Here is a 226,008-nt window from a genome sequence, read left to right as displayed (position 1 = left end):
CATCGCTTCCGCAGAAAGGCCGACGCCGTCATCGGCTATCGTCAGCGAGACTGAGTCATCGGTGAATTCCAGGGCGACATCGACTTTCCGCGCGCCGAGCGCGTGCTTGAGCACATTCGTCAGGGCTTCCTGAGCCGCCCGATACAACGCGTTCTCGATGTCGATTGGCAGCAGGTCCGGTTCGCCTCCCTTCTTCTTGAAGGAGAAACCGAGTCTGCCATCGGCCGCGACCGATGCCACCATGGATTCGATGGCGCGGCTGAAGCCGAGTTCTTCGATGATGCGAGGCCGCCCGTTGACGACGGAATGGTGGATCTTGCGCCCGATCCCGGCGACATGCTCGACAATTTCTTCGAGACGCTTCTTTGCGGGCCCTTTCGCGCTATTCTGCAGGATCCGTAGTTCTGCAAGGACGAGGGCCATCTCCTGCCCGGCATGATCATGCAGATCCCGGGCGATGCGCTCACGCTCGTCACAGCGGATGTGGCTGATCTCGTCCTCCAGTTCGTGCGTTCGCGCCTCCACGACGCGCAGCGCTTCAGCGACGAAGCAGTATTGCTCGACCAGTCGCAGGCGGTCACCGCGCAATTCGTCGAACTGCTGCACGGCAACGCGTTGCTGCCGCTCCGCCGTTAAGCGCCTTATCCGCTCCGCGGCAGCGGAAAACCGTGTGTCGAGTACCGGGAACAGGCGCAGAAGGAGCGTGGCCGGGCGACTTCGGCGTCGGGGGACCAATGCATTGCCGAAGCAGCGATAGTCGATGGCACCATCCGGGCCGTCAAAACTGACCCGCTCGATCAATGGCTGGCGCGAGCCTGAGCAGGCGAGAAGATAGGTCTGCAAGGTCTCGACCCCGCTCGCGCACATGTCGAGCAGCGACGAGATCGAACTCGCGGGATTGAGAAGCTGGCTAGCGGCACGATTGAACGCGTGGACACTTCCATCGCTCGAAGCGATGACCGACGGCTCGAGATAGATCTCGAGGTCTAGTTCATGCCGAAGCTGTAGATGCATCATCTCGGAAGTATTCTCTCGTATCTGGGCCCAATTCCGTTCGCTTCAGATGAAGCACGACGCGGCAGCCAGGGGCGCCTCTGGCGATCGTTTGCTCGAGATCCACCGCAGCGTATCCGACCGTGTTGGCGGCCATCCGGCCGAAGATGTTCGAGGTCAGCATGCAGAGGGAAGGGTGGTTCGCAGCGGCCTTGCCGAGAGGACAGGCTGAATTCCCGAATACGACGCGGTCCTCGTCTTGCTCGATCAGAGAAAAGCTCCCGCCTGCGCGGTTTTTCAGATCGATCAGAATCTCGATCAGCTGGTCGCGGTTGAGGTTTCGGGTGCCCAGCGCCGCCTTGTATTGTTTCTCGATATCGGCTCCCAGCCGCGCGGCGATGCTGCTGACATAGACGCAGGCATCCTCGACACCCGCTATGGTTTCCAACAGCTCCGCCATGTTGGCGATCAGGGCGCTGGAAAGACCATTGTGGTCGAATTCGATGTCAAGCGAGCCGATACTCGGCGACGTCACGTTGGTGGCGGATGGAGTCACGATGACTGGCCTCCAGAGCGGGGCGCTGTTCCAATAAGAGCGTCCGTTGGCGTTCGTGGAAGATTGCTCCCGTGCCCAGGGGAGGAAGGGTTCCTTTCTCGGCAGTGATGTTCCATGTGATCTACTTCAAGTCTCCGGTTGTGTTGAACTATGAGTATCTAAATTTGAATTCAATATATGGATTTCAAAGTTTTTATATCCTTGATCCGCAATGTTTGTGATAAAATCGCTATCTAAAACGTAAGGCATATGAGCATTCCATAATTTTAAAGAATTTAGATGTCGATTTAATATTTAGAATAGAGCACTTGTTAGAAGGTCTGGATGGCGTGTGTGCCTACCACGAAGGCGCCGGATATTCTTCCTCGAAGGGAGAAAGATATAAAAACTGCGCAGCTAGCCATGGGTGCGGTAGGCGGGGTAATTTAACGTGTTCTCAAAACACCAAATGCGCATCTTCTCAGTGATAATAGCAGCTTATTGGGATGGTGTCTGCCGGAATTTAGCTAAACTTGTACTGAATGGATTTTTTACAGCAGATATTCTAATATAGGTTGTATGAGAACGTGCGGGTCGCTATCGGGCCGAGTCGAGTGAGAACCAAAAGGGAACGCAAAAATCGGATAATTTGTAACAAAATTAAATATACTGCGCTCGATTGATGATATAATAAGGTTTATATAGATCTTTACTATGTTGTTTCAAAATAAAAATACGAGATAAGTAGGCTAAATTTCACAAGTATTCTTGCTAGAGAATGATTTATAGCCCCTGGGGATCGCTTGGGTTTTGTAGCGCCTGGGAGCGAGCCGACCGGGTATCTTCGTTGGTAAGAATGTTGTGATCTTCACGATCATGTGAGGCCTTCTCGGCGCTTGAGCAGCAGAAGCGCCGAGGCCATGGTGGTTGCCTTGGCGGCGTTGCGAACCGCCGTTCACATTCGGCCCCCTTTCTTGCTTATCTACTGTCGATCAAAGGGCAACCGGGCCTGGTCGAATCTCTCGTCGATGCAATGGTAAAGCGACCAGTTTCCGGAGCCGCAGCCAGGCAAATGGCAGGAAGCTCCGCTGGGCGTGGTCCATGGGCGTGCGCAATACCAGGCCGGGGTCGATGAGCATTGTGCCGCCGGTCAGACCGGCGAGGATGCGGTTGAAGATTAAATGCTCGCAGATGCTGGGGCCGGCTTGAAGGTAGCTTCCGAGGCGGTAGATATCGGCACGGTAGAGACACAGGCCATTGAAGCTCGATGCGCATATGATCTCGCGATCGTCCGTGAGCGCTCGCTGGTGCGGATAAATCCGTGACTGGAAGAAGCGGTAGTATTCGAAGATGTCGATCCGGCTCTTCGCGAGATCGTCAAGAAGCGTCTCGAAGGATCGATGCTCGTCCTCGAAGGCCAGCAGGTCGTAGTAGTGCGGGCGTGAGGTTGCTGACACACCGAAAACGCCTTGTCGATCGAGTTTTGACGCCGCTGCGAGGAGAGCGGGAACCGAGGGCGGTCTGGCAATGACGTTGTCGATATCGAGAACGCAGACGAAGCGGGCTTCGATGCCGGACGCTTCGAGTTCACTCTTGAGCCGCTCGCGGCCCAGCGCCATCCGCCGGAGCCGCTCGGGCTCGCTTGCCATGAAAGGGGTTGGAACAAGGGTAATCTCCCTTTGCGTCTCCGCACGCTCAAGCAACAGCCGCGTCTCGTCGTGCGAACCGTTTTCGCCGACGAAGGCAGCCACGCTCATGCCACTGCGTCGAAGCGTGTCGAGCAGTGTCAGGAAGCGCGGGATCGTGGTGGCGCAGTCCTTGGCCAGAGCCAGGAAGGCGAAATCCCGATGCTTGGCTTCCGCTTGCTTCACGTCTCCGAGCTCCTGATGGCGATCAGCGATTTGGGCAGGAACAGGACATTCTCGGTCAGGATCTCGGCATCCGGAAAAAGGTCGGCAAGCTGGGCCCGGTCGAGCATCGAGGTGCCTTCGACGATCTGCATGGCGTGGTCGAGCGAGGTCGCCTTCGCATAGAAGCCGCGGGACTTGCTCGATATCAGTCGACGCTGCAGCGGCTGCGGCAGCCAGTGCATGATTGGCGCGTTGCTGTGCGGGTCGAGCGGAAACCAGAAGTTCGGCGTCTGCACGTAATAGTTCGGGGCCAGCCGTCTGATCTCGGCCGCGACGCGCTTCATATCGGCCCAGCGGCCGACATGCTCGATCAGCGAGTTGGAGTGGACGAAATCGAAGCTGAGATCGTCGAACTCTCCGACGTCGCGCGCATCGCCCTGGATGACATGGAAGCGCGGGTCGGATGATTGCTGCTTGGCTTCGATGTTCAGGAGAGAGATTTCGACACCCGACGCCGGGAGCTCGAATTGCCAGTAGTCGGCGTCTCCGCCCATGTCGAGAATCCGGCAGGAACCCCGCTTCTTCACCACCGCATCGATGATCGGGCGGACATAGGTCTTGAACCGTTCCTCGCGGAACTGCGAGCGGCGGAACGATCGCGGGATCATGTTCATGAGCTCTTCGCCTTACGACGCCGCACCGGTTCTGGAGGGCACGATCCTAGCGATGATCATTCCGCCGGCGGCCCGGTCCGACGACTGAGGCCGTTGGGCTTGCGGACTAAGCCGTTCTGGGCAGATGGTAGGCTTGGAGCCCGTTCCGATCAGATTGGGTCAATCTGATCGGATCCGGCTCTAGTCTGGACGGGAAAGCCGGCCGCCGGCCTCCTGGCCAAGGCTGCGGAACGTTTCGTAAGAGATCGGCTCATGCCCCCAGATGAGGAAAGGGGCATTCATCGGCCGGCGCAGCACATAGGTGTTGCGGTCGAACCGGTTGCCGCCCGTTTCAATGATCCCGAAATTCGGATTTGAAGGCGTGACGTCGCTGGCCCCACCGGACAGGCCGGCGTCGCCCTCATAGATGATCTCGTTGTCGTGCACCGCGTTGCGGGCCGTCCGGTAGAACAGCTGTTTCGCGCCGTTTTGCCGGTTGGATTGACCCAACCGCTCGCGGCCCTGATCGACGATGACGATCCCGCTGCTGCCTGCGGCGACGGTGACAGTGTTACCGTAGATGCTGACGCCTTCCGACGCCGCGACCTGGATGCCGGCGCCCCACACCCAGGCGCTGCCTTGCTGCCCACCGCGCCCGGTGCCGTTCAGGCGAACGATGTTGTTGCGGATGATGGCGTCGAAACTGATCTCGTAGAAGATTCCGGCGTCCGAATTGCGTTCGACGAGGTTGCTCTCGAACAGGACGTTGCGGCAGTCGACATCGCACCACAGGCCCGAGCCGTAATTGTCGTGCACATGGTTGCCGCGCATGGTCAGGCGCTCGACCTTGCCGGCCTTGACGCCGCCGGCCTCCCAGGCGGCGTCGAAGCCGTAGGTGTTGTTCTCGTAGATTTCGTTGCCCTCGATCAGGACGTCGGCGCCATTGGGCGAAATCCCGAGCTGGCCGTTGTGGTGGACCTTGTTGTTGCGAACGATGCTCCGCTCGCCGGTCGCGATTCCCGATCCGCTGTTGAAGCGGACCTCGTTGCCTTCGATCAGCCAGTCCGTGGCGCGTGGATTCTCGTCGCCGAAGATTGCGCCCTGCTGGGCCGGCGTCGCATATTTCTCGACGATCAGGCCTTTGACGGTGACGCCACGCGCGCCCTTGTTGTTGAAAGCGTAGGGCTGCCGCGTCCTCTCCACTATGCGGCCTCGCGGATCGTCCGCGAGATAGCTCAGCCCTGTCGCTGCGTCGGAGAAGATGCTTCCGGGCCGTAGGTCAGCGCGGTCAGCGACCGGCTCCAGCGGCTGCCCGTCGAGAAAGAAGCGTCGCGGGTCGTTGCAGCGAGGCCGCGAGGTCAGGCAGGTGCCGAACGGTTTGATCGCAAGCCTCGGTGTGGCCGTTACCCAAAAGGCTCCCTCCCGTCGGATATCCGTGACCAGGTCGGCCCCGTTCAGCACCGCGCCGGATTGACCGATGAAGATCTGCCTGTCCCTGGGCGCGATCAGCTGCGCTCGGTGGACGCCGGCCGCGATGCAGAAGGTCGCTCCTGGCGGCGCCTTGTCGACGAGGGCCTGAATGGAGGCGCCAACCGGAACCTGTATCGAGCCGGCAGGGCAGGGCGCGCTTTCGGCTGCTTCGGATGGAGGAATCCCTAGCCATGCCGCCGCGCCGAGGAGAGCTGCGCCCGCGATGCGAGTGCCGTTGCGCCCCACGGGTCGGGGGCGCGCGGGCTCCTCGACGACATGCCAGGCGCGATAGACCATCAGCGAACCGAAGCCGATCCCGAACAGGATCCAGAAGGGGATGCCGAGCATCGGCCCCTCGAGCGCGACGTCGAAGGATGCGTCGATGACGATCGAGGCGAGATAGCAGACCAGGAAGACGAAGTAGCGCGCCCAGTCGAGGTCGCCGCGCCGCCAGGCGAGATGGGCGGCTCGCAAGAGCGCGATGGTCCAGCTGCCGATGGTCAGGAGCCAGAGCGCCAATCCTGGCACACCGCCTCTGCCGAGATAGGTCATGTGCACGCTGTGGGGGCTGCGCAGGGTCGGGCCGCCACGTTCGAGGCCGACCACGAACCCGTCCGCCTCCGCCAGATTGATGCCGAAACCTTTGCCGGTCCAGAAATAGGGGCCGTGGACGGTGTAGTCGCGGATGGCTTGCCACCAGCCCAGCCGCCACTGCTTGGTGCCGTCGAGATTGTTGGCGTCACTCGATCCCGCGACGCTGGCGAGGTTCTCGACAACGGCGGCGGCGCTGATCGGCCGCTCGCCTCGGGGCAGGTCGATCTCCAGATCGGCGGCGTAGGCCACTAGCAGGAAGAGCGTGAGGCCGCCGGCGATGGTGGCGAGGCGAGCTGACTGACCGGTCAGGACCATGGCCAGGAGCAACGGGAGCAGCAGGGCCAGCATGCCGCCACGACTCTGGCTGGCGATGAGCAGGGCCGCGCCGATCGCGAAGATCAGCCAGGTGCGGCCGACCTTGCAAAGGCCGACCAGAACGAGCACGAGCGCACCGCAAAGGTGCGCTGCGAGTTCCCCCGAGCGCACTGAGATGATCTCGACATTCTGGCCGGGCAACTTCGGGATCGAGGCGCCGAAGAACCGCGCGATGAGGTAGAGCACGATGGCGACCGGGATGAGCACACGCGCGTGCACCCTGAAATAGCCGACGACCTGGGCGATGCGGATCGGGCGTTCCACCAGAAGCGCCGCGACGATGAAGGCGAAACCGCCGTAAAGTGCGACCGCCCCGTCCCGCAGCGCGTCGACCCCGTAGGCGCCGATCCCTTGCAGCGTCCGCAGCAGTACCCAGGCCATGAGCAATGCCGCGCTGACGGCCGGCACAGTTGTGAGCAGCGACGTCGCGCAGCCCGAGGCGAGGAAGGCGAGGAGCCCGAGCGTGAACAGCATCTCGCCTACGAAAAGTGGCGGCACGCCGAGATAGGCGAAGCTTTTCCCTAAAACGACATATCCGGCGAAGCCGAAAGCCAGGATCGGCAGGTAGCGATCGGTCGCCCGGCGGTCGGCCGCGGCACCAGTCGGTGTTCGTGACATCACTTTCACCATCCGCCCTCGCTCTATGCGGCATCGGCCGTCGCGACAGGAGGGTACCGCTCAGCCATCTCGAAGCAGGCTGGGCATTCGAGGTAGCCAAGCCGGCAAGGAGGGCGCTTCACCACCTTTTGGGCAGTCCCTATGCCCAGAGCGGCAGGCGCGAGGACGACGCTAGACTTCGAACCGTGAAGATGCGGCCAGGCGATCGCCAGCGGAGGCTCGATGACATGCAGCGCGTGGCCCGGATCGGCGGGTCGTTCGGCCTCCCGGGGCAGGACAGGCCCGGCGGCAAGGCATGGACGGGCATGAGAGCGCGTCTTCGAGCGATGCTCGATCCGGCGCTATCCTTCGGCGACCAGGCGCTCTCCAGTGCCTGCAATTTCCTGACGACGATCCTGCTCGCCCGGGCGTTGGGTCTCGAAGCCTTCGGCGTCTACACGATGGTTTGGCTTGCGATCTATTTCGCAATGAGCTTCCAGCTCGGCCTCATCGTCAGCCCGATGATGAGCATCGGTACGCAAGAGCGAGAGAGCGACGCCGAGGCCTACTACACCGTGGTCTTCCTCCACCAGGCCGGCTACGTCGTTGTCGCCACCACAGCGATCTTCGCCGTTCTGATGTTTGCGGCCGGCCCTGTCGCCTCTCTCGCCGACGTCGCGCTGCCGGGGGCGATGGCTGCAGCTTGCTATCTGACACAGGATTTCTTGCGACGTTACCTGTTCGTGCGCCGACGGCCCGCGGCTGTTCTCCTGATCGACGCGATCAATCAGGTCCTCAAGCTCGGGGCGCTCGCGGCGCTCTGGCAGGCCGGGACGATCAGCGTAGCAAATGCTCTGTGGGCCGTCGCCGGCGCTGCGATGGTCTCGACGGTCTGCGGCTTGAGCATGTCGGGGCCTCTCCTGTGGAGGCCGCAAATCCTGATCAGCGTCACCAGGCGGCAATGGCGGTCGGCGCGGTGGCTGGTTCTGTCCGGCTCCGTGCAATGGGTGCTCAGTTATAGCGGCCTCCTGGTCACGGCCGGGCTCTTCGGGCCCAAGGTTCTCGGCGCGCTAAGGGCGGCGCAGAGCCTGCTCGCCGTTCTCAATGTGGTGCGGGAGGCGCTGGAGAACATCGTCCCACCAATGGCCGGGAAGGCTCTCGCCGAGGACGGCATGCCCGGTCTCCAGAGAACCCTCGGTCGCGCCATGCTGTTCGCCGTTCTGACCGGTTCGGCGGTGGTCCTTGGCCTCGGGCTGTTCGGCCCCTGGCTGCTGCACCAGCTCTATGGCGGCGAGATCCTCGAATTCGACTGGGTGATCATCTGGTATTCCTTCGCCTTCCCCATGGCGCTGATGAGCGTGGTGCTCGGCTGCGCCTTCCGGGCGTTGGAGCGCACGCGGGCGGTTTTCCTCGCAGCGCTCATCGGAGGCTGTCTCAACCTGCTGGTGGTCTATCCAGCGGCGGTCGTCTTCGGCGTGGCGGGGTTGATTGCGGTCACCCTCCTGTCGGAGCTCGCCGTCCTGGCCGTCCTGACGCTACTGGCGTTCCGGATCCCGGGCCTTCTGGCAAGCCGCTCGCTGAAGCAAGGCCAAGCCGGCGGCGTGATCGCGGCGCCCACGCCATGATGCCGCTACCGCCCTCTGAGATACATCTCTGGTGTTGCCGCGTCGATCTCGGCGCGGCGCAAGCGGCGCAGCGGCGCGCGATCCTCTCCGACGATGAGCGCGACCGTGCCGACCGCTTCCATGATGCGAAAGCGCGGATCGCCTTCATCGTGGCGCGGAACTGGCTGCGGCGCGTCCTGGCTCTCTACACCCCTGTCCCTCCGCCGCAGCTTCGTTTCGGCGAGACCGCGTTCGGCAAGCCGTTTCTCGCGAACGATGAGAGCGGATCGCGTCTCGCCTTCAATCTCAGCCATTCCGGAGAACTCGCGATCGTCGCGGTGGCGGACGGGATTTCGGTCGGCATCGACATCGAGCGCATCCGGCCGGTCTCGGCCGACCTGTTGGCCGGCTGCCTTGCGCCGCGGGAATTCGCGACGCTCTCGGCTCTGGCGCCGACGCTGCGCCAGGAATCCTTTATTCGCTGCTGGACGCGCAAGGAGGCCTGCCTGAAAGCGATCGGCATCGGCCTCAATGGCTCGCCGGCAAGTTTCGAGGTCTCGTTCGATCCATTTGGGGCGCGGCTTCTGACGGTCGGGTCCGACCCAACCGAGGCCGAACTCTGGCAGCTCGCCGATCTGGAGCCGGCGCCAGGCTATTGCGGCACGCTGGCCGCGCGGCATCGTGGCTGGTCCCCCGTTTGGATGGCCCGGCCGTAATTCTCGGGGGGCGACGAAGGCTTGCCGTCAGGGTCGATCCCGACCTGTAGCCTCGGCGATCCGCTCGGCCATGGTTCGTGAACCGGATTCGGAGAACGCTCCCTCATGGCCTTCGCCGTCGACGGCAAAGCAGGGCGTGTCGGGAGCAAGATGGCCCGCCCAGCCCAGGGTGGCATCCGGCGGCCAGCCGGGCGGGATCGCACCGCTCCGGAAGACCAGTACGCGCCCGTCATAACTCGGTAGCGCATAGCGTTGGATCAGGGCCTCGAGCTCATCGGTCGTCCGCCAGAAATCGGCTTCGTCAGCCGCCTCTTCGGCCGGGCGCCAGAAGATCAGGCGTTTTGCCTGCCGGACGGCGGCGGTCGATTGTAGCCAGAACGACATCCGCGTCACAAAGCTCCGCGGCCCGGCCTGCCAGAACCGCTTGGCGAAGCGGCCGGCGCGCCTCAGCCTGAAACGCAGGCGCGCGCTGTAGGGCTGTCGCAGGAAGTAGCCGGGCGCCCAGCAGTCGATCAGCACCACCAGATCGACCTGCCTTCCGCTTGCTACCAGCTGCCTTGCAACCTCCAGGGCGATCACGCCTGACCGGCAGAAGCCCGCAAGCCGATACCGGCCATCCGGCTTGGTCGCGATGATCGCGTCGCAGTACGCCGCGGCCAGCTGCTCGATCGAGGTCGGCGCTGCACCGTTCACCAGCGGATCGAGCAGTTGCAGTGCGGCGAAGGGCTGATCGGGGCCGAGCTCATGCGATAGCGGCCGATAGAGACGCAGGTTATGGGCTGTGTGATTGAGCGCGAACACGGTCGGCTGCGTACCGGTCTGCTGCAGCCAGGTACGACGCAGCGCCGTCGCATCGATCACAGGTGGCGCCACCGGAGTAGCCGGCAGCCAGAGCGGGGACGCGATCGGCAACGAGGTCGGCACCGGCCGCGGCAGATGCGCGGTCGGGTTGGCGACGAGCGCCTCCGCCAGGTTCTCGAACTGCGCTGCCAGCTCGCTCGCGGTCGCCTCGTCATAGAGGTCGCGATGGTACTCGCAGGTCAGGCGCCAGCCTTCCTCGCGCTCGACCAGGATGAAGTTGAGATCATAGAGCGCGCCCGGCAGGGGCGAGGGAATTCCCGACAGCTGGAAGCTGTCATTGGCGAGTTCGCCAATGAAGGCGCGCTGGACGATGAAGTTGACCGAGATCGGCGGCCGGCTGGCGTCGCCGCTGCCGGGGAGCAGCGCGACGAGTTTGCCGAACGGCCATTGATGATGATCGACCGCCTCCTCGAACGTGTCACGGGCGGCCCGGCAAAGATCGAGGAAGTTCTGCTCCTCAGAGATCCTGGTGCGCAGCACGAGCGTGTTGACGAAGGGACCGACGATCGCCTCCAGCTCGACATCGTCGCGGTTCGCCATCTGCGTGCTCAGCACGATGTCCGACGCACCGGTGCGTTGCCGAATCAATGTCAGGAGAACGGCGTAAGCCGCTGAAAAGAAGGTCGTACCTTCCTTACGAGCGAGATCGGCCAGTCCCGAAGTCAGGCCGCGCGGAAGCAGCCGCGAGAGCGAGGCGCCATTCACGCTTCGCGTTGTCGGCCGTTGGCGATCGCCCGGCACCTCGACGAAAGGCAGATCAGCGAGCTGGCGTTGCCAATAGGCTTCCTCCCGCGCGAGCCCGCCGTCCGCCATGCCGTCATGGCTTCCCTCGGCGAAGTCGGAATATTGGAGAGGGAGTTCGGAGAGGACCGGTTCGCGGCCACGGCCGAGCGCCTGATAGGCCGCCACGAAATCCTTGGCGATAATGCCCATCGACCAGCCGTCGCTGACGATGTGGTGGGCGACGACCAGGATCACGGCCTCGGCGCGACTCTTGCGCAGCAATGTCGCCCGCAGCAGCGGAGCTTCGCCAAGATCGAAGCGCGTGCATGCCTCACCTTGGGCGATGCGATCGGCCTCCCTGGTCCGATCCGCCTCGGGCAGGCCGGACAGGTCGATCTCCGGCAGCTTGAAGGCAATGTGTTCGGCGATGGCCTGAACGAGGCGGCCGTCCTCCAGCCGGATCGCCGTCCGCAGGGATTCGTGGCGGTGAAGGATCGCCTGAAACGCATCCTGAGCGAGCGACGCATCGAGGTGACCCCGTATCCGCCATTTGACGGCGATGTTGAGCGCCGGCGCACCCGGGTCCTTGGCGTCGATCTCCCAGTAGCGCTCCTGCGCCGACGAGCACCGCGCCGTCGCGACGATACGGTCCGGCTCGTGGGGATGGGGTTCCGGTTCGCGCGTGAACTGATTTGCCATGGCCTCGTTCACCCTCTCTCGCGCTGTGAGGCGGGGCTCTGCTCGCCCGGTTGCACTTCATCGCGCGGGCGCCGCCATGGCCGCTTCCAGAACGTCGCGGCAGGGGCGGTGGCTTCAGGGACGGCCCCCTCGGGAAGCGCTGCTGCGACGGCGGCGATCGTCCGGTTCCGGAAGAAATCCCGGGCGGCGAGCTTGAGGCCTTCGCGGCGGGCGCGACTGGTGATCTGGAAGATGCTGAGAGAGTCGGCGCCGAGATCGAACAGGTCGTCATCGACGCCGATACCCTCGCGCCGCAGCACCTCGGTCCAGATGCGGATCAGCGTCTCCTCGACGGGCGTTCGCGGCATCACTTTGTCAGCCTTCGCCGGTGCGCTCTGGGCATCAGGCGCCGGAAGCGCGGCGCGATCGAGCTTGCCGCTCGGGTTCAGCGGCAGGGCGGGCAGACCGACCCAGGCGGTCGGGATCATGTAGTCCGGTAATTCCTGCGCCAGCGTGGCTCGCAATTCGGCCGGCGGCGGGCTTTCCCCACCGGTGACGTAGTAGCAGACCAGCCGCGGCTCGCCGGGCACGTCCTCGCGCAGGATTACGGCCGAGACGATTCCGGTCTTGCGGGCGAGGACAGCCTCGATCTCGCCAGGTTCGATGCGGAAGCCGCGCAGCTTCACCTGATGGTCGAGGCGCCCGAGATGCAGGATTCGCCCGTCCGGAAGGTATTTGGCGCGGTCGCCGGTGCGGTAGGCCTTGGCGCTCGTCCCGGGGTCGACCGGATTGGTGATGAAGCTCTTAGCCGTGAGTTTCGGGTTGTTGGCATAGCCGCGCGCCAGGCCGGTGCCGGCGATCAGGAGCTCACCAGGAATGCCGACGCCGACGGGCTCGTTGTTGTCGTCGACGACGTAGAACTGCGTGTTGGCGATTGGCAGGCCGATCGTGATGACCTCGTCATCCGGCTGGATGCGGGCGACCGAGGACCAGATCGTGGTCTCGGTCGGGCCGTACATGTTCCAGAGCTCGCCGCCGCCTTCGAGCAGTTTGCTGGCGAGGTCGAGCGGGAGTGCTTCGCCGCCACAAAGCATGCGCAGGCCCGGCCGCGAGCGGAAGCCGGCTTCGAGCAGCAGGCGCCAGGTCATCGGCGTCGCCTGCAATACGCTTGCGCCGCTCTGCTCCAGCCGCGCCAGAAGCTCGGTGCCGTCCTTAGTCTCGTCCGCGGTCGCGATCGCGATCCGTCCGCCCTGGATCAACGGCAGCAGCAATTCCAGCGCTGCGATGTCGAAGGTCACCGTCGTGATCGCGAGCATCGTGTCCGAGCTGATGAAGCCTGGTTCTTTCGCCATTGAAAACAGCAGGTTGGACAGCCCGCCATGGGTGACCTCGACGCCCTTCGGCGCGCCGGTCGAGCCCGAGGTGTAGATCACATAGGCCAGGTGATCGGGCGTGGTCGCCGCCGTCCTGATCCCGGCGAGGTTGGCCGTGGTCTGGTCGACATCGATCAGCATGACGCGCTCGTCCGGCTCGACGACGGCCGGGTCGAGCAAGCCCGCGGTCAGGAGAGCGACGGCCTCCGAATCCCGCAGGATCCGCTGAATCCGCGCTTTCGGCATCACAGGGTCGAGCGGCACATAGGGGAAGCCCGCCTTGAGGGCGCCCAGCATGCCCGCCACGAGCGCCGGCGAGCGTTCGATCAGCAGGCCGATGCGGCTTTCGGGTGCGTCGACACGGGCCGTCAGCTCGGCTGCGATCCGGTCGGCCCAGGCATTCAGGGCGGCATAGGAGAGCTGCTGGTCGCCACACGATACGGCAATCGCCTCCGGCTGCTGCTGAACCTGCCGTTCGAAGGCCTGAATCGTTCCGTCATCGAGCTGGAACGCAACCTGGGTGTCGTTGATCTCGGAGACGAGCCGTTGGCGCTCGTCGCCCTCGATCAGCGGCATCGCAGCGATGACCATGTCGGGGTTCGCGACGAAGGCAGCGAGCAGCGTGCGGTAATGCCCGAGCCAGCGGTCGATGGTCGCGGCGTCGAAGAGATCGGCGCCATAGCAGCAATCGATCCGCAGCCCCTCATCGGATTCGCCGATGTTGAAATAGAGATCGAAGGTGGAGAAGGCCTTGGGGTTCGGCTCGGCGCCGGCCTTGGTCCCCGGGCCGAAGTCGAGATTGCCTGCCAGCCGTTCGAGATTGAACTGGACCTCGACGAGCGGCAGCCGCCCGGACACAGGCGGGACGCGCAGCCGCTTCAGCAGCGCACCGAGCGTGAAGCTCTGATGGTCGTAGGCATCGAGGATGATGCGCCCGACCTTGTCGAGATGGGTCGAGAACGGCTCGGCCGGGTCGATCCCGCCGCGGATCGGCAGGAAGTTGACGCAGTGGCCAACCGGGGAGGGACCTTCGAGCAGAGATTGGCCGGCAGCGGGAACGCCGATGACGGGATCGCGCTGGCCGGAGAGCCGTAGCAGCAGCACCTGGAAGCCGGTGAAGAGCGTTGCGAAGAGCGTCCGCCGGCGTTTGGCGCCCGCCGCCTTCACCTTGCGATAGAGCTCGGCGTCGATGAAGCTCGTGCGCGTGCCGCCACGGAAGCTGCGCTGAGCTTGCCGCGGCCGGTCGGCCGGCAATTCGAGCGGAGCCGGAAGCTCCGCGAACATCCCGGTCCAGTAGGTCGCGGCTTCTTCTGTGCGCACGTCATGCCGGGTTGCCGTCGCGTATTCCGCGAAGGACATTGGCGCCGTCAGGGAACCCACGCCGGAGCGGTAGGCGGTCGCGATCTCGTCGAGCAGGACGTTGGTCGACCAGCCGTCGCAGACGATGTGATGCGCCGAGAGGATCAGCACGTGCTTCCGCTCGCCGAGACGGATGATCTCGGCTTCCGCGACCGGCCCCTGCACAAGGTCGTAAGGGCGGCTCGCATAGGTCTCGATCCGGGCGTGGAACGCGGCCTGCGGATCGGGCTCGCCGCACAGGTCGCTGATCGCGATCGGGAAGGCCCCCGACGGAGAAATCCGCATCGTCTCGCCGTCAGGCGAGAACCGCGCGTTGAGGATCGCGTGCCTGGCCGCGACCTGCCTGACGGCCTCGGCGAGACGGAGCGGATCAATATCGCCGTCGAGCGTCAGGCTGACGGATTCGTTGAAGGCTGCGCTGGCCTCCGGGCCGGTCTGGTCCGACAGCCAGATTTCGCTCTGGGCTTCAGTGAGCGGAAGCTCGATCTCCGGCGGCCCGATGGGGGTATCCGGCAGACGGGTTTCGGCTGCTGCTCCGGGCAGCATCCCGTCCCGGCGCATGAGGTCGAGGCTGTCCTCGAAGGCGGCGATGATCGCCGCGATCTCGGCATCGCCGTGCTGGGTCGTCAGGAAGCAGGGATAGTGTTCCTGGATGAAGATGCCGCGGGCGCGCAAATGGTAGTGCAGCAGGCTGCCGAGCCTGTGATCGCGGCCCGGCTCGAAGTAGAACACACTGCCATAGCTCTCGATCGGCACATCCCAGCCGACCTTCGCGAAGACGCTCCGCAGTTCCTCGACAAGGTGCTGCATGCGCTGCGTCAGCGCCTCATTCAGCGCCGCGCCCTTCTCCTTGACGTGCTTCAGCACGGCGACCGTCGCAGCGAGTGCAAGCGGGTGCCTGACGAAGGTTCCGGCGAAGAAGGTCACGCCGACCTCGGGCGCGCTGTCGTCGCCGAAGCGCCAGGCGCCGCCGTCGAGCGCATCCATGAAGCGGGGTTCGCCCGCCAAGAGGCCGACCGGTAGTCCGCCGCCGACGACCTTGCCGTAGGTGGCAAGGTCAGGCCGGATGCCGAGCAGGGCTTGCACGCCGGCGGGGTGGACCCTGAAGCCGGTCACGACCTCGTCGAAGACCAGCGCCGTGCCGCTCTGTTCGGTGATTGTGCGCAGCTCCTTTAGGAAGGCGGCGGGCAGGTAGCCCGGCCGGCGGCTCTGGACCGGCTCGACCAGGACGGCGGCGAGCTCGTGCGCATGCTGGCGCAGCCAGGCGAGGCTCTCATCCGTGCCGTAGTCCAGCACGGTCATGCGTCCGACCGCCTCCGCCGGAATACCCGGTGCGGCGGGCACGGAACGGCGCTGTTCGCCAGCACCGACGCCGCGGACCAGGACCTCGTCGAACTGGCCGTGATAGGCGCCGGAAAAAGCAACGACGCGGTCGCGGCCGGTGACGGTCCGTGCGACACGCATCGCCGCCATCACGGCTTCGGAGCCGGTATTGCAGAAGGCGACGCGGGCGTGGCCGGTCAATTCGCAGAACAGCGTTGAGGCCTCGTGCGCGAGCGGCGATTGCGGGCCGATGGCGAAGCCGTCATTCAGCTGAGCCTGAACGGCCGCGACGACGAAGTCGGGCGCATGGCCGAAAGCGGTCTGGCCGTAGCCGTTGACGAGATCGATATAGGTGTTGCCGTCGACATCCCAGATCCGGGCGCCCTTCGCCCGGGCGGAGACGATCGGGTAGACCATTTCCTTCCAGTCTGCGGCGAAGCCGGAGACGGTGCGGGGGTCGGCCAGAACCGGACGGTGCTGGTCCGCCAGCCGCTTCGACGCCGCAGTCTTGCCGACATAGAGCTTCGTCAGCCGGTCGATATGGCTGCGCTGGGCCTCGGTGAGGGGTTCGCTGCCCGTGCGGATCAGCGGCTTGAAGCGTGCGGCCGGACTGGCGGTGGCGCTGCTCGCCACAGGAGAGGGAGCGGACACTGGCGGAGGTTGGACGGCCAGCGGGGACGGCACGGGAGCCGAGGATTGCAAGACAGGCGCTGCTGCCTCGATGGCTGGCGCTGCGGCCTGGCCGCCCAAGGCCTGGAGCTGACGCTCCATCAACCGTGACATCACGTCGAGCTGCTCGCGCATGAGCGCGTTCAGGCCTGAGCCAGCCGGTCGCTCCGCGGGGATCGCAGGAACAGCCGCGACGGGAACGGCGGCGGTGGTTTGGGGAGGCGGAGCCGGCACCGCGACTTGAATGGGGGCAGCCGGTTTCGCGGCTTCCTGCGGGCGAAGCTCGGCGATGTAGCGCGTCACCTCGTCGACGCTTGGCAGATCGTCGAGGAGCTGCCGGAAGCGGATCTGGATGCCGAAGGTCGTCTGCAGGCTCTGTGCCGCCTGCGTCAGCAAGAGCGAGTCGAAGCCGAGCTCGAGGAAGCTCGCGCCTGTCTCATCCGCACCGAAGGGGCGCCCCGACAGGTTCTCGAAGATCGCGGCGACCCGGCCGCCGAGCTCCGAACGGCCCAGGGGGATGTCGGTGTCAGCGTGGCGGTCCATATCCGGTTCCTGCTCGGGTTGAGTGGGAAGAGGTTGATCGGGCGCCGCCGGCAGAGCCGGTGCGACAGCAGGCGCTTCGACCCAGTGCCGGCTGCGTTCGAAGGGATAGGTCGGGAGCGAGACGCGCCCTGGCTTGCCGCCGGCCTGGTAGGCCGTCCAATCGGGCGTGATCCCGGTGGCCCAGAGGCGTCCAAGCGCTGCAGCGAGCATGCCTTCGGCGTCGCCTTGCGCATCGGGCAGGCAGGAGATGGCGGCCCGGCCGGCGCCTGCCCCTTGCAACGCGAAACTCGCAAGCGCAGCACCGGGCCCCACCTCGAGCAGAACGGGGGAGAGGCTGCGCGCCAGGGTGGCGATGCCGCCGGCAAAGCGGACGGGTTCGCGCGCATGCCGCGCCCAATAGGAGGGATCGGTCGTCTGTTCGGCGGTGACCCAATCGCCGGTCACGCCAGAGATGTAGGGCAGCTCCGGCGCTTGCAGGCGGATTGCCGCGACGGCCTCGGTGAAGGGCGCGATCAGCGGCTCGATCATGCCGGAATGGAAGGCATGCGAGGTCTGCAAGCGGCGATGCGTCACCCCGCGTTGAGAAAGCTCGGCCTCCAGCGCTTCGATCGCTTCGAACGGACCGGCGAGCACACTCATGCCGGGCGCATTGATGGCCGCCACGCAGACGCCGTTTCGGGCGAGCGCTGCAACCTCCGTATCGGGCAGGCGCACGGCGAGCATCGCACCGCCGGGCAGCTCCTGCATCATCCGGCCGCGCTTGGCGACGAGCGACAGCGCGTCCTCCAGCGAGAAGACGCCGGCGAGGCAGGCGGCAGCGAATTCACCGACGCTGTGGCCGATCATGGCGGAGGGCTGCAGGCCCCAGCTGATCAGAAGTTGCGCCAGTGCGTATTCGACCGTGAAGATCGCGGGCTGGGCGAGCAGCGTTGCCGACAGCCGCTCCGGATCGCCGCCATTGCTCGGATAGAGCACGCTGCGCAGGTCGAGCCCGAGCTCGGGTTTCAGCAGCTCGCAGCACAGATCGACCGTCCGGCGGAAGACCGGCTCGCCCGCATAGAGTTCCCGCGCCATCTGGGGGTATTGCGAGCCCTGTCCCGGGAACATGAAGACGAGATCGCCGGCGCCGGTCACAGCGGTGGCGCGTTCGGCATTCTGCTTGCGCAAGGCAGCGGCGGCTTCGACATGGCTACCGGCAACGACTGCGAGCCGGTGAGGGAAGGGCCGCCGCCCCATCTGCAAGGTGAAGGCGATGTCGGCAAGGCTCTGTTCGGGCTGGGTTTCGAGATGCCCCGCGAGCCGGCCCCGCACCTCGCCGAGCGCCGCCGCGCTGCGGGCCGAGAGCGTCAGGAGCTGGCTGCGGCGTGTCGTTGTCTCAGCTTCACGCGCAGGCGCCTGCTCCAGCACGAGGTGGACATTGGTTCCGCCGAACCCGAAGGCGCTGACGCCGGCGCGGCGGGGCCCGTCCTGACCGGCCCATTCCTGCGTATGGTCGGCGATGAAGAACGGGCTGTCGGGCAGCTCGAGCGCGGGGTTCGGCTGGGTGACGTGCAGGCTCGCCGGCAGTGTTCCGCTCTTCACCGCGAGCGAGGCCTTGATCAGTCCGGTGACGCCGGCTGCGGCATCGAGATGGCCGATATTGGATTTGACCGAGCCGAGCCCGCAGAAACCACGGTCCTCCGTCGTTAGGCGGAAGGCGGCGGTGAGACCCGCGACCTCGATCGGATCGCCCATCGGCGTGCCGGTGCCGTGGCATTCGACATAGCCGATCGAGCGCGCGTCGACATCGGCGGCGGCGTGGGCCATGGCGACCGCCGCGGCCTGGCCGTCGACGCTCGGGGCGGTGAAGCCGACCTTGCCGGCGCCGTCATTGTTGACGCCGACGCCGCGGATGACGGCGTAGATCTGGTCGCGATCCGCAACAGCATCCTCCAGTCGTTTCAAGACGACGAGGCCAGCGCCGCTGCCGAAGATCGTGCCGTTGGCGCTACTGTCGAAGGGGCGGCAATGGCCGTCCGTCGAGACGATGCCGCCCTCCTGGGCGAGATAGCCGCGTCGCTGCGGGAAGGTGATCGAGACGCCGCCCGCCAAGGCCATGTCGCAGCCATGGCAGAGCAGGTTCTGCACGGCCTGGGCAACCGCCAGCAGCGAGGTCGAGCAGGCGGACTGGACGGCGACGCAGGGACCGGTCAGGCCGAGCTTGTAGCCGATGCGCGTCGCAGTGAAGTCAGCGGCGGAACCGACCAGCATCGGCAGGTTGCCGACCTGGAAACCCGATGTGTAGTCGGCTAATGTCGAGCGGTCGTGAAGCAGGTTCTGCAGCAGGTAGGTGCTGGAGGTGGCGCCGGCGAAGACGCCGATGCACTGACCTGGGGCGGCAGGATCGTAGCCAGCGTCCTCGATCGCTTCCCAGGCGCATTCCAGCAACAGGCGCTGCTGCGGATCGGTGAGTGCCGCCTCGCGCGGCAGCATACCGAAGAACGGTGCGTCGAACAGATCGACACCGTCGAGAATGGGGCGCGCCGGAACAAAATTCGGAAGTGCACGCGTCGCCGCGTCGAAGCAGTCTTCGAGCTCGGCGGGATCGAACCTGGTGATGGATTCGACGCCATTCAGCAGGTTCTGCCAGAACGCACCGATCGTCTCTGCGCCGGGAAAGCGGCCGGCCATGCCGATGATGGCGATGGCCCGCTCGGGAAGCGGGTCAGTCATGGGAGCCGCCGATCGACACACTTGCAGGGAACGGGGTGGTCAGGCCGCGCGAGCGCAACCCGCGCTCGCGCGCCGCAGCGAGGCTGCCGAGCACACTGGGCTTCTGCGGCGTCAAATACCCGGCCAGCGCGCGCACATTCGGATAACGGTACAGGTCGACCAGGGCGAACCAGGGCAGGTCCCGAACAAGGCGTCGATGGAGTTCGGCGATCAGCAGCGAATTGCCGCCGATGTCGAAGAAATTGTCGTCAATGCCGACGAGATCGACCTGGAAAACATCTGCAACTGCTTCTGAGAACCGCTGTTCCATCGGGTTGCGGGGCGCAGCGTAGGGGGCGGCGGTCTCCGGTCGCGCGCGGCCCGGCGCCGGCAGCGCGGCGCGATCGAGCTTGCCGTTCACGGTCAGGGGTATGTCGGGCACGAAGACGAAGGCTGCCGGCACCATATGATCAGGCAGGATCTCGCCGAGATGGGCCTTGAGCACGGCCGGCGAGGGACGCTCCGTGCCACCGGCAACGAGATAGCCGACGAGACGTTCGTGCCCGTCATCGGAACGGAGCAGCACGGCCGCCTGCCTGATCGCGGGATGGGACATCAGCGCGGTCTCGATCTCGCCGAGCTCGACGCGAAAGCCCCGAATCTTTACCTGCTGATCGGCCCGCCCGAGATGTTCGTAATCGTCGTCATCGACCTGGCGCGCGAGGTCGCCGGAGCGGTAGAGCCGGGCGCCAGGCTTCTGCGGGTGCGGCACGAAGCGCGCGGCGGTCAGCTCTGGTCTGTTGAGATAACCGCGGGCGAGCCCGGCTCCGGCGACGAAGATCTCGCCGATCTCGCCGCGCGGCACCGGACGCAGGGTCTCGCCGTCGAGCAGCAGCAGTTCGAGGTCCGGGATCGGCCGGCCAATCAGGCTCGACCCTTGTTCGGCATCGGCAAGAGACAGGGGACGATAGGTGACATGCACCGTCGTTTCCGTGATCCCATACATGTTGACGAGATGCGCATGCTCGCCGCGGCGCTGGTACCAGCCGGCAAGGCGACGTGGGTCCAGCGCCTCGCCGCCGAAGATGACCAGCCGGAGAGCGAGCCGGTCGCGCCCGCTGCGGTCGTGATCGGCGCGGTCGAGGGCGGCGAAGGCTGACGGCGTCTGGTTGAGCACCGTGACGCCTTCATCGGCGAGCAGGCGCAAAAAGGCGGCGGGGTCTCGCGTTGTGCTCTCCGGCACGATCACCAGACGCCCGCCGTAAAGCAGTGCTCCCCAGATCTCCCAGACAGAGAAATCGAACGATACCGAATGGAACAGAGTCCAGACATCGCTGGGCCGGAAGCTGAACCAGGCCTGCGTCGCACTGAAGAGCCGTGTGACCGCGGCATCCTCGATGGCGACGCCCTTCGGCTTGCCGGTCGAGCCCGAGGTGTAGATCACATAGGCGAGGTCATCGGCCGCCGCCGGACGCCTCAGGGCCGGCTTGGGCACTGCATCGGCCTCTCCCGGAGAATGCGGATCGAGCCGCTGTCGACCGGCTGGCAGCCAGTCGAAATGTTCCGATGCGACGATGATCGAGGCGTCGGCATCCTCGACCATGAAAGCGAGGCGCTCACCCGGATAGGCCGGATCCAGCGGCAGATAGGCAGCTCCGCTCTTCAGGATGGCGAGCAGCGCTACGACCATGTCTAGCGAACGCGGCAGGCAGAGCCCGACGATCGCGCCCGGGCCGGCCCCCATGGCGGTCAGCCGGTCGGCCAACTTTTCCGCGCGCTCATCGAGCTCGGCATAGGAGAGATGGGCCGAGCCCAGTGAGAGCGCGACGGCCCGCGGTCGAGCGATGACCTGGGCGGCGAAGAGATCGATCAGGGTCGCTGATACTGAAGGAGCGACGGCGACGATGCGCTGATCGGATCGAGGCGCTTCCGGCCCGATGGCATGTTGGTCGGCAGCTCCAGAAAAATCGGGAGTGGCGATCACCTTGGGCCCGCGGCGACCTGAAGCCTTGCGGGTGGCTTTCCTGTCGATGGTCTGTGTCATGGGGGAAAGGCTATGCGCCAAGCCTGCGCGATAAAATGGGAGCAGTCGGAGTAACGCCATCTTCCCAAGGGGCAGCAGGCGTCGCGCGAGCGGCATGCGCTCGGATAGCCTAGCCGAGCGAGGCACGCCTAATGGGTTGTGGATGTGATGGGTTGCGGATCCCGCCTTCAGGGTCTCAGTCGGAAGTAGAGCCCTGAATAGGTCTCGACATGGCATTCCGGATGAAACGGCACGTCGAGGCTGCGCGGTTTCTCCCATGAATCCACGAGCTCGTAGCCGAGCGCGAGCAGGCCATCGATGAAGCGCGCACGTGCCGCGACGCTATAGGGGCAGAACGAGACCTGATCCGTTCGCGTGATGACGGACTGGATCGTGACGAAGGATCTGTGGGCATGGAGCGGCGTCCGCTGGACGATCACGTGCCGCGGACGTTTCCGCCAGGCGTTCAGCCGCTCGTGCAGATAGTGCTCGGGCAGATACTGCAGCGAGCCAGCCGCGAGCAGGATGTCCATGCCGCAGCCGTCATCGACGGTATTGGTGAAGCGCGGGCGTGGCGTGGGGTGCCGAGCCGATAGCGCCTGCCCCGCCTGGGTAATGTGGGGCAGGTCGAAGACGGTCCAGCGGAATTCGTCCGGGAAGGCGAGGTAGTGATCATACTGGCGAAAAGCGTGCCCGACATAGCCGCCCAGATCGAACAGTGTCCGCGCGCCTTCGTCGAGAGCGCTGCGCAGCCACAACAGAACCGGATATTCGGTCGCCGGCATCGGCTCGAAGCCGCCGGCCATGGTTGTGTAGTGGTCGATGTCGGCCATGGCAGTGTGGTCGAAGCCCGCGAGGCCGGCTGGAAGAGCGCGCTCGGCGGCCTGAAAACTGTCATATCGGCCGCTGTAGCCGCAGTGGTATCTCCCGGCGCGAAACCGGGCCTGGTAGAATCGTTGGCGCAACTGGGCGATGCCGGGCCAGCTGAGCGAAGCCGTGCGGGCCGCCAGCCGCAGGTTTTGCTTCAGGGCGTGCATGACCGTCACCGATCAAGCCTCGCTCGCTCGCGTCGTCTGGGGGCGGGCACCCGGCCTGGACGACTCTGCTTTGCCCGGCGGCAGGATTGCGGTCGCACCGGCAGGCTCCGATCGCAGGGACAGCGCCCGCCCTACCAGTCTTGCTGCGGGCTCTGCGAAGAGCACCGCCAGGGCGAGCAGCAGCAGGAGCACGGTCGATCTCAGGCGGCTTGGCGCGGATGTGTGTTGCGGAGTGACGGAGGGGCGAGGGGGCGGCGTCTCATGCAGCGCATGCCGCTGCGGTGCCCGCCTGGCGGGCGCCCCAAAAGCCGCTTTCGTGAGCTCGGCGCCTCCCTCGTCGACCGCGAGCCAATGTCTCGCGAAGGCAGCATGCCGGACCGCCGGAAGCGACGGGGAGGGGCGCTCGCTGCTATTGCCTTCCCGGCTGTGCTTCTCCGAGCTCGTCAAGGATCTCTCCGTTTCAACAAGTGGAGTGTCTCCTCTGCTTTGCCGCTTTGGATCGGTCAGCCGGTCATAGAGAAGAGATCGCATCGGTCGCGGGGATGATCATTGTCGTCACAGCCCAGCGGGCGCCTCTCGGCATGAGCTGCAGCGTCGGTCATTGCTGGCTGGCGAGACCGGTGAGCGAGCGCATCGGCGTCTGTGCCTCTCCGCCTGGAATTCTGCTCTCGATCGCGCGCGCCTTCGGGGCGACCTGGACGATGTCGCCAGGTTGCAGGGAGGTTTCGAATTTCGCCTGGATCGTCACCGGCGTGAGGCCGGCCTGCCGCGTGATCCGGATATCCCAGTCGCTCGCGGCGCTGGAACCTTCGCTTGCGATCATCCGGCGGCGCCGGCTTTCGGCGATCTCGCGTGCGACCGGAAGGCTGCGTTCAACTTCGAACATCTTCTGCCGCGTTTCCTGGAGCTCCAGCACCACGCGGCGCATATAGGTCGTGTCGAGCTCGCGCAGCCGCAGCGTCAGCTCACCCTTCGCGGTTTCGCTCTTCGCGAGCTCGGCCCGGATACGGGCGGCATCGCTGCGGGCACGGGCATGTTCGCGCTCGCGCTCGACCTGCACGGTTCGTAGCGCATGACCGCTCACGGCGAGCTTGTTGTACTCTGACGATTGCTCCTTCGTCAGCTCGACCTGACGCTCGGCCAGCTCGCCCTGTTCCGTCAGAGCGGTCCTCTCGGATGCGAGCCGTGCGACCTGCTGGCTCAACAATTCGCGCTCGCCCTCGCGCGCCCGGCGCTGGAAGTCTAGGATTTCCTGCTCACCAGCCAGGAGCTGGGCGCCGGCCGATGCGGTTCGCGGATCGGGCAGGAGCTGTTTCACGCCGTCGCGCTCGGCTTCCAGCCGGAGGCGCCTTGCCATCAGCGTCTGGAGGGAGGCGTTGAGCAGATTCTCGCGTTCATCGGCGAGCAGAAGCTCGGATTTGAGGACCGCGAGCGACTCGTCGCCGACACGATAGCCGCCTGCCAGCGCGACGGCTCCCAGAACATTGAGCCCGTGCCGGAACGGATAGGTTCCCGGCGAGCGCACCTCGCCCATGATGTAGATCGGCTTGAGCTCGGCGACCCGCAGGCTGACGACTGCATCCTTGAGATAGCCGTCCATGAGCGCGCTGCGGATCCGCGCTTCCGCTTCCATTGCCGTGAGCCCCGCGACCCTTATGCGCCCGGCCAGGGGCATATTGACCGTGCCCGACCCGTCGAGCACGAAGTCGCCGGAGAGGTCCGTCTGGCCGAAGACCGAGATTGTGACCTTGTCGCCGATCGAGAGCGTTTCGGCGGCATCACGCTCCGCCGCCGATACCATCGACGCCACGAAGATCATGAGAGCGGACAGGACCAGGAGAAGGCGCCAGAGACCGTATTGTCCCGGTTGGCCGGCATAGGCCGGCAGTCTGGATGCAGGGTGAGAAACCCAGTGATGAATCGATGCGTCCGACATCAGCTTCGACCGTCCTGCCATTCACATCTCGCAAGGAGATGCGGGCGAGGATGTCAGGACCGGCTCTGCTTTCCGCGTTGGCATTCAGGCCAAGGCGCGTCGCGACGGGATTAATCCTATCGTCCAGGACGACCGCGCCGCTGCGTCTGGACGCAGTGTCGCGTCGCGGGGGAAGTAGCCCTTCCTTGTTGCCGCCGGGAAGCTCACCTCCCAAAGCGTCCTTTGAGAATGAGGCGCTTGCAGCAAAGCTTTCTGCTCCATCCCGTGCACGATCCGGCGGAGTTCAGACATGCAGAAGCGCATTCTCGTCACAGGCGGCGCCGGTTTCCTCGGTTGCCATCTCTGTGAGCGCCTCGTCGCCCAGGGCCATCAGGTCCTCGCGGTCGACAACTACTATACGGGACGTCGCGAGAATCTGAGCGCGCTGCTCGGCCAGCCCAACTTCGAGACGGTGAGGCACGATGTGACCTTCCCGCTCTATCTTGAGGTCGACGAAATCTACAATCTCGCCTGCCCGGCCTCGCCGGTGCACTATCAGCGCGATCCCGTGCAGACCACCAAGACAAGCGTGCTCGGCGCGATCAACATGCTGGGCATGGCCAAGCGGCTCGGCATCCCGATCCTGCAGGCCTCGACCAGCGAAATCTATGGCGATCCTGATGTCCATCCGCAGGTGGAGGATTATCGCGGGCTCGTCAGCATCAGCGGCCCGCGTGCCTGCTATGACGAGGGCAAGCGCTGCGCCGAGACACTCTTCTACGACTACAAGCGGCGCCACGGCGTGGAGATTCGCGTCGCGCGCATCTTCAACACCTACGGCCCGCGCATGAATCTCGAAGATGGCCGCGTCGTCTCGAACTTCATCGTCCAGGCGCTGCGCAACGAGCCGATCACGCTTTACGGCGACGGCAAGCAGACCCGCGCCTTCTGCTTTGTCGACGATCTGGTCGAGGGGCTGATGCGGTTGATGAACGTGACCCAGCCGCTGGATACCGCGGTCAATCTCGGCAACCCGGTCGAGACCTCCATGGCCGAAATCGCAGATATGATCATCGCGCTCACCGGTTCGCGCTCGCAGATCGTCTACAGGCCGCTGCCGCAGGACGACCCGCGCCAGCGCTGCCCCGACATCACCAAGGCGCAGGAGCTGCTGCACTGGGCGCCGAAGGTGCCCTTGCAGGAAGGGCTCGAGCGAACGATCGCCTATTTCGACGGCGTGCTGTCGAAGCTGCACGATCCCGTGCGGCGGGTCGAGGTCGCGAGGGCGAGCTGATGACAGCCCAAAACCCGCTTCCACGCGCCCGCATCATGGGCGTGAATGTCAGCGCCATCACCATGGCGGATGCTCTGCGCACGGTTGAGGATTGGATCGGACGGAAGGCCCACAACTACGTCTGCATCACCGGCGTGCATGGCGTGATCGAGAGCCAGTCGGATCCGAAGCTGATGGCGATCCATGAGGGCGCCGGAATGGCCACCCCCGACGGCATGCCCCTGGTCTGGATGGCCCGCAAGCTCGGTCACAGACGCACCGAGCGGGTCTACGGCCCTGAGCTGATGCTGCGCCTCTCGGCCCTGTCGGCCCAAAAGGGCTACCGCCAGTATTACTTCGGCGGCGCGCCGGGCCTTGCCGAGCGCCTGCGGGAGCGCCTCACCGAACGCTTTCCCGGGCTTGCTGTCGCCGGCACGTTCTCGCCGCCGTTTCGGCCGGCCTCTGCCGATGAGGACGAAGAGACCGTGCGCATGATCAACGCGGCCAGGCCGGACATCGTCTGGGTCGGGCTCAGCACGCCCAAGCAGGAATACTGGATGGCCGGACATCTCGGCCGGATCGATGCACCGGTCATGATCGGCGTCGGGGCCGCCTTCGATTTCCTCGCCGGCACCAAGCGCCAGGCCCCGGCCTGGATGCAGAAGCGCGGGCTCGAATGGCTGTTCAGGCTGTTGTCGGAGCCGCGTCGGCTCTGGCGCCGTTATGGCAAGATCGTTCCGCAGTTCATGCTCGGCGCCAGCCTGCAGCTGCTGCGGGGGAGGACTGCGCTAGAGGCGGATAACCCCAAGAGATAGGTCGTCTCAAAGGGGGTATAGTTCGGTTTAACCACCTGATTTAAAAAGATAAAAACGCTATCACTGAATTCCATTTCTCAGTGGAGCGAAGTAATGTCCAATAAATCTGTGCTGGTTACGGGCGCCGGTGGCTTTATCGGTTTCCACCTTGTCAATTATCTCAAGGATCGAGGCTATTGGGTCCGAGGGGTCGATATCAAGGATCCAGAATACCAGGCCAGCTCGGCGGACGAGTTCCGCCTTCTCGACCTGCGCGAGATGGAGGATTGCCGCGAGGCCGTCCACGGCATGGACGAGGTCTACAACCTCGCCGCCGACATGGGCGGCATCGGCTACATCTCCGGCGCGCATGCCTCGATCACCTACAACAACACGATGATCAGCGCGCAGATGCTGAAGGCGGCGCACGACGCCAAGGTCAATCGTTTCCTGTTCTCGTCTTCGGCCTGCGTCTACCCGCAACATCTCCAGGACGTGCCCTCGGTCGTGCCGCTGAAGGAGGACGATGCGTTCCCCGCCGATCCCGAGCCCGGATACGGGCTGGAGAAACTCTACACCGAGAAGCTGTGCGAGTACTTCACGGAAGATTACGGCTTCCAGACCCGGCTGGTCCGTTTCCACAATGTCTACGGGCCGCTCGGCACCTGGGACGGCGGCAAGGAGAAAGCGCCGGCCGCCATCTGTCGCAAGGTCGCGCTGGCGAAATCGGGCGATCCGATCGAGGTCTGGGGCGACGGCAAGCAGACCCGTTCCTTCATGTATATCGACGATTGCGTCGAGGGCATCTACCGGATCATGCGCTCGGACTACTCTCGTCCGCTCAACCTCGGCACGGATGAGCTGGTCGATGTCAGCGGCCTCGTCGACATCATCGCCGGGATTGCCGGGAAGACGATCCACAAGCGCTTCAACACCAACCGCCCGCAGGGCGTGCGCGGCCGCAACAGCGACAACAACCGCCTGCGCGAGGTGCTCGGCTGGGAGCCCTCGATCCATCTCGGGCAGGGACTGATCCCGACCTATGCCTGGATCGCAAGCGAGGTGAAGGCGAGGGCCGAGCGCGAGGCTGGGATCGAGCAGATCCCCGCGGTCGCGGCGCAATAGCACCTTCGCCTGTCTGCGTAGCCGAACGAGACCTCCCGGGGAGCTTGCCATGCCGGACGTTGTCACGACTGTCGTGCCCACTGCGATCGGCCTGGCAAAGCCGGGTTGGCGGCTTGGCGTTAATGTCGCTCCAGCAACGCGGCGGCGACTGGTCGCTTCCGCGCTGCTGGGTGGAGATCTCGTCACGCTGACGATCGTCGCGGGCGTGCTGCAGCTCGGCGCGGCGGTGGCGACGTCCGATACGGATACCAACATGGCAGGGTTGATCATGGTCTGGGCGCCGCTCCTATGCGGTGCCCTGGCCTGTTTCGGATTGTACGGCTCGGAGCGGGCCGAGCCGGTCGACCGCCTGCGGCGGCGTACGCTCGGCAATGTCGCCGCTGCGGCGGCGGTACTCGTCTGGCTCATCGTCGACGAGCCGTCCAATCACCTCTGGGGCTTCGTAGTCGCCGGCGCGGGTCTGTCCGTGCCGCTCGGTTACTATATCGAGGCACTGATCCGGGGCGGGCTGCTTCGGCGTGACTTATGGACCGCCCCGACCGTCCTCTACGGGACGATGCCGGCATGCATGGCCCTGGCGCGCGAGTTGGCCTTGCGGCCGGAGCTCGGTCTCAAGCCGGTTGCCATCCTCCTGGATGAGGAAGCCGATGCGCTGTGGGATGCCGCGGAGATTGCAGGTCTCCCGGTCATTACCCGCAGCCAGGCCAATATCATCTCGTCGGGGATCGAGGTCGCCCTGTGCGCATCGGGCGATCTGCATGCTGAGAAGGCGGATTGGCTGGCACGGTTGCCATTGCGCCAGATCTTCGTCGTCCATGACGCATCGACGCTCCAGGTCCTGAATCCCCAGCTGCGGGCCATGGGCGGATTGCTTGGCCTCGAACTGCGCAGTGCTATCCACATGCCGCGCAACCTGCGCCTGAAGCGGGTGCTCGATCTCATCGTCGCAGTGCCGCTCGCCTTTCTGGCTTTGCCGGTGATCGCCGTGCTCGCGCTCGCGGTGAAGGCGGTTGATGGCGGGCCTGCTTTCTACACACAGCCGCGCGTCGGCCGGAGCGGCCACGTCTTCAACGTCTACAAGCTGCGCAGCATGTATGCCGACGCCGAGGCGCGGCTCGCCGCCCACCTCGAAACCGATGTCGCGGCGCGGCAGGAATGGGAGCGCTTCTTCAAGCTGTCGAACGATCCCCGGATCCTGCCTGGGATTGGACAGTTCATTCGCCGCTCGAGCCTCGACGAGCTGCCGCAACTCTGGAACGTCCTGCGCGGCGAGATGAGCATCGTTGGACCGCGGCCGTTCCCCGCCTATCACAATCAGTGCTTCGACACCGCCTTCCAGGCGCTGCGGACCAGCGTGCCGCCTGGCCTGACCGGTCTCTGGCAGGTCACGGACCGAAGCGATGGCGACCTTGCCGTCCAGAAGCGGCAGGACAGCTTCTACATCCACAACTGGTCGGTCTGGCTGGATTTCTACGTGCTGCTGCAGACCGTTCCGGCCGTCCTTCTCGGGCGAGGGGCGAAATAGCGCGCAGGCGTCTTCCGCCGGAGCTGGCCGCCCGCGGAGCGCGGCCAGCCTCGATCGGCATCTCGAGTCAATCACCAGGCGAGGCACGGGACCATGGATCTCTTCAACGACATGCGAGCCCACCGCGCCCCGGCGACGCTCGCCAAACATTATGATGCGGTGACCTTCGACTTCCTCGCCATGCTCTGGAGGAAGCGGCTGCTGATCCTCGCCGTCACCTGTGCGGCCATGCTGGCGGCAAGCCTTTTCCTGATGGTGACGCCGCAGCGCTACACCGCCGATCTGGTGCTTCAGTTCGATTTCACGCGGGAGGATAGTGGCGGCGGCGGCAAGGCGAGCAGCGTTGCGCTCGATGCGTCGACGCTCGTGGAAAGCGAGGCGCGCATCATCCGCTCGCTTGCGACGGCCCGTGCCGTCGCTTCGCGCCTGGGCCTCGACAAGGCGACGGCAGCTCCACCCTCGTCGCTGTCCAGTCTTTTCACCGGAGCTGCCGAGCTGATCTTTCCATCGTCCGTCCGCAGGACGCTGCGGAATCTCGCCGGTTTCGATGGGGGGGCGGCTGAGCCGACGCCGCGCGATATCGCTGCGCAGAAGCTGCTCGCATCGCTCGGTGTAAGCAACGATACGAAGGCCTATCTCGTCACGCTGACCTACCGCGATACCGATCCCGACCGCGCGGCGCTGATCGTCAACGCCTTCGGCAACGAGTATCTGCGCCGCAAGATGGAGGCCACCAGCAACGCCTCGCAGCGCTCCAGCCAGTGGTATGGCGCTCAGGCGCAGGAGGCGCGCGCCAATCTCGGGAGGATCGACAAGGAGATCGAGACCTTCCGCATCAGAACTGGCTTCGTCGAACTCGGGCAGGATGGCGCCGACATCCAGCAGCAGCAGCTTCGCGATATGCTGGCCCAGCTCAACACGGTGTCGGCCACGCGCCTCGCGGAGGAGACCCGGCTGCAGCGTGCGCAAGTCTCTCTCGCCGCAGGCAATATTCCCCAGACGGCCGACCTCGGCGGATCGCCGGTCGTGCAGCAGCTCCTGGACGAGGAGGGCAAGGCACGCCGGGCTCTCGACGAGATGGTCGCGGTCTCGGGCGAGCGGCATCCTGCCGTGCAGCGGCTGCGACTGTCGTTGGCGGCTGTGCAGGAGCGGTTGCAGAAGCAGTTGGCGCAGTCCGTCGCCAACATCGAAACCGATGTCGCGGCCGCCCGTGCTGCCGAAGCGGCGCTGCATGGGCGCGTCGCGGCGTTGCAGACCAAGTCGATCGAGGCGAGGGGCCTGGAAGGCCAGCTGCGGACCTTGCAGGCCGAAGCAACGGCCGCACGCGACCGCCTGAAGCAGCTTTCCGATGCGCATCAACAGGCGAGCGCGGTGAGCGAGCTGCGGCCCATCATCGCCCAGATCGTTGCACCGGCCGATATTCCCTCGCTGCCGAGCTCGATCAAGCCGTCGCTGGTACTGGGGCTTGCCTTGATGGGAGGGCTCACAGCGGGCGCTGCACTCTCCTACATGCTGGAGAAGCGCGATCGTGGCTTCCGCAGCGAGAACGAGTTCGCTGCGGAGATCCGAACCAATTGCGTCGGCCTTCTCCCCAATCTCGAGCATTACCCGGGCGGGCTGGAGAGCCTGGTCTTCGCCGAAGCGGTGCGGTCGATGGTGGCCGAGCTGTTTCCGTCCAGCAATCCGCCGAAGTTCGTGCTGATAACCTCGTCCGCGCCGGGGGAAGGCAAGTCCTTCGTCGCATCCGCCATGGCGCGCGTGCTGGCGATGATGGGACAGCGGGTCCTGGTGATCGACGGCTCGCCCCGGCGTCTTCTGCTGGGCCAGAACTTCCCGCATGAGGCATTGCTCGACCAGTGCTTGCCGCAGGTCGGTGATGCGGGTGGGCCCGGTACGAGCCCGGTCGCCACGGTTCGGCGCGCCTCCGGCCTACGCGACAGCCAGAACGTCTATTCGAACCCCGCTTTCGAGGCGATGCTGCGCGAGGCGCGGGCGCGCTACGACGTGATCCTGTTCGAAGTGGCGCCTGTGCTGCTCTCTGCCGATAGCGCCTTGTTGCGTGAGCACGCCGATACGGTGCTGCATGTCGTCAAATGGAACGACACGCTGAAGAGCACCGTCTCCGCAACGCTCGATCACCTCGCCAGGCTGGGACTGGACGTCGCAGGCGTCGTGCTCAACGGCGTCGATCTTGAGGAGCAGGGCCGCTACGAGGTGTCCGATCGCGGGCGGGTCTATCGCAACTACAAGTCGTTCTATCAGGCCTCGGCATGAGCAGGCGCGCGCATCGCTATGCGGCGCTCCTGGCGACCCGGGATGTCGGCGGGCCTTCGTCACCTCATGGCGGAGGTTTCAGCTGCCGGAGTTGCGGATCTCCCGCCGTTCACTTGCCGAGCGATCTGGCGGCCGAGGCACTCGTGATCTGTGACGGCTGCCAGCGCCCGATCGCGACTCTGGCTACCTTCCGGGCCTATGTCGATCGCCTGGCCGCGGGTGCTCAATTTTGCGATCACCACCTGACGGTGTGCCATTCGGACACGCATGAGCCAATCCATCAACAGGCGGGGACGCCGTGACGGAAGAAGCAATCCATTGATGTAGTGTATCAAAACAGGACGAATAGTTCGAATGAACTAATCCTTCCGAGCACCAATTTATTGGCTCGGGTAGTATCGAATCACAGCTCAGGGGTATCTAGGCGCCGTCACACTTAGAGTGTTCGCGCCAAAAAAGGAGCCCCTTTATGGCCACAATTTACGTCTCGCCGACTGGAAACGACAAAAATACTGGACTCGACGAAACGTCGTCTTTCCAGACGCTGGAGCGGGCGCTTGAAGCCATGCACCAGAGCGCTGGTGCCGATACGGTCTACCTCGGTGGTGGTACCTATTATGTGAAAGATGCCCTTCATCTGACGGCTGCCGATTCCGGCTCCTCCTTCGTGGCGACGTCCGGGGAGAAGGTCGTGATCAGCGGCGGCACGCCGGTGACCGGCTGGACCAAGGGCGCCGACGGCATCTGGACGGCTCATGTCGACGCGGATCAGGTCGAGCAATTCACCGTCAATGGGGTGAAGCAGACCGAAAGCCGTTTTCCCAATGTGGATCCGGACGATCCGATCCAGGGCGGCTGGCTCTGGGCGAAGGACCTGCCGAACGGCTACGATCCCCAGAAGTCGATGGCGTTCAATCCGTCGGATTTTCCGGCTGGTCATGAGCCCAAGGTCGGCCAGACGATCTCGGTCTTCGCCGAGAACGGTTATGCCAACGACAAACTGACCATCGCCTCGATCCAAGGCAATGTGATCACCTTCACATCGGAGGCCAATTACGACCTTGGCCCCGCAAGCCGCTTCTACGTCTCTGAGGCTACGCCGGACGATGTCGGCGAATGGTCCTACGATAGCGCGACGCAGACCATCCGGTTCAAGGCGCCCGAGGGCTTCACCGGTGAAGGAGGCGTCGTTTCCGACGACCACAGCCTGTTCGTCGTCGACGGCGCCAAGAATGTCACCTTCAAGGGCCTGACGTTCACCGACACCGCGGCGAAGGCAGGAGACCCCGATACTGCGGCGATCGAGGCACATGACGCGACCGGGCTGAAAGTGGAAGGCAACCACTTCATCAATGTCGGCGTCGGCGTTGCGCTGCATGGCGACAGCAGTGGAAATCTGGTCTCGGGCAACAGTTTCGAGCACATCTGGTCGAGCGCCGTTGCGCTGACGCCGGGAACGAGCGGAAATCAGATCTCGAACAATGTCATCGATCGTTCGAACGAGGTCTTCGTTCAGCATGGCTCGATCTCCATGGAGGAGTCGGCGCGCAATCAGATCGATCACAACACGATCACCAATGTGCCGCGCTTCGGCATCGCGGAGATCAACTACGATCCCGGCAATCCGTCGGGCGGTAACACGATCGAGTACAATGATATCCGCCATTCCGGCCAGCAGACGCCCGATGTCGGCGCCATCTACCTGTTCTCGGCTGACGACTCTGGCGCGGCAGGGGACATCATCCGCTACAACAACATTGTCGACACCGGCGGCCTGAACACGAAGGATGGCGGGTTCGCCGAGAACTGGAGTTCCGGCATCTATCTCGACAACATGGCGAGCAACGCCCAGATCTACGGCAACTTCATCCAGGGTACGACGTTCAGCGGCATTCTCATCCATGGCGGGTCGGGCAACCAGATCCACGACAACACGCTTCTGGACAACGGCAAGTACGGGATTTCGACGATCGTTGCCGATGATCATCCGATCTCGGGAAACCAGACCTACCAGAACTTCATCGAGGTCTCGGAAGACGGCAGCAACACGATCGATACCGATCAGACCGATCCGCGCCTGATCCACGATAACGTCTACTACAACCCCAATGGCGGCGAGTTGACGGTCGCCGACCTTTCGTTGACGGGCTTCCAGCAGCGCGGCGGCGATACGGGCAGCGTCATGACGAGCGACGGCGGCTTCGTCAATGCCGGGACTGGTGATTACACCTTCAAACCCGGATCGGCGGCGTTGGCGCATGGTATCGAATCGGCGCCATTCGCGTCCATCGGTGCTACTGGCGTCGTCACGGCCCCCGATGTCGATGTGCCTGTAACGCCTCCGAGCGGGGGCGGCACCCCACCGGTTACGCCAGAGCCAGAGGCCCCGGCCAATGGCGGTACGCCGCCGGTGACGGAGACCCCGCCGGTGACAGCAGAACCGGAAGCCCCGAGCAATGGCGGCACGCCGCCGGTGACGGAGATCCCGCCGGTGACGGCAGAACCGGAGGTTCCGAATAGTGGCGGCACACCGCCAGTAACGGAGGTCCCGCCGATCACCGCCGAGCCTGAAACACCGCAAGTCGAGACGCCGGTCTCAAATCCCCCCGACGTGATCACGATCCCCGAGGTGACAGTGCCCGATACCCCGACAAATTCGGGCGGGCACCATGGCTGGGGCGGCTTCGGCGGTGGGCGTGGCTGGTTCCAGGACAACTGGACCCAACGCGGTGACGATGACGGTGGTGGCCGCAACTGGTTCCAGCAGAGCTCGACAAGCCGCGATGACGGCGGCGAGCGTGCCGGCGGCCGCAACTGGCTGCAGGACTTCCGGTCGCAGGACGATGATGGCGACAATCACGCCTTGAACCACGCCAGTCACTGGCACTGGTAAGCGGGTCCGGCCCGCGACGACCCGGCTCCGCGACGGAGCCGGGTCGTGAAGCTTCAAAAAACTCCGGCTCGCCACGAATTGTTGCCGTCCGATCGGTGGCTGCGGGCCGGCTTTACTCTTTTGCGCCCGATGATCGCGCCAGGGAAACCGACGAATGCTCTCGCAAACGGTCCGCAAGCTGACGCCCGCATTTGCTTCGCTCTTCGGGCTTTCCTTCGTACTCAATCTCTTCGTCTTCGTCTCCCCCCTCTACACGATGCAGATTTACGACCGGGTGCTGACGAGCCGGAACGGCACCACGCTCCTCATGTTGTCTCTGATCGTGCTCGCTTTGTTCGCCGCTTATGCCGCGCTCGAGCATTTCCGCAGCCGCGCGCTCGTCCAGCTCGGCCTGTGTGTCGATCGGGCGCTGTCCGAGCCGGCTTTCGACGCCGCCTTTCGCGGTGCACTCGATGCGAGGAATTCGCCGACCCTGCCTATTCGTGACGTCGAAACCTTGCGGGCGACGCTCTCCGGCAGCCTCGTGCCGGCGCTCATGGATGCGCCCTGGATTCCGATCTATCTTGGCCTCTGTTTCATTCTCCATCCTGCGATCGGCCTCGTCGCCACGCTCGGAGCGGTCGCGATCCTGGGCGTCGCGCTGCTGAACGAGCGCATCACCAAGGGCTCCCTGATTCAGGCATCGGAGCTTGGGCACGGGGCGAGTGAGCGGCTGACGGCCTCCCTGCGAAACGCCGAGGTGATCAAGGCGCTCGGCATGGGACAGGCCATTCACGGCGAATGGCAACGCCAGCGCGGGCAGGCGCTCGCATTTCATACGATTGCCGCCGATCGGGGCGGAACCCTGCTGGCGGTGACGAAGCTGTTGCGCCTGGCGCTTCAAAGCGCGGTGCTGGGCGTGGGGGCCTATCTCGCGATCAACCAGAACATGGCGGCGGGGGCGATGTTCGCCGCATCCTTGATCATGGGCCGGGCACTTGCTCCGATCGAGGGCGCCGTCAGCCAATGGAAAAGCTTCGTCTCGGCCCGCAGCGCCTTCCAGCGGCTCGGCACGACGTTGAAGGCGCCGACGGATGGTACCAAGCCCATGACCTTGCCGCATCCGGCCGGTTCGTTGCGGGTCGAAGGCCTGAGCGTGCGTGCTCCGAGCGGGAACGCCCTGCTGCTGCACAATGTCTCGTTCGAGGTCGAACCGGGCGAGATCGCAGCTGTCGTCGGCCTCACCGGCTCGGGAAAATCTACGCTGGCTCGGGCTTTGGTCGGTGTCTGGCAGCCGGTTCAAGGCGTCGTCCGCCTCGACGGCAACGACATCCGCCACTTCTCCGATGAACAACGCGGCGGTGTCCTCGGCTATCTGCCACAGGATGTGGAACTCTTCGCAGGAAGCGTGCGCGACAACATCACCCGCTTCGATCCTGCCGCCACGGACGAAGTCGCCGTCGCCGCTGCATCCGCCGCCTCGGCGCATGAGCTGATCCAGGGCTTTTCCGATGGCTACGCAACCCAGATTGGGGAGGGCGGGGCCATCCTGTCCGGTGGGCAGCGGCAACGGATCGGGCTGGCGCGGGCGCTCTGCGGCCAGCCGGCACTGGTGGTTCTCGACGAGCCGAACGCCAATCTCGACATGGACGGCGATGCTGCGCTGGGACGGGCCCTGGCGGGCCTGCGTGCCGCCGGCGCGATCGTCGTCGTGATCACCCATCGACCGCAGCTGCTGTCGCAGGTCGACAAGATCATTCTCATGCAGAAGGGCCAGGCCGTCAGGGTCGGCCTGCGCGACGAGATTCTGCCGGTGCTGCTGCAGCCTGGCGGTGGCGCCCGCATCCAGCCGCCGCAGCGCGGCCAGACAGGGCAGGTGGAGCCGCTTTCGGCGGCAAGGTGGGCGCGTCGATGAAATCTTTCTTGAGGCAGATGAAACCCGTCCTGACGCAGATGATGCCTTCCCTGGCCTGGCCAGAATGGCGCCGCCGTTTCGAAGCGGTGCCGGCGGTTGCAAAGCAGTGGCTCGAGCGGGCCCGTGCGCCTGTAGAGGGTAGCGGCGATTGGCGCAGTCCGGTCCGAAAGGGTTACGTCGTGGTCGCCATCGCGCTGGGCGCCGGCGGCCTCTGGTCGGCGCTCGCACGCCTTGATAGCGCCGTTGTGGCGCATGGCAGCGTGGTCGTGGAAAGCGATCGCAAGGCGGTCCAGCACCTCGAAGGCGGTCTCGTCGAATCGATCGCGGTCCGCGATGGCGCCGAGGTCAAGGCCGGCGAGATCTTGGTGCGCCTTGATGCGACCCACGCGGCCGCGCAGCGCAGCGTCGCGCGGCTCGGCGTGATGCAGGCGCTGGGTGAGGAAGCGCGTCTCACGGCCGAGATCGACCGGCTCGATCGCATCACCTTCCCGAGCGAGCTGGCCGAGGCCATCGACATCAAGGAAGCGCGCCGGATCACGATCGATCAGGAGCGTCTGTTCAAGGAACGCCAATCCGCCCAGAAGCTCGAAGTCTCGATCCTGAAGGAGCGGCTGACGCAGTCCGAGAGGCAGTACCAGTCGACCGAGGCGCAGCGCGACTCGACCGTCGGACAGGCGGCCAGCATCAACGACGAACTGACCAATCTGCGACCTCTGGCCGACAAGGGTTATGTCGCTGCGACGCGGATCAACCCGCTGAAGCGCTCGCTCACCGAGCTCCAGGGGCGCACTGGCTCGCTGGAAGCGGATTTGTTGCGCTTGTCGGTCGCCACTGACGAAATCCGGCTTCAGATGGGCCAGATCGGCCTTCGCGCCGTGGAGGAGGCCTCGACGAAGCTTGCCGAGTGCCGGGTCAAGCTCGCCGACGCCCGCGAAAAGCTGCGCATCGCCGAGGATGTGCTGGCGCGCTCGGAAGTTCGCGCGCCGCGTGCCGGGCGGGTCGTCGCCTCGAAGGTCCATACGGTCGGCGCGGTGGTCAAGCCGGGCGAGACCCTGATGGAAATCGTGCCGCAGGACGACGAGCTGATTGTCACGGCGAAGGTCTCGCCTATGGATGTGAACAATCTTCGTCCGGGCATGGCCGCGGAAGTGCGTCTGCCATCGTTCAAGGGCCGAGCCACGCCCTTCACCGTCGGCGAGGTGAAGTCCATCGCGGCCGACGCGCTGCGCGACGAGGTCCTGCAGCAGATGGTCTATGAGCTGCGCGTCAGCGTCTCGGCCGCGGGCTTTCCGCCGAAGATCAGGGCCAAACTCAGGCCGGGCATGCCGGCCGAGGTCTATGTGCCGACCGGCGAGCGCACCGCGATCGCCTATTTGATGCAGCCGCTGACCGATTCGATGCGCTCCAGCTTCAGGGAGGAGTGAGGCCAGAAAGGGCTCGCTCGCCTCTATGCCCGCCCGCCGCGCGGCACTGACGAACCGGATCGACTGAGGACTGGCAAGCGAACGCCCGCCATTGAGCGGGCGTTCGCTTGTTCGTCAAATTAGTGTTGACTAATCAATTAGCGATTGCTAATTGATTTTCCCATGATCCAGACCGCTCCCGTCTCCAGCGTCATGCGCGCACTCGCCGATCCGACGCGGCGGGCCGTGTTCGAGCGGGTTTCCGCTTGCGACGAGATTACGGTCGCCGAACTGACCCGCGGCAGCGGGGTGACGCAGGGCGCCGTCTCCCAGCATCTCAAGGCTTTGAAGCTGGCCGGCCTCGTCGCCGAGCGCCCGGACGGCCGCAACGTCTTCTATCGCGCCGAGCCCGAGGGACTGGCGCCGCTCGTCGATTGGATCGGCCATTACGGCGTCTTCTGGCGCGAGCGCTTCGCCAACCTCCGCACCCTTCTCAAGGAGATCGATCCATGACCGCTCTCGACCTGCAGCCTGCCACGCAGGAGATCGTCGTCGATGAAATCCTCCCGCATGCGCCGGAGACGATCTGGAAGGCCCTGACCTCCAGCGCCCTGATCGCACGCTGGATCATGGAGCCCTCCGGCTTCGCTCCCGTCGAGGGGACGCGTTTCACCTTCAAGACGACCCCGGCAGGCGCCTGGGACGGCACGATCCACTGCCAGGTGCTGAGGGTGAGCCCGAACGAGCGCCTGGCCTATTCCTGGAAAGGCGGCGACGACGGCAATGACGGCTACGGCTCCCGGCTCGACACCGTCGTCACCTGGACGCTGTCCAGGGCGGCGAACGGCACGCGCGTGCGCCTCGTCCATTCCGGCTTCGAGCTGCCGCGCAACGAGGCTGCGTTCACGAATATGGGCCGTGGCTGGCAGACCATTCTGCCGCGTCTCGGCGAGATCGCCGGCGAACAGGGCTGACAGGTCGGCCGCCCCAGACCTTTCGAGGAGATGACGATGACCCATGCCTACAAGGGCGGCTGCGCCTGCCGCGCGATCCGCTATGAGATCGCGGCCGAGCCGGTCGAGAGCAATGACTGCCAGTGCCGCCAATGCCAGCAGCAGAGCGGCACCGGCCACAGCTCCTATCTGAGCTTCGTCGGCGCGCCGGTCACGGTCGAAGGCGAGGCGACGACCTGGGACGTCGTCGGGGAGGGTGGCACTGTCAAACGCTGCGCCTTCTGCCCGACCTGCGGCTCACCCGTCTATCTGACCTTTCCGGACATTCCCGACCTGTTCATCGTACGTGCCGGCAGCCTCGACGAGCCCGGCCGCTACAAGCCGGAGATGGTGTTCTGGCATTCGGTCGCCCAGCCCTGGGACCATCTGCCTCCGGGCATCCGGAAACATGAGAAACTACCGCCGCGATAACCGCAGGCGGCCTCGGCCTGTCCGTGCTCAATAGGGCAGGCCGACATAGTTCTCCGCGACGCTGGTGAGCGCGGCCTGCGACTGCGCGAGATAGTCGAACTCGGCCCGCCTGATGCGCTGGTCGAAGGCGCTCGCTTCTGGGAAGAGATGGAGCAGGTTGGTCATCTGCCAGGAAAAGCGCACCGCCTTCCAGACCCGTGCCAGTGCCCGGCCCGAATAGGCGTCGAGCCCGGCATCGGAGCGCTCGGCATAGTGCTCGCGCAGCGCCTCGAACAGGTAGTGCACGTCGCTCGCCGCAAGGTTCAGTCCCTTGGCGCCGGTCGGCGGTACGATGTGGCCGGCATCGCCGGCGAGGAAGAGTCGGCCAAAGCGCAAGGGCTCGGCGACGAAGCTGCGTAGCGGCGCGATGCTCTTCTCCAGCGACGGTCCCGGCGTTACCGCCGCCGCGACCTCCTCGGGCACGCGCCGGCGCAGTTCGTCGAAGAAGCGCTCATCCGACCAGGCCTCGACCTTCTCGTCGAGCGGGACCTGGACATAGTAGCGGCTGCGGGTCTGCGAGCGCATCGAGCACAGCGCGAAGCCGAAAGGCGAGCTGGCATAGACCAGTTCATGCGCGGCCGGCGGCTGGTCGGTGAGCAGGCCGAGCCAGCCGAAGGGATAGACGCGCTCGAAGGTCTCGATCGCGCCTGATGGCACCGAGGCGCGGCAGACGCCGTGGTAGCCGTCGCAGCCGGCGATGAAGTCGCAGGCGATCTCGCGCCGCTGGCCTTCGCAGGTGAAACTGACGCGCGGCGAGGCGCTGTCGAAATCGTGCAGCTGGACGTCCTCGGCCTCGTAGAAGGTCGTGGTGCCGGCCGCCTGCCGGGCCTCCATCAGGTCCTGCGTCACCTCGGTCTGGCCATAGACCGTCACCTGCTTGCCGGTCAGGCCTTTCAGGTCGACGCGCTGCAGGCGCCCTTCGAAGGCGAGCGAAAAGCCGTCATGCGGCAGGCCCTCTTCAGCAAGGCGCGCACCGACGCCAGCCTCGTGCAAAAGCTCGACCGTGCCCTGTTCGAGCACGCCGGCCCGGATGCGCGACAGCACGTAATCCGTGCTCTTGCGTTCGAGGATGACGTTATCGATGCCCTGGCGGGTCAGCTTCTGTCCCAGCAGCAGGCCGGACGGTCCGGCGCCGACGATGACGACCTGGGTGCGCATGGCGTCCTCCCGCACAAATCGAGGTCTCGCTGAGCCCCGGTACTTTCGCGTAAAAGTGCCACCGCTGTTGCTTCATTGGAATGGAGCTTTTACCCAACCTCTTGGACTAAACGAACATCTGGTGGCTTGATGACGCTCGTTTCAGTGCCCGCCTACTGGCTCTATGACGAGCCGCGGGATCAGCGCTTCCCCGATGCGCTGCATATCGAGCGCATCAGCGCCCGCAGCGCGCCGCGCGACTGGCGGATCGAGCCTCATCGCCACCAGGACATGGCCCAGTTCTTCCTGCTTGCGACTGGCGGCGGGCTGGTGCGGATCGACGGCGAAGATCACCGGCTCATCCCCGGGACGATCCTCCTGCTGCCGCCGCTGGCGATCCACGAGTTCCGCTTCGAGCCGGATACCGAAGGCTTCGTCGCCAGCGTCGCGACCTCGACGCTGACGCCGCTGGTCGAGGCCGAGCCTGCGCTCGGCGCTGTCCTTGGCGAGGCGTTCGTCGACAGGCGAGGGCCGAACGACGGCAGCATCGTCGAGCTCGCGGCGGCGATGGAAGCGGCGCTTGCCGAGTTCGGCCGCAACCGCGGAAGCCGCGAGCTCGCGCTGGCTGCCCATGCGCGGCTGATCGCGATCTGGTTTTCCCGAGCTGCGCGCTCGCACGCGGTGGCGAACAGCGGCGTGAACGATGCGCGCGCGGTGCTGGTCAGGCGCTTCATCGAGCGCGTCGAGAGCCATTTCCAAACGCACGAGCCGCTCGACGCCTATGCGCAGGCCCTGGGTGTCACCGGCCCGCATCTCACTCGCGTCTGCCGTGAGGTGCTCGGCCATTCGGCGATGCGGGTGATCCAGGGCCGGCTGATGATCGAGGCGCGGCGCGACCTCGTCTACACCCGTTCGCCGGTCTCCCAGATCGCCTTCAGGCTCGGCTTCACCGACCCGGCCTATTTCTCCCGCTTCTTCGCCGCGCGGGCGGGGATGTCGCCGTCGGAGTATCGGGCAGCGGGGTGAGGGTGGTTGTCTTTGTTCTTTATTTGTTCTAAATACTGAAGATGGGAAGGCCATCTCCAGATCAACCAGATCTGTTCGGTTGGGACGCCCAGTACGGGATCATGGCCGGCCGTGATTGGTCGAAAACTTTAGTTGCCCCCGGCTGGATCAGATACTTCTTCGCGCTGGTGCCGCCACCGGAGGATGCTGCGGCAATCGATGCGTTCGCCCACGATCTTCGCAGTTCGCACGATTTGCGCGGGTGGCCGATCGGACCGGAGCGCTATCACGTCACCTTGTGCGGCATCGAGCGATACGGCGGAGTTGCCAGCGAGGAGATTGCGGCCCTGGAGAAGGTTGGCGCTTCCATGGTCGCGTCGGGGTTCACTGTCGCCTTCGACCGCGTTGCGGGGCATGGCAAACCCGGTGATCGACAAGCCATCTTTCTGGAAACCAGCCTGACGTTCCCGATCCTCGACAGGCTTCAGGGGAGGCTGCGTCGCGAGATGCGGGCGAGAGGTTTTCGGACGCCGTCCAAGTTCGGGCCGCATCTGACCCTGCTCTACGACGAGTGCCCATTCAGCAGGCCGATGGTCCCACCAGTGAGCTTTCCGGTTCGGGAATTCGTGCTCGTCCGCAGCGTCCATGGCGCGAGCTGCCATGATCATCTCGCCCGCTGGCCGCTCGGCGACCGATGATGTCGCGGATGCTCTTCAGTTGCCGTCCGCCGGGGCAGTCGCCGTCTGCGGGGCGGTGCGCAACACCTCTGCCGTGATACCGGAGCCGGCGAGGCGCTCGCGGCCGCCCATCCCCTCGATCTCGAAGACGAAGAGCGCGCAATCGCAATGGCCGCCGAGCCGGCGGATCAACCGCGCCGCGGCCATCGCCGTGCCGCCAGAGATCAGGCAATCGTCGACGATCGCGACATGGCGTCCCGCCAGCCGGGCGCCTTTCGAGATCACGACGCCTTCGCCCAGCTCGTAGTTCGCCATGATGCTGCGCATCACCTCATTGCGCAGCGAATCGACCTTGCGGATGTCGATGAAACCGAGGCCGTTGCGATAGGCCAGCGCCCCGGCGAGGCCGAGCCCGCCGATATCGAGGCCAGCCAGCACATCGATCTTGGCCGGTATCCGCGACGCGAGAGCATCGACGAGGGGACGGGTCAGGGTAGCTTCGCTGGTTGCGATGGAGAGGTCGGGGAAATCCACCCCGGTAGCCGGATGATTTTTCCAGAAGCGGAACGGGATATCGAGGTCGTCGTCGCTCTTCGCGACCTGAAGCTGATCGATCATGACGCCCATCCGATTCCTGCTCACTCCCATACGCGCCATCGTTGCCTATCGGATGACAAAACGGACATGCGCCCGATTGTCCGCGCTATGGTCGGGGATGGCAACGAGCTGTCTGCTTGGTCTCCGACTGGCCGCATGTCAGGCCGGCGCCGACGGCAATCAAAGACGGTCGAGACGATGGTCACGCTCTACGGCATCAAGAACTGCGACACGATGAAGAAGGCCTGGAGCTGGCTCGACGCGCACAAGATCCCCTATGCCTTCCATGATTATCGCGCCTCGGGCATCGACAAGGCCCGGCTCGAAGCGTGGTGCCGCGAGCTCGGTTGGGAGAAGGTGCTCAACAAGGCGAGCACAACCTTCCGCGAGTTGCCGGAGGCCGACAGACAGGGCCTCGATGCCAACAAAGCGATCAAGCTGATGCTGGCGCAGCCGACCATGATCAAGCGCCCCGTGCTCGATCTCGGCGAGCGCCGCATCCTCGCCTTCAAGCCGGATGTCTACGAAGCCGCTTTCGCCAAGCGGTAGAGATTTGAAACATCATTGCGAGCATAGCGAAGCAACCCAGAGCCGCAGGGCATGATGCCCCTGGATTGCTTCGTCGCTGCGCTCCTCGCAATGACGGTAAGCAATCGAGCCCTTCCACAGAACGCCGCGCTGGGCTAGGCCGGCGCCCATGACGACTGACAAGACGACGGAATTCAGCTTTCATCTGCTCGGCCGGGACGGCGCAGCCCGCACCGGCGAGGTTCGCATGCCGCGCGGCGTGATCCGCACGCCGGCCTTCATGCCGGTCGGCACCGCCGCGACGGTCAAGGGCATGTATCCCGAGCAGGTCAAGGCGCTCGGCGCCGATGTCGTGCTCGGCAACACCTACCATTTGATGCTGCGGCCGGGCGCCGAGCGGGTCGCCAAGCTCGGCGGCCTACACAAGTTCATGAACTGGCCGCACCCGATCCTGACCGATTCCGGCGGCTTCCAGGTGATGTCGCTCGCCAATCTGCGCAAGCTGACCGAGGAAGGCGTCACCTTCCAGTCGCATATCGACGGCTCCAAGCATGTGCTGACCCCGGAGCGCTCGGTCGAGATCCAGAACCTGCTCGGCTCCGACATCGTCATGCAGCTCGACGAATGCGTCTCGCTGCCTTGCGAGGACAAGGTCGCCGAGAAGGCGATGCGGCTCTCGCTGCGCTGGGCCGAGCGCTGCAAGGCGGCCTTCGGCGACCCGGCGGGGCGGGCGCTGTTCGGCATCGTCCAGGGCGGGGCTGTGCCGGCCTTGCGGGTCGAGAGCGCGCGCGAACTCGCCGCCATGGACCTCAAGGGCTACGCCATTGGCGGCCTCGCGGTCGGCGAGCCCCAGGACATCATGCTGGCGATGATCGAGACGGTCGAGCCGCATCTGCCGAGCGAGAAGCCGCGCTACCTGATGGGCGTCGGCACGCCGGACGACATCGTCGAGGCGGTCAGGCGCGGTGTCGACATGTTCGACTGCGTGATGCCGACCAGAGCCGGCCGCCATGGCCAGATCTTCACCCGCTTCGGCCGGATGAATCTGAAGAACGCCAAGCATGCCGAGGACCCGCGGCCGGTCGATCCGCAATCCTCCTGCCAGGCGGCCAATACCTATTCGCGGGCCTATCTGCATCATCTGGTCAAGGCCGAGGAGATGCTCGGCAAGATGCTGCTGACCTGGGTCAATCTGGCCTATTATCAGGAGCTGATGGCCGGCCTGCGCGCCGCCATCGCCGCCGGCCGCCTGACCGACTTCATCGCCGAGACCAAGGAAGGCTGGGCCAAAGGCGAGCCGGCGTGATCGATCCCTGGCTCGGCCTGCTGCTCATGAAGATGGCGGTCGCGGCCGCCATCGTCGTCAGCTGCTCGCTGCTCGCCGAACGGTCGGGGCCGCTGCTCGCGGCGATGATCGCGACGCTGCCGATTTCGGCCGGGCCGGTCTATGTCTTTCTCGCGCTTGATCACGACGCGGCCTTCATCTCGGCCGGCGCGCTCGGCAGCATGAACTCCAATCTGGCCAATGCCAGCCTGTCGCTGGTCTATGTCCTGTTGGCGCAGCGTTTCGGCACGCTCGTCAGCCTCGGCGCCGGGCTCGCCACCTGGTTCGCGGCGGTTGCTGTTTTGCGCGAGCTCTCATTGCCTTTTCCAGCGATTTTTGTGCTGACGATCATCGCCTTCCCGGCGCTGCATCGGATCTTCCGGCCCTATTTCGCGGCGCGCCCGGCGCAGCCCCCGGGGCGGCTCTGGTATGTCCTGCCGCTGCGCGCCCTCGCTGTCGCCACGCTGACCGGCGTCGTCACGACCTTGAGCACCACGGTCGGCCCGACCTGGTCAGGCGTGCTCGCAGCCTTGCCGCTCGTGCTGTCGAGCCTGATTGCGATCCTGCAGCCGCGTATCGGCGGGCCGGCCAGCGCCGCGGTTATTGCCAACAGTGCGCTCGGCCTGCTGGGGTTCGGGCTTGGGCTCGCCACCCTTCACGTCGCGGCACCGGCGTTCGGTTCCTGGCCGGCGCTCGGCCTCGGCCTGCTGGTCTGTATCGTCTGGAACCTGGGACTGATGGCGCTAGCGCGCCGCCGGGCGACGCCATGAGGCGACGAACAGCCCGGCGATGATCAGCGCGATGCCGCCGATCTGCAGCCCGCTCGGGATCTCGCCGAGCACGGGGATCGCGAGCAGCGTGCCGACCACGGGGATCATCGGCGGGAAGCGCCCGGCGACCGAGGGGCCGAGCACTGGCGTCGACCAGCTCCAGATCCACAGGCCGACGATGACGTTGAGCACGCCCTGATTGATCGCGTGCAGGACCAGCACCCACCAGGGGGCGACGTCGAAGCCGCGGAAATAGAAGGCGAAGTAGATCGGCAGGTAGACCATCGACAGCACTGAAACCACGGCCGTGGCCTTGAGTGCATTGACGCGCCAGAGCTGGATCAGCAGCGGATAGCCGCCCCAGACCAGTCCGACGCCGAGGAAGCAGAGATCACCGAAGACGATGCTCGGATTGGAGTGCGTCGTGCCGGCAATGCCGAGGCAGGCGAGGCCAATGAGTACCGCAATGACGCCGAGCACGAGCTGCCGCGTCAGCAGCGCGCCGAACAGGACGACGCTGCCGACGATGCCGATCACCGTGACGGTGCCGGGCCCGATCACCGCGCCATGGGCGGCGGGAGCATAGGTCAGCCCGGTCATGAGCAGGAAGCTCATCGGGAAGCCGCTCATCACCGCCAGGATGAGGCCGCGCTTCCAGCCGAGACCGGCGCAATCACGCAGGCCGCCGGCCATCATGAAGCTGGGCAGAAGCAGGAAGCCGGCGGTGACGAAGCGCAGCGCCAGCATGTCGTGCGAGGAGAGGCCGTTCAGCACCGCATGGCGGCTGAAGACGAAATTCGCCCCGAAGATCACCATGGCGAAGGCCATGCCGGCAAAGGCGAGCTGCCTGCGCCGGCGCAGCTTCTCGTCGGAAAGCGGAACGGCTTGATGCATGCTCCGGCTTAGCGCGATGCCGGAGCTGCCGTTAGGGGCCAAACCGCATGGCGCTGCCTATTGCAGCGCAGCATGATGCGTCAGGCGAGGGCCTTTAGCGCCGAGCGGCCGGCATAGATCGCCTGTGCGCCCAATTCCTCTTCGATGCGAAGCAGCTGGTTGTACTTCGCCGTCCGGTCGGAGCGGGCAAGCGAGCCGGTCTTGATCTGTCCGCAATTGGTCGCAACGGCGAGGTCGGCAATGGTCGCATCCTCGGTCTCGCCCGAGCGGTGCGACATCACCGCGGTGTAGCCGGCGCGCTGCGCCATCTCGACGGCGGCGAGCGTCTCGGTCAGCGTGCCGATCTGGTTGACCTTGACCAGGATCGAGTTGGCCGTCTTCTCCTTGATGCCCCGCGACAGGCGGGTGACGTTGGTGACGAAGAGGTCGTCGCCGACCAGCTGGCACTTGCTGCCGACGAGATCGGTCAGGGCCTTCCAGCCCTCCCAGTCGTCCTCGGCCATGCCGTCCTCGATCGAGACGATCGGATAGCCGGCGACCAGCTTGGCGAGGTATTTGGCCTGCGCCTTCGGATCGCGGGTTTTGCGTTCTCCTTCATAGACATAGGAGCCGTCCTTGAAAAACTCGGTCGCGGCGCAATCGAGTGCCAGGGCGACGTCTTCGCCGGGCTTGTAGCCAGCCTTCTCGACCGCCTGCATGACGAAGTCGAGCGCCGCTTCCGCCGACTTGATGTTGGGGGCAAAGCCGCCCTCGTCGCCGACATTGGTGTTGTGGCCGGCGTCGTGCAGCGCCTTCTTCAGCGTGTGGAAGATCTCGGCACCCATCCGCAGCCCCTCGGCGAAAGAGGGCGCGCCGATCGGCATCACCATGAATTCCTGGAAGTCGATCGGGTTGTCGGCATGTGCGCCGCCATTGACGATGTTCATCATCGGCACCGGCAGGACGCGGGCCGAGGTGCCACCGACATAGCGATAGAGCGGCAGGCCCGAGGCTTCGGCGGCCGCCTTGGCCACGGCGAGCGAGACGCCGAGGATGGCGTTGGCGCCGAGCTTGCTCTTGTTCGGCGTGCCGTCGAGCTCGATCATCGCTTGGTCGATCGCGGCCTGGTCTTCTGCGTCCATCGCCACGATCGCTTCGGCGATCGCGACATTGACGGCCTCGACCGCCTTCAGCACGCCCTTGCCGAGATAGCGGCTCTTGTCGCCGTCACGCAGCTCGACCGCCTCATGCGCGCCGGTCGAGGCGCCCGAGGGCACCGCGGCGCGGCCCATCGAGCCGTCTTCGAGCACGACATCGACCTCAACCGTCGGGTTGCCGCGGGAATCGAGAATCTGGCGGCCGATGATATCGATGATCGCGGTCATGGCAGGCTCCGGAGCTGAGGTGGGCAAGGGATGCCGCGCTTCTAGACACAAGCTGCGGCGACGGGAAGGGGCGGTGGCGTTTATCCGGGCCGGGCATTAAAAGCCGCGGCAACGCCAGCGGCCGTGATCGACGGGCGCCCACTTGCTCAGGACCAAGCCATGACACTCGACGCCTCGACCCTCCAGCTCGGCAAGGCAAGCGACCTGCCGCGGTCGCCGGAGGAAGCCCGCCTCGACCGCGTGCCGAACGCGCATGCCGGCACCGATTATCTCGCGCGCTTCACCTGTCCGGAATTCACCTCGATCTGTCCGGTCACCGGCCAGCCCGATTTCGGCATTCTGGTGATCGACTACCTGCCGGGCGATTGGCTGGTCGAATCGAAGTCGCTGAAACTTTATCTCAGCTCCTTCCGCAACCACGGCGCCTTCCATGAGGACTGCACCGTCGGCATCGGCAAGACGCTGGTCGAGCTGCTCCAGCCGAAATGGTTCCGCATCGGCGGCTACTGGTATCCGCGCGGCGGCATCCCGATCGATGTGTTCTTCCAGACTGGCGAGGCCCCGAAGGGTCTTTGGCTGCCCGACCAGGGTGTCGCGCCCTATCGCGGGCGCTGATCCTTAGCGCTGAATCTCAGGTCCGGCTGCCGGCCAGCGGCAGGATGCGCGGCGTTGCGAAGCCGAGCAGGGTGATTCCGGCGGCGAAAAGCAGGATCGCGCCGCTGGTGCCGAACAAATGCAGGGCGGCGCCCATCAGCACCGGCCCGAGCGCATGGCCGCAGAACAGGGCACAGGCGAAGAGTGCCACCGCCGAGCCGCGGGCCGTCGGTGCGAGTTCGGTCGCCTGCGCCTGGAAGGTGCCGTGCATCAGGAAGAAGCCGAAGCCGTTCAGCGTGAAGATCGCGACCGCGCTCCACCAGGGCAGGAAGGGGAGCGAGAAGAGAGCGAAGGCCAAGCCCATCACAATGCCGCCCAGCGTCGTCATCCGGGTCGGGCCGAGCCGCTCGACCAGGATACGGGTCAGCACGCCGTAGACGATGCCGCCGAGCCCGGTACCGGCGATGACGAGGCCGGCCTGCGACGGGCCGACGCCGGCGCGCTCGTGCAGGATCGCCGCGATATAGGGTGGCATGCCGAAGATCAGGCTGCCCTCGACGATGACGAGCCCGTAGAGCAGCTTCGATCGCGGATTGGCGAAGACGGCGGCATAGTTCGCGAGCGCACCGGCGAAGCTCAGCGGTGCGCGCCGCGCATCCGGCCTGGGCTTCAGCACCACCAGCACCAAAATGCCGGCGATTGCGGCGAGGCCCCCCGCCATCACGAAGACGTAGCGCCAGCCCAGATGCTCGGCGATCAGCCCCGAGCAGGCGGCACCGACCATTTGTCCAACGATCATCAGCACCAGGAAGCGGCCGAGCATGACCTGCCGCTCGGCCATGGGCGCCCGGTCACCGATCGCCGCCATCGCGACCGGGATGATGCCTCCGGCGGCGATCCCCGCGACCATGCGCACGACCGTCAGCGCTTCGAACGACCCGACGAAAGCCACCGCGAGCGACAGCAGCGCGAGCCCGCCGAGGCAGGCCGAGATCGTCCTGAGCTTCCCCAGCGAATCGGCGATCGGCCCGAGGAAAGGCTGGCCGACGGCGTAGGCGAAGGAGAATGCGGTCGCGACGGCAGCGACCTGGGCGATGCTGCGGCCGAACTCGGCCGCCAGCGTCGGCACCAGCGGATCGAGCAGCCGCATGGTGAAGGTCGAGGCGAAGCCGCACGCCCCAAGCACAAGGATGAGCGAATTGAGTGAACCTTGCGGTGGCGAAGCTGCGGGGCTGTCAGACATACGCCAGCGTAGAATGCGCTATGCGCTTGGCAAGTCGATCAAACTCTTGCAGCTCTGCAATCAGCGCATGGAAGTCGCGCAGCGGCACCATGTTCGGCCCGTCCGACGGGGCATTGTCGGGGTCCGGATGCGTCTCGATGAAGACGCCGGCGACGCCGACCGCGACCGCGGCGCGCGCCAGCACCGGCACGAATTCGCGCTGGCCGCCGGTCGAAGCACCCTTGCCACCGGGCTGCTGCACCGAATGGGTGGCGTCGAAGATCACCGGGGCGCCGATCTCCGCCATGATCGGTAAAGCGCGCATGTCGGTGACCAGCGTGTTGTAGCCGAAGGATGCGCCGCGCTCGGTCAGCATCACGTTCGGATTGCCGCTCTCGGTCACCTTGGCGGCGACATTGACCATGTCCCAGGGCGCCAGGAACTGGCCCTTCTTGACGTTGACGACGCGGCCGGTCTTCGCGGCGGCGACGAGCAGATCGGTCTGCCGGCACAGGAAGGCCGGAATCTGCAGCACGTCGACCACTTCGGCGACCGGGGCGCACTGGCTCGCATCGTGGATATCGGTCAGCACCGGCATGCCCGTGCGCTCGCGGATCTCGGCGTAGACGGGCAGGGCGGCCTCAAGCCCCATGCCGCGCTGGCCCTTCACGCTCGTGCGGTTGGCCTTGTCGAAGGAGGCCTTGAAGACGATGCCGATGCCGAGCTTCTCCGCGGTCTCCTTCAGCGCCAGGGCGATCTCGAGCGCGTGATCCCGGCTCTCCATCTGGCAGGGGCCGGCGATCAGGGCGAGCGGCAGGCCGTTGCCGAAACGGACGGGCTTGGCGAGATCGGCGCCCACGGTGACGATGGTGTTGGCGGTCATGGCGGGCTCCTTGCGTAGGGTGGCGGGTTTAGAAGCCGCTCACTTGGCTGGCAAGCGCCGCCATGGCCAGCGCGTGACGCCGGATGCGTACAGCGCCGCCCAGATCAGCACCGGCTGGAAGGCCAGGCGAGGGCCGTGATACCACCAGCTGCTCGGCAATTCGGGCAGGAAGACCCCTTCCAAGGCGTGCTTGAGATTGGCCGGGAAGACGCAGAGCGCATAGAGCGCAAGGCCGATCCCCGCGGCCTTGCGCAACCGCGGAACAAGCAGGCCGAGGGCGCCGAGAATTTCGGCGATGCCTGTCGCGATCACGGTCGAGTGCGGCACTGGCACCCAATCCGGCACGATCGGCAGGAAGGCCGCAGGCGAACGCAGATGCAGCAGGCCGGCCGCGAGATAAAACGCTGCCAGTAGCGAGAGCATGGCGCGCCGCCCTGTGCTCATCGCCTCATGTCACCTCGAACCAGCTCCACAGCCCGCGGTCGAAGCGCTCCAGCACGGTCGAGGAGATCAGCCAGCGCCCGGGATTGTCGGCGATGAAGGCGATGTGCAGCCGCTTGCCCTCGGGAATCTGCACGGTGTCGAGGAAATAGGGCTCCCAGCCATCGTCGAGCGGATGCAGCAGGCGGAAGCTGTGGCCGTGAACATGTAGCGGCTGCAGGAAGGCGGTCTTGTTGGTGATGGCGATCACCACCGGCGTGCCGCGCTTGACGCTGAGCAGCGGTTTGCCCTTCGGATCACCCTGGCCGCCATTGACGGTCCAGGGCCTGGCGAGGTCGAGACCGACAAGGTCGAGCTTGTTCTCGGGCGTGATCCTGGCGCCGCCCTCGATCACCAGCTCGGCACGTTTCGCGTCCTGCAGCCGCACTGCCGCCGGCAGGGCCGGGTTGAGCGGCATCGCGACGATCGGCGCACGGGCCGGCTTCGCCGCGCCCTCAGAGACGAAGCGAACCAGCGGCACGCCGGGCCCGATCAGCGCGGTGACGCTGGCGCTGGCCCCGACCGTTTCCGGCATGTCGAAGATCACGTCGTAGCGTGTGCCCGGCGCGAAGGGCAGCTGCCCCCGGACTGGCTCGAAGGTATCGGTCGGCTGACCGTCGACCGCTGCGACGGAGGCTTTCATCTCGTCGAAGCGCAATCGCATGATCCGCGCATTGCAGGCATTGGCGAGGCGGAGCCTGACGCGAGCGCCGGGCGGCAGCTTGACCGGCAGCGGCGGCGGCTTGCCATTGACGGTGAGCCAGCTGCCGAGCCGTCCGGCCGCGGCGCCGTCCTGTCCATCGGCAGCGAAGGGCAGGAGCTTCTGGTCGTCGCCGAGCAGCCAGTCGCCGATCAGGGCAGGCAGGTCGAGATCGACCGAAGGCGGCTCCTTCTCCTCGACGATCAGCATGCCGGAGAGCCCGCGCCCGGCCGGCTCGGATGAGCCACCGATCAGCATCGGCCGATAGAGGAAGGTCCCGGAATCGGGCGGGGTCAGCCGGTATTCGAACTGCCCACCCGGCGGCACCGGCTCCTGGCTGAAGCCGCCCACCCCGTCCATGGCGTGATCGGCACGCAGGCCGTGCCAGTGCAGCGAGAGCGGCTTGTCGGTCCGATTCTGCAGGGCAAGGCGCAATGTCTCGCCCTGCTTTACCTTAAGTACAGGGCCCGGTGTGGCGCCGTCGAAGGCCCAGATCTCCGTTTCTGGCGCTGGCGCTGGCCGCAGCCTTACCTTGGCCGAGGTCGCGACCAGGTCTCGCGTCGCGCCACCGGCAGCGGGCTGCTGAGCCAATGCGGAAAGCGGGGCGAGCAGGGTTGCGAATCCTGCGCCCTGCGCGATGACCAGGCGTCGGCTGGGATGAGGGCGCGAGGCCGGCGGCGAAGCATCGTTGCTCATGCCCGCGACATAGCCTTGCCGCGCCATTCTGGCGAGTGGAAAGCCGCTCGGGAGCGGCGTTCGCAGAACTGTCGCATTTTTTTGCTGCATGACGCGCCCGAAATGGTATAGCGGCGCGGCCTACGGTGCTGCTGTCGCGAAGACTGCGATATGGCGCACCGGGTTGGCGGGCGTGGCGGAACTGGTAGACGCACTGGTTTTAGGTACCAGCGGCGAAAGTCGTGGGGGTTCGAGTCCCTCCGCCCGCACCAGGATTCGGATTTCGCGAGCGCGGCGGCGGTCATTCGGCGTCGCGCTTTGGACATTGAAGTTAAAGAGCTGTTGGCGGATCAGAACGATGAACGTGACGGAAACCCTGTCCCAGGGCCTCAAGCGCGAATTTCAGGTGGTGCTGAACGCCGCCGACCTCAAGACCAGGCTGGATGACGGCCTCGCTGGCCTGCAGGGCAAGGCCCGCATCAACGGCTTCCGGCCCGGCAAGGTCCCGGTCGGCCATCTGCGCCGCCTCTATGGCCGCTCGGTCATGGCCGACGTCGTTCAGAACGCCGTCAACGAGGCGAACCAGAAGATCATCGCCGACAACGAGCTCAAGCTCGCCTTCGAGCCGCAGATCAAGTTCCCCGAGAACAAGGACGAGATCGAGGCCGCGATGGAGGCCAAGGGCGATCTCGCCTTCACCGTCGCGCTCGAGGTACTGCCGAAGATCGAGATCGTCGACCTCTCGGACGTCGCGCTCGAGAAGCCGGTCGCCGAGGTCCCCGAGGCTGATGTCGATGCCGCGCTGGAGCGCATGGCTTCGCAGAACCGCAGCTTCGTCTCGAAGAAGGACGGCGCCAAGGCTGCCAAGGGCGATCGCCTGCTGATCTCCTTCGTCGGCACGCTCGAGGGCAAGCCTTTCGACGGCGGCACCGGTTCGGAAATCCCGCTCGAGCTCGGCGCCGGCCAGTTCATCCCTGGCTTCGAGGAGCAGCTCGAAGGCGTGAAGAAGGGTGAGCAGCGCACCGTCTCGGTGACCTTCCCCGAGAACTACGCCTCCGAGAACCTCGCCGGCAAGCCGGCCGAATTCGCCGTCACCGTCGACGACGTCCAGGCGCCGGGCGAGCTCAAGATCGACGACGAGCTTGCCAAGGGTTTCGGCATGGAGTCGCTCGACGCGCTCAAGGCCGCTGTCCGCGAGCAGGTCGGCCGTGAGCTTGGCGAGCAGTCGCGTCGCAGGGTGAAGAAGAGCCTCCTCGACGCCCTCGACGGCAAGTACAGCTTCGAGCTGCCGCCGACCCTGGTCGAGCAGGAGTTCGCTGCGGTCTGGAGCCAGGTCGAGGCGGATATGAAGAACGCCAACAAGACCTTCGCCGACGAGAATACCACCGAGGATGAGGCTCGCGCCGAGTACCGCAAGATCGCCGAGCGCCGCGTGCGGCTCGGCCTGGTGCTGGCCGAGATCGGCGAGCAGGCCAAGATCCAGATCGCCGATGACGAGGTGACGCAGGCCCTGATCCAGCGCGCGCGCCAGTTCCCGGGCCAGGAGAAGGAAGTCTGGGAGTTCTACCGCAAGAACCCGCAGGCACTCGCCGAGATCCGCGCCCCGATCTTCGAGGAGAAGGTCGTCGACCATCTGCTCGGCCAGGTGAAGGTCTCCGACAAGTCGGTTTCGCGCGACGTGCTCTTCGCCGACGACGAGGAAGAGGGCACGGCCGAGGCCAAGCCCAAGGCCGCCAAGGCGAAGAAGGCCAAGAAGGTCGCGGACGACGAGGCTTCGGCCTGACCCTACGCCCCTGATTTACGATTTCGCGCCGCCCGCATTCCGCCGGGCGGCGCTTCCCTTTTCAGCCGCCACCGGCATGCTTATGTGGGGCTTCGCTGCTATCGGCTGATTCCCGCCGCTTCACCCCAAGGACCGACCATGATGCGTGACCCGATCGAGACCTATAACAATCTCGTCCCGATGGTGGTCGAGCAGTCGAGCCGCGGCGAGCGCGCCTTCGACATCTATTCGCGCCTGCTGCGCGAGCGCATCATCTTCCTGACCGGCCCGGTCGAGGATTACTCCGCCTCGCTGATCGTGGCGCAGCTCCTGTTCCTCGAGGCCGAGAACCCGAAGAAGGAAATTTCCTTCTACATCAATTCGCCCGGCGGCGTGGTCACCTCGGGCCTGTCGATCTACGACACCATGCAGTTCATCCGCTGCCCGGTGACGACGCTCTGCGTCGGCCAGGCCGCTTCGATGGGCTCGCTGCTGCTGACCGCCGGCGCCAAGGACATGCGGTTTGCCCTGCCGAACGCGCGAATCATGGTCCACCAGCCCTCCGGCGGCTTCCAGGGCCAGGTCACCGACATCCTGATCCATGCCCGCGAGGTCGAGAGCCTGAAGCGGCGCCTGAACGAGATCTACGTCAGGCACACCGGCCGCTCCTACGAGGACATCGAGCAGGCGCTGGAGCGCGACAACTTCATGACCTCCGAGCAGGCGCGCGATTTCGGGCTGATCGACAAGGTCATCGACAAGCGCTCGGACGAGGCGGCCGCCTGAGCTGCATCGCAAAGACACGCCTGTGGGTTGGCGAGTGGCTTTCGAAGGGCCATATTGCCTAGAGACTAGGCCTCATGTTTGCATGGGGCATCGGAAGGGCGCAGCAAGGCGCTCGAGCGGTCCGGTTTTGGGTCAGTTTCGTCGCCACCTGCGCCAGAGCGACGCGTTAACCTAAAAATCGTGATCTGAGCGCCTATTATGACGGGGAGACGACATCAGCCTGCCGTTATTCGGTGGCGGATTTTGTCCTCCGAGATGGAGAATCATGATGACTAAGGCCAGCGGCGGCGATTCCAAGAGCACGCTCTATTGCTCCTTCTGCGGCAAGAGCCAGCATGAGGTCCGCAAGCTGATCGCGGGCCCGACGGTGTTCATCTGCGATGAATGCGTCGAGCTCTGCATGGACATCATCCGCGAGGAATCGAAGTCCGCGCTGGTGAAGTCGAAGGACGGCGTGCCGACGCCGAAGGAGATCCGCAAGGTCCTCGACGACTACGTCATCGGCCAGGACCACGCCAAGAAGGTCCTCTCGGTCGCGGTCCACAACCATTACAAGCGGCTCTCGCATGCCTCGAAGCACAATGACGTCGAGCTTGCCAAGTCGAACATCCTGCTGATCGGGCCGACCGGCTCGGGCAAGACGCTGCTGGCGCAGACGCTGGCGCGCATTCTTGACGTGCCCTTCACCATGGCGGATGCGACGACGCTGACCGAGGCCGGCTATGTCGGCGAGGACGTCGAGAACATCATCCTGAAGCTGCTCCAGGCCTCCGACTACAATGTCGAGCGGGCTCAGCGCGGCATCGTCTACATCGACGAGATCGACAAGATCAGCCGCAAGTCCGACAACCCCTCGATCACCCGCGACGTCTCGGGCGAGGGCGTCCAGCAGGCGCTGCTCAAGATCATGGAAGGCACCGTCGCCTCCGTGCCGCCGCAGGGCGGGCGCAAGCATCCGCAACAGGAGTTCCTGCAGGTCGACACCACCAATATCTTGTTCATCTGCGGCGGCGCTTTCGCCGGGCTGGACAAGATCATCTCCAGTCGCGGCAAGGGCACCTCGATCGGCTTCGGCGCAAACGTGAAGGGGCCGGACGACCGGCGCACCGGCGCGATCTTCCGCGAGGTCGAACCCGAGGATCTGCTCAAGTTCGGCCTGATTCCGGAGTTCGTCGGCCGCCTGCCGGTGCTGGCGACGCTCGAGGACCTCGACGAAGCCGCGCTCAAGACCATCCTCACCGAGCCCAAGAACGCGTTGGTCAAGCAGTACCAGCGCCTGTTCGAGATGGAGGACACCGAGCTGACCTTCACCGAAGAGGCGGTCAGCCTGATCGCCCGCAAGGCGATCGAGCGCAAGACCGGCGCGCGTGGCCTGCGCTCGATCATGGAGGGCATCCTGCTCGAGACCATGTACGAATTGCCGGGGCTGGAAGGCGTCGAGCAGGTCGTGATCGGCCCCGAGGCGGTCGAGACCAAGTCGCGTCCGCTGTTCATCTATGCGGATCGCGAAGAAGAGGCCAAGTCGGCCTCGGCCTGAGCTAAGGCCGGCTTGACGGCCTGTCGCCACGGCGTAGCCTCGCAACCGGGGCTATGCCGGGGGGCGATGTGATCATACGACCACGCCGGGTTCGCGATTCGATGACCGCTCGTGCCGTCACGAGCGGCGCGATCGCATTATTCCTCCTTGGCGTAGTGTTGCTGCCTGGGCCAGCCGCGGCACAGACCGGTGCCGACCCGGTGATGCGGGTTTTGAAAGAGCTGGGAATCGGTGAACTGCCGGTCGCGGTCTCGACGTCTCGGCCAGTTGCCAAACACCTTGAAACCCTGACGCGGGAGCGCTGTGATCGCGAAGCGGTCTTGGCCTTTGCAGAGGGCCTGAAACAGGCCGGCTACCGCCGCGAAGGCGCTCAGGCGTTAGTCCGCTTTTCGGAGAACTGCGGAGGCTTCATCGACGCCCTGCGCCGCGCCGCGAACATCTTGATGGATCTGTCGGATTGGGGTGGGGCGGCCGCCGTTGCGAGCAAGATCGTCGAGGAGCAGCCGCATTCCGACAACGGTTATTATCTCCGGGCCACCGCGAACGACAAGGCGGGCAAGGCCAATGAAGCGATCGACGACTACCTGACGGCGATTGCCCTGTTCGCCGACAAGGAACGAATTTCCTCGGTCGGTTATTTCGCGGCATCCCGGGCCTACGAAAAGCTCGGGCAATATTGCGACGCGATCGTTCCCATCGAGGCCTGGATCGCGTTGAATCCGCTGCGCAACGACAACAGGAATCCGCTGCGCAACGACAACAGCCGCACGCAGGCGGTGATCGGGACGTTGCGCAGCAAGGGGCAGTGCGCCGAAAAGGCCTTTGCCACGGACGAAACCATTCCGATCACGCGGAGCGGTCAGGTCGTCACCGTGTCTGCCACGATAAACGGTACCAAGGGAACGTTCATCATCGACACGGGCGCGACGTTCGTTTCGCTCCGCCAGAGCTTTGCCGATCGCGCCCGGATCGTGGTCGACCCCACGAGCAAGGTCCGCTTGCATACGGCCAATGGTATTATCGAAGCCCGCCGTGGCAGGGCCGCTCTGATCGAACTCAAGCGCGTTCAAGCGACCGAGGTGCCGGTCGTCGTGCAATCCGACGCTTCTGGCAGCTACGGCGTGCGCGTCGACGGCCTTCTCGGCATGAGCTTTCTCAGTCGGTTCGATGTTACGATCGACAGGCGCAGCGTGAGGCTTCGATCGCGTGGTGGCGTGAAGCTGTAATCGCGAGCTTTCAGAGCCTGTTCGTCGGGGCAGGGCGAAGAAGAGGCCAAGTCGGCCTCGGCTTGATCGCAGCCCTTGTCTGACCCGGTTTGGAACGCGCGCCGCTGGCGCGCGTTTTGCTTTGTTGGGATGCCCGGGCACGACTGCCCATCATCTGGTTTTGGCTTGTCGGCAGGCTCACGGCCTCGTGTCCGGCCGGCGGTGGAAGCTGCGGTGGACTTCGCGAGGGCGTCGCTTGAAAGGCGGCCTCGAAACCTCCACCTTAGGATCACTTGCGAGAGTCGCGTGCCTGTTGAGGGCGTGGCCCGCAGGGGCGCCTGGCGTGAATGGTCGCGTCGCGCGGTACGTCCGTTCGATTGCCTTTCGGGGGGTCGGCCGGGCGAAAACTTGAAGGACTAGATATGACTGGCTCGACGCCCCGCGCCCCGCTTGTCCCCGGCACGACCGATACCTATCCGGTCCTGCCGCTGCGCGACATCGTCGTATTCCCGCACATGATCGTGCCGCTCTTCGTCGGCCGCGAGAAGTCCATTCGCGCGCTTGAGGAAGTCGTCAAGAATGATGGCCTGATCCTGCTCGCCACGCAGAAGAATGCCGGCGACGACGATCCGGAAACCGGCGACATCTATGAAATCGGCACGCTCGCCCGCGTGCTTCAGCTGCTCAAGCTGCCCGACTCGACCGTGAAGGTGCTCGTCGAGGGCATCGGCCGGGCCAAGGCGACGGCCTATACCGCCACCGACGATTTCTACCAGGCCGAGGCCGAGGCGCTCGCCGAGGAAACCGGCAAGAAGGTCGAAGTCGAGGCGCTCGCCCGCTCGGTCGTCAGCGAGTTCGAGAACTATGTGAAACTCAACAAGAAGATCTCGCCCGAGATCGTCGCGGCGGTCTCCCAGATCGACGAGCCGGCCAAGCTCGCCGATACGGTCGCCTCGCATCTCGCGGTCAAGATCGCCGACCGGCAGACCGTGCTCGAGGTGATGAACGTCGCCCACCGGCTCGAGAAGGTGCTCTCCCTGATGGAGAGCGAGATGTCGGTGCTGCAGGTCGAGAAGCGCATCCGCTCGCGCGTCAAGCGCCAGATGGAGAAGACCCAGCGCGAGTACTATCTCAACGAGCAGATGAAGGCGATCCAGAAGGAGCTCGGCGACGGCGAGGAAGGCCGCGACGAACTGGCTGAGCTGGAAGAGCGCATTGCCAAGACCAAGCTGACCAAGGAGGCGCGCGACAAGGCCGTCGCCGAGGTCAAGAAGCTGCGCCAGATGTCGCCGATGTCGGCCGAAGCCACCGTCGTGCGCAATTATCTCGACTGGCTGCTCGGCATCCCGTGGCAGAAGCGCTCGAAGATGAAGAAGGATCTCGCTGCCGCCCAGAAGGTGCTCGACGACGATCATTTCGGCCTCGACAAGGTCAAGGACCGGATCGTCGAATACCTTGCCGTGCAGCAGCGCGCCAACCGGCTCGCCGGCCCGATCCTGTGCCTCGTCGGCCCTCCGGGCGTCGGCAAGACCTCGCTCGGCAAGTCGATCGCCAAGGCGACCGGCCGCGAATTCGTGCGCATGTCGCTCGGCGGCGTGCGTGACGAGGCCGAGATCCGTGGCCACCGCCGCACCTATATCGGCTCGATGCCCGGCAAGATCATCCAGTCGATGAAGAAGGCCAAGACCTCGAACCCGCTCATCCTGCTCGACGAGATCGACAAGATGGGTCAGGACTTCCGCGGCGACCCGTCGGCGGCCCTGCTCGAGGTGCTCGATCCCGAGCAGAACTCGACCTTCAACGACCATTACCTCGAGGTCGACTATGACCTGTCGAACGTGATGTTCGTGACCACGGCGAACACGCTGAACATCCCGCCGGCCCTTCTGGACCGCATGGAGGTGATCCGTATCGCCGGCTATACCGAGGACGAGAAGGCCGAGATCGCGCGCCGCCACCTGATTCCGGGGACGATCAAGAAGCATGGCCTCGAATCCAAGGAATGGTCGATCGACGACGAGGCCCTGATGACGCTGGTCCGCCGCTATACCCGCGAGGCCGGCGTGCGTAACCTCGAGCGCGAGCTTGCCAACACCGTCCGCAAGGCGGTGAAGGAGATCGTGCTGACCAAGAAGAAGAAGGTCGCGGTCACGCCAGCGGTGCTGGAAGAGTATCTCGGTCCGCCGCGCTATCGCTATGGCGAGGCTGAGACCGAGGACCAGGTCGGCGTCGTCACCGGCCTGGCCTGGACCGAGGTCGGCGGCGAGATGCTGACGATCGAAGGCGTGATGATGCCCGGCAAGGGCAAGATGACCGTCACCGGCAATCTGCGCGACGTGATGAAGGAATCGATCTCGGCGGCGGCCTCCTATGTCCGCTCCCGCGCCATCGATTTCGGCATCGAGCCGCCGCTGTTCGACCGGCGCGACATCCACGTCCACCTTCCCGAGGGGGCGACCCCGAAGGACGGTCCGTCGGCGGGCGTCGGGATGGCGACGGCTATCGTCTCGGTCCTGACCGGCATTCCGGTCCGTCGTGACATCGCCATGACCGGCGAGATCACGCTGCGGGGCAGGGTGCTTCCGATCGGCGGCCTCAAGGAGAAGCTCTTGGCCGCCCTGCGCGGCGGTATCAAGAAGGTGCTTATCCCCGAGGACAACGCCAAGGATCTGGTCGATCTGCCGAAGTCCGTGAAGAACGGGCTCGAGATCGTCCCGGTCTCGCGGATGGAGCAGGTGCTGCAGCATGCGCTGGTGCGCCTGCCCGTCCCGATCGTCTGGGAGGAGGACCTGAAGGCGGCAACGCCCAAGGCCGCCGAGGACGATGCGGCTGCAGGTCTCGTCGCCCACTGAATTCAGCGCTCGTGAATAGAAAGGCCGCCGGCTCTGCCGGCGGCCTTTTTTATTGGCAGCCCACTTGAGCCGCACCCTGCGTCATAGCCTAGGGCTGATTCAGGAGGTGCCGATGAGTATGCGAAGCAAGGGTGAGACCTGGCTCGAGGCCAATGAATGTGCGGCCCGGATCGGATTGTCGAAGCGGGCGCTGCGGCTCTACGAGGAACGCGGCCTGATCCGGCCGCGGCGAACCGATAAGGGCTGGCGCCTCTATGGCGCCGACGAGATCGCCCGGCTGCACGAGATCCTGGCGCTGAAGCGGCTGGGTCTCAGCCTGCAGCGGATCACTGCGCTCCTGCACGGCAAGGCGCTGGATCTTTCGGGCGTCCTCGGCATTCAGCACAGCCTGCTCAGCGAACAGCGTGAGCGGGCCGAGCAGGGGCTTGCTCTGGTCCGCGCCGCGCAAGCCAAGCTCGCGGCCGGCACCTCCCTCAGCCCTGACGAACTGATCAAGCTCGCAAAGGAGGCCATCATGACGCAGACCACCACCGATTCCATTGCCTGGCGGCGCTACGAGCAGGCGCGGCCGCGCGCTGAGAGCAAAATCGACCCGAGCCGCTTCGCGCGATGCACCGGCTTCTACCGGCATCCAGCCGGGCTGGTCATGACCGTCAGCCTGGAGGGCGATCGCTTCTTCCTGCAAGTGTCCGGGCAGCCCAAGGTCGAGCTCTTCGCCGAGAGCGACCGCAACTTCTTCCTGAAGGTGGTCCCGGCCCAGCTCACCTTCACACCGGGTGACGACGGTGATGTCGACGCGCTGGTCCTGCATCAGGGCGGGCACGACACCGTCGCCACACGCATCGACGAGGTAGAGGCGAGGCGCCTGAGCGAGGAACTCGGCGAGCGGGTACGGAGCCGGGTTCCGCACCCGCGGAGCGAAGCAACGCTGCGCGAGCTGATCGAACAGCAGCAGAACGGCAGCATGCCTTTCGAGCTGTTGAGCGAGGAGCTGGCGGAGCTCGTGCGTGAGCAACTTCCGATCGTGAGCGCGGAGCTCGAATCGAAGGGCGACCTGCGCGAGCTAGGCTTTCGCCGCGTCGCCGAGGATGGCGTCGATATCTACGAGGTGCAGTTCGCCCAAGGCTCCCTGCAATGCGGCATCGGCTTCGGCGAAGACGACCGCGTGCATACGCTCTGGATGATGCCAGCCTGAAGGCTGGTGGGCGGTGACGGGCTCGAACCGCCGACCCTCTCGGTGTAAACGAGATGCTCTACCAACTGAGCTAACCGCCCCTTGCCCGCCGTTTAAGGCCATGAGGGCAGGTTCGCAAGTCGCAGGCTGCAGCTTGGCCTTGCCCAGCCCTTTCGACCTATGGCTCGGCGAGCCTTGGGTCGAGAGCGGCCAGAGGCTGCCATGAAGGAGTCGCGCGGCCACCGAGCCGGGACACCGAGATTCGCCCCCTTTCGGCTCGCCCATCAACGGGCGATCTCTCTTTGCATCAGGTCGCGGGCCGGAAACGGCTCGATCGAAGCCCCTTTAGCCGGACTTTGGAGAGGATCGACATTTTGACGGCTTCGGTGCTTGACAGTCAGGGCCCGGGGCCATAATCCCAACCCCGCCGAGGACATGTCCCTCCGCCGCCCGCGCGGGCGTAGCTCAGTTGGTTAGAGTGCCGGCCTGTCACGCCGGAGGTCGCGGGTTCGAGCCCCGTCGCCCGCGCCATTTCAAACGATTTTCCAGAACCTTGCATCGATTACTTCGCATGCGCCGAAGACATTCGGCGCGGCGTCTTTGACATGCGGATGACATGGCTCGCCGGCCGTGGCGTTAATGTCGCGTGGTGCGCAGGAATTCGGCGAGACGCGCATTTTTCGGCGCGCCGAAGATCTGGGCGGGTGGTCCGTCTTCGACGATGCGCCCCTGCTCCATGAAGACGACCCGGCTGGAGACGTCACGGGCGAAGCGCATCTCGTGCGTCACGATCAGCAAGGTCGCCCCGTCGTCGGCGATGCCCTTCACCGTGTTGAGCACCTCCTGGACGAGCTCGGGATCGAGCGCCGAGGTCACTTCGTCGAGGAGCACGAGCTTCGGATTCATCGCGAGCGCCCGCGCGATGGCGACGCGCTGCTGCTGGCCGCCGGAGAGCTGGCTGGGATAATGGTCGGCGCGGGCGGCGAGGCCGACCCGGGCGAGCCAGCTTTCGGCGATGGCGCGCGCCTCGGCCTTGGGCAGCCTCAGCACTTTGCGCAGGCCGAGCATGACGTTGCCGGCGGCGCTCAGATGCGGGAACAGATTGAAGCTCTGGAACACCATGCCGGTCATCGCGCGCTGGCGCGACAGCTCCCGGTCGCCCAGCCGCTGGCGCCGGCCATTGCTGGCGCGATAGCCGATTGTCTCGCCGTCGAGGACGATGTCGCCGCCCTGGTATTCCTCGAGCAGGTTGACGCAGCGCAGCAGCGTCGTCTTGCCCGAACCGCTGGAGCCGATGATCGAGACGACATCGCCCTGGCTCAGCGCGAGATCGACGCCCTTGAGAACTTCGGTTGAGCCGAACTGTTTCTTCAGTCCGCGGATGGCGAGGAGAGAGGGCTGCTTGTCGTTCACCAGGGCTGCCCCACGCGTCTTTCGACGGCCTTGCCAAGCTGGTCCAGGACGATGTTGATCGCGAGGTAGAGGATGCCCGCGAAGACATAGAACTGAATGGTCATGAAGTTGCGGCCGATGACCTCCTGCGTTTTCAGCAGGAGTTCGCCGACGCCGATGATCGAAAGCAGGCTGGAGCCCTTGATCAGCTCGACGCCGGTGTTGATCCAGGGCGGCAGGGCCGAGCGGACTGCCTGCGGCAGCAGCACATAGGCGAGGAGCTGCGGATAGGTCAGGCCGATGCTGCGCCCGGCCTCTGCCTGGCCCGGCGGGATCGCCTGCAGCGAGCCGCGCATCAGTTCGCCGATATGGGCGCCGGCGAACAGCGCCAGTGCCAGGATGCCGGCTTGCGTCGGGCCCAAGCTGAGGCCCGCGACCGCCGGAATGTAGTAAGCGGCGAGGATCAGCACGAGCACGGGCGTGCCGCGCATGATGTCGACATAGACGCGGAAGGGCAGCCGCAGCCACCACGGCGCATAGGCGAGCTGGATGCCGACGATGACGCCGAGCAGCGTGCCGAACAGGATCGAGGCGGCCGCGCTCCCGATCGTCAGCCGCAGGCCCTCCCAGAGGGGCCAGCGGGCGATCCAGAGCTGATCGAGGAAAGCTTGCATGGCCCGCTCAGAACTTCGGGAGACGTCGTTCGAGGCCGCGCAGCAGCGCCGCGATGACCACACAGGCGGCGATGTAGAGTCCGCTCGCCACCGTCCAGGTCTCGATCACGCGGAAGGTGTCGACATTGATCTTGCGCGCCTCGAAGGTCAGCTCCGGCACGGCGATGGCCGCAGCGATCGAGCTGTCCTTGAACATGCCGATGAAGGTGTTGCCGAGTGAAGGCAGGGCGTTGCGCAGCATGATCGGCGCCACGACGGACATGTTCGTCTGCAGCCGCGTCAGGCCGATCGCGCGCGCCGCCTCGATCACGCCCTTGGGTACCGAGAGCAGCCCGGCCCGGAACACCTCGGTGAGATAGGCGCCGGAATAGAGCGCGAGCGCACCGGCGAAGCTCTGATACTTGTCTAGCGTGATGCCGGCCTGGGGCAGGGCAAAATAGGCGAGCAGCACCAGCACGAGCAGCGGCAGATTGCGGATCAGCGCGACGTAAGTAGCCGCAAGGCCGCGCAGCGCGCGATAGGGGCCGACGCTGGCGAAGGCCGCCAGCAGGCCGAGCACTGTGCCAATTGCGACGGCGACGATGGCAAGCCCGAGGCCGATGGCCAGCCCCGACAGAAGCTTGTCGAAGCTGGCCCAGACGGCGCCGAAATGCAGCGAGTACTCCACGGAGAGGGGCCGTTCGCGGCTTAGCGGAATTCCTGCGGGAAGCCGATCTTGGGCTCCGGCGGCGTCTCGCCGAACCAGCGCTCATAGGCCGCCTTGTAGACGGGGAAGGTCGTCCCGGTCATCGACTCGCGCAGCGCGATATTGACGAAGTTGAGCCAGTCCGGGTCGCCCTGCTTGACGATGCAGGAATAGGTCTGCGGGTTCCAGCTATAGCCGGAATCCACATAGCGGCTCGGATTCTGCTTCATGTAGTAGCGCAGCGACGAAGAATCGGTGGCGGCCGCCTGGGCGCGGCCCGAATTCAGGGACTGGTACATCAGGTCGACGCTCTCGAACTGATCGACCTTGGCCTCCGGCAGTGCGTCCTTGACCATCTTCTCGGCGAACACGTTCTGCAGCACCGAGACTGTGACCTTGCTGCCGGCCGCCTTCATGGCGGCATAGTCGGCATAGGGGCCGCCGGCGACGAGCATCAGGCTGACGCCCTCGCGATAATAGGGAACGGTGAAGGCGACCTGCTGGGCGCGAGCGGCGGTCACGGTCACGAACTGGCAGGCGATATCGACCTTGCCGGTGACGATGTTCGGGATGCGGGCATCGGAGGCCTGATTGACGAACTCGATCTTGTTGGGGTCGTCGAACAGGCCCTGCGCGATGATCTTGGCGATCTCGATGTCGAAGCCGACGAGCTCGCCCTTCTCGTTGCGGAAATGCCAGGGCGGATTGGTGCTGCCGGTGCCGACCACGAGCTTGCCACGACTCAGCACCTCCTTGAGCTTGCCTTGAGCCGAGGCTCCGGTTGCGGGCAACAGGGCGCAGGCGAGCACTCCGAGCCCTGCGGCGATCTTCATCAGATTCTGAAACATGGCATCCCCTCCGCCTGTCGTTAAAAACCGCTTGATGGCAGGCGCGGCGACAAGCAGACGACGCATCGCCTTCCTCGGACAAGATGCGCCTGTTCCGCGAGAGGAAACAGGGGCTTTGCCAGACGCACTTCTCCCTAGCCGCGCCCGGCGTCAGCGTGGATCGGAAAGACCGGCTTGCGCAAACGCGTATAGGGCAATCCGGCGATCTTGCTGGTGCAGGGACCAGGCGTCGCCACGGTGAAGCTGCCCTTGGCGATCTTGTCATAGGCGCGCCGATGCGCCACCGCCGCCTTGACGCCGATGGCCTTGAGGCCTTCCGGCTCGATGCCCTGCGAGCGGAGCTGCCCGAGATCGAAGGGCGGCGTCTTGCGGCTGGTCAGCAGCACAGTGACTCCGGCGACCTTGACCACCACGCTCGGCCCCATGCTGAAGCGCGAGCCCTGCGAGGCCGCGAGATGGCTGTTGAGGTCTTCGAGTGCGAATCCTCCATCGCTCGCGCTGACGAAGACCGCCTCGGTCTCGACCGGCCCTTCGGCGATAGCGCTGCCCTTGCCGCCGATCGAGAGCCTGCGGACCTCGCCGGGCGTAGAACCGGCCATCGCTGCGACGGCAGCCGGGTCGGCGATGGCGACGGCGCAATTCTCGACGCCATGACGCAGGAAGGCGCGCAGCACTGAGGTGCTGTCGCCAGGGGCGCCGCCGCCGATATTGTCGGCCGGCTCGACGACGATATAGGGGCCGCCCGGTGAGCGCATGATCTCCACGATTGCCTGATCGAGATCCCATTCCGCCGGCAGGCCGAGTTCGCGCAGCTCCGTCGCGGTCTGCGTCAGGCGGTCGAGCGCGTCTCTGGCGGCGGCTTCCGACCCGGTGAACGCGACGGCGAAGGCGACGCCGGCCTCGGCGACATCCGAGAAGGAATAGCCACCGACGACGTTCGCGACCCAGATCGCCGGATTGTCCTGCTCGATCTGGCGTGCCAGCGCCTCGAGGTCCTTCATCGGTCGATCGGCCGTGCCAGTACCCGTCGGCGGCCACATCACGGGCGCGTTGCAGGAGAGCATGTGCGGCAGCTCACCCTCATTCAAGGCCCGCGCCAGCAACCGCGCCGAGCGCACGGCGGAGGCGCGCGCATCGGTGTGCGGGTTCTCGCGATAGGCGATGAGGGCGTTGGCATTCTGCGCCATGGCGGCGGTGAAATTGGCGTGCAGGTCGAAGACCCCGAAAATGGGCAGCCTCTTGCAGCCGGGCACCGAGCGGATATGGGCGAGCAGCGCACCTTCCGGATCAGGGCTCTCGCTCGTGACCATGGCGCCGTGCAGCGCCAGCCAGATGCCATCAAGCCCGCCGGAGGTGAGAGCTGCCCTCAACCCGGCATCGAACTCGCGCAGGAAGCGCTCGAACACGGCATGATCGACGGTGCCGGCAGGCAGGGCGGTGTAGTCGACCGTCGGCAGAACCTCCCAGCCTTCCGCCGCCGCGACCTCAAGGAAGCCGTCGACGGTTGAGCCGTCGCCGCGCCGCTGCAGCAGCTCCTCGCCCAGGCGGATGGTGAAGTCGGCGAGCGTCGTGATCTCGTCGACGAAGCTGTGCGTCTCGTGGAAGAGCGCTCCGAGCAGGATGCGGCGACGTTGCGACATGGTCTCGGCAGCTCCCTGCAGACGAAGCCGGAGCATTTCGGCGGCTCGGCTGTTCCGGATCAAGCCTGCATTGTTCCACTCCAGGGAACGCAGGTCCTTTGACAGGGCAAGCCCACTGCCGGTTTCATGACCGCGCCGGCGAACGAAGGGCGGGCGCCGGCGCTGCTCGGGAACGGAACCGCATGCGCGTCTTCACTGCGTCGCTGGCGACGGAAACCAACACCTTCGCGCCGCTCTATGTCGACCGCAGCGCCTTCGAGAGCGCCTTCTACTGCCCGCCCGGCACGCATCCGGATACGCCGACGCTGTGCTCGGCGCCGATCGTCGCGGCGCGCCGCCGTGCCGCCAGCGAGGGCTATGAGCTGGTCGAGGGCACGGCGACCTGGGCCGAGCCGGCAGGGCTCGTCTCGCGCGACGGCTATGAGAGCCTGCGCGACGAGATCCTCGGCCAGCTTCGGGCCGCATTGCCGGTCGACATCGTGCTGCTCGGCCTGCACGGCGCGATGGTGGCGCAGGGCTATGACGATTGCGAAGGTGATCTGATCGAGCGGGTGCGGGCGCTCGCCGGACCCGATTGCGTCATCGGCGTCGAGCTCGACATGCACTGTCATCTCAGCGCTGAAATGGTCGAGAGCGCTGATATCATCGTCGCCTTCAAGGAGTTCCCGCACACCGATTTCCTGGCGCGGGCCGAGGATCTGCTGGAGCTCTGCCTTAGGGCAGCGCGGGGCGAGGTTCGGCTGGCAAGTGCCGTCTTCGATTGCCGCGGGCTCGCCGCCTTCATGACCAGCCGCGAGCCCGGCCGCAGCTTCGTCGACCGGATCAAGTCTCTGGAAGGCCAGGGCGGCATTCTCAGCATCTCCATCGCACACGGCTTCCAGGCGGCGGACGTGGCCGATGTTGGCACCAAGGTGCTGGTCATTGCCGACGGCGACCGGGAGAAGGCTGCTGCGCTGGCCAAGCGGCTTGGGCTCGAAATCCTGGGTTGGGGGCAGGGCGCCTCGCCCAGGCACTACAAACCGGAGGAGGGCATCGCGGCGGCGCTGGCGCTGGCCGAACCGGGCCGGCCCGTCATCCTCGCCGATCGCTGGGACAACCCCGGCGGCGGCGTCGCCGGCGATTCCTCCGTGATGGTCGAGGCGCTGCTGCGCCATCCCGATATCCCCGCGGCGATCGGTGCACTCTGGGACCCTATCGCGGTGAGGCTGTGTCGTGCTGCCGGTGTCGGCGCGGAGATCCCGCTGCGCTTTGCCGGCAAGGCGGCGCCGTCCTCCGGCCGGCCGATCGACGCCATCGTGCAGATCGTCGGCACGACCGCGGATCTGCGGATCCCGTTCGAGCAGAGCTGGGTCTCGCTCGGCCCGGCGGTGGCGATCCGGATCGGCAAACTCGACATCGTGCTGGCCTCGACCCGGGCGCAGACCTTCAGCCCACCGGTCTTCACCGATCTCGGCATCGATCTCGCTGCGAAGACGCTGGTCGTGGTCAAATCCTCGAACCATTTCCACGCCGCCTTCGCGCCGATCGCGGCGAGCGTGCTCTATCTCGACAGTGGCGGGCCCTATCCGCCCGACGCCAGCAAGATCCCTTACACCAAGGTCAAGCGCCCCTTTTCTCCACTGGATCCGAACCCATGGTTGTAGCCTCTCATGCCGCCCTGCCGCGCCTGTCGCTCGGCGAGATCGAGGATCAGCGCCTCGACGGCACCATCAAGGGCGTGCCGCCCGGCGCGTCCTTGCGGCTCGGCGATGTCGGCCGGCAGGGTTGGAACGTCCTCGCCGGCGACATGCCGATGCCGCTCGCCGTCATCCGCGAGAGCGTGCTGAAGGCGAATAGCGCCTGGATGGCGACCTTCACCGCCGCCAACGACCTGCTGATCGCGCCGCACGGCAAGACGACCATGGCGCCGCAGCTCTTCGACCTGCAGATCGCCGACGGCGCCTGGGCGATCACGGTTGCGACCACCCAGCAGCTCGCCGTCTGCCGCCGCTTCGGCGTCAAGCGCGTCATTCTCGCCAACCAGCCCGTGGGCAAGCAGGAGATCGCTGCCTGCTTCGATGCCCTGCGGGAACCGGGCTTCGAGCTCTATTGTCTTGCCGACAGCGTCGCCGGTCTTGGATTGCTGGCGGAGGCGGCTAGCGCCCATCGCGGTGCCACCCCGCTGCGCATCCTCGTCGAGATCGGCTTCATGGGCGGGCGCACCGGCGCCCGCAGCCAGGCGGAGGCGCTCGCCGTGGCGCGCGCGATTGCCGCGTCACCAGGGTTGCGGCTCTCCGGCTTCGAATGCTTCGAGGGGCTGCTCAGCGAACCGAAGGCGGCCGATCGACTGCTCGACGAGGTGGTCGCGACGGCCGCGGCGGCGGATGCAGAGGGGTTGCTCGGCCCGGAGCTGATGGTACTGAGCGCCGGCGGGACCTCACTGTTCGACCGCGCCGGCGAGCGTTTCAACGCTGCCTCCTTCGCGCGGCCGATCCTCAAGCTGCTGCGGTCGGGCTGCTATCTCACCCATGACTCGACGACGTACACGGCCTCGTTCCGCCGGATCACCATGGAGACCAGCCTGGCGCTGCCGCCGGGTGGGCTCGAACCGGCGCTCGAAGTCTGGGCCTATGTCCAGTCGCGGCCCGAGCGCGGACGCAGCCTGCTCACTGTCGGCAAGCGCGATATCAGCTACGATTCCGGGCTGCCGGTGCCGCTGCGTTGGTATCGGCCGGGCGGTTCGATGGCGCGCCCGGAGCCGATGCCGGCCGGACACACGGTCCTCGCGCTCAACGACCAGCATTGCCATCTCGGCACGCCGGAGGCGAGCCCGCTCCAGGTCGGTGACATGGTCGCGTTCGGTATCGGCCATCCCTGCACGACCTTCGACAAATGGGCGCACCTGATGCTGGTCGATGATGATTATCGCGTCACGGGGGCGGTCCGGACCTTCTTCTGACTCCTTCACTTTGCGTTCCTTCCTGCGGAACGTCGAATCCTTGACGCGAAATGGTTGCCGCAATTACGCTTTTGCCATGTCGCGGTCCTCCGTTTCGGCTGACGAGCGCTGTCAGACCGAGAGCTGCGGGGGAAGCGAGCCACTGCACGCGATGGGCGACCTGCGATGGAAGCCGATGTCCGGGAGGTCGATGTGCGTCTTGCCTTGATCCACATTGTGCAGGAGACCAACGACTTCAATCCGGTGCTGACGACGCTCGCCGACTTCCAGGCCTTCGGGCTCTACGAGGGCGAGGAGATCGCCCGGCGTTTCGGCGATATCGGCCAGATCGGCGGCCACTATGCTGCCATCCGTGAGGCCGGCCTCGCGGTCGAGACCGTCCCGATCATTCGCGCCTGGGCGGTGGCCGGCGGGCGGATTTCGCGCGAGGCCTTCGATTTCTTCCAGGAGAAAATCCGCATCGGCCTCGAAGCCATCGGCCCGATCGATGGGCTCGTCCTGCATCTCCACGGCGCCTGCGCCGCAGAGGGCATCGACGATGTCGAAGGTGAGCAAGCCGAACTGTGCCGGCAGATCCTCGGGCCCGATGTTCCGATCCTGCTCGGGCTCGACCACCACGCCAATGTCACCCACAAGATCATTGCCAATTGCACGGCGATCGTCGGGCACCGGACCCAGCCGCACGACGTCTTCGACACCGGCAAGGTCGGTACGCAGCTGCTGCTGCACATCCTGACCGGCAAGCTCAGGCCGGTGATGGCCTGGCGCAAGATTCCGCTGCTCTCGCACCAGGAGCAGTTCCTGACGTCGAAGGGGCCGATGAAAATCTGGTTCGACCGGGCCAGGGCGATTGAGGCCGATCCGCGCGTGCTGCAGGCCTCGAACTATCCGATGCAGCCCTGGCTCGACGTTGCCGAGGGCGGCTGGTCCACCATCGTCGTCACCGATGGCAACCAGGCCTTGGCCGAGCGCTTGGCGGACGAACTCGCCGACCTCGCCTGGTCGATGCGCGATGATTTCCAGGTGCGGGAAGCCGTCTCTGTCGACGATGCCGTGCGCGGAGCCGATGCCGCCGAGCGCGGCATGGTCGTGCTCAGCGACACCGGCGACACGGTCTTCGGTGGCGCGGCCGGCGACAGCAACCTGATTCTGGAATCGATGCTGCGGCAGGACATCAAAAGTCGTGCCCTGATCCCTCTGATCTCGCCGCAGGCGGTCGCGACATTGGTCGCGGCGGGCGAGGGCGCCGAGGTGACCTTGCCGCTCGGCGGCGATGCCGCGATCGCGTTCTTCAAGCCACTGATGGTGACTGGGCGGGTGCGGCGGATCGGCGGCGGCCCAGTCCGGCTGGACTATAGTCACCAGCCCGAGGTCGATATGGGCCGCGTCGTGATCTTCGACGTCGGGCCGGTAACGCTGCTGATCAGCGAGTTGCGCGGCGTCGCCGGCAATGTGCCGGGTGTCTACGAGGCCTTCGGCATCGACCTCGCCGACTACAAGATGGCCGTGCTCAAGACGGCCTCGAACTTCCAGTATTTTGCTCCGATCACCTCGCAGGTGATCCGCGCCGATACGCGCGGGCCGGGGCAATCGGATGTCTTCACCCTGCCGTGGCAGCGCATCCCACGACCTGTCTATCCATTGGAAACCATAAGCGACTGGCGGGCGCATTCGTCCCAGCCGGGAGCGGGAACGGGCTGATTGTCGACCTGAAGCAAAAACAAAGGGGAGAGCGATGACAAAGCTGTCGCGACGTCAATTCTGCATCACCGGCCTTGCTTTGGCGGGAGCGGCTTCACTTGTTGGGGCCAGCCCGGCACCCGCGCAGCAGCTCAAAGGCGGCACATTGCGCGTTGCCGTGCTGAGCGAGCTGGCCAATTTCGATCCACAGCAGCTCTCGACGGTCAATTTCCACGTCATCAAGAACCTCTATGATAGCCTGATCGAGTACACGCCGGACGGAAAGCCGCAGCCGAGCCTGGCAAGCGCATGGACGATCGCGCCGGACAAGACCTCGGTCAGCCTGACGCTGCGCGACGGCGTCACCTTCCACAGCGGTACGCCGTTCAAATCCGATTCCGTGCTGGCGACGCTGCAGAAGGGCGCCGACCCCAAGCGCGGCAAAAACGTCTTCTCGACCATGTCGATCGTGAAGGACTGGTCGGCGCCGGACGAGCGCACGGTGGTGATCAACTTCAAGGCGCCGGCGCCCGAACGCCAGATCCTCGACCTGCTGCAGTTCCTGATCCCGATCGAGGCCAAGGGCATCGACACGGTCGAGACCGTGCCCGCCGGCACCGGACCCTATACGCTGGTCAGCCGCGCCGTCGGCCAGGGGCTGACCCTCAAGGCCAATCCGAAATACTGGCGCGACAAGCAGCCGATCGCGCAGGACCTCGTCTTCACCGTGTTCAGCGAGGACGCAGCCGCGACAGCCGCGCTGGAATCGGGTGCAGTCGACATCGTCTACAACGGCTCCTCGCGTAGCGCCGTCAGGCTGAAGGGTGCCGGCTATCAGGTCTTCGCCGGGCCGGGGCCGCTCGTGCAGGTCTTCCGCATCAATTCGACGCGCGGACCCTTCCGCAACAAGTCGTTCCGGCAGGCTTTCAACTATCTGATCGACCGCACCAGCATCCTGCGCGTCGGCTATGCCGGAATGGGCAAGGTGGTGGCGCTGCCCTGGGCGCCGGCGAGCCCGGCCTTCGATGACAACTACACCAAGACCTACGCCTATGACCTTGAAAAGGCGAAGAAGCTCACCGCCGCCTCGGGGCTTTCTGCGGACGAGATGAAGGGCTGGAAGCTGCTGGTCAACGGCAGCGACGAGGCCTCCGTCACGATCAGCCAGATCGTACAGGGTTCGCTGCAGAAGATCGGGATTCCGATCGAGCTCGATATGCGCCAGGGCGCCGAATACGTCACGGCGCTGCTCGGCGGCGACTTCGCCGCGACCTTCGGCGCGGTCGGCAACATCCAGAAGTTCCCGTCGCGGGTCACGACGAACTCGATCTATCGCACCTCCGGCAATCCGATCCTCAAGGATCCACACCCGCATCCGGACTATGTCGCGGCGATCGCTAAGGTCGATGCCGCGACGGGCGGCGAGGCGGAGGTCAAGGCGGCCTATGACAATCTCAACCGCGTCATGGTCGACGAGGCCTTCGGGATTCCGACGAACTCCTACGATGTCGGCCTGATCGTCGCCTCCGAGAAGATTGGCGGCATCACGCTCGACATCGACAACCTCTTCATCGCCCGCACCATCGGATTCAAATGAGGCGGTGGGGAGCAGCCGGGCCGGCAGCTGACATTCCGCGCGGCGGCACGCAATGAAGGAGACGTGGGTTGCCCTGAGAAGCCTGCTGCGCCGGCTGCTCGCCCGGCGCGGCCCGGCTCTCAGCCTGGCCTTCCTCGCTCTGGTCGCGCTGACAGCGACCTTCGCCGGCCTATTGCCGCTCGACCCGCTGGCGCAGAGCATCGCGGATTCGCTGAAGCCGCCCTCGACCGACAGCTGGTTCGGCACCGACGAGCTCGGCCGCGATATCCTGGCGCGGGTGGTCTATGGCGCGCGCACCTCACTGGTCACGGCCTTCGGCGCCGTCCTGATCGCGGCGCTGATCGGCGTCCCGGTCGGGTTGATCGCCGGCTTCTATGGCGACTGGCGCGATTCCTTGCTGATGCGCTGCATCGACGTCCTGCTAGCCTTGCCAAACATCCTCTTCGCCATGGCGCTGATCGCCGTGCTCGGGCGCAGCCAGGGGGCGGCGCTGATCGCCGTCGGCATCGCCGGCATACCGGGCTTTGCCCGTATCGCCAGGGCGCAGGTGATGGCGCTGCGCCAGCTCGACTTCGTCATGGCGGTCCGCAGTTTCGGCGGCCGGCCGGGCTACATCATGCTCCGGACCCTCCTGCCCAATATCCTCAGCCCTCTCGTGGTGCAGGCGATCGTGCTGGCCTCGGTCGCGATCCTGCTCGAGGCGGCGCTCGCCTTCCTCGGTGTCGGCGTGCCGCCGCCGACGCCGAGCTGGGGCGAGATGCTGCGCACCGGCAAATCCTATCTCTACGAGGCGCCGAGCTATGCGGTGCTGCCCGGCCTCGTCTTGACGCTGACGATCCTCTCCTTCGACACGATCGGCCGGGCGCTGACCGCGATCCTCGACCGGGACGAGACCGAGGCGTCCGGCGTGGCGATCGGGGGCCGGCGATGACGGCCTATGTCCTGCGCCGGCTCGCCCAGATGTTGCCCGTGCTGCTGATCGCCTCCTTCGCGATCTTCGCGATGATCTACGCCGTACCGGGCGGACCGGTCGCGGTCATCGCCGGCGAAAACGCCACGGCGGAGGAGATCGCCGAGGTGACCCGGCGGTTCGGCTTCGATCGACCGATGATCGTTCAGTACGCCGACTGGCTCGGCCGGGCCGTTACCGGCGACTTCGGCCTGTCGCTGCACAGCCGCCAGTCGGTGCTGCACTTGATCGGCGAGCGCCTGCCGGCGACGCTTCAGCTCGCGCTGTCGGCCATCATCGTCGCGCTCGTCATCGGCATTCCCGTCGCGATCGCCAGCGCGGTCAGGGCGAATTCCTGGCTCGACCGCGTGCTCAGCGGCTGGAGCGCGCTGGCGCTCGGCGTGCCGACCTTCTGGCTCGGTATCCTCCTGATCCTGCTCTTTGCCGTCGAGCTGCGCTGGCTGCCATCGGCCTCGCGCTATGTGCCGCTCTGGGAAGCGCCGCTCGATGCCCTGCGCAGTCTCGCTCTACCGGCGCTTACGCTCGGGGTCTATGTTTCGGGGGTGCTGGGGCGATTCCTGCGGGCGTCGCTGATCGGCGAGGCGCGGGCCGACTATGTCCGCACCGCCCGCGCCAAGGGCGTGCCGGAGAAGCGCATCGTCGGCCTTCACATCATGCGCAACGCTCTTCTGCCCTTCGTCACCATCGTCGGTCTGATGATGGCACACTTCATCGGCGGCGCCGTGGTGACGGAGGCGGTCTTCACCTATCCCGGCCTCGGGCGCCTGTTGATCCAGGCGATCACGACTCGCGATTACCCGCTGATCCAGGGCTGCATCCTGGTGATCCTGATCGCCTACATGCTGATCAACCTTGCGGTCGACATGCTCTATGCCTGGATCGATCCGCGGATCGAGTATCGATGAGCGCCGCTTCAGCGCGCGGCGGTCGCCGGCAGCGAGCCGAGACGGGCGGAGATGCCGGCCGCGACCTCGCGCAGGCGTGTGCCGGCCTTCGCCGCCAGCGAATGCGGCATGCGCATCAGCGGCGCCGAGATCGAGAGCGCCGCGACCGGATGACCGTCTTCGTCGAGGATCGGCGCGCCGATGCACATGGCGCCGTCCTCGTTCTCGCCCATCTCCGTCGCGTAGCCGGTCCGCGCCACCTGTCGCAGCTGCCGCTCGATCTCCTCGCGCTCGATCAGCGTGCGGCCGGTACGCTCGGTCAGCGGCAGGTCGAGCTGGCGACGACGTTCGGCATCGGGCAGGAAGGCGAGGATCGCCTTGCCGAGCGCGGTGGAGTGCATCGGATGGCTGTCGCCGATGCGGGCCTGCATCCTGAGCGAGCGATTGGCCTCGATCAGGTCGATGTAGACGATGGTGCCGTTGCCCTTCACCGCGAGATTCACCGTCTCGTTGAACTCGTGCATGAGCTCGACCATCGCCGGGCGGGCGAGCTCGCGGATCTTGCTGACGCTGGCGTCGGCGCGTGCGATGGCGCGCAGTTGCGGACCGAGATTGTAGCGGTCCGTGGCGCGGTTGTGGTCGAGGAAGCCGGCGGCGGTCAGCGTCTGCAGATAGCGGAAGGTCGTCGTCTTCGGGATCCGCAATTCCTTGCTGACGGCGGTGAGCGCGATCTCGTGGCCATGACGCGCGACCAGTTCCAGGACCCTCAGCGCCTTCATCACCGGCTGCACGACGTAAGGGTTGTCGGTCGTCTTACGCATGGCCGCTCCAGTCACTCGGTGAGGACAGGCCGGCATAGCGAGCGCAGTCAAATTCCGCAACGCGAAACTCGTGTTCCTTTACGCGGATGGATCGGTCTGGTCTGGTCGATGGAACAGCAGCGGAGGCGACGCACGTGGCAGCGAACAGTACCCATCAGGCGGGGACACTGCGCTTTGAGGAATCGGCCCGGCAGGTTGCCGAAAATGCGCGCTTCGTCGCGGGCGGTGTGAACAGCAATTTCCGGCTCGGCATGGCGCCGGGACCGCTCGTCTTCGAACGCGGCGAGGGTGCCTACCTCATCGACGTCGATGGCAACCGGATCGTCGATTACTACTGCGGCATGGGCGCAACCGTGCTCGGCCACAATCCGGCTCCGGTACTCGAGGCGGTCAGGAAGCAGGCGGAGAAGGGCATCCTCTTCGCCGGCCAGGCGCCGATCGAATACGAGGCGGCGAGACTGATCTGCGAGCGGATTCCGTCAGCCGAGCGGCTCCGCTTCGGCTCGTCGGGCTCGGAGGTGGCGCAAGCAGCGATGCGGCTGGCGCGCGCCGCCACGGGCAGGCGCACCATCGTCAAGTTCGAGGGGCATTACCATGGCTGGTTCGACAACATCCTCTGGTCGACCGCGCCCGGCCTGAACGCGGCTGGGCCGGAGGATGCGCCGACCCCGGTGATTGGCAGCAAGGGCCAGGACCCGGCGGCGGGCGAGGGGCTCTCGATCCTCGGCTGGAACGATCTTACAGCGCTGGAAGCCCGCCTCGCCAAGGGCGATGTCGCCGCGGTCATGATGGAGCCGGCGATGTGCAACCAGGGCGCTATCGCGCCCGCCCCCGGCTATCTCGAAGGCGCGCTCGCGGCCTGCCGCAAGCACGGCGCGCTCCTGATCTTCGACGAGGTGATTACCGGCTTTCGGCTCGGCCGTGGCGGCGCCCAGGAGCGCTTCGGCGTCACGCCCGATCTCACCATCATGGCGAAGGCGATCGCCAACGGCTTTCCGGTCGCGGCGATCGCCGGCCGGGCCGATCTCGTCGATATGTTCGCCGACGGTGTGCTGCACGGCGGCACCTTCAATGCCCAGCCGATCGCGATGGCGGCGATGGTCGCGACGCAGAAGCTGCTGACGCCCGAGCATTACGAGCGCAGCTCAGCCCACGGCCAGCGCTTGCAGGACGGTATCCGCGCGATCCTGGTCGAGGCGGGAATAAAGGCGCAGGTCGCCGGCTTCCCGCTGATGTTCCACGTCGCCTTCGGGCTCGATGGGCCGGCGCGGAACTACCGGGACGTCGCGCGCTCGGACAAGGTCGCCTACAGCCGCTTTGCCCACGCGCTGCTCAAGCGCGGCGTGCGTGTGCTCGAGCGCGGCGCCTGGTTCGTCTCTTCGGAGCATGACGGGGCAGTCGTCGATGCGACGCTCGAAGCGGTCAGGGCCGCTGCCCGGGAGACCTAGGCGACGCATTGTTCAACCCAGGTGCGGCGCCTTGCCCGGCGTCGACAGGAACAATTCCGGCGCGTGGCAGTTGCTCTTCAGGTTTGGCCCGTCTCGGGCACTTGGAGGAAACAAGATGCGTAAACGGACATTCATCGCGGCTTTGATCGGTGGCCTGGCCTTGTCGGCCCCTGCGTGGGCTTCGCCCGCTCGTGAAACTGCCCCGGCCGGCGAGGCTGCGATTGCCCGTGCGCTCGACGGTCTCGACGTCGCGTTCGCGCGCCATACGCGCGAGCACCGCATGATGGAGATCCAGCGGAATCTCGATCGGCAGAATCGCGGCCGCGGTTATGGCGGGCGCGGTTATGATCGGGGCGACGGCTATGGGCGTGGCCGCGGCTACGGCCCGTCTCCGGGCTATGACAACCGGCGCGGCTATGGTGGTGGTTACGGGGGCCGGGGTGATATCCGCGGCAACCCCTATAGCGGTAGCAGCGTCGACTGAGGCGCCAAGGTCTTTGATCGGCATCGGAGAAGGACGCATCGCGTCTCTCGTCCGATGCCGAGCCTACCAGGGCCGGCGTGGCCCTGTGTCGATGTGAATCAATCCGTTCCAGTAGACCTTGTTGCCGCCGACCTCGGGCAGGTTTCGCGCCCATTCCAGAACGGTGCGCGGCCTGACACCCGGCACCCGGAAGTCCATCGCCTCGCAGCGCTTGTGATAGGAGCCGCGCCGCGCCCGCCAGGGCGGACGCCAGGTCGACGTCACCTTCACGGCCCCATATTTGTCCGAGATCTTGCCGAGAATCGCCTTCAGGACCGGCGGCAGGCAGACGATCGAAGTTCCGGGATCGGTCGAGATGCCCGGCTTGTCGGGCTTCTCGTTGGGGTCGAAGGCGGGCTCCTCGCCGACTTGCCCCGGCGTGCGCTGCGGCCATTCCGGTCCCTCGTCGTCATCCGGCTGGGCGAGGGTAGGGGCGGGACCCGGTGTCGTTGCGAGGCTGGCTTCGACCGGAGGCGCCGGGACAACGACGATTGGTGGCGCGCCCGGCTTGATCTGCAAATCGAGATCGAAGGGGCGTTCGGGCGGCAGGGGCGCGAGCATCATCTGCTGCGCCGAGAGCGGGCTGCCCAACGCCACGACAGCGGCGCAGGCGCCGACAAGCGCGAATCTCTGCGTTGCGTTCATGAGGCGTTGGATGCCGATGGCGGGACAGCGGCCGCGATACCGCGATCACGATGCGTTGTTGGCCTCGGCATTCCCGCAACCGTTCCCCTGACACATCGGCAGTGCTTATGCGACGAATCGAGCCGGCGCCGAAGGTTGACGTTGCGTCCCCGTTTGCCATGCTTCGACGCGTCGCGACAACCACCTTGCGACGCCTCCATCTCATTACGAGAATCTGAGCTCAAACGTGGGGAATCGCGCCGCTTGCGGCCGCCGGGCCATCATATGCGGCAAAGACATGGCGACAGCCCCTTTGTGCGACGCGGCGAACCCTTGCGTGATTCTAAAGCAGGGTCTAATCGACTGGCGAGATTGAGGGCGCCGCCTCGGCGCCAGGTTGAAGCGGGGTGACAGATGCAAGCTCTTCCTGTGCAGTCCCTGCTGTCGGACTACCTGCCCCTGGTGATCTTCGTCGGCCTGTCGATCGTGATCGGCCTGGCGCTCCTGATCGCGCCCTTCGCCGTCGCCTATTCCAAGCCCGACGCCGAGAAGCTCTCGGCCTATGAGTGCGGCTTCAACGCCTTCGACGATGCGCGCATGAAGTTCGACGTGCGCTTCTACCTCGTCGCCATCCTCTTCATCATCTTCGACCTCGAGGTCGCCTTCCTGTTCCCCTGGGCGGTAGCCTTCGGCGGGCTCGGCTGGTTCGGCTTCTGGTCGATGATGATCTTCCTGGGCGTGCTGACCGTCGGTTTCGTCTACGAATGGCGCAAGGGCGCGCTCGAGTGGGATTGATCGTTTTGTCGCGCAGGGCTGATATCACTCCGTCGCCGTTCTTACATTCGACGAAACCCAAAGGTTCGCACTGATGGCCATGACAGCGATCGATCGTGGTGATCCGCTGGTCGCGCCGGCGCCGCGGGGCCTGCTCGGCCCGGACGGCAGGCCTGTCGGCACGCGCGATCCCTTCTTCGTCGAGATCAACAACGAACTCGCTGACAAGGGCTTCCTCGTCACCGCAACCGACGACCTGATCAACTGGTCCCGGACCGGCTCGCTGATGTGGATGACCTTCGGCCTTGCCTGTTGCGCGGTCGAGATGATGCAGCTCTCGATGCCGCGCTACGATGTCGAGCGCTTCGGCTTTGCCCCGCGTGCCAGTCCGCGTCAGTCCGACGTGATGATCGTCGCCGGCACGCTGACCAACAAGATGGCTCCGGCCCTGCGCAAGGTCTACGACCAGATGCCGGAACCGCGCTACGTCATCTCGATGGGCTCCTGCGCCAATGGCGGCGGCTACTATCATTACAGCTATTCGGTGGTGCGCGGCTGCGACCGCATCGTGCCGATCGACGTCTATGTGCCGGGCTGCCCGCCGACCGCGGAAGCGTTGCTCTATGGCATCTTGCTGCTGCAGAAGAAGATTCGGCGGACCGGGACGATCGAGCGCTGAGGCGCTTGGCGACCGGTGGCTTGCGAAGGTGATGCGATGAGCGAAGCGCTCGTGACATTGGGCGAAGAGATCAGGGCGGCGCTGCCCGGCGCGGTGACCGATATCGTCGTCTCCTTCGGCGAGCTCACCGTGTTCGCCGAGGCGGCAGAGATCGTGCGGGTGCTCAAGACCCTCTACGACGATTCCCGCTTCCGCTTCGTCAACTTCACCGACATCGCCGGCGCCGATTATCCGCAGCGCGAGAAGCGCTTCGAGGTCGTCTACCACCTGCTTTCGCCGCGCCATAACCAGCGTGTCCGCGTCAAAATCCAGACCGACGAGGCGACACCAGTTCCGTCCGTGATCGAGGTCTTCCCGGCCGCGAACTGGTACGAGCGCGAGGCTTACGACTTCTACGGCATCCTGTTCTCGAACCATCCGGATCTGCGCCGTATCCTCACCGACTACGGTTTCGAGGGTTATCCGCTGCGCAAGGATTTCCCGCTGACCGGCTTCGTCGAGGTCCGCTATGACGATGAGCAGAAGCGCGTCGTCTACGAGCCGGTGAAGCTGAACCAGGAGTTCCGCAACTTCGACTTCCTCTCGCCCTGGGAAGGGACGGAATACGTCCTGCCGGGCGACGAGAAGGCCAAGGCGGGCTGAGGCGATGGGCGAAGGCGACAAACTCTCAGGCGGCTGTCTTTGCGGCTCGGTTCGCTTCACGGCGACGATGGCCAAGCCGGAGATGGACGTCTGCCATTGCGACATGTGTCGCAAATGGAGCGGCGGCGTGCTGATGACCGTGCCGTGCACGGACGTTGCGGTCGCCGACGAGACGCATCTTGCCGTCGATCCCTCATCCGAATGGGGCGAGCGCGTCTTTTGCCGCAGCTGCGGAACCAGCCTGTTCTGGCGCCAGCGCTCCGGACAGGGGCCTGTCGCGGTGGCATTCCCGAGCCTCGACAACCCTTCCGACCTCGTCTTCGCCGAAGAGATCTTCATCGACGAGAAGCCCGCCATCTACGCCTTCGCGGGCGAGCGCCGGCGCAAGACCGGTGAGCAGGTGATCGCGGAATTCCATGCCGCCCAGGAAGGCCGGACATGACCGAACACAACATCCGCAACTTCTCGATCAATTTCGGCCCGCAGCATCCGGCGGCGCACGGCGTGTTGCGCCTGGTGCTGGAGCTCGACGGCGAGATCGTCGAGCGCGTCGACCCGCATATCGGTCTGCTGCATCGCGGCACCGAGAAGCTGATCGAGCACAAGACTTATCTCCAGGCGCTGCCCTATTTCGATCGGCTCGACTACGTCGCGCCGATGAACCAGGAGCATGCCTACTCGCTCGCGGTCGAGAAGCTGATGGGCGTCACCGTCCCGCGCCGCGGCCAGCTCATCCGCGTGCTCTATTCCGAGATCGGCCGCATCCTCTCGCATATCCTCAACGTCACCACGCAGGCGATGGACGTCGGCGCGCTCACCCCACCGCTCTGGGGCTTCGAGGAGCGCGAGAAGCTGATGATCTTCTACGAGCGGGCCTGCGGGGCGCGCATGCACGCTGCCTATGTCCGGCCGGGCGGCGTCCATCAGGACCTGCCGACCTCGCTGATCCACGACATCGCCGAATGGTGCGACCCGTTCCTCAAGGTCTGCGACGATCTCGAGACCCTGCTCACCGACAACCGCATCTTCAAGCAGCGCAATGTCGATATCGGCGTCGTCGATCTCGAGACCTGCTGGAAATGGGGCTTCTCCGGCGTGATGGTGCGCGGCTCCGGCGCGCCCTGGGACCTGCGCAAATCGCAGCCCTACGAGTGCTACGAGGAGATGGAATTCGACATCCCCGTCGGCAAGAACGGCGACTGCTACGACCGCTACTGCATCCGCATGGAAGAGATGCGCCAGTCGGTCCGCATCATGAAGCAGTGCTGCGAGAAGCTGCTCTCGGCCGATGGCGGCGGGCCGATCTCCTCGCTCGACGGCAAGATGGTGCCGCCCAAGCGCGGCGAGATGAAGCGCTCGATGGAAGCGCTGATCCACCACTTCAAGCTCTACACCGAGGGCTACAAGGTGCCCGAAGGCGAGGTCTACGCCGCCGTCGAGGCGCCCAAGGGCGAATTTGGCGTCTATTTGGTCTCCGACGGCACCAACAAGCCCTATCGCTGCAAGATCAAGGCGCCAGGCTTCGCCCATCTCCAGGCCATGGATTTCATGTGCCGGAAGCACATGCTCGCCGACGTCTCGGCGATCCTCGGCTCCCTCGACATCGTGTTCGGGGAGGTCGATCGGTGACGCGAGGCTCAGCCATAAGCGGAGCTCGGTTCGGGCGTTACGCGCTCGGCCTGTGGCTTGCTGCGCCGGCTGTCGTGCTCTTGGGCGCGCCGCCGACCGTTGCGCAACCTGCCTACGATCCTCAACGAGGCGGCTTGCAGCCCCAGCGAACCATGCAGCACCTGAAGGCTACACGGCGCAGCCTGCAGGAGGTGGAATCTGCCGGGTTTCGGTATGCAGGGGGCGGTGGCGTCGGGGCCTTTGTCTATTATGTCTACCGCCGGACCGACGGTGCCGAGTATCACTGCAAGCAGGTCTATTTGTCAGTCGGCGATTGCTATCCTCAAACACCGCCGCATTTGCGCCCAATACCGCGCCATGTCGGCATTCCATTCCTGAAGAACGCCGGCTTCGAGTATGGTGGTATCAACTATGCCAACGGCAAGGTTGAGCACATTTACCGCCAGCCACAGGGCGGAACCGTCTATCTCTGTCCCAATGAAGGCCCTGAAAGTTGTCGTGTCAGCTCTGCTGCGCGGCCGCGTGCGGGTGCCCGCGTTGGTCTGAACTAATCGTTGGATCGAACATGTCCGTCCGTCGTCTCGCGCCCGATCACGTCCAGCCTGCCTCCTTCGCCTTCACCGCGGCGAACGAGAACTGGGCCGATCAGCAGATCGCCAAATATCCGGAAGGCCGGCAGGCCTCGGCCGTGATCCCGCTGCTGTGGAAGGCACAGGAGCAGCATCATGGCTGGCTGCCGCGCGCCGCGATCGAGGAGGTCGCCCGCAAGCTCGGCATGGCGCCGATGCGGGTGCTGGAGGTCGCGACCTTCTACACCATGTTCAGCCTGCAGCCGGTCGGCGAGCACTTCGTCCAGCTCTGCGGCACGACGCCCTGCGCGCTGCGCGGCGCCGAGGCGCTGAAGAAGGTCTGCGAGGACGTCATCGGCCCGCAATCGACCGTCACCGCCGACGGCAAGCTGTCCTGGCTCGAAGTCGAATGCCTCGGCGCCTGCTGCAACGCCCCGATGGCGCAGATCAATTTCGACTATTACGAGGATCTGACGCCGGATAATTTCCGCAAGCTTCTCGGCGATCTCCGCGAGGGCCGCCCGACCAAGCCCGGCCCGCAGGTCGACCGCTCCTGCTCAGAGCCGCTTGGCGGCGGCGATACGCTGAAGGATCCGGCCCTTTTCGATGGCTCGATGATCGGCGCCAGTGACTGGCAGGCGCGCATCACCAGGCAGCGCGAGGACGCGATCAAGATCGCCAGCGAGAGGGCTGCGGCCGAGGCCAAGGCCAAGGCGGAAGCCGAGGTGGCCGCCGCGACAGCCAAGGCCGGCCCGACCGACGTCAAGACCGCACCGGTGCCCGAAGCCGCCGCACCCGGCCGCCCGAAGCCGTCCGAGCCGAAGCAGCCGACCAGCGCCGCGCAGGACACTCCGTCCGCGACGAGCAAGGCGATCAAGGACACGCCCGCCAAGGGCACAGCTGAGAAGGCGCCGGCGGCCAAGGCAGCCCCTGCTGCCGAGCCGGCCGCTGCCGTGGCTGAATCCAAGCCGCAACTGCTGACCGCGGCTCGCGGCGGCAAGGGCGACGATCTCGAACTGATTTGGGGCGTCGGTCCCAAGCTCGGCAGGATGCTCAACGAGATGGGCGTCTGGCATTTTGACCAGGTCGCCGCCTGGACCCCGGCCGAACTCGCCTGGGTCGATGCAAGGCTGACCGGTTTCAAGGGCAGGGCCGTGCGCGACGACTGGATTTCGCAGGCGAAGAAACTTGCGACAGGCTGGCGGCCGGAATCGGCCCTCGGCGACAAGCCGGTGAAGTGAGGCGACAACGATGCTGGCTGATCGCGACCGCATTTTCACCAATCTCTACGGCCTTCACGACCTGTCGCTGAAGGGCGCCATGCAGCGTGGCGCCTGGGACGGCACCAAGTTCCTGCTCGAGCAGGGGCGCGACTGGATCATCGACGAGATGAAGAAGTCGGGCCTGCGCGGGCGTGGCGGCGCCGGCTTCCCGACCGGGCTGAAATGGTCGTTCATGCCCAAGCAGAACGACGGGCGCCCGCATTACCTCGTCGTCAATGCCGACGAGTCGGAGCCGGGCACCTGCAAGGACCGCGAGATCATGCGCAACGACCCGCATACGCTGGTCGAGGGCTGCCTGATCGCTTCGTTCGCCATGGGCGCGCACGCGGCCTACATCTATATCCGCGGCGAATATGTCCGCGAGCGCGAGGCGCTGCAGCGCGCCGTCGACGAAGCCTATGAGGCAAACCTCATCGGCAAGAACAACAAGCACGGCTATCCCTTTGATCTCTATGTGCATCACGGCGCCGGCGCCTATATCTGCGGCGAGGAGACGGCGCTGCTCGAGAGCCTCGAGGGCAAGAAGGGCATGCCGCGGCTGAAGCCGCCTTTCCCGGCCAATGTCGGCCTCTATGGCTGCCCGACCACCGTCAACAACGTCGAGTCGATCGCCGTCGCGCCGACCATCCTGCGCCGCGGCGCGAGCTGGTTCTCCTCGATCGGCACGCCGAACAATGTCGGCACCAAGCTGTTCTGCGTCTCCGGCCATGTGAACAAGCCCTGCAATGTCGAAGAGGCGATGGGCCTGACCTTCCGCGAGCTGATCGACCGCCATTGCGGCGGCATTCGCGGCGGCTGGGACAATCTCAAGGCGGTCATTCCCGGCGGCTCCTCGGTCCGCATGGTGCCGGCCGACCAGATCATCGACACGCCGATGGATTTCGACTCGCTCTCGAAGCTTAAGTCGGGCCTCGGCACGGCGGCGGTGATCGTGATGGACAAGTCGACCGACATCATCCGCGCCATCGCCCGCATCAGCTATTTCTACAAGCATGAGAGCTGCGGCCAGTGCACGCCGTGCCGCGAAGGCACCGGCTGGATGTGGCGCGTCGTCAACCGCATGGCGGAGGGCCGCGCCCAGAAGCGCGAGATCGACATGCTGCTCGATGTATCGAAGCAGATCGAAGGCCACACCATCTGCGCGCTGGGTGACGCCGCCGCCTGGCCGATCCAGGGCTTGATCAACCATTTCCGTCACGAGATCGAGCAGCGCATCGACGACTATGCCGCCAACCCGCATGGCGAGCCGGCCAGGCTCATGGCGGCGGAGTGAGACCATGACCAAGCTTCTGATCGACGGCATCGAGGTCGACGTCCCGCCGGAGTACACCGTGCTCCAGGCCTGCGAGGCGGCGGGCGCCGAGGTGCCGCGCTTCTGCTTCCATGAGCGGCTCTCGATCGCCGGCAATTGCCGCATGTGCCTGGTCGAGGTGAAGGGCGGCCCGCCCAAGCCCCAGGCCTCCTGCGCCATTGGCGTGCGCGATCTGCGCCCCGGCCCGAACGGCGAGCTGCCGGTCGTGCTGACCAGGTCGCCCATGGTCAAGAAGGCGCGCGAAGGGGTGATGGAGTTCCTGCTCATCAACCACCCGCTCGACTGCCCGATCTGCGACCAGGGCGGCGAGTGCGACCTGCAGGACCAGGCCATGGCTTATGGCGTCGACACCTCGCGCTATGCCGAGAACAAGCGCGCCGTCGAGGACAAGTATATCGGCCCGCTGGTCAAGACCTCGATGACGCGCTGCATCCAGTGCACGCGCTGCGTCCGCTTCACCACCGAGGTCGCCGGTGCTTCCGACCTCGGCGCGATCGGTCGCGGTGAGGACATGGAGATCACCACCTATCTCGAGCACGCGATGAGCTCGGAGCTGCAAGGCAACGTCGTCGACCTCTGCCCGGTCGGCGCGCTGACCTCGAAGCCCTACCAGAACAAGGCTCGGCCCTGGGAGCTGACCAAGACCGAATCCATCGACGTGATGGATGCGGTCGGCTCGGCGATCCGCGTCGACTCGCGCGGCCGTGAGGTGATGCGCGTCCTGCCGCGCATCAACGAGGCGGTGAACGAGGAGTGGATCTCCGACAAGACCCGCCACATCGCCGACGGGCTCAGGACCCAGCGGCTCGACCAGCCCTATATCCGCGAGAGCGGAGCCCTTCGCTCGGCGAGCTGGAGCGAGGCGCTGGCGCTGGTCGCTGGCAAGCTCAAGGCCGCCAAGCCCGAGCGCATCGGCGCCATTGCCGGCGATCTCGCCGCGGTCGAGGAGATGCATGCGCTTAAAAGCCTGATCGCCGGCCTCGGCTCGAGCAATCTCGATTGCCGCCAGGACGGGACGAAGCTCGATCCGAAGTTCGGCCGCGCCAGCTACATTCTCAACGCCGGCATCGCCGGTATCGAGGACGCGACCTCGCTGCTGATCATCGGCTCGAACCCGCGCCGCGAGGCGCCGATCGTCAACGCCCGCATCCGCAAGCGCTGGCTGCGCGGTGACTTCAAGGTCTCGCTGATCGGCGAGAAGGTCGATCTCACCTACGCCTATGACTATCTCGGCGCCGGGCCCGATACGCTGGCCGATCTGGTCAAGCGCGCCGGGGCGGCCGGCGAGCGGCCGATGGTGCTGATCGGGCAAGGGGCTCTCACCCGCGCCGACGGCGCCGCCGTGCTCTCGCTCGCGGCCAAGGCTGCCGACCTGCTCGGCGTGGTCAAGGATGGCTGGAACGGCTTTGGTGTGCTTCATACGGCGGCAGCCCGCGTCGGCGCTCTCGATCTCGGCTTCGTGCCGCAAGAAAACAAGGAAGGATTGGGCGGTCTCGATGTCGCCGGCATGACGCAGGCCGGCGCGCTCGACGTGCTCTTCCTGCTCGGCGCCGACGAGATCGAGGTGCCGGCCGGCGCCTTCGTGATCTACCAGGGCAGCCATGGCGACAAGGGCGCCCATCGCGCCGATGTCATCCTGCCGGGCGCGGCCTACACCGAGAAGTCCGGCACCTACGTCAACACCGAGGGGCGGGTGCAGATGGCGGCTCGCGCCACCTTCCCGCCGGGCGACGCCAAGGAGGACTGGGCGATCCTGCGGGCGCTCTCCGCTTCGCTTGGCAAGCCGCTGCCCTTCGACTCGCTTCCCGCGCTGCGCCGCGAGCTCTACGCGGCGCACCCGCATTTCGCCGCCGTCGACGCGGTGGCGGAGGGCGACCGCGCCGGGCTCACGCGACTGGCCGGGCAGGGCGGCGCGACCGAGAAGGCGGGCTTCGCGCCGGCCGTCAGCGACTTCTACACCACGAACCCCATCGCCCGCGCTTCGGCGGTGATGGCGGAATGCTCGGCGCTGGCCTCGGGCCGCATGCGCCAGGCGGCGGAGTAAGCCTCGATGAACTGGGACCTCGTCCTCGATCTTGCGATCATCGCCGGCAAGAGCCTGCTGCTGCTGGTCTGCCTCTTGGTCTTCATCGCCTTCATCCTGCTCGCCGATCGCAAGATCTGGGCGGCGGTGCAGCTGCGGCGCGGCCCGAACGTGGTCGGCCCGTTCGGCCTGTTCCAGAGCTTCGCCGACCTGCTGAAATTCGTCTTCAAGGAGCCGATCATCCCCTCCAGCGCCAATAAGGGCGTGTTCCTGCTGGCCCCGCTGATCTCCTGCGTGCTGGCGCTGGCGGCCTGGGCGGTGATCCCGGTGGCGGAGGGCTGGGCGATCGCCGACATCAATGTCGGCGTGCTCTACATCTTCGCGATCTCTTCGCTCGGCGTTTACGGCGTCATTATGGGCGGCTGGGCCTCGAACTCGAAGTACCCGTTCCTCGGCGCGCTGCGCTCGGCGGCGCAGATGGTCTCCTACGAGGTCTCGATCGGCTTCGTGATCATCACCGTGCTGCTCTGCGTCGGCTCGCTCAACCTCTCGGCGATCGTCGAGGCGCAGAACTCGAAGGCGGGCCTGTTCGGCTGGTACTGGCTGCCGCTCTTCCCGATGTTCATCGTGTTCTTCATCTCGGCTCTGGCCGAGACGAACCGGCCGCCCTTCGACCTGCCGGAAGCGGAATCGGAGCTCGTCGCCGGTTTCATGGTCGAATACTCCTCGACCCCGTATCTGCTGTTCATGCTCGGCGAATACGTGGCGATCATGACCATGTGCTCGCTGACCACGATCCTGTTCCTCGGTGGCTGGCTGCCGCCGTTCCCGGTCGCGCCGTTCACCTGGTTGCCGGGCATATTCTGGTTCGCGCTCAAGATCTGCCTGGTCTTCTTCATGTTCGCGATGGTGAAGGCCTTCGTGCCGCGCTACCGCTACGATCAATTGATGCGGCTGGGCTGGAAGGTCTTCCTGCCGCTGTCGCTGGCTTCGGTCGTCGTGGTCGCGGCGGTGCTGCAGATCACCGGTTGGGGGCCTGCTCCGTGACGGCCGCTGTTCTCGGACCGCTACTCGGCATGGTCGCGGGAGCACTGTTTTGGAGCGGCGGCCTGTTCGTGTTGGGCTGGCGTCTGACAAGCGGGCGAGACGCCGCCTGGGGCGTTGCGCTGAAAGGGATTTGGATTGGTGCGCTCCTTGGCGGAGTGCTCGGTTTCAAGGCCTTCGAGGCCGCTGGGTTGATCCTGTCGTGACGTCGCCGCTGGTCATCGTGACGGTGGCCAGCGCGATCATCGGGATGGGTTTGTATATGTCGCTCGTGTGGTGGTTGCGCGGGGGAATCTACATCGTCGTCGATGGGTTTTTCGCTGGGCTTTTATGTGGCTGAGCGGGGTACAAGGCGGCGCGATGGCTTGGTCTAGGCGCAACGGTCGCTGGGGCAGGGTGGTGATATGAGCGCGAATTGGGCTGGGATCATCGGAGCCCTGATCGGCTTCGTCGTCGGCCTGATCGAGTACCGGCTCGTCATGGGCGTTGTGGTTGGTGCGTTGCGTCGCACCGACAGCTCGCAGACCCAGGCCGAGAAGGATGATTACGAACGGCGCATCCGCCTGTTGAAGGCGGCGGTGCTGGTGGTTTCGGTGGGCGGATTGCCCATCGTCGGTTACCTGATCGGCCGGGCATTGTTCGGTTGAGACGAGAGAAGGACGGAAAGATGTCACTCGCGCAGGCTGCCAAGGGACTGCTCCTCAAGGAGTTCGTCGGCGCGTTCGTCCTGTCGATGCGCTATTTCTTCAAGCCGAAGGCGACGCTGAACTATCCCTTCGAGAAGGGTGTGCTCTCGCCGCGCTTCCGGGGCGAGCACGCGCTGCGCCGCTATCCGAACGGCGAAGAGCGTTGCATCGCCTGCAAACTCTGCGAGGCGATCTGCCCGGCGCAGGCGATCACCATCGAGGCCGGCCCGCGCCGCAATGACGGCACCCGCCGCACCACGCGCTACGACATCGATATGACGAAGTGCATCTATTGCGGCTTCTGCCAGGAGGCCTGCCCGGTCGATGCCATCGTCGAGGGCCCGAATTTCGAGTTCGCCACCGAGACCCGCGAGGAGCTGTTCTACGACAAGGACAAGCTGCTCGAGAACGGTGCCCGCTGGGAACGCGAGATCGCGCGCAATATCGCGATGGACGCGCCCTATCGCTGAGGACGGAGGCTCGTCGCGCGGTTGTCGCGCTAGGCGGGCCTGACTATAGACGCTCCAAACTGCTGCGGGCCCACGACTCGCCGCGTGATGAAAACGAGGGCCGCCCGCAAGGGCGGAAAGGCTGGCGAGATGAATGCCGCAGCGGCTTTCTTCTATCTCTTCTCAGGCGTCACCATCGCTTCGGCGCTGATGGTGATTTCGGCGCGCAACCCGGTCCATTCGGTGTTGTACTTGATCCTCGCCTTCGTTAACGCGGCGGGCCTGTTCCTGCTGCTCGGGGCCGAGTTCCTGGCGATGCTCCTGATCGTCGTCTATGTCGGCGCCGTCGCAGTGCTCTTCCTTTTCGTGGTGATGATGCTCGACGTCGATTTCGCCGAGCTGCGCCAGGGCTTTCTGCAATACCTGCCGATCGGCGGCCTGATCGGCCTGATCTTCGCGGTCGAGTTGCTGCTCGTCGTTGGCGCCTGGGTGATCGATCCGCAAATTGCGCGCGCCCCGGTCGCGGCGATCCCCGCCGGCGTCACCAACACGGCGGCGCTCGGCCAGGTGCTCTATACGAAGTACATCTACTACTTCCAGGCGGCCGGCCTCGTCCTGCTGGTCGCGATGATCGGCGCGATCGTGCTGACCCTGCGCGACCGGCCGGGCGTCAAGCGCCAGCATATCCCGACCCAGAACGCCCGCACCAAGGCTGCGGCGATGGATGTGAAGCAGGTGCCCTCGCGTGCCGGCGTTCCCGAGGAGATGGCGTGATGATCGGGCTCGGACACTATCTCGCGGTCGGCGCGATCCTGTTCACGCTCGGCGTGCTCGGCATCTTCATCAACCGCAAGAACGTCATCGTCATCCTGATGTCGATCGAGCTGATCCTGCTCTCGGTCAACATCAACTTCGTCGCCTTCTCGAGCTTCCTGAACGACATCGTCGGACAGGTCTTCGCGCTCCTGGTGCTGACCGTCGCCGCCGCAGAGGCCGCGATCGGGCTCGCCATTCTCGTCGTCTACTTCCGCAACCGCGGCACGATCGCGGTGGAAGACATCAACATGATGAAAGGCTGAGCGCGGTCCCGCGCCCGTAACCTGCCATGTATCACGCGATCGTCTTCCTCCCCCTGATCGGCTTCTTCATCGCCGGCATCTTCGGCCGGCTGATCGGCGCCCGCGCCTCCGAGATCGTCACCACCACGCTGCTGCTGGTCTCGGCTGCGCTGTCCTGGGTCGCCTTTTTCCAGGTTGGCTTCGGCCCGGGCACCACCCGCATTCAGGTCGCGACCTGGCTCGCCTCGGCGGATCTGCGCGTCGACTGGGCCTTCCGCGTGGACACGCTGACCGCGGTGATGCTGGTCGTCGTCAACACAGTCTCGTCGCTCGTGCACGTCTATTCGATCGGCTACATGCACGAGGATCCGCACCGCCCGCGCTTCTTCGCCTATCTCTCGCTGTTCACCTTCGCCATGCTGATGCTGGTGACGGCCGACAACCTCGTGCAGATGTTCTTCGGCTGGGAGGGCGTCGGTCTCGCCTCCTATCTGCTGATCGGCTTCTGGTATCAGAAGCCCTCGGCCAATGCCGCGGCGATCAAGGCCTTCGTGGTCAACCGCGTCGGCGATTTCGGCTTCCTGCTTGGCATCTTCCTGATCTTCGTGCTGACCGGCTCGGTCGCCCTCGATAGCATCTTCCCGCAGATCGCCGGCCTTACGGAGCGCAGCTTCCGCTTCATCGGCTATGAGTGGAACGCGCTGACGCTGACCTGCCTGCTGCTGTTCATGGGCGCGATGGGCAAGTCGGCGCAGTTCATGCTGCACACCTGGCTGCCGGACGCGATGGAGGGACCGACCCCGGTCTCGGCGCTGATCCATGCCGCGACCATGGTCACCGCCGGCGTCTTCATGGTGGCGCGCCTGTCGCCGATCTTCGAATACGCGCCCGTAGCGCTGACGGTCGTCGTCGTCATCGGCGCGACGACGGCGTTCTTCGCCGCGACCGTCGGCCTGGTGCAGAACGACATCAAGCGCGTCATCGCCTATTCGACCTGCTCGCAGCTCGGCTACATGTTCGTGGCGATGGGAGTTGGCGCTTACTCGGCCGGCATCTTCCACCTCTTCACCCACGCCTTCTTCAAGGCGCTGCTGTTCTTGGGCGCCGGCTCCGTCATCCATGCGATGCACCACGAGCAGGACATGCGGAACATGGGCGGCCTCAGGAAACACATCCCGTGGACCGCGGCCGCCATGACGATCGGCACGCTGGCGCTGACCGGATTCCCGCTCTTCGCCGGGTACTTCTCGAAGGATGCGATCATCGAGAGCGCCTTCGCCGCCAAGCACGGCTTTGCGACCGACTATGCCTTCGTGCTGCTGGTCGTCGCCGCACTGATGACGTCGTTCTATTCCTGGCGGCTCTACTTCATGACCTTCGAGGGCAAGCCGCGCTGGGCCGGCCATGGTCATGATGCGCATGGTCACGACGACCACGCTCACGCCGCCCATGGCCACCACGACGACCATGCCCATGCCGCGCACGGCCATGACGATCACGGCCATGGTCATCACGACCACAAGCCGCATGAGAGCCCGCTCGTCATGCTGATCCCGCTCGCCGTGCTCTCGCTCGGCGCGATCGCGGCCGGCTTCCTCTTCAAGGAGGCCTTCGTCGGCCACGACTACGAGCACTTCTGGAAGGCGGCGCTGTTTACCGGCAAGGACAACCACATCCTCCATGCCATGCACGAAGTGCCGAAATGGGTGGTCTGGTCGCCCTTCGTCGCGATGCTGGTCGGCTTCCTGCTGGCGCTCTACATGTACGTGCTGCGCCCGGACGTGCCCGGCAAGCTCGCCGCAGCCAACCCGGTGCTCTACAAATTCCTGCTCAACAAGTGGTACTTCGACGAGATCTACGACTTCCTGTTCGTGAAGCCGGCCAAATGGCTCGGGCGCTTCCTCTGGAAGAAGGGCGATGGCCTCGTCATCGACGGCTTCGGCCCGGATGGCGTCTCGGCTCGCGTCATCGACGTTACCAACCGGGTCGTGCGGCTGCAGACCGGCTATGTCTACCACTATGCCTTCGCCATGCTGATCGGCGTCGCCGGTCTGGTGACCTGGTACCTCATGGCGCGCGGGTGAGATGATGTTCGGCTTCGGTATCCTCGCTGGTCTCCTGGTTCTGCCGCTGGTCGGCGCCGCCTTCATCCTGACGCTGCGCGGCGATGAGGACTCGATCAATTCGAACGCCCGCTGGGCGGCGTTCTTCTTCACGGTTGGGACGTTCGTCCTGGCCTGTGTCGCCTGGTATCAGTTCGACCCGGCCAATCCCGGCTTCCAGATGGTCGAGACCCATGCCTGGGTCTCCGACATCATCAAGTTCAAGCTCGGCGTCGACGGCTTCTCCTTCCCGTTCGTGGTCCTGACTGCCTTCCTGATGCCGTTCTGCATCCTGGCGTCCTGGACCTCGGTCGAGAAGCGGGTGCGCGAATACATGGTCGCGTTCCTGATCCTCGAGGCGCTGATGATCGGCGTCTTCGTCGCCCTCGACCTCGTGCTGTTCTACCTGCTGTTCGAAGCGGGCCTGATCCCGATGTTCCTGATCATCGGCATCTGGGGCGGCAAGCGCCGGGTCTACGCGTCGTACAAGTTCTTCCTCTACACGCTGCTCGGCTCGGTGCTGATGCTGCTCGCCATCATGGCGATGTACTGGAACGCTGGCACGACCGACATTCCGACGCTGCTGGCACACAAATTCCCGGTCCAGATGCAGCCCTGGCTCTGGCTTGCCTTCTTCGCCTCCTTCGCGGTGAAGATGCCGATGTGGCCGGTCCACACCTGGCTGCCCGACGCCCACGTCGAGGCGCCGACCGCCGGCTCCGTCATCCTGGCCGCGATCCTCTTGAAGATGGGTGGCTACGGCTTCATCCGCTTCTCGATCCCGATGTTCCCGGACGCCTCGGCGATGTTCGCGCCGCTGGTCTACGCGCTCTCCGTCATCGCCATCGTCTACACCTCGCTGGTGGCGCTGATGCAGGAGGACATCAAGAAGCTGATCGCCTACTCCTCGGTGGCGCATATGGGCTTCGTCACCATGGGTCTGTTCACCCTGACGCCGCAGGGCATCCAGGGCGCGATGTTCCAGATGGTCAGCCACGGCCTGGTCTCGGGCGCGCTCTTCCTCTGCGTCGGCGTGATCTACGACCGCATGCACACCCGCGAGATCGCCGCCTATGGCGGGCTGGTGAACCGCATGCCGCTCTATGCGGTGGCGTTCATGATCTTCACCATGGCCAATGTCGGCCTGCCAGGCACGGCCGGCTTCGTCGGCGAGTTCCTGACGCTGATGGGCGCCTTCAAGGCCAATCCCTGGGTCGCGCTCATCGCGACCTCGGGTGTCATCCTCTCGGCCGGCTATGCGCTCTGGCTCTATCGCCGCGTCGTCTTCGGCGAACTCACCAAGCCCGAGCTCAAGGACATTACCGACCTCAACGGCCGTGAGATCGCGATCCTGGCCCCGCTCGTCATCCTGACGATCTGGTACGGCATCGCCCCCGGCGTGATCCTCGACGCCTTCGCGGCGCCGACCGAAGCCCTCATCAAGAACTATCAGGCCGCCATCACCGCCGCGAAGACGGCGATGTTGGCTGTCCAGTAAGGCTGACGGAAATGACCTTGCCCGCTCTCGGCCCCGCGCTTCCGGAAATCATCCTGGCGCTCGGCGCCATCGCCATGGTGCTCTACGGCGCGATTCAGGGCGAGCGCTCGACGCGCACGCTCGAGATCGCGGCGCTCGCGCTGCTGGCGCTGGCGCTGGTGCTCGTCCTGCGCGGCGAGGGCAAGGTCGTCACTTTCAACGGCGCCTTCATTGCCGACGGTTTCTCCCGTTTCATGAAGGTGCTGACGCTGATCGGGGCTGCCGCCGCGATCGTGCTCTCGGCTGATTTCCTGCGCCGCGACGGCGCCATGCGCTTCGAATTCCCGATCCTCATCGTCCTCGCCACCATCGGCATGATGATGATGATCTCGGCCAACGACCTGATCGGGCTGTACGTCGGCCTGGAGCTGCAATCGCTCGCGTTGTACGTGGTCGCCGCCTTCGACCGCGACAATCCGCGCTCGACTGAAGCCGGCCTGAAGTACTTCGTCCTCGGCGCGCTGTCGTCTGGCATGCTGCTCTATGGTGCTTCGCTGGTCTATGGCTTCACTGGCACGGTGAACTATGCCGGCATCGCCGAGGCAGTGAAGGGTGGGCATCCCGGCATCGGGCTGATCATCGGCCTCGTCTTCGTCGCCGCCGGCGTCGCCTTCAAGATCTCTGCCGTGCCCTTCCATATGTGGACGCCCGACGTCTACGAGGGCGCACCGACCCCGGTCGCGGCCTTCTTCGCCTCGGCGCCGAAAATGGCGGCGATGGCGATGACCGTGCGCATCTTCGTCGGCGCCTTCCCGGGCGCGCTGCACGATTGGCAGCAGATCATCATCTTCATGGCGATCGCCTCGATGGCGCTCGGCGCCTTCGCCGCGATCGGCCAGAGCAACATCAAGCGACTGCTCGCCTATTCCTCGATCGCCAACATGGGCTATGCCCTGGTCGGCCTCGCTGCCGGCACGCCGGCCGGCGTCCAGGGCGTGATGACCTATATGGCGATCTACCTCGCCACCACGCTCGCCGCCTTCGCCTGCGTCTTGATGATGAACCGCAACGGCAAGCCGGTCGAGGAGATCGGCGAGCTCGCCGGACTGTCCCGCACCAATGGCTGGATGGCGTTTGCGATGTCGATGATGATGTTCTCGCTCGCCGGCATCCCGCCGCTCGCCGGCTTCTGGGCGAAGTGGTACGTCTTCCTCGCCGCGATCGAAGCCAAGCTCTACGTGCTCGCCGTCGTCGGCGTCGTCACCAGCGTCGTCGGTGCCTATTATTATCTGCGCATCGTCAAGGTGATCTACTTCGACGACGCCAAGCCGGCCTTCGACAAGGGCGATGTCGGCGTGCGCGGCGTCCTGCTGATCTCGGCACTGTTCGTCCTGGTTCTGTCCTTCATGCCGGCGCCGCTGTTCGATTCCGCGGCTGCGGCGGCGAAGTCGCTGTTCTGAGCGCTTAGGTGCTCGGCGAAACGGCGCGCGCCGCCGGCTATCGCCTGATCGTCCGCGACGAGGTCGCCTCCACCATGGAGGAGGCGAGGCGCGCACTGGGCGATGGCGACCCGGGACGGCTCTGGATCGTCGCGAGAAGCCAGAACGCCGGTCGCGGCCGGCATGGCCGACACTGGGGCTCGCCGCCTGGCAATCTCTACGCCAGCCTGCTCCTGGTTACACCTTGCGAACCGGCGCTCGCGCCGCAACTCGGTTTCGTTGCGGGGTTAGCCCTTCACGATGCCGCCGCGGCGGTAACCGGGCTGGCGGCTCCGACGCTGACCCTGAAATGGCCGAACGACCTGCTGCTCGGCGGCGCCAAGACCTCGGGCCTGCTGCTCGAGGGCGAGAACCGGGCAGGGCGCTTCAGCGTCGTCATCGGCCTCGGCATCAACATCGCCTCTTCGCCGGAGGGCACGCCCTATCCTGCGACGCATCTTTCAGCGCATGCCGCCGATGCAAGCGTCGAACGCCTGCTGGCGGCCCTCTCCGATGCCTGGCATCAGCGCTTCTCGGCCTGGTCCCTGCCGGGCGGTTTCGGCCCGATCCGCTCCGCCTGGCTGGAGCGTGCCGCCTATCTTGGTGAGAGCATCACCATGCGATTGCCGGAGGGGCCGGTCTCTGGCCGTTTCCTCGGCCTCGACGCCTCCGGGCGGCTGGAGCTCGAGACGGAAGGTGGCCGCCGCCTGATCGATGCCGGCGATCTCTATTTCGGTGGGGCGGCCAGTTCGGGTGCGCCGTCAGCGTGACGGTGATCCTCGTCCTGCCCGCTCCTGCCGCTATGGAGGCGGGTGGAAGGGCATGCTACGCCTGCCGCCGCTTCACCAGCCTCAGCATAGAATGTCAGGATAGCCAGTGACCCGTTCCAGCGACCAGCTCGTCTTCGTTCCGCTCGGCGGCCTTGGCGAGATCGGCATGAACGCGGCCCTCTACGGCTTCGGGCCGGAGAAGAAGCGCAAATGGATCCTGGTCGATTGCGGGCTTTCCTTCGCCGGGCCGGAAGCGCCGGGCGTCGACATCGTCCTGCCCGACCTGACCTATATCATCCAGGACAAGGCCAACCTGCTCGGCATCGTCATCACCCATGCCCATGAGGACCATATCGGCGCGCTCGCCGCGCTCTGGCCCTCGTTGCGCGTCCCGGTCTGGTGCACCCGCTTTGCCGCCGGCCTGCTGGCGACGCGGCGCCTGTCGGAACCGGGCGCGCCCAAGGTCGAGATGAACATCGTCGCCCAGGGCGGACGCTTCACACTCGGCCCCTTCGACATCGAGTTTGTGCCGGTCGCCCATTCGATCCCGGAATCGAACGCGCTCGCGATCCGCACTCCGGCCGGCCTCGTCGTCCATACAGGCGACTGGAAGATCGACCCGACGCCGCAAGTCGGCCTGCCGACCGATGAGAAGCGCCTGCGCGAGCTCGGCGAGGAGGGCGTGCTGGCACTGGTCTGCGACTCCACCAATGTGCTGCGCGACGGCATCAGTCCAAGCGAGGCCGATGTCGCCGCCAAGCTCAAGGAGCTCGTCGCCTCCGCTCCGAACCGCGTCGCCGTCACCACCTTCGCCTCAAACGTGGCGCGCCTGCGGGCGGTCGCCGAGGCTGCCATGGCCAATCAGCGTGAGGTGGTCGTCGTCGGCCGCGCCATGGATCGCGTGATCGACGTCGCCCGCGAATGTGGCTTTCTCGACGGCATCCCGGCCTTCCGCGGAGTCGATACCTATGGCTACCTGCCGCGCGACAAGGTCGTCGCACTCGTGACCGGCAGCCAGGGCGAGCCCCGCGCCGCGCTCTCGCGCATCGCCGCCGACGATCATCCCGAGATCGCGCTTTCGCCGGGTGACCGCGTGATCTTCTCCTCGCGCACCATTCCCGGCAACGAGAAGGCGGTCAGCGCCATCCTGAACAAGCTCGCGCGCGACGATATCGAGATCATCACCGATCGCACGCATCTCGTGCACGTATCCGGCCATCCCCGCCGCGAGGAGATGGCGCGGCTCTATGGCTGGCTGAAGCCGAAGATCGCGATTCCCGCCCATGGCGAGGATCTGCATCTGTCCGAGCACGCCACCTTCGCCCGCAGCCTCGGCGTCAAGCATGTGCTGCGTGCCGGCAATGGCGACGTGATCGCGATCACCGAAGACGGCGCCCGCAAGCTCTCGGAGGTCCAGCACGGCCGGCTCTACCAGGATGGCGCTCTCCTGGTCGGGGCGCTCGACCGCACCATTCCCGAGCGCCGCAAGCTATCCTTCGCCGGCGTGGTCTCGATCGCGGTCGCGCTCGATGAGAAGGGCGAGCTCGCCGGCGATCCCGAGATCGCCCTGGCCGGATTGCCGCTTGCGGCCAAGGACGGCACGCCGTTCGACGATATCGTCGCCGACGCGGTCGAGGACCTGATCGAGGGCATGCCCAAGTCCAAGCGCCGCGACCCGGAAGCGGTCCGCAATGCGCTCGAACGCGGCGTGCGCAGCGCCGTCAACGAGGAGTGGGGCAAGAAGCCGCTGGTGAATGCGCTGGTGATCACGGTGTAGGATCGGGCATATCGCCCGCTGCCTGGCGAGAGCGAACGGAGCCTTTGAATGATCGGACGCCTCAACCACGTCGCCATCGCCGTGAAGGATCTCGCCGCCTCGACCGCGCTCTATCGCGATACGCTCGGCGCCCGCGTCTCGCAGCCGCTGCCGCAGCCCGAGCACGGCGTCACCGTGGTCTTCGTCGAGTTGCCGAATACCAAGGTCGAGCTGCTCGAGCCGATGGGCGCGGACTCGCCCATCGCCAAATTTCTCGAGCGCAACGCCGACGGCGGCATCCATCACATCTGCTACGAGGTCGACGACATCCTCGCCGCGCGCGACCGGTTGAAGGCGCAGGGCGCGCGGGTACTGGGTTCGGGTGAGCCGCGTATCGGCGCCCATGGCAAGCCGGTGCTCTTCCTTCACCCCAAGGATTTCTGCGGCACGCTCGTCGAGCTGGAACAGGCCTGAGCGATGACGTCAGAGATCACATTCTTCGGCGAACCGGAGACCGGCTCGCCGCGCCCCTTCAGCCTCGCCACGCGCGCGGGTGGCCTCGTCTTCGTCTCCGGCCAATCGGCACCGCATGATCCCGCGAACGGCATCATCCGCGGTGCGACGCCCGGAGAGCAGGTGAGGCAGGCGCTTGCATATATCGCCGGCATCTTGGCCGAGGCCGGCTCCAGTCTCGATCGCGTCGTGCAGGTGACGATGCTGATCACCGATCCCAGCGACTACGCCGCCTGCAACGCCGAGTATGTGAAGCATTTTCCGAACGGCCTGCCGGCCCGGCATACCGCGCGCTTCGGCGTGCCGACCGAGGCCAGGGTCGCGTTCTCGTGCATCGCTCTGGCCGGTGAGGGCAGCGCATCATGACGATCGGCGGCGGTCTTGCGGTCTATTTCGTGATCTGGTGGACGGTGCTGTTCGTGACGCTGCCCTTCGGCGTGCGCAGCCAGGCCGAAAGTGGTGAGGTCGAGAAGGGGACTGATCCCGGCGCGCCAGTCCTGCCGGGTCTTGCCAAGAAAGCCGTGGCAACGACGATCCTCGCCGGCATCGTCTTCTGCATCGTCTGGTACGTCTGGAGCAATCTCGATATCTGAACGGCGTTCAGTACAACTCAGCGTATAGCTCAAAAACAAAAAGCAAGGCTTTCGCCTTGCCTTTGGAAGTCTGTTTTTTACCGCAGTATCGGCGCGCTATTATCGACGCGCACTCATATACCAGCGGCTGTTTGTTCCTCCCGAGACCTGGTCCGCGGCGCCCGGATAACGGTCGGGCGAGCCAGCGCTGAATTGATTAGCGGATCGCAATAATGTTGTCACCTGTTTAGGCAGGTCGAGATCGAACTTTTTGCAAAATTATTCCAATTTGCTCTTGTGCAGTGCAACATTGTTCGCCGCGCGCGATTCCACGCCTTGTTCCAGTCATAGGATGTCGCTACCTCGCTGCGTCAGATGCGCCGGGCCGTTCCGGCGGTCAGGAGAGATTCCGATGCTTCGCACCACGCTCGCCGCTTTGGCGCTTTCCGCTTCCGTCAGCCTGGCTCAGGCCCAGGCGCCAGCGCCGGCCAATCTTGATCCGCAGAACACCGTGGTGCTCGACACCAAGGACGGCCCGGTGACCATCCGCCTGCGGCCCGACCTTGCGCCCAAGCATGTCGAGCAGATCAAGGCGCTGACCAAGCGCGGCTTCTACAATGGTATCGTCTTCCACCGCGTCATCGACGGCTTCATGGCCCAGACCGGCGATCCGAAGGGCGATGGCACCGGCGGCTCCGACCTGCCGAACATCCCGGCCGAATTCACGCCGACGCCGTACAAGGTCGGCTCGCTCGGGATGGCCCGCTCGCAGAGCCCGAACTCGGCCAACTCGCAGTTCTTCATCTGCTTCGAGGGCTGCGGCTCGCTGACCGGCCAGTACACCCTGTTCGGCGAGGTCGTCTCCGGCATGGATGCCGTGCGCAAGATCAAGAAGGGCAGCAGCGCCAACAACGGTTCCGTGACTGGCCCTGACAAGATCATCCGCATGCGCCTGCTGGCCGACGCCAAGTAACTCATATGAGCGGTTCGCGCCTGCCTGCGCTCGCGCTCCTGCTGCTGGCTCTGGCCGGCGGCACGGCCCGTGCGCAGGACACGCGCGATCTCGGCCTGCCGCCGGCTTCCGGCTTCCAGAATCCCGTCCTGCCGCCGCCATCGGGTTCGCAGAACCCGGTGCTGCCGCCGCAATCGGGACAGCGTTATATGCCGGGCATCGGCGGCCCCTTCGGCGATGGCGCGCGCCGGCCGGCCCGGCCGCCGCAAACGCCTGGCATCGACAACGGGATCATCGGCACGGTCACTCCCGAGACGATCGGCCTCGGCGAGGAGACCGTCGACCGGCTCGACCAGGTCGGTCCGGCGCTGCGACGTTGCTGGCGGCCGCCGGCGCTCGATGCCGACAGCACCGGCGCCAAGGCGAGCGTCCGCTTCAGCCTGCGCCGGGACGGCAGCCTGTTCGGCCAGCCGCGCGTCACCTGGGAGATGCGGCGCGCGCCGCCTGGCCTGCGCGAGCGCTTCGGCAATTCGCTGATGCTGGCGGTGCGCGACTGCACGCCGATGAGGTTGTCGCCGGGCCTCGGAGGGAGTATCGCAGGCCGCCCGATTACAATCCGCTTCTTCGGCCGCGTGCCGACCAACGAAAGATCAGTCTGATGTCGCTCGACCCTGAGAACACCCTCGTCATGGAGACCACCAAGGGCCGCGTGGTGATCAAGCTGCGGCCGGATCTCGCTCCCAACCATGTCGAGCGCGTCAAGCTCCTTGCCCGCGAGGGCTTCTATGACGGCATCGTCTTCCACCGCGTCATCGACGGCTTCATGGCGCAGGTCGGCTGCCCGCACGGCACTGGCACCGGTGGTTCGAGCCATCCGGACCTCGCCCAGGAGTTCAACGCCGAGCCGCATGTCCGCGGTATCTGCTCGATGGCTCGCTCCCAGAACCCGAACTCGGCCAACAGCCAGTTCTTCATCGTCTTCGACGATGCCCGCTTCCTCGACAAGCAATACACCGCCTGGGGCCAGGTCGTGGAAGGCATGGAGAATGTCGACAAGATCAAGCGCGGCGAGCCGGTGCGCGATCCCGACTCCATCGTCTCGCTGAAGGTGCAGGCGGACGCCTGAGGCGTTCTCACGCTTCACAAACAGCGTCATCCCGGCTGGAGCGGCAATGCCGCGCAGAGCCGGGATCCATGCCTGAACAGCTCCGATATCCGCTCCGGCATGGATCCCGGGCCGACCTCCGGTCGCCCGGGATGACTTTTTTGGGATCGGCCCATGGACGTCGCCCTCTTCGACTTCGATCTGCCTGAAGAGCGCATCGCGCTGCGGCCAGTGAGCCCGCGCGATGCCGCAAGGCTGCTCGTAGTCCGCCCAGATGCGCCCGAACCGCTTGCGGACCGGGGCATCCGCGACCTCGTCGAACTGCTCCAGCCCGGCGACGCGCTGGTGCTGAACGATACCCGCGTCATCCCCTCGCGTCTGTGGGGGCGGCGTTATCGCGGCGAGGCTTCGGCCCGCATCGAGATCATGCTGCACAAGCGCGAGGCGGATGATCGCTGGCGCGCCTTCGCCCGCCCGGCCAAGAAGCTCAATGTCGGCGAGACGATCGTCTTCGACAGCGACGGCGCCGGCAATGCCTGCGAGCTCGCCCGACTTCAGGCCGAGGTCGAGGACAAGGGGGAGGGCGGCGATATCGGCCTGCGCTTCTCGCTGACCGGTCCTTATCTCGACGAGGCGATCGCGCGGCTCGGCGAATTGCCGCTGCCGCCCTATATCGCCGGCAAGCGGGCGACCGACGAGGCCGACGCCCGCGACTACCAGACGACCTATGCGCGGGAAGAAGGCGCCGTCGCCGCGCCGACGGCCGGACTGCATTTCACGCCGGAGCTGTTCGACGCGCTCGCGAAGCGCGGCGTCTCACGCCATTTCGTCACGCTGCATGTCGGCGCCGGCACGTTCCTGCCGGTCAAAGCCGACGATACCGACGAGCACCGCATGCATGCCGAATGGGGCACGGTCAGCGCCGCGACGGCCGAGGCGCTCAACGCCGTGCGTGCCGCCGGCGGCCGCATCGTCGCGGTCGGCACGACCTCGCTGCGCCTGCTCGAAAGCGCGACGGCTGAGGGCGGCGTGATCCGGCCGTTCTCGGGCGATACCGCGATTTTCATCACGCCGGGCTATCGCTTCCGCGCCGTCGACCTGCTGTTGACCAATTTCCACCTGCCGCGCTCGACGCTGTTCATGCTGGTCTCGGCCTTCAGCGGGCTCGCTTTGATGAAGCGCGCCTATGCCCACGCCATCGCCGAAGGCTATCGCTTCTATTCCTATGGCGATGGCAGCCTGCTGTTCCGGGACCAGAACCTGGCCTGAGTGCTATTTGGGGGGCAGCGGCGGCACGCCCTCCTGCCATTCGCCCCAGTTGCCGACGATGTGGTCGACGACGCGCGAGCCGACCGCCTCGACATTGGCGACCGTCTCGGCAAAGCCACCGGCCGTCTGGCCCGGCGCCGGGTCGAGATGCTGCAAGGTCGTCTCGTTCGGATTGCCCTGGTCGAAATTGACCGCGCCGCGCAGGCTGAGGATCCGGTCGGTGCCGAACTGCCGCTTGATCACCAGCGTGATCGCCGCCGCCTCCATCTCGGTGATGACATAGTCGTCGGCGCCGTAGAGCTTGGCCATGTACTGCGCCTCCTTCGACAGGCCGGGCCCGTGGAAGAAAGTGTCGCCGGTCATGTGCGTGCCGGTCTGGACGGAAGGGGCCGCCCGGGCGCGCTCCTCCGGATAGCGCTGGCGGTACTGCTTGGCGGAATCGGAATCCTGCAGGTTGACCCCAGAGCTCAGCCGCGTCGCCCAGCCGACCAGCGCCGGGTTGAGCTTGAAGACCCGGTACTCCTCATAGCCCTTGCGCGGTATGAACACCGGCTCGCCCGGCTTGCCCTCCTCCGGTGCCCAGCGATGGCCGAGATCGTAGTCGACCAGCCATGTACCCCAGGAGACGTCACCGATCGTACCGCGCGAGGGCGGCGTGCCGGCGACACCGGTGATGACGAAATAGGCTTGCGAGAAGTCGTAGTCCGGATCGAGCAGGATCGCCTGCATCGAGGACGAGGAATTGACCTTGCCCATGCCGAGCACCGCGCCGCAGACGCCGTCCTCGTTGCAATAGACCGGCTTCAATGCGCCGCGCGCCTCATGCGGCTGGCTCTTCTGCCAGTAGCGCTCATACCAATGCTGAAACTCGCCGGCCCGGTCGCCCGTATTGGCGCCGATCTCGAACATCGAGGCGACGAAGACCTTGACCTTCGTCGGCGCTGCTTCGGCCGTGTCGCCGGCTCCGAACGAGGCGAGGGCGAAGAGGGCTGCTCCCAGCCCGGTGGCGATCCGGTTCATGGCGATCTCCTTGCCGCTGCCTGATGGAAGCCGCGCAAGCAAGGTGCCTGCCATGGACCGCCCGATCAAGCATCGGCTTCGGGCGGGGCGCTCATCGGAATCGGCTTGATCACGTCGATCAGCACGCCGCTCGGATCGGCGGTGATGAAATGGCGCTGGCCGAACCACTCGTCGCGCAGTTCTTGCAGAATCGGCAGGCCGGCTGTCTTGAGGCGGGCATATTCGGCATCGGCATCCTCGACCTCGAAGTTCAGGATCAGTCCGCTGATACGCCCGCGGCCGGGGAGGGGAACAGTGTCATGGCTGCCATCCAGCACTGCCAGCGTGACCCGCTCGTCGACCGACGACTGCAGGTGGACATACCAGTCGGCCTCGAACAGGGCCTGGAAGCCGAAATGAGCGATATAGAAGGCGGCGGTCTCGGCGACCTTCTCGGTCATGATCACCGGGTAATAGCTCGTGACTTTCATGGGCTTGCTTGCCTCTCTTCATAAACATACAATCTGCATGTTTTTGTGAATTAACATACAGGCTGCACGTATGCAAGAAACCGCGCGCCGATCCAACAAGGATCGTTCCGACACCACCCGCGCTGCGCTGATCGCGGCGGGACGTCAGCTCTTCATCAGCCGCGGCTATGCCGAGACCGGCACGCCCGAGCTGGTCGCGGAGGCGGGCGTGACACGCGGCGCGCTCTATCATCACTTCGCCGACAAAAGAGCTCTGTTCCGCGCCGTGGTCGAGGCCGAGTCGGCAGCGGTCGCGCACGAGATCGAGAGCGCCGCGCGGCCTGGGCTCGCCCCTTTGAAGGCGCTCAGCAAGGGCGGTGCGGCATTCCTGGAGGCGATGCAGGTACCGGGCAGGACCCAGCTGCTGCTGATCGATGCCGCTGCTGTGCTCGGCCGCGAAGAGCTCGACGCCATCGACGCCCGCCATGGCGGGCGGACCTTGCAGGAAGGTCTCGCAGCAGCGATGCAAGTCGGGGCACTGCCGCCCTTGCCGCTGGCGTCGACCGCGCAGCTGCTCGGCGCGGCTTACGACCGTGCGGCGCTCGCCGTTGCAGCTGGAGCCGATCCCGGCGAATGGCACAAGCTCATCGACCGCGTGCTCGCCGGACTGGCTTCGCCTGGCGCAGCGCCGCGATAGACGTGCGGTGGCGGCCATGTCTGGCCGTTCCGGCTCGCATTCCGCCGGCAAAGGTGCTACCCGGCAGGCTGGAGCATGTTCCGCAAAAGTGAGGACCACTTTTGGGATCAGAACCTGCTGAGCTTTTTTAGCTTTGCGCGAATTCCGTTCGTTGGGCCGATCGCGGTCGAACGGAAAGCGCGCGAAGAGCAGTTTGAGGCGTCATGTCCGATATTTTCCGCGAAATCGATGAGGAGGTTCGCCGCGACAAGGCGACCGCCGTCTTCAAGAAGTATGGCAATGTCTTCATCGCCATCGCCGTGCTGGCTGTCGCCGGCGTCGGCGGCTGGCAGTTCTGGCAGCAGCAGGAGCGCAAGAAGGCCGAGGCCGTCGGCGCGAAGTTCGAGGCGGCGGTGCGCGCCTCGCGCGATAATGATGCCAGTGCGGCTGAAGCGACGCTGACCGAACTCGCCGCCAATGCGCCGGCAGGCTATCGTCTGCTGTCGCGTTTCCGCCTCGCGGCCGAGGTCGGCAAGCGTGACGGAGCCGCGGGCGCCACTGCCTTCGACGCGCTCGCCAACGATGCTTCGCTCGACCAGTACCATCGCGATCTGGCTCGCCTGCGCGCCGGCCTGCTGCGGGTCGACCTCATGCCTTACGCCGACTTGCGCAAGGAGCTCGAGCCGCTGACGACACCGACAGGTCTCTGGCGTCATTCAGCGCGTGAATTCCTCGGTATTTCCGCGCTCAAGGCCAACCTGTTCGAGGATGCCGGGCGGTGGTTCGATGCCATCGTCGCCGATCCACAGACGCCGCAGGTGCTGCGTCAGCGCGTCGAGCTCTATCTGACGTTGGTCCGCGGTGGGCCGGTAGCTATCAAGAATTGATTCCGGGTGCCGGTTGCTGCCGGCGGCTGCGCCCGGCACAACTGGACGGATCATGACTGCAATCATCGCCATCGTCGGCCGGCCCAATGTCGGCAAGTCGACCCTGTTCAACCGGCTCGTCGGCAAGAAGCTGGCGCTTGTCGACGACCAGCCCGGCGTCACCCGCGACCGACGCGAAGGCGAGGCCAGCCTCGGCCATCTGCGCTTCACGGTGATCGACACTGCCGGCCTTGAAGACGCGGACAAGGATTCGCTTGCGGGTCGCATGCGCGCCCAGACCGAAACCGCGATCGATCAGGCCGACGTCATCCTGTTCATGATCGATGCCAGGCTCGGCCTGACGCCGATGGACCAGCCTTTCGCCGACCTGGTGCGCCGCTCCGGCAAGCCCGTCATCCTGCTCGCCAACAAGGCCGAGGGGAACAAGGGCAAGGACGGCGTCATGGAAGCCTATTCGCTCGGCCTCGGCGATCCGGTGCCGTTCTCGGCCGAACATGGCGAGGGCACCTCCGACCTGTTGGAGGCGCTTGTCCCCTATGTCGCCGACGAGCCGGAGGAGGACGAGGAGGAGGCCTGGGCCGATGCGCCTGCCGCTGTCGCGGACGAGGAGGGCGAGGACCCCAACCGGCCGGTGCGCGTCACCATCATCGGCCGCCCGAATGCCGGCAAGTCGACGCTGGTCAACAAGATGATCGGCGAGGAGCGCCTGCTGACCGGCCCCGAGGCCGGCATTACCCGCGACACCATCTCGGTCGAATGGGAATGGCGCGGCCGCCCGGTAAAGCTGTTCGACACCGCCGGGATGAGGAAGCGCGCCCGCATCGACGAGAAGCTGGAAAAGCTTGCCGTGGCGGATTCGCTGCGCGCCATCCGCTTCGCCGAGGTCGTGGTGGTTCTGCTCGATGCGACCATCCCCTTCGAGAAGCAGGACCTGACGCTGGCCGACCTGACCGAGCGCGAGGGCCGCGCCGTCGTGATCGGCCTGAACAAATGGGACCTCGTTGCCGACAAGCAGGGCCTGCTCGCCGAGCTCAAGGAGAAGGCGCATCATCTGCTGGCGCAGATCCGCGGCGTCGAGATCGTGCCGCTCTCCGGGATCGCCGGTGACGGCATCGACCGGCTGATGCAGGCGGTGTTCCGCTCTTATGAGGTCTGGAACCGCCGCGTCTCCACCGCGAAGATCAATCGCTGGCTCGAAGGCGTGCTCTCGGCCCATCCGCCGCCAGCCGTCGCCGGTCGCCGGATCAAGATCCGCTATATGACGCAGGCCAAGGCGCGGCCGCCGACCTTCGCGCTGTTCGGCAACCAGCTCGACCACCTGCCGATCTCCTATATGCGCTATCTGACCAATAATCTGCGCGAGGCCTTCGAGCTGCCGGGCACGCCGGTCCGGCTCCATACCCGCGGCGGCGGCAACCCTTACGACAAGAGCAAGGGCTGATGCTGGAGACCGTCAGCGCGCTGTTCCTGCGCGCCGACGGGCGGGTGCTGCTGGGCCTGCGCGCCTCCTGGAAGCGCGCCTGGGCCGACCATTGGGACGCGATCGGCGGCCGGGTCGAGGCGGGCGAGGGGCTCGAAGCAGCGCTCATTCGCGAATGTCGCGAGGAGGTCGGGCTGACGCCGCTGACCTATCGGCTGATGCTTTCGGCTGAGGAACGCTTCCCCGAGCGCAACGGAGCGGCGCTCCACCACATCTATGTCGTCTCCGCCTGGGAGGGCGGCGAGGCGGAGAACCTGTCGGACGAGCATGTCCGGATCGGCTGGTTCTCGCTCGACGAGATGGCAGCTCTGCCGAACCTGACGGTACCCGACCTGATCGCGGTGGTGCGGGAATACGCGGCTGCGCTATGAGAGCCGCGTCATGCTCGGGCTTGACCCGAGCATCTCATGACGAGAAGGAGCCCTTATCGGCCAGAGATTCTCGGCTCTTCGCTACGCTCCGGCCGAGAATGACGGCGGTTCTACGCCGGCATCTGCGGCGTCAGCAGCTTGCCCTGCGGGAAGTCGAAGATCTTGCCGGTTTCGGTCCAACCCGGCGAGGCGATCTCGACCAGATGCGGCGCCAGGTCTTCCGGCGTCTTCAAGGTCATCGGGTCTTCGCCCGGCATCGCTTGGGCCCGCATCCGGGTGCGCAAGGGGCCGGGATTGACGAGCATGACCCGCAGATTGGTCGTGCGCGTCTCGTCGGCATAGCTGCGTGCCATCGCCTCGAGCGCCGCCTTGGACACCGCATACGGCCCCCAATAGGCGAGGCCCTTATGCGCCGCGCCGGAGGACAGGAAGATCGCCCGGCCGGATTCGGAGGCCTTGAGAGCCGGCTCGACCGATTTCAGCAGACGCCAGTTGGCGCTGACATTGATGTCGAAGACCTCGGCCCATTCCTTGGCGCTGACATGGGTCAGCGGCGCCAGCGGACCGAGGACGCCGGCATTGGCGAGCAGGACGTCGAGTCGGCCCCAGCGCTCCAGCACGGCAGGGCCCAGCTTTTCGACCGCGGCGGCATCAGCGAGGTCGGCTGGCACCAGCGTCGCGCTGCCGCCGAGCGTCCGGATCTCGTCGTCGAGCTCTTCGAGCGCGCCTGTAGTGCGCGCCAGGGCGATCACATGGGCGCCGGCCTGGGCAAAGGCGAGCGCCGCGGCGCGGCCGATCCCGCGCGACGCGCCGGTGACGAGCGCGATGCGCCCTTCCAGAGGCTTGGTCATCGAAATCCCGTCGAAAGGGTCAGCCGGCGGCCAGGAGCGAGATCTGCTGCTTGGCGCTCTCGCCGATGACATCGGTCAGCGAGGTCGGATAGTCGCCGGTGAAGCAATGGTCGGTGAACTGCGGCCGGGTCGCGTCGCGCTGCTCATGCCCCATCGCCTTATAGAGGCCGTCGACCGAGATGAAGGCGAGGGAATCGGCGCCGACGAACTGGCGCATCTCCTCGAGCGTATGGGTCGCGGCGAGCAACTTTGCCTGGTCGGGCGTATCGATGCCGTAATAGTCGGGATGGGTGATCGGCGGCGAGGAAATGCGGAAATGCACCTCGCGGGCGCCAGCCTCGCGCATCATCTTGACGATTTTCAGCGAGGTCGTGCCGCGCACGATCGAATCGTCGACCAGCACGATGCGCTTGCCTTCGACCACGCTGCGATTGGCCGAATGCTTCAGGCGCACGCCGAGCTCGCGCACCTTCTGCGTCGGCTCGATGAAGGTGCGGCCGACATAGTGGTTGCGGATGATGCCGAGCTCGAACGGGATGCCGCTCGCCTGGGCATAGCCGAGCGCGGCGGGAACGCCGGAATCGGGCACCGGCACGATCACATCGGCATCGGCCGGAGCTTCCGCCGCGAGATGCGCACCCATCGCCTTGCGGCGTTCATAGATGCTGCGGCCCTTCACGATCGAATCCGGCCGGGCGAAATAGATGTACTCGAAGATGCAGGGTCGTTCCGGCACGGGCGGGAAGGGCTTGTGGCTCTCGATGCCCTGCTCGGAGATGACGATGACCTCGCCATTCTCGATCTCGCGGACGAACTTGGCGCCGATGATGTCGAGAGCACAGGTCTCGGACGTCAGGATCGGGCAGCCGTTCAACTCGCCCAGCACCAGCGGGCGGATGCCGAGCGGATCGCGCGCGCCGACCAGCTTCTTGTTGGTGATGCCGACAAAGGCATAGGCGCCTTCGATCTGGCGCAGCGCGTCGATGAAGCGCTCGATGAACTTCGCTTTGCGGCTGCGCGCCACGAGATGCAGCAGCACCTCGGTGTCGGAGGTCGACTGGTAGATCGCACCGTCGCGCACCAGATTGCGCCGCAGCGTCAGCCCGTTGGTCAGGTTGCCGTTATGCGCCACCGCGAAGCCGCCACCGTGCAGCTCGGAGAAGAGCGGCTGGACGTTGCGCAGGATGGTTTCGCCGGTGGTCGAATAGCGGACGTGGCCGATCGCCTGCTTGCCCTTGAGCTTCTCGATCACGCTGGCATCGGAGAAGGCGTCGCCGACGAGGCCGAGCTGGCGCTCGGTATGGAAACGGTGGCCGTCGAAGGAGACGATGCCGGTCGCTTCCTGGCCGCGGTGCTGGAGCGCATGCAGGCCGAGCGCGGTCAGCGCTGCGGCGTCGGCATGACCGAAGATGCCGAAGACGCCGCACTCCTCGCGCAAACGATCGGCGTTCGGGTCGAACACGGCGTCGGCATCGTGGATCAGGCTCATCGCAGGCTCCATCGCGGCATTATACTCCAGTCAGGGCCGGCGTTGCGCCGGGGCGGGTCCCGCGCCGGTGGTGGCCGGAGCGGACGAATCGATCACGCGCTGCAGCGCCTGCCGATCGGTGGCAGGCGCCTGGGTGCGGCGCTGCGGATCGGCAGGGGGGCTGCCGGCCGGCGGGTTGGCGCCTGGCGTGCGCGGCTCTTCGGCGGGGGCCTCCGTGGGCTCTGAGCCGCCCTTCGACGGAATAAGCTTCTTGAAGAAGTCGGAATTCAGGTCCTGCGGCAGCATGGTCAGCAAGCTGCGCCCGGTTTCTTCGAGAAGCGGCTTGGCTCGGGCGTCCTTTGCCCAGGTCGGCAGGTTCTTGTCACCCATCAGGGTCATGAAGAACAGATAGCCGACGACGGCGAGCAGCAGGCCACGTGCGGCACCGAAGACGAAGCCGAGGGTGCGGTCGAGCGCGCCGATGCGCGAATCGAGCACGAAGTCCGAGATCCGCGCCGTGATCAGCGACACGACGATCAGCGTGCCCAGGAAGAGCGCGGCGATCACCGCGACCAGGGCTACGGTCTTGTTGGAGATGTACTGCTGCGCCAGCGGCAGCAGCTGCGGATGGAAGATCCAGGCGACGACCGCGGCGGCGGCCCAGGAGCCGATCGCCAGCACTTCGCGCGTCAGTCCGCGCACGGCTGCCAGCAAAGCCGAGATCAGCACCACGCCGATGACGACGAGATCGAGAATTGTCACAGGCATGTCAGGGCCGCTTCGCTGCAAATTCGGGGCCGGCACGCGTCAAATGGGTGGGCCGGGCGGATTTTGCTATACCCGCTCGCGTGCCGCGCGTCACCCATGCAGTCGGCTCATTTTGCACTGCGGCGAGAGCTGGCACCGATCAGGCTGTTCAGTCTGATCGGTGAATCCGTCTCTCCCTTGAGAATCGAGACCATTTTATCGATCAGCTTGCGCTGCAGGCTGGCGAGAGCGGGCTCTAGGCGCGCTCGCCGCAATCTCTGCTACGAGCTCGCCGACATGGCTCAGCCGCCGCAGCTTCAAGCCGTTGCCGTCACCGATATCGGCCCCTGCCGCAGGCAGCACCGCGCTCTCGAAACCGAGTTTCGCCGCTTCGCGCAGCCGCGCGGCTGCGACCGAGACCGGCCGGATCGCGCCCGAGAGCGCAATCTCGCCGAAATGGACCGCGCCCGAGGGCAGGATCGCCCCGGTCAGCGAGGAAATGAGCGCAGCTGCGACGGCGAGGTCCGCCGCCGGTTCGCCGACGCGCAGGCCGCCGGCGACGTTGAGATAGACGTCGTGCTGGCCGAGCTTCAGCCCGCCATGCGTCTCCAGCACCGCGAGCACCATGGCAAGGCGGCTATTCTCCCAACCGACCACGGCGCGGCGCGGTGTTCCTAGCGCACTCGGCGCCACCAGCGCCTGGATCTCGACCAGGACCGGCCTTGTGCCCTCGATGCTGGCGAGCACGGCCGCGCCCGGTGCGTCCTGATCACGACCGGCGAGGAAGAGGGCAGAGGGATTGCTGACCTCGGAAAGGCCGGCGCCGGTCATCTCGAAGACGCCGATCTCGTCGGTCGCGCCGAATCGGTTCTTCTGGCCGCGCAGGATTCGGAAGGCGTGCGCGCCTTCGCCTTCGAAGGACAGCACCGCGTCGACCATGTGCTCGACGACGCGCGGCCCAGCGATCTGGCCGTCCTTGGTGACATGGCCGACCAGGATCATGCAGGCGCCCGAGGTCTTGGCATAGCGAATCAGCGCCTGGGCCGAGCCGCGCACCTGCGTCACCGTGCCGGGCGCGCTCTCGACCTCTGAGGACCACATGGTCTGGATCGAATCGATCACGACGAGGGCAGGGCGCTCGCCTTGCCCGAGGGTGGCGATGATGTCTTCGATGTTAGTCTCGGCGGCAAGATCGACCGGCGCCTCGGCGAGGCCCATGCGCTGGGCTCTGAGACGGACCTGGCCGGTTGATTCCTCGCCCGAGACATAGACGACGCGACGGCCTGTCATCGCCATAGCGGCGCAGGCCTGCATCAGCAGCGTCGATTTGCCGATGCCGGGATCGCCGCCGATCAGGAGGACGGAGCCCGGCACGAAGCCGCCGCCGGTGACACGGTCGAGCTCAGCGATGCCGGAGACGATGCGCGGCGCGTCCTGCGTCTCGCCCTTCAGGCTTTCCAGCGCGAAAATGCGACCGCGCGCCCGTCCCCCGGAAGACGGACGGCCGCCGCCGGGGACCGGCGCGGCCTGTGCTTCCTCGGAAAGCGACGACCAGGTGCCGCAGGCATCGCATTTGCCCTGCCAGCGATGATAGACCGCGCCGCAGGCTTGGCAGATATAGGTCGGGCCGCGCTTGGCCATTATCCGAAGAACCTCTGCGTCTTTCCGGAGCTTCGCGTAGCGAAGAGCCCGGAACCCATGAACACAGGCCTGATTGGAAAAGCCAGAACGGGCTGAGCCTTGCTTCCAAAGCCTGTGTTCATGGGTTCCGGGCTCGCGGCTTTGCCGCGCCCCGGAATGACGGTGGAGAATTCAAGCAAAGCGCTACAGCCCGACATAGCGCCGCGCATGGCGGCGGCCTAGGCTGGTCAGGATCTCGTAGCCGATCGTCTTGGCGCCGGCGCCGACCGTCTCCAGGTCGAGTTCGCCACCGATCAGCGTCACAGGTGCGCCGCGCACGGCTGCATCGGCCGGCGCGTCGGAGACATCGACGATGATCAGGTCCATCGAGACTGTGCCGACGAAGGGGCAGCGCACGCCACCGACCAGTGCCGAGCCACCCTGCGAACGATCGGTCCAGCTGCCATTGCGCGGATAGCCGTCGGCATAGCCCAGACTGATGGTGGCGAGCTTGCGCCGCCCCTTCGCCGTCCAGGTGCCGTTATAGCCGACCTGGGTGCCCGCCTCGACTTCGCGCAGCTGTATGATCCGGGCTTCGAGCCCGACGACCGGCCGCATCGGGTTCGGCTTTCCGGGGGTCGGATTGCCGCCATAGAGCGCGTAGCCCGGCCGGGTGAGCTGATAGGAGGGGCAGTTCGGCAGGAAATGGCCAGAGGAATTCAGCAATGACGCCGGCACGCCGGGAAAGGCCGCGGCGATCTCGGCGAAGGCGGCGATCTGCCGGGCGTTGGCCGGATCGTCGACCACCTCGGAGGAGGCGAAATGGCTCATGACCAGTCCGATCCCGGCTGCGGCGATCACCCCGCTCTTCTCGCGCGCCAGGTCGAGCCCTTCGCCCGGCCAGAGTCCGAGGCGGTTCATGGCGGTGTCGACATGCAGCGCCGCCGGCCTGACCCTCGCGCCGCTCTGCCGGAAGCCGGCCCATTCGAGCAGCTCCTCATGCGAGCCCAGCACCGGCGAAAGATCGTGCTCGGCGAAAGTTCCGCCGGTCTCCGGCGCGAGACCGTTGAGCACGTAAATCGTCGCCTCCGGGGCGACGGCGCGGGCGCGCACCGCTTCTGACAGATGCGCGACGAAGAAGGTCTTGCAGCCGGCACTGGTGAGAGCGGTGACGGCAGGCTCGATGCCGATGCCATAGGCATTGGCCTTGACCACGGCGGACGCTTCCGTGCCGGCACGCTGCCGGAGCAGGCGCCAATTGGCGGCGAGCACGCCGAGATCGATGGTCAGCAAGGCGCCGTGACCGGCATTCTCGGGGGTGTCGAAGCTCGTCATAGGCGATCCGGCAGATGGGTTTCGTCGGCGCGGTCGGAGAAGCGGGTCACTTCCGCGTCGAACTGCAGGTTGACGGTTCCGGTCGGGCCATGGCGCTGTTTACCGATGATCAGCTCGGCGAGCCCGTGCGCCGTCTCCATATCGATCTGCCACTTGTTGTGCTCCTCGGTGCCGGGCCGCGGCTCCTTGACCTTGAGATAGTATTCCTCGCGATAGACGAACATCACCACGTCGGCGTCCTGCTCGATCGAGCCGGATTCACGCAGGTCCGAGAGCTGCGGGCGCTTGTCGTCGCGGTTTTCGACCTGGCGCGAGAGCTGCGAGAGCGCGATGATCGGGATGTTGAGCTCCTTGGCCAGCGCCTTCAGGCTGGTGGTGATCTCGGTCACCTCCTGTACGCGGTTCTCGCCCTTCTTGGCCGAGCCGGAGAGGAGCTGGAGGTAGTCGATGAACAGGACGTCGAGCCCTTTCTGCCGCTGCAGCCTTCGGGCGCGGGCGACGAGCTGGGCGATCGAGATGCCGCCGGTCTGGTCGATATAGAGCGGAAGCTTCTCGATCTGAGCGGCGACGTCTGTCAGCCGGGCGAAGTCGGCCTCGGTGATGCGCCCCTGCCTGATCTTGTAGGAGGAGATGCCCGACTGCTCGGCAACGATACGGGTAGCGAGTTGGTCGGCCGACATTTCGAGCGAGAAGAAGCCGACGATGGCGCCATCGACCGATTTGAGCGAGCCGTCATCCTGGCGTTCGCCGCGCCAGGCCTTGGCCATGTTGAAGGCGATGTTGGTGGCGAGCGAGGTCTTGCCCATGGCCGGGCGGCCGGCGAGCACGATCAGGTCGGAGCGCTGCAGGCCGCCCATGCGCTGGTCGAGGTCGCGCAGGCCGGACGAGATGCCCGAGAGGCCGCCGGCTCGCTGGAAGGCGCTTGCCGCCATGTCGATGGCGAGCCGGAGCGCTCCGTCGAATTTCTGGAAGCCGCCCTCGTAGCGGCCCTTCTCGGCCAGCGCATAGAGCTTGCGCTCGGCGTCTTCGATCTGCTCGCGCGGGGCCATCTCGACCGGCGCGTCATAGGCGACGTTGACCAGCTCCTCGCCGACGCCGATCAGCTGGCGGCGGATGGCGAGGTCGTAGACGGTTCGCCCGTAATCGCCGGCGTTGATGACGGTCGTTGCTTCGGCGGCGAGCCGGGCCAGATACTGGGACGCCGTGACGCCGCCGAGATCGATCTCACCCATGAAGGTCTTGAGCGTGATCGGCGTCGCGATCTTGCCGGCGCGGATCAGGCTCGCCGTCATCTCGAAGATGCGCCGGTGCAGCTCCTCGAAGAAATGGTCGGGCTGCAGGAAGTCCGAGACGCGGTAGAAGGCGTCATTGTTGACCAGGATCGCGCCCAGCAGCGCCTGCTCCGCCTCGATGTTGTGCGGCTGGACGCGGAAATTCGCCTCGCGGTTGGTGTCGAGGCGGGCGACGAGGGCGGTGGCGGTGGCCATAGCCTGCGAGCAATCTCTATGCGGTGAGTCGGGACAAGCTCAATCTAGCATTTGCCGGCGCTTGGCGAGTGTCAGTAGCGCAATCCACCCTAGTTCACAGGCGATACGAAAAGGGCGCCGTGTTGCCACGGCGCCCGTTGACTCTGGTAAGCGTCTGGAAGCGCTCAGCGGTCGTCGTTGTCGCCGGCTTCGGCCAGCGCTGCACCGACCTCGAGGCCGAGATCGTCGAGGTCGAACTCCTCGCGGGCCGTGACGTTCTCGCCGGCAGCCTGGCGCTGGGCTTCCTCGGCGGAGCGGGCGACGTTGACGGTCACAGTGACCGAGACTTCCGGATGCAGCACGACCGGGAGGGTGTGCAGGCCGAGCGTCTTGATCGGGGTGTTGAGCGTGACCTGGTTGCGGTCGACCGAGAAGCCTGCGGCGCTCAGCGCCTCGGCGATGTCGCGGGTCGAGACCGAGCCATAGAGCACGCCGGATTCGCCGGACTGGCGCAGTATCACGACCGACTGGCCGTTCAGGCTCTCGGCGACCGAAGCGGCCTCATGCTTCAGCTCGAGGTTGCGGGTCTCGAGCTGGGCGCGCTGGGTCTCGAAACGCTTCTTGTTCTCCTCGGTGGCGCGCAGCGCCTTGCCGCGGGCGAGCAGGAAATTGCGGGCATAGCCGTCGCGGACGCGCACGGTCTCGCCCATCTGGCCGAGTTTGGCGACGCGTTCGAGCAGGATCACTTCCATGGGTCTTCTCCTTCAGAGTTCGTAATCGAGGATCTTGGGCAGGCGTTGAATTCAGGCGGCAGGCGACGCCGGCGGCTTGCGCCGGCGAAGGTCGATCAGCGCGTCGGCGATGCCGAGCAGCGCGAGGAACGGGAAGACGGTGACCAGCATGATCACCAGCGCGAGATAGAGCGCGAACAGGGTCGGCGACCGCCAGGCCTTGCCGCGGCTGAGATCGTGCACGGCGGCGAGGCCGGCGAGACCAAAGGCAGCGATCAGCGCCCCGGCCAGGGCCGCTCCGGCGAGGCCGACGAAGCCGCCGACGAAGCTCAGCAGAATCCCGCCGACGAGCCCGGCCACGGCCATGGTCGGCAGGCGCGTCGAGGGAATTACAGGCCAAGGCCGCGGCAGCCGGCCCGAGAGCTGCACAGCCTTCGCCGCCAGCCAGAGATTGGCGACGATCATCGGCGCGAAGGAGGCGCCCGCAGCGACGGGCACCAGCATGGCGAGCTGTGCTGCGAGCTCGCCGGCATCGACGCCGGGCGGCAAGCGCACGACCGGGCTGATGCCTTCGCCGCCGGTGAACAGGAGCTGCAGCCCATGCGTCATCACGCGGCGATAAGTTTCGAAATCCGTGGAGATCGCGAGCGCGCCGCCGACCGTTACCAGCGTCGCGATGGCGGCGATCCAGACAAGCAGGCGCCCGAGCGGATACCATTCGCTGTTGCCGTTGCTGTCATCGCGGGCGAGCAAAACGAGATAGGCGATCCACCAGGCTGGCAACGCCGCGCCGATCGCGAAGGCGAGGCCGAGCGAGAGCTTGAGCACGACCGTGACGGCGAGCGTCCCGGCGGCGACCGCCACCAGCCCGGCGCGGTGGTTCCAGCCGAGCGCCGCGATGAAGACCGGGAGCGGCGCGACATAGGACAACAGCAGCGCCAGCGGCGATCCGGTGATCACCACTGTGAACAGAAGGGCTGAGACCAGCCCGGCGCCGATGCCGACGATAGGGAGCATATCCGTCCTGCTGTCCCGCTGCTCAAAAGGGCAGGGTGAGAGGCTATCGCCTCAACATACCAGACGGGTTTTCACCGCCTGGCGACCAAGTCATGTCAAATCGAAGACCCGGCGGCGCAGGACGCCGCCGGGGAAATCCTCATCCGCTCAGCGGATGACGTAAGGCAGCAGGCCGAGGAAGCGGGCGCGCTTGATCGCCTGGGCGAGCTCACGCTGCTTCTTGGCCGAGACGGCCGTGATGCGCGACGGCACGATCTTGCCGCGCTCGGAGATGTAGCGCGAAAGCAGGCGCACATCCTTGTAGTCGATCTTCGGCGCGCCCTCGCCCGAGAACGGGCAGGACTTGCGGCGACGGAAGAAGGGGCGGCGGGCGCCGGCAGATGCAGTCGACATGCTCAGGCCTCCCCAACGACGGCTTCGGTAGCTTCGTCTTCACGACGCGGGCGCTCGCGGCGCGGGCCGCGGTCACGGTCGAAACGGTCGCCGCCCGGGCCGCGATCGAAGCGATCGCTGCGCTCGTCGCGGTCGCGCTTCTGCAGCATGACCGACTGAGCTTCCTCGAGTTCCTCGACGCGGATGGTGATGAAGCGCAGCACGTCCTCGTTGATGCGCATCTGGCGCTCCATCTCGGCCACGGCGGCCGCAGGAGCGTTGATGTTCAGGAGCGAGTAGTGCGCCTTGCGGTTCTTCTTGATGCGATAGCCCAGCGACTTCACACCCCAGTACTCGACCTTGGGGACGGAACCGCCATTCGCCTCGATGATGCCCTTGAACTGCTCGACAAGGGCCTCGACCTGCTGCGCGCTGACATCTTGCCGCGCGAGCAGAACGTGCTCGTACAATGCCATAAGTGGCCTTTCTTCGTTCACCGGTTTCGTCCGACGCGGAGCCCTCCGAGCCCTGGATAAAGGCCCGACAGGATTTCTTCGAAGGCGGAGACACGGGACGGCGGCCCTCGAAGAACGAGGAGCCTGCGAAACGTTTCCCTGGAGGAATCGCCTCGCCGTCCGTTCAGCCTCCGGCCGAACAAACCGAGGCGGTCGTTACATCGTGACGGCGTGCCATGCAAGCTGAAAACATCGGAAAACGTCGATGCAAGTCGACTTTCGTCGCGCAACGCCTTGACTTGGTCGGCTGCACGGTGCGAGTGCGCCCAAACTTGTTAACCAAGCATTCTTTTCAGGACCATTGCGGCATGGCGACGGCTTTCATCTTTCCAGGGCAGGGTTCGCAGGCGGTCGGCATGGGCAAGGCGCTCGCCGAAGCCTTCCCGGTGGCGCGTGCCGTCTTCGACGAGGTCGATGCCGCGCTCGCGCAGAAGCTCTCTGCCCTGATGTGGGAAGGCCCGGCCGAGGAATTGACTCTGACGGCCAACGCACAGCCCGCCCTGATGGCCGTTAGTCTCGCCGCGACCCGTGTGCTCGAGGCTGAAGCCGGGCTCTCCTTGAAGAACGATGCCGCCTTCGTCGCCGGCCATTCGCTCGGCGAGTATTCGGCGCTGGCCGCGGCCGGCACCTTCTCGATCGGCGACGCGGCCCGGTTGCTGCGCATCCGCGGCGACGCCATGCAGAAGGCTGTGCCTGCCGGTGAGGGGGCGATGGCGGCATTGCTCGGTGTCGAACTCGACCAGGCCCGCGCGATCGCAGCCGATGCCGCCGAGGGCCAGGTTTGCCAGGTGGCCAATGATAATGGTGGCGGCCAGGTCGTGCTTTCGGGCGCCAAGGCAGCGGTCGAGCGAGCGATTGCGCTGGCCGGCGAACGCGGCGTGCGCCGTGCCATGCTGCTGCCGGTCTCCGCGCCCTTCCATTGCGCGCTGATGCAGCCGGCGGCCGAAGCGATGCAGGCAGCACTCGCCGAGGTCACCATGCAGGCTCCGGTCGTGCCGGTGATGGCCAATGTCGGCGCGGCTCCGCTCAGCGATCCGGCCGCGATCCGCGCCTCGCTGGTGGCGCAGGTTACTGGTACCGTACGCTGGCGCGAATGCGTCGAGGCGATGGCGGCTGGCGGCGTGAGCCAGTTCTACGAGGTCGGCTCAGGCAAGGTGCTCGCCGGCCTGGTCAAGCGCATCGCCGCGGGAACTGCGGCGGCGTCGATCGGATCTCCGGACGACATCGCCGCGTATAAGGCCCAGAAGGGCTAAACGGCGCAAAAGCCGGACAAGGGAGGCACTATGCTCGATCTGACGGGAAAGAAGGCGCTGGTCACCGGCGCCACCGGCGGCCTCGGCGGCGCCATTGCGCGGCGGCTTCATGCCCAGGGCGCGACGGTCGCCCTGTCCGGTACGCGGGTCGAGGCGCTGGAGGCACTGGCGAAAGAGCTGGGCGAGCGGGTCGAAATCACGCCTTGTGACCTGTCCAACCGCGAATCGGTCGAGGCGCTGGTGCCGGCGGCCGAAGCCAAGCTCGGCGGGCTCGACATCCTCGTCAACAATGCCGGCGTGACCCGCGACAACCTCTTCATGCGCCTGAAGGACGAGGACTGGGATTTCGTCCTAGCCGTCAATCTGACCGCGGCCTTCCGGCTCTCGCGCGCGGCCGTGAAGAGCATGATGCGCCGACGCTATGGCCGCATCGTCTCGATCGGCTCCGTTGTGGGCACGAGCGGCAATCCGGGGCAGGGCAACTACGCCGCCTCCAAAGCCGGCCTGATCGGCATGTCGAAGTCGCTGGCGGCGGAGGTGGCGAGCCGCAACATCACCGTCAACGTCGTCGCGCCAGGCTTCATCGAGTCGCCGATGACAGAAGTGCTGAACGAGAAGCAGCGCGAGGGTATTCTCGCCGACGTTCCGATGGGCCGGCTCGGGCAGGGAGCGGACGTTGCAGCTGCCGTTGCCTATCTCGCCAGCGACGAGGCCGGTTACGTCACCGGGCAGACCCTGCACGTCAACGGCGGAATGGCAATGATCTGAGCTGGTTAGCTTTGTCTTTTCACTCGTCTGAAGGTATGGGCTACGCTCTCGCCAGCCTATTACGAGTATGTTAATGACCCAGCCGGCCAAGCGCCGATCGGCACTCTTGGGACTTGACGCCGGCCCGGTTGTTGCGTTTGTGCAGCCATGAACTCCCGGCATGGTTCGCCGTCAGGCGAAGGTCCGAGCCGGGAAATCAGTTTTCCACCCACGCGTCGCTTTCAGCGGTGTGTTTTCGAAGTTTGAGGGAAAGACCCATGAGCGATGTCGCCGAGCGCGTGAAGAAGATCGTGATCGAGCACCTCGGCGTTGAGCCGGAGAAGGTTGTCGAAGGCGCCAATTTCATCGAGGACCTCGGTGCGGACAGCCTCGACACCGTCGAGCTGGTCATGGCATTCGAGGAAGAGTTCGGCGTCGAGATTCCCGACGACGCGGCCGAGACGATCGTGACCGTCGGCGACGCGGTCAAGTTCCTGTCGAAGTCGGCCTGACAAAGGCTTGGTCCCGGCGCGCTGGAGCCGGATGATTTCAGTTGGAATTGCAAGGCGATTCCAACTGAAATCTGAATCCGTCTCTCATCAAAAGTGGGAGCAGGATTCATGCGAAAAACCGGTTTCCACTTTTTCGCATCCTGCTCCAGCGCGCCGAGGCTGAATTGAGGAAGACCGATGCGACGTGTCGTCGTCACCGGACTGGGGATGGTGACCCCGCTTGCTTGCGGGGTCGAGCCGAGCTGGTCGCGCATTCTGGCTGGCGAAAGCGGCGCCGGCCCGATCACCACTTTCGATGTGTCCGACCTGCCGGCGCAGATCGCTTGCACTGTTTCGCGCGGCGACGGCTCGAACGGTACCTTCAATCCCGATGAGTGGATGGAGCCGAAAGAGCAGCGCAAGGTCGATGATTTCATCATCTTCGCCATGGCTGCGGCGACGCAGGCGCTGCGGGATTCCGGCTGGAAGCCCGAGAGCTACGAAGACCAGATCGCGACCGGCGTCGCCATCGGTTCCGGTATCGGCGGGCTGGGCGGCATCTACGAGGCCTCGCTGCTGCTGAAGGAACGCGGCCCGCGCCGCCTCTCGCCCTTCTTCATCCCCGGCCGCCTCAGCAATCTGGCCGCCGGCTACGTCTCGATCGAGCATGGCCTGAAGGGGCCGAACCACGCGGTCGTCACCGCCTGTTCGACCGGCGCACATGCCATTGGCGATGCGGCCCGTATGGTCGCGCTCGGCGATGCCGAGGTCATGTTGGCGGGCGGTGCCGAATCCGCCGTCAACCGCATCGGTATCGCCGGATTCTGCGCCTGCCGGGCCCTGTCGACCGGCTTCAACGAGACACCCGAGAAGGCATCGCGCCCCTATGACAGGGATCGCGACGGCTTCGTCATGGGCGAAGGCGCCGGTGTCGTGGTGCTCGAGGAACTCGAGCACGCCAAGGAGCGCGGCGCTCGAATCTATGCCGAGATCGTCGGCTACGGCATGTCGGGCGATGCCTATCACATCACTTCTCCCTCCGAGGATGGCGACGGCGCCTATCGCTGCATGCAGGCGGCGCTGAAGCGGGCTGGCCTGCGCGCCTCGGATGTCGACTATATCAACGCCCATGGCACCTCGACCCAGGTCGGTGACGAGATCGAACTGCGCGCCGTCGAGCGCCTGCTCGCCAACGCCCCGACTCGGCCGGCCATGTCCTCGACCAAATCGGCGACCGGTCATCTGCTCGGCGCGGCCGGCGCGATCGAGGCGATCTTCTCGATCCTGGCCATCCGCGACCAGATCGTGCCGCCGACGATCAACCTCGACAACCCCTCCGTCGAGACCGAGCTCGATCTCGTGCCGCACAAGGCCAAGAAGCGGAAGGTCGACATCGCTCTGTCGAACTCGTTCGGTTTCGGCGGGACCAACGCCTCGCTGGTGATGCGCCGCTTCGCCGACTGACGACAAGCGCGCTTTCGCCACAATTTTCGCTAGCCTGTCGCCGCTGTCGTGCCAGTATGCGGCCGGCATTGCCACTAGAGCCGGATCCGATCAGATTGGGATCAATCTGATCGGTGAATCCGTCTCTCACTTTGAGTTTAGAGACCGTTTTACCGATCAGCTTGCGGTGCAAGCTGATCGGAACGGGCTCTAGATCGGATCGACGCCGGCATTGCCGGTCGCGATGTCAGGGAATCGGGCGAAAGCATCATGAGTCAGCCGCCTCGCGTCGCGCCGAGGAGTCCAAACGAGGCGTTGAAGCCTGTCGCGCCGCCGGCCCCGCCGCCGAAGGCGCGCAAGCGGCGGCGTTCGCCCTTTATCGCCCTGCTCAGTGGGCTTTTCACGACGACCCTCATCCTCGCCGGCGCTGTCGGCGGCGGCATTGTCTATCTCGACGGCCGCAGCAAGGCCCCGGGACCGCTCGCCACTGATCGTGTCCTGATCATCCCGAAGGAAAACGGGGTGACGGAGATTGCCGAGCTGCTGCAGCGCGAGGGGATGATCGAGCACCCTTGGGCCTTCAAGGTCGCGGCATTCACCTCGGGCAAGGCCGCCAGCCTGAAGGCCGGCGAATACCTGTTCAAGGCGCGCGCCAGCCAGAGAGAGATTCTCGACGTCATCGCCGAGGGCAAGGCGGTCGAGCATTCGATCACCGTTCCCGAGGGCCTGACCAGCGAGCAGATCATCGCCCGTCTGCAGCAGAATGACCTCCTTACTGGCGACGTCATCCAGGTGCCGCGCGAAGGACAGATCCTACCGGACACCTACAAGTTCCAGCGCGGCTCGACGCGTCAGGCCATCGTTAACCGGATGACGCGCGACCAGAGCCGCATCCTCAACGAGGTCTGGGCCAAGCGCCCGGCCGACCTGCCGATCAAGACGCCGCAGGAACTGGTGATCCTCGCCTCGATCGTCGAGAAGGAGACCGGCCGTGCCGACGAGCGGCCGCGCGTCGCCGGCGTCTTCATCAACCGGATGAACCGCAAGATGAAGCTGCAATCCGACCCGACGATCGTCTACGGCCTCGTCGGCGGCAAGGGCACGCTCGGCCGCGGAATTACGCGCCCCGAGATCACCCAAGCGACGCCCTACAACACCTATGTGATCGAAGGCCTGCCGCCAGGACCGATCGCCAATCCGGGCCGCGCGGCGCTGGAGGCGGTGGTCAATCATTCGCGGACCAAGGACCTCTACTTCGTCGCGGACGGCAGCGGCGGGCACGCTTTCGCCGAGAGTCTGGAGCAGCATAACCGCAACGTCGCGCGCTGGCGCCAGGTCGAGTCGGCGCGCCGCGAGTCCGGCCGCCCTGCCGTCGACGGTGGCGTCGACCGGGCCGAGCCGCCACCGGCGACCGACCAGCGCACCGAGGCACCTGCCGCTACCCGGCAGCAGGATAGCCAGGCTGCGACGGCGCCTGATCAGGCCCAGCCGGAGAGCTTCCCGGTTCCGGGCAACCGCCGCGCGGCCGCCGGCCAGCCGGTGCAGGCCGGCGCGACAGCGGGGCCGGCCGGGACGCGGGCCCGCGCTTTCGACGCATCCGAAGGCACCACCCGGGATCCGCTGCTGAACAAGACCTTCGACCTCAACAGCCCCAAGCAGGTGCCGCCGCTGAAGCCCTGACGCGCTTCGGGACGATGCGCGAGGGACAATCAGGTGCGTGGAGCGTTCAGAGCTGCAGCACTGCTGGCGCGGGACCGGTTTCGCGCCAAAGCGAGAGCGAGTTCGGCCAGGGCACAGGCGAGGACGAGCACGAGGAAGATCTGCGTGCCCCAATGGACGATCAGCCAGCCGCCGATCGCCGGGAAGCCGAAAACTCCGATAAAGTATGACACGGCGAACCATGTCAGAGCGCCGTTGCGGTGAGCTTCTGGCGCATCGTTGACGACCTGGGTCTGAATGACGGTGTAGACCAGCCCATAGCCGAGCCCTAGCAGGATGCCGCTGACGACCTGAACCGGCGCGCCATAGCCGATGGCGAAGTAGACCAGAACGCCGGCCGACATCAGGACGAGCAACAGGACCGACATCCGATTGCCGTCGGCGCGGTTGATTGCGGGCGCGAGCGTGAAGCGCGCAACGACGACCACGAGTGCGTAGGTGGTGAAATACAGACTGGCGTCGAGGCCGCTGCCGCGCGCCAGCGAGCTTTGAAACGTCAGCATGCCCGTGAAGACACAAGCTCCTACTCCGACCATGAGGATTGGATAGATCGCCCTGGTGCTCGCCAGGGGAACGATCGATGACACCCAGTTTCTTGGCGCGCCGGTGCGGCCTGGGCGCGGCTGGGCTGGCCGAGGCGTCGTCAGCTCGAACGCCCACAAACAGGCCGCGGCGCAAACGCAACCGAGCGCGAGCAGGCGGAAGAGCGAGGCTGTCGACAAGCCGAGCGTGTCGACGAGAAACAGCGCCAGTGCCGGGCCGCCGCCGATACCGGCCATTTGAAACGCGCCGAAGCGCGTAAACCAGAAGCCGCGATCAAGATCGCTCACTCGCTCCGAAACCGCCATCGGAGCGGCCAGATAGAACATCCCCCAGCCGCAGCCGACCATGAAGCCGGCGATCACGATGGTACTGGAGAGCGAGGCGATACCGGCCAACAGCAGATATCCGGCGGCGACCAGAACGGCCCCGATGGCGGCGAGACGGGCACCGCCGAAGCGGGCGCTGACCCAGCCGATCAGGGGGACGCCGACAAAGGTGCCGACCATCGCGCCGGCGAGAGCCTTGCCTGTCTCGATCTCGCTGCCGCCGAGACTGCGGAAATGCTCCGTCAGCAAAAATGTCGCGCCATAGCCTGTCGCGGTCAGCAATGCGCCGACGAACAACAGGGCCACTCCGATTCCGCGCATGATCGTTCAACCTCCCAGGTCGCCTTCTTTGACTTTCAAGGCGTCGCATGGCGAAAGTGGTCGCTACTAGGCCCACTTTGAAGACAAAAATGGCAACCACTTTGCCCCAGCGAACGCTCGATTTGCCGATCGCATTGGATCCGGACATCCCCAATCAGGCATCACGGGTTCATGCTGCGCTGCGGGTTGCGATCATCGACGGTTATCTGAGCCCGGGGCTGAAGCTGCCCTCCAGCAGGGCGTTGGCCGAGCAATTGGGCGTGCCGCGCAATGCCATCGTTGCGGCCTATGAACAGCTCCTCAGCGACGGGCTGGCGAAGGCGCGGCGAGGCTCTGGCACCTATGTCGCAACAAAGCTGCCGGCGGCGCCCTCAGCCGTGGTACCCGCCCGGCTCGACGTCGAAACCCTTCCGAGCCGCGCCTTCGCCCTCGGGCGCACCCATGTCGATGGTAGCCTCCTGCGCCAGCTCGGCACGAGCGTACGCCGACATATCCTTGCCGCGAGCGCCGACCAGCTCGGCTATGGCGACCCACGCGGCAGCCTGCCGCTTCGAACCGAGATCGCCCGACACCTCGCGGCAAACCGCGGCATTCGTTGCGATCCAGGCTGCATCATGATCACCAGCGGCACGCAACAGGGCTTGCGCCTGTGCGCCGAAGCCCTGCTTTGCCCCGGCGATGCGATCTGGCTGGAGGAGCCAGGCTACTACGCAGCCCATGGCACCCTGCGCGCCGCCAAGATGCGATTGATCCCGGTGCCCGTCGATGGCGAAGGCATCAGGGTCGATGAGGGCCGAAAGCTCGCTCCGCTGGCGCGGGCCGCTTATGTAACCCCCTCGCATCAGTTTCCGACCGGCGTCACCATGAGCATGGCCCGGCGGGTGGCGCTGCTGGACTGGGCGAATGCGGCGCAGGCCTGGATCATCGAAGACGATTACGACAGCGAGTTCCGCTATGCCGGGCCGCCCCTTACGGCGCTGGCCGGGCTTGGCGGAGAGCGGGTAATCTATAGCGGCACCTTCTCGAAGATGCTGTTTCCCTCCTTGCGCCTTGCCTATCTCGTCCTGCCTCCGGCGGTTGCCGAGCGGGTGATAAGGGCCAGGAGCGCGGCCGATCGATTTCCATCCGCTTTCCTGTCGGATGCCGTGGCCGAACTGATGTCCAGCGGTGCGTTTGCCGCACATCTTCGGCGAGCCCGCCTGCGTTATCGTCAAGCTCGTGAAACCGTTGCATCCGTCCTGGCAGAGGCGGGGCGTGGCCGGCTGCGCATCGTCGTGCCGCCGCAGGGCCTGCACATGGTCGCCTATCTCCCGGCCGGCCTCCCCATCGATGCTGGCATCCGCATCCGGGCGATGGCGGCGGTCGAGACAAGATTGCTGTCCGAGGCCAGCCTGTCCCCAAGCACGACGGAGGGCTTCATTCTCGGCTTCTCAGGGCATGACAGTCGCGATTTGACTGCAGCCGCAAGGCGGCTTGGCGAGGCAGCCGACGCTTATATGGCGGGAAGCGGTGTGCTTGCCGACTGATCGGGGGCAGAGAGGCATTCTGTTCCCAGATTTGCTGTGCCGGCAGCTTGCGACCGGCGCAGCGCCTCTCTACGGTCCCGCCGCATTCCAGAAGGGGTTATGAGCGATATGGCGATCGAGAGCATGACGGGGTTCGCCCGGGTGGCCGGGACCATCGGCATGCATGCCTGGGCCTGGGAGGTCCGCAGTGTCAACGGCCGTGGGCTCGATGTCCGCGTCCGGGCGCCGACCGGCTTCGAGAGCTTCTCCGAAGCCGCCCGCAAGCAGTTCTCGGCCGCCTTTGCACGCGGCACCCTGCATGTCAGCCTCGCCATCACCAGCGAAGCTTCTGCTCCGCGCCCGCGCATCAATCAGGAAGCCCTCGCGGCCCTGATCGCGGCTACAAGCCAATTGAAGTTGCCCTCAGGCATCGCTCCGGCGACCCTTGATGGCCTGCTCGCGATCCGCGGCGTGGTCGAGGTTTCCGAGGAGAGCGGCGATGCACTCAGCGAGCTCGAAAAGCCGGTACTCGCTGCATTGGAGGGGACGATCGCGGCGCTGAAGCAGGCGAGGCTCGCCGAGGGACGGGCACTCGAGGCGATCCTTGCCGGCCATCTCGACACCATCGCCCGCCTGACGAGCGAAGCCGAGAACCACCCGGCCCGCAGTGTCGAGGCAGTCCGCACGCGGCTCGCGAACCAGGTCGCCGCGTTGATGGAGACCGGCAAGGCCTTCGAACCGCAGCGCCTACATCAGGAAGCTGCGCTGCTGGCGGTCAAGGCCGATATCCGCGAGGAGATCGACCGGCTCCACGCCCATGTCGCTGCGCTCCGCGACCTGCTCGCCCAGGGCGGGCCGATTGGCCGCAAGCTCGATTTCCTGGCGCAGGAGTTCGGTCGCGAGGCGTCGACGCTCTGTGCCAAGGCGGGCGATCCCGGCCTGTCGCGGATCGGGCTCGAATTGCGCACGACCGTCGACCAGCTGCGCGAGCAGGTCCAGAACGTGGAGTGATGGGGATGGCCGATCTCGCCCGCCCGGCCCGTCGCGGCCTTATGCTGATCCTGTCGTCGCCGTCCGGTGCCGGGAAGTCGACGCTGACCCGGACCTTGTCGCAGAAGGAAACCAATCTCGATCTCTCGATCTCGGTGACGACGCGCGGCAAGCGCCCCTCCGAGATCGACGGCGTCCATTATCGCTTCATCGATCGCGATGCCTTCGACCTGCTGCGCCAGCGCGATGAATTGCTGGAGTTGGCCGAGGTCCACGGCAATGGCTACGGCACGCCGCGCAAGCCCGTCGAGGAGGCCTTGAAGGCCGGCCGCGACGTGTTGTTCGACATCGACTACCAGGGCACCCAGCAGATCCTCGAGAAAGCACGCGAGGACGTCGTCGCGATCTTCATCCTGCCGCCTTCCATGGCCGAGCTGCGCTCGCGGCTGGTCCGGCGTGCCGAGGATGCGCCGGAGGTGATCACGCGCCGGCTCGACAATGCCCGCGATGAGATCGCGCGCTGGAGCGTCTATGACTACGTCATCGTCAATGACGATCTCGGCGCCGCCTATGAATCGGTTCGTTCGATCCTGGCGGCCGAGCGGCTGAAACGCAGTCGCGCAGTCGGCATGGCGGCCTTCGTCGAGACCCTGCTGGCCGAGAAGGTCGGCTGATCAGCTTTGCTGTGCCGACGCCAGCGCGTTGGCGAGCGCGACGAAGCCGCTGACCGACACTTCCTCGGCCCGCATGGTCGGCGATAGTCCGGCGGCTTCGATCATCGCCGCCGGATCGGCGAGCACGGCCTTGAGGCTTTGGCGCAGCATCTTCCGTCTCTGACCGAACGCGGCGAGCGTGACCCGTTCGAGCCGCCGCCGGTCGCACGGCTCAGGATGCTGCCGCGGCACCAGCTGGACGATCGAGGAGGTGATCTTGGGCTGCGGCACGAAGGCGGTCTTCGGCACGTCGAACAGGATCTTCGTCTCGCAGCGCCAGTTGGCGAGGACCGCGAGCCGGCCATAGGCGGCACGCTGTTCCGGCGTCGCGACGATGCGCTCGGCCACCTCGCGCTGGAACATCAGCGTCAGCGAGGTCCACCAGGGTGGCCAAGGGTCGGCGCTGAGCCAGCCGACCAGCAATGGCGTGCCGATATTGTAGGGTAGGTTGGCAACGATCCGAGCCTGGCTGCCGCCGAGCAGGCTCGAGAGATCGACGGCGAGCGCGTCGCCATCGACGACATCGAGCCGCCCCGGGTAATGAGCGGCGATCTCGGCCAGCGCCGGCATGCAGCGCCGGTCGCGCTCGATGGCGATGACGCGTCCCGCTCCGTTCGCAAGCAAGGCGCGGGTGAGACCCCCGGGGCCAGGACCGATCTCGACGATGGTCTTGCCGTCCAGCGGACCGGCGGACCGCGCGATCCGGCCGGTCAGGTTGAGGTCGAACAGAAAGTTCTGGCCGAGCGCTTTCTGCGCCATCAGCCCATGGCGCTCCACCACCTCGCGCAGCGGCGGCAACCCGTCGGGGGAGATGGTGCTCATGCGGGAGCCTTGCTTTCGGCTGCAGCCATGCGGGCCGCGAGCTTCAGCGCCGCGCACAGGCTGTCCGGTCGCGCTATGCCCTTGCCGGCAATGTCGAAGGCGGTGCCGTGATCCGGCGAGGTCCGGATGAAAGGCAGGCCGAGCGTGACGTTGACGCCCTCGTCGAAGGCGATCGTCTTGATCGGGATCAGCGCCTGGTCGTGATACATGCCGAGCGCCACGTCGTAGCCGGTACGGGCCCGGGCATGGAACAGCGTGTCGGCCGGATAGGGGCCGCTCGCGTCGATGCCGAGCCGTCGCAGCTGCTCGACAGCGGGAGCGATCACTGCCGCATCCTCCTTGCCGAGAGCGCCGCCTTCGCCCGCATGAGGGTTGAGGCCGCACAATGCCAGTCGAGGCCGGGTGATGCCGAAGCGGCGTTCGAGGTCGGTGGCCGCGATCCGGCCGGTCTCGACGATCAGCTCCGTCGTCAGCTGCCGCGGCACCGCCTCCAGCGGAATGTGGATGGTGACCGGAATGACGGCGAGCCCTTCCGACCAGATCATCATCACCGGTCGCGGTGTGGTCTCTCGGCCGCGACCTGCAAGCTCTGCCAGGAATTCGGTATGGCCGGGATGCTGGAAGCCGGCGGCGTAAAGCACGCTCTTGGCGATGGGGTTGGTGACGAGCGCGGCGGCTCGCCCGGCCCCGACGGCCTCGACGCCGCGCTCGATCGCTTCGATTACGCCGGCGGCATTGGCCGGATCGGGCGACCCGGATCGCGCTTGCGAGCGATTGTCGAGCTCGATCACGGGCAGGGCGGTCGCGAAGCAGGCTTCGGCCTCATCCCAGCTGACATTGCGCAACTGCACCTGGAGGCCGAGCCGCTCCGCCAATCCCGCTAGCGCCGTGGCACTGCCGAGATAAGCGAAGGGCGGAATGAAGCGTTCCTCACGCTGCCTCCAGGCGGCGAGCGCCAACTCCGGGCCGATCCCGGCGGGATCGCCCTGAGTCAGAGCAAGGAGACACCGGCTCAAGCGCAGCCCCATTCAGCGGCTTTGGAAAACGCCGGCAAGGGCGCCATCAATTGCTGGATGCGACACCGTCGCCGGAGCTGCTCGCACCCAGGTTCTGCGAGTAACTGATCTCGCCGAGCGTACGCAGTTCGAGGCGGAACATCACCGTCCGCGTGTCTTTCGTCGAGCCCGCCTGCCTGTCGGCATAGGACTGCGAATAGCTCACATCGAAGATCGTGCACTCGTCCTGATAACGCAGGCCGACCGAAGCCGCCGCGGTCTGGAACGGACCCGTGTTCGGATAGACCGGATTCGGGTTGCTCGCCGGGTTCGCCGTGTAGAGCGACAGCGCATCCCGATAGCGCTCGCGATCGTATTTGAACTTGTCGAGGTCGAACAGAACGCTGCCGCGCACGCTCCAGTACTGGGCGAACGAGACGGACTGGGTCAGGCTGAGACCCTCACGGCGCCGCGGGATGCCCAGGTCCGGTTGCGGCTCGTAGCGGCTGTAGCCGACCGTGGTCGACAGGAACTTGTAGTTGAATGCGGCGGAGGCGTCGATGCGCTGTGCTTCGAAGGTCGACTCGTCGAAACGTCCACCTGCCTGCAGCAGCAGGCCCTTGAACGGCTGCAGCTGCGCCTTGGCGACATAGTCGGAGCGGCGGGTGTCGAGGCCCGAGTTGAGGCCTGTATTCGCCAGGTCGCCGCTGGCGTAGGAATTACGGCCGCCGAGCTGGTAGGACTGTCCGACCAGGAGGTTGGCATAAGTTTCCTTGCCGAACGTGCCGCTGTAGCGCAGGCCGACATTGGCGCGGCTGCCACCCTCGACCCGGTCGTAGCCGGAGAACTTGTTCCATTCGAACAGATTGGTGTCGTCGAAGACGAGACTCTGCGAATCTTCGTTGGCGACGCGCAGGCTGTTCGTCTCGTTCGGGCGCGCCACGACCTGAGCGACCGGCTCTAGGATGTGCGTACCCCAGGAGGTCGAGGCGATGAACGGGAAACGGTACATCAGGCCGATCGCCGGCATGGCGCGGCCGAACACCTCGTCGGAGGTGTCGGCGATCGTGCTGACATTGGCGTTGGTGTAGCTCGTCGTGTTCGGGTTGAGCGAGAACACGTCGGCCCTGAGCGAGGCGTAGGGCGTCCAGACCTGGCCGATCGGATCGACGAAGTTGCGCCGCCAATCGACCTCGGCAGTGGCGCGCGCCATCGAACCGGCAAGGCCGGTCACGAGGCAGCGCCCCTTCTGATAGACCGCGCAGCCGTCGTATAGCGAATAACTCGGCGTGGTGATCAGGTAGCTCTTCTGGACCGGCAGCTCCTTGAAGGAGGCCGCCTCGCGCGTCAGGTGCGTCAGATTGACGGTGAACGACAGCTCGCCGCCGATCATGGACGGCTTGTGGATCCGCCGATTGTAGTCGACGACCGGCCCGACGACCGGCTGCTGCTTCTGCCAGTCGTAATAGGTCAGTGGCTGGAAATAGTAGCCGCGCATGTCGAACCAGGCGTTCGCCGTCTGGCCGTTGAGCGAAACGGTCGAGGTCGATTCCTGCAGATAGGTCGACGCAGTGATGCTCTCGCTGCGGATCCGGTAGTTCTTGAAGAAGAACCGGTCGGTTGCGGCCGCGACGTCCCAGCTGAAGTTCCAGCGCGGGTTGATGAACACCTTGCCGGAGCTCTCGACAGAGCCGCGGAACTCGTCGTCTCCCGCGCCAAACGGGCTCTTCAGGAAGGCTTCCTTCTCTTGCTGGAAGATGCCGGCGGCGCGGATGTTGTATGAGCCGTTGACGAAACGATGCCGCCACTCGACCTCGCCGAGCAGGCCCTGGCGCGAGAGATAGGTCGGCGTCACCGTCAGATCGTAGTTCGGCGCGAGATTGATGAAATAGGGCAGGCCGACGCCGTAGCCGAGTGCCGCGGTGTTGATGAACTTCGGCGCCAGGAGGCCGGTCTTGCGTTTGACTGTGGCGTCCGGTCCCGACATGTACGGGATATAGGCGATCGGGACGCCGGCGAATTCCAGCCGGGCCTCCTCGTAATAGATCATCTGCTCGGACTTCTTGTGGATGATCCGGGCAGCGCGCACCTGCCAGAACGGCGGGCGCTCGGGTTGATCGACGCAAGGCTCGCAGGCGGTGTAGATGCCCTTGTCGAAGACAAAGACCTCGCCGTCGGTACGCTCGGCGCGCGGCGCCGAGAAGCGGGTCTTGTCGGTGTTCACCACGCGTAGCGAATCGATGAATCCGTCGCGGAAGTCGTCGGTCAGGTTGAAGCGGTCGCCGGTGATCACCGTGCCGTTGGCTTCGGTGATGCGGGCATTGCCGGTCGCGACCACGCGCTTGCTCTGGCGGTCATAGACGACGCGGTCGGCCTCGATGGTGCGGCCCTGATAGAGAATCTGGACGTCGCCGACCGCGGAAACGGTGTTGTTGTCCTTGTCGTAGACGAGCTCGCGCGCGTCGACGACCATGCGCTCCTGCGGCTTGGCCGCCGGAGTTTGGGCATAGGCCAGGCTCGTCCAGCCGAGGACCGGGGCAAGCGTTGTCGCCAGCGCGGTCGCAGCCGCAAGCCGCGTGATGCGTCTTACGCCGGAAGCCATGAACTCAATCCAAAATTAACCATAGCCACCGTATTCTCAGCCGTCTTCCTGATGGAGGAGGGCGAGCGCGCCGAGCAGCGTGCCCACGATCGCGGGCAGCCAAGCGGCCACCGAGGCATTAACGATGCCCGATGAGCCCAATTCCTCAGATAACTGTGTCGCCACATAGAGCATGAACCCGGCCGCGACGCCACCTACCACCAATCTCGTCACACCACCAAACCGGAAAAATCTTAAGGAAACGGATGCCGCGACCAAGATCATGGCGATCAGCAGGAGCGGCCGTGCCTTGAGGGATTCATAGCGCAGTTCGTAGCGCGTCGTATCGAGCCCGGCCTTGCGGGTTCGGTCGAGCACCGCCGGCATCGACCAGAACCCGACAGAATCGGGCGGCGTGAAACTTTGTCGCACCTGGTCGGGCTCCAGCGTCGTCGCGACCAGATATGTCGAGTAGCTCTGTGGCTCTTCCGTGGCCGAAGTGACCCGAGCCTCCGACAATTCCCAGTAGCCACGATAGAGCACGGCCTGCTTGGCTTCGATGCGCTCGCTGAAGCCGCCATCGGGGGAGAAGGTGAAGAACGCGACCTGGGCGAGCCCCACGCCGTCCCCCAGCGCCGCGGCGGCGCGGATGATCGCCTGACCGTCCATGCTGCGCTGGCGGAGCCAGATTTCCTTGCCGCCGACGATCTGTCCTGTCCGGGCGAAGAGCGAGGCCTCGAGCGCGGTGGCGCGCTGCTTCAGCTCGGCGGCGACCGGATTGTAGATTCCGACCGAGACGAGGCCGACCGCGCCAGCGACCAGCGCCGCCGGCTGCAGGAACTGCCAGGCCGAGATCCCGACCGAGCGCGCGACGACCAGCTCCAGCTTCCGGCTGAGATTGAGCAGGGCGAACATGCCGCCGAACAGCACTGCGAACGGGAAGATCTGCTCGGCGACCGATGGCGCGCGGTAGAGCGCGAGCTGAATGATGCTCGGCGTCGTCGCAGTCGGGGAATCGCCGGCGCGCCGCATCAACTCGACGAAGTCGAGCGTTGCGATCAGGAAGAAGAAGGTGCCGAACACGCTCAGGATCGCGCGCAGGAAGCGCTGCGTCAGATAGCGGCCGAAAGTCTGGAACAGCAGCATCAGGCGCGCCGGAAACGTGCTGCGAGGGCAATGAAGGGCGCGATCAGCGGCTCCGTCAGCTGGTCGATGAGGACACGGGTTCGTGAACCGAAGCCGATGGCGAAGGCCGACAGGAGGATCGTTCCGATCGGCAGGATGTAGAGCAGCGCAGCCGCGAGGGGGGAGCGCACGCTGGCGGTCCAGGCGGCATAGGCGCCGATCCTGATGGCGCCGACCAGGAGGATGGCGATCTGGATCGCGGCGGCGCGGCCCTGGCGGGTGGTTCGCGCCTCGCCGAGAATGGCGAAGGCGACCAGCATGAAGGCAATCGGGTAGAGCGGCGCCGACAGGCGATTGTGCAGCTCTGCCCGGAAGCGGCCTTCCTGGAGCTTGTAGTAGGGTTCGTTCGGGTTCTGCGTCAGCAGCGCCCAGGTGGTGCGTTCGCGCGGCTTGTAGATGACCTTGTCGCCATCGCCGCTGCCGCCGGCGGCCCCGTCGGAATCGCCCGTCAACGCGGAGAGATTGAGCGCATAACGCTCGAACGAGATGATCGAGCTCGAGTTCTGGTTGCGGCTCTCGCGCTGGATCGTGCCCTTCTCCAGCATCAGGAAGCTGTTTCCGTCGGCCTCGGCCGACTGGCCGCGCTCGGCGATGTAGACGGCAGGCTGGTTGGGATCGCGTCGGTCCTGCATGAAGATGCCGAGCAGGGCGTGTCCCTGCTTCTCGCGATAATGGAAGGTGACGCCGGAATCGAGCGAGACGAACTGGCCTTCCTTGATCACGTTCGCGACGAAGTCGGCACGGATCAGGGTGATGAGGTCGCGCAGCGCCCGGAAACCGGCCGGCATCACCCCCAGCGATATCCAGCCGACCAAAGCGGAGGTTATCAGGGTCAGCACGATGAAGGGCCGCGTCAGCCGGCGCGGGGGGACGCCCGCGGCGTTCATCACGATCAGTTCGGAATCGCTGTTGAGCTTGTTGAGCGTGTAGAGCGTCGCCATGAACAAGGCGACCGGCGCGATACCGGCAATCAATGCCGGCAGCGAGAGCAGGGTCACGGTGAAGAAGATCATCACCGTCTGGCCCTTGCCGGTGATGAGGTCGACCTCGCGTAGCGCCTGCGTGACCCAGATCACGCTCGTCAGGCCAACCAGCAGAATCACTGCCGCACCGGCGGCGATCTTCAGGATGTAGCGGTCGAGAAGTCCGAAGCGCACGCGGTAACGATCCTGGGGCGGGAGTACTTTAGAGAAGGCGCTCCCCTTGGACGGCTCGCCTCGAACTCCCTATGGTATAGCTTCGATCATGGCGCAAACGGGAATCGTTTGTGGCCTTTGCGAGCCCCAACCTCGGTTGGCTCCTTCCGCCAGTCCTTCTCCCGCAACCCGTGAGCCTTCGATGTCGCAGCGCCTGAAGCTTGAGGTCAAAGCCCTGAACGCCATTGCCGGGGGGGATCTCGTCATCCTCGTCTCGGACAAGCTGGCGCCCCCCAAAGCGGCTGAGGATTGGATCGGTACGGGGGCTCATGCGCTGGTCGCGCGCGCCGCCTCAGCCGAGCGCTTCAAGGGCAAGGCGCTCTCCGGATTGACGCTGCTCGCGCCAGACGGCGCTGGTTACGAGCGCCTGATTCTGGTCGGAACCGGCCCGGCGGCCGAGCGAGACAAGCTCGATTTCGCCGCGCTCGGTGGCGCCATTGCCGGTAGGCTCGGTCATGGTCGCAGCGCCGAAGTTATCGCGGCGTTGCCCGAGAGCGAACTCTCGGCCGCTGAAATCGCCGAGATCGGGCTCGGCCTGCGGCTCAGGAGCTACATCTTCGATCGCTACAAGACCAAGAGCCGGGACAAGGATCAGTCCGAGCCCAAGAGCGTGACCTTGCGCGTCGACGACCCTGCCGCGGTCAAGAAGGCGCTGAAGGCGCGCGAAGCCATCGCCTATGGCGTCGAGCTCGCTCGCGATCTCGTGAACGAGCCGCCGAACGTGCTCTTTCCCGAGGAGTTCGCCGAGCGGGCCGGCAAGCTCGAGAAGCTCGGCGTCGAGGTCGAGATTCTCGACGAGAAGGAACTCAAGAAGATCGGCATGCGGGCGCTGCTCGGCGTCGGCCAGGGCTCGCATCGCGAGAGCTGCGTCGTGGTGATGCGCTGGAACGGCGGCGCCAAGGGCGACAAGCCGGTCGCCTTCGTCGGCAAGGGTGTGACCTTCGACACCGGCGGCATCTCGATCAAGCCGGCCGGCGGCATGGAGGACATGAAGGGCGACATGGCTGGCGCGGCTTGCGTCACCGGTCTGATGCAGGCGCTGGCGGCCCGCAAGGCGAAGGTCAACGCCATCGGCGTGATCGGGCTGGTCGAGAACATGCCGGACGGCAAGGCCCAGCGACCGGGCGACATCGTCACCTCGCTCTCGGGCCAGACCATCGAGATCATCAACACCGACGCCGAAGGCCGGCTCGTCCTCGCTGATGTGCTCTGGTACACGCAGGACCGCTTCAAGCCGGTCTTCATGGTCAATCTGGCGACCTTGACGGGCGCGATCCTGGTCGCGCTGGCGCAGGAGAATGCCGGGCTGTTTTCCAACAGCGACGAACTGGCGGAGCGGCTCGCCGCCGCCGGCAAGGCGACCGGCGAGACCGTCTGGCGCATGCCGCTCGGCGCGGCCTACGACAAGATGATCGATTCCAAGTTCGCCGACATGAAGAACTCGGCTGGCCGCCATGGTGGCTCGATCACCGCCGCGCAGTTCCTGCAGCGCCATGTCAACGACACGCCATGGGCGCATCTCGATATCGCAGGCACCGGCATGGGCTCGCCGAACAGCGAGACCAACCGGTCCTGGGGCTCGGGCTGGGGCGTGCGCCTGCTCGACCGGCTGGTGGCGGATCACTACGAGAGCTGATTCTAACTCTGAGCCGAGGCTCGCAAAGGATTGTGCTGGCTGCGTAATGGCCGAAGTCCTGTTCTATCATCTGCAGGGACGTCCGCTCGAGCAGGTCCTTCCGACCCTGCTTGAGCGCTCGCTCGCCCGTGGCTGGAAGGCCGTGGTTGAGTTGTCGAGCCGCGAGCGCCTTGCCGCGCTCGACGACAAGCTCTGGACCTATGCGGACGAATCCTTCCTGCCGCATGCGGCAGCATCCGAACCGGACGCCGCCGGCAATCCGATCGTTCTCACCACGGCCAATGACAACCCGAATGGCGCGCAAGTTCGCTTCTGTGTCGACGGCGTTCGCATTCCGGACGCATTGGACGCTTACGAGCGCGTCATCCTGATGTTCGATGGCGACGATCCCGATGCGCTCGCCTCGGCACGCGAAGACTGGAAAAAGCTGCGGACGCTCGGCGTTGCTGCCACTTATTGGCAGCAGGACGAGACTGGCCGCTGGGAGAAGAAAGCGTGAAAATTCCTGTTGCCTTGGCCTTGGCGGCTGCGCTCGCCGGCTGTTCCGTCGACATGGGCGGATTCTCTTTTGTATCCAATGAGCGCGGCACCCGAACCAGCAGCGCCACGGCGCGCGTCTCGACGCAGGAGGCGATGCTGACGCCGGAGGGCGAATGCAGCGCCGATGTCTCGCTCGACCCGGCAACCCGGCCACTGCCGAAGGAGATTGCTGTCGGCATCACAGAATGCGAGCTCGTCAGGCTCAAGGCCAAGCGGCCGACCGATGTGCTGATCGGCGACAATGGCAAGGGCCAGCGCGAGGTGCAGGTGCTCTATTCCGAGCCGGCCAATCGCGAGATCTACATGTTCACCGACAACCGCCTGAGCCGGATCGTGAAACCGGGGCAGCCTGAGCAGCAGGGCTGACGCCGAGCCGATTGGCTTGAGCCGACCTGGCCGCTGAATCCGTCTCTGACTCGCACATGGGACCGTTCGATCGATTGGCTTGCGCAGCAAGCCGATCGGAACGGACTCCGATGTCGAGGCGAAGTATCGAGATGAAAGTTCAGAAACGAGGACGGGTGCTGGTCGCCGGCATCATGCTTCTCGGCGCGTCGCTGGCGGCTGCGTCAGGGCCTGCGGTGGCGCAGGTGGTCGACTTCCGCTCATCCGATCGCGAGATGAACCGCGCGATCGCCCAGGCGCGGAAGACGCTGCCGGACTTCGTCGTGCTCTTTCGCACCGGGACGGGCGAGCGCCATGCCGTCAAGGTCGCAATTCCCTATGATGACGGCAACGCACGCGAGCATATCTGGATGGACCTGACGGCCGTCGAGGGCGATGTCTTCGTCGGCCGGATCGCGAACGATCCAGTCTATATCGACGGCTTGAGCAATGGCGACGCTTATCGCGCCCCGAGCGCCATGGTCAGCGACTGGAACTATAGGTCGGGTGGCCTGATGCATGGCAGCTACACCACCCGCATCGCGATGAAGAAGCTTTCGCCCGATCAGCTCAGGCGCCTCGACTTCAAGCTCGCGCCACTGCCCTGAAGCAGGCTCAGGCGCTCTCCAGCTCCTCGCTCAGCATCAGCCATTCCTCCTCGGCGGCGACCAGAGCCTCCGTCAGCTCGCCGCGCTGGCGTGAGAGCAGCAGCGCCTTGTCCGGCTCGCGCGAGAACGCGCCATTGGCGAGCGCGCCGTCGACCTTCTCGATCAGTCCGGTCAGCTTGGCGATACGGGCCTCCGCCAGGTTGAGCTTCTGCCGGAGTGGTCCGAGCGCTTGGCGCTTCGCCGCCGCGCCCTTGCGCTCCTCGGCCTTGCCCGCAGCTTCAGCCTCGGGCTTGCCGCGCTGCACCGGCTTCCCGCGGCCGAGCACGAAGTCGCGATAGTCGTCCATGTCGCCATCGAAGTTCGTCACCGTGCCGTCCCCGACCAGCCAGAGCCGGTCGGCGCAGGCCTCGATCAGGAAGCGGTCGTGGCTGACCAGGATGACCGCGCCGGGATAGTCGTTGATCGCCTTGACCAAAGCGGTGCGGCTGTCGATGTCGAGGTGGTTGGTCGGCTCGTCGAGGATGAGCAGATGCGGGCCGCCAAAGGTGGCGATCCCGAGCATCAGGCGCGCCTTCTCGCCGCCGGAGAGGTTCTTGACCGGGGTGTCGGCCTTGTTGGCGGGAAAACCGGTCTGAGCGGTGCGGGCCCGCACCCTGGCCTCGGGAGCGTCCGGCATCAGCTCGCGGATATGGCCGACGGGCGTGTCCTCCATGCGCAGCTCATCGAGCTGGTGCTGGGCGAAATAGGCCGTCTGCAGCTTCGACGAGCGCCGCATCTCACCCGAGAGCGGCGCAAGGCGCCCGCCGATCAGCTTGCAGAAGGTCGATTTGCCGTTGCCGTTGGACCCGAGCAACGCGATCCGGTCGTCCGGCGCCAGCGTCAGGTTGAGCCGCGACAGCACCTTGCGTTCGCCATAGCCGGCGCTGGCGCCCTCCAGCACGACCATCGGGGGCGACAGCGGCCGCTCGGGGGCGGGGAAGTTGAAGGGCTGGACATCGCGGTCCTGGACGACCGCGATCTCCTGCATCTTCTCCAGCCGCTTGACGCGCGACTGGGCCTGGCTGGCCTTCGAGGCCTTGGCCTTGAAGCGGTCGACGAAGGATTGCAGGTGCTTGCGCTCGGCGTCCTGCTTCTCGCGTGCCTTGGCGAGATGGGCCTGTTTCTCGGCCCTGAGCTTCTCGAAATCGCTGTAGCCGCCGCGATAGATCGTCAGCTTGCCCTGGTCGAGATGCAGGATGTGGTCGACGCAGGTGTCGAGCAGTTCGCGGTCATGGCTAACGACGAGGACAGTGTGCGGATAGCGCTCGAGATAGTCGTAGAGCCAGAGCGTGCCTTCGAGGTCGAGATAGTTGGTCGGCTCGTCGAGCAGCAGCAGGTCGGGCTCTGAGAACAGCACGGCGGCGAGCGCCACGCGCATGCGCCAACCGCCGGAGAAATCGGAGCAGGGCCGCTGCTGCGCCGCCTCGTCGAAGCCGAGCCCGTGCAGCACGGTCGCAGCACGCGCCGGTGCGGAATGGGCGCCGATATCGGCGAGCCGGGTCTCGATCTCGGCGATCCGCATCGGATCGGTCGCGGTCTGCGCCTCCTTCATCAGCGCGGCGCGCTCGATATCAGCGGCCAGCACGACCTCGATCAGGGTTTCAGGCCCGCCGGGAGCCTCCTGCGCCACGCCGCCGATGCGCATGCCCCTGGGCAGGGCGACATTGCCGCCCTCCGGGGAGAGGTCGCCGGTGACGATGCGGAACAGCGTCGTCTTGCCGGTGCCGTTGCGGCCGACGAGGCCGACGCGCGAGCCGGTGGGCAGGAAAGCACTGGCCTTGTCGAGCAGGAGGCGCTCGCCGAGGCGATAGGTGATGTCATTGAGGGTCAGCATGGCGAGCGGGGTTTAGCGCGCTTTCGATCCGTCTGGAAACGGCAGAAGGAGAGAAACTATCGGGATCGGTCCGCGGCGTTTTGGCTGCCTTTGGGGCGGGGCCACGATTTCTCCATGTTTCCGCCACGGCAGGGTCGGGCGCCCAGCGCAGGCATGGGTTGGGGTAACGCACTGATTCGCAAAGAGGATCCATGCAGTTCGGCTCTCTGGTCCGGCGCCCGCGCCGGGTATCGCTCGCAGCCGTCGTCGTCGCGCTGCTCACTCTGGTCCTCGGCAGCGCCGCGGCGCTCGCCGCTCTGGCGCCGCTGCCCGGCGCCTTGTGAGGCAATTTCGGCGCGGCGCGGGCTTCAAGCAACGTTAACCGCGCTCGTGTTGGCTCTCCTGGCGCAGTCGGCGTCGGGCGGAGACCTGATTCGTGTTCAGCCTCAGAATCAGGCTTCCTATCGCGATGCTGGCGCTGGCTATCCTTGCGGCGCTGGCGGTCGGAAGTTCGGCCTATCTCGCCGTGTCGAGTTGGGCGCAGGCTTCGGTACGGGAGCGTATGCATTCGCTGGCCGAGAGCGATGTTCGCGCCATCGAGCGCCGCTGGTCGCAGCTTCGCGCTGAGCTCGCCGTTCAGGCGCGCAGTGCTTTCACGGTCTCGGCACTTGACGAGATCGGCAAGTGGATGGAGCTCGGCCCGCACGACTACAAGAGCATCCTCGGCTACTATCAGGGGGATGGCTCGCTGCCCATGGCCGAACGCATGGCCCGCACCGGCCGAGAGCACCAGCACGGCTATTCCTGGCGACACGTGCCGATCCACGAGACCTATGCAGCGGCGCTGAAGCAGTTCAACTATGCCGACATCTACCTCGTCTCGCGCAAGGGGCGGGTGGTCTACAGCGTCACCAAAGGCCCCGAATTCGGCCGCCTTCTGAGCGAGGACGACCTTGTCGGCACCGGCCTGGCAAAGTCCGTGGCGATGGCGCAGGGCAAGGTTGCCGGCGAGCAGGTGGTGCTCGACTTTGCCCCTTATGATCCGGTCGGCGGTGATCCGCGCGCCTTCCTGGCGGCCCCTTTCTACGACATCGAATCAGGCTCGGGTGTGCGTGAGCAGGCCGGCACGATCGTCATCGCCGTCGACACGCGGCTGATCGACGACGTGCTCGCCTTCAATCCGGCCGGTTCCAGCGCGGAACGGGTTTTCGTCGTTGGCTCCGACGGCTTCATGCGCTCCAATCCGGCGCTGCGGCGCGACGGCGCTTCGCCACGCGAGACACTCGACCGAAACCGGCTGACCGGCCAGCCGAAGAACGCGCTCATCACCATGGTCAGCCATGACGGTCGGCCGCTGGTGGCGAGCGGGGAAGAGGTCGCGATCGGTGATTGGCGCTGGCTGCTCTGGCTGACCGCCCCGCAGGAGAGTGCCTTCGCTGTCGTCGGCAAGATCCGCAGCGCGGTGGTCTCCGCCGGATTGCTGGTTCTGCTGCCGCTGTTCGGTATTGCGATCCTGCTCGGCTGGTCGGTGGCGCGCCCGATCGCGCGACTTTCAGACCGGCTCGCCGGCGTCGCTGCGGGTCGGACGGAGGAGGAGATTCCCGGGGCCCGGCGTCGCGACGAGATTGGCGGCATCGCCAAGTCGATCGAGCTGATCCGCGAAACGCTGCGCGGCGAGGCGCAACGCCGCGAGGCCGAGCAGGAGACGCGCCAGGCCGAGGCCGAGCAGCATCGCCGCGCTCTGCTGGGCGAACTGGCGAGCGAGCTCGAGGATTCGGTGCGGACCGTCTCGGCCTCGGTCTCGGTTTCCGCGGAAACCCTGGGCACGACCGCGCACCAGCTTGCCGAGGGCGCGCGCGAGGCCCAGGCCGGCGCCGCCGACACCGATAGTTCGACCGGAAATGCGATTCGCAGCGTCCAGTCGATCGAGCGCGCGGCGCAGGATTTGCTCGGGGCAGTCGATGCCCTGGCCGCCGAGGTGCGTTCCTCGGATGCAACCGCAGGCCAGGCGCGCGCGCATGCGGATTCGGTAAGCCGAATCGTCGACGGCCTGTCCAATGGCGCGTCGCGCGTGTCAGAAGTTGTCGGGCTGATCTCGGCGATCGCCGGTCAGACCAATCTGCTTGCGCTCAACGCCACCATCGAAGCGGCCCGCGCCGGCGAAGCGGGCAAGGGCTTTGCGGTCGTCGCCAACGAGGTGAAATCACTTGCGACCCAGACCGCCAATGCAACGCAGGACATTGCGCGCCAGATCGAGGCGATGAACCAGGCGACCGCCGCGACGGTCGAGGGCATCGCCGGCATCCGGGCCCTTGTGCAGGATTTGAACGAAGCGACGCGGCGGACCAGCCAGACCATGCAGCGCCAGCATGCGGCGACCCATGCCATCGCCGCAGAGGTCCTCGCCGCGACGCAGGAGATCGTCCAGATCGGTCAGGCGACCGGCCAGGTCGCGCTCGCCTCGCGCAACACCGCTGGCGCCTCCGATGCGGTCCTGAAGGCGGCAAGCGAACTGACCGCGCTGACCCAGGCGCTGACCGCGCGGGTCGATCATGTCATCGACGAGCTCCGTGTTGCGTGAGCGCCTTGTCGAGAGAGCCTGCGTTGGCTAACGCTCAGGCATGAGCCACACAGCTTTCTATGCCGGGTCGTTCGACCCCGTCACCAATGGCCATGTCGACATGATCGAGGCCGCTTGCCGGCTGTGCGACAGGTTGATCCTCGCCATCGGCGTTCATCCGGGGAAAACCCCGACCTTTTCCGCCGATGAGCGCGCCGAACTGCTGCGGGAGATCTGCGAGCCGGTCGCAACCAGGCTCGGGACGAAGCTCGAGGTTGTCACCTTCGACGATCTGACCATCGACGCGGCACGCCGTGTCGGCGCCACGATCCTGGTACGCGGCCTGCGCGATGGCACCGACCTCGACTATGAGATGCAGCTTGCAGGCATGAACCATACGATGGTTCCCGAGCTGCAGACGGTGTTCCTGCCCGCGACGCCGCTGGCACGTCACATCACCGCGACGCTGGTGCGCCAGGTCGCGGCCATGGGTGGCGATGTCTCCGCCTTCGTTCCGCCCATTGTCAGCGACAGGTTGAAGGCGAAGTTCGCCAAGCGCTGACATTTTCGCCAACGCCATCCGATGTGCATTTGCCTGACGGCGATATGCATTAGCGTTTGCAATTTGCAAACGTCGATGGTGTCTCTGGACTGACCTGACTCGGTGCGCTCGTCCTGGCGCATCGCCCCTCGACGAGTGTTCCGATGCGCCTGTCCCGCTATTTCATGCCGATCCTGCGCGATACGCCCAAGGAAGCGGAGATCGTCTCGCATCGGCTGATGCTGCGCGCCGGCATGGTCCGCCAGCAGTCCGCTGGTATCTACTCCTGGTTGCCGCTGGGCCTGCGCGTCCTCAACAAGATCAGCGCGGTGGTCCGCGAGGAGCAGAACCGCGCCGGCGCCATCGAGATCCTGATGCCGACCATCCAGTCGGCCGATCTCTGGCGCGAGAGCGGGCGCTACGACGCCTATGGCAAGGAGATGCTGCGCATCAAGGACCGGCACGACCGCGACATGCTCTACGGCCCGACCAACGAGGAGATGGTCACCGAGATCGTCCGCTCCTACGTCAAGTCCTACAAGGACCTGCCGCTCAATCTGTATCACATCCAGTGGAAGTTCCGGGACGAGGTCCGCCCCCGCTTCGGTGTGATGCGCGGCCGCGAGTTCCTGATGAAGGACGCCTATTCCTTCGATCTCGACAAGGAATCGGCGCGCCACGCCTATAATCGCATGTTCACCGCCTATTTGCGCACCTTCGCCCGGCTCGGCCTGAAGGCGATCCCGATGCGGGCCGACACCGGGCCGATCGGCGGCGATCTTTCGCATGAGTTCATCGTGCTCGCCTCGACCGGCGAGAGCGAGGTCTTCTGCCACAAGGACTATCTCGACTTCGCCACGCCGGCCGCTGACACCGATTTCGACAGCGTCCAAGGCCTCCAGGGCATCGTCGACAAGTGGACGAGCCTCTATGCCGCGACCGAGGAGATGCACGAGAAGGCGGCCTTCGACGCCATTCCCGCCGACAAGCAGGTTTCGGCGCGCGGCATCGAGGTTGGCCACATCTTCTATTTTGGTACCAAGTACTCCGAGCCGATGGGCGCGACCGTCGCCGGCCCTGACGGGCAGCTGGTGCCGCTGCATGGCGGCTCCTACGGCATCGGCCCGAGCCGTCTCGTCGCTGCGCTGATCGAGGCCGGTCATGACGAGGGCGGCATCGTCTGGCCCGACGAGATCGCGCCCTTCGATATCGCGGTGCTCAACCTCAAGACCGGCGATGCCGCGACCGACGGCGCCTGCGAGCAGCTCTACAATGGCCTCGCTGCCAAGGGTTACGACATGGTCTATGACGACCGCGACGAGCGCCCGGGCGGCAAGTTCGCCACTGCCGACCTGATCGGCATCCCCTGGCAGATCATCGTCGGCCCGAAGGGGCTGGCCGAAGGCAAGGTCGAGCTCAAGCGCCGCGCCGGCGGCGAGCGCGAACTCGTCTCGCTGGAGGCAGCGCTGGCGCGCTTCCCGGGCAAGGGCGCGGAGACCAACGCGTGAGCGGAAGAGGGCGGTCATGAGCGCCGTCGCCGACACCGGGCGCGCGAAGAGCGTGCCGACCGGCACGAAGCCTTTCGCAGGCTTCGAATGGCTGCTCGCCGGCCGCTATTTGCGCACGCGCCGGCGCGAGGGCTTCGTCTCGGTCATCGCCGGCTTCTCCTTCCTCGGCATCCTGCTCGGCGTCGCGACGCTGATCATCGTGATGTCGGTGATGAACGGCTTCCGCAAGGAGCTGCTGGAGAAGATCGTCGGCGTCAACGGCCACATCTTCGCGACGCCGATCGACCGGCCGCTCGACGATTACGAGCAGGTCGCGGCCAAGCTGCGCCAGGTCCAGGGCATCAAGCTGGCGATCCCGCTGGTCGAGGGGCAGGCGCTCGCTTCGTCGCAGGTCGGCAATGGCGGCGTCCTGGTGCGCGGCATCTCGGAAGACGACATCAAGTCGATCCCGTTCATCGCCAACAATGTCCGGCAGGGCACGCTCGACGGCTTCGCCTCCGCGGGCGGCGTCGCCATCGGGCGGCGGCTGGCGGGTTCGCTCGGCCTGCAAGCCGGCGACACCATCACCATCGTCACGCCGCGCGGCGCCTCGACGCCGTTCGGTACGGCGCCGCGGATCAAGACCTATCCGGTCACGGCGGTGTTCGAGATCGGCATGTCGGAGTTCGACGCCTCCTTCGTCTTCATGCCGCTTGCCGAGAGCCAAGCCTATTTCAACCGCGATGGCGACGTGAACGTCATCGAGATCTTCATCGACGACCCCGACCAGACGCAGGCGGTGCGTGACCGGATCGAGGCCGATCCGCCGAGGCCGTTGGTGTTGTCCGACTGGCGCCAGCGCAACCGCACCTTCTTCAATGCGCTCGAGGTCGAGCGCAATGTGATGTTCATCATCCTGACCCTGATCGTGCTGGTCGCGACGCTGAACATCGTCTCCGGCCTGATCATGCTGGTGAAGGACAAGACCGAAGACATCGCGATCATGCGCACCATGGGCGCCTCGCGCGGCACGGTGCTGCGGGTCTTCCTGATCACGGGCGCGACGATCGGCGTCGTCGGTACCTTCGCCGGTTTCGTCATCGGCATCGCCTTCGCCAAGAACATCCAGACCATCAACAAGGGTCTGAGCAAGCTGCTCGGGATCAACCCCTGGGATCCGACCGTGCGCTTCCTCAGCGATATCCCGTCGGTGATCGACTGGCGCGAGGTTACGAGCGTCGTCGTCATGACGCTCATCCTGTCGCTGCTGGCCACGCTCTACCCGGCCTGGAAGGCGGCGCGTCTCGACCCCGTCAAAGCCCTGCGGATGGGTTGAGGATCTCGATCGATGGCAACCGAGACGCCGGCGCTCTTCCTCTCCCAGATCGAGCGCTATTACCCCCAATCTGACAAGCCGCTCGAGGTGCTGCGCAAGGCCGATTTCGCGATCTGGCCGGGCGAGCTCGTGGCGCTGGTCGCGCCGAGCGGCACCGGCAAGTCGACCCTGCTGCACGTCGCCGGCCTGCTCGAGAGCCCGGACAGCGGCGAGGTCTTCATCGGCGGCGTGCCGACCTCGCAGCTCGACGACAAGGGCCTGACCCGGCTGCGACGAACCGAGATCGGCTTCGTCTACCAGTTCCACCATCTCCTGCCGGAGTTCACGGCGCTGGAGAACGTCATCCTGCCGCAGCGCATCCGCGGGCTCGGCAAGGCCGAGGCGAAGTCGCGTGCGACCGAGCTCCTGAGCTTCCTCGGCCTCGGCGAGCGGCTCGACCATCTGCCGGGCGAATTATCGGGCGGCGAGCAGCAGCGCGTCGCCATCGGGCGCGCCGTCGCCAACGCCCCTCGTGTCCTGCTGGCCGACGAGCCGACCGGCAATCTCGACCCGCACACCGCGCTGCACGTCTTCAATACGCTGGTGGCGCTGGCGCGTGCCTCGGGCCTGGCGGCGCTGATCGCGACGCACAACCTCGACCTTGCCCGGCGCATGGACCGCCAGGTCACGATCCGCGACGGGTTGGTGGTGCCGCTGACCTGAGCGTTGGGTTCAACGCCCGCCGCGGTCGTAGCACTCGGCGAAATAGAGCATGAAAGCGTCAACCAGCCCGTCCTCGTAAGGCGCGGTCTTCGCCTCCCAACGGGCGACATAAGCGTCCCAGAGCTTGCCTTTGCGCGAGGACAGCAGGCCTTCGATCCCTCGTCCGGCGTCGAGACTTTCGGCGACGGCCTGCGGATCGAGATCCTCGACCAGCATGCGCAGCGCGTGCTGCATGGCCGAATAGGTCTTGATCTGGTGGATCTTAAGGTCCTTGAAGCTCTCCTCGAACGCCTTCTGGGCGCTGAGATAGCCGCTGGTCTGCCGTCCGAAGATCAGCTTCAGCGCGTCCTCGATCGTCGGCGAGAATTTGAGCGGGTTGTTGTCCTGCGCCTGGATCATCGTCTGGTTGGAGCTGCGGGCGATGCGCTTGCTCTCGGCGCGAGCCGCCAGCAGCGCCTTCAACTCGATGGCGATCAGGCGCATCAGCGCGCCGGTCTGCTCGGCGAAGGCGCCGGGGTCCTGCCATGACAGTTCTTCGACCGGCAGGCCGGCGCCACGGGCGAAACGGGCGATGAACTCGGCTGGCGAGATTCCCGGGCCGCCCATCGGAGCGCCCATCGGCGAAGGAGGCGGAGCGGCGGGGCGCGATGGTGCCGGCTCATGCGGCGCATCGAAGCTCGGGCGCCCTTGCTGCGCGGCTTGAGCCTCGTTCCAGGGATCGCCATTGCCGCCTTGCGAGGGTGGTCGGCGCGGCTTCGGGATCGGCGCGATCGGCTCGGGCTCGGGAGCCGGAGGAGCCTGGTAGGGCGCCCAGGCGAGCTCGTCGGGCCGCGACGAGGGCGGCGCTGCGCCAGGTTGCGGCGCGAAGGCCTGTGCGGGGTCTGCGGGTGTCGGGATATCGGCGGCCCAGTCGATGAAAGGCGCGTGCACCGGCTGGTATTTCTGGGGCGGGATCAGATCGCGCCGGGCCATCGGCGGCGCCTCGTCGCCATTCGATTCCCACAGCGAATCGCCCGGTGGCGGCGGCGCGGCCGACCGCTCGACCGGGCCGGTCGACCCGCGCTCCGCTTCATCGATCGCCACCGCGATGATGTAATGGCCGATCTCGAGGCGGTCGCCATGCTGCAGTCGGTAGGGCGACTGCACGCGATAAGCTCCGCCATTGACGAAGGTGCCGTTGGTCGAGATATCGCGCAGCCAATAGGCGTTGTCGTTGAAGCGGACCTCGCAATGGCGGCCGGAGACGGCGCGGCTCGGGTCGGGCAGGCACCAGTCGAGATGCTGGTCACGGCCGATGTCGAGTCCGCGCCCGCCGCTTAAAGTCACGCTCAGCGGGCCGCCATCGGGCAGCGAGACCTGGTTCTCGATCGTCAGCGTCAGCGCCATGTCGGGCCGCCCGCCTTGCCGTCGCGGGACCCTGGCAGCCGTATTGGCGCCGGGGCCATATTATGGTCTGGTCCTGCCGCTTTCGTCATCGAGCAGACGAATGCACGCTTCGACGCAGTTTCGCAATGCGGCATCACGTTCGCGTTCGGGCACACGCCCGAGCGCGGTTAACACCGCGATGCGCGCGGTCTTGGCCGTCAGGTCCGGAGGGCAGGGGATGGCATGGGTCGCAACCATGCTCCCGCCGGAATAGCCGGCCGCGAGCGCAACCCAGGTGCCCAGGCTGGCATGATGACCGCTTTCGCCGAGGGCCAGAGCGGCCCGCCGGGTTTCGTCTGTCGGGTCGCGCACCCAGGCCTCGGCCGCTTTCAGGCCAGGGTCGGGCGGTGCTCCCGCCGGTTGCATGCGCTGGACGCTCTGCAGCGCCCACCAGACTGCCTCGCGGCGCGGCATCAGAAAAGCGCAGAAACCCATCGCGTCCTTGTGATTGCCGGCCTGGACGAGGCCACGCAGGAAAGTCAGCGGCGGCTCCGTGGTCGGCGCCGTGCTGATAACCTGGCGCGCAGCGGGAAATGTCTCGAAGACTTCCTGGGCCGTGCTGAAGCGGAGTTTCGACATCGCGGCCTCAGTTGATCTTGACGACGCCGCCGGTGATGATGGTCATACCGCCGCCGTTGATTTCAGTCTTGGCCGTGCTCTTTATCGTGATCATCGGCGAGGAGATGGTGATGTCGGTCGGGGTCATCGTGATCTCGCTTTCGCCGCAGACCAGCTTGATCTCCAGCGCAGCCTCGACATAACGCTTGCCCTGCTTGACGTGCAGCTTGTCGCTGCCACTCAGGATCTGCGTCGTGCGGGCAAAATCGGTCGGGCCGCCCTCGAAACTCTTGCCGACATCGCGGGTCTCAAGGTTGAAGACCTCGGTCTTGTGGTCGCGCTCGGCCTGCATGGAGAAAACCTCCTTGCCGGCGCGGTCCTCGAACTTGATCTCGTTGAATTTGCCCGACTTGCCGCCGCCATCGGTGGATTCCGATTTGAGCCCGGACTGGGTCTTGTTGGCGGGCAGGTCGTAGGGCGGCATGTGCTGGTCGTTGACCACCGCGCCTGTGATGATCGGCCGGTCCGGGTCGCCGCCGATATAGGAGACGACGACCTCCTGGCCGATACGCGGAATGACCTGGCCGCCCCAGTTCTTGCCCGACCAGGCCTGCGCGACGCGAACCCGGCAGGAAGTCGATTCCTTTTCGCGATCCCAATGGAAGCGCAGCCAGACGCAGCCATATTTGTCGACGTCGATGTCGCCTTCCTCGCCCTTGTTCTTCTCGCCCACCACCTTTGCCGTGTCGGGGCCGATCACGAGCGGCGAGGGGGTCACCAGGGGCGCGCGGAAGCGCTTCTCGGCCTTCTGCAATTCGTAGGAGCCGTGATAGATCGCCTCGTCGGAGCGCTTCGACGAGCGATAGCTCTGCACGCCATAGGCGTGCGTGGCGCGCACCACCAAATATTCCGCGTTCTCCCCCTCGACCGCGTGATCGGCCAGCGTCATCAGCGTACCGGGGTTGAGGCTCGGAGCATCGCCCATGGCGAGACGCCGCTCATCCTGCGCCTGCTCGGCCTGGGCCTGGATTCGGGCGAGCTTTTCGCCCTTGCCACGGTCCAGATAGGCGCCCGGATAGTCATAGGCTTCGTAGGACTTGGTTCGAGGAAAGCCTTCCTCTGCCCGAGCCGTCAGGTCGGAGGTCGATTTCTCGAAATCATAGTCCTTGAGCTCGACCTTGCCGGTGCGCAGCCGCCGTTGTGCCGACCATTGCGTCAGGTGCTCGATAGGGCGGCGCTGGCTCTTGTCCTTCGGCATGAACGGATAGGCGCTGCCGGCACCGGCGAAGGTCGGCTCCGCGGCTGCGGTGACCGTGTCATGTGAGCCGCGTGCATCCGAAAGGATGAGCTTGTGATCGCCTTCTGTGTGCTGGAAGTAGTAGTAGATGCCGTATTTCTCCATCAAACGCTGGACGAAGTCGAGATCGCTCTCGCGATACTGTACGCAGTAGTCGATCACCGGCGGCTTCTCGCTGACACGGTCGCCGAAGCTCGCCTTGTCTTCTTTCCCGAAGATCAGCTTGATGATGTCGATCGCGGTCTTGTTCTTGAAAATACGGCAATCCGAACGCTGCGATAGCAACCAGAGCCAAGGGCGTAGCACGAAGCGGTATTGATCGAGATCGTTCTCGCGGCCGAGCCATTGGGCCTCGACCAGCACTCCGTTGAAAATCCGTTCCTTTCCGTTCTTCAACGTCATCTTTACGGCGCATTTCTCGCCGATCAAGCTTTGCAGGTCGGCATTCGCAGTCGTGCACGTGGCTTCGACCTGATAGACGAATAATTCGCTGAGGGCTTCCCGCGCCTCAAACTTGAGAAGCGAAAAGACATCTTGTCCTGCCGGCGTCGTAAAGGAGGCAAGTCTTTTCGTTTGTCCAAGGGCGGCGGGCATCAACCAGACCTCGTGGTTTGCGACAAGAGACGACTATTGACGCAGCTCCCGCTGCGAGGCATAATTCGCGCCGTCAGTCTTCAACCGCCTTAGCGAACCTAAACAGGAGAAAGACCATGCGCAAGCATGCCCTTGTCATGGTTAGTGCCGCTCTTGCAGCGGGCTTCTCTGCCCTGTCGCCTCTTGTCGCGCAGGCGCAATCCTACAAGGCGAACGATATCGTCAAGCACTTCGGAGCCGCGACGCCCAATCTCGGGGTTTCGCGCGGCCTGTGCGTCGGTACCGAAGCCGAATGCAACAAGGCCGGCCATGTCGTGAAGCCAGCCAGCGCCTTCGATCTGGTCGTCAAGTTCAAGTACAATTCCGACATACTCGAGTCGGAGGCGAAGCTGAACCTCGACGAATTCGCCAAGGCTCTGAAGGACCCGCAGCTTGCCGCGAACAGCTTCCTGGTCGAGGGACACACCGACGCCAGCGGTACGGCCGACTACAATCTGAGTCTCTCGGAGCGCCGGGCCAAGGCGGTCGTGCGCTATCTGAGCGATCGCGGCGTCGATACCGCCAAGCTCGTCCCGCGTGGCCTGGGTCAGACCAAGCCCGTCGTCGCCGACAAGTTCTCGGCCGATAATCGCCGGGTCGAGACGCGGCTGCAGGTGGAATGACGGCTCGGCGGCCGGGTCCCGACTTAGAGCCTCTAACCAAACCTGAGCGGGTCTGGATGGGGTTTGGAGGAGCCGAATGCCAGGAGGAGTGCGCAGCCGATATCTTGGATATCGGCAAGTCGCTCCGACGCCGCAGGCGGCCCTCCAAGGCCCACCTTCGGCGCCGGGAATTCGCCCGCCCGCGGCGTCGCGCCACTTGCCGATACCAACGGTATCGGCTGCGTGCCGCTCCTAGCGGAGCAGACGAATTGCCGACGTCCAGACCCGCTCAGGTTTGGTTAGAGGCTCTTACTCGACCGACCGTGAGGGGGCATGGCTGCGCTCAATTTCGCTGATCTGGCGAAGCCGGCTTCGGCTGACGATCCTTGCGGGCCCGATCCGGACGCCGATCCGAATTTCATGAATGTGCTGGGGCGCCTGGAAGTGGCGCTGCCCACCTCCTATTTCCGTCGTGAGGACGATGGGCGGCAGGTTTCCTTCGACCGCAGCGCGATCGATTTTCCGGCAGCCTTCGGCGATCTCGGCAAGATCCTGAAACAGAGCCGCGATCTGCGCGGCTTCGTGCTTGCCGGCAAGCTCTGCCTGCTCAACCGCGACATACCCGGCTTCGCCGCCAGCCTCGGGCTGATCACGAGCTACCTCGGCGACTATTGGGAGGAGATCCATCCCAGAGCCGAGGATGGCGACTTCATCATGCGTGAAGTCGCCCTGCAGGGGCTCGATGAAAACGCGACCATCGCCCTGCCGTTGCAACACGCGCCGGTCTTCACGAGTAAACGGCTGGGGCCGGTGATGTTCCGTAGCCAGCTCATCGCCCTGGGCGAGCTGCGTCCTGGCGAGGACGAGCAGCATCCCGACGCCGGCGGCATCGCTGCCGCGCTGAAGGAGGCCGAGGTCTCCGACCTGACGGCGATGCTCGGGCATGTCACGGCTATCCGGGACGCGCTCTTGCGACTGCGGGCGATCTGGAGCGAGCGCCTCGGCGCTGACCAGGCCGTGACCTTCCCGCGCCTGGCGGGGTTGATCGGGCAGATCGTCACTTTCCTCGAGGCCGCAGTCGAGCGGCGCGCGCCGGCTCTGCAAGCTGCAGCCGCCGTCGAGACATCTGCCGGAGCCGGCGGCACGGTCATGGTCGCCGCAGCCGCCATCCCGGCCGGGGCTTGCGCCTCCGTTGCCGAGGCACAAGCTGCGCTCGCCGGCTGCCTCGCCTATTTCCGGCGGACCGAGCCGTCGAGCCCGTCAGTGCTCCTGATCGGACAGGCGCAACGCCTGGTCGGCAAGTCGCTCATCGAGGTCATTCAGATCATGTTCCCCGAGCACGTCGACAAGGCGATGCTCGAGATCGGCGACGAGACGAAATACCAGCTGCCGCTGGAGCGCCTCGGGGGCGATGGCTACGACAGCAGCAACAGCGACGATAGCAGCAGCTACGACGACAGTAGCGGCGATGACGATGACAGCAGCGACGACAGCTCCTCATCCGGTGAGGACGCTGACGCGGCAGACGAGCAGGCTGACGAGGCCGAGGCGGAGACGTCGGAAAGCTCGGACGACTGGGCCGAAGACTCGCAGCCGGAGGCCGCGCCCGAGCCAAAGAGGCCCGCAGCGGCTGCGGATGTGCCCGCGATTGCCGTCGCAAGCCGCGCCGAGGCGGTCGCCCGGATGAAGTCCGTGGCTGCCTTCTACCGCCATGCCGAGCCGTCCAATCCCGTCCCGTTGCTGATGGACAAGGCTTGTGCGCTCGCGCAGCAGGATTTTCTGTCGCTGCTGAGCGATATCCTCCCTGACGCCGGCATAAGGCAGAGCAGCGACGAATAGTGTCGCGCCGGTCCAATAATGGACTGTCGCGCCTCATTCGTTCGGTGGATGCGGACACCGTCATCCATCTGCAAAGTCGGGCTGGCTGAACTCTTCCGCCGCCGATTCGCGCAGTTCGACGAGAACTGTCAAGCGATCGGCAAGTGTGTATGGTATAGCGAGCTGGATCGTTAGCGTGGCGTCGCGCTGTCCTTGCGTGATGCCTCTAGAGGAAGGGGCGCCGACATGGCCGGAGATTCAGGGCAGAGATTCATTCGCCGCAACAGGCCGCCGCGCGTCCACATCACCTATGAAGATCCGTACAATGCGGATCAGAAGATCGAGCTGCCGTTCGTGATGGGCGTCCTCGCCGATCTCTCGGGCAATGCCTCGGAGGTCGAAAAGTCGGATATCGGCGAGCGCAAGTTCCTCGACGTCGACATGGACAATTTCGACCAGCGCATGGCCGCGATCTCTCCCGGCGCTGCTTTCGCCGTGCCGAACAAGCTCGGCGGCGAAGGGGGTGACAAGCTTTCCGTCTCGCTGAAGTTCAAGAAGTTCGACGACTTCAGCCCGGCTGCGATCGCCCGTCAGATTCCAGCGACCGCCAAGCTGCTGGAGGCGCGCGAGCAGCTCGCCAACCTGCTGCGCTACATGGACGGCAAGGTTGCGGCCAGCGACCAGCTCAAGGCTCTGCTGTCAGATCCTAATCTGATGGCGGCGCTGAAGGATCGGCTCGGCGAAAAGCCAGCTGAGGACAACAAGCAGGACGGCAACGGGTAAGCGAGGCGGCCATGGCGGAAGCACAGATTCAACAACCCGGCGCAGCGGCTGGCGAAATCCGCGAGGTCGATGACTTCTCGGCGCTCCTGAAGCAGAGCTTCAAGCCGAAGACCGAACGGGCGGCGAGCGAGGTCGAGAATGCGGTTGCGACCCTGGTCAACCAGGCGCTCGCCGACCAGACACTGATCAAGGGCGACGTACTCGATACGATCGAGGAAATGATCGCCCGGCTCGATGCCAAGCTCAGCGAGCAGATGAACGAGGTGCTGCACGCACCGGAGTTCCAGAAGCTCGAGAGTGCCTGGCGCGGCCTCAACTACCTCGTCTTCAACTCCGAGACCGACTCGCAGCTGAAGATCAAGGTGATGAATGTCGGCAAGAGCGAACTTTACCGCAATCTGAAGACCTATCCCGGCGCCCGCTGGGATCAGAGCCCGCTCTTCAAGCAGATTTACGAGCAGGAATTCGGTCAGCTCGGCGGCCAGCCCTTCGGTGCCTTGGTCGGCGACTACCACTTCAGCCACGTCCCGGCTGATGTGCAACTGCTGCGTGATCTCTCGAAGGTCGCCTCCGCCGCCCATGCCCCGCTCTTTACCGGCGCCGATCCGACGCTGATGGGCATGGACTCCTGGACGGAGCTCTCCAATCCGCGTGATCTCGGCAAGGTCTTCGACACGCCGGACTATGCGGCCTGGAAGGGCCTGCGCGACGCAGCCGATTCCCGCTATGTCGGCCTGTGCCTGCCGCGGGTCCTCGCGCGGGTTCCTTACGGGGCGAAGTCGGAACCGGTCGAGGAGTTCGCCTTCGAGGAGGACACCGACGGTCACAAGGGCGAGAAATACGCCTGGATGAACGCTGCCTATGCGATGGCGGTGAACATCAACCGGGCCTTCAAGGAGTATGGCTGGTGCACCCGCATCCGCGGCGTCCAGTCGGGCGGCGAGGTGCTGAACCTGCCGACCCATACCTTCCCGACGGATGATGGTGGCGTCGACTTGAAGTGCCCGACCGAGATCGCGATCAGCGATCGCCGCGAGGCGGAGCTGGCCAAATCCGGCCTGATCCCGCTGATCCATCGCAAGAACACGGACAAGGCCGCGTTCATCGGTGCGCAGTCGCTCTACAAGCCCAAGGCCTTCTTCGGGCCTGACGGCGTCGCGGCGACCGCCTCCGACAACCTGTCCTCGCGTCTGCCCTACTTGTTCGCCGTGTCGCGCTTTGCGCATTATCTGAAGTGCATGGTGCGCGACAAGGTCGGCTCCTACAAGGAGCGCGAACCCCTGCGTCGCTGGCTGCAGGAGTGGATCACCGAGTATGTCGACGGCGATCCGCTGAACTCCAGCGAGGAGACGAAGGCGCGCAAGCCCCTGTCCGAGGCGCGCATCGACGTCTTCGAGGACGAGGAGAACCCCGGCTATTACTCGGCCAAGTTCTACCTCCGGCCGCATTTCCAGCTCGAGGGCATGGATATCGGCTTGAGCCTCGTCTCGCGCCTGCCGGCGCCCAAGGCCTGAGACCCGGGCGCGCCTTCAGCGCGCAGGACCCCCAGGACGATAGTTGGCCCTGCGCATGACGCGCAGGGAGAGTGGCGACGCATGGGGGGAGCTCTCCAGGCGACGCGAGTTCTATGCCCAAATTACCCTGAAACAGCCAACCATTGGAGAGCACCATGGCCAGCGACTTTCTCTTAGAGATCGACGGCGTCAAGGGCGAAAGCCAGGATTCCAAGCACAAGGAGACGATCGAGATCGAATCGTTCTCCTGGGGCGTCAGCAACTCCGGCACGCATGCCGCCGGACACGGCGGCGGCGCCGGCAAGGCGAGCTTCCAGGACCTGCACTGCACGGCCAATGTCAACAAGGCCTCGCCCGTGCTGATGCTGAAATGCGCCACCGGCGACCACATCAAGAAGGCCGTGCTCTTCGTCCGCAAGCAGGGCAAGGAGCAGCAGGAGTTCTACAAGGTCACGCTCGAGGACCTGCTGGTGTCGAGCTATCAGTCGGGCGACTCGACCGGCGGAAACCCGACGCCGACCGACCAGTTCTCCTTGAACTTCTCCAAGATCAAGTTCGAGTACAAGGTCCAGAGCAAGGACGGCTCGCTCGGCGCGACTTCGACCGGAACCTGGAACCTCAAGGAAAACAAGGAGTAAGATGCTGCTGTGGCCGGGCTCGCTCCAGCGGGCTCGGTCCGGGCGGCATGCGGCGGCGCATCTTTCGGCATCGCCCATCTAGTCTAGCTGCGAACGGACTCCCCGCGAGCGCGGTAGCGATCGCCGGGAGTCCATCCTTTGAGTGATGACTCGCGGGAACATGCCGATGCTCGATCCCAAGGCGAAGAACCGGCTGCGTCCCCCGCTGATGTTCGCCTTCCGCGAGGCGCATCGCAGTAAGGACGCGAAGGTCCATCTCGACTTGCGCGACGCAGGCGGCGAGCGGGTCGTGGCTGGTCGCCGCGCGGCGCCACGGGCCGCGATTACCGAGAGCAAGCTGCGCCAGGAAATCGCCATCGACCTCGAAGCCCTGGTCAACACGATCAACTTCGGCTCATCGGTCGATCTTTCGCAGCTCGAGTACGTCCGCCGCTCGGTGCTCAACCACGGTTTCCCGGATGTCCAGAACAAGTCGATCGACGAATACCGGATCGGCTCGATCAAGGACGAGCTCGCGCAGGTCCTGCTTGCCTATGAGCCGCGGCTGCTCAAGCAGTCGATCCTGGTCGAGCGCGACGAGAGCCTCGACAAGGCGGAGCTGAAAATCCGCTTCATCGTCCGCGCCGATCTGAACTGCGAGCCGCTCAACATTCCGGTACAGTTTGTTGCCGATGTCGAGCTCGACACCGGCAAGATCGCGATCAAGAATCGATAGCGCCTCATGAACCAGGAATTCCTCGACTTCTACAATCGCGAACTCCGGCTCTTCACCGAGCATACGAAGGAATTCGCCGAGGAGTATCCAGGGATCGCGGAACGGCTCGGCGGGCTGGTCGGCGAGCGCATGGACCCGATGGTCGGTGGTCTGCTCGAGGGCGCTGCCTTCCTCGCCGCGCGGGTCCAGCTCAAGCTCAAGCACGAGTTCCCGGAGTTCACCAATAATCTCCTGGAACAGCTCATCCCGAACTACCTGGCGCCGACCCCATCGGCGCTTCTCGCCGGAATGGCGCCAATCTACGGCGATCCGGCCCTGCGCGACGGTGTCGAGGTGCCCCGCGGCTCCTATCTCGATGCAACTTACGTCGAGCGCGACCGCCGGGTCGCCTGCCGCTATCGGCTGGGCTCGGCGGTGACGCTCTGGCCGTTCGACGTGGCCTCTGCCGAGTACATCGCGGCGCCAGGGCCGCTGCAGGCGCTGGGGCTTCCGGTCGACGGGCGGGTGCTCTCGGGCCTGCGCCTGTCGCTGACGCACCGCGTTGCCGCCGATCCAGCGGAGGAGCCGTCGCCGGAGGAGGCCAAGAAGCTACCGGCGAGCTGGTTTGCCGGCTGCAAGACCCGCGAACTCACAGTGCATTTGCTCGGCACGGAGGCGGACGCGATCGCACTCTACGAGCAGATCTTTGGTGACTGCCTCGGCGTCTATTTCCGTTATCTCGACGAGTTCGGCGATCCCGTCGTGCTGTCGGCGGCGGAGTGCGGGGTCGAACAGATCGGCTTCGATGAGGACGACGCGCTGCTGCCGGCCGATACGCGGATCTTCCGCGGGTTCGACCTGCTGCGCGAGCAGTTCTGGTTTCCGCGCAAGTTTCTCGGCTTCAGGCTGACCGGCCTCGACAAGGTGATGTCGCGCCTCAAGGCCAAGACGGTCGACGTGATCTTCGTCTTCGACGAGGTCAATACGCGCCTGCCGGCCGCAGTGCAGCGCCAGATGTTCGCCCTCTATGCCGCGCCGGCGGTGAACCTGTTCGAGAAGACCACCGACCGCATCCCGGTGCGCAAGAACGAGCACGAATACCATGTCGTGCCCGATCGCAGCCGCATGCTCGATTATGAGCCGCATTCGATCCTCGAGGTCTATGCGCATTACACCGGGGGACGCGACAAGCAGCCCGTCCATCCGCTCTATTCCTCGCCGGAGGGCGCCTCGCCGACACAGGGCCTGCTCTATACGCACCGGCGCCTGCCGCGCCGTCGCTCGACCGGCGAACGGCGCGAGGGCAGGGCGTCCGACTATACCGGCACCGAGATCTTCATCTCGCTCTACGAGCCGGCGACAGTCTCCGATGCTGCTTCCGTCGCCGAGCTCAGCGTTCGGGCGCTCTGCTCCAACCGCCACCTCACCGAGCATCTTCCGACCGGCACCGGTGGGGCCGATTTCCGCCTGATCGACAATGTCGTGCTCGACGTGACATGTCTGGCTGGCCCGACGCCGCCGCGCGAGCCGATCGTTTCGCAGCTCAGGCTGCGTTCCGAGATGGCGAGCACGGGCGTGGTGGCCTGGCGGCTGATCAATATGCTCAGCCTCAATCATCTCGGCCTCGTCCAGCGCGGCGCCGGTGAGAATGCCGAGGCACTGCGCGAGATGCTCTCGCTCTTCGCCGACCTTGCCGATAGCGCCACCGAGCGCCGCATCCGCGGCATCAAGAGCGTCGACAGCCGCCCGGTGATCCGGCGCTTCCCGCAGCGGGCCGGAACGGGCGCCGCCCGCGGGCTCGAGATCACGGTTCTGCTCGACGAGAAGGCCTTCGAGGGTAGTGGCGTCTTCCTGCTCGGCGCCGTGCTCGATCGCTTCTTCGCGGAATACGCGGCGATGAACCACTTTACCCAGACCGTGATCCGCACGGTCGAGCGCGGCGAGGTGATGCGCGGTCCGCCGCGCGCCGGTACGAGGCGCATCCTGTGAACAAGATCGCGCCACCCCTCCCGGAGCCGGCCGCGCTCGACGTGCTGCGCGTCGAGGCGCCTTTCGTCGAAGGGTTGCAGGCCGAGCCCTGGCGCCATGATTTCTATGCGGTCCTGCGCCGGATCGAGCGCAGCTTCCCGGAGCGCGAGCGTATCGGCGACGTTGCGGCGCGGCGCGACGAGTATGTCGCGCTCGGCGAGCAGCCCTATATGGATTTCCCGGCCTCGACCTTCGCCGAGGTCGATCGCGATCTGCAGGGTCGGCTGCGGCTCTTCGTCAAATTCCTCGGCCTGCTCGGGCCGCAAGGCGCATTGCCGTTGGCGACGACCGAGGAGAGCTATCACTGGCAGCTCGTGCGCGACGACGCCTTCCCGCGATTCCTCGACATCTTCAACAACCGCTTCCTGCAGCTGTTCTACCGGGCCTGGGCCGATTCACGGCCGATCGCCCAGCATGACCGGCCCGACAAGGACCGCTTCGTCGCCTATGTCGGCAGCATGGTCGGGCTGGGCTCGAAGCCGTATCAGAACCTCGACAGCATCCCCGATCCGGAAAAGCTCGCCCATGCCGGGCTCGCCGGCGCGCAGGCCAAGTCGGCCTCGCGTCTGCGCAGCTTGCTCGCCGGCCTTTTCGACATCGAGGTCGAGGTCGAGCAGTTCGTCGGCATGCGCCTGGTCTTCGATCCGGAGGATCGGACCAAGCTCGGCCGCGGCCAGTGCAGCCTCGGCAGCAACGTCCTGCTCGGTGCCAGCGTCTACAGCGTCGAGGACAAATTCCGGGTCAAGCTCGTCGCGCGCGACCTCGAGCAGTTCAATCGCTTCCTGCCGAATGGTGATCGCTGCGAGCCTTTGGCCGATGCGGTCTTCTTCTATATCGGCGAGCAGTTCGAATGGGATGTCGAGCTCGCTTTGCCAGTTGGCAAGGTTAGGCCGATGCAGCTCGGCCGCTTCGGCGCGCTCGGCTGGTCGAGCTGGGTTTCGCCGAACTGGAACGTTCCGGACGGCAGCTTGCGCCGGGACGCCCGTTTCCATCCCGCCGAACGCATGCGGCTGAAGCGCAGCCAACAGCAACAGACAAAGCGATAGGGGCAGCCATGGCCGATATCAGTCTCGAAGCCGTCACCGGCAAACTCAACCGCGTTGGCTATGAGGCCTTCATCCAGGCGCTGCGCCAGGCCAAGGGCGCGGGTAACCGCAATGTCGAGCTGGCGCATTGGCTCGCCCAGATCCTGCAGCGGCGCTCGACCGATATCGGACTGACCGCGCAGCATTACGGCCTCGACATGGCTCGGCTCGCCACCGATATCGGCGGCGTCATCGAGGGTTTCCGTAAGAACGAGACCGAGATGCCCGGCGTCGCCAACAACGTCGTCGACGTGCTCGATCGCGGCTGGCACTACGCCACGCTGTTCTTCGGCGAGACGCAGATCAGGACCGGCCACGTCCTGGTCGCCGCGCTTAAATCGCTGGAGCTCAAGCGGGCGCTGACCGCGATCTCGAAGGAGTTCGGCAAGATCCCGGTCGAGGAGCTCGCCGCCGGCCACACCAAGATCTGGAAGGACTCCGAAGAGGAGAACTTGCGGCCGATGGATGGCTCGGGCCTGCGTGCCGCCGGCACGCCCGGCGCTGAGCAGGCCGAAGGCGCTAAGGGCACGACCGCGCTCGACCGCTTCTCGCAGGACCTCACCGAGAAGGCGCGCTCGGGGACGATGGATCCGATCCTCGGCCGCGACGACGAGATCCGCCAGGTCATCGACGTGCTGATGCGCCGGCGCCAGAACAACCCGATCCTCACCGGCGAGGCCGGCGTCGGCAAGACCGCGATCGCCGAAGGTTTCGCCCAGCGTATCGTCGCCGGCGACGTGCCGCCGCCTTTGCGCGGGGTCAAGGTCTGTACCCTCGATATCGGCCTGATGCAGGCCGGCGCCTCGATGAAAGGCGAGTTCGAGCAACGCCTGCGCTCGGTGATCGACGAGGTCCAGTCCTCGCCGACGCCGGTGATCCTGTTCATCGACGAGGCGCACACGCTGATCGGCGCCGGCGGGGCTGCCGGCACGGGCGATGCCGCCAACCTGCTCAAGCCGGCGCTCGCGCGCGGTACGCTGCGGACGATCGCGGCGACGACCTGGTCGGAATACCGCCAGTATTTCGAGAAGGACCCGGCCCTGACCCGGCGTTTCCAGCCGGTGCAGGTCGACGAGCCCGATGTGGCGCGCTGCTGCACCATGCTGCGCGGCCTGATCGGGCCGATGGAGAAGCATCACAAGGTCCGCATCTCCGACGCCGCCATCGTCGCCGCCGTCCAGCTCTCCTCTCGCTACATCCCGGCTCGCCAGCTGCCCGACAAGGCGGTGAGCCTGCTCGACACTGCCTGCGCCCGCGTCGCGATCAGCCAGACCGCGACGCCCGCCGCGATCGAGGACGCCCGCGTCGCGATTTCGGCGCTGGAGAAGGAAAAGTTGGCGCTGATCGCCGACAAGGATCTCGGCGACGCCACCGATGAGCGCCTCGGCAAGATCGAGGAGGAGAGCGCCGAGCTCAAGGCGAAGCTCGAGGCACTCGAAGCCGATTGGGCTTCCGAGCTCGCGCTTGTCGAGGAGATCACGCTGCTGCGCGGCAAGCTCGGCGAGAAGCCGGCCGGAGAAACGCCCGCGGCCGATGGTGAAGCGCCGGCCGAGACCGCTCCGGCCGAAGCGCCAGTCGATCCGGAAGCGACGCGCGCCAGCTTGAAGGACAAGTTCACCACGCTCGGCGCCATCGATCCGGCCAACCGGATGATCTACGCCCATGTCGACGAGCAGTCGGTCGCCTCGGTCGTCTCTGATTGGACCGGGATTCCGGTCGGCCGTATGGTCAAGGACGAGATCGAAACCGTGCTCAACCTTGCCGCGACGCTGAACAAGCGCGTCGTCGGGCAGGGGCATGGCATCGGCATGATCGCCAAGCGCATCGAGACCAACCGCGCCAAGCTCGACAATCCGAACAAGCCGATCGGCGTGTTCATGCTCTGCGGCCCATCCGGCGTCGGCAAGACGGAGACGGCGCTGGCGCTGGCGGAATCGCTCTATGGCGGCGAGCAGAACGTCATCACCATCAATATGAGCGAGTTCCAGGAAGCTCATACCGTCTCGACGCTGAAGGGCGCGCCTCCCGGCTATGTCGGCTATGGCGAGGGCGGCAGGTTGACCGAGGCCGTGCGCCGCAAGCCCTATTCGGTGGTCCTGCTCGACGAGGTCGAGAAGGCCCATCCCGACGTCCACGAGCTGTTCTTCCAGGTCTTCGACAAGGGCCAGATGGAGGACGGCACCGGTCGGCGCATCGACTTCAAGAACACGCTGATCATCCTGACCTCGAATGTCGGCACCGACGAGATCATGCGGATGGCCGGCGACGAGAGCAGCCGTCCTGACGTCGAGGAACTGGCGGTCGCGCTGCGGCCGGCACTACTGAAGGTCTTCCCGCCGGCGCTGATCGGCCGCCTGGTGACGATCCCGTATTATCCGCTCTCGGGCGAGATGCTGGGCGGCATCGTGCGCCTCCAGCTCGGCCGCATCGGCAAGCGCCTGCGCGACAACCACAACGCCGCCTTCGTCTATGACGACGCCGTCGTCGAGCACATCGTCGCCCAGTGCAACGACCCGGATTCGGGCGGGCGCATGATCGACAACATCATCACCAATTCGATGCTGCCGGCGCTGTCGCGCAGCATCCTCAACCTGCAGCTGGAGAAGAAGCCGTTGATGGAGGCGAAGGTCACGGTCGAGGACGGTGCGTTCCATTACGCCTGCAACTGAGCGGAAAAGCCGGGCGATGCCTGATGACATAATGGGCGGTCATCTGTCCGGCTTCATCGCGGCGTCATCGATCGCCTCCATCGCCTTGACCGTCAGGTTGTCTCGCGCCCACGCCGCGGTTTTGGTGTTGGGAAAGACCTTGATCAAGTCGCGAAGCTGCCTGACTGCCGCTTCATACTGGCCCTTGTAGATGTAGTTGTTCTTGATGCGGTACATGTAGGCGTCGGCGGCACGTTCTTGGGCGGCAACGTCCCAAGTTCTGGTATTCTCGTCCTGCAGCATGAATTTGCCGTTGGGCAGGACCGTGACGGTCCGACCCTCATAGCCCCAGTTCAACGCGCTGACGGCCTGCGCATTAACCGCGGCCGTGGTTGGCACGTTGAAAAGCGAGGCGATCCGCCTCAGAAGCCATAGGCCGTAACCATTGGCATCCCCAGTGAAGGTTCCGGGAATGAGATCGTCGATACTCACGCTGGCGGGATCAGCGCCGGGCCGCAACACGCTGGTCTCGCTGGCAAGGCCGCAACCATGCAATTCGAGCCGCGCCAGGGGTGCCCAGAGCTTGCTTTTCGGAATGTCGCCATAGGTCTGCGAGCATTTGTCGTAGTTTCTCAGATGCGGAAAGTAGAAAGTGCCGCTGTTTCCGTGCGCAACGATGCGCATGACCTTGATTTGGTCGCCCTTGGCCACGTTGCGAACAGCTGCGACAATCTGGGCCGCCGTAGAAGTCTCGTAAGCGCCGACCGCGCCAGTCGGCAGACGATCCGGGGACGGCGGATTCTGCTTGTAGAGTTTGACGAACCCCACATCCGTCATGTCGTAAAGATGAATCGCGACATTTCCCACGACGGCTCTCCCGGTCGATATGGCCGCTGCACACGAAACACTACCTTAGCCGCGGATCCCGCGCGCCACATCCTTCGTTTGGCGGAGGCGATGTTGGCGTCGCGATGATAAAGATGATGCTTACCGCAGTTGCTCGGGCCGTCATCCGACCACTGTTGCAGCCGTCGCGATCAAGCAGCTTATGCGCTATGATGAGTGACCAAAACAGCATTGCCGGGAAGCTTACGGGGTCATGACGAAGTTGGAGCGGCGGTCATGCAACCGGTTCGTCTGAAGCGGCGCGGCGACGAGGCTGCCACTGCCGCCACCTCGTCGACTGGGCTCGGGCCCGGCCTGCCGCGGCCTCGCGGCTCCGGCGGCCAATCCAGGGGGCGGGGCGGATTGTTGCCCTGGTCACTGGCGATACTGGCGATCATCGGCGCCAGCGTCACCGGCTATCTGCTCTATGAGGAGAAGGGCCGCGTCGCCTCCCTGCAGCAGGAACAGGCGATCCTGCAGAGCAGCTATGACGAGAAGGAGAAGGCGCTGAAACGCCGCCTCGTCAGCGCGATCGTCGCCTCCGGCAGTTCGCCCGGCCTACCGGCGCAGCCGGGCCAACCTACCGGGACTGGAAGGGCGCAGGACCAGCTCACCGACCTGATCACCCGGCAGATCGAGCTCGAGGCGCGGCAGGCCCTGCTCGGCGCGCTCACCGGCCAGGCGGTCGGCCCGATTCTGCCGCAGGGCGGCGCGCAGGCGCCGGGTGGCAACCAGTTCGCCGATGGTCAGAACGTTCTCGACCGCGTCAATCCAGCCGTGCTGGCGCAGCAGCGCCGGCTGGTCTCCGCAACTGTCAGGGCGAGCGAGACGATGACGCTCGACCAGCGCATCACTGTGCTCGGCCAGTCGCTCGACCGGGTGCAGGCCGGCCAGAGCCAGCAGCTCTCGGGGCTCGGCCGCCAGCTCGTCGGGCGCGTGCAGGAGGTGAGGGCGGCGCTCGCCGAGGTCGGGCTCGACCCTGCCAAGGTCAAGCTGCCGCCGGGCCGCCCCGGCATGGGCGGGCCGCTCGTGCCGATGACGGTCGCGCTGAAGCCCGGCACCTTCGAGCATGCGCTGATGCAATTGGGAGAAGCGCGCTCGGTCTTCGGCCGTTGGCGTGATCTTGCGAGCATCGTGCCGTTCCAGCGCCCGCTCGAAGGCGACGACAGCACGACCAGCAATTTCGGGCCGCGCTCCGATCCATTCACCGGCGGCACGGCGATGCATGCCGGCATGGATTTTCGTGGTGAGACCGGCACGCCGGTGCGTGCGCCGGGAGCGGGAAAGGTGCTGCGCGCCGAAGTCGCCGGCGGTTACGGCAACCTCATCGAACTCGACCATGGCAATGGCCTCACCACGCGCTACGGCCACCTCTCGGCTTTCGACGTCAAAGAAGGACAGCTCGTCGCCGCTGGGCAGATCATCGGCCGCGTCGGCTCGACGGGCCGCTCGACCGGCCCGCATCTCCACTACGAGACACGCCTGTCGGACGAGGCCCGCAATCCGCTGAAATTCATCCAGCTCGGTGACAAGCTCGCGGTCGGGCCGAGCGGCCTGCGCTGACAGCTGCCAAGTTTCTCCTCAGCCCTCATCCTGAGGAGCCGCGCAGCGGCGTCTCGAAGGATGATTCAGGAGACTCTGGAACCAGCTGGAACATCCTTCGAGACGCGCTCCTGCTGAGCGCTCCTCAGGATGAGGGCTTTGAGCTTCAAACGGGCTGTACCGCTCTGCGCGAACCTATCCGACGACCTGCCAGGCGCTTCCCGTATCGTAGAAGAAGCGCTCTTCGGCGATGCGGTCGCCCTGCCAGCGCTGGAAGGCGATTTCTTCCAGGCGACGGGTGACGCCGGTCTTGTCGGTTGCATCAAAAATCCAACGGACGACGACATGATCGCCGTCGACGAGCACCGCGACGGGCGGGTGCGTGTGCATCTTGTCCAGCCTCGCCAAGGCCCGCGCCTCATGCGCCATCAGCGCCTCACGGCCGCGGCGCGGCTCGTTGGCGTTCTCCTGCATCGTCGCATCGTCGGTGTAGAAGTCGCGGATTGCGCCGACATGATCGCCGCTGACGACGGCGGCAACGAAGGCATCCACTCTGGCGCGCTCAGGCATAGTCATCTCCATCTCGTCAGATCGAGATGGAGCGGGGGAGCTGCGTTTTCAACGGCTACGCGTACTCGCGTCAACCGCGGCGCTGCTGGGGAGCACCGGGCTTGGTCGGCGTTTCCAGCGCGACGGGGTCGCTCGCAGGAAAGGTGCCCTCAAGAGCCTTGTCGAGTTGGTTCTTGGCCGAGCCGCCTGCCTTCTTCTCGTCTGCGCGCTGCTCGCGCTGCTCCTTGCGCAAGCTCTCGACCGCCCGGTTCGCGGAATTGGCCATCGTACCCCCCTGTTTCCCTGCAGGACCGACCTGCGTCCCCGGTTAACGCGGGCGGGGAAGCGAAAGTTCCTGTCCCAAGGGCACCTCAAAGGGATGTTCGGGGGAAGAAGCGCGACCGCTGGAAGGATTTTCTCCATCCGCCCCGAAATACGAAAATTCACGCTACCTGATGTAAATTGATTCGATATCATTCCAGTTATATGTGGATTGTTCGATTTACAGAACGGCCGAGTGATCGGTTTGGGACGGGTGACGGTGTCGCTGAGCGGTTCGCGTCGGCGTCATCCGTGTAGAGCAAGCACATGTTCGAGTTGCAGGAACAGGCCGAAAATCTCAATGCTACGTTCGGAACGGCGGATGCCGGCGAACGTCTCGCGGGACTGGTGCGGCAGGTTTCCGGGCGCCTCGTCTTCACGACCAGCTTCGGCCTCGAGGATCAGGTCGTCACCCATCTGATCGCCACGCAGAAGCTGCCGATCGCGATCGTCACCCTCGATACCGGCCGGCTCTTCGGCGAGGTCCATGCGCTCTGGGCGGAAACCGAAAGGCGCTACGGTATTGCTATCACGCCGTTCTATCCCCGGCACGACGCGGTCGAGGCCTTCGTGCTCGGCCATGGCATCAACGGCTTCTACAATTCGATCGAGGCCCGCAAGGCCTGCTGCAACGTCCGCAAGGTCGAGCCGCTCGGCCGCGCGCTCGCCGGCGCCGCAGCCTGGATCACCGGTCTGCGCGCCGATCAATCGGCAGCACGCGGCGGCGTGGCGCTCGCCGAGGTCGATCGGGCGCGTGGTTTGGTCAAGGTCAACCCGCTGCTCGACTGGTCGCGCGACGAGGCGATGACCTTCGCCCGCAAGCACGACATCCCGCTCAACCCGCTGCACGAGCAGGGTTTCCTCTCGATCGGCTGCCAGCCCTGCACCCGCGCCATTCATCCGGGCGAGCCGGAGCGGGCCGGGCGCTGGTGGTGGGAAGAGGAGGCCGCGAAGGAATGCGGCCTGCATGTCGGTCCGGATGGCCGGCTGGTGCGGTCCAAGCCGGCCGCGGAGGTTTTGGCGTGATCCAGCTCAGTCATCTGCAGAAGCTCGAAGCCGAAGCGATCTTCATCATTCGCGAGGTCGCCGCGACCTGCGAGAAACCGGTGCTGCTCTATTCGATCGGCAAGGACTCCGCCGTCCTGCTGCATCTCGTCATGAAGGCCTTCTATCCCGGCAAGCCGCCGTTTCCGCTGCTCCATGTCGATACGACCTGGAAGTTCGGGGACATGATCGCCTTCCGCGACCAGACCGCCAGTCGGCTCGGGCTCGACCTGATCGTGCACATCAACGAGGAGGGCGTGCGCGCCGGCGTGAACCCGTTCGCCTCCGGCTCGCGCTTGCACACCGACGTGATGAAGACACAAGGGCTGAAGCAGGCGCTCGACAAGCACGGCTTCGATGCGGCCTTCGGCGGCGCCCGTCGCGACGAGGAGAAGAGCCGGGCCAAGGAGCGGGTGTTCTCGCTGCGCTCGGAGCAGCATCGCTGGGACCCGAAGAACCAGCGCCCAGAGCCCTGGCGGCTGTTCAACACGCGCAAGGCGCCGGGCGAGAGCTTCCGTGTCTTTCCGCTGTCCAATTGGACTGAGAAGGACGTCTGGGACTACATCGCGCTCGAGAACATCCCGGTCGTACCGCTCTATTTTGCCGCGCCGCGCCCGGTCGTGCGTCGCAACGGCGCCTGGATCATGCGTGACGACGAGCGCATGGACCTTCTGCCTGGCGAAGTGGTCGAGACCCGGATGGTCCGCTTCCGCACGCTCGGCTGCTACCCGCTGACCGGTGCCGTCGAGAGCGAGGCGACGAACCTCACCGACATCATCACGGAGATGCGCACGTCGCGTTCTTCGGAACGCGAGGGCCGCGTTATCGACCATGACGGCTCCGGCTCGATGGAACAGAAGAAGCAGGAAGGCTATTTCTGATGGCGGCGCTCGCGAAGTTGAAGGGCCAGCCCGCTCCGGCTGGCCAGCCGCATCCCGCCAATGACCAGGGCCAAAACACCGAGGGCAGCGCCCGCGCTTTGCTGCGCTTCATCACCTGCGGCTCGGTCGACGACGGCAAATCGACGCTGATCGGACGCATCCTCTACGAGGCGGGCGCGGTCTTCGACGACCAGCTCACCGCACTCGACAGCGACTCCCGCAAGTTCGGCACGCAAGGCGCGGCGCCGGACTTCGCGCTACTGGTCGACGGGCTCTCGGCCGAGCGCGAGCAGGGCATTACCATCGATGTCGCCTATCGCTATTTCTCGACCGACGCTCGCAGCTTCATCGTGGCCGACACGCCCGGCCATGAGCAGTACACCCGCAACATGGCGACCGGCGCCTCGACCGCCGACCTCGCCATCATCCTGATCGACGCCCGCAAGGGCCTGCTGCCGCAGACGCGCCGACACTCCTTCATCGTCTCGCTGGTCGGCGTCCGCCATGTCGTCGTCGCCATCAACAAGATGGACCTGGTCGGCTATGACGAGGCGGTCTTCAAGCAGATCGAGCAGGACTACCGCAAGGCGGTCGCGGGCTTAGGCTTCGCCAGCATCGACTTCGTTCCGGTCTCGGCTCGCGACGGCGAGAACGTCACCAGCCTCTCCAGCCTGACGCCCTGGTATCGCGGGCCGGCGCTGCTGCCTCTGCTCGAATCCGTCGTGGTCGTCGCCGAGGCTGAGGTCGAGGCCGGCTTCGCTCTGCCGGTGCAATGGGTCAACCGGCCCGACCTCGATTTCCGCGGCTTTGCCGGCACGGTTGCGCAAGGGCGCCTGCGGGTCGGGGATGCGATCTCGGCGCTGCCGTCGGGCCGCCGCAGCACGATTACGCGGATCCTCGCGCCATCCGGAGACGTCTCACAGGCGAGCGCCGGCCAGTCGGTCACCGTCACGTTCGCCGACGAGATCGATATCTCGCGCGGCGACGTCATCGCCTCGCTGACACACGCTCCCATTGTGCAACAGGAACTGCGGGCGCGCCTGCTCTGGACCGGCGAGGCGGCGCTGCGTGAAGGCGGCGAGTTCATCCTCAAGCTCGCCACGTCGACCGCAAACGCCCAGATCGTCCGGCTGCATCACAGCGTCGATATCGAGAGCTATGCCGAAACGCCGGCCCAGAGCCTGGTGATGAACGGCATCGGATTGGCGACGCTGAAGCTCGACCGGCCGCTCGCGGTGCTCGACTATGCCCGCAGCCGCGAGCTTGGCGGCTTCATCCTGATCGACAGGCTCAGCAATCAGACGGTCGCCTTCGGCTTCGTCGAGATCCGCACGGCTCGGGACAAGGCTCGCTCTGTGACGGAAGCCGGTGCTGCTGGCCGCGCAATTCTGCGTTTAGTCGGCTGGCGCGGTGCGCAGGAGCGGCGGGCCTGGCTCGAGGCGGCGAGCTGGCGTCTGGCGTCCGGATTATTCGTCTTCGCCGCCGTGGCGCTGCCGACGGGGCAATGGGCTCTCGCCGCTGCTCTTGGGTTGGGCGATATCGCGCTGCGGCCGCTGCTGAAGGGCCTGCATGCCAGACTATGGGCGAGGAAGGCTCCGCCTGCGCTCTATGACGGGGCGGGAATCTAAGAGCGGGATCTGAAGAGCGCCGGACGGCCTTCTGCCGGCCCGGCGTTGCGCAAGCGGTGACTTAAGCCGCCTGGGAATAGGTCGCGCCAGCTGGAGGTTTTGCTCCGAGCTGGTAGGTCTGGCCATAGGCTTCGGACGCGCCGGCGACTTCTGGTGGCGGCGGTGGCGGCGGCCGGTGCGCGGCGCGTTCCTCCATCTGCTTCTTGAAGTCGTCCATCTCCTTCTTGGAGATCTTGCCGTCCTGGTCCGCGTCCATCGCGGCGAAGAGGCGGCTGAGCAGGCCGTTCGAGCCATCGCCATCGGGGGCGACCGCCTTCAGGAATTCTTCCTTGGCGACGCTACCATCGGAATCGGCGTCGAGCTTGGCGAAGTAGTTCTTGTCGTCGCCGTCCTTGGCGTCGGCCTTCTTCGCCGTCGTGGCGCTGGCCGTATCCGACTGGAGCATCAGCAGGAGGGCCTGCATCTGCTGGTCGGCCTTCTCGAACTTCGCCTTGAAGGCGTCCGATTCCGCCTTGCTGACCGAGCCGTCCTGGTCGGCGTCCATCGCCTTGAACAGCTTCTCGGTTTTCTTACTGTCGGCACCCTTCGGTGCGCCGGCGGCAAATTCATCGAGGTTAAGTACCCCGTCGCTGTTGCCGTCGAGCTTGTCGAAGCTCAGTGGTTTTCCGGGCGGTGGCGGGCGAAAGCCCCCAACGCCGCCGATGCTTGTCATGCGATACTCCTGGTTACGCACCGCCCGGACCGGGCGGCGCCGTCGAGTATCGTGGATAATTCTTGGTAAATTCCTATCGACCCGGAAACCCTACCGGGCCGAGTGCTCAGCCCGCCAGCACCGCCGTCGCCTCGATCTCGACCATCGCCTCGGGCTCGACCAAAGCCGCGACGGCAACCACCGCCATCGCCGGGAAATGACGACCGAAATTGGCGCGATAGGCCGGCCCCAGCTCGGCCAGGCTGGTGCGATAGGCCTCGATGTCGGTGACGTACCAGGTCAACCGCACGATATCCTCGACCTGGCCGCCGCCGGCCTCGACCACCGCCTTGATGTTGGCGAGCGTCTGGCCGACTTGCGCGACGAAGCCCTTGGCGAAGACGCCGTTCGCGTCCCAGCCGACGAGCCCGCCGGTCATCAGAACCTTGCCTTCGGCGACCATGCCGTTGGCGTAGCCGCGCGGCTGCGGCCAGCCTTCGGGCAGAACGGCGCGGGCGCGGCGCGAGATGGTATCGGAAGGCGGCGAGCCGCTGGTCATGGCGTGGTCTTTCTCAATAGGAGTCAGGAGGCTGCGGCCGCTTCCTGGCGCGCGATCTCGCGCAGGGCAAAACGTTGCAGCTTCCCGGTAGGGGTCTTCGGCAGGGTTGTCACGAAAGCGATGGCGCGGGGGTACTTGTAAGGCGCGATCGCCGCCTTGACGTGATCCTGCAGCGCCTTCGCCAAAGCGGCATCGCCGGCGAAGCCTTCGCGCAGCAGCACATAGGCCTTCACGATCTGGCCGCGCTCCGGGCAGGGGGCGCCGACGACGCCGCATTCGGCCACCGCCTCATGTGTCAGCAGGCAGGCTTCGACTTCCGGCCCGGCGATATTGTAGCCGGCCGAGATGATCATGTCGTCGGAGCGGGCCTGGTACCAGAAATAGCCGTCGGCATCGCGCAAATAGGTGTCGCCGGTGATGTTCCAGCCGTCGAGGATGTATTTGGCCTGGCGCGGATCGGCGAGATAGCGGCAGCCGGTAGGGCCGCGCACGGCGAGGCGACCCGGCGTACCGTCGGGCACTTGCCTGCCGTCCTCGTCGACGATCTTCGCTTCATAGCCCGGCACTGGCAGGCCGGTCGCCCCAGGGCGGATTGCCTCGCGCGGCGCGCCGATGAAGATGTGCAACATCTCGGTTGCGCCGATGCCGTCCATCAATGGCAGCCCGGTCGCTTCCTGCCACGCGTCGAAGGTCGCCTTCGGCAGCGCTTCGCCGGCGGAGACGCAGATGCGCAGCGAGGAGAGATCGCGCTCGCCGAGCTTGCCGAGCATGGCGCGATAGGCGGTCGGCGCGGTGAAGCAGACGGTGGCACGGTAGCGCTCGATCGCTTCGGCGAGATCGGGCGGTGCGACCTTGGCCGGCAGCACGCAGGCGGCGCCGATCCGCAACGGGAACAGCACGATGCCGCCGAGCCCGAAGGTGAAGGCGAGCGGTGGCGAGCCGATGAAGCGGTCGTCAGGCAAGGCCTTGAGGACGCGCGCGCCGTAAGCATCGCAGATCGCCAGCAGGTCGCGCTGGAAATGCATGGTGCCCTTGGGCTCGCCGGTGGTGCCCGAGGTGAAGGCGATCAGGCAGACATCGTCCTGCGCCGTGTCAGCCGGCTCGAAGACTTCGTAGCCGGCTTTCCCCATCAGGGTTTCGAGGGCGCCGTCTCCCCATGTCACAATGGTCGAGAGTTCAGGTGCAAGAGCTTGAGCTGCCTTGAGTTCGCCGACTAATGAGGCGTCGCACAGCGCCAGCGCGATCTTCGCCTTGCGGATCGGATAGGCGATCTCGCCGGCACGCAGCATCGGCATGGTCGCGACCACGACGCCGCCGGCTTTCAGCACAGCGAAATAGGTCGCGACCATCATCGGCGTGTTGGCGGCACGCAGGAGCACGCGATTGCCTGGCACCATGCCGAGATCGTGGGTGAGCACGTTGGCGATGCGGTTCACCTTGTCGGCGAGCGCCTGATAGCTCCAGCTCTCGCTCGGCCCGATCACTGCGTCATGCCCGCCACGACCCTCGGCGACATGGCGGTCGACGAATTCGGTGACGACGTTGAGCCGCTCCGGATAGCTCAGCCCGGCCGCGGCGAGGTCGAGGCGCGGCCAGCTTTCGCGCGGCGGCAGGTTGTCCCGCGCGAAGCCGTCCACATGTCCCGACCGCATGAACCCTGCGGTATCCATCTCGTTCCCCTGGTCTATTTTTTGAGCATGTTCTTGTCGCAAAACCGGTTTCCACTTTTGCGGAACATGCTCGGCCTTACTTCAGCAGGTCGCGGGCGATCACGACCTTCTGCACCTCGCTGGCGCCTTCGTAGATCCTGAGTGCCCTGATCTCGCGGTAGAGTTCCTCGACCTTGACCCCGCGGGTGACGCCGAGTCCGCCATGGATCTGCACGGCACGGTCGATCACCTTCTGGGCGTTCTCTGTCGCGACCAGCTTGGCGAGCGCCGCCTCGCGGGTGACGCGGGGTGCGCCCTGATCCTTGGTCCAGGCGGCGCGGTAGACGAGGAGGGCGGCGGCATCGACCTCGGCTGCGCTGTCGGCGATCGCGGCCTGCGAAAGCTGGAGATCGCCGAGCGTGCCGCCGAAGAGCTTGCGGCTCTTCGCGTGCGACACGGTCTCGTGCAGGGCGCGGCGGGCAAAGCCGAGCGCGGCGGCGCCGACCGTCGAGCGGAAGATGTCGAGCGTCGCCATCGCGACCTTGAAGCCGTCGCCAGGCCCGCCGATGCGGTTTTCCACCGGGATGCGGCAGGCCTCGAAGCGCAAGGTCGCCAGCGGATGCGGCGCGATCACGTCGATGCGCTCGGTGATGGAGAGGCCGGGCGTATCGGCCTCGACCAGGTAGGCCGAGAGCCCGCGTGCGCCGGGCGCCTCGCCGGAGCGGGCGAAGACGACATAATGATCGGCGATACCGCCATTCGAGATCCAGGTCTTCTCACCGTCGATCCGGACATGGGTGTTGCCATCCGGCGTCGCCGTCGTCGCCAAAGCGGCGACATCGGAGCCGGCCTCCTTCTCGGAGAGGGCGAAGGCGGCGATCCGTTCGCCACGCGCCACCGCCGGCAGGATGCGAGCCTTCATCTCGGGCGAGCCGGCGACGGTGATCGCGCCCGTTCCCAGCCCCTGCATGGCGAAGGCGAAATCGGCGAGCCCGTCGCGGGCGGCCAGGATCTCGCGGGCGAGGCAGAGCGTGCGCACGTCGAGCGCCGCGTGCAAACCGCCGTATTCCGCTGGCACGGCGGCTTTGAGGAAGCCGGCCTCGCCCAGCGCCTTCACGCGAGCGCGGCAGGCTTCGTCGACATCGTCATGCGGCAGTCCGGGCAGGGTAGCGTCGGCCCAGGCGGAAAGCCTCTGCGCGAAGTCGCGGTGATGCGCCTCGAAGAAGGGCCAGCCGAGTGTGTCGCCAAGAATGCCGAGGCCAAGGGAGACCATATCAGTTGCCCTCGAAGACCGGCTTCCGCTTCTCGGCGAAGGCGTGATAGGCGCGGGAAAAGTCCTCGGTCTGCATGCACAGCGCCTGCGCCACCGCTTCCGCCTCGATCGCGGACTCGACCGACATCGCCCATTCCATTTCGAGCATGCGCTTGGTCATGGCGTTGGCGAAGGTCGGCCCGTCGGCGAGCTCCCCGGCCAGCGCCTGCGCCTCGGCGAGCACGCTCTCGCGAGCGATCAGCCGGTTGAGGAAGCCCCAGCGCTCGGCTTCCTCGCCCTTGAGTACCCGGCCGGTATAGAGCAGCTCAGCAGCGCGCCCCTGCCCAACGATGCGCGGCAGCATCGCGCAGGCGCCCATGTCGCAGCCGGCGAGGCCGACGCGGTTGAACAGGAAGGCGATCTTCGTCTCGGCCGCGCCGAACCTGAGATCCGAGGCCATGGCGACGATCGCGCCGGCGCCGGCGCAGATGCCGTCGATCGCGGCGATGACCGGCTGCGGGCAGGCCCGCATGGTTTTGACCAGTTCCCCCGTCATCCGCGTGAACTTGAGCAGGTCTTTCGTGTCCATTGCGACCAGCGGCCCGATGATCTCGAAGACGTCGCCGCCCGAGGAGAAATTGCCGCCGGCACCGGTCACCACGATCGCCTTGACCTCGTCGTCCTTCTGCGCGGCGAGGAAGAAGTCGGTCAGCTCGCGATAGCTCTCGAAGGTCAGCGGGTTCTTCTTCTCCGGCCGGTTCAGCGTCACGGTCGCGACCTTGCCGGCGACAGTGAGCTGGAAATGCTGCGGCTGGAAGCCGGAGAGCGGCAGGGTGACAGGGTTGGCGCTGGTCATTCGTTGTCTCCCGCCGTGGTCGGCGTGCCGCTCTGGCGCTTGCTGATGGCCTGGTGCAGCGACGCTTTGGCCCCGCCGAGCAGCCGGAAAAGCTGGCCGATCTCGGCGGACCCAAGCCCGACGAAAAGCTCGGCGATCCAGCCTTCATGGCGCTCGGCCATCGCCTTGAAGGCGCGCCGGCCCTGGGCGGTCAGCGTCAGCACCTGGACGCGCCGGTCCTGCGCAGCCGGGCGCTTGTCGACCAAGCCGTCGGCCAGCAGGCCGGCGACGACCGCAGTGACATTGCCGTTCGAGACCATCAGGCGCTGCGAGACCTCGCCGACGGTCATGCCGGTGGTCGACTTCTCGAGCTGCGCCATCAGATCGAAGCGCGGCAGCGTCGTCTTGAATTCCTCGCGCAGGCGGGTGCGGATTTCGCTCTCGATCAGGGTCGAGCAGGTCAGCATCCGCAGCCAGAGCCGAAGCTCGTCCTTGTGGTCGCCGGGGCGTTCGCTCGCCTTGGTCTCGCGATCGAGCGGGGGGGCGCTGGACGGGATTTCCATGGTCAGAACTCCCCGCCATTGATCAGGATGGACTGACCGGTGATGCTACGGCTCTCAGGTCCGCAGAGATTGAGGACGGTGGCCGCGACTTCCTCCGGCGTGATCAGCCGGTGCTGCGGATTGTCCTTGGTGAGCTCCGCCAGCGCTTCCTCACGAGTCTTGCCGGTCTTGGCGGCGATCGTGGTCAGGCTGCCGGCGACCATGTCGGTGTCGGTATAACCTGGGCAGACGGCGTTGACGGTGACGCCACTCCGAGCCGTCTCCAGCGCCAGCGAGCGCACGAGGCCTACGACCGCATGCTTGGCGGCGACATAGGCCGAGACGTAAGCGTAGCCGCGATGGCCAGCGGTCGAGGCGATGGCGATCAGCCGCCCGGAACCGCGCTGGGTCATGGCGGGCAAAGCAGGCCGGAAGCAGTTCACCGTGCCGATCAGGTTGATCTCGACCATGCGCCGGAACAGCGCTGCATCGCTGCGCGGGAAGCTCGCGCTTTCGGCCGCGCCGGCATTGGCGACGACGATGTCGAACGGTTGTCCTGCTGCGAGCCCGGCCATCGCCTCGCTCACTGCGGTTTCATTGGTCACGTCGACGGAATGGGCGGCATCGGCAGCACCGTCGAGCACTGCCTGTTGCAGGATGTCGTCATTGCGGCCGATGATCGAGACGCGGGCGCCGGCCTGGCGGAGCGCGGTGGCGATGGCGCGGCCGATGCCGCGTCCGCCGCCGCTCACCAGGGCATGCTGTCCCGTCAGAGCCGATGCCATGCCGTTCACTCCCTCTTGCAGGCCAATATATTTTAGGTCTGAAACATTTTGCAAGAGGCGATACGCGATCTACGGGAAGGCGCGAAATAATGCGGTATAACAGCATATTGCGCGATATATCGATGAGTTTCCATAACCCGGCCGATGTCTCGTCGTTGGCTTCCAGCGAGAGGCTTGAGCCAAAATTATTTTAGGTTTAAAATGATTTTGCGAGCCAGGGAGAGCGTGATGCGCATTGCAGTCGTGGGCGGCGGACCGGCGGGGCTCTATTACGCGCTGCTGATGAAGCGAGACTGGCCGGCACTCGACGTTACCGTGTTCGAGCGCAATCGCGACGACGACACCTTCGGCTTCGGCGTCGTCTTCTCCGACCAGACGCTCGACCTGTTCAAGGCGGCCGACCAGCCGAGCTACGAGGCGATCGTCAAAAGCTTCGCCTATTGGGACGACATCGAGATCCATTTCAAAGGCACGGCGCAGCGCGTGCCCGGCAACGGCTTCTGCGGCTGCTCGCGCCGTACATTGCTGATGCTCTTGCAGGAGCGGGCGCGTCAGGTCGGCGTCAGACTCGTCTTCTCGCAGGAGATCGAGGATGTCGCGGCGCTGAAGCGCGATTACGATCTCGTCGTCGCCGCCGACGGCATCAACAGCCGCATCCGTGAGGGCGATCGCGAACGCTTCGCGCCGGAGGTCGACCTCAGACCGAACCGCTTCGTCTGGATGGGCTCGACCCGGCCCTTCGACGCCTTCACCTTCTTCTTCAAGGAGACGGAGCACGGCGTCTTTATCGCCCATTGCTACCAGTACGAGGTCGGGCAATCGACCTGGGTGCTGGAGACCGACCCCGAGACCTTCGCCCGCGCCGGGCTGGAAGGCATGGACGAGGCCGGCACGGCCGCTTTCCTCGAACAGGTCTTCGCCGAGGAACTGCAGGGCCACCGGCTGATCACCAATCGCTCGCTCTGGCGGCAGTTCCCGATGATCCGCTGCGCCAACTGGGTGGCCGATAATGTCGTGCTGATCGGCGACGCCAAGGCAACGGCGCATTTCTCGATCGGCTCGGGCACCAAGCTCGCCATGGAAGATGCGATTGCGCTGCACCGCGCCTTCCATCGCGCCGGGCTCGACGTCAAGGCAGCGCTCTCAGCCTTCGAGACCGGACGGCGCGAGGAGGTCGAGAAAACCCAGCACGCCGCCGACGTCTCGCTGGTCTGGTTCGAGCAGCTCAAGCGCTTCTGGGATTTCGCGCCGCTGCGCTTCGCCTTCGGGCTGATGACGCGCTCCAAGGCGATCACCTACGACAACCTCGCTCTACGCGCGCCCGAATTTGTCGCTGCGATCGATCGGGTTGTCGCTGACGATCTCGGTGCCGATCAGGTGTCGCGCCGTGACGGCACGCCGGTGCCGCCGGCCTTCCAGCCCTTCGCCCTGCGCGAGATGCGGGTCGCGAACCGCTTCGTCGTCTCGCCCATGTGCCAGTATTCCGCGCAGGAAGGCCTACCGGGTGACTGGCACCTGATGCATTACGGCGCGCGCGCCATCGGCGGGGCAGGGCTCGTCTTCACCGAGATGACCTGTGTCTCGGCCGATGCCCGCATCACGCCCGGCTGCACCGGCCTCTACAGCGACGAGCAGGAAGGCGTCTGGACGCGCATCGTCGATTTCGCCCACGCCAACTCGACGGCGAAGATCTGCCTGCAGCTCGGCCATGCCGGGCGCAAGGGCGCGAGCAAGCTGATGTGGGACGGGATGGACCGGCCGCTCGACGAGGGCGCCTGGCCGATCGTCTCCGCCTCGCCCTTGCCGTACTATCCCGAGAGCCAGATCCCGCGCGAGCTGGCGCGGGCCGACATGGACCGGATTACGGCCGATTTCGTCGCGGCGGCCAAGCGCGGCCTGCGCGCCGGCTTCGACATGCTCGAGCTGCACTGCGCCCATGGCTATCTGCTGGCAAGCTTCCTCTCGCCGTTGACCAACCAGCGCACGGACGCCTATGGCGGCTCGCTCGAAAACCGCCTACGCTATCCGCTCGAAGTCTTTGCCGCGCTTCGCGAAACCTGGCCGGCCGACAAACCGATGTCGGTGCGAATCTCCGCGACCGACTGGCAAGAGGGTGGCCTCAGTCCGGACGATTCGGTCGCGATCTCGGAGGCCTTCGCGCAGGCGGGCTGCGACCTCGTCGACGTCTCGACCGGGCAGACCACGCCGCGAGCGCGGCCGCTCTATGGCCGCATGTTCCAGACCTCGTTCGCGGACCGGATCCGCAACGAGGCCGGTATCGCGACCATGTGCGTCGGCGCCATTACTTCGGCCGATCAGGCCAACACCATCGTCGCCGCCGGCCGCGCCGATCTCGTCGCACTCGGCAGACCGCATCTGGCCGACCCGTCCTTCGTGCTGCGGGCGGCGGCCTGGTACGGCGCCGATGTCGCACAGCCGGTTCAGTATCAGCCCGGCAAGGACCAGCTCATGCGCAACACGCCGCGCGAGCGCGATGACCTCGAGACCCTCAAGCTCAAGGCCAAGCCGAGCCGGCATGGCGGCGCGCCGGCTGATGCGATGACCACTCCGGCTGCGCGGGCGGCGGAATAGGCGGGAACCCGAACTCGCGGCCGCGGGTTGATCGACGAACGCCTCATGAGGTTCGGAGATTCACCATGGCCGCCAGAACGACGATGCTTGCCCTGCTGACGACGGTCGCGCTGACCACCGCCGCCATGGCGCAGACACCTCAAACCACAAAACAGCCCGACAACTCCGGCGTCGGCCCGACGACCACGCATCCGAGCCAGGTCGACAAGGGCCAGAACATGATCCTGCCTTCGGCCGGACAGGCCGGGCAATCGGCTGCGCCGACCATGGTCTATGACTGCAAGAACAGGCCGCAGGACTGCACCACGCCTCCGGCTCCGGGCGACAAGAGCAGCATGCCGAAGCAATCTGATGCGCCGGCGACCTCCGCTCCCTCGAAGTGAGGGGGCTGACATTGCGTTTGTGCAATTTATGATTGGATTGACGCTGTCTTTATGGCGTCGTCGCAATAGCTATCTTCCTGGGCAACCGATCCTGCTGCGTCTTTCGATGAGGCGCACAACCAAGGGGCCCACATCATGCAACTCACCGGCATCCACCACGTCACCGCCATCACCGCACAGGCTGCGCAAAACCGGCGCTTCTATGTCGAGACGCTCGGCCTGCGCCTGGTCAAGAAGACGGTGAACCAGGACGACACCTCCGCCTATCACCTGTTCTATGCCGACGGCGCCGGCTCGCCCGGGACCGACCTGACCTTCTTCGACTGGCCGACTTCTCCCGCCCGGCGCGGGACGAATTCGATCACCCGGACCTCGCTCCGGGTCGCGAACGAGGCCTCGCTCGACTTCTGGCGCGAGCGGCTGACGGCTGCCGGCGTCGCGGTCTCCGAGACGCGGCTGCTCAATGGCCGCGCCGCGCTCGATTTCGAGGATCCGGAGGGCCAGCGCCTGACGCTCGTCGTCGATGGCGGCGAGATCCCGTTCGTCGCCTGGGAGAAGAGCTCGGTGCCGGCCGAGCATCAGATTCGTGGCCTTGGCCCGGTGACGATCTCGGTGCCGCAGATCGAGCGGACCGAACTCGTCCTGACCAAGCTGCTCGGGCTGGAGCGTATCGCCGATTACCGTGACGCAAGCCATGCTACCGGCGACATCCATGTCTTCCGGATCGGCGAGGGCGGCCCGGCGGCGGAGCTCAATGTCGCGGTCGAGCCCGGTCTTGCTTCTGCGCGTGAAGGCGCTGGCGGTGTCCACCATCTCGCTTTGCGGACGCCGAGCTTCGGCGAGTACGACGCCTGGGCCGAGCGGCTGCGCGCCTCTGGCTATCCGAACAGCGGCCCGGTCGATCGCTTCTATTTCCGCTCGCTCTATCTGCGCGAGCCGAATGGCGTGCTGATCGAGATCGCCAGCGACGGGCCGGGCTTCGCCGCCGACGAGCCCTTCGAGACGATGGGCGAGGGGCTTGCGCTTCCGCCTTTCCTCGAGCCGAAGCGGGCGGCGATCGAGGCCGGGCTGAAGCCCCTGGCTTGAGCGTTCCAAAAGCTATCAGGACGCGCTGCGGCAGACCTTGCCGCAGCGCGTCAGCTTTCCGTAAGACTGTTTCGATTCATCGGGAATTAACCAGCTTCGCGCTCAATGCGTGGACGAGGTTGGGGCTTCCCGAGACTGACGAACAGGCCGAAACGGTCTGCCCAGCGCGATAGAGCGTGTCGGCAAGACGAGAGCGGCGCTGCGCCTGAGCGGGATGCTTGCAAAGTGTCCTGAGGCGTTGCGTATGCGTAGCTCGAACAAGTTCGCCGGCTATTCCTATAGCCTGAAGCGTCGGCGCCGCAGTCCCTTCATTCGCCTTGGCGTGCTCGTGGCCGTTGCCGGTGGTGCGATGGCGGGTTTCTCTGCCTGGTCGGGCAGGCAGGCCGAGCCTGCGGTTATCGCAAGCCCGGCGGCCAAGAAACACGCTCCGACGAATTCAGCGCCGCTGGCGCACACATCGACGCCGCTGCTCCGCCCTGGCTATGTCGTCGGCTACGTTGCTCAGTCGCTCGCTGGCAGTGCGCCCTTGTCTGGTCGTTTCCAGTCGGCGATGGCTGATCCTGAAACGACCGGCTCGATCACCCCGTCCGATCTCGCCAAGCCGAGCCTGGCAACGACCACGGTCGCGATCCAACCCGCTGCCGAGCCGCCGCAGATTGCCCTGATCGCCCCGCGCCCGGTCCCGCGTCCGGCGGATCTGAAATTTCCGAAGCCGCCGGAGCCGAGCGTCGCAACGCGCGCGACGTCGCGCCAGAGCAAGGATGTCGTCGCCAAGGCCGAGCCCACCGACAACCGCTCCTTCTTCGAAAAGCTCTTCGGCACGAATGCGCCGCAGACTTCCGGCGAGCGTCTCGCCTATGCGGCGCCGCAGGATGACATCACCCAGCGCAGCGGTCGCGGCAGCGGCCTGACCGTCGCTCCGGCGCCGATACCGCTGGCGTCCACGCCGGTCGCCGGCGGCAAGACAGCGATCTACGACATCAGCGCGCGCGTCGTCTATTTGCCCAATGGCGAGCGGCTGGAGGCCAATTCCGGCCTCGGCGACAAAATGAACGACCTGCGCTTCGTCCATGTCCGCATGCATGGGCCAACGCCGCCGCACGTCTACAATCTGACCGAGCGCGAATCCCTGTTCCATGGCGTGCGTGCGATCCGCATGCATCCGGTCGGCGGCAGCGGCAAGATCTTCGGCCGCGCCGGGTTGCTGGTGCACAACTACCTGCTCGGGCCGCGTGGCGATTCGAATGGCTGCGTCTCGGTCAAGGACTATGAGCGCTTCCTGCAGGCCTTCCTGCGTGGCGAAATCAAGCAGCTCGTCGTGGTCGCCGGCCGGAGCTGAAAGCTCGCCAGCCACCTAACCTTGCGCGAGCAGCGTCACGCTGGTCTGATCGGCGAATGACGAGACTGGTCCATCGAGCAGCACGCCTGCTTGCACTCTCGGTGCTCGCACTTCCGCTCGCGACGACAGTCCCCGCCGTTGCCGAAGTGCGCTTCGGCAACAATGTCCGCATCGGCGGGCACGATGTCTCGAACCAGCGCTTCGACCGCAGGAACCGTGGCGTCTATCACATCCATGAAGGCCGGCCGCGCAATCCGGGCTGCAGCTGGCGTTCGGACGGAAGGGGCGGGCGCGTCAAAATCTGCCATCTGCAGCGCATCAAGCGGCGCTGATAGCGGCGGGCTGGAGCCCGTTCCGATGAACTTGCACCAACCTGACTGGATCCGGTTCTAAGTATGAGGCCCTGGGCTGCCGGCTCGCACAGACTTGCCTGGGGCATGCAGATTCTCGCGGAACTACGCGGTCACCCCGGGCTTGACCCGGGATCCATGCCGGAGCGCTTCCGACAGAGGTTCAGGCATGGATCCCGGCTCTGCGCTTCGCCTCGGCCGGGATGACACGCGGTTTCCCGCTAGGGCCGAGACTCAATTGCCCACCAGGTGATTGCGGCTGCGATGCAAACGGCTGAGAGGAAGATGTCTGCGCGTTTGTCGTATCGTGTCGCGATGCGGCGGAAGTCCTTGAGCCTGCAGAACATGCGTTCGATGAGGTTTCGCGCGCGATAGGCCTCGCGGTCGTAGGCGTGCGGGTTCTTGCGGGTTGGATTGGGCGGGATGACAGGCTCAGTTCCGCGCTCGACGAGCCAGTCTCGCAGGCTGGCGGCGTCATAGGCCCGGTCGGCCAGCAGTTTGTGGCTGGGCCGGCGGATGGCGAGCAGCGCCCTGGCGCCGGCGAGGTCATGGGCGTTGCCGGGCGTCAGGACGAAAGCGACGGGCCGTCCGCGATCATCGCTCAGCGCATGGATCTTGGTGGTCCGCCCGCCGCGCGAGGTGCCAATGGCGTGATGATGAGCCCCCCTTTTGCGCCCGCCGCCGAACGATGAGCCTTGATGTGGGTGGAATCCACCGCACCGGTGAACACCCCGTCCGAGCCGGTCAATGCGTAGAAGATCCGTTCCCACACACCCTGCCGGCTCCAGCGGTTCCAGCGATTATAGACCGTGGTCGAGGGGCCATAGATCGTCGGGCAGTCCTTCCAACGCCCGCCCGAGCGCAGCATGTGCATGATGCCGGAGATCACACGGCGGTCGTCCACTCGCCGCGCCCCGCGCCGGCCCCGAGGCAAATGCGGCTGAATCGCCTCCCATTCAGGATCCGACAGCCAATAAACCTCTCGCTTCCTTGCCATCCAAAAACCTCCGGACGCCAAGGAATCAGACCATCACCTCTCCAGCAACCCCAATTGGGTTTCGAGCCTAGTGCGCGATAGGCTCTGCGCTTCGGTCTCTCTCAGAACTCTTCCCACCCGGCGTCGCCACCGCGGGCGTTCGCGACCTTGCGAGCTGGAGCTGGAATGCGAGCGGGAGTTGCGCGCTCGCGGCGCGGCGTGGGCTGCTGCTGAGCAAAGGCGGCTTCCGCCAGCGTCCGCAGCCTTTCCGGCTCGGACGCAGCCGGTTGGCGCGACAGGGCGCCAGGGCTCTCGCTGGTCCGGAAGCCAGCGACCAGGGCATTGAGCTCACCGATCTTGCTGGAAAGCGCACCGGCGGACGCGGCACTCTGCTCGGCCAGCGCAGCATTCTGCTGGGTCATCTCGTCCATATGGGCGACGGTCTGGCTCATCTCCTCGATGCCGTTGGCCTGCTCGCTCGAAGCGGCGGCGACCTCCGAGACGGTCGCCTGGACGCTTCCCGCCGCTTCGACGATGCGGGTGAGCGCATTGCCGGCCTGGCGCACGAGCTTCACCCCGGCCTCGACCTCGCTGTTCGAGGAGGAAATCAGGCCGGAAATATCCTTGGCTGCCTCGCTCGAACGCTGGGCGAGGGTGCGGACCTCGCTCGCCACGACCGCGAAGCCCTTGCCGGCATCGCCAGCGCGCGCAGCTTCGACCGCTGCATTCAGGGCGAGAAGGTTGGTCTGGAAGGCGATATCGTCGATCACGCGGATGATGTCGGAAATCTTCTTCGAAGCCTGCTCGATCCGGACCATGGCCGAGACCGCATCGGTGACGATGTTGCCGCCGTCCTGGGCGACCTGCATGGCCTGGCCGGCCTGTTGGACGGCTTGCTGGGCGGACAGCGCGGCTGCCTTCACCGACGCCGCGAGCTGCTCCGTCGTGGCGGCGCTTTCTTCAAGCGAGGAGGCCTGTTCCTCGGTCCGCTTGGAGAGGTCGTCCGCGCCCGTATTGATCTCGCGCGCCGACAATCCGACATCGGCCGACATCGTCTGGATTGTACTGACCGTCGAGGACAGGCGCGACATCGTCTCGTTGATCGCGTCCTTCAGCTCGGCGAAGCGCCCGCGATAGGCGGTCGGCACCTGGTTGGTCAGATCGCCGGCGGCCAGGGCCTGCAGCACCGCGACGAATTCCGTGGTGGCATTGTCGACCACCGCGTTGATCTCGTTGATCCCGGCGACGAGCTGCTGCATCTGCTCGTCGCCATGGTCGATCTGGAGCCGGGCCGAGAAATCGCCGGCGGCAGCGGCTGCGACGACTTCGCCGACATCCGACACCACCGAGGCCATCGCGTCCGCCGAGCGAATCCGCGCTGCGGCAGCGGCACGCTCCTGCTCCTGCAGCAGGGCGACCTGCTCGGTGCTCTCGCGTAGCACCGAAACGGCTCGCGCCATCTCGCCGATCTCGTCTCGGCGCCTGGTGTGCGGCACCTCGATCTGCGTATCGCCTGCGGTCAGGCGGCTCATCGTGCCGCCAAGATCGACGAGGGGACGAATGATCGAGCGTCGAGAGAAGACGAGCGCGCCGGCAATGGCGGCGCCGAGGACCAGAATGAGCGCGATCGGCAAGAAGATCCGCACCTGTTCGAAGAAGGTGGTCGCCTCCGCATCGACTTCGTTGGCGCGTGCCTCGTTGAAGCTGCTCAGTGAGGTGAGCTCCTCCTGCAGCGTCGCGCGGTTCTTCTTGCTGGCGTCGCTGTTGCCCCAGGCTTCGGCGGCGCGGGCCGAAATCTCGCGAACCATGCGCGTGGTCTCGAGCCGGATGCCGGTGAATTCGGCGATCAGTCCGCTGATCTTCTCCATGCGCTCGCGCTCGCTGGCGGGAACGACCTTGGCGAGATCCTTGCGGCGTTCCTCGACTTTGGTCAGGCCGCCCTCGACCGTCGTTGCGGCGATACCGGCGAAATGCGGGTTGCGCGCGGTGTAGACAAGGTAGGAATCAGCGATGACGAGATTGACCGCGGCATTGAGGCGTTCGGCAGCCAGCGCGATGTGATTCTGCTGCGATGAGCGCCCATTCATCGTGTCGATGCGGGTCATCGCCAACAATGCGCAGCCGAGTGCAACTAAGGCGCCAGCCGCGACAATCGCGATCAGCCCCAAAATCTGGGTCCTGATGGATTTCATGATGTCCCCCGCACGCCGCTGTTTTGATCGCGGCGCCGCAAGGTAACCTGAGGCCTTGAATGCGGAGTTAACCTGAGCCGCGCCTCCGCCAGTCTCAGCCCTTGGCGGCGGCGGTCTTCTTGGGCTTGGCGCTCTTCGCCTTCGCCGGAGCCTTCTTGGAGGCCGCCGGCTTCTTGGCAGGTGCTTTCGTCTTGCCCTTGGCGCCACCACCGGCCGCCGCCTTGGCGTTGACCAATTCGATCGCCTGCTCCGCGGTGATGCTCTCCTGCGTCATCGTCTTCGGCAGGGTGGCGTAGACCTTGCCCCAGGCGACATAAGGCCCGTATTTGCCGCCCCTGACTTCCATCTTGCCGCCTTGCGGATGATCGCCAAGCTCGCGTCCCGGTGTCGCCGCGGCGCCGAAGCGGCGACCGCCTGCGCCGCTCTCCTTGGCGACGATCAGGTCGATGGCCCGGTTCGCCCCGATTTCGAGGATGTCGTCGGCCTTGTCGATATTGGCGTAGGTCTTGCCGTGCTGGACGTAAGGCCCGTAGCGGCCGATGCCAGCGAGAATCGGCTCGCCGCTCGTCGGATGCTTCGCCACCTCGCGCGGCAGCGAGAGCAGGGCGAGCGCCTTCTCCAGCGTCAGTGAACCAACGGTGTCGCCCTTGGGCAAACTCGAACGCTTCGGCTTCTCACCCTCGCCGAGCTGGATATAGGGGCCGAAGCGGCCGTCGCGGACACTCACCTCCTGATCCGTCGCCGGGTCCTTGCCCAGGATGCGCACGCCGTTCTGGGTCTGGCCGCCTTCGGCCGAGCCGTCCCCCTCGGCGGCGGAAGCGCTGAGCGGGCGGGTGAAGCGGCATTCGGGATAGTTCGAGCAGCCGACGAAGGCGCCGAACTTGCCGAGCTTGAGCGAGAGCGTGCCGGTACCGCAGACTTGGCAGCCGCGCGGATCGCCGCCATCGGCGCGCGGCGGGAAGACATGCTGGCCGAGAATCCCGTTCAGCGCTTCCAGCACGTCACCGACGCGCAGTTCCTTGGTCTCGCCGATCGACTTGGTGAACTCGTCCCAGAATTCGCGCAGCAATACCTTCCAGTCGACATCGCCGCTGGAGACCAGGTCGAGCTTCTCCTCCAGGCTCGCCGTGAAGTCGAACTCGACATAGCGCTTGAAGAAGCTCTCCAGGAACGCCGTGACCAGCATGCCCTTGTCCTCGGGCACGAGGCGCTTCTTCTCGATCCGGACATATTCGCGGTCGCGCAGCGTCGCCAGCGTCGCGGCATAGGTCGAGGGCCGGCCGATGCCGAGCTCTTCCATGCGCTTGACCAGGCTGGCCTCCGAGAAGCGCGGCGGCGGCTCGGTGAAATGCTGGTCGGCGGCGATGGCGCGCTTCTCCAGCGGATCGCCTGCCTTCATCGGGGGCAGCTTCTTTGAGTCCTCGTCTTCCTCGTCGTCACGGCTCTCCTGATAGAGCGTCAGGAAGCCGTCGAAGAGCACGACCTGGCCGGTCGCACGCAGTTCGAGACCGCGGGCGCCGACCTGGGCGGCGATGTCGACCGTGGTGCGCTCCATCGAGGCCGATTCCATCTGGCTGGCGATGGTGCGCTTCCAGATCAGTTCGTAGAGTTTCGCCTGCTCCGGCTCGAGATTGCGCGCGACCATGGCGGGCAAACGGCCGAGATCGGTCGGGCGGATCGCTTCGTGCGCTTCCTGCGCGTTCTTGGCCTTGACCGTGTATTTGCGCGGGGCATCCGGCACGTAATTGTCGCCGAACTCCTTGCCGATGACCCGCCGCGCCGCCACGATCGCCGAGCCGTCCATGTCGACGCCGTCGGTTCGCATATAGGTGATCAGGCCGACGGTCTCGCCGCCGATGTCGACGCCCTCATAGAGCCGCTGCGCCACCTGCATGGTGCGGGCCGGCGCCATGCCGAGCTTGCGCGAGGCCTCCTGCTGCAGGGTCGAGGTCTGGAAGGGTGGTTGGGGATGGCGCCTGACCGGCTTGGCTTCGACTTCGGCGACCGAGAATCGCGCGGTCTCCAGCGCGGCCTTGAAAGCCGCGGCCTCATCGCCGGTGCCGATGTCGAGCCGGGTGATCTTCTTGCCGTCCGCGCCGCTGAGACGTGCATCGAAGGTCGCGCCGCTGCCGGTCGCGAGCGTCGCGATCAGCGACCAGTACTCACGCGCTCGGAAGGCCTCGATCTCACGCTCGCGGTCGCTGACCAGCCTGAGCGCGACCGACTGCACGCGCCCGGCCGAGCGGGCGCCGGGCAATTTGCGCCAGAGCACCGGGGAAAGCGTGAAGCCGACGAGATAATCGAGGGCGCGGCGCGCCAGATAGGCGTCGACCAGCGCCTGGTCGATCGGGCGCGGATTGGCCAAAGCCTTCTGCACCGCGTCCTTGGTCACCGCGTTGAAGGTGACGCGTTCGACCGGAATGCCCTTGAGCACGCGCTTCTGGTTCAGTGCCTCGAGCACATGCCAGGAGATCGCCTCGCCTTCGCGATCCGGGTCGGTTGCGAGGATGACCTTCTCGGCGTTCTTGGCTGCCCGCGCGATCTCGGCCACCTGCTTGGCGCCGCGCCCCTCGGTCTCCCAGAGCATGGCGAAATCGTTCTCGGGATCGACCGAGCCGTCCTTCGCCGGCAGATCGCGGATATGCCCGAACGAGGCGATCACCTCGTAATCGGGCCCGAGATACTTATTGATCGTCTTGGCCTTGGCCGGCGACTCGACGATGAGGAGCTTCATGACGCTTTCGATCTCATAGGCAAGCGGCGGGGCGGCACGAGAGCCGGAGCCGATCAGGTCTATATCCTGATCGGTGAATCCGTCTCTCGCTTTCAGAAGAGACCGTTTGACCGATCAGCTTGCGATGCAGGCGATCGGAACGGGCTCTAGCGTGCCAACCTCGCCGAACTTGGCGCGGGGCGCGTTGATAGCGGTTCGGGATTGCGCGCGAAAGTGGTTCACGCGGCCAGTCCTGTCAAACTCGATTCTACTTTTCGGAGGAGGGCGGTCAGGCTACGTCACCAGCCGTTGCCATTTTGGCGCTAAACGGCGGGAGAACTGAGCATGTCGTCGCAGAACCGGACAACCCGGCTGACTTCGCTCGATATCCGCGGGCGCAAGGGCGGCGAGCCGCTCGTCGCCTTGACCGCCTATACCGCGCCGATGGCGAGGATCGTCGACGAGGTCGCTGAGATCACGCTGGTCGGCGACTCGCTCGGCATGGTCGTCTACGGGCTCGACAGCACCGTCCCGGTGACACTGGAGATGATGAGCCTGCACGGACAGGCGGTAACGCGTGCCACGACGCGCTCGCTGGTCGTGATCGACATGCCGTTCGGCAGCTATGAGGAAAGTCGGGAGCAGGCCTTCCGCAACGCCGCACGATTGCTCAAGGAGACCGGCGCGGGCGCCGTGAAGCTCGAAGGCAGCCTCCGGATGGCCGAGACGGTGCGCTTCCTGGTCGAGCGCGGCGTGCCGGTGATGGGCCATGTCGGCCTGACGCCACAGGCGGTCAACACGCTCGGCGGCTACAAGGCGCAAGGGCGCAGCAAGGCCGAGTGGCCGGCGATCATCGCCGATGCAATGGCGATTGCCGATGCAGGCGCTTTCTCGCTGGTAGTCGAGGCCGTCGCCGAGCCGCTGGCCGCCGAGATCACCGGCCGGATCGCGATCCCGACCATCGGCATCGGCGCCTCTGCGATCTGCGACGGCCAAGTCCTCGTCCTCGACGATATGCTCGGCCTGACCGGCCGCGTGCCGAAATTCGTCAAGGCCTATGGCGACTTGGCCGGGCAGGCGCGCGAAGCAGTGCAGACCTATGCGGCCGAGGTGCGCAGCCGGCAGTTCCCGGGCGAGCAGCACGTCTATGCCTTGAAGGCGGAATGACCCACAGGGAAAGCGCGCGCTGCCTTGCGCTGGCCACGACTCGCCCCTAAACAGCGGTCTTCAAATGACAGCGACCGCACCGCTCTATCCGCACCGGCACCTCCTCGGGATCGAGGGGCTGTCCCATTTGGATATCGAGGCCCTGCTCGAGCGCGCCGAGACCTATGTCGCGCTCTCGCGCCAGGTCGAGAAGAAGACCGCGACCTTGCGCGGCCGCACCCAGATCAATTTGTTCTTCGAGCCCTCGACGCGGACGCAGGCCTCGTTCGAGCTGGCGGGCAAGCGCCTCGGCGCCGACGTGATGAACATGTCGGTCAGCTCCTCCTCGGTGAAGAAGGGCGAGACGCTGATCGACACGGCCGCGACGCTGAACGCGATGCGGCCTGACATTCTGGTGGTGCGCCATCATGCGGCCGGCGCGGTCAACCTGCTTGCCCGCAAGGTCGATTGCTCGGTGGTCAACGCCGGCGACGGCGCCCATGAGCACCCGACCCAGGCGCTGCTCGACGCCCTGACGATCCGCCGCAACAAGGGCCGTATTGCTGGGCTCACCGTCGCGATCTGCGGCGACATCGTGCATTCGCGCGTCGCTCGTTCCAATATCATCCTGCTCAACGCACTCGGCGCCAAGGTGCGCCTGATCGCACCCTCGACCCTGCTGCCGACCGGTGTCGAGCGCATGGGCGTCCAGGTCTTCCGCGATATGCGCAAGGGGCTGGACGGCGTCGACATCGTCATGATGCTGCGCCTGCAGCTCGAGCGGATGAATGGCGCCTTCGTTCCGTCCTCGAAGGAGTATTTCCGCTATTTCGGGCTCGACCGCGAAAAACTCTCGCTGGCCGCGCCGGACGCGCTCGTGATGCACCCCGGCCCGATGAACCGCGGCGTCGAAATCTCCTCGGAGGTGGCCGACGGCGCCCAGTCGCTGATCCGGGAGCAGGTCGAGATGGGCGTCGCCGTTCGCATGGCGGTGCTCGACGCGCTCGCGCAGCACCTGCCCAATGGCTGAATGCGATGGAGACCTTCCTCGCCTGGCTTCTGCGACAGATGCGCCGGGCTCGGATCGTCTTCGTCGGTCTCTATCTTCTGGTCGTGGCCGGATTCGCCTATTCCGAGCCCCGCTCCGCCTGGACCTGGCTGATCGCGCTTCTCGGCGCGCTCCTGTGCGTCGGCGTGTGGGGCCTTGTCGGGTTCTGGAGTTACGTTTTCACGCAGCGCCGCGAGCGCAGGAATGGGGTCGAGCGTAGCGATGGCTGAGAGCAACAGGCAAAGTAGCGATGTTGCGATCGTCGGCGCGCAACTGGTCGATCCGGCCTCCGGTCGTGAGGGCCCGGGCAGTATCCTGATCCGCGACGGGCTGATCGCCGATGTCCATTGGGGCGGCGATCGCCCGGAGCTGCCGGCCGGCCTTCAAGTGGAGGAGGCGCGGGGCCTCGTGCTGGCGCCAGGCCTCGTCGACCTGCGCGCCTTCCTCGGCGAGCCCGGCGCCGAGTTCCGCGAGACGCTCGGAACAGGCTCGCAAGCCGCAGCAGCTGGTGGCGTCACCACGGTGATCTGCCGCCCGGATACCGATCCGCCGATCGACGATCCGTCCGTGATCGATTTCATCAAGCGCCGCGCCCGCGACAAGGCGATCGTCAATGTCCTGCCGGCGGCGGCGCTGACCAAGCGGTTGGCCGGCAAGGAGATCACCGAGTTCGGCCTGCTGCTCGAAGCTGGCGCGGTTGCCTTCAGCGACGGCGCGAACGGCGTGCGCAATCCGCAGGTCATGCGCCGCGCCATGATCTATGCCCGCGACTTCGACGCTCTGCTGATCAACCATGTCGAGGACCCCGACCTGCGCGGCGACGGCGTGATGAACGAGGGCGAGTTCGCCAGCCGTAAGGGCCTGCCGGGCATCCCCCATGAGGCCGAAACGGTGATGCTCGAGCGCGACCTGCGCCTCGCTCGCGCCAGCGGCGCCCGTTACCACGCGGCGATGATCTCCTGTTCGGATTCGCTCGCGCTGATCCGCCGGGCCAAGGAAGATGGGCTTTCGGTCACCTGCGGCGTCTCGATCAACAATCTCTGTTTGAACGAGAACGATGTCGGCGAGTACCGGACCTTCTGCAAGGTCTCGCCGCCGCTGCGGCACGAGGACGAGCGGCTGGCGATGATCGCGGCAGTGGCCGAAGGCCTGATCGACGTGATCGTCTCCGACCACGATCCGCAGGATGTCGAGACCAAGCGCCAGCCCTTCGCCGAGGCGGCAAACGGAGCGCTCGGCATCGAGACCCTGCTCTCGGCGTCGCTGCGGCTCTATCACAGCGAGCAGATCGGCCTGCCGGCGCTGTTTGCCGCGCTGTCGAGCCGGCCGGCAGATCTGCTCGGACTCGGCTGCGGCCGGCTGGTGCCCGGCGCGCCGGCCGATCTCGCTCTGATCGACATCGACGCGCCCTTCGTGGTCGACAAGCGAAAGCTCAAATCGCGCGCCAAGAACTCGCCCTTCGATGAGGCCAGGCTGCAGGGGCTGGTGCAGGCGACCTGGGTCGGCGGCCGGGTGGTGTATCGCGGCGAAGCTGCGTAAGCTCATGCCGGGACGGGCAGGGGAGGTTGTATGGCTGAGGTGTTCGGCTGGGCGTTTTCAGGCCCGATGGGGCTTGCTGCGCTCGTCCTCGGCTATCTGCTCGGCTCGATCCCGTTCGGCATCATCCTGACGCGGCTTTCCGGCGGTCCGGACCTGCGCACGATCGGCTCCGGCAATATCGGCGCCACCAATGTGCTGCGCACCGGCAACAAGAAGCTGGCGGCGCTGACGCTGATTGGCGACATGCTGAAGGGCACCGCCGCGGTTGTGCTCGCCGGCTGGCTGCTCGGCGGCAAGAGCGCGGCGCTCGCGGCCGGCCTCGGCGCCTTCCTCGGCCATCTTTTCCCGGTCTGGCTTCGCTTCAAGGGCGGCAAGGGCGTCGCCACCTTCCTCGGCATCCTGATCGGGCTCAAGGGCTCGATCGCGCTGGTCTTCGCCGCGGTCTGGATCAGCATCGCCTACCTGACCAAGTATTCCTCGCTATCGGCCCTGATCGCGAGCCTGCTGACGCCGCTGCTGTTCTGGTTCTGGATCCGCGATGCCCAGGCGGCCGGGCTGATGGCCCTCCTCGCTCTGCTGCTCTGGTACATGCACCGGGAAAACATTGCGAGGTTGCTGGCCGGCCGTGAAGGCAAGATCGGGCAAAAGGACTGAATGCCGATGGCCGGTTTCGTTCTCGATGACCGGCAACGCCTCGACTGGCTCCGACTGATCCGCAGCGAGAGCATCGGCCCCCGCACCTTCCGCACGCTGGTCAACCGGTTCGGCGGGGCGGCCGGGGCGCTCGATGCCCTGCCGGAACTCGGCCGCCAGGCGGGGCGTACGCTCAGGCTCTGCACTGCCGCAGAGGCGGAACGGGAGTTCGAGCAATTGCGCCGGCGCGGCGCTCATCTGATCGCGCTCGGCGAAGCCACCTATCCCGTGCCGCTCCAGGCGATCGATTCGGCCCCGCCGCTGATCGCGGTCGAGGGTGATCCAGCTGTGCTGAACCGGCCCTGCGTCGCGCTAGTCGGCTCGCGCAACGCCTCCGCCGCCGGGTTGAAGCTCACCGCGACCCTGGCGCGCGAGCTGGGCGAAGCCGGCTTCGTCGTGGTTTCCGGCCTAGCCCGCGGCATCGACACGTCTGCCCATCAGGCGAGCCTTGGGAGTGGCACCATCGCCGTGCTGGCGGGCGGGCTCGACGAGGTCTATCCGCCGCAGAACATCCCACTGTTGGACCGCATCCGCGAACACGGTGCGGCGCTGAGCGAGATGCCGCTTGGCTGGGCGCCGCGCGGGCGCGATTTTCCGCGGCGAAATCGACTTGTTTCCGGTCTGGCGCTCGGAACGGTGGTGGTCGAGGCGGCGCGCAAGTCCGGTTCCCTCATCACCGCCCGCTTCGCCAATGAGCAGGGCCGCCAGGTCTTCGCTGTGCCCGGCTCGCCGCTCGATCCGCGGGCCGAGGGCGGTAACCATCTGATTCGCGAAGGCGCGATCCTCTGCGCCGAGACCGCCCATATCATCGACGCGCTGACGCCGATGCTGAAGCGCGACGATCTCTTCGGGCCGGAGCCCATTCTCGCTCGCGAGGACGGCGGACCGGGGCGCCGGCAAGAGTCGCTTTGGGATGAGCTGGAATTGCCGGAGGTGCTGCCGGCGCCAAAGGCCGAACTCAACGGGGATGAGCTGGGGACGCGGCCGGCCGCGCAAGCCGGCGAGACATCACGCCACCGGTTGCTCGATCTCATCGGTTCGACGCCGGTGGCGATGGACGATCTCGTCCGCGCGAGTGGCCAGCCTGCGCGCGAGGTCAGCCGAATCCTGCTCGAGCTGGAACTGGAAGGTGTGGTGCAGCGCCACGTCGGCGGAGCGCTCTCGCGGCTGGCGTGAGCATGGCGACGCGCGGTTAGCCTGCCGCTTCGCCCCAGCGGTCGCACTCGCGCTCGGCTTCCGCGGCTGCGAGCTCCAGGAAGGTGACGAGCAGATCGAGATCAGCGGCGCGGGCCTAGCTGCCGAGTTCGGCAAGCATCCTTCCCGCTTTGACGGCAATGTCACGCTGCAGATCGCGTTGGCGTGCTCGTTTCTCGACGAGGAGTTGCAGCGCCAACGCTTCGGGTGCGTTGAGAGGTTGCAGGCTTCCGGGCGCCGTAAAGTCGCGGGAAGCATAAGATGTCGGAGAAGCCGGCATGGGCACTCCCTTCAGGTTGCTTTATTTTATTTATGCAACCTATGATTTAATAACCTGCAAAAGATCCATGCTCGGCTAAGTCGTTTTGTCGGGATCGCTCGTTTCGCCGAGCTGCAGCTGGCAGGTTCGGCGATTGATTGCGGCTTCCAGCCTGGTCATGTCGACGAAATAGGCGAGGCTGCTGAGGTGCGCCGCCCGCGCCATCGCGCCAAGTTCGATGCTGATCTCCTCAATGTATGCAGCAACTTCTAGTTGCATTCGTGCAAGCGCGTCCATGCTGTGCGGTCCGGGCGAGGCCACGGCGCAGCGGCTGAGGCGGGGAACTCGGGGTAAGCGATTGTCATCCGAATAGATTTTATCCTCCTTGATTCGGCGTGACGCTGCTTTTCTCATCTCGTCTGCCCTCGCGGTCGCATCAGCCCTTGGGAAACGAACCGGTGTTCGACGGAGCTATTCTTGCTACTCGCCTTCCAAAAATGCAATCACTGCGTGTATAATATTTCTTAAAAAGGAACTCTTTCTCCGTTGGCGCGTTCTTCTCCAATCGCAATTTAGCCGCGATTGGTTCAGGCCCGGTTCAACCGCAGCGGGCTAGATCGGGCGTCAAGGCGGATATCCGCCGACAGGAGAATGTCATGTCAGATTTCGGAAAGAGCCGCTTCCTTGTGACGCTCGCCGTCGCCGGCAGCGTTCTGGCAGCAGGCCTGACGCCCGTAATGGCGGGTGAGAGCCGCGCGGTCGGCTTTGACAAGAGCCGCCTCGATGCGGCGCAGGTCGATTATTCGCAGTATTACCGCCGTGGCTGGCGCGGCAGCAATCGCGGTGCGGCGATCGCAGCCGGCGTTGGTCTCGGCATCCTCGGCGCCGCGGCGATCGCGGCGAGCCGGCCGGCCTATGCCGAACCGGTCTATGGCTACGATGACGGCTATGGCTATGACGAGCCGGTTTACGTCGCGCCGCGGCGTTACTATGCGCCGCGCCATTACGGCTACTACCCCGACAACATCCGTGATCCGGCCGGCGGCAGCTACCGCTGATCAGTCCTTCGCGGAAAAACAGCCTTAATCGATTCTGAACGCCTGACGCCTAGGCTTTGAAGGGTCGCTTCCGTCGCTCGACGGCGGCGGCCCTTTTCACGGCGTGCGGCAACAATTGGTCCCGATGTTGGGGCCATCGCCTTGTCGACCTTGGAGAATGACGATGAAACCCTCGCTCAAGACGCTGCTGTCCGGCTGCGGTGCGGTCGCCCTGGCGGCGTTCTGGTCCGGCACGGCGATGGCTCAGTACTACGACGACGGATATGGGCGCCGCCAGGAGCGGCCGCGCTACGACCGGGGTTACGATCGCGGCTCCGACAGGGGTTATGATCGAGGTCCGCGTGATCGTGGCTATGGACGCGATGACGGCCGCGGTCGGGGCTACGGGGCCGACAACTCATATGGCCGCGGCAATCCGGTCAACCGGCTGAGCATCGAAGATCAGAAGCAGGCGCTCAAGAACCACCGCGACGCGCAGAAGAAGGCGATCAAGCGCGGTTACGTCATTCCGTAGCCCAATCCTCTTCCGGCTCGTTCCCGTCCGATTCGAGGCGAGCGAGCCGATCGAGTGCGCCTTGCAGGATATAGGCGGCCGCCATCTTGTCGACGACGGCCGCCCGCCGGGCGCGCGAGGCGTCGGCGGCGAGCAAGGTGCGGGTGACCGCGAGCGTCGACATCCGCTCGTCCCAGAACACGATCGGCAGCGCCGTCAGCGGCGCGAGATTGCGCATGAAGGCGCGGGTCGATTGGACCCGCGGTCCTTCGCTTCCATCCATATTGAGCGGCAGCCCGATCACCAGGCCAGCGATCGCATGCTTCTGCGTAACCTTCAGCAGGGCCGCCACATCCTGCTTGAACTTGACTCGCTCAATCGTCTCCAGCGGCGTCGCGATCCGGCGTTCGACGTCGGAGAGGGCCAGACCGATCGTCTTGGTGCCGAGATCGAGCCCGAGCAGGCGGGCATGGTCGGGCAAGGTGAGGAACTGGTCCAGCGTGACGAGATTGGCGCTCATCTACGGGCGGTAGCACGGGCCGCCCGCCTAGTGGAACGAATTTGACATTTGCCCCCAGCAGACATCCCGCTGGGAGCAAATGTCAAATCCATAAATTCCACTAGAGAATCAAGAGGTTGCTAGTGGTCTTGTTGATTCCGACATTCGCTCCGCCGCTCTGTATAAAGGGATGCGAATGTCGGAATCAGACCACTAGGCGAGCGGCCCGTCAGCTTCAGTTGGCGGCCTGCGGCGTCAGGCCTGCGGCCTTCAGCGCGGCTCCCCACTTGGCGACCTCGGCGGCGAAGCGCTTGGCGTGGGCATCGCGCGTCCATTCGGTGGCCGGGAAGGCGCTGGTGCCGACCGCCTTGAAGCGCTCCAGCACGACAGGGTCCTTCAGCGCGGCCTGCAAGGCGCCATTGAGTTTGTCGAGCGCAGCGTCCGGCGTACCTTTGGGAGCGTAGAGACCGTGCCAGATCGTCATGTCGATCTCGGTACCCGCCTCGCGCGAGGTTGGAGTGTTCGGCAGCACGCCGAGCCGCTCCGGCGAGGTTACGGCATAGGCGCGGATCTTGTCGGATTGGATCTGCGGCACCGCCGTGGTCGACTGGTCGCAGAGCACGTCGACCTGGCCGCCGACGAGATCGTTCATCGCCGGTCCGGTGCCGCGATAGGCGACCTGGGCGAGCTTGACGCTCAAGGCTTGCGAGATCAGCACGGCGCAAAGATGTGCATTCGAGCCGACGCCGGCATGGGCGACCGTGAGCTTCTCTGCCTGCTGCTTGGCGTAGGAGAAGAACGCCTTGCCGTCGACCGGGGGCAAAGCGAGCTTGCCGGCGATTACCATCGGCCCGGTATTGACCAGCCCGACCGGAGCGAAGGCGGTTTGCGTCTCGTAGCCGAGATTGCTGTACAGCGCCGGCGCCGCAGCGAGGGCGAGGTGGTGGATCAACAGCGTGTACCCGTCCGGCGATGCGGAAACCAGGCGCTTGGCACCGGCCGTCCCGCCCGCGCCGGCAATGTTCTCGACGATGAACTGCTGACCGAGCGTGCGGCCCATATGCTCGCCGAGCAGGCGTGCGATCACATCGCTTGGGCCGCCGGCGGCGAAGGGTACGATCAGCGTGATCGGTTTGCTCGGAAAGCTCTGGGCGAGGGCGGGAGCGCCGAAGCCCAATAGGAATAACCCTGCAAGCGCGCCGCGGCGCGTCGCGAGGAATCTGCGGAAATGGGCGATCATTCGTTTCCTCCGGTATGGCTGCCGCTCTGCGTCGGCTTGGTCGAAAACTCGGGCCATTTGGTCCTCGAGCCTTGGTCGCTCGATTTCGAGCGAAACTTTAGAAATCTTCGGTAATGCCCTGATCATGAACGATCAGCTCAAGTGCCTTTGTCGAATGGGAAGCGATTCAGCGCAGGTCTGAGAGGTAGTGGACCTCCTGGGTCAGACATAGGCTGAGCCTGCGCTCGACCGGCGTGCCGTCGAGCGACAGGGCGATGCGATCGATCTGCAAGGCGGGCTCTCCTGGCGACACCCCAAGGGCGGCCGCGTCGTCCGCCGCAAGCGTCACCGCCTTCAGCCGCTCGCGCGCATTGGCGATCGTGATGCCATAGCGGCCGGCGTACAGGCTGTAGAGATTGTTCGGGATCGGCCCATCCTCCAGGCCGGGGAAGAGCTGCTGCGGCAAGCTGAGCGTCTCGACGATCAGCGGCGCACCGTCGAAGGAGCGGGCCCGGCGGATACGGGTGACCGCGGCATTCTCGGCAAGATCCAGGGCCGCGCGTTCAGCCTCGTCGGCCGGGCCGGTCGTCACCGAGAGGACGACGCTGTCGGGAAAGCGCGGCTCGCCGCGATCGGGCGCCAGCTTGAAGAACTGGAACAGGATGCGGCGCTCGTCATGTTCGGCGACGAAGGTGCCGCGGCCCTGGCGCCGGACGACAAGGTTCTCGGCTGCAAGTTCGTCGAGCGCCTTGCGGACCGTGCCCTGGCTGACGCCGATCTCGGCGGCGAGCTGGCCTTCGCTCGGCAGCACCGCGCCAGGCGCCCAGACGCCATCCATGAGCCTGCGCACGAAGATCGCTTTGACCTGTCGGTAAAGCGGCCGGAAGCCCAGCGCCTCCGGTGTGTCCGGCCCGCGCGGCGGCCCTGCGATTTCGAGCTTGTGCACACTCATATGTCTTATATAAGACTTGGGCGCAGCCACGTCGAGGCCCGATTTCGCAAACGGAGCCGCGACGTGCAGATCACGGAAACGGTCAGGGAGCCCGCCATGAGCAAGCCGCATCTGCTGGTGCACGAGAAGAAGGACACGGTCGGTGTCGTCGTCGTCGAAGGCCTGAAGGCCGGGACCGACATGCTCGGCGTCGTCACCCACGACAATTCGGATTTCCGCCTGACCGCCAAGATGGACATCCCGATCGGACACAAGGTCGCGCTCAAAGCGATCAAGAAGGGCGACACGATCTGGAAGTACGGTCAGGACATCGGCAAGGCGATCGCCGATATCGGGCAGGGCGAGCATCTCCACGTCCAGAACGTCAAGACCAAGCGCTGGTGAGCCCGGCTCTCCGCTGATCCCGATCTCCGGGCTCCCGTCAGGTCGAGCCCAAACCTTCAGGAAATCGCCAATGTCCTCCATCGTCGCCAATTTCGACCTCGTCAAAGGCAAGCTCGCCCGGGTGAAAGGCCGCAAGATCGAGGCGCCCGGGTTCAAGACTCCGTTCGTCAAGCGCCCGACCGGCCGCAGCCTCGATTCCTTCATGGGCTGGCGCCGCGAGAACGACCGCGTCGGCGTGCGCAACCACGTCCTGCTGCTGCCGCTGGACGATCTCTCCAACGCCGCCTGCGAGGCCGTTGCCAACAACATCAAGGGCACGCTGGCGATCCCGCACGCCTATGGCCGCCTGCAGTTCGGCGAGGACCTCGACGTCCATTTCCGTACGCTGATCGGCACAGGCTCGAACCCTAACGTTGCCGCCGTCGTGGTCATCGGCATCGAGGACGGCTGGACCAAGCGCGTCGTCGACGGCATCGCCAAGACCGGCAAGCCGGTCGTCGGCTTCGGCATCGAGGGGCATGGCGACATCGCCACCATCGCCAAGGCCTCCTATGTCGCCAAGGAGTTCGTGCAATGGGCGACCGAGCTGCCGCGCACCAAATGCGGCATCGAGGAGCTCTGGGTCTCGACCAAGTGCGGTGAGTCGGACACCACTACCGGCCTTTCGTCCTGCCCGACCGTCGGCAACATGTACGACAAGTGGATCCCGCGCGGCGTCTACGGCGTCTTCGGCGAGACCTCGGAGATCACTGGCGCCGAGCACCTGTGCAAGGCGCGCGCCGCGACCCCGGAGGTCGGCGAGCGCTGGTACAAGATGTGGAAGGCCTATCAGGACGACGTCATCGAGGCCCACAAGACCGACGACCTCTCGGATTCGCAGCCGACCAAGGGCAACATCGCTGGCGGCCTGACCACGATCGAGGAGAAGGCGCTCGGCAACCTCGAGAAGATCGGCCGCGAGTGCAAGTTCATCGACATCCTCGAACCGGCCGAGGCGCCGCAGAAGGGGCCGGGCCTCTACTACATGGACACCTCCTCGGCGGCGGCGGAGTGCGTGACATTGATGGCGGCGGGCGGCTATGTCGTGCACACCTTCCCGACCGGGCAGGGCAACGTCATCGGCAACCCGATCGTCCCGGTCATCAAGATCACCGGCAATCCGAAGACGATGCGCACCATGCCCGAGCACATCGACGTCGACGTCTCTGGCATTCTGCGTCGCGACCTCACCATCCCGCAGGCGGGTGACGCCCTGATCGAGAACATCGTGCGCACGGCGAATGGCCGCCTGACGGCTGCAGAGGCTCTCGGCCATCGCGAGTTCTCGATGACCAAGCTATATCGCAGCGCCTGAGGAGCAGCGTCTCTGGGCGCGACGAGGCAAAAGTGTCGGACAGGATCGTTTCCAAGATCGTTTCATTGCATGCGCCGGGGCGGGACGTGCTGCCCGCTTATGTCCGGGCGCTGGAAGCGGGCTGGTCGCCGAACACAATGCGCAATGTCGCGCCCGAGCAGCTCGCCGCGATCGCGACCGATTCCGACGCTTTCATCGCCGGGCTGAACGGGCGCGGCGGCAAGATCCGCCTGCATGACGGCAGCGAAGTCGCGCGCCTGCCGGACATGATCCGCTGGATCATCGCCGCCGATCAGCCGAGGCGTCCCTTCGTCGGCAGCATCAACCTGCGCTGGCAGGAGGACGATGCCGGCAGGCCGGTCACGGAGCTGCCGTCGCACGTGCTGGGCCATGTCGGCTACACCATCCTGCCGAGCCAGGCCGGGCGTGGCTATGCTACCGCAGCGCTTGCTGCCGTGCTCGCCGAGGCGCACGCCATCGGGCTGCCATTCCTCAAGATCACCTGCGACACGCGCAACGCAGCCTCGCGACGGATCATCGAGAAGAATGGCGGGCGTTTCACAGAGAGCTTCGTCGCGCCATTCTACGGGCCGGAGGAGCGGCTGATGTATCGGATCGATCTGCAATCATGACTGAAGCAGCTGCCTTGCGTCTGACCAATGGTCTCGGCCGGCTTGTTTCGGGCATCGCCCTGTCTGCGGCTGTGGCGATCGCCTCCGTGCTGGCCGAGCCCGTCCTGAAGCAACTCGCCGGCGGGCGCGTCGGCATCCCGGCCGTGGTGATCGCGCTGGTGATCGGCATGCTTCTGCACCCGATCGCCAACACCAGGCGCTTCGAGCCCGGCATGACCTTCTGCGTCAAGAAGCTGCTGCGCTGGGCGATTGCGCTGCTCGGCCTGCGCGTCGCGCTTGGCGATATCATCGCGCTCGGCCTGGGCACGGCGCTGCTCGTCGTCTTCTCCATGGTGGCGACCGTCGTCAGCGGCTTCGCGCTGGCGCGCCTGCTCGGCCGCGAGCCCGGAGTCGGCGCGCTCGCCGGCGTCGCAACGGCAGTCTGCGGCGCTTCGGCTGCGCTCGCGACCGCAACGGTGGTACCCGATTATCGCAACAAGGCCGCCGACACCGCCTTCACCGTGATCGCGATGAACGTGCTCGCGACGGTCGCGATGCTGGCCTATCCGCTGCTCTGCGTCTGGCTCGGCCTCTCGCAGCAGCAGACCGGCGTGATGTTAGGGGCGACCATCCATGACGTCGCGCAGGTCGTCGGCGCTGGCCAGGCCGTGTCGGACGATGCGGCGAACGCCGCGGTGATCGTCAAGCTGTTCCGGGTCTTCCTGCTGCTGCCTTCGGTGCTGATTGTCGGCTGGTGGCTGACGCGCCACGGCGAAGCCCATGGCCATGCCAAGGTGCCGGTCCCGGTCTTCGCCTTCGTCTTCCTCGTGATGTGCCTGGTGAACAGCGTGCTGAGCACGCAGGCCGGGCTGGCGGGCCTTTACCTGCCGGTGCGCGACATCCTGCTCGAAGTCTCGCGCTGGGGCCTGCTGATCGCGATCGCGGCGCTCGGCCTCGGCACCTCGATCGCGGCGATGGCCCGGCTCGGCTGGCGCCACCTTGCCCTCGTCACCGGAACCAGCCTCGTCATCCTCGTCGTCGCCACGGGCGGTATCATCCTGCTCGGCTGAACGGCTCTCACAGCGGAAACAGCCATGACCGATATCGTCATCACCGAATTCATGGACGAGACGGCCGTGGCGGCGCTAAAGGCGCGCTACAGCGTGCATCACGACCCGGATCTCTTCGGCAAACCCGATGAGCTCGCGCAGCTCGTGGCCGAAATCCCGGCGCTGATCGTGCGCAACCAGACGCAGGTTCGCGGCGCGCTGCTGGCGGGTGCGAAGAACCTCAAGGTCGTCGGTCGGCTCGGCGTCGGCCTCGACAATATCGACATGGAAGCCTGTATCGCGCGCAGAATCCAGGTCTTCCCGGCGACCGGCGCCAACAGCCTGTCCGTGGTCGAGTATGTGATCGGTACGGCGATGACGCTGCTGCGCGGCGCCTATTTCGCCAACGCCGCCATGATCGCCGGCGAGTTCCCAAAGACCAGGCTGATCGGCCGCGAGATTGCCGGCAAGCGCATGGGCCTCGTCGGCTTCGGTGCGATCGCCCGAGACGTCGCGCGGCATGCCAGAGCGCTCGGCATGACGGTCACGGCTTACGATCCCTATGTTCCTGCCGATGCGCCGGTCTGGCAGGGCATCGAGAAGCTCGAGCTCGACGCGCTGCTTTCGAGCTCTGACGTGATCTCGATCCATTTGCCGCTGACGCCCGAGACGCGCGGGCTGATCGGCGAGGCGGCCTTCGCGACGATGAAACCCGACGCGATCCTGATCAACGCGGCCCGTGGCGGCATCATGGACGAGGCAGCGCTGGTCGCGGCGCTGAAGGGTGGGCGTCTCGGCGGCGCGGCACTCGACGTCTTTGAGCAGGAGCCGCTCAAGGCCGATGGCGCCAAACTCTTTGCCGGCACGCCGAACCTGATCCTGACACCGCATATCGCCGGCAACACGGTGGAATCGAACGGGCGCGTCTCCGGCCTCGTCGCCGAGCGCGTCATCGCGGCGCTGGAGGGGCGGGCATGACGCGGCTGTCGCTGGAGGCGGCCGAGCAGAAGGTCGCCGACCTCTTCATCGAGGCCGGCGCCTCGCCCGCCAATGCCGCCTCGGTCGCGCTGGCGTTGGTCATGGCCGAGGCCGACGGCCTCAAGGGGCACGGGCTTTCCCGCGTGCCGACCTATCTCTCCATGTTGAAATCCGGCAAGATCGATGGTCAGGCCGTGCCGATCGCGCGCCAGCCGAAGCCCGGCGTACTTGCGATCGACGCCGCCCATGGCTTTGCCTATCCGGCGATCGACCTCGCGGTGATCGAATTGCCCGAGATCGCCCGCAAGCAGGGCATCGCCGCAGCGCCGATCCGCCGCTCGAACCATTGCGGCGCCGCCGGCCTGCATGTCGAGCGGCTGGCAGAACAGGGCCTCGTCGCGCTGCTCTTCGCCAACACGCCCGGTGCGATGGCGCCCTGGGGCGGCGCCAAGGCGGTCTTCGGCACCAATCCGATCGCCTTCGCCGCGCCGCTCGCCGGACGCGAGCCGCTGGTGATCGACATGGCGTTGTCCAAGGTGGCGCGCGGGCCGATCGTCGCGGCGAAGCAGAAGGGCGAGGCAATTCCGGAGGGTTGGGCACTCGACGCCGCCGGCAAGCCGACAACCGATCCGGCGGCCGCGATCGCCGGCACCATGGTACCGCTCGGCGACGCCAAGGGCGCGACGCTCGCCATGATGGTCGAGATTCTGGCTGCGGCGCTGGTCGGCACCCATTTCGCCTTCCAGGCCTCGTCCTTCCTCGACGACAAGGGCGGTCCGCCCGACACCGGCCAGCTCATCCTCGCCATCGACCCCGCGGGCATGGGCGGAAACTGGTTCGCCGAGCGCATGAGGATGCTGACCCATGCGATCGAGGAGCAGCCGGGGACGCGACTGCCGGGTGTCAGGCGGCTGGGGCTGCGCGCCAAGGCGCGGGCCGAGGGGATCGAGGTCGATCTCTGAGGCAAGTCGTCATGCTCGGGCTTGACCCGAGCATCTCAGGCAGGTCGAGGCGCCGATCGGCACCTTCTCGTCATGAGATTCTCGGGTCTGCGCTTTGCTTCGCCCGAGAATGACGGTGAGAATCACGCGAAATCGAATCGATCAACATCGACAAGCCCTTTGTCAGTGATCTTCAGATGCGGGATCACCGGCAGGGTCAGGAAGGCGACCTGCAGGAAGGGCTCGGCCAAGACGACGCCGAGCGCCTTTGCCGCCGCGCGCAGGCCTTCGAGCCCGTGGCGCACCGTCTCGAAAGGCTGGTCACTCATCAGCCCAGCGACGGGAAGTGCCAGCTCGGCCACGACCTTGCCATCATCGGCCACAGCAAAGCCGCCGCCGATCTCGATCAATCGGTTGGCCGCAGCCGCCATCGAGGCTTTGTCGACGCCGACGACGCAGAGATTATGGCTGTCATGGCCGACGGAGGAGGCGATCGCGCCATGCTTCATGCCGAAGCCATGGACGAAGCCGGTGGCGATGCCGCCATTGCGGCCATGACGCTCGATCACCGTGACCTTGACGGCGTCCTGATCGAGATCGGGCAAAGCGAGGCCGTCGCGGGCTGGCAAGCGCATGGAAAGCCGCTCGGTGATGATCCGGCCCGGCACGACGCCGATCACGAGCGTCTCGCCCTCGCGCGCCTTCGCCGCGAAATCCTCCAGCGCGAGCTTGCGACTGCGGACGCTGTGCAAGCCAACTGGTGAAACCGTCTTGCGATCGGCGAAGAGCCCGTCCTCGACCAGCCGGCCGCCAGCGAAGACCTGCTTGACGCGGCAGGCGGCCAGATCATCGACCAGCACGATATCGGCGCGTTTGCCCGGGCCGATGAAGCCGCGATCGTACAGCCCGAAATTGCGCGCGGCCGAGAGCGAGGCGACGCGATAGGTCGCGAGCACGTCGGCGCCGTGGGCGATCGAGGTGCGGATCATGAAGTCGAGATGGCCTTCCTCGGCGATGTCGAGCGGGTTGCGGTCGTCGGTGCAGAAGGCAAGGAAGGGCGAGGCATCGCGCGTGATCAGCGGGATCAGCGCATGCAGGTCCTTCGAGACCGAGCCCTCGCGGATCAGGATCGCCATGCCCTTGGCGAGCTTTTCGCGGGCCTCCTCGGCAGTCGTGGTCTCGTGGTCGGTGCGGATGCCGGCGGAAAGATAGCCGTTGAGGTCGAGCCCCCGGACCAGCGGCGCATGGCCGTCGATATGCCGGTGCGAGAATGCCTCCAGCTTGGCAAGGCAGCCGGGATCGCGGTGGAGCACACCCGGGAAGTTCATGAACTCGGCGAGACCTATCACCTTGGGATGGTCCATGAACGGGGTGAGGTCGGCAGCTTCCAGCGCCGCGCCCGCCGTCTCCAGATGCGTCGCCGGCACGCAGCTCGATAGCTGCACGCGCAGATCCATCCGCATCTCTTCGGCGCAGGCGAGGAAATAGCGGATGCCCTCGGCGCCAAGCACGTTCGATATCTCGTGCGGGTCGCAGATCGCGGTGGTAACCCCGTGCGGCAGCACGCAGCGCTCGAATTCGAGCGGCGTCACCAGCGAGGATTCGACGTGCAGATGGGTGTCGATGAAGCCGGGGACCGCGATCAGGCCGGTGGCATCGAAGCTCGCCTTGCCCTCATAGCGGCCATGGGTGCCGACGATCGTGTCGCCGCAGAGTGCGATGTCGGTGTCGACCAGATCGCCCGAGACGAGATCGAACAGCTGCGCGCCGCGGATGACGAGGTCGGCTGGCTCGTCGCCGCGCCCTTGCGCGATCCGGCGGGCGAGGGTGGCTGCGTCGGTCATGGTCATGGGCTCCGGGTTCAGGCCGGCTTGGCTACGCCATCTCGCCGGCCTAGACAGGCGCTGTCCAGTCGCCTTTCGCGGAGACCATCATGCAGCTCACCTGGTTCGGCCATTCAGCCTTTCGCCTCGACCTGCCCGGCGCCTCGGTCCTGATCGATCCATTCTTCTCCGGCAACCCGGCTTTCGAGGGAGATGTCGCTGAGGTGAGCAAGGGCGTCAGCCATATCGTCGTCACCCACGGCCATGGCGACCATGTCGGCGACACGCTGGCCATCGCGGCTGCGAACGACGCGACGGTGATCACCAATTACGATCTGTGCATGCACCTCGCCTCGAAGGGTCTGAAAAAGTTCCAGCCAATGAACACCGGCGGCACCGTCGATCTCGGCGCCTTCTCGGTGACGCTGGTCCGGGCCGATCATTCCGCCGGCATGGGCGAGGCCAGCGTAGCCGTTCCGGTCGGCAACGCCAATGGCGCGATCATCAAGGCGGCCGGTGAGAAGACGCTCTGGCACATGGGCGACACCGACATCTTCGCCGACATGGCGCTGCTCGCCGAGATCCACGGCGTCGAGATCTGTATCTGCCCGATCGGCGACCGCTTCACCATGGGCGCCAGGACGGCGACGCTGGCGATGACCCGCTTCGTCAAGCCGAAGGTCGCGATCCCGTGCCATTACGGCTCGTTCCCGATCATCGCCAAGGATGCGGCGGTCTTCGTCGAGGGGCTGAAAGGCAGCGGCATCGAGGCGCTGGTGCTTGAGAAGGGCAAGGCGGTATCCGTCTGAAGTGTCTCGTCATTGCGAGGAGCGTAGCGACGAAGCAATCCAGGGGCCGTCGAGTGAGCCATCCTGGATTGCTTCGCTCCGTTCGCAATGACGCGATGACTTCAATAAGCGCTTACTTACTTTCTTGCAGCCCGCGCGCTATACGCCTCGCAACCATTTCCGGCGCCGTTGCGCCGATCCCAGCAGGAGCCCGCCCATGTCGGTCGACGCCGCCACCGTCAAACGCGTCGCGCATCTCTCGCGCATCGCCGTCGATGATGCGGATGTGCCGAAGCTGCAAGGCGAGCTCAACGCCATCCTCGGCTTCGTCGAGCAGCTCAACGAAGTCGATGTCTCCGGCGTCGAGCCGATGACCTCGGTCACCCCCATGGTGATGAAGAAGCGCCAGGACGTCGTGACCGACGGCGAGATCGCCGCCGAGATTGTCGCCAACGCGCCGGCCTCCGAGGACAATTATTTCATGGTGCCGAAGGTGATCGAGTGAGCGCCTGAGGCGCTCCGCTCACCGTCATCGCCCGACCGCATATGTTTTACGGATATTCCCCGTGACCGATCTCACCCGCCTGACCCTGACCGACGCCCGCGACGGGCTGAAGGCCAAGCAGTTCTCCGCCACCGAACTCACCAAGGCCCATATCGCCGCCGTCGAGCAGGCGAGGGCGCTGAACGCCTATGTGCTGGAGACCCCTGAGCACGCGCTGAAGCAGGCTGCCGCCTCCGACGAGAAGCTGGCCAAGGGCGAGGCCGGCCCGCTGGAGGGCCTGCCCCTCGGCATCAAGGACCTGTTCGCGACCAAGGGCATACGCACCACCGCTTGCTCGCGCATCCTCGGCAACTTTGTGCCACCCTATGAGTCGACCGTCTCGTCGCAGCTCTGGCGCGACGGCGCCGTCATGCTCGGCAAGCTCAACAATGACGAATTCGCCATGGGCTCGTCGAACGAGAGCTCGGCCTTCGGGCCGGTGGTCAACCCGTGGCGCCGCCAGGGCACGAATGTCGGGGCAGGGGCTGCCGGTGCGATCGAGGGCAACCATCTCGTGCCCGGCGGCTCGTCCGGTGGCTCGGCTGCGGCCGTCGCCGCGCATCTTTGCCTCGCCGCCACTGCGACCGATACCGGTGGCTCGATCCGCCAGCCGGCCGCCTTCACCGGCACGGTCGGGATCAAGCCGACCTATGGCCGCTGCTCGCGCTGGGGCATCGTCGCCTTCGCCTCCTCGCTCGACCAGGCCGGGCCGATCGGCAAGACCGTGCGCGACTGCGCGGTGATGCTGCGTTCCATGGCCGGGCACGACCCGAAGGACACCACCTCGGTCGATCGCGCTGTGCCTGACTACGAGGCCTCGGTCGGGCGCTCGGTCAAGGGGATGAAGATCGGCATCCCCCGGGAGTATCGCCTGGAGGGCCTCAACGCCGAGATTGACGCGCTCTGGCAGCAGGGTATCGACTGGCTGAAGGCGGCCGGCGCCGAGATCGTCGAGATCTCGCTGCCACACGCCAAATACGCGCTGCCGGCCTATTACATCGTCGCGCCGGCGGAGGCCTCGTCGAACCTCGCGCGTTATGACGGCGTCCGCTACGGCCTGCGCGAGCAGGGCCGCGACATCGTCGAGATGTACGAGAAGACCCGCGCCGCCGGCTTTGGCGCCGAGGTCCGGCGCCGCATCATGATCGGCACCTATGTGCTGTCCTCGGGCTATTATGACGCCTACTATTTGCGCGCCCAGAAGGTGCGCACGCTGATCAGGCGCGATTTTGAAGCTGTCTACGACCAGGGCATCGACGCCGTTCTGACGCCGGCGACGCCATCCGCCGCCTTCGGCATCGGCGAGAAGGGCTCGGCCGACCCGGTCGAGATGTATCTCAACGACGTCTTCACGGTGACGGTGAACATGGCCGGCCTGCCCGGCATTGCCGTGCCGGCTGGCCTCGACAGCCAGGGCCTGCCGCTCGGCTTGCAGCTGATCGGCCGCCCCTTCGACGAGGAGACGCTGTTCTCGCTCGGCCGGGTGATCGAGGAAGCGGCCGGCCACTTCCCGGTCAGTGAGCGTTGGTGGGCCTGAGCGCGCCGCCGCTTGATCGGTCGCATTCCGAATCCTGATTTCTCTGGCGCCGCGTCGGGTGGCAGTCTCCGGGCCTGATCAGGCTGCCGGAGACCGCCATGCCGTCCTACCCGTTCGAGACCGTCGACGTCTTCACCAACAGCCGCTTCGGCGGCAACCAGCTCGCCGTCTTCACCGATGCGCGCGGCCTCTCCGATGCCGAGATGCAGGCGCTGGCGGCGGAGATGAACTACAGCGAGACCACCTTCGTGCTGCCGCCGAGCGATCCGGCCAACACGGCGCGCGTCCGCATCTTCCATCGCACCGCCGAGATGCCCTTCGCCGGCCATCCCAATGTTGGCACCGCCTGCGTGCTCGCAGGCCATGGCCGCGACAGCGACGGCATCCTGCTGTTCGAGGAGCTGGCCGGCCTCGTCGAGGTCCGGGTTGCCCGTAATGCCGCCGGGCTGGTGACGGGCGCGACCATCGCCGCGCCGCAGGCGCTCTCGCTCGACATCCAGTTGCCGGCCGACGCCATTGCGGCCTGCGCCGGCCTTGCGACCGAGGATGTCCTCACCGGCCGCCATCCGCCGCAGCAGGCCTCTGTCGGCGTCAAGTTCGTCCTCGTCGAGGTCACGCCGGAGGCGCTGACGCGCGCGCTGCCTGATATCGCGGCCTATCGCCGGCTCGAACAGGCCAATCCGGCCCTTGAGGGGCGCCTGTCGATCTTCTTCTACGCCTGGGATGGCGACAGCGTCCGCGCCCGCATGTTCGCGCCGCTCGCCGGTACCTGGGAAGATCCCGCGACCGGCAGCGCCAGCGCCACCCTGGCGGCACTAACCCTATCGCTCTCCGACAAGGACAGTGTCGCCTTCGACATCACGCAGGGCGTCGAGATGGGCCGCCCGAGCCTGCTGCATGTCGCGGCCCGGCGCGTCGACGGCAAGATCCGCGCGACCGTCGGCGGTGGCTGCGTACCGGTGCTGCGCGGCGAGGCGACGGTCTAGGGCGCGCGCGATGTTCAGCCATGTCACGGTGGGCAGCAGCGACCTCGAGCGCGCTGGCCGCTTTTACGATGCCGTGCTCCTGCCGCTTGGCCTGAAGCGGCGACCGGTCACACCGGATGGCGGGCCGGCTGCACTATGCTGGATCATGCCCGGTCAGAGCCTGCCGCGCTTCTATGTCTATGAGCCGTTCGATCGCCAGCCCGCGAGGGCCGGCAATGGTAGCATGGTCGCGTTCCTGGCCCCGTCCCCAACGGCTGTCGACATCGCCTACGCGGCGGGCCTGAAGGCCGGCGGACAGGATGAGGGCGCGGCAGGACCGCGCGCACACTATGGCGAGGGCTATTACGGCGCCTATCTGCGCGATCCCGACGGCAACAAGGTCCATATCGCCTATCGCGGCGACATCGCCGACGTGAGTGGAAGACCGTAGCCGCTCAACCGTCGAACCCGAGCTCCTTGCGGAGCTTGCGCGTCAGCCCCGCCGCGACCAGCCGATGGCTCTCGCGCAGATAGTCGCGGAAAGCGTCGTCCGGCAGGCTCTCGTCAGAGAAGCGCTGGATCCACTTGATCCCGCGCGAGGCGAGGTAAGGGGCAGGGCGGCAGCCCGGCGCATCGCGCAGCATCTCATAGGCCATTGGCGAGCATTTGAACGAGACGAACAGCGTGCCTTCGGCGTCAGCGCGAGCCAGCGCGAACACCTTGCCGCCGACCTTCCAGACATCGGCACCACCCCATTGCACGACATGGCTGGTCGCGGGTAGGGCGGCGCAGAAGGCGTTGTATTCGGCGAGAGTCATGGTGTCCTGCTATCGCGGAGCGGTAATGCGGAAACTTTGCCGCATTCGCCCTAGCGTTGCCAGAACCGCTTGGCGATCTCCGTCTCGACTTGCTGTCTCGTGAGGCCGATATCGTTGAGCAGATGGGGATTTTCCCGCGCCATCTGCGTGAGCTTCCAGCGAGCGCGAATGCGCTCGCGCCAGGTCGCAAGGATGCTTCGCAGGAGCGAGGCGGGAGTATCGTTCATGGCAACCTCCCTATGGCTCGAAGGACGGGCCCCTCGATCTGAAGGAGGTTGAGTTCTGCGGCATGCGGGCAGCACCGTCCTTAAGCGCGCCCAAAGAGTTCCAAAAACCTCCAAACCGGCTATGGAATCGGCCCATGCGGAGATCGCGCTTTGCCTTTGGTCTGTTCGTGCTGGACCCAGCCTTGGGAACGCTCCTGCGGAACGATGTCCCTATTGCCGTCGGCTATCGCGGGCTGAGGCTGCTTGCGGCACTCGTCAAAAGGCCCGGCGAGATACTCGGCAAGGCCGAGCTGATGGATGCGGCATGGCCGGGCACGGCCGTCGAGGAGGGCAATCTCACCGTCCAGATCGCGCAATTGCGCAAGCTGCTCGGTGCGCCCGCCGGCGGCGGCGAATGGATCATCACGGTCCCACGCGTCGGCTACCGCTTCACCGGGGTTGTCGAACAGTTGGGCGATGCCAGGCGAAAGCCCTTGCCGCTGCCGAGCAAGCCCTCGATCGCCGTGCTGCCCTTCGTCAACCTCAGCAATGATCCCGAGCAGGAATCCTTCGCGGATGGGCTGACGGAAGACCTGATCACCGACCTGTCCAGGACCCCGGACCTGTTCGTCATCGCGCGCAACTCGGCCTTCGCCTACAAGGGCAAGGCGAGGGACGTGCGCGAGATCGCCGAGGAGCTCGGTGTGCGCTACCTGCTGGAAGGCAGCGCACGGCGCGTTGCGGGACGCGTGCGCATCAACGCGCAGCTGGTCGACGCTGTCAGCGGCGATCATCTCTGGGCGGAGCGCTTCGATCGCGGCCTGGACGATATCTTTGCGGTTCAGGACGAGGTCACCGCCAGGATCGTCGAGGCCTTGCTCGGCCGGCTGCGTACCCCACCGCCGCGCCATCGCCCGAAAAGCCTCGAAGCCTATGATCTCTGCGTGCGGGCGCGCCGACTGATGGACGACACGCCGCAGGCAGCGCAGGAAGCGCATCTGCTGCTGACGCGCGCTGTGACGCTCGATCCGGACTATGCCGAGGCCTATCGCTGGCTTGCCCTGAATCACTGGATGGGCTGGGTGCACTCCGGTGGGCCGACCGAGGCATCCCGCGGCATTGCCTTGGAGCTGGCGCGCAAGGCCGTCGCGATCGATCCGGGCGATGCCGGCTGCCGCTGGGCCCTGGCCTATCTGCTCGCCTATGAACGCAGCTTCGCCGACGCGGATGTCGAATTCGCCAGGGCAATCGCGCTCGACCCGAACGAAGCCGACGCATGGGCTGCCCTGTCCGACATCACGGTGCTGGCCGGGCGGGTCGACGAAGGCCTCGACCATATTCGCAAGGCGTTCCGGCTGAACCCGTTTCCGGCGAGCTGGTACTACCTGCCGCTTGGCCAGGCGCTCTATGCCGCCGGTGAGCACGAAGCCGCGGTCGAGGCGCTGCGCCGGGACGAGACCCATCGGACGAGCTCACGCCGTTTTCTGGCGGCTAGCCTTGCTCAGCTGGGCCGGTTCGACGAGGCGCGCGCGGAGGCAGAGCTTTTCCTGGTCGGCAATCCGGATTTCAGCATCCGCCACTGGGCTGCGATGGAGCCATTCCGCGATGAGGCCATGCTCGAGCGCTTCGTCGAGGGCTTCCGCCAGGCCGGGCTTCCGGAGTGACGGAGCCGGCCCTGGCCATCTAGGCTGAGGGTTGATGGAAAGGGCTCTGTGGAACCGACCCGAACCACGCGCCGTTGGTCTGCTGCCCAGAGCGCTAACTCCGAACGCGAGACGACGATGAAACTCTCCGGTGGCTGCAATTGCGGACAGGTCCGCTACGAACTTGACGGCGAGCCGATCCGCGTCGGCATCTGCCATTGCGAGACCTGTCGGAAAAGCTCCGGCTCGACCTTCTCCTATTTCGGGATCTGGCCGAAGGCCGCTGCAACCCTCTCGGGCGAGCTCGGTTGCTGGCAGAGCCGGGCAGGAGGCGAGCGCTTCTGCCCGACATGCGGCTCGCCGCTGTTCTGCTGGGCGGACGGGTCCGACGAGATCGAGATCAAGCTCGGCACATTGGACAGCCCGCCGAGCGCGCTGGTGCCCGCCTATGAGCTCTGGACTATCCGCCGCGAGCCCTGGCTGGCGCACCAGAAGGGCGCCGAGCAGAACACGCGCAATCGCGAGTAACCAGGCATCTAACGATCGTTAGAAGTTCTCTGCATCGACGCCATGGGCCTTGGCGGCTGCGACGATCTGCGACCAGGTCTCGGCGTCGAGCGGAATCCCGTCGCGCTCGCGCTGGATGCGGGTGGCGCGCTCCTTGTCGCCCGGCGCCAGCACAGGCTGCGAGGGATCCTGCGGCACTGCAGCGCGGACGAAGGCGAGATAGCTCTCGATTCGCTGCTGGCGTAAGGCGGCATCCGGCTCGAGCCGCGCCGGATCGATCAGCACGCCGAACAGCGAGTTGATGATCCAGCTCTTGTGCGGCTTCTCGTCGATGCGCGCAGCGCCCATCAGCCCAGCTGACAGCAATTCGGCGATCAGCGAAAGGCCGGCACCCTTGTGGTCGCCGAAGGGCAGGAGCGCGCCGAGCGGCAGATCCGGCTGCAGGAAGACGTGCCTCGGCTCGGTAGTCGGGCGACCCTCGCCATCGATGATGTAGCCTTCCGGCACGTTGACACCCTTGTTGAGCGCGACGCGCGCCTTGCCATGCGCCATGCGGCTGGTGGCGAAGTCGAGGATCAAAGGCTCGCCGCCCGGCACCGGAAGGCCGATCGAGATCGGATTGGTGCCGAAGCGTGCCTCCTTGGCGGCGAAGGGCGCAACGATCGGCGGCCGGCCGGCGACATTGACCCAGAAGACCGAGATCAGGCCGGCAGCCGCCGCGACTTCGGAATAGTGGCCGATGCGGCCGATATGGTGGGAATCGAGCAGGTTGAGCACGGCGACGCCGCCAGCCTGCGCGATCGTGATGGCGCGGTTGACCGCGTTGCGGGCAGTCGGCTGGCCGAGCGCAACATTGCCGTCGGCAATCAGGAAGGGCCCCGCCTCGCTGCGGATGGTGAGCTTGGCCTGCGGCTTCAGATTGCCGTCGGCGAGCGAGTTGAAATAGAGCGGCAGCATGCCGATGCCATGGCTGTCATGGCCGCTGAGATTGGCGAGCACCAGATGCTCGGCTGTCTCATTCGCTTCATCCTCGCTCCAGCCGGCGGCGGTGATCATGGCGCGGGTGAGGGCGCGAAGCGCGTCGGGCCGGTGCAGACGATACGAGGGCATGGCGATCTGTCGGATGTGAAAATGGTCGGGGCAGAGTGCACGGGCCTGCGCGCCATGCAATGGACGCAAGCAAATGGCGCCATCCCGGCCGGTGCATCTCGACGTTGCGCTCACCAATCCTTATGTTGCTGTCTGCAATCCTGTTTTCACCGGACCTTGAATCCGGTCGAGGAGGGACGAGGATGTTTTCGATACCCGGCCTGAAGGTCGTCTCGCTGACCGATGCCGCCGCGACCCGCATTCGCGCCGTCATGGCGCAGTCGGGGCGTGACGATCCCGATGCGCCCGCGCTCGGCTTGCGCGTCGGCGTCAAGAAGGGCGGCTGCGCCGGCATGGAATACACCTTCGAGGTCGCCCGCGCGGTCAACAAGGGCGACGAGGTCGTGACCGAGAAGGACGCGACGGTGATCGTCGATGCCAAGGCGGTGCTGTTCCTGCTCGGCACTGAGCTCGATTTCAAGAGCGACCGCTTCTCCTCGACCTTCGTCTTCAACAACCCGAACCAGGTCTCGGCCTGCGGCTGCGGCGAATCGGTCGAGATCAAGCCGCGCGCAGAGAACGCGCTCGCCGATCAGTGAATGAAACGAGGGTCGCTCAGGCGACCTTCGCCGCGTCCTGGATCGCGTCCTCGGTGATGGTGCGGTTGCGGCCGTCTCGCTTGGCCTGCAGCAAGGCGTTGTCGGCGCGCTCGACGATCGAGCTCGCCGTGTCGCCGCGCCGATAGACCGCGACGCCGAGCGAAATGGTGATGCGCCCGAGGCTCTCATTGGTCGAGCGTTTCACCAGCTCGCGGGTCAGCAGTGCCTGACGCACGGTCTCGGCGCCGAACTTGCCGGCGACGACATCGGCTTCCGGCAGGATGATAGCGAACTCCTCGCCGCCGAAGCGGGTGATGATCGCCTTGTCCTTGAACTTGTCCTTCATCGTCTTGGCGACCAGGCGCAACACCTGATCGCCGGTGAGATGGCCATGCATGTCGTTGAAGTGCTTGAAGAAATCGATGTCGGCCATGACCAGCGCGAAGGGCTCGCGCCGCAGCGTCGCCTGATCGATCGCCTTCTGCAGCATTTCTTCGAAATGACGGCGATTGGCGAGGCCGGTGAGAGGATCGGTCAGGGCTTCGGCCCGTGTCGATTCCAGCGCCTCGCGCAGATTATGGATTTCGTGCGCGCTTTCGCGAAGCTGGGTTTCGAGCTGAGTCTTGCGCGCAACCTCCTCGCGCGTCGACAGCACGAGCGCCTCGACCCATTCGCGCAGCTTGTGCCGGTCGGCCGAAAGCGGGACCTCCTCCGACATCGCACAGAGCCGGCCGTGATATTCCTCGCTTGAGCTCAGCGCCTGGTCGACCAGTGCCATCATGCTGTCGATCTCGGCGAGCACCTGCAGGCTGGTGCGCTCAGCCTGGCGCGAGATGCGGTCGGTGCTGATGAACTTATCGTAGAGCGTGTCGATGTCGGCGGCGCCGACCTCGCCATTGCTTGCCGCGATCACGGCGTTCATCGCCATGCTGAGCGCCGGCATCTCGCCGCTGAGATGCGCGTACCAGACCTCGAACGCGCGGGGATAGCCCGGGGAATAATGCTGACGCATCGCCGCGACGACCTGTTCAGCGAGGTCGTGAGCTTGCGGCAAGCCCGATCGGCTGGTTGTCATGACGTCCTGTCCCCGCCGGCCACGAAATTCTTCCGCAGCCGCTACGCGGGCAATCCTAGGACGATCGGGTTAAGGCAAAGTTGCCGTAGAAGCGCGCTTCAGCTCGCTCGGACAGGGCGCAGCATGAAGGCCGGAACGTGGTCGCCGAGGCCCTTGACCTGCGGTCCGTCATCGAGATCGTCACGGCGCGGGGTGCGGGGCCGTTCGCTGGCGCGACGCGGCGCGGCATTGTCGGGCACAGGTTCGCGGCGGGGCGGGCGCTCGCGTGGCGGCGCAGCCTCACGGGCGGGAGCAGCTTCTCGCGCTGCTGGCGCCGCTTCGGTCTTCGGCTCGCCGCGCGGCGGCCTGCCATCGCGTCCGCCGCGTGGCGGGCGGCCGCCCTTTCGGTCGTCGCCACGGCGGCCGCGGCGTTCCTCGCGCGGCTCGCCCGGCGGCAGCCCGTCGAGCCCAGGACCTTCCCAGGCGATGCCGATGCCCGTCAGCTTCTCGATCGCCGCGACGAGCTTCTCGTCATGGCGCGTGACGATGGTGAAGGAGGCGCCCTCACGGCCGGCACGCCCGGTGCGGCCGATGCGGTGGACATAGTCCTCGGCATGGGTCGGCACGTCGAAGTTGAAGACGTGGCTGACGGCGGGAATATCGAGGCCGCGGGCGGCGACATCGCTCGCCACCAGGATCGGGAACTCACCGGTGCGGAAGGATTCGAGCGCCGCCATACGGGCGTACTGGTCCATGTCGCCATGCAGCGCGACTGCAGGAAAGCCATGGCTCTGCAGAGACTTGTGCAGCGTTGCTACATCGCGCTTGCGATTGCAGAAGACGATGGCGTTCTGCAGATCCTTGGCTTCGCGGATGAGCTTGCGCAGCGTGTCGCGCTTCTCGAAATCCTGACTGTTCGAGGCGATCAGGCGCTGGGTGATGGTGGTCGCAGCGGTCGCCGGGCGGGAAGCCTCGATACGGATCGGGTTGTGCAGGAACTGCTCGCTGATCCGGGTGATCTCGGGCGGCATCGTCGCGGTGAAGAACAAGGTCTGCCGCGTGAAGGGAACAAGTTTACAAACCCGCTCGATGTCCGGGATGAAACCCATGTCGAGCATGCGATCGGCTTCGTCGATAACGAGCAGCTCGACGCCGGTGAGCAGCAGCTTGCCGCGCTCGACATGATCGAGCAGGCGACCGGGCGTGGCGATCAGCACGTCGACGCCGCGTGTGATCTTGGCGTCCTGATCGCCGAAGGAGACGCCACCGATCAGCAGCGCGACGGAGAGCTTCTGGTTGACGCCGTAGCGGGTGAAGTTCTCCTCGACCTGGGCCGCGAGCTCGCGTGTCGGTTCGAGGATCAGCGTGCGCGGCATCCGGGCGCGGGCGCGGCCGTTTTCCAGGATGGTCAGCATCGGCAAGGTGAAGGCAGCGGTCTTACCGGTGCCGGTCTGCGCAATGCCGAGCACGTCCTTGCGGGCGAGCACGTGGGGGATGGCCTGGGCCTGGATGGGGGTGGGCGTCGTGTAGCCGGCGGTGGTGACCGCGGTTAGAACCTTATCGCTCAGGCCGAGTTCGGCAAAAGACATCGATAGCTGCGCTTCTCAAAGGTCGGTGACACGTGGCGGGATGACCGATCGACCGCAACGGTGGCGCGACTTTGCTGGGTTGCGCGCCTTCGGACGCCCGTGCAATGCAGAAAAAACAGGGCAAAGTCAACATTCTAGAGCCGGTTCCGATCAGCCTGCGCCGCAAGGCTGATCGGCGAAAATGGTTTTCATCTTAACGTGAGGGCCGGATCACTGATCAGATTGAGTCGATCTGATCGGTTCCGGCTCGCTAAGGTCAATGAAGAATGAGCGCTGTGACGATGAAGACGCCGGAATCTCTGGTCCTGATCCCGGGGCTGAATTGCACACCTGCACTCTACGCTCAGCAATGGCTTGCGCTGGCGCCTGGCCGCCAGATTCTCGTCGCCGAGAACACCGCGGATGACACCATCGAGGCCATGGTCGAGCGGCTTCTGGCGGCCGCGCCCGAGCGCTTTGCGCTATGCGGCCTCTCGATGGGCGGCTACATCGCCCTCGACGTGATGCGGCGAGCGCCGGAGCGCGTGACGCGGCTTGCCTTGCTCGACACCACGGCCAAGCCGCCGACGTCCGAAACCAATGCGCCGCGCGAACAGATGATCGCGCTGGCTGAGAAGGGCGCCTTCGACAATGTCGTGACGCTGCTCTGGCAGAAGCTGGTCGCACCCGACCGTCTCGCCGATGAAGCGCTGCGGCTCGAAGTGAAGGCGATGGCCGAGGCAGTGGGAGCCTCGGGCTTCATCCGCCAGCAACGCGCCATCATGGGTCGCCCCGATGCGCGGGCGGTTCTCGCGACGATCTCCGTTCCGACCCTGGTCGTCGTCGGTGCAGAGGATGCCATCACGCCGCCGGACGAAGCGCGCGAGATCGCCGCCGGCATCGGAACGAAGGCGCGCTATCTGGAAATTCCGGGCTGCGGCCACCTGTCGACACTGGAGGCGCCGCAGATCGTGACGCGCGCGCTGCTGGACTGGCTCAGCTGAGCCTCAACGCTGGACAACACAAGGGTCGAGCTTCGTATCGCCGGCGCGCTTGACGATCGATCCCGTGGTGAGCGGGTCGAAGGACTGGCCCTTGGCCGCGGCCTGCGCGGCCTGATGCATCGCATCCCGATCGAGTTGCGCCGTCTGGCTCGAGACGAAGTTGGCGGCGATGACGGAAAGGAACGCGATCGCCGCGCCGGCCTTGGCGACGTCGGCGACCATGGTACCGCGCTGGTTGCGCATGAAGGCGATGACGAGGCGCATCGCTGCTCTCCGAGCTTGCAAGACAAGGCGCTAGGCGCCGATGAGGAAACCTTGCGTCGGCTGCTGTAAAAACTTGGTTAGCGACGCCTGATCGCCGCTGATGGAAATTGATCCATCATGAGCGCCCCTCGAGCCTGCCACGATGCTCGCGGAACAGTTTGCGCAGCGCCTCCAGTACCGCCAGCACGGCCGGGCGCTGACGGCCGCTCTCATGTGAGACGAGGAATATCTCGTCGGCGGTCGCATCGGGCGGATCCTCCAGGCGGAGCAGCGCCGCGTCAGCGTCGGCCAGGAAGCAGGGCGCCATCGACACAGCGCCCGACGAGCGGATGCTCTCATAGCGCGCGGCGGAATCGCCCACCCGCGCGGCGATCGGCCGGCCGGCGGCCCAGGCGAGGATATGCTGCTCGATCCGCGACGAGACGTCCCGGCTGACCGAGATGATCGGCGCCGTCGCCGGGTCGCTATCGCGGCGGACATAGAAGGCCTGCGCCAGCTTGCCGACCTTCTGGCCGAAATAACCGGCGCCCTCCGGCGGTCTTCGCATGCGGATCGCGATCTCGGCTTCGCCCTGGGCTAGATCGAGGCGCTCACGGGTGCTGAGGATGACGATCTCGACGCCTCCTGCCGCGGCCGAAAGCCGGGTTGCATGTTGCGTCAGGAACAGGCTGATCGAGGTCGTCGCAGTCACGCGGACCGGCGCATCGTCACGGGCGCGCGCAGATGTCGCCCGTGCTTCGAAGCGTGCGACGGCTTCGGCCGCAGCAGCTGCGTCTGCCGCGAGCGCAAGGCCGATCCCGGTTGGGATCAGGCGGTTGGCGCCGCGGCGGAACAGAGGCAAGCCCAGCCTCGCCTCGAACGCCTTTAGCCGCCGCGCGACTGTCGTCTCGCTCAGTCCGAGCGCAGCCGCCGCCAAAGCCAGCCCACCGCTGGAGGCGATGGCGTGGAAGATCTCGATGTCGCCCCAGAGCGAGGCCGGGGTCTGGGCATCGCGTCGAGATGGAGTGGCAGCAGGCTCGCCCATGCGGTCAGCGGCCAGAGATCGGACGCAAGGTGGTGTCGCGGGGCGCTGTCATGGTCGGTGTCGTGAGGATCGGTCGGCATGCGCGCAGGATGCGCGCGCCGGTGTCACGACACAGCCCGGCGAGCTTGCGGGGGTGCCCGGCACCCGGCTGCGTCACAGGTCGATCAGCTCGCCGGCGAAGGCGGCCCGCTCCTGGATGAAGAGGAAGCGCGCCTCCGGCTTGTTGCCCATCAGCCGTTCGACCGTGTCGGAGGTCTCTTCCTTGTTCTCATGATCGACCATGACCTTGAGCAAGGAGCGCTTGCGTGGGTCCATGGTGGTTTCCTTGAGCTCGGCTGGCATCATCTCGCCCAGGCCTTTGAAGCGGCCGATTTCGGGTTTCTTGCCCTTGAAGACGGTCTCCATCAGCTCGTCCTTATGGGCATCGTTACGGGCATAGACGGACTTGGTGCCGTGACGCAGCCGGTAGAGCGGCGGCACCGACAAATAGAGGTGGCCCTTCTCGATCAGGCGCGGCATTTGGCGCCAGAAAAAGGTGACGAGTAACGCGGCGATATGGGCGCCATCGACATCCGCATCGGTCATCACGATGACCTTCTCGTAGCGCAGGTCATCCTCGCGGAACTGATTGCCGATGCCGCAGCCCAGCGCCAGGATCAGGTCGGCGAGCTGCTGATTGGCGTTGAGCTTTTCGCGCGTCGCATTGGCGACGTTGAGGATCTTGCCGCGTAGGGGCAGGATCGCCTGGTTGGCGCGGTTGCGTGCCTGCTTGGCCGAGCCACCAGCCGAGTCACCCTCGACGATGAAGAGTTCGGAACCGGCCGCGCCGGCATTGCTGCAATCGGCGAGCTTGCCCGGCAGCCGGAGCTTGCGCGTCGCAGTCTTGCGCGAGACCTCCTTCTCGAGGCGTCGGCGCAGGCGCTCCTCGGCGCGGTCGACCGACCAGTCGAGTAGTCTCAGCGCCTGCTGCGGCGAGGCGGCGAGCCAATGGTCGAAGGCATCGCGCAGCGCGTTCTCGACGATGCGGGCTGCTTCCAGCGTCGCCAGCTTGTCCTTGGTCTGGCCCTGGAACTCCGGCTCGCGGATGAAGACCGAGAGCATGGCGGCGCAGGTCGCCATCACATCATCAGCGGTGACCTGCGCCATCCGCTTCGATTGGCCGATGCGCTCGGCGTGGTCGCGTAGGCCGCGGAGCAGCGCGATGCGCAGGCCGGACTCGTGCGTGCCGCCCTCGGACGTGGGAATGGTATTGCAATAGGAGGAGGAGAAGCCGTCCTCGCCGGTGGCGAGCCAGGCGATCGCCCATTCCAGCGAGCCGTGGCCGCCCTCCTTGCTGATCTTGCCCGAGAAGATCGGCTCGGCGACCAGGTCCTTGCCTTCGATCTCGCGGGCGAGATAGTCGCGCAAGCCCCCGGGGAACTTGAAGACCGCTTCGGCCGCAACGTCGCCCTCGGCCTTGAGCAGGGAGGGCGCGCAGCGCCAGCGGATTTCGACGCCGCCGAAGAGATAGGCTTTCGAGCGGGCCATGCGGAACAGCCGGGCCGGGACGAAATGCGCACCTTCACCGAAGATCTGCGCATCGGGATGGAAGCGCACGCGGGTGCCGCGCCGGTTCGGCGCCCGGCCGACCGTCTCCAGCGGGCCTTGCGGATGGCCGCGCGAGAAGGTCTGGCGATAGAGCATCTGGCCGCGTGCGACCTCGACCTCGAGCAGATCGGACAGCGCATTGACCACCGAGACGCCGACGCCATGCAGGCCGCCCGAGGTCTCATAGACCTTGGAGTCGAACTTTCCGCCGGCGTGCAGGATCGTCATGATCACTTCGAGCGCCGACTTGCCCGGAAACTTCGGATGCGGGTCGATCGGGATGCCGCGACCATTGTCGGTTACCGCGAGCGAGCCGTCGGCGAAGAGCTCGACATCGATGAAGCTGGCATGGCCTGCGACCGCTTCGTCCATGGCGTTGTCGATCACCTCGGCGAAGAGATGGTGCAATGCCCGCTCGTCGGTGCCGCCGATATACATGCCGGGCCGGCGCCGGACCGGCTCCAGTCCCTCGAGCACTTCGATGGTGGAGGCGTCGTAGCCGGCCTCCGAGACCGTGCCGCCGCGCGGCGCTGGGGCAGGGCGCGCAACCGGTTTCGGCACAGGGGCGGACGCGGGCGCTTCTGCGCGCGCATCCTTGCCGCCGTCATCGCCGAAGAGATCGTCCACCATTGCCATTGTGCCTACTGATTCGCGCTGCCTGCAGGATACCGCATCGGTCAATCGGGCGCCTGCCGGAGCCGTATAGCCCGCCGATCACCCGCAATAAACCGATCGGAGTGTCGCCGAAAGGCAGGAAGCGCGAGGCCGTCGCCGAAGCGTCATTCAACGATGGCAAGCCCAGCCGCTGGAACCCCGAATGCGACGCGCCGGTTCAGCTGACGTTAACAGCGTTGGTCCGATCATCGGCAGGCGAATCGGGACTAGGCTCGGTCGTGCATTCGGCTAAGCTGGCATAAGGGGAGAAGTCACGTGGCGTCGCGTTCCGCAGTACCAAAGATGCGCATCGCCGGCCTCGAACGGGCTGCGCGCTTTGCCGGTGAATCCTTTGCCTATGAAGAGCTGCCCGGCCTCGGCCCACAGCAGGACCCCGAGACCGCGCAGATGCGCCGGCTCTGGTGGGCCGCTGCCGTCGTCGCTTTGATCGGTCTGGCGGTCGTCGCGCTGCGCTGACCTGCCGTCAGCGCTTCTTCAATCTTTGACGGCTAGAAGAGCTCTCTCGGGAGGCTCTACATGCGCGTGGTCATCGTCAGCGATTTTGGCTCGGTCAACGGCGGTGCCGCCAAGGTCGCGATCGAGAGTGCGCGCGGGCTTGCCGAAGCCGGTGTCGAGATCGTCTTCGCCTGCGCGATCGGCCCTGTCTCGGACCGGCTCGACCACCCGCTGATCAGTGTCGAGCTCTATCCGGGCGAAGAGATCTGGCACGTCGGCGGCAAGGTGGCGGCAGCACGGCAAGGCATCTGGAACGCTCCGGCGCATGCCTTCCTGAGCGAGCTTCTTGCCCGCCAGCCGCGCAGCGAAACGTTGGTCCACCTGCATCAATGGACAAAGGCCTTCAGCCCGGCAGCGATCGCGGCGGCCGGCGAGAGCGGGCTTCCTGTCGCGATCACCATGCATGACTACTTCTCGTTCTGCCCGGTCGGCGGCTATTTCGATTTCAAGGCCGGAGCGCCCTGTCAGCAGAAGCCGATGTCGGTCGGCTGCATCACGGCCAATTGCGACCGCGCGTCCTATGTCCACAAGCTGGTGCGCGTCGCCCGGCAGTGGCGTTCGGACGAGGCGATGCGCAAGCTCCGGGCGCCGCTCTTTATCCATGTCAGCGACTTCGCCCGCCGCTTCGCCGAGCCCTTCCTGCCGAGGCAGGCGCGGCATGTCGTAGTCGAAAACATGATGGAAGCGCCGAAGCGGCCTCCCGCCGATGTGGCGAAGAATCGGCATGCGCTTTTTCTCGGGCGCTTCACGCAGGAAAAGGCCGGTGATGTCCTGGCCCAGGCGGCGCTCGATGCCAGCATGCCCGTGCGTTTCGTCGGCGAGGGGCCGCTCGCCGACGAGATCGGCCGCATCAACCCACAGGCCGAAATCCTTGGCTGGGTGCCGGCCGAACGCGTCTTCGACGAGATCGCCGCGGCACGCTGCCTCGTGCTGCCTTCGCTCTGGTACGAGCCCGGGCCGCTGGTAATCGCCGAGGCCCGCTCGCTCGGCGTGCCGGTCGTGCTCGCGCGGACCACGGGCCCCGCGAGCTGGATCGAGGATGGCGAGGACGGAATCCTGGTCGAGGGGGGCGACGGTAAGGGGCTGACGAAGGCCCTGGAGCGCCTGAAGGACGACGATGTCGTCGCGCGCATGGGTGCTGCCGCCTATCGCCGCTATTGGGACGATCCGCTGACGATCCAGCGCCACGTCGAGCGGCTGATCGGCGCTTACCGGCCGGCGCTTGCCGTTGCTGCCTGACCGGAGCCTGCTCCGAAATCCTTTGGCGCCTCCGACTTGCCTTGCGCTTTCCCCTGCAGCAGCCGTGTCACCGGGCGCTCGAACAGGAGATAGATCGGTATCGCGGCCAGGGACGCCGCAGCGACGCAGAGCAGGGCGTAGAGCCAAAGCGGCCAGGCGGGATCGGCGAACTTCAGCCAGACCTCACGCAGCGTCCGGATGACGAGTGGGTGGCTGAGGTAGAGCGCGTAGGAGGCATCGCCGAGCAGGATGGCGAAGCGCGTCGGCGCCAGCTTGGGCAGTGTCGGCCCGAGCGCCGCAGCCGCGACCAGCAGCAGAGCGGGTAGTCCGACCATGAGCGGACGCAGCTCCGCTGCGCCACCGGAGTTCGCCAGCAAGCCGGCAATTCCCGCCGCGGCCAGGACCAACGCCGCTGGAGTGGGTAGGCGCCAGCCGGCCTGGCGGGCCAGGGCCAGATAGCAGCCCATCAGGAATTCCAGGATGATCGGATCGCTCCAGAACATCAGCTGGGTCTGCTGGATGTCGAGCGTGAAGCGCGCCGTCACCGCCGCAGCGAAGAGGAGCGTCAGAACCGCGATCGCCCGTCTCACCGGCAGGAACATCACGCCTGCCAGGGCGACGTAGAACAGCATTTCGTAATTCAGGGTCCAGCCAAGCGCCAGGAGCGGGCGGATTTCCGGCACAGGCGCGCCGACCCTCCATTCCGGGATGAACAGATAGGAGCTGGCGACGTACTGGAACGAGCCGACGGGTATGGCGAGCAGCTGCGGCAGGAGAAGTCCGACGATCAGCATGATCGTCGTCAGCGCCCAGTAGAGCGGCACGATCCGGATCAGCCGCCGCCGGAGGAAGGTCCAGGCCGACCCCCGCTTGGCGAAGTCCTTGCCCGAGACATAGACCATGATGAAGCCGGAGATGACGAAGAAGACGTCGACGCCGAAGGTCCAGTCGATGCCGGAGCCAGGGAACTCGATGCCCCTGCGTGCCGCCACGACGCCGGCATCGTGCAGGGCATGGCCGGTGACGACGGTGATCGCCGCGAAGGCGCGGCAAACCTGCAGGTTGTCGAGCAGGGGAGCGCCGACCGACGGCGTGTCTTTCCGAATGTCCTGGCGGGCCGACATCAATCCACCTTTGGCTGCGGCGCGCCGCTGATTTTGCGTTCAGGTTGCGCGAGGGGCAGCAAATCCTCCATCAGCGCCGCCGCCGGCGCCATCAGGATCGTCGATTAAGGTTGATACGGTCGCGGGTTAGGCAGCGACGCTCGGCCACTGGCTCGCATCGCGCAGCGCGATCAGGTTGTAGCCCTTGGTGCGATCACGCTTGTAGGCATCGAGCTCGTCGGCTCTCTTCAGCCGTACGGCCCGATCATCGAGCAGCAGGTGGACGGCGAGCCCGCGCTCGTCGAGGACATGCCGCGTCAGGCCATGCGTCGGATCCGAGCCGTGATCCTCGTAGATCACCAGCGCGTCCCTGCCGAGCGCACGCTCCATTCCGGCAAGCGCCTCGCGCTCGACGCCCTCGACGTCGAGCTTGACCACGAGCCGGCGCTCCGCCCAGCCCTCCTGGTCCAGCAGATCGTCGATCGTGATCGAGGTCACAGTCTCGCCGTTCGAGGCCTCGCCCTCGGCTGCGATGCCTCTGGCTTCGTGCGCTTCGGCATTGAGGCTGACCTCGACGCCGGAGCGATCGAGGATGGCGCGATGAAAGGTCTTGACCAGGCCGGCATGCGGCGCGGCATTGGCAACCAGTTGGCCGTAGGTGGGTGCAGAGGCCTCGATGGCGAGGACCGGCTTGCTGCCGCCGACCCCCGACGCTGCAAAGACCGACCAATAGCCGATATTGGCTCCGCAATCGACAAACCCGTAATCGACGGTTGCGAGCAGTCGCAGCAACCGCGCCATCTCGGGTTCATGGTCGTAGGAACGGAGCAGCATCCGGTTCCAGTAGGGGTCGCTGGCCGGAAAGCTGATCTGCGCATCGGGGCCGAGCGCGATCGTTGCGGTCCGTCCGCTCCAGGCAACGCTGCCGACCAGCCGGCAGGCCTTGTAGAGGCCACGCTGCTGCAGCGGGCGGGACAGGGCGCCATAGGCGTCGAGTGCGCCGATCAGGGTCCGCGTGCCGAAGTCGCCGGCGACGAGGCGTCCGGCCGGGCGGTCGAATGCGATGGCGGACTGGGCAAGAGCCATTGCGGCGCTCCGGGAGCTTTCAGACCAGGAACGTTTATCGCGAAGGTTTTGCCAGCCGGTAAAGGCAATCGCCGAAAAGGGGCCCAATGCTGCCGGCGAACAAAAAAGCCGGGGCGTCGCCGCCCCGGCTCGAAGGTGGACTGCGGATCGCCGCAGTCGGGAGGAAATCCTGTACCGAGCCCAAAGCTCGGTCGGAAAAGCACTCAGTAGGAATAGTACATCGCGAACTCGACCGGGTGCGGCGTCATCTCGTAGCGCGCCACATCCTGCATCTTGAGCTCGATATAGCTCTCGATGAAGTCGTCGTTGAAGACGCCGCCGGCCTTGAGGTAGGCGTTGTCTTTCTTCAGCGAGTCCAGCGCCTCGCGCAGCGAGCCGCAGACGGTCGGGATCTTCTTCAGCTCGCGCGGCGGCAGGTCGTAGAGATCCTTGTCCATCGCCGGGCCGGGATCGATCTTGTTCACGATGCCGTCGATGCCGGCCATCAGCATCGCGGCGAAGGCGAGATAGGGGTTCGCCATCGGATCGGGGAAGCGGACCTCGACGCGCTTGGCCTTCGGCGAGGTCGTCCACGGAATACGGCAGGAGGCCGAGCGGTTGCGCGCCGAATAGGCGAGCAGCACCGGGGCCTCATAGCCCGGGACGAGGCGCTTGTAGGAGTTGGTCGAGGGGTTGGTGAAGGCGTTCAGCGACTTGGCGTGCTTGATGATGCCGCCGATGTACCAGAGGCATTCCTGCGACAGGTCGGCATACTTGTTGCCGGCCATGATAGGCTTGCCGTTCTTCCAGATCGACTGGTGGACGTGCATGCCGGAGCCGTTGTCGCCATAGACGGGCTTGGGCATGAAGGTCGCGGTCTTGCCGTAGCTCTGGGCGACATTGTGGATGCAGTATTTGTAGACCTGCATCTGGTCGGCCATGTGCGTCAGCGTGTCGAACTTCAGGCCGAGCTCATGCTGGGCCGAAGCGACCTCGTGATGGTGCTTCTCGACCTTGGCGCCCATGGCTGCCATGGCCGCCAGCATCTCGCCGCGCATGTCCTGCGCCGAATCCTGCGGCGGAACCGGGAAATAACCGCCCTTGGTGGCGATGCGGTGGCCGAGATTGCCACCCTCGTACTCGGTCATGCCGTTGGTCGGCAGCTCGACATTGTCGAGCTTGAAGCCGGTGTTGTACGGATCGGCAGCGATCTTGACGTCGTCGAAGACGAAGAACTCGGCCTCAGGACCGACATAGATGGTGTCGCCGATGCCGGTCGACTTGAGGTAGGCTTCGGCCTTCTTGGCCATGCCGCGCGGATCACGGCCATAGGGCTCGCCCGTCGCCGGCTCGAGCACGTCGCAGTTGATGACCATGGTCGAGGCCGAGAAGAACGGGTCGATGCAGGCCGTCGACGGGTCCGGCATCAGCAGCATGTCGGATTCGTTGATCGCCTTCCAGCCGGCGATCGACGAGCCGTCGAACATCGTGCCCTCGGCGAAAATCTCTTCGTCGATCATGGTGATGTCGAAAGTGACGTGTTGCCACTTGCCGCGCGGATCGGTGAAGCGGAAGTCGACGTATTTGACGTCATTGTCCTTGATCGCCTTCAGGACTTCTTTGGCGTTCTTCATCTCACGACTTCCTTTGTCGACTGCTAGGGTCTCACGACTGACGTTGCCCGCGCGTTTCGCTGGCGCACGCATTCCTTGGGTGTCGGGGAAATATCCTCAGATCGCGTCCGCGCCGGACTCGCCGGTGCGGATACGGACCGCCCCCTCAACGCTTGATACAAAAATCTTGCCATCGCCGATCCGGCCGGTCTGGGCGGCCTTCTTGATCGCCTCGATCGCGCGCTCGACCATGTCGTCGGCCAGCACGATCTCGATCTTCACCTTCGGCAGGAAGTCGACCACGTATTCGGCGCCGCGATAGAGCTCGGTATGGCCCTTCTGGCGGCCGAAACCCTTCGCCTCGAGCACCGTGATGCCCTGGAGACCGACCTCCTGCAGCGCCTCCTTCACCTCGTCGAGCTTGAAGGGCTTGATGATCGCTTCGATCTTCTTCATGCGCCGACCAACCTCCTTGGCGTGAGCTTGCGCCACTGTACGCAGCCTGCCTCCGTTCTGACCACCTCGGCCACTCCGGAGCAACTTGGCGCGTCCAGCAAAACCTCGCCTGTTCTGCTCATAGCATCGGCGCGGGCCAGCCGCCATGATGGTGCCGGGGGCAAACCGCCTCTTGAAGCGGCGAAAAACCGTCTAAAAATTATGCAGATGCCTATCTTGCGTGCAACCATCGATATCGCCGCATGTCCTTGCCCGGATGCCTGGGCTGGCGGACAATGATGCGCCGATGACAGCCGTCGCTCCTCCCGCCCTGGCCCTGCTCAGTGTCGCCGAGATGGCGGCGGCGGATGCTGCCATGATCGCCGCTGGCACGCCTGGCACCGTCCTCATGGAAAAAGCGGGCAGGGCAGTCGCCGACGCTGTGACGCGGCGGGTCCGGCCCGGCCAGCGCGTCCTCGTGCTCTGCGGCCCCGGCAACAATGGCGGTGACGGCTTCGTCGCGGCGCGCCTCTTGGCGGAACGCGGTTGCCGCGTGATGCTCGCGCTCGCCGGGGAGCGAGCAGCCCTGCAGGGAGACGCCGCACTGGCGGCGGAAACCTGGACCGGCCCGATCGAGCGGATCGGCGCAGTAGATCCGGCACAGCATGATCTCGTCGTCGACGCCCTTTT

204 protein-coding genes and 3 tRNA genes (2 of these 207 cut by a window edge) are annotated in these 226,008 nt (G+C 65.8%); 129 read left to right on the top strand and 78 right to left on the bottom strand.

The window, feature by feature from the left end:
- The 5 genes from ACSQ3M_RS05315 to ACSQ3M_RS05295 form a co-directional block, all read right to left on the bottom strand.
- Window positions 1–1,017: the 5' portion of an ATP-binding protein gene (locus ACSQ3M_RS05315; RefSeq protein ID WP_436149006.1), read on the bottom strand. 162 nt of this gene lie to the left of the window's left edge; 1,017 of the gene's 1,179 nt are visible here — the first part of the coding sequence; the start codon lies at window positions 1,015–1,017; its stop codon lies beyond the left edge, outside the window.
- Entirely contained in the window at window positions 992–1,549 is a 558-nt protein-coding gene (locus ACSQ3M_RS05310) for a methanogen output domain 1-containing protein (protein ID WP_436149005.1), read from the bottom strand. Before ACSQ3M_RS05310 ends, ACSQ3M_RS05315 begins: the two co-directional genes overlap by 26 nt.
- A gap of 971 nt (window positions 1,550–2,520) precedes the next feature.
- The gene (locus tag ACSQ3M_RS05305; protein WP_436149004.1) at window positions 2,521–3,399 is read right to left on the bottom strand and encodes a glycosyltransferase family 2 protein; all 879 of its coding nucleotides are present in this window, start codon (window positions 3,397–3,399) and stop codon (window positions 2,521–2,523) included.
- Window positions 3,396–4,052, bottom strand: a complete 657-nt coding sequence (locus tag ACSQ3M_RS05300) for a class I SAM-dependent methyltransferase (protein ID WP_436149003.1) — start codon at window positions 4,050–4,052, stop codon at window positions 3,396–3,398. The genes ACSQ3M_RS05305 and ACSQ3M_RS05300 overlap by 4 nt, the downstream gene beginning before the upstream one ends.
- A gap of 180 nt (window positions 4,053–4,232) precedes the next feature.
- Window positions 4,233–7,088: a right-handed parallel beta-helix repeat-containing protein gene (locus ACSQ3M_RS05295; RefSeq protein WP_436149002.1), complete on the bottom strand. Its 2,856-nt coding sequence runs from the start codon at window positions 7,086–7,088 to the stop codon at window positions 4,233–4,235.
- Window positions 7,089–7,393: 305 nt separating this feature from the next.
- Here ACSQ3M_RS05295 and ACSQ3M_RS05290 point away from each other — a divergent pair, with 305 nt between their 5' ends.
- Both ACSQ3M_RS05290 and ACSQ3M_RS05285 read left to right on the top strand, forming a co-directional pair.
- Window positions 7,394–8,692 carry a lipopolysaccharide biosynthesis protein gene (locus ACSQ3M_RS05290; RefSeq protein ID WP_436149001.1) on the top strand — a complete coding sequence of 433 codons (1,299 nt, stop codon included), beginning with the start codon at window positions 7,394–7,396 and terminating at the stop codon, window positions 8,690–8,692.
- A complete protein-coding gene (locus ACSQ3M_RS05285) occupies window positions 8,689–9,387 on the top strand; it encodes a 4'-phosphopantetheinyl transferase family protein (RefSeq protein WP_436149000.1) in 699 nt (232 codons plus the stop codon). The genes ACSQ3M_RS05290 and ACSQ3M_RS05285 overlap by 4 nt, the downstream gene beginning before the upstream one ends.
- A gap of 27 nt (window positions 9,388–9,414) precedes the next feature.
- Here the strand turns inward: ACSQ3M_RS05285 and ACSQ3M_RS05280 are convergent, their stop codons facing one another.
- The 5 genes from ACSQ3M_RS05280 to ACSQ3M_RS05260 all read right to left on the bottom strand — a co-directional run bounded on the left by ACSQ3M_RS05280 (window position 9,415) and on the right by ACSQ3M_RS05260 (window position 24,624).
- Window positions 9,415–11,670: a condensation domain-containing protein gene (locus ACSQ3M_RS05280; RefSeq protein ID WP_436148999.1), complete on the bottom strand. Its 2,256-nt coding sequence runs from the start codon at window positions 11,668–11,670 to the stop codon at window positions 9,415–9,417.
- An 8-nt stretch (window positions 11,671–11,678) separates the two neighbouring features.
- Complete coding sequence (locus ACSQ3M_RS05275) at window positions 11,679–19,628, bottom strand: amino acid adenylation domain-containing protein (protein ID WP_436148998.1); 7,950 nt, start codon at window positions 19,626–19,628, stop codon at window positions 11,679–11,681.
- A complete protein-coding gene (locus ACSQ3M_RS05270; RefSeq protein WP_436148997.1) occupies window positions 19,621–21,651 on the bottom strand; it encodes an amino acid adenylation domain-containing protein in 2,031 nt (676 codons plus the stop codon). Before ACSQ3M_RS05270 ends, ACSQ3M_RS05275 begins: the two co-directional genes overlap by 8 nt.
- A 167-nt stretch (window positions 21,652–21,818) precedes the next feature.
- Window positions 21,819–22,667 (bottom strand): methyltransferase, TIGR04325 family, encoded by an 849-nt coding sequence (locus tag ACSQ3M_RS05265; RefSeq protein WP_436148996.1) that lies wholly within the window; start codon window positions 22,665–22,667, stop codon window positions 21,819–21,821.
- Between the two features lie 598 nt (window positions 22,668–23,265).
- Window positions 23,266–24,624, bottom strand: coding sequence for a polysaccharide biosynthesis/export family protein (locus tag ACSQ3M_RS05260; protein WP_436148995.1), 1,359 nt, complete (start codon window positions 24,622–24,624; stop codon window positions 23,266–23,268).
- A 268-nt stretch (window positions 24,625–24,892) separates the two neighbouring features.
- Between ACSQ3M_RS05260 and ACSQ3M_RS05255 the strand changes: the two genes are divergently transcribed.
- The 11 genes from ACSQ3M_RS05255 (at window position 24,893) to ACSQ3M_RS05205 (ending at window position 39,187) form a co-directional block, all read left to right on the top strand.
- Window positions 24,893–25,876: a UDP-glucuronic acid decarboxylase family protein gene (locus ACSQ3M_RS05255; RefSeq protein ID WP_436148994.1), complete on the top strand. Its 984-nt coding sequence runs from the start codon at window positions 24,893–24,895 to the stop codon at window positions 25,874–25,876.
- Entirely contained in the window at window positions 25,876–26,670 is a 795-nt protein-coding gene (locus ACSQ3M_RS05250; RefSeq protein WP_436148993.1) for a WecB/TagA/CpsF family glycosyltransferase, read from the top strand. The genes ACSQ3M_RS05255 and ACSQ3M_RS05250 overlap by 1 nt, the downstream gene beginning before the upstream one ends.
- A 93-nt stretch (window positions 26,671–26,763) precedes the next feature.
- Window positions 26,764–27,774: an NAD-dependent epimerase/dehydratase family protein gene (locus tag ACSQ3M_RS05245; protein WP_436148992.1), complete on the top strand. Its 1,011-nt coding sequence runs from the start codon at window positions 26,764–26,766 to the stop codon at window positions 27,772–27,774.
- Between the two features lie 49 nt (window positions 27,775–27,823).
- On the top strand, window positions 27,824–29,299 hold the full coding sequence (locus tag ACSQ3M_RS05240) for an exopolysaccharide biosynthesis polyprenyl glycosylphosphotransferase (protein ID WP_436148991.1): 1,476 nt from the start codon (window positions 27,824–27,826) through the stop codon (window positions 29,297–29,299).
- Window positions 29,300–29,392: 93 nt separating this feature from the next.
- Window positions 29,393–31,573 (top strand): GumC family protein, encoded by a 2,181-nt coding sequence (locus ACSQ3M_RS05235; protein WP_436148990.1) that lies wholly within the window; start codon window positions 29,393–29,395, stop codon window positions 31,571–31,573.
- Between the two features lie 469 nt (window positions 31,574–32,042).
- The gene (locus tag ACSQ3M_RS05230; protein WP_436148989.1) at window positions 32,043–34,466 is read left to right on the top strand and encodes a right-handed parallel beta-helix repeat-containing protein; all 2,424 of its coding nucleotides are present in this window, start codon (window positions 32,043–32,045) and stop codon (window positions 34,464–34,466) included.
- A gap of 154 nt (window positions 34,467–34,620) precedes the next feature.
- Window positions 34,621–36,360, top strand: coding sequence for a type I secretion system permease/ATPase (locus tag ACSQ3M_RS05225; protein WP_436148988.1), 1,740 nt, complete (start codon window positions 34,621–34,623; stop codon window positions 36,358–36,360).
- A 17-nt stretch (window positions 36,361–36,377) separates the two neighbouring features.
- A complete protein-coding gene (locus tag ACSQ3M_RS05220) occupies window positions 36,378–37,784 on the top strand; it encodes an HlyD family type I secretion periplasmic adaptor subunit (RefSeq protein ID WP_436149293.1) in 1,407 nt (468 codons plus the stop codon).
- A 162-nt stretch (window positions 37,785–37,946) separates the two neighbouring features.
- Window positions 37,947–38,276, top strand: coding sequence for an ArsR/SmtB family transcription factor (locus ACSQ3M_RS05215; RefSeq protein WP_436148987.1), 330 nt, complete (start codon window positions 37,947–37,949; stop codon window positions 38,274–38,276).
- Entirely contained in the window at window positions 38,273–38,737 is a 465-nt protein-coding gene (locus ACSQ3M_RS05210) for an SRPBCC family protein (protein ID WP_436148986.1), read from the top strand. Before ACSQ3M_RS05215 ends, ACSQ3M_RS05210 begins: the two co-directional genes overlap by 4 nt.
- A 36-nt stretch (window positions 38,738–38,773) precedes the next feature.
- Window positions 38,774–39,187, top strand: a complete 414-nt coding sequence (locus ACSQ3M_RS05205; RefSeq protein ID WP_436148985.1) for a GFA family protein — start codon at window positions 38,774–38,776, stop codon at window positions 39,185–39,187.
- A gap of 27 nt (window positions 39,188–39,214) precedes the next feature.
- On the opposite strand, the gene pobA is transcribed toward ACSQ3M_RS05205, so the two are convergent.
- Window positions 39,215–40,384, bottom strand: coding sequence for a 4-hydroxybenzoate 3-monooxygenase (gene pobA / locus ACSQ3M_RS05200; RefSeq protein WP_436148984.1), 1,170 nt, complete (start codon window positions 40,382–40,384; stop codon window positions 39,215–39,217).
- Between the two features lie 129 nt (window positions 40,385–40,513).
- Between pobA and ACSQ3M_RS05195 the strand changes: the two genes are divergently transcribed.
- Both ACSQ3M_RS05195 and ACSQ3M_RS05190 read left to right on the top strand, forming a co-directional pair.
- Entirely contained in the window at window positions 40,514–41,389 is an 876-nt protein-coding gene (locus ACSQ3M_RS05195; protein ID WP_436148983.1) for a helix-turn-helix domain-containing protein, read from the top strand.
- A gap of 101 nt (window positions 41,390–41,490) precedes the next feature.
- Window positions 41,491–42,066 carry a 2'-5' RNA ligase family protein gene (locus tag ACSQ3M_RS05190; protein ID WP_436148982.1) on the top strand — a complete coding sequence of 192 codons (576 nt, stop codon included), beginning with the start codon at window positions 41,491–41,493 and terminating at the stop codon, window positions 42,064–42,066.
- 15 nt (window positions 42,067–42,081) lie between these two features.
- Here ACSQ3M_RS05190 and ACSQ3M_RS05185 read toward each other — a convergent pair whose 3' ends face one another.
- The gene (locus tag ACSQ3M_RS05185; protein WP_436148981.1) at window positions 42,082–42,663 is read right to left on the bottom strand and encodes a phosphoribosyltransferase family protein; all 582 of its coding nucleotides are present in this window, start codon (window positions 42,661–42,663) and stop codon (window positions 42,082–42,084) included.
- Between the two features lie 135 nt (window positions 42,664–42,798).
- Here ACSQ3M_RS05185 and ACSQ3M_RS05180 point away from each other — a divergent pair, with 135 nt between their 5' ends.
- The 3 genes from ACSQ3M_RS05180 (at window position 42,799) to ACSQ3M_RS05170 (ending at window position 45,264) form a co-directional block, all read left to right on the top strand.
- Window positions 42,799–43,191: an ArsC family reductase gene (locus ACSQ3M_RS05180; RefSeq protein ID WP_436148980.1), complete on the top strand. Its 393-nt coding sequence runs from the start codon at window positions 42,799–42,801 to the stop codon at window positions 43,189–43,191.
- Window positions 43,192–43,339: 148 nt separating this feature from the next.
- Complete coding sequence (gene tgt, locus ACSQ3M_RS05175; RefSeq protein WP_436148979.1) at window positions 43,340–44,476, top strand: tRNA guanosine(34) transglycosylase Tgt; 1,137 nt, start codon at window positions 43,340–43,342, stop codon at window positions 44,474–44,476.
- Complete coding sequence (locus tag ACSQ3M_RS05170) at window positions 44,473–45,264, top strand: hypothetical protein (RefSeq protein WP_436148978.1); 792 nt, start codon at window positions 44,473–44,475, stop codon at window positions 45,262–45,264. Before tgt ends, ACSQ3M_RS05170 begins: the two co-directional genes overlap by 4 nt.
- On the opposite strand, the gene ACSQ3M_RS05165 is transcribed toward ACSQ3M_RS05170, so the two are convergent.
- Both ACSQ3M_RS05165 and eno read right to left on the bottom strand, forming a co-directional pair.
- On the bottom strand, window positions 45,238–46,158 hold the full coding sequence (locus ACSQ3M_RS05165; protein WP_436148977.1) for a DMT family transporter: 921 nt from the start codon (window positions 46,156–46,158) through the stop codon (window positions 45,238–45,240). The genes ACSQ3M_RS05170 and ACSQ3M_RS05165 overlap by 27 nt on opposite strands.
- An 80-nt stretch (window positions 46,159–46,238) precedes the next feature.
- Window positions 46,239–47,522 carry a phosphopyruvate hydratase gene (gene eno, locus ACSQ3M_RS05160; RefSeq protein ID WP_436148976.1) on the bottom strand — a complete coding sequence of 428 codons (1,284 nt, stop codon included), beginning with the start codon at window positions 47,520–47,522 and terminating at the stop codon, window positions 46,239–46,241.
- A 159-nt stretch (window positions 47,523–47,681) separates the two neighbouring features.
- On the opposite strand from eno, the gene queF reads away from it, so the two are divergent.
- Window positions 47,682–48,137 carry a preQ(1) synthase gene (gene queF, locus ACSQ3M_RS05155; protein ID WP_436148975.1) on the top strand — a complete coding sequence of 152 codons (456 nt, stop codon included), beginning with the start codon at window positions 47,682–47,684 and terminating at the stop codon, window positions 48,135–48,137.
- Window positions 48,138–48,153: 16 nt separating this feature from the next.
- Here the strand turns inward: queF and ACSQ3M_RS05150 are convergent, their stop codons facing one another.
- Genes ACSQ3M_RS05150 through ACSQ3M_RS05135 form a run of 4 tightly spaced genes read right to left on the bottom strand, consistent with a single transcriptional unit; the run spans window position 48,154 to window position 52,097 of the window.
- Window positions 48,154–49,359, bottom strand: a complete 1,206-nt coding sequence (locus ACSQ3M_RS05150; protein WP_436148974.1) for an MFS transporter — start codon at window positions 49,357–49,359, stop codon at window positions 48,154–48,156.
- Window positions 49,352–50,221, bottom strand: coding sequence for a 3-deoxy-8-phosphooctulonate synthase (kdsA, locus tag ACSQ3M_RS05145; RefSeq protein WP_436148973.1), 870 nt, complete (start codon window positions 50,219–50,221; stop codon window positions 49,352–49,354). The genes ACSQ3M_RS05150 and kdsA overlap by 8 nt, the downstream gene beginning before the upstream one ends.
- Before the next feature lie 39 nt (window positions 50,222–50,260).
- The gene (locus ACSQ3M_RS05140; RefSeq protein ID WP_436148972.1) at window positions 50,261–50,665 is read right to left on the bottom strand and encodes a DoxX family protein; all 405 of its coding nucleotides are present in this window, start codon (window positions 50,663–50,665) and stop codon (window positions 50,261–50,263) included.
- Window positions 50,666–50,669: 4 nt separating this feature from the next.
- Window positions 50,670–52,097 (bottom strand): multicopper oxidase family protein, encoded by a 1,428-nt coding sequence (locus ACSQ3M_RS05135; RefSeq protein WP_436148971.1) that lies wholly within the window; start codon window positions 52,095–52,097, stop codon window positions 50,670–50,672.
- Window positions 52,098–52,263: 166 nt separating this feature from the next.
- Between ACSQ3M_RS05135 and ACSQ3M_RS05130 the strand changes: the two genes are divergently transcribed.
- The 7 genes from ACSQ3M_RS05130 to ACSQ3M_RS05100 all read left to right on the top strand — a co-directional run bounded on the left by ACSQ3M_RS05130 (window position 52,264) and on the right by ACSQ3M_RS05100 (window position 61,413).
- A tRNA-Leu gene (locus ACSQ3M_RS05130) sits at window positions 52,264–52,348 on the top strand.
- Window positions 52,349–52,434: 86 nt separating this feature from the next.
- Window positions 52,435–53,859, top strand: a complete 1,425-nt coding sequence (gene tig, locus ACSQ3M_RS05125) for a trigger factor (RefSeq protein ID WP_436148970.1) — start codon at window positions 52,435–52,437, stop codon at window positions 53,857–53,859.
- 141 nt (window positions 53,860–54,000) lie between these two features.
- Window positions 54,001–54,624 (top strand): ATP-dependent Clp protease proteolytic subunit, encoded by a 624-nt coding sequence (locus ACSQ3M_RS05120; protein ID WP_436148969.1) that lies wholly within the window; start codon window positions 54,001–54,003, stop codon window positions 54,622–54,624.
- A gap of 268 nt (window positions 54,625–54,892) precedes the next feature.
- Window positions 54,893–56,161: an ATP-dependent Clp protease ATP-binding subunit ClpX gene (gene clpX / locus ACSQ3M_RS05115; RefSeq protein ID WP_436148968.1), complete on the top strand. Its 1,269-nt coding sequence runs from the start codon at window positions 54,893–54,895 to the stop codon at window positions 56,159–56,161.
- A 101-nt stretch (window positions 56,162–56,262) separates the two neighbouring features.
- A complete protein-coding gene (locus ACSQ3M_RS05110) occupies window positions 56,263–57,387 on the top strand; it encodes a retroviral-like aspartic protease family protein (protein ID WP_436148967.1) in 1,125 nt (374 codons plus the stop codon).
- A 401-nt stretch (window positions 57,388–57,788) separates the two neighbouring features.
- The gene (gene lon / locus ACSQ3M_RS05105) at window positions 57,789–60,218 is read left to right on the top strand and encodes an endopeptidase La (RefSeq protein WP_436148966.1); all 2,430 of its coding nucleotides are present in this window, start codon (window positions 57,789–57,791) and stop codon (window positions 60,216–60,218) included.
- 112 nt (window positions 60,219–60,330) lie between these two features.
- Complete coding sequence (locus ACSQ3M_RS05100; RefSeq protein WP_436148965.1) at window positions 60,331–61,413, top strand: MerR family transcriptional regulator; 1,083 nt, start codon at window positions 60,331–60,333, stop codon at window positions 61,411–61,413.
- 4 nt (window positions 61,414–61,417) lie between these two features.
- Here ACSQ3M_RS05100 and ACSQ3M_RS05095 read toward each other — a convergent pair.
- Window positions 61,418–61,493 (bottom strand) — tRNA-Val (locus ACSQ3M_RS05095).
- A gap of 353 nt (window positions 61,494–61,846) precedes the next feature.
- On the opposite strand from ACSQ3M_RS05095, the gene ACSQ3M_RS05090 reads away from it, so the two are divergent.
- A tRNA-Asp gene (locus ACSQ3M_RS05090) sits at window positions 61,847–61,923 on the top strand.
- A gap of 105 nt (window positions 61,924–62,028) precedes the next feature.
- Here ACSQ3M_RS05090 and ACSQ3M_RS05085 read toward each other — a convergent pair.
- The 5 genes from ACSQ3M_RS05085 to ACSQ3M_RS05065 form a co-directional block, all read right to left on the bottom strand.
- Window positions 62,029–62,805 (bottom strand): amino acid ABC transporter ATP-binding protein, encoded by a 777-nt coding sequence (locus tag ACSQ3M_RS05085; protein WP_436148964.1) that lies wholly within the window; start codon window positions 62,803–62,805, stop codon window positions 62,029–62,031.
- Window positions 62,802–63,458, bottom strand: coding sequence for an amino acid ABC transporter permease (locus ACSQ3M_RS05080; protein WP_436148963.1), 657 nt, complete (start codon window positions 63,456–63,458; stop codon window positions 62,802–62,804). The genes ACSQ3M_RS05085 and ACSQ3M_RS05080 overlap by 4 nt, the downstream gene beginning before the upstream one ends.
- 7 nt (window positions 63,459–63,465) lie before the next feature.
- A complete protein-coding gene (locus tag ACSQ3M_RS05075; protein WP_436148962.1) occupies window positions 63,466–64,125 on the bottom strand; it encodes an amino acid ABC transporter permease in 660 nt (219 codons plus the stop codon).
- 20 nt (window positions 64,126–64,145) lie between these two features.
- Window positions 64,146–64,991 carry a transporter substrate-binding domain-containing protein gene (locus ACSQ3M_RS05070; RefSeq protein WP_436148961.1) on the bottom strand — a complete coding sequence of 282 codons (846 nt, stop codon included), beginning with the start codon at window positions 64,989–64,991 and terminating at the stop codon, window positions 64,146–64,148.
- Between the two features lie 134 nt (window positions 64,992–65,125).
- A complete protein-coding gene (locus tag ACSQ3M_RS05065) occupies window positions 65,126–66,631 on the bottom strand; it encodes a M81 family metallopeptidase (RefSeq protein ID WP_436148960.1) in 1,506 nt (501 codons plus the stop codon).
- Between the two features lie 182 nt (window positions 66,632–66,813).
- Here ACSQ3M_RS05065 and ACSQ3M_RS05060 point away from each other — a divergent pair, with 182 nt between their 5' ends.
- The 6 genes from ACSQ3M_RS05060 (at window position 66,814) to ACSQ3M_RS05035 (ending at window position 74,721) form a co-directional block, all read left to right on the top strand.
- Window positions 66,814–68,274: a M81 family metallopeptidase gene (locus ACSQ3M_RS05060; protein WP_436148959.1), complete on the top strand. Its 1,461-nt coding sequence runs from the start codon at window positions 66,814–66,816 to the stop codon at window positions 68,272–68,274.
- Window positions 68,265–69,569 (top strand): alanine racemase, encoded by a 1,305-nt coding sequence (locus ACSQ3M_RS05055; RefSeq protein WP_436148958.1) that lies wholly within the window; start codon window positions 68,265–68,267, stop codon window positions 69,567–69,569. The genes ACSQ3M_RS05060 and ACSQ3M_RS05055 overlap by 10 nt, the downstream gene beginning before the upstream one ends.
- 165 nt (window positions 69,570–69,734) lie before the next feature.
- Entirely contained in the window at window positions 69,735–71,270 is a 1,536-nt protein-coding gene (locus ACSQ3M_RS05050) for a M81 family metallopeptidase (protein ID WP_436148957.1), read from the top strand.
- Window positions 71,271–71,304: 34 nt separating this feature from the next.
- The gene (locus ACSQ3M_RS05045; RefSeq protein ID WP_436148956.1) at window positions 71,305–72,846 is read left to right on the top strand and encodes an ABC transporter substrate-binding protein; all 1,542 of its coding nucleotides are present in this window, start codon (window positions 71,305–71,307) and stop codon (window positions 72,844–72,846) included.
- Window positions 72,847–72,898: 52 nt separating this feature from the next.
- On the top strand, window positions 72,899–73,777 hold the full coding sequence (locus tag ACSQ3M_RS05040; protein ID WP_436148955.1) for an ABC transporter permease: 879 nt from the start codon (window positions 72,899–72,901) through the stop codon (window positions 73,775–73,777).
- On the top strand, window positions 73,774–74,721 hold the full coding sequence (locus tag ACSQ3M_RS05035; RefSeq protein ID WP_436148954.1) for an ABC transporter permease: 948 nt from the start codon (window positions 73,774–73,776) through the stop codon (window positions 74,719–74,721). Before ACSQ3M_RS05040 ends, ACSQ3M_RS05035 begins: the two co-directional genes overlap by 4 nt.
- A gap of 8 nt (window positions 74,722–74,729) precedes the next feature.
- Here the strand turns inward: ACSQ3M_RS05035 and ACSQ3M_RS05030 are convergent, their stop codons facing one another.
- On the bottom strand, window positions 74,730–75,521 hold the full coding sequence (locus ACSQ3M_RS05030) for an IclR family transcriptional regulator (RefSeq protein WP_436148953.1): 792 nt from the start codon (window positions 75,519–75,521) through the stop codon (window positions 74,730–74,732).
- A gap of 134 nt (window positions 75,522–75,655) precedes the next feature.
- On the opposite strand from ACSQ3M_RS05030, the gene ACSQ3M_RS05025 reads away from it, so the two are divergent.
- Window positions 75,656–76,969 carry an aspartate aminotransferase family protein gene (locus ACSQ3M_RS05025; RefSeq protein WP_436148952.1) on the top strand — a complete coding sequence of 438 codons (1,314 nt, stop codon included), beginning with the start codon at window positions 75,656–75,658 and terminating at the stop codon, window positions 76,967–76,969.
- A gap of 115 nt (window positions 76,970–77,084) precedes the next feature.
- Window positions 77,085–77,453 (top strand): hypothetical protein, encoded by a 369-nt coding sequence (locus ACSQ3M_RS05020; protein WP_436148951.1) that lies wholly within the window; start codon window positions 77,085–77,087, stop codon window positions 77,451–77,453.
- A gap of 63 nt (window positions 77,454–77,516) precedes the next feature.
- Here ACSQ3M_RS05020 and ACSQ3M_RS05015 read toward each other — a convergent pair whose 3' ends face one another.
- Window positions 77,517–78,137 (bottom strand): YcbK family protein, encoded by a 621-nt coding sequence (locus ACSQ3M_RS05015; protein ID WP_436148950.1) that lies wholly within the window; start codon window positions 78,135–78,137, stop codon window positions 77,517–77,519.
- A gap of 408 nt (window positions 78,138–78,545) precedes the next feature.
- Between ACSQ3M_RS05015 and ACSQ3M_RS05010 the strand changes: the two genes are divergently transcribed.
- The 28 genes from ACSQ3M_RS05010 to queA all read left to right on the top strand — a co-directional run bounded on the left by ACSQ3M_RS05010 (window position 78,546) and on the right by queA (window position 102,258).
- On the top strand, window positions 78,546–78,911 hold the full coding sequence (locus ACSQ3M_RS05010) for an NADH-quinone oxidoreductase subunit A (RefSeq protein ID WP_110491427.1): 366 nt from the start codon (window positions 78,546–78,548) through the stop codon (window positions 78,909–78,911).
- 79 nt (window positions 78,912–78,990) lie between these two features.
- Entirely contained in the window at window positions 78,991–79,569 is a 579-nt protein-coding gene (locus tag ACSQ3M_RS05005; RefSeq protein WP_436149292.1) for a NuoB/complex I 20 kDa subunit family protein, read from the top strand.
- Window positions 79,570–79,605: 36 nt separating this feature from the next.
- Window positions 79,606–80,211, top strand: coding sequence for an NADH-quinone oxidoreductase subunit C (locus tag ACSQ3M_RS05000; RefSeq protein WP_436148949.1), 606 nt, complete (start codon window positions 79,606–79,608; stop codon window positions 80,209–80,211).
- A 4-nt stretch (window positions 80,212–80,215) separates the two neighbouring features.
- Window positions 80,216–80,653 (top strand): GFA family protein, encoded by a 438-nt coding sequence (locus tag ACSQ3M_RS04995; RefSeq protein WP_436148948.1) that lies wholly within the window; start codon window positions 80,216–80,218, stop codon window positions 80,651–80,653.
- The gene (locus tag ACSQ3M_RS04990; protein ID WP_129156978.1) at window positions 80,650–81,840 is read left to right on the top strand and encodes an NADH-quinone oxidoreductase subunit D; all 1,191 of its coding nucleotides are present in this window, start codon (window positions 80,650–80,652) and stop codon (window positions 81,838–81,840) included. The genes ACSQ3M_RS04995 and ACSQ3M_RS04990 overlap by 4 nt, the downstream gene beginning before the upstream one ends.
- 152 nt (window positions 81,841–81,992) lie before the next feature.
- Complete coding sequence (locus ACSQ3M_RS04985; protein WP_436148947.1) at window positions 81,993–82,391, top strand: hypothetical protein; 399 nt, start codon at window positions 81,993–81,995, stop codon at window positions 82,389–82,391.
- 14 nt (window positions 82,392–82,405) lie between these two features.
- On the top strand, window positions 82,406–83,650 hold the full coding sequence (nuoE, locus tag ACSQ3M_RS04980; protein ID WP_436148946.1) for an NADH-quinone oxidoreductase subunit NuoE: 1,245 nt from the start codon (window positions 82,406–82,408) through the stop codon (window positions 83,648–83,650).
- A gap of 10 nt (window positions 83,651–83,660) precedes the next feature.
- Window positions 83,661–84,965: an NADH-quinone oxidoreductase subunit NuoF gene (nuoF, locus tag ACSQ3M_RS04975; protein WP_436148945.1), complete on the top strand. Its 1,305-nt coding sequence runs from the start codon at window positions 83,661–83,663 to the stop codon at window positions 84,963–84,965.
- A gap of 4 nt (window positions 84,966–84,969) precedes the next feature.
- The gene (nuoG, locus tag ACSQ3M_RS04970) at window positions 84,970–87,048 is read left to right on the top strand and encodes an NADH-quinone oxidoreductase subunit NuoG (RefSeq protein WP_436148944.1); all 2,079 of its coding nucleotides are present in this window, start codon (window positions 84,970–84,972) and stop codon (window positions 87,046–87,048) included.
- A 6-nt stretch (window positions 87,049–87,054) separates the two neighbouring features.
- A complete protein-coding gene (gene nuoH / locus ACSQ3M_RS04965; protein WP_436095112.1) occupies window positions 87,055–88,074 on the top strand; it encodes an NADH-quinone oxidoreductase subunit NuoH in 1,020 nt (339 codons plus the stop codon).
- The gene (locus tag ACSQ3M_RS04960; RefSeq protein WP_436148943.1) at window positions 88,071–88,277 is read left to right on the top strand and encodes a hypothetical protein; all 207 of its coding nucleotides are present in this window, start codon (window positions 88,071–88,073) and stop codon (window positions 88,275–88,277) included. Before nuoH ends, ACSQ3M_RS04960 begins: the two co-directional genes overlap by 4 nt.
- Window positions 88,274–88,411, top strand: coding sequence for a hypothetical protein (locus ACSQ3M_RS04955; protein WP_436148942.1), 138 nt, complete (start codon window positions 88,274–88,276; stop codon window positions 88,409–88,411). Before ACSQ3M_RS04960 ends, ACSQ3M_RS04955 begins: the two co-directional genes overlap by 4 nt.
- A gap of 64 nt (window positions 88,412–88,475) precedes the next feature.
- The gene (locus ACSQ3M_RS04950) at window positions 88,476–88,718 is read left to right on the top strand and encodes a hypothetical protein (RefSeq protein ID WP_436148941.1); all 243 of its coding nucleotides are present in this window, start codon (window positions 88,476–88,478) and stop codon (window positions 88,716–88,718) included.
- A gap of 20 nt (window positions 88,719–88,738) precedes the next feature.
- A complete protein-coding gene (gene nuoI, locus ACSQ3M_RS04945) occupies window positions 88,739–89,227 on the top strand; it encodes an NADH-quinone oxidoreductase subunit NuoI (RefSeq protein WP_126111743.1) in 489 nt (162 codons plus the stop codon).
- A 129-nt stretch (window positions 89,228–89,356) separates the two neighbouring features.
- Entirely contained in the window at window positions 89,357–89,980 is a 624-nt protein-coding gene (locus ACSQ3M_RS04940; RefSeq protein WP_436149291.1) for an NADH-quinone oxidoreductase subunit J, read from the top strand.
- Complete coding sequence (gene nuoK, locus ACSQ3M_RS04935; protein ID WP_110491227.1) at window positions 89,977–90,285, top strand: NADH-quinone oxidoreductase subunit NuoK; 309 nt, start codon at window positions 89,977–89,979, stop codon at window positions 90,283–90,285. The genes ACSQ3M_RS04940 and nuoK overlap by 4 nt, the downstream gene beginning before the upstream one ends.
- 26 nt (window positions 90,286–90,311) lie before the next feature.
- Window positions 90,312–92,348, top strand: coding sequence for an NADH-quinone oxidoreductase subunit L (gene nuoL / locus ACSQ3M_RS04930; protein ID WP_436148940.1), 2,037 nt, complete (start codon window positions 90,312–90,314; stop codon window positions 92,346–92,348).
- Window positions 92,349–92,352: 4 nt separating this feature from the next.
- Window positions 92,353–93,864, top strand: coding sequence for an NADH-quinone oxidoreductase subunit M (locus tag ACSQ3M_RS04925; RefSeq protein WP_436148939.1), 1,512 nt, complete (start codon window positions 92,353–92,355; stop codon window positions 93,862–93,864).
- Between the two features lie 11 nt (window positions 93,865–93,875).
- Window positions 93,876–95,303 (top strand): NADH-quinone oxidoreductase subunit NuoN, encoded by a 1,428-nt coding sequence (nuoN, locus tag ACSQ3M_RS04920; RefSeq protein ID WP_436148938.1) that lies wholly within the window; start codon window positions 93,876–93,878, stop codon window positions 95,301–95,303.
- Window positions 95,304–95,311: 8 nt separating this feature from the next.
- Window positions 95,312–96,091, top strand: coding sequence for a biotin--[acetyl-CoA-carboxylase] ligase (locus ACSQ3M_RS04915; protein WP_436148937.1), 780 nt, complete (start codon window positions 95,312–95,314; stop codon window positions 96,089–96,091).
- Between the two features lie 106 nt (window positions 96,092–96,197).
- Complete coding sequence (locus ACSQ3M_RS04910) at window positions 96,198–97,868, top strand: ribonuclease J (RefSeq protein WP_436148936.1); 1,671 nt, start codon at window positions 96,198–96,200, stop codon at window positions 97,866–97,868.
- Window positions 97,869–97,916: 48 nt separating this feature from the next.
- Complete coding sequence (gene mce / locus ACSQ3M_RS04905; RefSeq protein ID WP_126111733.1) at window positions 97,917–98,321, top strand: methylmalonyl-CoA epimerase; 405 nt, start codon at window positions 97,917–97,919, stop codon at window positions 98,319–98,321.
- A 3-nt stretch (window positions 98,322–98,324) separates the two neighbouring features.
- Window positions 98,325–98,726 (top strand): RidA family protein, encoded by a 402-nt coding sequence (locus ACSQ3M_RS04900; protein ID WP_436148935.1) that lies wholly within the window; start codon window positions 98,325–98,327, stop codon window positions 98,724–98,726.
- Window positions 98,723–98,953: a DUF1467 family protein gene (locus ACSQ3M_RS04895; protein WP_436148934.1), complete on the top strand. Its 231-nt coding sequence runs from the start codon at window positions 98,723–98,725 to the stop codon at window positions 98,951–98,953. Before ACSQ3M_RS04900 ends, ACSQ3M_RS04895 begins: the two co-directional genes overlap by 4 nt.
- A gap of 391 nt (window positions 98,954–99,344) precedes the next feature.
- A complete protein-coding gene (locus ACSQ3M_RS04890; RefSeq protein WP_436148933.1) occupies window positions 99,345–99,905 on the top strand; it encodes a peptidylprolyl isomerase in 561 nt (186 codons plus the stop codon).
- Between the two features lie 5 nt (window positions 99,906–99,910).
- Window positions 99,911–100,543 carry a hypothetical protein gene (locus ACSQ3M_RS04885; protein ID WP_436148932.1) on the top strand — a complete coding sequence of 211 codons (633 nt, stop codon included), beginning with the start codon at window positions 99,911–99,913 and terminating at the stop codon, window positions 100,541–100,543.
- The gene (locus ACSQ3M_RS04880; protein ID WP_436148931.1) at window positions 100,543–101,010 is read left to right on the top strand and encodes a peptidylprolyl isomerase; all 468 of its coding nucleotides are present in this window, start codon (window positions 100,543–100,545) and stop codon (window positions 101,008–101,010) included. The genes ACSQ3M_RS04885 and ACSQ3M_RS04880 overlap by 1 nt, the downstream gene beginning before the upstream one ends.
- A 153-nt stretch (window positions 101,011–101,163) precedes the next feature.
- Window positions 101,164–102,258 carry a tRNA preQ1(34) S-adenosylmethionine ribosyltransferase-isomerase QueA gene (gene queA / locus ACSQ3M_RS04875; protein ID WP_436148930.1) on the top strand — a complete coding sequence of 365 codons (1,095 nt, stop codon included), beginning with the start codon at window positions 101,164–101,166 and terminating at the stop codon, window positions 102,256–102,258.
- Window positions 102,259–102,261: 3 nt separating this feature from the next.
- On the opposite strand, the gene ACSQ3M_RS04870 is transcribed toward queA, so the two are convergent.
- Both ACSQ3M_RS04870 and ACSQ3M_RS04865 read right to left on the bottom strand, forming a co-directional pair.
- On the bottom strand, window positions 102,262–103,278 hold the full coding sequence (locus tag ACSQ3M_RS04870; protein WP_436148929.1) for a purine-nucleoside phosphorylase: 1,017 nt from the start codon (window positions 103,276–103,278) through the stop codon (window positions 102,262–102,264).
- 65 nt (window positions 103,279–103,343) lie between these two features.
- Window positions 103,344–103,748: a VOC family protein gene (locus ACSQ3M_RS04865; RefSeq protein ID WP_436148928.1), complete on the bottom strand. Its 405-nt coding sequence runs from the start codon at window positions 103,746–103,748 to the stop codon at window positions 103,344–103,346.
- A gap of 70 nt (window positions 103,749–103,818) precedes the next feature.
- Here ACSQ3M_RS04865 and ACSQ3M_RS04860 point away from each other — a divergent pair, with 70 nt between their 5' ends.
- The 4 genes from ACSQ3M_RS04860 to ACSQ3M_RS04845 all read left to right on the top strand — a co-directional run bounded on the left by ACSQ3M_RS04860 (window position 103,819) and on the right by ACSQ3M_RS04845 (window position 107,141).
- Window positions 103,819–104,424, top strand: a complete 606-nt coding sequence (locus ACSQ3M_RS04860; RefSeq protein WP_436148927.1) for a TetR/AcrR family transcriptional regulator — start codon at window positions 103,819–103,821, stop codon at window positions 104,422–104,424.
- A gap of 203 nt (window positions 104,425–104,627) precedes the next feature.
- Window positions 104,628–105,290: a tetratricopeptide repeat protein gene (locus tag ACSQ3M_RS04855; RefSeq protein WP_436148926.1), complete on the top strand. Its 663-nt coding sequence runs from the start codon at window positions 104,628–104,630 to the stop codon at window positions 105,288–105,290.
- 52 nt (window positions 105,291–105,342) lie between these two features.
- A complete protein-coding gene (der, locus tag ACSQ3M_RS04850) occupies window positions 105,343–106,731 on the top strand; it encodes a ribosome biogenesis GTPase Der (RefSeq protein ID WP_436148925.1) in 1,389 nt (462 codons plus the stop codon).
- On the top strand, window positions 106,731–107,141 hold the full coding sequence (locus tag ACSQ3M_RS04845; RefSeq protein WP_436148924.1) for an NUDIX hydrolase: 411 nt from the start codon (window positions 106,731–106,733) through the stop codon (window positions 107,139–107,141). The genes der and ACSQ3M_RS04845 overlap by 1 nt, the downstream gene beginning before the upstream one ends.
- A gap of 110 nt (window positions 107,142–107,251) precedes the next feature.
- Here ACSQ3M_RS04845 and ACSQ3M_RS04840 read toward each other — a convergent pair whose 3' ends face one another.
- The 10 genes from ACSQ3M_RS04840 to rpsF all read right to left on the bottom strand — a co-directional run bounded on the left by ACSQ3M_RS04840 (window position 107,252) and on the right by rpsF (window position 117,224).
- Window positions 107,252–107,992 (bottom strand): SDR family NAD(P)-dependent oxidoreductase, encoded by a 741-nt coding sequence (locus ACSQ3M_RS04840; protein WP_436148923.1) that lies wholly within the window; start codon window positions 107,990–107,992, stop codon window positions 107,252–107,254.
- A gap of 19 nt (window positions 107,993–108,011) precedes the next feature.
- Window positions 108,012–109,481: an amidophosphoribosyltransferase gene (purF, locus tag ACSQ3M_RS04835; protein ID WP_436148922.1), complete on the bottom strand. Its 1,470-nt coding sequence runs from the start codon at window positions 109,479–109,481 to the stop codon at window positions 108,012–108,014.
- 30 nt (window positions 109,482–109,511) lie between these two features.
- Window positions 109,512–110,228: a CvpA family protein gene (locus ACSQ3M_RS04830; protein ID WP_436148921.1), complete on the bottom strand. Its 717-nt coding sequence runs from the start codon at window positions 110,226–110,228 to the stop codon at window positions 109,512–109,514.
- Window positions 110,229–110,423: 195 nt separating this feature from the next.
- Window positions 110,424–111,848 (bottom strand): DNA repair protein RadA, encoded by a 1,425-nt coding sequence (gene radA, locus ACSQ3M_RS04825; protein WP_436148920.1) that lies wholly within the window; start codon window positions 111,846–111,848, stop codon window positions 110,424–110,426.
- A gap of 183 nt (window positions 111,849–112,031) precedes the next feature.
- A complete protein-coding gene (alr, locus tag ACSQ3M_RS04820) occupies window positions 112,032–113,162 on the bottom strand; it encodes an alanine racemase (protein ID WP_436148919.1) in 1,131 nt (376 codons plus the stop codon).
- Window positions 113,159–114,649, bottom strand: a complete 1,491-nt coding sequence (locus ACSQ3M_RS04815; protein ID WP_436148918.1) for a replicative DNA helicase — start codon at window positions 114,647–114,649, stop codon at window positions 113,159–113,161. Before ACSQ3M_RS04815 ends, alr begins: the two co-directional genes overlap by 4 nt.
- A gap of 164 nt (window positions 114,650–114,813) precedes the next feature.
- Window positions 114,814–115,380, bottom strand: coding sequence for a 50S ribosomal protein L9 (gene rplI, locus ACSQ3M_RS04810; protein ID WP_436148917.1), 567 nt, complete (start codon window positions 115,378–115,380; stop codon window positions 114,814–114,816).
- Window positions 115,381–115,431: 51 nt separating this feature from the next.
- The gene (locus ACSQ3M_RS04805; RefSeq protein ID WP_436148916.1) at window positions 115,432–116,376 is read right to left on the bottom strand and encodes a DUF2232 domain-containing protein; all 945 of its coding nucleotides are present in this window, start codon (window positions 116,374–116,376) and stop codon (window positions 115,432–115,434) included.
- Between the two features lie 147 nt (window positions 116,377–116,523).
- Complete coding sequence (rpsR, locus tag ACSQ3M_RS04800; RefSeq protein WP_038367644.1) at window positions 116,524–116,769, bottom strand: 30S ribosomal protein S18; 246 nt, start codon at window positions 116,767–116,769, stop codon at window positions 116,524–116,526.
- Between the two features lie 2 nt (window positions 116,770–116,771).
- Window positions 116,772–117,224 (bottom strand): 30S ribosomal protein S6, encoded by a 453-nt coding sequence (rpsF, locus tag ACSQ3M_RS04795; RefSeq protein WP_436148915.1) that lies wholly within the window; start codon window positions 117,222–117,224, stop codon window positions 116,772–116,774.
- A 347-nt stretch (window positions 117,225–117,571) separates the two neighbouring features.
- Here rpsF and fabD point away from each other — a divergent pair, with 347 nt between their 5' ends.
- The 5 genes from fabD to mltG all read left to right on the top strand — a co-directional run bounded on the left by fabD (window position 117,572) and on the right by mltG (window position 122,877).
- Window positions 117,572–118,516: an ACP S-malonyltransferase gene (gene fabD, locus ACSQ3M_RS04790; protein WP_436148914.1), complete on the top strand. Its 945-nt coding sequence runs from the start codon at window positions 117,572–117,574 to the stop codon at window positions 118,514–118,516.
- A gap of 30 nt (window positions 118,517–118,546) precedes the next feature.
- A complete protein-coding gene (gene fabG, locus ACSQ3M_RS04785; protein WP_436148913.1) occupies window positions 118,547–119,284 on the top strand; it encodes a 3-oxoacyl-[acyl-carrier-protein] reductase in 738 nt (245 codons plus the stop codon).
- Between the two features lie 257 nt (window positions 119,285–119,541).
- Window positions 119,542–119,775: an acyl carrier protein gene (locus ACSQ3M_RS04780; RefSeq protein ID WP_043236751.1), complete on the top strand. Its 234-nt coding sequence runs from the start codon at window positions 119,542–119,544 to the stop codon at window positions 119,773–119,775.
- Window positions 119,776–119,952: 177 nt separating this feature from the next.
- Window positions 119,953–121,218, top strand: a complete 1,266-nt coding sequence (gene fabF / locus ACSQ3M_RS04775) for a beta-ketoacyl-ACP synthase II (RefSeq protein WP_436148912.1) — start codon at window positions 119,953–119,955, stop codon at window positions 121,216–121,218.
- A 249-nt stretch (window positions 121,219–121,467) separates the two neighbouring features.
- A complete protein-coding gene (gene mltG, locus ACSQ3M_RS04770) occupies window positions 121,468–122,877 on the top strand; it encodes an endolytic transglycosylase MltG (protein WP_436148911.1) in 1,410 nt (469 codons plus the stop codon).
- A gap of 29 nt (window positions 122,878–122,906) precedes the next feature.
- Here mltG and ACSQ3M_RS04765 read toward each other — a convergent pair whose 3' ends face one another.
- Window positions 122,907–124,106 (bottom strand): MFS transporter, encoded by a 1,200-nt coding sequence (locus tag ACSQ3M_RS04765; RefSeq protein ID WP_436148910.1) that lies wholly within the window; start codon window positions 124,104–124,106, stop codon window positions 122,907–122,909.
- Window positions 124,107–124,153: 47 nt separating this feature from the next.
- On the opposite strand from ACSQ3M_RS04765, the gene ACSQ3M_RS04760 reads away from it, so the two are divergent.
- The 3 genes from ACSQ3M_RS04760 to gmk all read left to right on the top strand — a co-directional run bounded on the left by ACSQ3M_RS04760 (window position 124,154) and on the right by gmk (window position 127,275).
- On the top strand, window positions 124,154–125,632 hold the full coding sequence (locus ACSQ3M_RS04760; RefSeq protein ID WP_436148909.1) for a PLP-dependent aminotransferase family protein: 1,479 nt from the start codon (window positions 124,154–124,156) through the stop codon (window positions 125,630–125,632).
- 108 nt (window positions 125,633–125,740) lie between these two features.
- Window positions 125,741–126,622 carry a YicC/YloC family endoribonuclease gene (locus ACSQ3M_RS04755; protein ID WP_436149290.1) on the top strand — a complete coding sequence of 294 codons (882 nt, stop codon included), beginning with the start codon at window positions 125,741–125,743 and terminating at the stop codon, window positions 126,620–126,622.
- 5 nt (window positions 126,623–126,627) lie between these two features.
- Complete coding sequence (gene gmk / locus ACSQ3M_RS04750; protein ID WP_436148908.1) at window positions 126,628–127,275, top strand: guanylate kinase; 648 nt, start codon at window positions 126,628–126,630, stop codon at window positions 127,273–127,275.
- On the opposite strand, the gene rsmA is transcribed toward gmk, so the two are convergent.
- From rsmA to lptF, 5 genes are read right to left on the bottom strand one after another with little or no spacing between them, the layout of a single operon-like run.
- Window positions 127,276–128,136: a 16S rRNA (adenine(1518)-N(6)/adenine(1519)-N(6))-dimethyltransferase RsmA gene (rsmA, locus tag ACSQ3M_RS04745; protein WP_436148907.1), complete on the bottom strand. Its 861-nt coding sequence runs from the start codon at window positions 128,134–128,136 to the stop codon at window positions 127,276–127,278.
- Complete coding sequence (pdxA, locus tag ACSQ3M_RS04740; protein ID WP_436148906.1) at window positions 128,133–129,164, bottom strand: 4-hydroxythreonine-4-phosphate dehydrogenase PdxA; 1,032 nt, start codon at window positions 129,162–129,164, stop codon at window positions 128,133–128,135. Before pdxA ends, rsmA begins: the two co-directional genes overlap by 4 nt.
- Before the next feature lie 34 nt (window positions 129,165–129,198).
- Window positions 129,199–131,733, bottom strand: a complete 2,535-nt coding sequence (locus tag ACSQ3M_RS04735; protein WP_436148905.1) for an LPS-assembly protein LptD — start codon at window positions 131,731–131,733, stop codon at window positions 129,199–129,201.
- A gap of 36 nt (window positions 131,734–131,769) precedes the next feature.
- Entirely contained in the window at window positions 131,770–132,858 is a 1,089-nt protein-coding gene (lptG, locus tag ACSQ3M_RS04730) for an LPS export ABC transporter permease LptG (RefSeq protein WP_436148904.1), read from the bottom strand.
- Window positions 132,858–134,054 (bottom strand): LPS export ABC transporter permease LptF, encoded by a 1,197-nt coding sequence (gene lptF, locus ACSQ3M_RS04725; RefSeq protein ID WP_436148903.1) that lies wholly within the window; start codon window positions 134,052–134,054, stop codon window positions 132,858–132,860. Before lptF ends, lptG begins: the two co-directional genes overlap by 1 nt.
- 181 nt (window positions 134,055–134,235) lie before the next feature.
- Here lptF and ACSQ3M_RS04720 point away from each other — a divergent pair, with 181 nt between their 5' ends.
- The 4 genes from ACSQ3M_RS04720 (at window position 134,236) to ACSQ3M_RS04705 (ending at window position 137,261) form a co-directional block, all read left to right on the top strand.
- Window positions 134,236–135,729, top strand: coding sequence for a leucyl aminopeptidase (locus ACSQ3M_RS04720; protein ID WP_436148902.1), 1,494 nt, complete (start codon window positions 134,236–134,238; stop codon window positions 135,727–135,729).
- Between the two features lie 46 nt (window positions 135,730–135,775).
- Window positions 135,776–136,228, top strand: a complete 453-nt coding sequence (locus tag ACSQ3M_RS04715) for a DNA polymerase III subunit chi (protein WP_436148901.1) — start codon at window positions 135,776–135,778, stop codon at window positions 136,226–136,228.
- Complete coding sequence (locus ACSQ3M_RS04710; RefSeq protein WP_436148900.1) at window positions 136,225–136,635, top strand: hypothetical protein; 411 nt, start codon at window positions 136,225–136,227, stop codon at window positions 136,633–136,635. The genes ACSQ3M_RS04715 and ACSQ3M_RS04710 overlap by 4 nt, the downstream gene beginning before the upstream one ends.
- 131 nt (window positions 136,636–136,766) lie before the next feature.
- Window positions 136,767–137,261, top strand: coding sequence for a YegJ family protein (locus tag ACSQ3M_RS04705; protein WP_436148899.1), 495 nt, complete (start codon window positions 136,767–136,769; stop codon window positions 137,259–137,261).
- Window positions 137,262–137,268: 7 nt separating this feature from the next.
- Here the strand turns inward: ACSQ3M_RS04705 and ACSQ3M_RS04700 are convergent, their stop codons facing one another.
- The gene (locus ACSQ3M_RS04700; protein ID WP_436148898.1) at window positions 137,269–139,134 is read right to left on the bottom strand and encodes an ABC-F family ATP-binding cassette domain-containing protein; all 1,866 of its coding nucleotides are present in this window, start codon (window positions 139,132–139,134) and stop codon (window positions 137,269–137,271) included.
- A 191-nt stretch (window positions 139,135–139,325) separates the two neighbouring features.
- On the opposite strand from ACSQ3M_RS04700, the gene ACSQ3M_RS04695 reads away from it, so the two are divergent.
- The 6 genes from ACSQ3M_RS04695 to ACSQ3M_RS04670 all read left to right on the top strand — a co-directional run bounded on the left by ACSQ3M_RS04695 (window position 139,326) and on the right by ACSQ3M_RS04670 (window position 145,739).
- Window positions 139,326–139,457: a hypothetical protein gene (locus ACSQ3M_RS04695; RefSeq protein ID WP_257791806.1), complete on the top strand. Its 132-nt coding sequence runs from the start codon at window positions 139,326–139,328 to the stop codon at window positions 139,455–139,457.
- 92 nt (window positions 139,458–139,549) lie between these two features.
- A complete protein-coding gene (locus ACSQ3M_RS04690) occupies window positions 139,550–141,694 on the top strand; it encodes a methyl-accepting chemotaxis protein (protein WP_436148897.1) in 2,145 nt (714 codons plus the stop codon).
- Window positions 141,695–141,734: 40 nt separating this feature from the next.
- Window positions 141,735–142,235: a pantetheine-phosphate adenylyltransferase gene (coaD, locus tag ACSQ3M_RS04685; RefSeq protein WP_436148896.1), complete on the top strand. Its 501-nt coding sequence runs from the start codon at window positions 141,735–141,737 to the stop codon at window positions 142,233–142,235.
- A 143-nt stretch (window positions 142,236–142,378) separates the two neighbouring features.
- Window positions 142,379–143,722 (top strand): proline--tRNA ligase, encoded by a 1,344-nt coding sequence (gene proS / locus ACSQ3M_RS04680; protein WP_436148895.1) that lies wholly within the window; start codon window positions 142,379–142,381, stop codon window positions 143,720–143,722.
- 16 nt (window positions 143,723–143,738) lie between these two features.
- Window positions 143,739–145,037, top strand: a complete 1,299-nt coding sequence (locus ACSQ3M_RS04675; protein ID WP_436148894.1) for a lipoprotein-releasing ABC transporter permease subunit — start codon at window positions 143,739–143,741, stop codon at window positions 145,035–145,037.
- 12 nt (window positions 145,038–145,049) lie between these two features.
- Window positions 145,050–145,739 carry an ABC transporter ATP-binding protein gene (locus tag ACSQ3M_RS04670; RefSeq protein WP_436148893.1) on the top strand — a complete coding sequence of 230 codons (690 nt, stop codon included), beginning with the start codon at window positions 145,050–145,052 and terminating at the stop codon, window positions 145,737–145,739.
- Window positions 145,740–145,748: 9 nt separating this feature from the next.
- Here ACSQ3M_RS04670 and tagH read toward each other — a convergent pair whose 3' ends face one another.
- From tagH to ACSQ3M_RS04655, 3 genes are read right to left on the bottom strand one after another with little or no spacing between them, the layout of a single operon-like run.
- The gene (tagH, locus tag ACSQ3M_RS04665; RefSeq protein ID WP_436148892.1) at window positions 145,749–147,125 is read right to left on the bottom strand and encodes a type VI secretion system-associated FHA domain protein TagH; all 1,377 of its coding nucleotides are present in this window, start codon (window positions 147,123–147,125) and stop codon (window positions 145,749–145,751) included.
- Between the two features lie 60 nt (window positions 147,126–147,185).
- Entirely contained in the window at window positions 147,186–147,743 is a 558-nt protein-coding gene (locus tag ACSQ3M_RS04660) for a DUF6931 family protein (protein ID WP_436148891.1), read from the bottom strand.
- A 7-nt stretch (window positions 147,744–147,750) separates the two neighbouring features.
- Window positions 147,751–149,613: a type VI secretion system Vgr family protein gene (locus tag ACSQ3M_RS04655; protein WP_436148890.1), complete on the bottom strand. Its 1,863-nt coding sequence runs from the start codon at window positions 149,611–149,613 to the stop codon at window positions 147,751–147,753.
- 116 nt (window positions 149,614–149,729) lie between these two features.
- Here ACSQ3M_RS04655 and ACSQ3M_RS04650 point away from each other — a divergent pair, with 116 nt between their 5' ends.
- The 9 genes from ACSQ3M_RS04650 to tssH all read left to right on the top strand — a co-directional run bounded on the left by ACSQ3M_RS04650 (window position 149,730) and on the right by tssH (window position 161,483).
- Window positions 149,730–150,275, top strand: coding sequence for an OmpA family protein (locus ACSQ3M_RS04650; protein WP_436148889.1), 546 nt, complete (start codon window positions 149,730–149,732; stop codon window positions 150,273–150,275).
- A gap of 312 nt (window positions 150,276–150,587) precedes the next feature.
- Window positions 150,588–152,093, top strand: a complete 1,506-nt coding sequence (locus tag ACSQ3M_RS04645) for an ImpA family type VI secretion system protein (RefSeq protein WP_436148888.1) — start codon at window positions 150,588–150,590, stop codon at window positions 152,091–152,093.
- Window positions 152,094–152,318: 225 nt separating this feature from the next.
- Window positions 152,319–152,855, top strand: a complete 537-nt coding sequence (tssB, locus tag ACSQ3M_RS04640) for a type VI secretion system contractile sheath small subunit (protein ID WP_436148887.1) — start codon at window positions 152,319–152,321, stop codon at window positions 152,853–152,855.
- 11 nt (window positions 152,856–152,866) lie between these two features.
- Window positions 152,867–154,369 (top strand): type VI secretion system contractile sheath large subunit, encoded by a 1,503-nt coding sequence (gene tssC / locus ACSQ3M_RS04635; protein ID WP_436148886.1) that lies wholly within the window; start codon window positions 152,867–152,869, stop codon window positions 154,367–154,369.
- 155 nt (window positions 154,370–154,524) lie between these two features.
- Entirely contained in the window at window positions 154,525–155,007 is a 483-nt protein-coding gene (locus ACSQ3M_RS04630) for an Hcp family type VI secretion system effector (RefSeq protein ID WP_436148885.1), read from the top strand.
- Window positions 155,008–155,173: 166 nt separating this feature from the next.
- The gene (locus ACSQ3M_RS04625) at window positions 155,174–155,722 is read left to right on the top strand and encodes a type VI secretion system baseplate subunit TssE (protein WP_436148884.1); all 549 of its coding nucleotides are present in this window, start codon (window positions 155,174–155,176) and stop codon (window positions 155,720–155,722) included.
- Window positions 155,723–155,728: 6 nt separating this feature from the next.
- Entirely contained in the window at window positions 155,729–157,690 is a 1,962-nt protein-coding gene (gene tssF, locus ACSQ3M_RS04620; RefSeq protein ID WP_436148883.1) for a type VI secretion system baseplate subunit TssF, read from the top strand.
- Window positions 157,687–158,775: a type VI secretion system baseplate subunit TssG gene (gene tssG, locus ACSQ3M_RS04615; protein WP_436148882.1), complete on the top strand. Its 1,089-nt coding sequence runs from the start codon at window positions 157,687–157,689 to the stop codon at window positions 158,773–158,775. The genes tssF and tssG overlap by 4 nt, the downstream gene beginning before the upstream one ends.
- Before the next feature lie 8 nt (window positions 158,776–158,783).
- A complete protein-coding gene (gene tssH / locus ACSQ3M_RS04610; RefSeq protein WP_436148881.1) occupies window positions 158,784–161,483 on the top strand; it encodes a type VI secretion system ATPase TssH in 2,700 nt (899 codons plus the stop codon).
- Between the two features lie 39 nt (window positions 161,484–161,522).
- On the opposite strand, the gene ACSQ3M_RS04605 is transcribed toward tssH, so the two are convergent.
- Complete coding sequence (locus ACSQ3M_RS04605; protein ID WP_436148880.1) at window positions 161,523–162,329, bottom strand: tetratricopeptide repeat protein; 807 nt, start codon at window positions 162,327–162,329, stop codon at window positions 161,523–161,525.
- Window positions 162,330–162,584: 255 nt separating this feature from the next.
- Here ACSQ3M_RS04605 and ACSQ3M_RS04600 point away from each other — a divergent pair, with 255 nt between their 5' ends.
- Entirely contained in the window at window positions 162,585–163,910 is a 1,326-nt protein-coding gene (locus ACSQ3M_RS04600; RefSeq protein ID WP_436148879.1) for a M23 family metallopeptidase, read from the top strand.
- A 174-nt stretch (window positions 163,911–164,084) separates the two neighbouring features.
- On the opposite strand, the gene ACSQ3M_RS04595 is transcribed toward ACSQ3M_RS04600, so the two are convergent.
- Together ACSQ3M_RS04595 and ACSQ3M_RS04590 are read right to left on the bottom strand one after the other, a co-directional pair.
- Window positions 164,085–164,465, bottom strand: a complete 381-nt coding sequence (locus ACSQ3M_RS04595; RefSeq protein ID WP_436148878.1) for a nuclear transport factor 2 family protein — start codon at window positions 164,463–164,465, stop codon at window positions 164,085–164,087.
- A gap of 64 nt (window positions 164,466–164,529) precedes the next feature.
- Window positions 164,530–164,724 (bottom strand): hypothetical protein, encoded by a 195-nt coding sequence (locus tag ACSQ3M_RS04590; RefSeq protein ID WP_436148877.1) that lies wholly within the window; start codon window positions 164,722–164,724, stop codon window positions 164,530–164,532.
- Window positions 164,725–165,026: 302 nt separating this feature from the next.
- Between ACSQ3M_RS04590 and ACSQ3M_RS04585 the strand changes: the two genes are divergently transcribed.
- From ACSQ3M_RS04585 to cysN, 3 genes are read left to right on the top strand one after another with little or no spacing between them, the layout of a single operon-like run.
- Window positions 165,027–165,785, top strand: coding sequence for a phosphoadenylyl-sulfate reductase (locus ACSQ3M_RS04585; protein ID WP_436148876.1), 759 nt, complete (start codon window positions 165,027–165,029; stop codon window positions 165,783–165,785).
- A complete protein-coding gene (cysD, locus tag ACSQ3M_RS04580; RefSeq protein WP_436148875.1) occupies window positions 165,782–166,684 on the top strand; it encodes a sulfate adenylyltransferase subunit CysD in 903 nt (300 codons plus the stop codon). The genes ACSQ3M_RS04585 and cysD overlap by 4 nt, the downstream gene beginning before the upstream one ends.
- On the top strand, window positions 166,684–168,312 hold the full coding sequence (cysN, locus tag ACSQ3M_RS04575) for a sulfate adenylyltransferase subunit CysN (protein WP_436148874.1): 1,629 nt from the start codon (window positions 166,684–166,686) through the stop codon (window positions 168,310–168,312). Before cysD ends, cysN begins: the two co-directional genes overlap by 1 nt.
- Before the next feature lie 61 nt (window positions 168,313–168,373).
- On the opposite strand, the gene ACSQ3M_RS04570 is transcribed toward cysN, so the two are convergent.
- The 7 genes from ACSQ3M_RS04570 to ACSQ3M_RS04540 all read right to left on the bottom strand — a co-directional run bounded on the left by ACSQ3M_RS04570 (window position 168,374) and on the right by ACSQ3M_RS04540 (window position 174,625).
- On the bottom strand, window positions 168,374–169,024 hold the full coding sequence (locus tag ACSQ3M_RS04570; protein ID WP_436148873.1) for an EF-hand domain-containing protein: 651 nt from the start codon (window positions 169,022–169,024) through the stop codon (window positions 168,374–168,376).
- A 106-nt stretch (window positions 169,025–169,130) separates the two neighbouring features.
- Entirely contained in the window at window positions 169,131–169,562 is a 432-nt protein-coding gene (locus ACSQ3M_RS04565) for a RidA family protein (RefSeq protein ID WP_436148872.1), read from the bottom strand.
- A gap of 23 nt (window positions 169,563–169,585) precedes the next feature.
- A complete protein-coding gene (locus tag ACSQ3M_RS04560) occupies window positions 169,586–171,232 on the bottom strand; it encodes a benzoate-CoA ligase family protein (RefSeq protein WP_436148871.1) in 1,647 nt (548 codons plus the stop codon).
- Window positions 171,233–171,308: 76 nt separating this feature from the next.
- The gene (locus tag ACSQ3M_RS04555) at window positions 171,309–172,484 is read right to left on the bottom strand and encodes an acyl-CoA dehydrogenase family protein (protein WP_436148870.1); all 1,176 of its coding nucleotides are present in this window, start codon (window positions 172,482–172,484) and stop codon (window positions 171,309–171,311) included.
- Window position 172,485: 1 nt separating this feature from the next.
- Complete coding sequence (locus ACSQ3M_RS04550) at window positions 172,486–173,319, bottom strand: enoyl-CoA hydratase family protein (RefSeq protein ID WP_436148869.1); 834 nt, start codon at window positions 173,317–173,319, stop codon at window positions 172,486–172,488.
- On the bottom strand, window positions 173,316–173,861 hold the full coding sequence (locus ACSQ3M_RS04545) for a MarR family winged helix-turn-helix transcriptional regulator (RefSeq protein WP_436148868.1): 546 nt from the start codon (window positions 173,859–173,861) through the stop codon (window positions 173,316–173,318). Before ACSQ3M_RS04545 ends, ACSQ3M_RS04550 begins: the two co-directional genes overlap by 4 nt.
- Before the next feature lie 2 nt (window positions 173,862–173,863).
- Window positions 173,864–174,625, bottom strand: a complete 762-nt coding sequence (locus ACSQ3M_RS04540) for an SDR family NAD(P)-dependent oxidoreductase (protein ID WP_436148867.1) — start codon at window positions 174,623–174,625, stop codon at window positions 173,864–173,866.
- Between the two features lie 228 nt (window positions 174,626–174,853).
- Here ACSQ3M_RS04540 and ACSQ3M_RS04535 point away from each other — a divergent pair, with 228 nt between their 5' ends.
- The 5 genes from ACSQ3M_RS04535 to ACSQ3M_RS04515 all read left to right on the top strand — a co-directional run bounded on the left by ACSQ3M_RS04535 (window position 174,854) and on the right by ACSQ3M_RS04515 (window position 180,357).
- On the top strand, window positions 174,854–177,217 hold the full coding sequence (locus tag ACSQ3M_RS04535) for a bifunctional salicylyl-CoA 5-hydroxylase/oxidoreductase (protein WP_436148866.1): 2,364 nt from the start codon (window positions 174,854–174,856) through the stop codon (window positions 177,215–177,217).
- 65 nt (window positions 177,218–177,282) lie between these two features.
- Window positions 177,283–177,600 carry a hypothetical protein gene (locus tag ACSQ3M_RS04530; protein WP_436148865.1) on the top strand — a complete coding sequence of 106 codons (318 nt, stop codon included), beginning with the start codon at window positions 177,283–177,285 and terminating at the stop codon, window positions 177,598–177,600.
- 135 nt (window positions 177,601–177,735) lie between these two features.
- On the top strand, window positions 177,736–178,686 hold the full coding sequence (locus tag ACSQ3M_RS04525; RefSeq protein ID WP_436148864.1) for a ring-cleaving dioxygenase: 951 nt from the start codon (window positions 177,736–177,738) through the stop codon (window positions 178,684–178,686).
- Window positions 178,687–178,930: 244 nt separating this feature from the next.
- Complete coding sequence (locus ACSQ3M_RS04520; RefSeq protein ID WP_436148863.1) at window positions 178,931–180,025, top strand: tlde1 domain-containing protein; 1,095 nt, start codon at window positions 178,931–178,933, stop codon at window positions 180,023–180,025.
- 56 nt (window positions 180,026–180,081) lie between these two features.
- Window positions 180,082–180,357, top strand: a complete 276-nt coding sequence (locus ACSQ3M_RS04515; RefSeq protein ID WP_436148862.1) for a hypothetical protein — start codon at window positions 180,082–180,084, stop codon at window positions 180,355–180,357.
- Between the two features lie 239 nt (window positions 180,358–180,596).
- On the opposite strand, the gene ACSQ3M_RS04510 is transcribed toward ACSQ3M_RS04515, so the two are convergent.
- The 3 genes from ACSQ3M_RS04510 to topA form a co-directional block, all read right to left on the bottom strand.
- Window positions 180,597–181,372 (bottom strand): IS5 family transposase gene (locus ACSQ3M_RS04510; RefSeq protein ID WP_436148861.1). Its coding sequence is split into 2 segments (ribosomal slippage): window positions 180,597–181,040 and window positions 181,043–181,372, totalling 774 coding nucleotides; the frame shifts between segments, so codons are not numbered across the junction.
- 101 nt (window positions 181,373–181,473) lie between these two features.
- The gene (locus ACSQ3M_RS04505) at window positions 181,474–183,543 is read right to left on the bottom strand and encodes a methyl-accepting chemotaxis protein (RefSeq protein ID WP_436148860.1); all 2,070 of its coding nucleotides are present in this window, start codon (window positions 183,541–183,543) and stop codon (window positions 181,474–181,476) included.
- 94 nt (window positions 183,544–183,637) lie between these two features.
- Window positions 183,638–186,277 carry a type I DNA topoisomerase gene (gene topA, locus ACSQ3M_RS04500; RefSeq protein ID WP_436148859.1) on the bottom strand — a complete coding sequence of 880 codons (2,640 nt, stop codon included), beginning with the start codon at window positions 186,275–186,277 and terminating at the stop codon, window positions 183,638–183,640.
- 324 nt (window positions 186,278–186,601) lie between these two features.
- Here topA and panB point away from each other — a divergent pair, with 324 nt between their 5' ends.
- From panB to dprA, 6 genes are all read left to right on the top strand, one after another.
- Window positions 186,602–187,423 (top strand): 3-methyl-2-oxobutanoate hydroxymethyltransferase, encoded by an 822-nt coding sequence (panB, locus tag ACSQ3M_RS04495; protein WP_436148858.1) that lies wholly within the window; start codon window positions 186,602–186,604, stop codon window positions 187,421–187,423.
- A gap of 64 nt (window positions 187,424–187,487) precedes the next feature.
- Window positions 187,488–188,432 carry an aspartate carbamoyltransferase catalytic subunit gene (locus tag ACSQ3M_RS04490; protein WP_436148857.1) on the top strand — a complete coding sequence of 315 codons (945 nt, stop codon included), beginning with the start codon at window positions 187,488–187,490 and terminating at the stop codon, window positions 188,430–188,432.
- Window positions 188,433–188,437: 5 nt separating this feature from the next.
- The gene (locus ACSQ3M_RS04485) at window positions 188,438–188,680 is read left to right on the top strand and encodes a hypothetical protein (protein WP_436148856.1); all 243 of its coding nucleotides are present in this window, start codon (window positions 188,438–188,440) and stop codon (window positions 188,678–188,680) included.
- On the top strand, window positions 188,673–189,989 hold the full coding sequence (pyrC, locus tag ACSQ3M_RS04480) for a dihydroorotase (protein WP_436148855.1): 1,317 nt from the start codon (window positions 188,673–188,675) through the stop codon (window positions 189,987–189,989). The genes ACSQ3M_RS04485 and pyrC overlap by 8 nt, the downstream gene beginning before the upstream one ends.
- Window positions 189,990–190,019: 30 nt before the next feature.
- Complete coding sequence (gene plsY, locus ACSQ3M_RS04475; protein WP_436148854.1) at window positions 190,020–190,643, top strand: glycerol-3-phosphate 1-O-acyltransferase PlsY; 624 nt, start codon at window positions 190,020–190,022, stop codon at window positions 190,641–190,643.
- Window positions 190,644–191,858, top strand: a complete 1,215-nt coding sequence (gene dprA / locus ACSQ3M_RS04470) for a DNA-processing protein DprA (RefSeq protein ID WP_436148853.1) — start codon at window positions 190,644–190,646, stop codon at window positions 191,856–191,858.
- Between the two features lie 373 nt (window positions 191,859–192,231).
- Here the strand turns inward: dprA and ACSQ3M_RS04465 are convergent, their stop codons facing one another.
- Window positions 192,232–192,432 (bottom strand): hypothetical protein, encoded by a 201-nt coding sequence (locus ACSQ3M_RS04465; RefSeq protein ID WP_436148852.1) that lies wholly within the window; start codon window positions 192,430–192,432, stop codon window positions 192,232–192,234.
- A gap of 359 nt (window positions 192,433–192,791) precedes the next feature.
- On the opposite strand from ACSQ3M_RS04465, the gene ACSQ3M_RS04460 reads away from it, so the two are divergent.
- Together ACSQ3M_RS04460 and ACSQ3M_RS04455 are read left to right on the top strand one after the other, a co-directional pair.
- Window positions 192,792–193,193 carry a hypothetical protein gene (locus ACSQ3M_RS04460; RefSeq protein WP_436148851.1) on the top strand — a complete coding sequence of 134 codons (402 nt, stop codon included), beginning with the start codon at window positions 192,792–192,794 and terminating at the stop codon, window positions 193,191–193,193.
- A gap of 163 nt (window positions 193,194–193,356) precedes the next feature.
- Window positions 193,357–193,707, top strand: a complete 351-nt coding sequence (locus ACSQ3M_RS04455) for a hypothetical protein (protein ID WP_436148850.1) — start codon at window positions 193,357–193,359, stop codon at window positions 193,705–193,707.
- On the opposite strand, the gene ruvX is transcribed toward ACSQ3M_RS04455, so the two are convergent.
- From ruvX to ACSQ3M_RS04440, 3 genes are all read right to left on the bottom strand, one after another.
- On the bottom strand, window positions 193,697–194,206 hold the full coding sequence (gene ruvX, locus ACSQ3M_RS04450; protein WP_436148849.1) for a Holliday junction resolvase RuvX: 510 nt from the start codon (window positions 194,204–194,206) through the stop codon (window positions 193,697–193,699). The genes ACSQ3M_RS04455 and ruvX overlap by 11 nt on opposite strands.
- Before the next feature lie 214 nt (window positions 194,207–194,420).
- Window positions 194,421–195,425: a tripartite tricarboxylate transporter substrate-binding protein gene (locus ACSQ3M_RS04445; RefSeq protein WP_436148848.1), complete on the bottom strand. Its 1,005-nt coding sequence runs from the start codon at window positions 195,423–195,425 to the stop codon at window positions 194,421–194,423.
- 166 nt (window positions 195,426–195,591) lie between these two features.
- Window positions 195,592–196,350: a GntR family transcriptional regulator gene (locus ACSQ3M_RS04440; RefSeq protein WP_436148847.1), complete on the bottom strand. Its 759-nt coding sequence runs from the start codon at window positions 196,348–196,350 to the stop codon at window positions 195,592–195,594.
- A 102-nt stretch (window positions 196,351–196,452) separates the two neighbouring features.
- Between ACSQ3M_RS04440 and ACSQ3M_RS04435 the strand changes: the two genes are divergently transcribed.
- From ACSQ3M_RS04435 to ACSQ3M_RS04410, 6 genes are all read left to right on the top strand, one after another.
- A complete protein-coding gene (locus tag ACSQ3M_RS04435) occupies window positions 196,453–196,740 on the top strand; it encodes a UxaA family hydrolase (RefSeq protein ID WP_126111567.1) in 288 nt (95 codons plus the stop codon).
- Between the two features lie 202 nt (window positions 196,741–196,942).
- Complete coding sequence (locus ACSQ3M_RS04430; RefSeq protein WP_436149289.1) at window positions 196,943–198,094, top strand: UxaA family hydrolase; 1,152 nt, start codon at window positions 196,943–196,945, stop codon at window positions 198,092–198,094.
- Window positions 198,095–198,126: 32 nt separating this feature from the next.
- The gene (locus ACSQ3M_RS04425) at window positions 198,127–198,726 is read left to right on the top strand and encodes a GNAT family N-acetyltransferase (protein ID WP_436148846.1); all 600 of its coding nucleotides are present in this window, start codon (window positions 198,127–198,129) and stop codon (window positions 198,724–198,726) included.
- Window positions 198,723–199,775: a YeiH family protein gene (locus ACSQ3M_RS04420; RefSeq protein WP_436148845.1), complete on the top strand. Its 1,053-nt coding sequence runs from the start codon at window positions 198,723–198,725 to the stop codon at window positions 199,773–199,775. The genes ACSQ3M_RS04425 and ACSQ3M_RS04420 overlap by 4 nt, the downstream gene beginning before the upstream one ends.
- A gap of 24 nt (window positions 199,776–199,799) precedes the next feature.
- Window positions 199,800–200,732, top strand: a complete 933-nt coding sequence (locus ACSQ3M_RS04415; RefSeq protein ID WP_436148844.1) for a hydroxyacid dehydrogenase — start codon at window positions 199,800–199,802, stop codon at window positions 200,730–200,732.
- A complete protein-coding gene (locus tag ACSQ3M_RS04410) occupies window positions 200,729–201,694 on the top strand; it encodes an Ldh family oxidoreductase (protein ID WP_436148843.1) in 966 nt (321 codons plus the stop codon). Before ACSQ3M_RS04415 ends, ACSQ3M_RS04410 begins: the two co-directional genes overlap by 4 nt.
- Before the next feature lie 122 nt (window positions 201,695–201,816).
- On the opposite strand, the gene ade is transcribed toward ACSQ3M_RS04410, so the two are convergent.
- Complete coding sequence (ade, locus tag ACSQ3M_RS04405) at window positions 201,817–203,523, bottom strand: adenine deaminase (protein WP_436148842.1); 1,707 nt, start codon at window positions 203,521–203,523, stop codon at window positions 201,817–201,819.
- Window positions 203,524–203,606: 83 nt separating this feature from the next.
- On the opposite strand from ade, the gene ACSQ3M_RS04400 reads away from it, so the two are divergent.
- The 5 genes from ACSQ3M_RS04400 (at window position 203,607) to ACSQ3M_RS04380 (ending at window position 207,781) form a co-directional block, all read left to right on the top strand.
- Window positions 203,607–204,305 carry a metal-dependent hydrolase gene (locus ACSQ3M_RS04400; protein WP_436148841.1) on the top strand — a complete coding sequence of 233 codons (699 nt, stop codon included), beginning with the start codon at window positions 203,607–203,609 and terminating at the stop codon, window positions 204,303–204,305.
- A 196-nt stretch (window positions 204,306–204,501) separates the two neighbouring features.
- Entirely contained in the window at window positions 204,502–204,789 is a 288-nt protein-coding gene (gene gatC / locus ACSQ3M_RS04395) for an Asp-tRNA(Asn)/Glu-tRNA(Gln) amidotransferase subunit GatC (RefSeq protein WP_436148840.1), read from the top strand.
- Window positions 204,790–204,850: 61 nt separating this feature from the next.
- The gene (gene gatA / locus ACSQ3M_RS04390) at window positions 204,851–206,365 is read left to right on the top strand and encodes an Asp-tRNA(Asn)/Glu-tRNA(Gln) amidotransferase subunit GatA (RefSeq protein ID WP_436148839.1); all 1,515 of its coding nucleotides are present in this window, start codon (window positions 204,851–204,853) and stop codon (window positions 206,363–206,365) included.
- Window positions 206,366–206,463: 98 nt separating this feature from the next.
- A complete protein-coding gene (locus tag ACSQ3M_RS04385; protein WP_436148838.1) occupies window positions 206,464–207,351 on the top strand; it encodes a PhzF family phenazine biosynthesis protein in 888 nt (295 codons plus the stop codon).
- Between the two features lie 10 nt (window positions 207,352–207,361).
- On the top strand, window positions 207,362–207,781 hold the full coding sequence (locus ACSQ3M_RS04380) for a VOC family protein (protein ID WP_436148837.1): 420 nt from the start codon (window positions 207,362–207,364) through the stop codon (window positions 207,779–207,781).
- Between the two features lie 4 nt (window positions 207,782–207,785).
- On the opposite strand, the gene ACSQ3M_RS04375 is transcribed toward ACSQ3M_RS04380, so the two are convergent.
- Both ACSQ3M_RS04375 and ACSQ3M_RS04370 read right to left on the bottom strand, forming a co-directional pair.
- Window positions 207,786–208,148: an MmcQ/YjbR family DNA-binding protein gene (locus ACSQ3M_RS04375; protein ID WP_436148836.1), complete on the bottom strand. Its 363-nt coding sequence runs from the start codon at window positions 208,146–208,148 to the stop codon at window positions 207,786–207,788.
- 50 nt (window positions 208,149–208,198) lie between these two features.
- Window positions 208,199–208,375 carry a DUF1127 domain-containing protein gene (locus ACSQ3M_RS04370; RefSeq protein ID WP_436148835.1) on the bottom strand — a complete coding sequence of 59 codons (177 nt, stop codon included), beginning with the start codon at window positions 208,373–208,375 and terminating at the stop codon, window positions 208,199–208,201.
- A 134-nt stretch (window positions 208,376–208,509) separates the two neighbouring features.
- Between ACSQ3M_RS04370 and ACSQ3M_RS04365 the strand changes: the two genes are divergently transcribed.
- Window positions 208,510–210,018, top strand: a complete 1,509-nt coding sequence (locus tag ACSQ3M_RS04365) for a winged helix-turn-helix domain-containing tetratricopeptide repeat protein (protein ID WP_436148834.1) — start codon at window positions 208,510–208,512, stop codon at window positions 210,016–210,018.
- Between the two features lie 117 nt (window positions 210,019–210,135).
- Entirely contained in the window at window positions 210,136–210,525 is a 390-nt protein-coding gene (locus ACSQ3M_RS04360; protein WP_436148833.1) for a GFA family protein, read from the top strand.
- 18 nt (window positions 210,526–210,543) lie between these two features.
- On the opposite strand, the gene ACSQ3M_RS04355 is transcribed toward ACSQ3M_RS04360, so the two are convergent.
- Window positions 210,544–211,614 (bottom strand): malate/lactate/ureidoglycolate dehydrogenase, encoded by a 1,071-nt coding sequence (locus tag ACSQ3M_RS04355; RefSeq protein WP_436148832.1) that lies wholly within the window; start codon window positions 211,612–211,614, stop codon window positions 210,544–210,546.
- A gap of 182 nt (window positions 211,615–211,796) precedes the next feature.
- Between ACSQ3M_RS04355 and ACSQ3M_RS04350 the strand changes: the two genes are divergently transcribed.
- Entirely contained in the window at window positions 211,797–212,192 is a 396-nt protein-coding gene (locus ACSQ3M_RS04350) for a HesB/IscA family protein (RefSeq protein WP_436148831.1), read from the top strand.
- A 16-nt stretch (window positions 212,193–212,208) separates the two neighbouring features.
- Here the strand turns inward: ACSQ3M_RS04350 and ACSQ3M_RS04345 are convergent, their stop codons facing one another.
- Entirely contained in the window at window positions 212,209–213,267 is a 1,059-nt protein-coding gene (locus ACSQ3M_RS04345; protein ID WP_436148830.1) for a GGDEF domain-containing protein, read from the bottom strand.
- 98 nt (window positions 213,268–213,365) lie between these two features.
- A complete protein-coding gene (locus tag ACSQ3M_RS04340) occupies window positions 213,366–214,835 on the bottom strand; it encodes a DEAD/DEAH box helicase (protein WP_436148829.1) in 1,470 nt (489 codons plus the stop codon).
- Between the two features lie 266 nt (window positions 214,836–215,101).
- Between ACSQ3M_RS04340 and ACSQ3M_RS04335 the strand changes: the two genes are divergently transcribed.
- Window positions 215,102–215,818 (top strand): alpha/beta fold hydrolase, encoded by a 717-nt coding sequence (locus ACSQ3M_RS04335; RefSeq protein ID WP_436148828.1) that lies wholly within the window; start codon window positions 215,102–215,104, stop codon window positions 215,816–215,818.
- Between the two features lie 3 nt (window positions 215,819–215,821).
- Here the strand turns inward: ACSQ3M_RS04335 and ACSQ3M_RS04330 are convergent, their stop codons facing one another.
- From ACSQ3M_RS04330 to parE, 3 genes are all read right to left on the bottom strand, one after another.
- Window positions 215,822–216,082 carry a hypothetical protein gene (locus tag ACSQ3M_RS04330; protein WP_436148827.1) on the bottom strand — a complete coding sequence of 87 codons (261 nt, stop codon included), beginning with the start codon at window positions 216,080–216,082 and terminating at the stop codon, window positions 215,822–215,824.
- 115 nt (window positions 216,083–216,197) lie between these two features.
- On the bottom strand, window positions 216,198–217,106 hold the full coding sequence (locus ACSQ3M_RS04325) for a LysR family transcriptional regulator (RefSeq protein WP_436148826.1): 909 nt from the start codon (window positions 217,104–217,106) through the stop codon (window positions 216,198–216,200).
- Window positions 217,107–217,259: 153 nt separating this feature from the next.
- On the bottom strand, window positions 217,260–219,329 hold the full coding sequence (gene parE / locus ACSQ3M_RS04320) for a DNA topoisomerase IV subunit B (RefSeq protein ID WP_436148825.1): 2,070 nt from the start codon (window positions 219,327–219,329) through the stop codon (window positions 217,260–217,262).
- A 294-nt stretch (window positions 219,330–219,623) separates the two neighbouring features.
- On the opposite strand from parE, the gene ACSQ3M_RS04315 reads away from it, so the two are divergent.
- A complete protein-coding gene (locus ACSQ3M_RS04315; RefSeq protein ID WP_436148824.1) occupies window positions 219,624–219,824 on the top strand; it encodes a hypothetical protein in 201 nt (66 codons plus the stop codon).
- A gap of 60 nt (window positions 219,825–219,884) precedes the next feature.
- Window positions 219,885–221,102 (top strand): glycosyltransferase family 4 protein, encoded by a 1,218-nt coding sequence (locus ACSQ3M_RS04310; protein ID WP_436148823.1) that lies wholly within the window; start codon window positions 219,885–219,887, stop codon window positions 221,100–221,102.
- On the opposite strand, the gene ACSQ3M_RS04305 is transcribed toward ACSQ3M_RS04310, so the two are convergent.
- From ACSQ3M_RS04305 to ACSQ3M_RS04290, 4 genes are all read right to left on the bottom strand, one after another.
- Complete coding sequence (locus ACSQ3M_RS04305) at window positions 221,072–222,226, bottom strand: acyltransferase family protein (RefSeq protein ID WP_436148822.1); 1,155 nt, start codon at window positions 222,224–222,226, stop codon at window positions 221,072–221,074. The two genes, ACSQ3M_RS04310 and ACSQ3M_RS04305, sit on opposite strands and share 31 nt — an antisense overlap.
- Before the next feature lie 126 nt (window positions 222,227–222,352).
- Window positions 222,353–223,291, bottom strand: coding sequence for an FkbM family methyltransferase (locus ACSQ3M_RS04300; protein ID WP_436148821.1), 939 nt, complete (start codon window positions 223,289–223,291; stop codon window positions 222,353–222,355).
- A gap of 203 nt (window positions 223,292–223,494) precedes the next feature.
- On the bottom strand, window positions 223,495–224,904 hold the full coding sequence (gene glnA, locus ACSQ3M_RS04295; protein WP_436148820.1) for a type I glutamate--ammonia ligase: 1,410 nt from the start codon (window positions 224,902–224,904) through the stop codon (window positions 223,495–223,497).
- Between the two features lie 96 nt (window positions 224,905–225,000).
- Entirely contained in the window at window positions 225,001–225,339 is a 339-nt protein-coding gene (locus tag ACSQ3M_RS04290; protein ID WP_436148819.1) for a P-II family nitrogen regulator, read from the bottom strand.
- 286 nt (window positions 225,340–225,625) lie between these two features.
- Here ACSQ3M_RS04290 and ACSQ3M_RS04285 point away from each other — a divergent pair, with 286 nt between their 5' ends.
- Window positions 225,626–226,008, top strand: the 5' portion of a protein-coding gene (locus ACSQ3M_RS04285) for an NAD(P)H-hydrate dehydratase (RefSeq protein WP_436148818.1). Its footprint extends 1,132 nt past the window's final position; 383 of the gene's 1,515 nt are visible here — the first part of the coding sequence; its start codon is at window positions 225,626–225,628; its stop codon lies off the right edge, out of view.

This window comes from Allobosea sp. LjRoot90 (assembly GCF_964254315.1).
Lineage (GTDB): Bacteria > Pseudomonadota > Alphaproteobacteria > Rhizobiales > Beijerinckiaceae > Allobosea.
Note: the sequence above shows the minus strand (reverse complement) of the source record. Positions and strands in the feature narration are given on the sequence as shown.

Coding starts and splice junctions, on each gene's coding strand:
- ACSQ3M_RS05300 (WP_436149003.1), bottom strand. CDS start 4,052: ATGAACATGATCCCGCGATCGTTCCGCCGCTCGCAGTTCCGCGAGGAA.
- ACSQ3M_RS05295 (WP_436149002.1), bottom strand. CDS start 7,088: ATGTCACGAACACCGACTGGTGCCGCGGCCGACCGCCGGGCGACCGAT.
- ACSQ3M_RS05290 (WP_436149001.1), top strand. CDS start 7,394: ATGAGAGCGCGTCTTCGAGCGATGCTCGATCCGGCGCTATCCTTCGGC.
- ACSQ3M_RS05285 (WP_436149000.1), top strand. CDS start 8,689: ATGATGCCGCTACCGCCCTCTGAGATACATCTCTGGTGTTGCCGCGTC.
- ACSQ3M_RS05280 (WP_436148999.1), bottom strand. CDS start 11,670: ATGGCAAATCAGTTCACGCGCGAACCGGAACCCCATCCCCACGAGCCG.
- ACSQ3M_RS05275 (WP_436148998.1), bottom strand. CDS start 19,628: ATGACTGACCCGCTTCCCGAGCGGGCCATCGCCATCATCGGCATGGCC.
- ACSQ3M_RS05270 (WP_436148997.1), bottom strand. CDS start 21,651: ATGACACAGACCATCGACAGGAAAGCCACCCGCAAGGCTTCAGGTCGC.
- ACSQ3M_RS05265 (WP_436148996.1), bottom strand. CDS start 22,667: ATGCACGCCCTGAAGCAAAACCTGCGGCTGGCGGCCCGCACGGCTTCG.
- ACSQ3M_RS05260 (WP_436148995.1), bottom strand. CDS start 24,624: ATGGCAGGACGGTCGAAGCTGATGTCGGACGCATCGATTCATCACTGG.
- ACSQ3M_RS05255 (WP_436148994.1), top strand. CDS start 24,893: ATGCAGAAGCGCATTCTCGTCACAGGCGGCGCCGGTTTCCTCGGTTGC.
- ACSQ3M_RS05250 (WP_436148993.1), top strand. CDS start 25,876: ATGACAGCCCAAAACCCGCTTCCACGCGCCCGCATCATGGGCGTGAAT.
- ACSQ3M_RS05245 (WP_436148992.1), top strand. CDS start 26,764: ATGTCCAATAAATCTGTGCTGGTTACGGGCGCCGGTGGCTTTATCGGT.
- ACSQ3M_RS05240 (WP_436148991.1), top strand. CDS start 27,824: ATGCCGGACGTTGTCACGACTGTCGTGCCCACTGCGATCGGCCTGGCA.
- ACSQ3M_RS05235 (WP_436148990.1), top strand. CDS start 29,393: ATGGATCTCTTCAACGACATGCGAGCCCACCGCGCCCCGGCGACGCTC.
- ACSQ3M_RS05230 (WP_436148989.1), top strand. CDS start 32,043: ATGGCCACAATTTACGTCTCGCCGACTGGAAACGACAAAAATACTGGA.
- ACSQ3M_RS05225 (WP_436148988.1), top strand. CDS start 34,621: ATGCTCTCGCAAACGGTCCGCAAGCTGACGCCCGCATTTGCTTCGCTC.
- ACSQ3M_RS05220 (WP_436149293.1), top strand. CDS start 36,378: ATGAAACCCGTCCTGACGCAGATGATGCCTTCCCTGGCCTGGCCAGAA.
- ACSQ3M_RS05215 (WP_436148987.1), top strand. CDS start 37,947: ATGATCCAGACCGCTCCCGTCTCCAGCGTCATGCGCGCACTCGCCGAT.
- ACSQ3M_RS05210 (WP_436148986.1), top strand. CDS start 38,273: ATGACCGCTCTCGACCTGCAGCCTGCCACGCAGGAGATCGTCGTCGAT.
- ACSQ3M_RS05205 (WP_436148985.1), top strand. CDS start 38,774: ATGACCCATGCCTACAAGGGCGGCTGCGCCTGCCGCGCGATCCGCTAT.
- pobA (WP_436148984.1), bottom strand. CDS start 40,384: ATGCGCACCCAGGTCGTCATCGTCGGCGCCGGACCGTCCGGCCTGCTG.
- ACSQ3M_RS05195 (WP_436148983.1), top strand. CDS start 40,514: ATGACGCTCGTTTCAGTGCCCGCCTACTGGCTCTATGACGAGCCGCGG.
- ACSQ3M_RS05190 (WP_436148982.1), top strand. CDS start 41,491: ATGGCCGGCCGTGATTGGTCGAAAACTTTAGTTGCCCCCGGCTGGATC.
- ACSQ3M_RS05185 (WP_436148981.1), bottom strand. CDS start 42,663: ATGATCGATCAGCTTCAGGTCGCGAAGAGCGACGACGACCTCGATATC.
- ACSQ3M_RS05180 (WP_436148980.1), top strand. CDS start 42,799: ATGTCAGGCCGGCGCCGACGGCAATCAAAGACGGTCGAGACGATGGTC.
- tgt (WP_436148979.1), top strand. CDS start 43,340: ATGACGACTGACAAGACGACGGAATTCAGCTTTCATCTGCTCGGCCGG.
- ACSQ3M_RS05165 (WP_436148977.1), bottom strand. CDS start 46,158: ATGCATCAAGCCGTTCCGCTTTCCGACGAGAAGCTGCGCCGGCGCAGG.
- eno (WP_436148976.1), bottom strand. CDS start 47,522: ATGACCGCGATCATCGATATCATCGGCCGCCAGATTCTCGATTCCCGC.
- queF (WP_436148975.1), top strand. CDS start 47,682: ATGACACTCGACGCCTCGACCCTCCAGCTCGGCAAGGCAAGCGACCTG.
- ACSQ3M_RS05150 (WP_436148974.1), bottom strand. CDS start 49,359: ATGTCTGACAGCCCCGCAGCTTCGCCACCGCAAGGTTCACTCAATTCG.
- kdsA (WP_436148973.1), bottom strand. CDS start 50,221: ATGACCGCCAACACCATCGTCACCGTGGGCGCCGATCTCGCCAAGCCC.
- ACSQ3M_RS05140 (WP_436148972.1), bottom strand. CDS start 50,665: ATGAGCACAGGGCGGCGCGCCATGCTCTCGCTACTGGCAGCGTTTTAT.
- ACSQ3M_RS05135 (WP_436148971.1), bottom strand. CDS start 52,097: ATGAGCAACGATGCTTCGCCGCCGGCCTCGCGCCCTCATCCCAGCCGA.
- tig (WP_436148970.1), top strand. CDS start 52,435: ATGAACGTGACGGAAACCCTGTCCCAGGGCCTCAAGCGCGAATTTCAG.
- ACSQ3M_RS05120 (WP_436148969.1), top strand. CDS start 54,001: ATGCGTGACCCGATCGAGACCTATAACAATCTCGTCCCGATGGTGGTC.
- clpX (WP_436148968.1), top strand. CDS start 54,893: ATGACTAAGGCCAGCGGCGGCGATTCCAAGAGCACGCTCTATTGCTCC.
- ACSQ3M_RS05110 (WP_436148967.1), top strand. CDS start 56,263: ATGACCGCTCGTGCCGTCACGAGCGGCGCGATCGCATTATTCCTCCTT.
- lon (WP_436148966.1), top strand. CDS start 57,789: ATGACTGGCTCGACGCCCCGCGCCCCGCTTGTCCCCGGCACGACCGAT.
- ACSQ3M_RS05100 (WP_436148965.1), top strand. CDS start 60,331: ATGAGTATGCGAAGCAAGGGTGAGACCTGGCTCGAGGCCAATGAATGT.
- ACSQ3M_RS05080 (WP_436148963.1), bottom strand. CDS start 63,458: ATGCAAGCTTTCCTCGATCAGCTCTGGATCGCCCGCTGGCCCCTCTGG.
- ACSQ3M_RS05070 (WP_436148961.1), bottom strand. CDS start 64,991: ATGTTTCAGAATCTGATGAAGATCGCCGCAGGGCTCGGAGTGCTCGCC.
- ACSQ3M_RS05065 (WP_436148960.1), bottom strand. CDS start 66,631: ATGTCGCAACGTCGCCGCATCCTGCTCGGAGCGCTCTTCCACGAGACG.
- ACSQ3M_RS05060 (WP_436148959.1), top strand. CDS start 66,814: ATGCGCGTCTTCACTGCGTCGCTGGCGACGGAAACCAACACCTTCGCG.
- ACSQ3M_RS05055 (WP_436148958.1), top strand. CDS start 68,265: ATGGTTGTAGCCTCTCATGCCGCCCTGCCGCGCCTGTCGCTCGGCGAG.
- ACSQ3M_RS05050 (WP_436148957.1), top strand. CDS start 69,735: ATGGAAGCCGATGTCCGGGAGGTCGATGTGCGTCTTGCCTTGATCCAC.
- ACSQ3M_RS05045 (WP_436148956.1), top strand. CDS start 71,305: ATGACAAAGCTGTCGCGACGTCAATTCTGCATCACCGGCCTTGCTTTG.
- ACSQ3M_RS05040 (WP_436148955.1), top strand. CDS start 72,899: ATGAAGGAGACGTGGGTTGCCCTGAGAAGCCTGCTGCGCCGGCTGCTC.
- ACSQ3M_RS05035 (WP_436148954.1), top strand. CDS start 73,774: ATGACGGCCTATGTCCTGCGCCGGCTCGCCCAGATGTTGCCCGTGCTG.
- ACSQ3M_RS05030 (WP_436148953.1), bottom strand. CDS start 75,521: ATGCGTAAGACGACCGACAACCCTTACGTCGTGCAGCCGGTGATGAAG.
- ACSQ3M_RS05020 (WP_436148951.1), top strand. CDS start 77,085: ATGCGTAAACGGACATTCATCGCGGCTTTGATCGGTGGCCTGGCCTTG.
- ACSQ3M_RS05015 (WP_436148950.1), bottom strand. CDS start 78,137: ATGAACGCAACGCAGAGATTCGCGCTTGTCGGCGCCTGCGCCGCTGTC.
- ACSQ3M_RS05005 (WP_436149292.1), top strand. CDS start 78,991: ATGACAGCGATCGATCGTGGTGATCCGCTGGTCGCGCCGGCGCCGCGG.
- ACSQ3M_RS05000 (WP_436148949.1), top strand. CDS start 79,606: ATGAGCGAAGCGCTCGTGACATTGGGCGAAGAGATCAGGGCGGCGCTG.
- ACSQ3M_RS04995 (WP_436148948.1), top strand. CDS start 80,216: ATGGGCGAAGGCGACAAACTCTCAGGCGGCTGTCTTTGCGGCTCGGTT.
- ACSQ3M_RS04990 (WP_129156978.1), top strand. CDS start 80,650: ATGACCGAACACAACATCCGCAACTTCTCGATCAATTTCGGCCCGCAG.
- ACSQ3M_RS04985 (WP_436148947.1), top strand. CDS start 81,993: ATGCAGCACCTGAAGGCTACACGGCGCAGCCTGCAGGAGGTGGAATCT.
- nuoE (WP_436148946.1), top strand. CDS start 82,406: ATGTCCGTCCGTCGTCTCGCGCCCGATCACGTCCAGCCTGCCTCCTTC.
- nuoF (WP_436148945.1), top strand. CDS start 83,661: ATGCTGGCTGATCGCGACCGCATTTTCACCAATCTCTACGGCCTTCAC.
- nuoG (WP_436148944.1), top strand. CDS start 84,970: ATGACCAAGCTTCTGATCGACGGCATCGAGGTCGACGTCCCGCCGGAG.
- nuoH (WP_436095112.1), top strand. CDS start 87,055: ATGAACTGGGACCTCGTCCTCGATCTTGCGATCATCGCCGGCAAGAGC.
- ACSQ3M_RS04950 (WP_436148941.1), top strand. CDS start 88,476: ATGAGCGCGAATTGGGCTGGGATCATCGGAGCCCTGATCGGCTTCGTC.
- nuoI (WP_126111743.1), top strand. CDS start 88,739: ATGTCACTCGCGCAGGCTGCCAAGGGACTGCTCCTCAAGGAGTTCGTC.
- ACSQ3M_RS04940 (WP_436149291.1), top strand. CDS start 89,357: ATGAATGCCGCAGCGGCTTTCTTCTATCTCTTCTCAGGCGTCACCATC.
- nuoL (WP_436148940.1), top strand. CDS start 90,312: ATGTATCACGCGATCGTCTTCCTCCCCCTGATCGGCTTCTTCATCGCC.
- ACSQ3M_RS04925 (WP_436148939.1), top strand. CDS start 92,353: ATGTTCGGCTTCGGTATCCTCGCTGGTCTCCTGGTTCTGCCGCTGGTC.
- nuoN (WP_436148938.1), top strand. CDS start 93,876: ATGACCTTGCCCGCTCTCGGCCCCGCGCTTCCGGAAATCATCCTGGCG.
- mce (WP_126111733.1), top strand. CDS start 97,917: ATGATCGGACGCCTCAACCACGTCGCCATCGCCGTGAAGGATCTCGCC.
- ACSQ3M_RS04900 (WP_436148935.1), top strand. CDS start 98,325: ATGACGTCAGAGATCACATTCTTCGGCGAACCGGAGACCGGCTCGCCG.
- ACSQ3M_RS04895 (WP_436148934.1), top strand. CDS start 98,723: ATGACGATCGGCGGCGGTCTTGCGGTCTATTTCGTGATCTGGTGGACG.
- ACSQ3M_RS04890 (WP_436148933.1), top strand. CDS start 99,345: ATGCTTCGCACCACGCTCGCCGCTTTGGCGCTTTCCGCTTCCGTCAGC.
- ACSQ3M_RS04885 (WP_436148932.1), top strand. CDS start 99,911: ATGAGCGGTTCGCGCCTGCCTGCGCTCGCGCTCCTGCTGCTGGCTCTG.
- ACSQ3M_RS04880 (WP_436148931.1), top strand. CDS start 100,543: ATGTCGCTCGACCCTGAGAACACCCTCGTCATGGAGACCACCAAGGGC.
- queA (WP_436148930.1), top strand. CDS start 101,164: ATGGACGTCGCCCTCTTCGACTTCGATCTGCCTGAAGAGCGCATCGCG.
- ACSQ3M_RS04870 (WP_436148929.1), bottom strand. CDS start 103,278: ATGAACCGGATCGCCACCGGGCTGGGAGCAGCCCTCTTCGCCCTCGCC.
- ACSQ3M_RS04865 (WP_436148928.1), bottom strand. CDS start 103,748: ATGAAAGTCACGAGCTATTACCCGGTGATCATGACCGAGAAGGTCGCC.
- ACSQ3M_RS04860 (WP_436148927.1), top strand. CDS start 103,819: ATGCAAGAAACCGCGCGCCGATCCAACAAGGATCGTTCCGACACCACC.
- ACSQ3M_RS04855 (WP_436148926.1), top strand. CDS start 104,628: ATGTCCGATATTTTCCGCGAAATCGATGAGGAGGTTCGCCGCGACAAG.
- der (WP_436148925.1), top strand. CDS start 105,343: ATGACTGCAATCATCGCCATCGTCGGCCGGCCCAATGTCGGCAAGTCG.
- ACSQ3M_RS04845 (WP_436148924.1), top strand. CDS start 106,731: ATGCTGGAGACCGTCAGCGCGCTGTTCCTGCGCGCCGACGGGCGGGTG.
- ACSQ3M_RS04840 (WP_436148923.1), bottom strand. CDS start 107,992: ATGACCAAGCCTCTGGAAGGGCGCATCGCGCTCGTCACCGGCGCGTCG.
- purF (WP_436148922.1), bottom strand. CDS start 109,481: ATGAGCCTGATCCACGATGCCGACGCCGTGTTCGACCCGAACGCCGAT.
- ACSQ3M_RS04830 (WP_436148921.1), bottom strand. CDS start 110,228: ATGCCTGTGACAATTCTCGATCTCGTCGTCATCGGCGTGGTGCTGATC.
- radA (WP_436148920.1), bottom strand. CDS start 111,848: ATGGCCAAGCGCGGCCCGACCTATATCTGCCAAGCCTGCGGCGCGGTC.
- alr (WP_436148919.1), bottom strand. CDS start 113,162: ATGACGAGCTTCGACACCCCCGAGAATGCCGGTCACGGCGCCTTGCTG.
- ACSQ3M_RS04815 (WP_436148918.1), bottom strand. CDS start 114,649: ATGGCCACCGCCACCGCCCTCGTCGCCCGCCTCGACACCAACCGCGAG.
- rplI (WP_436148917.1), bottom strand. CDS start 115,380: ATGGAAGTGATCCTGCTCGAACGCGTCGCCAAACTCGGCCAGATGGGC.
- ACSQ3M_RS04805 (WP_436148916.1), bottom strand. CDS start 116,376: ATGCTCCCTATCGTCGGCATCGGCGCCGGGCTGGTCTCAGCCCTTCTG.
- rpsR (WP_038367644.1), bottom strand. CDS start 116,769: ATGTCGACTGCATCTGCCGGCGCCCGCCGCCCCTTCTTCCGTCGCCGC.
- rpsF (WP_436148915.1), bottom strand. CDS start 117,224: ATGGCATTGTACGAGCACGTTCTGCTCGCGCGGCAAGATGTCAGCGCG.
- fabD (WP_436148914.1), top strand. CDS start 117,572: ATGGCGACGGCTTTCATCTTTCCAGGGCAGGGTTCGCAGGCGGTCGGC.
- fabG (WP_436148913.1), top strand. CDS start 118,547: ATGCTCGATCTGACGGGAAAGAAGGCGCTGGTCACCGGCGCCACCGGC.
- ACSQ3M_RS04780 (WP_043236751.1), top strand. CDS start 119,542: ATGAGCGATGTCGCCGAGCGCGTGAAGAAGATCGTGATCGAGCACCTC.
- fabF (WP_436148912.1), top strand. CDS start 119,953: ATGCGACGTGTCGTCGTCACCGGACTGGGGATGGTGACCCCGCTTGCT.
- mltG (WP_436148911.1), top strand. CDS start 121,468: ATGAGTCAGCCGCCTCGCGTCGCGCCGAGGAGTCCAAACGAGGCGTTG.
- ACSQ3M_RS04765 (WP_436148910.1), bottom strand. CDS start 124,106: ATGCGCGGAATCGGAGTGGCCCTGTTGTTCGTCGGCGCATTGCTGACC.
- ACSQ3M_RS04760 (WP_436148909.1), top strand. CDS start 124,154: ATGGCGAAAGTGGTCGCTACTAGGCCCACTTTGAAGACAAAAATGGCA.
- ACSQ3M_RS04755 (WP_436149290.1), top strand. CDS start 125,741: ATGGCGATCGAGAGCATGACGGGGTTCGCCCGGGTGGCCGGGACCATC.
- gmk (WP_436148908.1), top strand. CDS start 126,628: ATGGCCGATCTCGCCCGCCCGGCCCGTCGCGGCCTTATGCTGATCCTG.
- rsmA (WP_436148907.1), bottom strand. CDS start 128,136: ATGAGCACCATCTCCCCCGACGGGTTGCCGCCGCTGCGCGAGGTGGTG.
- pdxA (WP_436148906.1), bottom strand. CDS start 129,164: ATGGGGCTGCGCTTGAGCCGGTGTCTCCTTGCTCTGACTCAGGGCGAT.
- ACSQ3M_RS04735 (WP_436148905.1), bottom strand. CDS start 131,733: ATGGCTTCCGGCGTAAGACGCATCACGCGGCTTGCGGCTGCGACCGCG.
- lptG (WP_436148904.1), bottom strand. CDS start 132,858: ATGCTGCTGTTCCAGACTTTCGGCCGCTATCTGACGCAGCGCTTCCTG.
- ACSQ3M_RS04720 (WP_436148902.1), top strand. CDS start 134,236: ATGTCGCAGCGCCTGAAGCTTGAGGTCAAAGCCCTGAACGCCATTGCC.
- ACSQ3M_RS04715 (WP_436148901.1), top strand. CDS start 135,776: ATGGCCGAAGTCCTGTTCTATCATCTGCAGGGACGTCCGCTCGAGCAG.
- ACSQ3M_RS04705 (WP_436148899.1), top strand. CDS start 136,767: ATGAAAGTTCAGAAACGAGGACGGGTGCTGGTCGCCGGCATCATGCTT.
- ACSQ3M_RS04700 (WP_436148898.1), bottom strand. CDS start 139,134: ATGCTGACCCTCAATGACATCACCTATCGCCTCGGCGAGCGCCTCCTG.
- ACSQ3M_RS04695 (WP_257791806.1), top strand. CDS start 139,326: ATGCAGTTCGGCTCTCTGGTCCGGCGCCCGCGCCGGGTATCGCTCGCA.
- coaD (WP_436148896.1), top strand. CDS start 141,735: ATGAGCCACACAGCTTTCTATGCCGGGTCGTTCGACCCCGTCACCAAT.
- proS (WP_436148895.1), top strand. CDS start 142,379: ATGCGCCTGTCCCGCTATTTCATGCCGATCCTGCGCGATACGCCCAAG.
- ACSQ3M_RS04675 (WP_436148894.1), top strand. CDS start 143,739: ATGAGCGCCGTCGCCGACACCGGGCGCGCGAAGAGCGTGCCGACCGGC.
- ACSQ3M_RS04670 (WP_436148893.1), top strand. CDS start 145,050: ATGGCAACCGAGACGCCGGCGCTCTTCCTCTCCCAGATCGAGCGCTAT.
- tagH (WP_436148892.1), bottom strand. CDS start 147,125: ATGGCGCTGACGCTGACGATCGAGAACCAGGTCTCGCTGCCCGATGGC.
- ACSQ3M_RS04660 (WP_436148891.1), bottom strand. CDS start 147,743: ATGTCGAAACTCCGCTTCAGCACGGCCCAGGAAGTCTTCGAGACATTT.
- ACSQ3M_RS04655 (WP_436148890.1), bottom strand. CDS start 149,613: ATGCCCGCCGCCCTTGGACAAACGAAAAGACTTGCCTCCTTTACGACG.
- ACSQ3M_RS04650 (WP_436148889.1), top strand. CDS start 149,730: ATGCGCAAGCATGCCCTTGTCATGGTTAGTGCCGCTCTTGCAGCGGGC.
- ACSQ3M_RS04645 (WP_436148888.1), top strand. CDS start 150,588: ATGGCTGCGCTCAATTTCGCTGATCTGGCGAAGCCGGCTTCGGCTGAC.
- tssB (WP_436148887.1), top strand. CDS start 152,319: ATGGCCGGAGATTCAGGGCAGAGATTCATTCGCCGCAACAGGCCGCCG.
- tssC (WP_436148886.1), top strand. CDS start 152,867: ATGGCGGAAGCACAGATTCAACAACCCGGCGCAGCGGCTGGCGAAATC.
- ACSQ3M_RS04630 (WP_436148885.1), top strand. CDS start 154,525: ATGGCCAGCGACTTTCTCTTAGAGATCGACGGCGTCAAGGGCGAAAGC.
- ACSQ3M_RS04625 (WP_436148884.1), top strand. CDS start 155,174: ATGCTCGATCCCAAGGCGAAGAACCGGCTGCGTCCCCCGCTGATGTTC.
- tssF (WP_436148883.1), top strand. CDS start 155,729: ATGAACCAGGAATTCCTCGACTTCTACAATCGCGAACTCCGGCTCTTC.
- tssH (WP_436148881.1), top strand. CDS start 158,784: ATGGCCGATATCAGTCTCGAAGCCGTCACCGGCAAACTCAACCGCGTT.
- ACSQ3M_RS04600 (WP_436148879.1), top strand. CDS start 162,585: ATGCAACCGGTTCGTCTGAAGCGGCGCGGCGACGAGGCTGCCACTGCC.
- ACSQ3M_RS04595 (WP_436148878.1), bottom strand. CDS start 164,465: ATGACTATGCCTGAGCGCGCCAGAGTGGATGCCTTCGTTGCCGCCGTC.
- ACSQ3M_RS04590 (WP_436148877.1), bottom strand. CDS start 164,724: ATGGCCAATTCCGCGAACCGGGCGGTCGAGAGCTTGCGCAAGGAGCAG.
- ACSQ3M_RS04585 (WP_436148876.1), top strand. CDS start 165,027: ATGTTCGAGTTGCAGGAACAGGCCGAAAATCTCAATGCTACGTTCGGA.
- cysN (WP_436148874.1), top strand. CDS start 166,684: ATGGCGGCGCTCGCGAAGTTGAAGGGCCAGCCCGCTCCGGCTGGCCAG.
- ACSQ3M_RS04570 (WP_436148873.1), bottom strand. CDS start 169,024: ATGACAAGCATCGGCGGCGTTGGGGGCTTTCGCCCGCCACCGCCCGGA.
- ACSQ3M_RS04565 (WP_436148872.1), bottom strand. CDS start 169,562: ATGACCAGCGGCTCGCCGCCTTCCGATACCATCTCGCGCCGCGCCCGC.
- ACSQ3M_RS04560 (WP_436148871.1), bottom strand. CDS start 171,232: ATGGATACCGCAGGGTTCATGCGGTCGGGACATGTGGACGGCTTCGCG.
- ACSQ3M_RS04555 (WP_436148870.1), bottom strand. CDS start 172,484: ATGGTCTCCCTTGGCCTCGGCATTCTTGGCGACACACTCGGCTGGCCC.
- ACSQ3M_RS04550 (WP_436148869.1), bottom strand. CDS start 173,319: ATGACCAGCGCCAACCCTGTCACCCTGCCGCTCTCCGGCTTCCAGCCG.
- ACSQ3M_RS04545 (WP_436148868.1), bottom strand. CDS start 173,861: ATGGAAATCCCGTCCAGCGCCCCCCCGCTCGATCGCGAGACCAAGGCG.
- ACSQ3M_RS04540 (WP_436148867.1), bottom strand. CDS start 174,625: ATGGCATCGGCTCTGACGGGACAGCATGCCCTGGTGAGCGGCGGCGGA.
- ACSQ3M_RS04535 (WP_436148866.1), top strand. CDS start 174,854: ATGCGCATTGCAGTCGTGGGCGGCGGACCGGCGGGGCTCTATTACGCG.
- ACSQ3M_RS04530 (WP_436148865.1), top strand. CDS start 177,283: ATGGCCGCCAGAACGACGATGCTTGCCCTGCTGACGACGGTCGCGCTG.
- ACSQ3M_RS04525 (WP_436148864.1), top strand. CDS start 177,736: ATGCAACTCACCGGCATCCACCACGTCACCGCCATCACCGCACAGGCT.
- ACSQ3M_RS04520 (WP_436148863.1), top strand. CDS start 178,931: ATGCGTAGCTCGAACAAGTTCGCCGGCTATTCCTATAGCCTGAAGCGT.
- ACSQ3M_RS04515 (WP_436148862.1), top strand. CDS start 180,082: ATGACGAGACTGGTCCATCGAGCAGCACGCCTGCTTGCACTCTCGGTG.
- ACSQ3M_RS04505 (WP_436148860.1), bottom strand. CDS start 183,543: ATGAAATCCATCAGGACCCAGATTTTGGGGCTGATCGCGATTGTCGCG.
- topA (WP_436148859.1), bottom strand. CDS start 186,277: ATGAAGCTCCTCATCGTCGAGTCGCCGGCCAAGGCCAAGACGATCAAT.
- panB (WP_436148858.1), top strand. CDS start 186,602: ATGTCGTCGCAGAACCGGACAACCCGGCTGACTTCGCTCGATATCCGC.
- ACSQ3M_RS04490 (WP_436148857.1), top strand. CDS start 187,488: ATGACAGCGACCGCACCGCTCTATCCGCACCGGCACCTCCTCGGGATC.
- ACSQ3M_RS04485 (WP_436148856.1), top strand. CDS start 188,438: ATGGAGACCTTCCTCGCCTGGCTTCTGCGACAGATGCGCCGGGCTCGG.
- pyrC (WP_436148855.1), top strand. CDS start 188,673: ATGGCTGAGAGCAACAGGCAAAGTAGCGATGTTGCGATCGTCGGCGCG.
- plsY (WP_436148854.1), top strand. CDS start 190,020: ATGGCTGAGGTGTTCGGCTGGGCGTTTTCAGGCCCGATGGGGCTTGCT.
- dprA (WP_436148853.1), top strand. CDS start 190,644: ATGCCGATGGCCGGTTTCGTTCTCGATGACCGGCAACGCCTCGACTGG.
- ACSQ3M_RS04465 (WP_436148852.1), bottom strand. CDS start 192,432: ATGGACGCGCTTGCACGAATGCAACTAGAAGTTGCTGCATACATTGAG.
- ACSQ3M_RS04460 (WP_436148851.1), top strand. CDS start 192,792: ATGTCAGATTTCGGAAAGAGCCGCTTCCTTGTGACGCTCGCCGTCGCC.
- ACSQ3M_RS04455 (WP_436148850.1), top strand. CDS start 193,357: ATGAAACCCTCGCTCAAGACGCTGCTGTCCGGCTGCGGTGCGGTCGCC.
- ruvX (WP_436148849.1), bottom strand. CDS start 194,206: ATGAGCGCCAATCTCGTCACGCTGGACCAGTTCCTCACCTTGCCCGAC.
- ACSQ3M_RS04445 (WP_436148848.1), bottom strand. CDS start 195,425: ATGATCGCCCATTTCCGCAGATTCCTCGCGACGCGCCGCGGCGCGCTT.
- ACSQ3M_RS04435 (WP_126111567.1), top strand. CDS start 196,453: ATGAGCAAGCCGCATCTGCTGGTGCACGAGAAGAAGGACACGGTCGGT.
- ACSQ3M_RS04430 (WP_436149289.1), top strand. CDS start 196,943: ATGGGCTGGCGCCGCGAGAACGACCGCGTCGGCGTGCGCAACCACGTC.
- ACSQ3M_RS04420 (WP_436148845.1), top strand. CDS start 198,723: ATGACTGAAGCAGCTGCCTTGCGTCTGACCAATGGTCTCGGCCGGCTT.
- ACSQ3M_RS04415 (WP_436148844.1), top strand. CDS start 199,800: ATGACCGATATCGTCATCACCGAATTCATGGACGAGACGGCCGTGGCG.
- ACSQ3M_RS04410 (WP_436148843.1), top strand. CDS start 200,729: ATGACGCGGCTGTCGCTGGAGGCGGCCGAGCAGAAGGTCGCCGACCTC.
- ade (WP_436148842.1), bottom strand. CDS start 203,523: ATGACCATGACCGACGCAGCCACCCTCGCCCGCCGGATCGCGCAAGGG.
- ACSQ3M_RS04400 (WP_436148841.1), top strand. CDS start 203,607: ATGCAGCTCACCTGGTTCGGCCATTCAGCCTTTCGCCTCGACCTGCCC.
- gatC (WP_436148840.1), top strand. CDS start 204,502: ATGTCGGTCGACGCCGCCACCGTCAAACGCGTCGCGCATCTCTCGCGC.
- ACSQ3M_RS04385 (WP_436148838.1), top strand. CDS start 206,464: ATGCCGTCCTACCCGTTCGAGACCGTCGACGTCTTCACCAACAGCCGC.
- ACSQ3M_RS04380 (WP_436148837.1), top strand. CDS start 207,362: ATGTTCAGCCATGTCACGGTGGGCAGCAGCGACCTCGAGCGCGCTGGC.
- ACSQ3M_RS04375 (WP_436148836.1), bottom strand. CDS start 208,148: ATGACTCTCGCCGAATACAACGCCTTCTGCGCCGCCCTACCCGCGACC.
- ACSQ3M_RS04370 (WP_436148835.1), bottom strand. CDS start 208,375: ATGAACGATACTCCCGCCTCGCTCCTGCGAAGCATCCTTGCGACCTGG.
- ACSQ3M_RS04365 (WP_436148834.1), top strand. CDS start 208,510: ATGCGGAGATCGCGCTTTGCCTTTGGTCTGTTCGTGCTGGACCCAGCC.
- ACSQ3M_RS04360 (WP_436148833.1), top strand. CDS start 210,136: ATGAAACTCTCCGGTGGCTGCAATTGCGGACAGGTCCGCTACGAACTT.
- ACSQ3M_RS04355 (WP_436148832.1), bottom strand. CDS start 211,614: ATGCCCTCGTATCGTCTGCACCGGCCCGACGCGCTTCGCGCCCTCACC.
- ACSQ3M_RS04350 (WP_436148831.1), top strand. CDS start 211,797: ATGTTTTCGATACCCGGCCTGAAGGTCGTCTCGCTGACCGATGCCGCC.
- ACSQ3M_RS04345 (WP_436148830.1), bottom strand. CDS start 213,267: ATGACAACCAGCCGATCGGGCTTGCCGCAAGCTCACGACCTCGCTGAA.
- ACSQ3M_RS04340 (WP_436148829.1), bottom strand. CDS start 214,835: ATGTCTTTTGCCGAACTCGGCCTGAGCGATAAGGTTCTAACCGCGGTC.
- ACSQ3M_RS04335 (WP_436148828.1), top strand. CDS start 215,102: ATGAGCGCTGTGACGATGAAGACGCCGGAATCTCTGGTCCTGATCCCG.
- ACSQ3M_RS04330 (WP_436148827.1), bottom strand. CDS start 216,082: ATGCGCCTCGTCATCGCCTTCATGCGCAACCAGCGCGGTACCATGGTC.
- ACSQ3M_RS04325 (WP_436148826.1), bottom strand. CDS start 217,106: ATGGGCGAGCCTGCTGCCACTCCATCTCGACGCGATGCCCAGACCCCG.
- parE (WP_436148825.1), bottom strand. CDS start 219,329: ATGGCAATGGTGGACGATCTCTTCGGCGATGACGGCGGCAAGGATGCG.
- ACSQ3M_RS04310 (WP_436148823.1), top strand. CDS start 219,885: ATGCGCGTGGTCATCGTCAGCGATTTTGGCTCGGTCAACGGCGGTGCC.
- ACSQ3M_RS04305 (WP_436148822.1), bottom strand. CDS start 222,226: ATGTCGGCCCGCCAGGACATTCGGAAAGACACGCCGTCGGTCGGCGCT.
- ACSQ3M_RS04300 (WP_436148821.1), bottom strand. CDS start 223,291: ATGGCTCTTGCCCAGTCCGCCATCGCATTCGACCGCCCGGCCGGACGC.
- glnA (WP_436148820.1), bottom strand. CDS start 224,904: ATGAAGAACGCCAAAGAAGTCCTGAAGGCGATCAAGGACAATGACGTC.
- ACSQ3M_RS04290 (WP_436148819.1), bottom strand. CDS start 225,339: ATGAAGAAGATCGAAGCGATCATCAAGCCCTTCAAGCTCGACGAGGTG.